At 39.4% G+C, this 230686-nt stretch carries 202 protein-coding genes, 10 tRNA genes and 5 pseudogenes (1 of these 217 cut by a window edge); 145 read left to right on the forward strand and 72 right to left on the reverse strand.

Going from position 1 to position 230686, the window contains the following annotated elements:
• The 5 genes from CMT41_RS07600 to CMT41_RS07620 form a co-directional block, all read left to right on the forward strand.
• A protein-coding gene (locus CMT41_RS07600; RefSeq protein WP_058026877.1) for an ABCB family ABC transporter ATP-binding protein/permease crosses the window boundary here: on the forward strand, window positions 1-981 show its 3' portion. 831 nt of this gene lie to the left of the window's left edge; 981 of the gene's 1812 nt are visible here — the last part of the coding sequence; its start codon lies off the left edge, out of view; it ends in the stop codon at window positions 979-981.
• A 33-nt stretch (window positions 982-1014) separates the two neighbouring features.
• A complete protein-coding gene (locus CMT41_RS07605) occupies window positions 1015-1632 on the forward strand; it encodes a DUF1415 domain-containing protein (protein WP_058026879.1) in 618 nt (205 codons plus the stop codon).
• A 195-nt stretch (window positions 1633-1827) separates the two neighbouring features.
• Window positions 1828-2514, forward strand: coding sequence for a LysE family translocator (locus tag CMT41_RS07610; protein ID WP_058026881.1), 687 nt, complete (start codon window positions 1828-1830; stop codon window positions 2512-2514).
• A 119-nt stretch (window positions 2515-2633) separates the two neighbouring features.
• Window positions 2634-3461 (forward strand): hypothetical protein, encoded by an 828-nt coding sequence (locus CMT41_RS07615; RefSeq protein WP_058028174.1) that lies wholly within the window; start codon window positions 2634-2636, stop codon window positions 3459-3461.
• A 25-nt stretch (window positions 3462-3486) separates the two neighbouring features.
• Window positions 3487-4359 carry a glucosaminidase domain-containing protein gene (locus CMT41_RS07620; RefSeq protein WP_058026883.1) on the forward strand — a complete coding sequence of 291 codons (873 nt, stop codon included), beginning with the start codon at window positions 3487-3489 and terminating at the stop codon, window positions 4357-4359.
• A 110-nt stretch (window positions 4360-4469) separates the two neighbouring features.
• On the opposite strand, the gene ttcA is transcribed toward CMT41_RS07620, so the two are convergent.
• The gene (ttcA, locus tag CMT41_RS07625) at window positions 4470-5414 is read right to left on the reverse strand and encodes a tRNA 2-thiocytidine(32) synthetase TtcA (RefSeq protein ID WP_057180734.1); all 945 of its coding nucleotides are present in this window, start codon (window positions 5412-5414) and stop codon (window positions 4470-4472) included.
• 265 nt (window positions 5415-5679) lie between these two features.
• Here ttcA and CMT41_RS07630 point away from each other — a divergent pair, with 265 nt between their 5' ends.
• The 10 genes and pseudogenes from CMT41_RS07630 to CMT41_RS07665 all read left to right on the forward strand — a co-directional run bounded on the left by CMT41_RS07630 (window position 5680) and on the right by CMT41_RS07665 (window position 12519).
• Window positions 5680-6111: a hypothetical protein gene (locus CMT41_RS07630; RefSeq protein WP_058026885.1), complete on the forward strand. Its 432-nt coding sequence runs from the start codon at window positions 5680-5682 to the stop codon at window positions 6109-6111.
• A 24-nt stretch (window positions 6112-6135) separates the two neighbouring features.
• Window positions 6136-6441, forward strand: coding sequence for a hypothetical protein (locus CMT41_RS07635; RefSeq protein ID WP_058026887.1), 306 nt, complete (start codon window positions 6136-6138; stop codon window positions 6439-6441).
• A 74-nt stretch (window positions 6442-6515) separates the two neighbouring features.
• Window positions 6516-6758, forward strand: coding sequence for a hypothetical protein (locus tag CMT41_RS07640; RefSeq protein WP_232300035.1), 243 nt, complete (start codon window positions 6516-6518; stop codon window positions 6756-6758).
• Between the two features lie 119 nt (window positions 6759-6877).
• Window positions 6878-7006: pseudogene (locus CMT41_RS19495) on the forward strand (transposase); the annotation flags it as partial.
• Window positions 7007-7193: 187 nt separating this feature from the next.
• Window positions 7194-9041, forward strand: coding sequence for a class I SAM-dependent methyltransferase (locus CMT41_RS07650; RefSeq protein WP_058026893.1), 1848 nt, complete (start codon window positions 7194-7196; stop codon window positions 9039-9041).
• 77 nt (window positions 9042-9118) lie between these two features.
• On the forward strand, window positions 9119-10117 hold the full coding sequence (locus CMT41_RS07655; protein WP_058026894.1) for a nuclease-related domain-containing protein: 999 nt from the start codon (window positions 9119-9121) through the stop codon (window positions 10115-10117).
• 125 nt (window positions 10118-10242) lie between these two features.
• Window positions 10243-10665: a hypothetical protein gene (locus CMT41_RS07660; RefSeq protein WP_058026897.1), complete on the forward strand. Its 423-nt coding sequence runs from the start codon at window positions 10243-10245 to the stop codon at window positions 10663-10665.
• A gap of 180 nt (window positions 10666-10845) precedes the next feature.
• On the forward strand, window positions 10846-10977 hold the full coding sequence (locus tag CMT41_RS19705; protein ID WP_257721035.1) for a hypothetical protein: 132 nt from the start codon (window positions 10846-10848) through the stop codon (window positions 10975-10977).
• Between the two features lie 20 nt (window positions 10978-10997).
• Complete coding sequence (locus CMT41_RS19360; RefSeq protein ID WP_197410269.1) at window positions 10998-11156, forward strand: hypothetical protein; 159 nt, start codon at window positions 10998-11000, stop codon at window positions 11154-11156.
• 289 nt (window positions 11157-11445) lie between these two features.
• Window positions 11446-12519 (forward strand): Fic family protein, encoded by a 1074-nt coding sequence (locus tag CMT41_RS07665; protein ID WP_058026899.1) that lies wholly within the window; start codon window positions 11446-11448, stop codon window positions 12517-12519.
• 347 nt (window positions 12520-12866) lie between these two features.
• On the opposite strand, the gene CMT41_RS07670 is transcribed toward CMT41_RS07665, so the two are convergent.
• A complete protein-coding gene (locus tag CMT41_RS07670) occupies window positions 12867-13193 on the reverse strand; it encodes a hypothetical protein (protein WP_083494350.1) in 327 nt (108 codons plus the stop codon).
• A gap of 151 nt (window positions 13194-13344) precedes the next feature.
• Between CMT41_RS07670 and CMT41_RS07675 the strand changes: the two genes are divergently transcribed.
• The 6 genes from CMT41_RS07675 (at window position 13345) to CMT41_RS07700 (ending at window position 17565) form a co-directional block, all read left to right on the forward strand.
• Complete coding sequence (locus CMT41_RS07675) at window positions 13345-14331, forward strand: helix-turn-helix transcriptional regulator (RefSeq protein WP_083494242.1); 987 nt, start codon at window positions 13345-13347, stop codon at window positions 14329-14331.
• A gap of 62 nt (window positions 14332-14393) precedes the next feature.
• Window positions 14394-15365: a metallophosphoesterase gene (locus CMT41_RS07680; protein WP_058026905.1), complete on the forward strand. Its 972-nt coding sequence runs from the start codon at window positions 14394-14396 to the stop codon at window positions 15363-15365.
• Entirely contained in the window at window positions 15362-15817 is a 456-nt protein-coding gene (locus CMT41_RS07685) for a hypothetical protein (RefSeq protein ID WP_058026907.1), read from the forward strand. Before CMT41_RS07680 ends, CMT41_RS07685 begins: the two co-directional genes overlap by 4 nt.
• Window positions 15810-16040, forward strand: a complete 231-nt coding sequence (locus tag CMT41_RS07690; protein WP_057180748.1) for a hypothetical protein — start codon at window positions 15810-15812, stop codon at window positions 16038-16040. The genes CMT41_RS07685 and CMT41_RS07690 overlap by 8 nt, the downstream gene beginning before the upstream one ends.
• Window positions 16041-16064: 24 nt before the next feature.
• Window positions 16065-16283: a hypothetical protein gene (locus CMT41_RS07695; RefSeq protein ID WP_058026909.1), complete on the forward strand. Its 219-nt coding sequence runs from the start codon at window positions 16065-16067 to the stop codon at window positions 16281-16283.
• Between the two features lie 46 nt (window positions 16284-16329).
• Window positions 16330-17565 (forward strand): PDDEXK-like family protein, encoded by a 1236-nt coding sequence (locus CMT41_RS07700; RefSeq protein ID WP_198149794.1) that lies wholly within the window; start codon window positions 16330-16332, stop codon window positions 17563-17565.
• A 92-nt stretch (window positions 17566-17657) separates the two neighbouring features.
• On the opposite strand, the gene CMT41_RS07705 is transcribed toward CMT41_RS07700, so the two are convergent.
• The 7 genes from CMT41_RS07705 to fdxA form a co-directional block, all read right to left on the reverse strand.
• A complete protein-coding gene (locus CMT41_RS07705) occupies window positions 17658-18200 on the reverse strand; it encodes a tyrosine-type recombinase/integrase (protein ID WP_442855082.1) in 543 nt (180 codons plus the stop codon).
• 102 nt (window positions 18201-18302) lie between these two features.
• Window positions 18303-18725, reverse strand: a complete 423-nt coding sequence (locus CMT41_RS07710) for an integrase arm-type DNA-binding domain-containing protein (protein WP_058026913.1) — start codon at window positions 18723-18725, stop codon at window positions 18303-18305.
• 166 nt (window positions 18726-18891) lie between these two features.
• Window positions 18892-18968, reverse strand: a tRNA-Val gene (locus CMT41_RS07715).
• A 164-nt stretch (window positions 18969-19132) separates the two neighbouring features.
• Window positions 19133-20500, reverse strand: a complete 1368-nt coding sequence (locus tag CMT41_RS07720; RefSeq protein ID WP_058026915.1) for an MATE family efflux transporter — start codon at window positions 20498-20500, stop codon at window positions 19133-19135.
• 178 nt (window positions 20501-20678) lie between these two features.
• Entirely contained in the window at window positions 20679-20885 is a 207-nt protein-coding gene (locus CMT41_RS07725; protein WP_057180756.1) for a CPXCG motif-containing cysteine-rich protein, read from the reverse strand.
• 134 nt (window positions 20886-21019) lie between these two features.
• Window positions 21020-21940 carry a fructosamine kinase family protein gene (locus CMT41_RS07730; RefSeq protein WP_057180753.1) on the reverse strand — a complete coding sequence of 307 codons (921 nt, stop codon included), beginning with the start codon at window positions 21938-21940 and terminating at the stop codon, window positions 21020-21022.
• Between the two features lie 80 nt (window positions 21941-22020).
• Complete coding sequence (fdxA, locus tag CMT41_RS07735; protein ID WP_057180754.1) at window positions 22021-22356, reverse strand: ferredoxin FdxA; 336 nt, start codon at window positions 22354-22356, stop codon at window positions 22021-22023.
• A 147-nt stretch (window positions 22357-22503) separates the two neighbouring features.
• Here fdxA and CMT41_RS07740 point away from each other — a divergent pair, with 147 nt between their 5' ends.
• On the forward strand, window positions 22504-24195 hold the full coding sequence (locus CMT41_RS07740) for an NAD(P)/FAD-dependent oxidoreductase (protein WP_058026917.1): 1692 nt from the start codon (window positions 22504-22506) through the stop codon (window positions 24193-24195).
• Window positions 24196-24470: 275 nt separating this feature from the next.
• Here the strand turns inward: CMT41_RS07740 and CMT41_RS07745 are convergent, their stop codons facing one another.
• The gene (locus tag CMT41_RS07745) at window positions 24471-25202 is read right to left on the reverse strand and encodes a hypothetical protein (RefSeq protein ID WP_058026919.1); all 732 of its coding nucleotides are present in this window, start codon (window positions 25200-25202) and stop codon (window positions 24471-24473) included.
• Window positions 25203-25959: 757 nt separating this feature from the next.
• Between CMT41_RS07745 and thrS the strand changes: the two genes are divergently transcribed.
• From thrS to CMT41_RS07770, 5 genes are all read left to right on the forward strand, one after another.
• Window positions 25960-27873, forward strand: coding sequence for a threonine--tRNA ligase (thrS, locus tag CMT41_RS07750; RefSeq protein WP_058026921.1), 1914 nt, complete (start codon window positions 25960-25962; stop codon window positions 27871-27873).
• Between the two features lie 120 nt (window positions 27874-27993).
• On the forward strand, window positions 27994-28551 hold the full coding sequence (infC, locus tag CMT41_RS07755) for a translation initiation factor IF-3 (RefSeq protein ID WP_057180759.1): 558 nt from the start codon (window positions 27994-27996) through the stop codon (window positions 28549-28551).
• Window positions 28552-28732: 181 nt separating this feature from the next.
• Window positions 28733-28927: a 50S ribosomal protein L35 gene (rpmI, locus tag CMT41_RS07760; protein ID WP_019029135.1), complete on the forward strand. Its 195-nt coding sequence runs from the start codon at window positions 28733-28735 to the stop codon at window positions 28925-28927.
• A gap of 16 nt (window positions 28928-28943) precedes the next feature.
• Window positions 28944-29303: a 50S ribosomal protein L20 gene (gene rplT, locus CMT41_RS07765; RefSeq protein WP_057180760.1), complete on the forward strand. Its 360-nt coding sequence runs from the start codon at window positions 28944-28946 to the stop codon at window positions 29301-29303.
• A gap of 229 nt (window positions 29304-29532) precedes the next feature.
• Entirely contained in the window at window positions 29533-30636 is a 1104-nt protein-coding gene (locus CMT41_RS07770; RefSeq protein ID WP_057180761.1) for a phosphoribosylaminoimidazolesuccinocarboxamide synthase, read from the forward strand.
• A 59-nt stretch (window positions 30637-30695) separates the two neighbouring features.
• Here the strand turns inward: CMT41_RS07770 and CMT41_RS07775 are convergent, their stop codons facing one another.
• Together CMT41_RS07775 and CMT41_RS07780 are read right to left on the reverse strand one after the other, a co-directional pair.
• A complete protein-coding gene (locus tag CMT41_RS07775; RefSeq protein ID WP_057180762.1) occupies window positions 30696-31553 on the reverse strand; it encodes a hypothetical protein in 858 nt (285 codons plus the stop codon).
• 87 nt (window positions 31554-31640) lie between these two features.
• The gene (locus CMT41_RS07780; protein ID WP_058026923.1) at window positions 31641-32675 is read right to left on the reverse strand and encodes a Leu/Phe/Val dehydrogenase; all 1035 of its coding nucleotides are present in this window, start codon (window positions 32673-32675) and stop codon (window positions 31641-31643) included.
• Between the two features lie 231 nt (window positions 32676-32906).
• Here CMT41_RS07780 and CMT41_RS07785 point away from each other — a divergent pair, with 231 nt between their 5' ends.
• Window positions 32907-33314, forward strand: a complete 408-nt coding sequence (locus CMT41_RS07785) for a DUF4826 family protein (protein WP_058026925.1) — start codon at window positions 32907-32909, stop codon at window positions 33312-33314.
• Window positions 33315-33335: 21 nt separating this feature from the next.
• Here the strand turns inward: CMT41_RS07785 and CMT41_RS07790 are convergent, their stop codons facing one another.
• The 6 genes from CMT41_RS07790 to CMT41_RS07815 all read right to left on the reverse strand — a co-directional run bounded on the left by CMT41_RS07790 (window position 33336) and on the right by CMT41_RS07815 (window position 38418).
• A complete protein-coding gene (locus tag CMT41_RS07790; RefSeq protein WP_335338158.1) occupies window positions 33336-33800 on the reverse strand; it encodes a GNAT family N-acetyltransferase in 465 nt (154 codons plus the stop codon).
• 135 nt (window positions 33801-33935) lie between these two features.
• Window positions 33936-35306: an adenylosuccinate lyase gene (gene purB / locus CMT41_RS07795; protein ID WP_057180766.1), complete on the reverse strand. Its 1371-nt coding sequence runs from the start codon at window positions 35304-35306 to the stop codon at window positions 33936-33938.
• 89 nt (window positions 35307-35395) lie between these two features.
• Window positions 35396-36028, reverse strand: coding sequence for a high frequency lysogenization protein HflD (gene hflD / locus CMT41_RS07800; protein ID WP_057180767.1), 633 nt, complete (start codon window positions 36026-36028; stop codon window positions 35396-35398).
• 45 nt (window positions 36029-36073) lie between these two features.
• Window positions 36074-37216, reverse strand: a complete 1143-nt coding sequence (gene mnmA, locus CMT41_RS07805; protein ID WP_058026928.1) for a tRNA 2-thiouridine(34) synthase MnmA — start codon at window positions 37214-37216, stop codon at window positions 36074-36076.
• A 115-nt stretch (window positions 37217-37331) separates the two neighbouring features.
• Window positions 37332-37823: an NUDIX hydrolase gene (locus CMT41_RS07810; protein WP_231733000.1), complete on the reverse strand. Its 492-nt coding sequence runs from the start codon at window positions 37821-37823 to the stop codon at window positions 37332-37334.
• Window positions 37813-38418: a pseudouridine synthase gene (locus tag CMT41_RS07815; RefSeq protein ID WP_057180770.1), complete on the reverse strand. Its 606-nt coding sequence runs from the start codon at window positions 38416-38418 to the stop codon at window positions 37813-37815. Before CMT41_RS07815 ends, CMT41_RS07810 begins: the two co-directional genes overlap by 11 nt.
• Window positions 38419-38597: 179 nt before the next feature.
• Here CMT41_RS07815 and CMT41_RS07820 point away from each other — a divergent pair, with 179 nt between their 5' ends.
• Window positions 38598-40829 carry an NADP-dependent isocitrate dehydrogenase gene (locus CMT41_RS07820; RefSeq protein WP_058026930.1) on the forward strand — a complete coding sequence of 744 codons (2232 nt, stop codon included), beginning with the start codon at window positions 38598-38600 and terminating at the stop codon, window positions 40827-40829.
• A gap of 252 nt (window positions 40830-41081) precedes the next feature.
• Window positions 41082-42332, forward strand: a complete 1251-nt coding sequence (gene icd / locus CMT41_RS07825; protein WP_057180772.1) for an NADP-dependent isocitrate dehydrogenase — start codon at window positions 41082-41084, stop codon at window positions 42330-42332.
• A 75-nt stretch (window positions 42333-42407) separates the two neighbouring features.
• On the opposite strand, the gene cspD is transcribed toward icd, so the two are convergent.
• Complete coding sequence (gene cspD / locus CMT41_RS07830; protein WP_057180773.1) at window positions 42408-42626, reverse strand: cold shock domain-containing protein CspD; 219 nt, start codon at window positions 42624-42626, stop codon at window positions 42408-42410.
• A 252-nt stretch (window positions 42627-42878) separates the two neighbouring features.
• On the opposite strand from cspD, the gene clpS reads away from it, so the two are divergent.
• Complete coding sequence (clpS, locus tag CMT41_RS07835; RefSeq protein ID WP_057180774.1) at window positions 42879-43199, forward strand: ATP-dependent Clp protease adapter ClpS; 321 nt, start codon at window positions 42879-42881, stop codon at window positions 43197-43199.
• Between the two features lie 19 nt (window positions 43200-43218).
• Window positions 43219-45477 carry an ATP-dependent Clp protease ATP-binding subunit ClpA gene (gene clpA / locus CMT41_RS07840; protein WP_058026932.1) on the forward strand — a complete coding sequence of 753 codons (2259 nt, stop codon included), beginning with the start codon at window positions 43219-43221 and terminating at the stop codon, window positions 45475-45477.
• A gap of 950 nt (window positions 45478-46427) precedes the next feature.
• Here the strand turns inward: clpA and CMT41_RS07845 are convergent.
• The 3 genes from CMT41_RS07845 to CMT41_RS07855 all read right to left on the reverse strand — a co-directional run bounded on the left by CMT41_RS07845 (window position 46428) and on the right by CMT41_RS07855 (window position 46863).
• A tRNA-Asn gene (locus tag CMT41_RS07845) sits at window positions 46428-46503 on the reverse strand.
• 104 nt (window positions 46504-46607) lie between these two features.
• Window positions 46608-46683, reverse strand: a tRNA-Asn gene (locus tag CMT41_RS07850).
• 104 nt (window positions 46684-46787) lie between these two features.
• Window positions 46788-46863: transfer RNA gene (locus CMT41_RS07855), tRNA-Asn, on the reverse strand.
• Window positions 46864-47525: 662 nt separating this feature from the next.
• Here CMT41_RS07855 and CMT41_RS07860 point away from each other — a divergent pair.
• Together CMT41_RS07860 and uvrB are read left to right on the forward strand one after the other, a co-directional pair.
• Window positions 47526-48914, forward strand: a complete 1389-nt coding sequence (locus tag CMT41_RS07860) for an MATE family efflux transporter (protein WP_058026933.1) — start codon at window positions 47526-47528, stop codon at window positions 48912-48914.
• A complete protein-coding gene (uvrB, locus tag CMT41_RS07865; protein ID WP_058026935.1) occupies window positions 48911-50932 on the forward strand; it encodes an excinuclease ABC subunit UvrB in 2022 nt (673 codons plus the stop codon). The genes CMT41_RS07860 and uvrB overlap by 4 nt, the downstream gene beginning before the upstream one ends.
• Before the next feature lie 48 nt (window positions 50933-50980).
• Here uvrB and CMT41_RS07870 read toward each other — a convergent pair whose 3' ends face one another.
• The 3 genes from CMT41_RS07870 to queC form a co-directional block, all read right to left on the reverse strand.
• The gene (locus tag CMT41_RS07870) at window positions 50981-51193 is read right to left on the reverse strand and encodes a hypothetical protein (protein ID WP_057180778.1); all 213 of its coding nucleotides are present in this window, start codon (window positions 51191-51193) and stop codon (window positions 50981-50983) included.
• 396 nt (window positions 51194-51589) lie between these two features.
• Window positions 51590-52198: a MarC family protein gene (locus CMT41_RS07875; protein ID WP_058026938.1), complete on the reverse strand. Its 609-nt coding sequence runs from the start codon at window positions 52196-52198 to the stop codon at window positions 51590-51592.
• Window positions 52199-52461: 263 nt separating this feature from the next.
• Window positions 52462-53118, reverse strand: coding sequence for a 7-cyano-7-deazaguanine synthase QueC (queC, locus tag CMT41_RS07880; protein ID WP_058028175.1), 657 nt, complete (start codon window positions 53116-53118; stop codon window positions 52462-52464).
• Between the two features lie 139 nt (window positions 53119-53257).
• On the opposite strand from queC, the gene queE reads away from it, so the two are divergent.
• The gene (gene queE, locus CMT41_RS07885; RefSeq protein WP_057180780.1) at window positions 53258-53926 is read left to right on the forward strand and encodes a 7-carboxy-7-deazaguanine synthase QueE; all 669 of its coding nucleotides are present in this window, start codon (window positions 53258-53260) and stop codon (window positions 53924-53926) included.
• A 36-nt stretch (window positions 53927-53962) separates the two neighbouring features.
• Here queE and alr read toward each other — a convergent pair whose 3' ends face one another.
• Window positions 53963-55045 (reverse strand): alanine racemase, encoded by a 1083-nt coding sequence (alr, locus tag CMT41_RS07890; RefSeq protein ID WP_057180781.1) that lies wholly within the window; start codon window positions 55043-55045, stop codon window positions 53963-53965.
• A 223-nt stretch (window positions 55046-55268) separates the two neighbouring features.
• On the opposite strand from alr, the gene murQ reads away from it, so the two are divergent.
• From murQ to CMT41_RS07905, 3 genes are all read left to right on the forward strand, one after another.
• A complete protein-coding gene (gene murQ / locus CMT41_RS07895; protein WP_057180782.1) occupies window positions 55269-56195 on the forward strand; it encodes an N-acetylmuramic acid 6-phosphate etherase in 927 nt (308 codons plus the stop codon).
• 82 nt (window positions 56196-56277) lie between these two features.
• Window positions 56278-57390 (forward strand): exo-beta-N-acetylmuramidase NamZ family protein, encoded by a 1113-nt coding sequence (locus CMT41_RS07900; RefSeq protein WP_232300036.1) that lies wholly within the window; start codon window positions 56278-56280, stop codon window positions 57388-57390.
• A gap of 44 nt (window positions 57391-57434) precedes the next feature.
• Complete coding sequence (locus CMT41_RS07905) at window positions 57435-60416, forward strand: FAD-binding and (Fe-S)-binding domain-containing protein (RefSeq protein ID WP_058026942.1); 2982 nt, start codon at window positions 57435-57437, stop codon at window positions 60414-60416.
• A gap of 8 nt (window positions 60417-60424) precedes the next feature.
• Here CMT41_RS07905 and CMT41_RS07910 read toward each other — a convergent pair whose 3' ends face one another.
• Window positions 60425-61693 (reverse strand): GGDEF domain-containing protein, encoded by a 1269-nt coding sequence (locus CMT41_RS07910; RefSeq protein WP_058026943.1) that lies wholly within the window; start codon window positions 61691-61693, stop codon window positions 60425-60427.
• 135 nt (window positions 61694-61828) lie between these two features.
• A complete protein-coding gene (locus CMT41_RS07915; RefSeq protein ID WP_058026945.1) occupies window positions 61829-62938 on the reverse strand; it encodes an NAD(P)/FAD-dependent oxidoreductase in 1110 nt (369 codons plus the stop codon).
• A 281-nt stretch (window positions 62939-63219) separates the two neighbouring features.
• On the opposite strand from CMT41_RS07915, the gene CMT41_RS07920 reads away from it, so the two are divergent.
• A complete protein-coding gene (locus CMT41_RS07920) occupies window positions 63220-64257 on the forward strand; it encodes a formate dehydrogenase accessory sulfurtransferase FdhD (RefSeq protein WP_058026947.1) in 1038 nt (345 codons plus the stop codon).
• Window positions 64258-64349: 92 nt separating this feature from the next.
• Here the strand turns inward: CMT41_RS07920 and CMT41_RS07925 are convergent, their stop codons facing one another.
• Window positions 64350-66665, reverse strand: a complete 2316-nt coding sequence (locus tag CMT41_RS07925) for an FdhF/YdeP family oxidoreductase (RefSeq protein ID WP_058026949.1) — start codon at window positions 66663-66665, stop codon at window positions 64350-64352.
• Between the two features lie 149 nt (window positions 66666-66814).
• Window positions 66815-67513, reverse strand: coding sequence for a 2OG-Fe(II) oxygenase (locus CMT41_RS07930; RefSeq protein WP_058026950.1), 699 nt, complete (start codon window positions 67511-67513; stop codon window positions 66815-66817).
• A gap of 209 nt (window positions 67514-67722) precedes the next feature.
• Between CMT41_RS07930 and CMT41_RS07935 the strand changes: the two genes are divergently transcribed.
• A complete protein-coding gene (locus CMT41_RS07935; protein ID WP_058026951.1) occupies window positions 67723-70095 on the forward strand; it encodes a S8 family serine peptidase in 2373 nt (790 codons plus the stop codon).
• A 369-nt stretch (window positions 70096-70464) separates the two neighbouring features.
• On the opposite strand, the gene CMT41_RS07940 is transcribed toward CMT41_RS07935, so the two are convergent.
• On the reverse strand, window positions 70465-72192 hold the full coding sequence (locus CMT41_RS07940; RefSeq protein WP_058026952.1) for a bifunctional protein-serine/threonine kinase/phosphatase: 1728 nt from the start codon (window positions 72190-72192) through the stop codon (window positions 70465-70467).
• Between the two features lie 94 nt (window positions 72193-72286).
• The gene (locus CMT41_RS07945) at window positions 72287-73798 is read right to left on the reverse strand and encodes an MFS transporter (RefSeq protein WP_058026953.1); all 1512 of its coding nucleotides are present in this window, start codon (window positions 73796-73798) and stop codon (window positions 72287-72289) included.
• A gap of 250 nt (window positions 73799-74048) precedes the next feature.
• Between CMT41_RS07945 and CMT41_RS19055 the strand changes: the two genes are divergently transcribed.
• The 11 genes from CMT41_RS19055 (at window position 74049) to CMT41_RS08000 (ending at window position 89866) form a co-directional block, all read left to right on the forward strand.
• Entirely contained in the window at window positions 74049-74249 is a 201-nt protein-coding gene (locus CMT41_RS19055) for a hypothetical protein (RefSeq protein ID WP_157466306.1), read from the forward strand.
• Between the two features lie 268 nt (window positions 74250-74517).
• Window positions 74518-76989, forward strand: coding sequence for a response regulator (locus tag CMT41_RS07955; RefSeq protein WP_058026954.1), 2472 nt, complete (start codon window positions 74518-74520; stop codon window positions 76987-76989).
• Between the two features lie 186 nt (window positions 76990-77175).
• Complete coding sequence (gene sbcD / locus CMT41_RS07960; protein ID WP_058026955.1) at window positions 77176-78666, forward strand: exonuclease subunit SbcD; 1491 nt, start codon at window positions 77176-77178, stop codon at window positions 78664-78666.
• Window positions 78663-82583 carry an AAA family ATPase gene (locus tag CMT41_RS07965; protein WP_058026956.1) on the forward strand — a complete coding sequence of 1307 codons (3921 nt, stop codon included), beginning with the start codon at window positions 78663-78665 and terminating at the stop codon, window positions 82581-82583. Before sbcD ends, CMT41_RS07965 begins: the two co-directional genes overlap by 4 nt.
• 60 nt (window positions 82584-82643) lie before the next feature.
• Window positions 82644-83543 carry a DMT family transporter gene (locus CMT41_RS07970; RefSeq protein ID WP_057180797.1) on the forward strand — a complete coding sequence of 300 codons (900 nt, stop codon included), beginning with the start codon at window positions 82644-82646 and terminating at the stop codon, window positions 83541-83543.
• 176 nt (window positions 83544-83719) lie between these two features.
• Window positions 83720-84223, forward strand: coding sequence for an FKBP-type peptidyl-prolyl cis-trans isomerase (locus tag CMT41_RS07975; protein ID WP_058026957.1), 504 nt, complete (start codon window positions 83720-83722; stop codon window positions 84221-84223).
• A gap of 695 nt (window positions 84224-84918) precedes the next feature.
• The gene (locus tag CMT41_RS19365) at window positions 84919-85209 is read left to right on the forward strand and encodes an SEC-C metal-binding domain-containing protein (RefSeq protein ID WP_057183207.1); all 291 of its coding nucleotides are present in this window, start codon (window positions 84919-84921) and stop codon (window positions 85207-85209) included.
• Window positions 85210-86391: 1182 nt separating this feature from the next.
• A complete protein-coding gene (locus CMT41_RS07985; protein ID WP_058026958.1) occupies window positions 86392-87192 on the forward strand; it encodes an abortive infection system antitoxin AbiGi family protein in 801 nt (266 codons plus the stop codon).
• A 516-nt stretch (window positions 87193-87708) separates the two neighbouring features.
• Window positions 87709-88392, forward strand: coding sequence for a hypothetical protein (locus CMT41_RS07990; protein WP_058026959.1), 684 nt, complete (start codon window positions 87709-87711; stop codon window positions 88390-88392).
• A 433-nt stretch (window positions 88393-88825) separates the two neighbouring features.
• A complete protein-coding gene (locus tag CMT41_RS07995; RefSeq protein WP_058026960.1) occupies window positions 88826-89203 on the forward strand; it encodes a hypothetical protein in 378 nt (125 codons plus the stop codon).
• A gap of 141 nt (window positions 89204-89344) precedes the next feature.
• Window positions 89345-89866, forward strand: a complete 522-nt coding sequence (locus tag CMT41_RS08000; RefSeq protein WP_058026961.1) for a hypothetical protein — start codon at window positions 89345-89347, stop codon at window positions 89864-89866.
• Between the two features lie 285 nt (window positions 89867-90151).
• Here the strand turns inward: CMT41_RS08000 and CMT41_RS08005 are convergent, their stop codons facing one another.
• Entirely contained in the window at window positions 90152-91216 is a 1065-nt protein-coding gene (locus CMT41_RS08005; protein ID WP_058026962.1) for an IS91 family transposase, read from the reverse strand.
• A complete protein-coding gene (locus tag CMT41_RS08010) occupies window positions 91209-92123 on the reverse strand; it encodes a tyrosine-type recombinase/integrase (protein WP_232300037.1) in 915 nt (304 codons plus the stop codon). Before CMT41_RS08010 ends, CMT41_RS08005 begins: the two co-directional genes overlap by 8 nt.
• Window positions 92124-92546: 423 nt before the next feature.
• Between CMT41_RS08010 and CMT41_RS19060 the strand changes: the two genes are divergently transcribed.
• The 4 genes from CMT41_RS19060 (at window position 92547) to CMT41_RS08025 (ending at window position 94419) form a co-directional block, all read left to right on the forward strand.
• Window positions 92547-92711 carry a hypothetical protein gene (locus CMT41_RS19060; RefSeq protein ID WP_157466311.1) on the forward strand — a complete coding sequence of 55 codons (165 nt, stop codon included), beginning with the start codon at window positions 92547-92549 and terminating at the stop codon, window positions 92709-92711.
• Entirely contained in the window at window positions 92711-93304 is a 594-nt protein-coding gene (locus CMT41_RS08015; protein WP_058026963.1) for a hypothetical protein, read from the forward strand. The genes CMT41_RS19060 and CMT41_RS08015 overlap by 1 nt, the downstream gene beginning before the upstream one ends.
• A gap of 159 nt (window positions 93305-93463) precedes the next feature.
• On the forward strand, window positions 93464-93913 hold the full coding sequence (locus CMT41_RS08020; protein WP_057180810.1) for a hypothetical protein: 450 nt from the start codon (window positions 93464-93466) through the stop codon (window positions 93911-93913).
• A gap of 281 nt (window positions 93914-94194) precedes the next feature.
• A complete protein-coding gene (locus CMT41_RS08025) occupies window positions 94195-94419 on the forward strand; it encodes a hypothetical protein (RefSeq protein WP_058026964.1) in 225 nt (74 codons plus the stop codon).
• A gap of 69 nt (window positions 94420-94488) precedes the next feature.
• On the opposite strand, the pseudogene CMT41_RS19065 reads toward CMT41_RS08025, so the two are convergent.
• Window positions 94489-94650, reverse strand: a pseudogene (locus tag CMT41_RS19065) (IS110 family transposase); the annotation flags it as partial.
• Between the two features lie 155 nt (window positions 94651-94805).
• On the opposite strand from CMT41_RS19065, the gene CMT41_RS08030 reads away from it, so the two are divergent.
• The 7 genes and pseudogenes from CMT41_RS08030 to CMT41_RS08060 all read left to right on the forward strand — a co-directional run bounded on the left by CMT41_RS08030 (window position 94806) and on the right by CMT41_RS08060 (window position 99281).
• Window positions 94806-95237, forward strand: coding sequence for a hypothetical protein (locus tag CMT41_RS08030; RefSeq protein WP_058026965.1), 432 nt, complete (start codon window positions 94806-94808; stop codon window positions 95235-95237).
• 62 nt (window positions 95238-95299) lie between these two features.
• Window positions 95300-95653, forward strand: a complete 354-nt coding sequence (locus CMT41_RS08035) for a hypothetical protein (RefSeq protein WP_058026966.1) — start codon at window positions 95300-95302, stop codon at window positions 95651-95653.
• Window positions 95654-95779: 126 nt separating this feature from the next.
• Window positions 95780-96088 carry an excalibur calcium-binding domain-containing protein gene (locus CMT41_RS19890; protein WP_058026967.1) on the forward strand — a complete coding sequence of 103 codons (309 nt, stop codon included), beginning with the start codon at window positions 95780-95782 and terminating at the stop codon, window positions 96086-96088.
• 156 nt (window positions 96089-96244) lie between these two features.
• Window positions 96245-96535: a YciI family protein gene (locus tag CMT41_RS08045; RefSeq protein WP_057180822.1), complete on the forward strand. Its 291-nt coding sequence runs from the start codon at window positions 96245-96247 to the stop codon at window positions 96533-96535.
• 134 nt (window positions 96536-96669) lie between these two features.
• Entirely contained in the window at window positions 96670-97905 is a 1236-nt protein-coding gene (locus CMT41_RS08050) for an alpha/beta hydrolase-fold protein (protein ID WP_058026968.1), read from the forward strand.
• A gap of 801 nt (window positions 97906-98706) precedes the next feature.
• Window positions 98707-98979: pseudogene (locus tag CMT41_RS08055) on the forward strand (type II toxin-antitoxin system RelE/ParE family toxin); the annotation flags it as partial.
• Window positions 98979-99281, forward strand: a complete 303-nt coding sequence (locus CMT41_RS08060) for a HigA family addiction module antitoxin (RefSeq protein ID WP_058026970.1) — start codon at window positions 98979-98981, stop codon at window positions 99279-99281. The pseudogene CMT41_RS08055 and the gene CMT41_RS08060, both read left to right, overlap by 1 nt.
• Before the next feature lie 303 nt (window positions 99282-99584).
• Here the strand turns inward: CMT41_RS08060 and CMT41_RS19895 are convergent.
• Window positions 99585-100036 (reverse strand): annotated as a pseudogene (locus tag CMT41_RS19895) (site-specific integrase); the annotation flags it as partial.
• A gap of 208 nt (window positions 100037-100244) precedes the next feature.
• Between CMT41_RS19895 and CMT41_RS08070 the strand changes: the two are divergent.
• The 9 genes and pseudogenes from CMT41_RS08070 to CMT41_RS08105 all read left to right on the forward strand — a co-directional run bounded on the left by CMT41_RS08070 (window position 100245) and on the right by CMT41_RS08105 (window position 105487).
• On the forward strand, window positions 100245-100574 hold the full coding sequence (locus CMT41_RS08070; protein ID WP_057180827.1) for a hypothetical protein: 330 nt from the start codon (window positions 100245-100247) through the stop codon (window positions 100572-100574).
• Between the two features lie 267 nt (window positions 100575-100841).
• Window positions 100842-101069 (forward strand): annotated as a pseudogene (locus tag CMT41_RS19710) (transposase); the annotation flags it as partial.
• A 164-nt stretch (window positions 101070-101233) separates the two neighbouring features.
• A complete protein-coding gene (locus CMT41_RS08075) occupies window positions 101234-101788 on the forward strand; it encodes a GNAT family N-acetyltransferase (protein WP_088568931.1) in 555 nt (184 codons plus the stop codon).
• A gap of 121 nt (window positions 101789-101909) precedes the next feature.
• Window positions 101910-102419: a GNAT family N-acetyltransferase gene (locus CMT41_RS08080; RefSeq protein WP_057180831.1), complete on the forward strand. Its 510-nt coding sequence runs from the start codon at window positions 101910-101912 to the stop codon at window positions 102417-102419.
• 222 nt (window positions 102420-102641) lie between these two features.
• Window positions 102642-102830 carry a hypothetical protein gene (locus CMT41_RS08085; protein WP_058026972.1) on the forward strand — a complete coding sequence of 63 codons (189 nt, stop codon included), beginning with the start codon at window positions 102642-102644 and terminating at the stop codon, window positions 102828-102830.
• Between the two features lie 161 nt (window positions 102831-102991).
• The gene (locus tag CMT41_RS08090) at window positions 102992-103237 is read left to right on the forward strand and encodes a hypothetical protein (RefSeq protein WP_058026973.1); all 246 of its coding nucleotides are present in this window, start codon (window positions 102992-102994) and stop codon (window positions 103235-103237) included.
• A gap of 109 nt (window positions 103238-103346) precedes the next feature.
• Window positions 103347-103688 (forward strand): hypothetical protein, encoded by a 342-nt coding sequence (locus CMT41_RS08095; protein ID WP_157466314.1) that lies wholly within the window; start codon window positions 103347-103349, stop codon window positions 103686-103688.
• A gap of 166 nt (window positions 103689-103854) precedes the next feature.
• A complete protein-coding gene (locus CMT41_RS08100; protein WP_058026975.1) occupies window positions 103855-104721 on the forward strand; it encodes a tetratricopeptide repeat protein in 867 nt (288 codons plus the stop codon).
• Window positions 104722-105106: 385 nt separating this feature from the next.
• Window positions 105107-105487, forward strand: a complete 381-nt coding sequence (locus CMT41_RS08105; protein WP_057180836.1) for a VOC family protein — start codon at window positions 105107-105109, stop codon at window positions 105485-105487.
• A 171-nt stretch (window positions 105488-105658) separates the two neighbouring features.
• Here the strand turns inward: CMT41_RS08105 and CMT41_RS08110 are convergent, their stop codons facing one another.
• The 5 genes from CMT41_RS08110 to metG form a co-directional block, all read right to left on the reverse strand.
• Entirely contained in the window at window positions 105659-106288 is a 630-nt protein-coding gene (locus tag CMT41_RS08110) for a carbohydrate-binding family 9-like protein (RefSeq protein WP_058026976.1), read from the reverse strand.
• Between the two features lie 41 nt (window positions 106289-106329).
• Window positions 106330-107097, reverse strand: coding sequence for a tRNA (N6-threonylcarbamoyladenosine(37)-N6)-methyltransferase TrmO (gene tsaA, locus CMT41_RS08115; RefSeq protein WP_058026977.1), 768 nt, complete (start codon window positions 107095-107097; stop codon window positions 106330-106332).
• Between the two features lies 1 nt (window position 107098).
• Entirely contained in the window at window positions 107099-107503 is a 405-nt protein-coding gene (rcsF, locus tag CMT41_RS08120) for an Rcs stress response system protein RcsF (protein WP_057180839.1), read from the reverse strand.
• Window position 107504: 1 nt separating this feature from the next.
• Window positions 107505-107687 carry a hypothetical protein gene (locus tag CMT41_RS08125; RefSeq protein WP_057180840.1) on the reverse strand — a complete coding sequence of 61 codons (183 nt, stop codon included), beginning with the start codon at window positions 107685-107687 and terminating at the stop codon, window positions 107505-107507.
• 69 nt (window positions 107688-107756) lie between these two features.
• On the reverse strand, window positions 107757-109883 hold the full coding sequence (gene metG, locus CMT41_RS08130) for a methionine--tRNA ligase (protein WP_058028176.1): 2127 nt from the start codon (window positions 109881-109883) through the stop codon (window positions 107757-107759).
• A gap of 119 nt (window positions 109884-110002) precedes the next feature.
• Here metG and apbC point away from each other — a divergent pair, with 119 nt between their 5' ends.
• The gene (gene apbC / locus CMT41_RS08135) at window positions 110003-111202 is read left to right on the forward strand and encodes an iron-sulfur cluster carrier protein ApbC (RefSeq protein ID WP_082606480.1); all 1200 of its coding nucleotides are present in this window, start codon (window positions 110003-110005) and stop codon (window positions 111200-111202) included.
• A 32-nt stretch (window positions 111203-111234) separates the two neighbouring features.
• Window positions 111235-111825: a dCTP deaminase gene (gene dcd / locus CMT41_RS08140; protein WP_057180841.1), complete on the forward strand. Its 591-nt coding sequence runs from the start codon at window positions 111235-111237 to the stop codon at window positions 111823-111825.
• A gap of 53 nt (window positions 111826-111878) precedes the next feature.
• Here dcd and CMT41_RS08145 read toward each other — a convergent pair whose 3' ends face one another.
• Window positions 111879-112793 carry a gluconeogenesis factor YvcK family protein gene (locus tag CMT41_RS08145; protein ID WP_058026978.1) on the reverse strand — a complete coding sequence of 305 codons (915 nt, stop codon included), beginning with the start codon at window positions 112791-112793 and terminating at the stop codon, window positions 111879-111881.
• A 418-nt stretch (window positions 112794-113211) separates the two neighbouring features.
• Here CMT41_RS08145 and CMT41_RS08150 point away from each other — a divergent pair.
• The 13 genes from CMT41_RS08150 (at window position 113212) to prpF (ending at window position 122996) form a co-directional block, all read left to right on the forward strand.
• Window positions 113212-113287, forward strand: a tRNA-Ala gene (locus tag CMT41_RS08150).
• 102 nt (window positions 113288-113389) lie between these two features.
• A tRNA-Glu gene (locus CMT41_RS08155) sits at window positions 113390-113465 on the forward strand.
• Between the two features lie 130 nt (window positions 113466-113595).
• Window positions 113596-113671, forward strand: a tRNA-Glu gene (locus CMT41_RS08160).
• Between the two features lie 123 nt (window positions 113672-113794).
• Window positions 113795-113870, forward strand: a tRNA-Glu gene (locus CMT41_RS08165).
• 105 nt (window positions 113871-113975) lie between these two features.
• A tRNA-Glu gene (locus CMT41_RS08170) sits at window positions 113976-114051 on the forward strand.
• Between the two features lie 239 nt (window positions 114052-114290).
• Window positions 114291-114366 (forward strand) — tRNA-Glu (locus tag CMT41_RS08175).
• 191 nt (window positions 114367-114557) lie between these two features.
• Window positions 114558-114752: a hypothetical protein gene (locus CMT41_RS08180; RefSeq protein WP_058026979.1), complete on the forward strand. Its 195-nt coding sequence runs from the start codon at window positions 114558-114560 to the stop codon at window positions 114750-114752.
• Window positions 114753-114791: 39 nt separating this feature from the next.
• Window positions 114792-115331 (forward strand): DUF924 family protein, encoded by a 540-nt coding sequence (locus tag CMT41_RS08185; protein WP_058026980.1) that lies wholly within the window; start codon window positions 114792-114794, stop codon window positions 115329-115331.
• 395 nt (window positions 115332-115726) lie between these two features.
• The gene (locus CMT41_RS08190) at window positions 115727-116431 is read left to right on the forward strand and encodes a GntR family transcriptional regulator (protein ID WP_057180845.1); all 705 of its coding nucleotides are present in this window, start codon (window positions 115727-115729) and stop codon (window positions 116429-116431) included.
• Window position 116432: 1 nt separating this feature from the next.
• On the forward strand, window positions 116433-117341 hold the full coding sequence (gene prpB / locus CMT41_RS08195; RefSeq protein WP_058026981.1) for a methylisocitrate lyase: 909 nt from the start codon (window positions 116433-116435) through the stop codon (window positions 117339-117341).
• 113 nt (window positions 117342-117454) lie between these two features.
• Window positions 117455-118606, forward strand: coding sequence for a bifunctional 2-methylcitrate synthase/citrate synthase (gene prpC / locus CMT41_RS08200; protein ID WP_057180847.1), 1152 nt, complete (start codon window positions 117455-117457; stop codon window positions 118604-118606).
• 205 nt (window positions 118607-118811) lie between these two features.
• Window positions 118812-121454 (forward strand): Fe/S-dependent 2-methylisocitrate dehydratase AcnD, encoded by a 2643-nt coding sequence (gene acnD / locus CMT41_RS08205; protein WP_058026982.1) that lies wholly within the window; start codon window positions 118812-118814, stop codon window positions 121452-121454.
• 348 nt (window positions 121455-121802) lie between these two features.
• Complete coding sequence (gene prpF / locus CMT41_RS08210) at window positions 121803-122996, forward strand: 2-methylaconitate cis-trans isomerase PrpF (protein WP_058026983.1); 1194 nt, start codon at window positions 121803-121805, stop codon at window positions 122994-122996.
• A 100-nt stretch (window positions 122997-123096) separates the two neighbouring features.
• On the opposite strand, the gene CMT41_RS08215 is transcribed toward prpF, so the two are convergent.
• From CMT41_RS08215 to CMT41_RS08225, 3 genes are all read right to left on the reverse strand, one after another.
• Window positions 123097-125943 (reverse strand): TonB-dependent receptor, encoded by a 2847-nt coding sequence (locus tag CMT41_RS08215; RefSeq protein WP_083494353.1) that lies wholly within the window; start codon window positions 125941-125943, stop codon window positions 123097-123099.
• Between the two features lie 243 nt (window positions 125944-126186).
• Window positions 126187-127299 carry a FecR family protein gene (locus CMT41_RS08220; protein WP_058026984.1) on the reverse strand — a complete coding sequence of 371 codons (1113 nt, stop codon included), beginning with the start codon at window positions 127297-127299 and terminating at the stop codon, window positions 126187-126189.
• Window positions 127292-127900: an RNA polymerase sigma factor gene (locus CMT41_RS08225; protein WP_058026985.1), complete on the reverse strand. Its 609-nt coding sequence runs from the start codon at window positions 127898-127900 to the stop codon at window positions 127292-127294. The genes CMT41_RS08220 and CMT41_RS08225 overlap by 8 nt, the downstream gene beginning before the upstream one ends.
• A gap of 149 nt (window positions 127901-128049) precedes the next feature.
• Here CMT41_RS08225 and CMT41_RS08230 point away from each other — a divergent pair, with 149 nt between their 5' ends.
• The 18 genes from CMT41_RS08230 to CMT41_RS08315 all read left to right on the forward strand — a co-directional run bounded on the left by CMT41_RS08230 (window position 128050) and on the right by CMT41_RS08315 (window position 155429).
• A complete protein-coding gene (locus tag CMT41_RS08230; protein WP_232300039.1) occupies window positions 128050-128730 on the forward strand; it encodes a YccT family protein in 681 nt (226 codons plus the stop codon).
• A gap of 59 nt (window positions 128731-128789) precedes the next feature.
• The gene (locus CMT41_RS08235; RefSeq protein ID WP_058026986.1) at window positions 128790-129629 is read left to right on the forward strand and encodes an SIMPL domain-containing protein; all 840 of its coding nucleotides are present in this window, start codon (window positions 128790-128792) and stop codon (window positions 129627-129629) included.
• 116 nt (window positions 129630-129745) lie between these two features.
• Window positions 129746-130228, forward strand: a complete 483-nt coding sequence (locus CMT41_RS08240) for a GAF domain-containing protein (protein WP_058026987.1) — start codon at window positions 129746-129748, stop codon at window positions 130226-130228.
• A gap of 83 nt (window positions 130229-130311) precedes the next feature.
• Window positions 130312-130587 carry a hypothetical protein gene (locus tag CMT41_RS08245; protein ID WP_231733006.1) on the forward strand — a complete coding sequence of 92 codons (276 nt, stop codon included), beginning with the start codon at window positions 130312-130314 and terminating at the stop codon, window positions 130585-130587.
• A 109-nt stretch (window positions 130588-130696) separates the two neighbouring features.
• Window positions 130697-131359 carry an RNA chaperone ProQ gene (proQ, locus tag CMT41_RS08250; protein ID WP_058026988.1) on the forward strand — a complete coding sequence of 221 codons (663 nt, stop codon included), beginning with the start codon at window positions 130697-130699 and terminating at the stop codon, window positions 131357-131359.
• 84 nt (window positions 131360-131443) lie between these two features.
• Window positions 131444-133495, forward strand: coding sequence for a carboxy terminal-processing peptidase (gene prc / locus CMT41_RS08255; protein WP_058026989.1), 2052 nt, complete (start codon window positions 131444-131446; stop codon window positions 133493-133495).
• Window positions 133496-133608: 113 nt separating this feature from the next.
• Window positions 133609-135084: a Na+/H+ antiporter NhaC gene (nhaC, locus tag CMT41_RS08260; RefSeq protein ID WP_058026990.1), complete on the forward strand. Its 1476-nt coding sequence runs from the start codon at window positions 133609-133611 to the stop codon at window positions 135082-135084.
• Window positions 135085-135136: 52 nt separating this feature from the next.
• Window positions 135137-137752 (forward strand): aminopeptidase N, encoded by a 2616-nt coding sequence (gene pepN, locus CMT41_RS08265; RefSeq protein WP_058026991.1) that lies wholly within the window; start codon window positions 135137-135139, stop codon window positions 137750-137752.
• An 83-nt stretch (window positions 137753-137835) separates the two neighbouring features.
• A complete protein-coding gene (locus CMT41_RS08270; RefSeq protein ID WP_057180858.1) occupies window positions 137836-138051 on the forward strand; it encodes a DUF2835 family protein in 216 nt (71 codons plus the stop codon).
• 376 nt (window positions 138052-138427) lie between these two features.
• On the forward strand, window positions 138428-140521 hold the full coding sequence (locus CMT41_RS08275) for a DUF1302 domain-containing protein (RefSeq protein WP_058026992.1): 2094 nt from the start codon (window positions 138428-138430) through the stop codon (window positions 140519-140521).
• Between the two features lie 27 nt (window positions 140522-140548).
• Complete coding sequence (locus tag CMT41_RS08280) at window positions 140549-141910, forward strand: DUF1329 domain-containing protein (protein WP_058028179.1); 1362 nt, start codon at window positions 140549-140551, stop codon at window positions 141908-141910.
• Between the two features lie 126 nt (window positions 141911-142036).
• Window positions 142037-143071 (forward strand): WD40/YVTN/BNR-like repeat-containing protein, encoded by a 1035-nt coding sequence (locus CMT41_RS08285; RefSeq protein ID WP_058026993.1) that lies wholly within the window; start codon window positions 142037-142039, stop codon window positions 143069-143071.
• A 63-nt stretch (window positions 143072-143134) separates the two neighbouring features.
• Entirely contained in the window at window positions 143135-145453 is a 2319-nt protein-coding gene (locus CMT41_RS08290) for an efflux RND transporter permease subunit (protein ID WP_058026994.1), read from the forward strand.
• 503 nt (window positions 145454-145956) lie between these two features.
• Window positions 145957-150834, forward strand: a complete 4878-nt coding sequence (locus CMT41_RS08295; protein ID WP_058026995.1) for an NAD-glutamate dehydrogenase — start codon at window positions 145957-145959, stop codon at window positions 150832-150834.
• Window positions 150835-150952: 118 nt separating this feature from the next.
• Window positions 150953-151963 carry a quinone-dependent dihydroorotate dehydrogenase gene (gene pyrD / locus CMT41_RS08300; protein WP_058026996.1) on the forward strand — a complete coding sequence of 337 codons (1011 nt, stop codon included), beginning with the start codon at window positions 150953-150955 and terminating at the stop codon, window positions 151961-151963.
• A 279-nt stretch (window positions 151964-152242) separates the two neighbouring features.
• Window positions 152243-152731 carry a c-type cytochrome gene (locus CMT41_RS08305; protein ID WP_231733007.1) on the forward strand — a complete coding sequence of 163 codons (489 nt, stop codon included), beginning with the start codon at window positions 152243-152245 and terminating at the stop codon, window positions 152729-152731.
• Window positions 152732-152981: 250 nt separating this feature from the next.
• On the forward strand, window positions 152982-153461 hold the full coding sequence (locus CMT41_RS08310) for a DUF3015 family protein (RefSeq protein WP_058026997.1): 480 nt from the start codon (window positions 152982-152984) through the stop codon (window positions 153459-153461).
• A gap of 111 nt (window positions 153462-153572) precedes the next feature.
• On the forward strand, window positions 153573-155429 hold the full coding sequence (locus tag CMT41_RS08315; RefSeq protein WP_058026998.1) for an Lnb N-terminal periplasmic domain-containing protein: 1857 nt from the start codon (window positions 153573-153575) through the stop codon (window positions 155427-155429).
• A gap of 136 nt (window positions 155430-155565) precedes the next feature.
• Here CMT41_RS08315 and CMT41_RS08320 read toward each other — a convergent pair whose 3' ends face one another.
• Complete coding sequence (locus CMT41_RS08320) at window positions 155566-156252, reverse strand: cytochrome b/b6 domain-containing protein (RefSeq protein WP_057180866.1); 687 nt, start codon at window positions 156250-156252, stop codon at window positions 155566-155568.
• A gap of 202 nt (window positions 156253-156454) precedes the next feature.
• On the opposite strand from CMT41_RS08320, the gene CMT41_RS08325 reads away from it, so the two are divergent.
• A complete protein-coding gene (locus CMT41_RS08325) occupies window positions 156455-158137 on the forward strand; it encodes an amidohydrolase (RefSeq protein WP_058026999.1) in 1683 nt (560 codons plus the stop codon).
• A gap of 100 nt (window positions 158138-158237) precedes the next feature.
• Here the strand turns inward: CMT41_RS08325 and asnB are convergent, their stop codons facing one another.
• Window positions 158238-159902: an asparagine synthase B gene (gene asnB, locus CMT41_RS08330; RefSeq protein WP_057180868.1), complete on the reverse strand. Its 1665-nt coding sequence runs from the start codon at window positions 159900-159902 to the stop codon at window positions 158238-158240.
• Between the two features lie 963 nt (window positions 159903-160865).
• Between asnB and CMT41_RS08335 the strand changes: the two genes are divergently transcribed.
• Complete coding sequence (locus tag CMT41_RS08335; protein WP_058027000.1) at window positions 160866-161105, forward strand: hypothetical protein; 240 nt, start codon at window positions 160866-160868, stop codon at window positions 161103-161105.
• A 61-nt stretch (window positions 161106-161166) separates the two neighbouring features.
• On the forward strand, window positions 161167-162039 hold the full coding sequence (locus tag CMT41_RS08340; RefSeq protein ID WP_058027001.1) for a hypothetical protein: 873 nt from the start codon (window positions 161167-161169) through the stop codon (window positions 162037-162039).
• A gap of 456 nt (window positions 162040-162495) precedes the next feature.
• Here the strand turns inward: CMT41_RS08340 and nhaD are convergent, their stop codons facing one another.
• Window positions 162496-163740, reverse strand: a complete 1245-nt coding sequence (gene nhaD, locus CMT41_RS08345; RefSeq protein WP_197410272.1) for a sodium:proton antiporter NhaD — start codon at window positions 163738-163740, stop codon at window positions 162496-162498.
• 732 nt (window positions 163741-164472) lie between these two features.
• Here nhaD and CMT41_RS08355 point away from each other — a divergent pair.
• The 3 genes from CMT41_RS08355 to CMT41_RS08365 all read left to right on the forward strand — a co-directional run bounded on the left by CMT41_RS08355 (window position 164473) and on the right by CMT41_RS08365 (window position 167148).
• Window positions 164473-164742: a DUF4266 domain-containing protein gene (locus tag CMT41_RS08355; RefSeq protein ID WP_058028180.1), complete on the forward strand. Its 270-nt coding sequence runs from the start codon at window positions 164473-164475 to the stop codon at window positions 164740-164742.
• A gap of 33 nt (window positions 164743-164775) precedes the next feature.
• Window positions 164776-166137, forward strand: coding sequence for a DUF3570 domain-containing protein (locus CMT41_RS08360; RefSeq protein WP_058027002.1), 1362 nt, complete (start codon window positions 164776-164778; stop codon window positions 166135-166137).
• A gap of 72 nt (window positions 166138-166209) precedes the next feature.
• Window positions 166210-167148: an FAD:protein FMN transferase gene (locus CMT41_RS08365; RefSeq protein WP_083494244.1), complete on the forward strand. Its 939-nt coding sequence runs from the start codon at window positions 166210-166212 to the stop codon at window positions 167146-167148.
• Between the two features lie 48 nt (window positions 167149-167196).
• Here CMT41_RS08365 and CMT41_RS08370 read toward each other — a convergent pair whose 3' ends face one another.
• From CMT41_RS08370 to CMT41_RS08380, 3 genes are all read right to left on the reverse strand, one after another.
• Window positions 167197-167985, reverse strand: coding sequence for a slipin family protein (locus CMT41_RS08370; RefSeq protein WP_438819281.1), 789 nt, complete (start codon window positions 167983-167985; stop codon window positions 167197-167199).
• A gap of 50 nt (window positions 167986-168035) precedes the next feature.
• A complete protein-coding gene (locus CMT41_RS08375) occupies window positions 168036-169385 on the reverse strand; it encodes an NfeD family protein (protein WP_058027003.1) in 1350 nt (449 codons plus the stop codon).
• 290 nt (window positions 169386-169675) lie between these two features.
• Window positions 169676-169891 (reverse strand): hypothetical protein, encoded by a 216-nt coding sequence (locus CMT41_RS08380; RefSeq protein WP_058027004.1) that lies wholly within the window; start codon window positions 169889-169891, stop codon window positions 169676-169678.
• A 262-nt stretch (window positions 169892-170153) separates the two neighbouring features.
• Between CMT41_RS08380 and CMT41_RS08385 the strand changes: the two genes are divergently transcribed.
• The 6 genes from CMT41_RS08385 (at window position 170154) to CMT41_RS08410 (ending at window position 176764) form a co-directional block, all read left to right on the forward strand.
• Complete coding sequence (locus CMT41_RS08385) at window positions 170154-170414, forward strand: DUF5062 family protein (RefSeq protein WP_057180880.1); 261 nt, start codon at window positions 170154-170156, stop codon at window positions 170412-170414.
• A 326-nt stretch (window positions 170415-170740) separates the two neighbouring features.
• On the forward strand, window positions 170741-171799 hold the full coding sequence (aroG, locus tag CMT41_RS08390) for a 3-deoxy-7-phosphoheptulonate synthase AroG (RefSeq protein WP_058027005.1): 1059 nt from the start codon (window positions 170741-170743) through the stop codon (window positions 171797-171799).
• A 96-nt stretch (window positions 171800-171895) separates the two neighbouring features.
• Window positions 171896-172936 carry an AAA family ATPase gene (locus CMT41_RS08395; RefSeq protein WP_058027006.1) on the forward strand — a complete coding sequence of 347 codons (1041 nt, stop codon included), beginning with the start codon at window positions 171896-171898 and terminating at the stop codon, window positions 172934-172936.
• Window positions 172937-172959: 23 nt separating this feature from the next.
• Window positions 172960-173976, forward strand: a complete 1017-nt coding sequence (locus CMT41_RS08400) for a hypothetical protein (protein WP_232300040.1) — start codon at window positions 172960-172962, stop codon at window positions 173974-173976.
• 68 nt (window positions 173977-174044) lie between these two features.
• A complete protein-coding gene (locus tag CMT41_RS08405; RefSeq protein WP_232300041.1) occupies window positions 174045-176225 on the forward strand; it encodes a transglutaminase TgpA family protein in 2181 nt (726 codons plus the stop codon).
• Window positions 176226-176404: 179 nt separating this feature from the next.
• Window positions 176405-176764, forward strand: a complete 360-nt coding sequence (locus tag CMT41_RS08410; RefSeq protein WP_058027008.1) for a DUF4870 domain-containing protein — start codon at window positions 176405-176407, stop codon at window positions 176762-176764.
• 105 nt (window positions 176765-176869) lie between these two features.
• On the opposite strand, the gene msbA is transcribed toward CMT41_RS08410, so the two are convergent.
• Genes msbA through CMT41_RS08430 form a run of 4 tightly spaced genes read right to left on the reverse strand, consistent with a single transcriptional unit; the run spans window position 176870 to window position 181518 of the window.
• Complete coding sequence (msbA, locus tag CMT41_RS08415; protein WP_058027009.1) at window positions 176870-178642, reverse strand: lipid A export permease/ATP-binding protein MsbA; 1773 nt, start codon at window positions 178640-178642, stop codon at window positions 176870-176872.
• A 2-nt stretch (window positions 178643-178644) separates the two neighbouring features.
• Window positions 178645-179562 carry a lysophospholipid acyltransferase family protein gene (locus CMT41_RS08420; RefSeq protein WP_058027010.1) on the reverse strand — a complete coding sequence of 306 codons (918 nt, stop codon included), beginning with the start codon at window positions 179560-179562 and terminating at the stop codon, window positions 178645-178647.
• A complete protein-coding gene (locus CMT41_RS08425; protein WP_058027011.1) occupies window positions 179552-179782 on the reverse strand; it encodes a hypothetical protein in 231 nt (76 codons plus the stop codon). The genes CMT41_RS08420 and CMT41_RS08425 overlap by 11 nt, the downstream gene beginning before the upstream one ends.
• The gene (locus CMT41_RS08430) at window positions 179782-181518 is read right to left on the reverse strand and encodes an AMP-binding protein (RefSeq protein ID WP_157466317.1); all 1737 of its coding nucleotides are present in this window, start codon (window positions 181516-181518) and stop codon (window positions 179782-179784) included. The genes CMT41_RS08425 and CMT41_RS08430 overlap by 1 nt, the downstream gene beginning before the upstream one ends.
• A 288-nt stretch (window positions 181519-181806) precedes the next feature.
• On the opposite strand from CMT41_RS08430, the gene recC reads away from it, so the two are divergent.
• From recC to CMT41_RS08450, 4 genes are all read left to right on the forward strand, one after another.
• Complete coding sequence (gene recC, locus CMT41_RS08435) at window positions 181807-185379, forward strand: exodeoxyribonuclease V subunit gamma (RefSeq protein ID WP_083494246.1); 3573 nt, start codon at window positions 181807-181809, stop codon at window positions 185377-185379.
• Window positions 185379-189251 carry an exodeoxyribonuclease V subunit beta gene (recB, locus tag CMT41_RS08440; protein ID WP_058027014.1) on the forward strand — a complete coding sequence of 1291 codons (3873 nt, stop codon included), beginning with the start codon at window positions 185379-185381 and terminating at the stop codon, window positions 189249-189251. Before recC ends, recB begins: the two co-directional genes overlap by 1 nt.
• Window positions 189244-191328, forward strand: a complete 2085-nt coding sequence (recD, locus tag CMT41_RS08445; RefSeq protein WP_058027015.1) for an exodeoxyribonuclease V subunit alpha — start codon at window positions 189244-189246, stop codon at window positions 191326-191328. The genes recB and recD overlap by 8 nt, the downstream gene beginning before the upstream one ends.
• A gap of 88 nt (window positions 191329-191416) precedes the next feature.
• Window positions 191417-191974: a DUF3087 family protein gene (locus CMT41_RS08450; protein WP_058027016.1), complete on the forward strand. Its 558-nt coding sequence runs from the start codon at window positions 191417-191419 to the stop codon at window positions 191972-191974.
• 339 nt (window positions 191975-192313) lie between these two features.
• On the opposite strand, the gene infA is transcribed toward CMT41_RS08450, so the two are convergent.
• The 5 genes from infA to ald all read right to left on the reverse strand — a co-directional run bounded on the left by infA (window position 192314) and on the right by ald (window position 196878).
• A complete protein-coding gene (gene infA, locus CMT41_RS08455; protein WP_011043571.1) occupies window positions 192314-192532 on the reverse strand; it encodes a translation initiation factor IF-1 in 219 nt (72 codons plus the stop codon).
• A 129-nt stretch (window positions 192533-192661) separates the two neighbouring features.
• Window positions 192662-193414, reverse strand: a complete 753-nt coding sequence (locus tag CMT41_RS08460; protein ID WP_058027017.1) for an arginyltransferase — start codon at window positions 193412-193414, stop codon at window positions 192662-192664.
• A 255-nt stretch (window positions 193415-193669) separates the two neighbouring features.
• Window positions 193670-194395 carry a leucyl/phenylalanyl-tRNA--protein transferase gene (gene aat, locus CMT41_RS08465; protein ID WP_058027018.1) on the reverse strand — a complete coding sequence of 242 codons (726 nt, stop codon included), beginning with the start codon at window positions 194393-194395 and terminating at the stop codon, window positions 193670-193672.
• Window positions 194396-194516: 121 nt separating this feature from the next.
• The gene (gene trxB, locus CMT41_RS08470; protein ID WP_058027019.1) at window positions 194517-195467 is read right to left on the reverse strand and encodes a thioredoxin-disulfide reductase; all 951 of its coding nucleotides are present in this window, start codon (window positions 195465-195467) and stop codon (window positions 194517-194519) included.
• A 292-nt stretch (window positions 195468-195759) separates the two neighbouring features.
• The gene (gene ald, locus CMT41_RS08475) at window positions 195760-196878 is read right to left on the reverse strand and encodes an alanine dehydrogenase (protein WP_057180896.1); all 1119 of its coding nucleotides are present in this window, start codon (window positions 196876-196878) and stop codon (window positions 195760-195762) included.
• A gap of 178 nt (window positions 196879-197056) precedes the next feature.
• Between ald and lrp the strand changes: the two genes are divergently transcribed.
• From lrp to serS, 6 genes are all read left to right on the forward strand, one after another.
• The gene (lrp, locus tag CMT41_RS08480) at window positions 197057-197539 is read left to right on the forward strand and encodes a leucine-responsive transcriptional regulator Lrp (RefSeq protein ID WP_057180897.1); all 483 of its coding nucleotides are present in this window, start codon (window positions 197057-197059) and stop codon (window positions 197537-197539) included.
• Window positions 197540-197673: 134 nt separating this feature from the next.
• Window positions 197674-200247 (forward strand): DNA translocase FtsK, encoded by a 2574-nt coding sequence (locus tag CMT41_RS08485; protein ID WP_082606485.1) that lies wholly within the window; start codon window positions 197674-197676, stop codon window positions 200245-200247.
• A 99-nt stretch (window positions 200248-200346) separates the two neighbouring features.
• Entirely contained in the window at window positions 200347-201174 is an 828-nt protein-coding gene (gene lolA / locus CMT41_RS08490) for an outer membrane lipoprotein chaperone LolA (protein WP_232300042.1), read from the forward strand.
• Window positions 201158-202753: a replication-associated recombination protein A gene (locus tag CMT41_RS08495; RefSeq protein WP_198149795.1), complete on the forward strand. Its 1596-nt coding sequence runs from the start codon at window positions 201158-201160 to the stop codon at window positions 202751-202753. The genes lolA and CMT41_RS08495 overlap by 17 nt, the downstream gene beginning before the upstream one ends.
• Window positions 202737-203138, forward strand: a complete 402-nt coding sequence (gene crcB / locus CMT41_RS08500) for a fluoride efflux transporter CrcB (protein ID WP_057180898.1) — start codon at window positions 202737-202739, stop codon at window positions 203136-203138. The genes CMT41_RS08495 and crcB overlap by 17 nt, the downstream gene beginning before the upstream one ends.
• Before the next feature lie 114 nt (window positions 203139-203252).
• Complete coding sequence (serS, locus tag CMT41_RS08505; protein ID WP_057180899.1) at window positions 203253-204533, forward strand: serine--tRNA ligase; 1281 nt, start codon at window positions 203253-203255, stop codon at window positions 204531-204533.
• Between the two features lie 405 nt (window positions 204534-204938).
• On the opposite strand, the gene CMT41_RS08510 is transcribed toward serS, so the two are convergent.
• The gene (locus CMT41_RS08510; protein ID WP_058027020.1) at window positions 204939-205907 is read right to left on the reverse strand and encodes an integron integrase; all 969 of its coding nucleotides are present in this window, start codon (window positions 205905-205907) and stop codon (window positions 204939-204941) included.
• Between the two features lie 299 nt (window positions 205908-206206).
• Between CMT41_RS08510 and CMT41_RS08515 the strand changes: the two genes are divergently transcribed.
• The 5 genes from CMT41_RS08515 (at window position 206207) to CMT41_RS08535 (ending at window position 208917) form a co-directional block, all read left to right on the forward strand.
• Complete coding sequence (locus CMT41_RS08515) at window positions 206207-206665, forward strand: hypothetical protein (RefSeq protein WP_058027021.1); 459 nt, start codon at window positions 206207-206209, stop codon at window positions 206663-206665.
• Between the two features lie 130 nt (window positions 206666-206795).
• On the forward strand, window positions 206796-207026 hold the full coding sequence (locus CMT41_RS08520) for a hypothetical protein (RefSeq protein WP_058027022.1): 231 nt from the start codon (window positions 206796-206798) through the stop codon (window positions 207024-207026).
• A 148-nt stretch (window positions 207027-207174) separates the two neighbouring features.
• Window positions 207175-207507: a type II toxin-antitoxin system RelE/ParE family toxin gene (locus tag CMT41_RS08525; protein WP_057183197.1), complete on the forward strand. Its 333-nt coding sequence runs from the start codon at window positions 207175-207177 to the stop codon at window positions 207505-207507.
• Window positions 207494-207808 (forward strand): helix-turn-helix domain-containing protein, encoded by a 315-nt coding sequence (locus tag CMT41_RS08530; RefSeq protein WP_057183175.1) that lies wholly within the window; start codon window positions 207494-207496, stop codon window positions 207806-207808. Before CMT41_RS08525 ends, CMT41_RS08530 begins: the two co-directional genes overlap by 14 nt.
• A gap of 752 nt (window positions 207809-208560) precedes the next feature.
• Window positions 208561-208917: a hypothetical protein gene (locus CMT41_RS08535; RefSeq protein ID WP_058027023.1), complete on the forward strand. Its 357-nt coding sequence runs from the start codon at window positions 208561-208563 to the stop codon at window positions 208915-208917.
• Window positions 208918-209235: 318 nt separating this feature from the next.
• Here CMT41_RS08535 and CMT41_RS08540 read toward each other — a convergent pair whose 3' ends face one another.
• On the reverse strand, window positions 209236-210300 hold the full coding sequence (locus CMT41_RS08540; RefSeq protein WP_058027024.1) for an IS91 family transposase: 1065 nt from the start codon (window positions 210298-210300) through the stop codon (window positions 209236-209238).
• Complete coding sequence (locus CMT41_RS08545) at window positions 210293-211207, reverse strand: tyrosine-type recombinase/integrase (RefSeq protein ID WP_232300043.1); 915 nt, start codon at window positions 211205-211207, stop codon at window positions 210293-210295. Before CMT41_RS08545 ends, CMT41_RS08540 begins: the two co-directional genes overlap by 8 nt.
• 492 nt (window positions 211208-211699) lie before the next feature.
• Here CMT41_RS08545 and CMT41_RS08550 point away from each other — a divergent pair, with 492 nt between their 5' ends.
• The 3 genes from CMT41_RS08550 (at window position 211700) to CMT41_RS08570 (ending at window position 215134) form a co-directional block, all read left to right on the forward strand.
• A complete protein-coding gene (locus CMT41_RS08550; RefSeq protein ID WP_058027026.1) occupies window positions 211700-212449 on the forward strand; it encodes an FRG domain-containing protein in 750 nt (249 codons plus the stop codon).
• Window positions 212450-212967: 518 nt separating this feature from the next.
• Complete coding sequence (locus CMT41_RS08560) at window positions 212968-213504, forward strand: hypothetical protein (RefSeq protein ID WP_058027028.1); 537 nt, start codon at window positions 212968-212970, stop codon at window positions 213502-213504.
• 1099 nt (window positions 213505-214603) lie between these two features.
• Entirely contained in the window at window positions 214604-215134 is a 531-nt protein-coding gene (locus CMT41_RS08570; RefSeq protein WP_058027029.1) for a hypothetical protein, read from the forward strand.
• 319 nt (window positions 215135-215453) lie between these two features.
• Here CMT41_RS08570 and CMT41_RS08575 read toward each other — a convergent pair whose 3' ends face one another.
• Both CMT41_RS08575 and CMT41_RS08580 read right to left on the reverse strand, forming a co-directional pair.
• Window positions 215454-216518, reverse strand: a complete 1065-nt coding sequence (locus CMT41_RS08575; protein ID WP_058027030.1) for an IS91 family transposase — start codon at window positions 216516-216518, stop codon at window positions 215454-215456.
• Window positions 216511-217425 carry a tyrosine-type recombinase/integrase gene (locus CMT41_RS08580; protein WP_232300043.1) on the reverse strand — a complete coding sequence of 305 codons (915 nt, stop codon included), beginning with the start codon at window positions 217423-217425 and terminating at the stop codon, window positions 216511-216513. The genes CMT41_RS08575 and CMT41_RS08580 overlap by 8 nt, the downstream gene beginning before the upstream one ends.
• Window positions 217426-217784: 359 nt before the next feature.
• Here CMT41_RS08580 and CMT41_RS08585 point away from each other — a divergent pair, with 359 nt between their 5' ends.
• The 3 genes from CMT41_RS08585 (at window position 217785) to CMT41_RS08595 (ending at window position 219479) form a co-directional block, all read left to right on the forward strand.
• On the forward strand, window positions 217785-218564 hold the full coding sequence (locus tag CMT41_RS08585) for a hypothetical protein (RefSeq protein WP_058027031.1): 780 nt from the start codon (window positions 217785-217787) through the stop codon (window positions 218562-218564).
• 292 nt (window positions 218565-218856) lie between these two features.
• Window positions 218857-219207: a type II toxin-antitoxin system RelE/ParE family toxin gene (locus CMT41_RS08590; protein ID WP_058027032.1), complete on the forward strand. Its 351-nt coding sequence runs from the start codon at window positions 218857-218859 to the stop codon at window positions 219205-219207.
• Window positions 219204-219479, forward strand: coding sequence for a helix-turn-helix domain-containing protein (locus CMT41_RS08595; RefSeq protein ID WP_058027033.1), 276 nt, complete (start codon window positions 219204-219206; stop codon window positions 219477-219479). Before CMT41_RS08590 ends, CMT41_RS08595 begins: the two co-directional genes overlap by 4 nt.
• Window positions 219480-219765: 286 nt before the next feature.
• Here CMT41_RS08595 and CMT41_RS08600 read toward each other — a convergent pair whose 3' ends face one another.
• Both CMT41_RS08600 and CMT41_RS08605 read right to left on the reverse strand, forming a co-directional pair.
• Window positions 219766-220830: an IS91 family transposase gene (locus tag CMT41_RS08600; RefSeq protein WP_058027034.1), complete on the reverse strand. Its 1065-nt coding sequence runs from the start codon at window positions 220828-220830 to the stop codon at window positions 219766-219768.
• Window positions 220823-221806 (reverse strand): tyrosine-type recombinase/integrase, encoded by a 984-nt coding sequence (locus CMT41_RS08605; RefSeq protein WP_232300044.1) that lies wholly within the window; start codon window positions 221804-221806, stop codon window positions 220823-220825. Before CMT41_RS08605 ends, CMT41_RS08600 begins: the two co-directional genes overlap by 8 nt.
• Before the next feature lie 141 nt (window positions 221807-221947).
• Between CMT41_RS08605 and CMT41_RS19370 the strand changes: the two genes are divergently transcribed.
• The gene (locus tag CMT41_RS19370) at window positions 221948-222238 is read left to right on the forward strand and encodes an SEC-C metal-binding domain-containing protein (RefSeq protein WP_057183207.1); all 291 of its coding nucleotides are present in this window, start codon (window positions 221948-221950) and stop codon (window positions 222236-222238) included.
• Window positions 222239-222633: 395 nt separating this feature from the next.
• Here CMT41_RS19370 and CMT41_RS08615 read toward each other — a convergent pair whose 3' ends face one another.
• The 5 genes from CMT41_RS08615 to CMT41_RS08635 all read right to left on the reverse strand — a co-directional run bounded on the left by CMT41_RS08615 (window position 222634) and on the right by CMT41_RS08635 (window position 224627).
• On the reverse strand, window positions 222634-223089 hold the full coding sequence (locus CMT41_RS08615) for a hypothetical protein (protein ID WP_058027035.1): 456 nt from the start codon (window positions 223087-223089) through the stop codon (window positions 222634-222636).
• Between the two features lie 349 nt (window positions 223090-223438).
• Window positions 223439-223678, reverse strand: coding sequence for a DUF2442 domain-containing protein (locus CMT41_RS08620; protein WP_057180917.1), 240 nt, complete (start codon window positions 223676-223678; stop codon window positions 223439-223441).
• 10 nt (window positions 223679-223688) lie between these two features.
• Complete coding sequence (locus tag CMT41_RS08625) at window positions 223689-223958, reverse strand: DUF4160 domain-containing protein (RefSeq protein WP_057180918.1); 270 nt, start codon at window positions 223956-223958, stop codon at window positions 223689-223691.
• Between the two features lie 143 nt (window positions 223959-224101).
• A complete protein-coding gene (locus CMT41_RS08630) occupies window positions 224102-224389 on the reverse strand; it encodes a type II toxin-antitoxin system RelE family toxin (RefSeq protein ID WP_058027036.1) in 288 nt (95 codons plus the stop codon).
• On the reverse strand, window positions 224379-224627 hold the full coding sequence (locus CMT41_RS08635) for a type II toxin-antitoxin system Phd/YefM family antitoxin (RefSeq protein ID WP_057180920.1): 249 nt from the start codon (window positions 224625-224627) through the stop codon (window positions 224379-224381). Before CMT41_RS08635 ends, CMT41_RS08630 begins: the two co-directional genes overlap by 11 nt.
• 297 nt (window positions 224628-224924) lie before the next feature.
• Here CMT41_RS08635 and CMT41_RS19070 point away from each other — a divergent pair, with 297 nt between their 5' ends.
• From CMT41_RS19070 to CMT41_RS08665, 7 genes are all read left to right on the forward strand, one after another.
• Window positions 224925-225062 carry a DUF4177 domain-containing protein gene (locus CMT41_RS19070; protein WP_143760135.1) on the forward strand — a complete coding sequence of 46 codons (138 nt, stop codon included), beginning with the start codon at window positions 224925-224927 and terminating at the stop codon, window positions 225060-225062.
• Window positions 225063-225321: 259 nt separating this feature from the next.
• Window positions 225322-226545, forward strand: coding sequence for a sodium/glutamate symporter (gltS, locus tag CMT41_RS08640; protein ID WP_058027037.1), 1224 nt, complete (start codon window positions 225322-225324; stop codon window positions 226543-226545).
• Window positions 226546-226710: 165 nt separating this feature from the next.
• The gene (locus CMT41_RS08645; RefSeq protein ID WP_058027038.1) at window positions 226711-227685 is read left to right on the forward strand and encodes a transposase; all 975 of its coding nucleotides are present in this window, start codon (window positions 226711-226713) and stop codon (window positions 227683-227685) included.
• Between the two features lie 373 nt (window positions 227686-228058).
• Window positions 228059-228292, forward strand: coding sequence for a ribbon-helix-helix domain-containing protein (locus tag CMT41_RS08650; protein WP_057180923.1), 234 nt, complete (start codon window positions 228059-228061; stop codon window positions 228290-228292).
• Complete coding sequence (locus CMT41_RS08655) at window positions 228279-228542, forward strand: type II toxin-antitoxin system RelE family toxin (RefSeq protein WP_057180924.1); 264 nt, start codon at window positions 228279-228281, stop codon at window positions 228540-228542. The genes CMT41_RS08650 and CMT41_RS08655 overlap by 14 nt, the downstream gene beginning before the upstream one ends.
• Window positions 228543-228874: 332 nt before the next feature.
• Window positions 228875-229489: a LysE family translocator gene (locus CMT41_RS08660; RefSeq protein ID WP_057180925.1), complete on the forward strand. Its 615-nt coding sequence runs from the start codon at window positions 228875-228877 to the stop codon at window positions 229487-229489.
• 144 nt (window positions 229490-229633) lie between these two features.
• Window positions 229634-230536: an alpha/beta hydrolase gene (locus CMT41_RS08665; protein WP_198149796.1), complete on the forward strand. Its 903-nt coding sequence runs from the start codon at window positions 229634-229636 to the stop codon at window positions 230534-230536.
• The last annotated feature ends 150 nt before the right edge of the window (window positions 230537-230686 follow it).

The following is a 230686-nucleotide window of genomic DNA, read 5'->3' on the forward strand; positions in this document are numbered from 1 at the left end:
ACGGCTATGTTGGCCTTGGCTGCCAAGGAAGTTGCTGCTGGCGTGATGACTTTAGGTGATTTTGTCTTGATTAATGCCTTTATGATGCAATTATTTATACCACTAAATTTTTTAGGCTTTGTCTACCGTGAGATCAAGGGGTCTTTGGCTAACATTGAAAATTTGTTTGGCTTACTCGCTAAAAAAGCCAAGGTGCAAGATGTTCCGCAAGCCCCAGCGTTAAGCTTGGCCGAGCTAGGGGATAATACCAGCAGTCAAGCCAGTATCGTCTTTGATAATATTACTTTTGCCTATAATGAAAAACGGCCGATCATTAAAGGTATTTCATTTGAAATCAAAGCGGGAGAAAAAGTCGCCGTGGTGGGACAAAGTGGCTCGGGTAAATCAACCTTAGTGAAATTATTGTTTCGTTTTTATGATGTTGACTCAGGCGCTATTCGCATTAATGGCCAAGATATTAGTCAAGTGAGCCAACATTCACTGCGTGCTCATATTGGTATTGTGCCGCAAGACACGGTACTTTTTAACGATACTTTATTTAATAATGTGCAATATGGTTGTCCAACGGCAAGTAAAGAGCAGGTATTAAAAGCCATTGATCTCGCACATTTATCGGAATTTATCGCCAGTTTACCTGATGGTTTAGTAACAAAGGTGGGCGAGCGTGGTTTAAAACTTTCCGGTGGTGAAAAACAGCGGGTAGCTATTGCGCGTACCATTTTGAAAAACCCACAAATATTGGTCTTTGATGAAGCAACTTCATCCCTTGATAGTCATTCCGAGCAAGCCATTTTAACGGCCATTAATGAAGTGGCAAAGAACCGCACCAGTTTAGTGATTGCCCATCGGCTATCAACCATAGTTGATAGCGATAACATTATTGTGATGAGTCATGGTGAAATAGTAGAGCAGGGCAATCATCAACAATTACTCGCTCTGCAAGGGCAATACAGTAAAATGTGGCAGTTACAGCAATCCTGAACTAAAAATAACACTAACACCTAGAGTTCCGTGATGAATAAAGAAGATAAACAAAGTGCACCTCAGCAAGCCGTACCTCTGAAAACACTACCTGAGCAAGGATCAGCAGCAGTGAGTGCCACCAAACAGTGGTTAGATGAAATTATTATCGGCTTAAATTTTTGTCCCTTTGCAAAAAAAGAATTTGTTAATAATACCATTCGTTACCATCAGTCGACGCTTGAGCAAGTTAAGCCCGCACTAGCAGAGTTCATAGAGCAATGTCATTATTTACAACAACACGATGATATTGAAACCACCTTAATCATCTATAGCGATGGTTTTCGTGGTTTTGAACGTTACCTTGACTTAGTTGATTATGCTAATGATTTACTGATTGATTCAGGTTTTGAGGGCATATTTCAACTAGCAACTATGCATCCAGAATACTGTTTTGCTGATGATGATTTTGATGCCGCCAGTAATTTCACCAATCGCTCTCCTTATCCAATGCTTCATATCATTCGTGAAGCAAGTATGGCCAGAGTGCTGGCTGTATATAAGGAGCCAGAAAAAATTCCTGAAAATAATATCGCTTTAGCAGAGCAAAAAGGCAGTCATTTTTTTCAAGATGTTTTGAAGCGTATTCATCAAACACACCGGCCAACATAGTGCGATTAAAACCTTATCCAATAGTGGCTGATAAAGTCGTTAAGTAAACTCTTTCTTGATAACGAATCAAGATGGAAAATTACTCTTAGTAGTTAATTGCTTACAGAAGGCATTGATACTTTTATTGGCCTTAGGTCGCTTTATTTGCTTTCTTAGGTAAAATGACGCATGTTTCATTAACCTCCTCGTGGTCATATGCCTGCTTTAGAACAGTTTTTACTCATTGCTATGGTACATTTTTTGGCCGTAGCAAGTCCTGGTCCCGACTTTGCGCTTATTTTAAAGCAAAGTATCCGTTATAACCGACGTATCGCTATCTACACTAGTTTTGGTATCGCCGCAGGCATTGTTGTCCATGTAACTTATTCATTGGTGGGTATAGGGCTATTAATTGCTAGCGATGAACGTTTATTTACCGCACTAAAATACCTAGCCGCCAGTTATTTTTGTTACATAGCATGGCATTGTTTTAAGGCTAAAAAGCCTGATAACGACTTATCCATATCCGCAGGCAAAGATAGCGATAAAAATATACCTTTATCGGCTGGTGAAACAAAAGTCGATAAGGCTGCCAATAGCACTTCGGCTAAAAAAGCCTTTCTTACTGGTTTTTTAATTAATGCTTTAAATGTCAAAGCGACGTTATTTTTTGTCAGTTTGTTTTCTGTGGTTATTGCCCCTGAAACATTGTTGAGTATTAAAATTGCCTATGGCGTTTATCTAGTCGCGGCAACAGCAGTCTGGTTTTGCTTCCTCTCGTATATCCTGACTCAAGAAAGAGTGCGTTATGTCTTAGAGCGTAAAGGCTATATTCTTGATCGTGTTATGGGCTTCATCCTATTGGCATTAGCCTTTCAGCTGGTACTAAGTGATCTTCAATAAGCTGATTTTTACTTCGCTTGCGGCTTAAATCTGTCGTTAATTTACCCGATGAGCAATCTGTTGGTTTTTCCAGTATAATAGTGCGCAAATCTAGTATTAATGTATTTAAAGGGTCAGCTTTGCCAGAAAAAAATATAATTACATCCATTGGTGGTAGTCTTGAGCGCGCAGTAAAAGGCGAATACGCAATTGATGTGAAAGCTGTGCTTAGTGAAGCATGGCAGCACACGTTAAAGTCGAGAATGTCGATTAATCTAGCGATTTTATTTGTTTTAATTTTTGGCATGATAGTGTCATATATTGTCAGTAGCTTCTTTGGTGGCATCGAACAGGTTATCGCCGATCCGCAGACCATGCAGTTGCTCAATGTCATTGTTACTATGGCTGTTTGGCCATTTATCGCCGGCATTGAAATGATGGGCGTGTACCACGCCGTTAATAAACCAACCCAGATCAAAATGGTACTGTCTTTCTTACATCGCGGTAGTTGGGTAGCGCTCTGTGCGTTGTTAAGCTCTATTCTCATCAGTATTGGCTTTCAATTACTCCTTATCCCTGGGGTATTGTTAGGTGTATTGTTGTCATTAACCATACCTTTAGTGGTAGAGAAAAAGCTAACGCCAATGCAAGCTATTATTCTCTCGGTCAAAGCATTACGTTTTAAAATCATGCCTTTGTTAGGTGTTTATTTAGTGCTATTTATGTCATTAATCGCTCTGCTCGTTCCCATCGTTTTATTAATGGAGTCGAGTTTGGCCCCTGTCGCTATTATGGTGTTTTTATTTGGTTTTTCATATTTAGCACCCTGGTATTACAACGTTAAAGGCATATTGTATCGGGAAATATTTGGCGTCTATACCGATGGCAGTGGCTCTGAGAACGACGTAGGCAAGCATTCGACTAAAGACACTGACCATAATGGCTCAGATGATACTTTTTCTGCTTAATTTTTATCATAAATAAGGAGCTTTTATGAAAAGCATGTTATTTGTTCGCTTTATCTTAGGTCTTGCGTTAGTTGTCATGATGCTCGCACCTTTTACTTTTCTAGTGCCTAAGCCCGTAGCGATAGTTACTGAGGCAGAAGTAGTACCAGCAGTGGTTGTGGTGCCGGTAGTTGCGTCAGTAAAAATCATTGAACAACCGCTACATAAGGTCGATTTACCTGACTTTGGCGCTATATATGATATAGCCACTAAAAAACGTCAATTTTTTGATTTTATCCGCCCGGCCATTGAAGCTAAAAATAATCAGTTATCACAAGAGAGAAGTGAGCTTGAATATTGGCATGAACAGATATCGTTAGGTTTAGGACTGAGCACCGAGCAGCAAACATCCCTGCAAGCGCTGAGCAAGGCTTATCGTATTAATAAGGATGCTTCTACTTTTCAGCAGATAAATGATTTGTTGGTGCGGGTTGATATTATCCCAACCTCATTGGTATTAGTACAAGCGGCAAATGAGTCTGCTTGGGGTACATCTCGCTTTGCTCGTATCGGTTTAAACTTCTTTGGTATTTGGTGTTATAAAGAGGGTTGTGGCATGGTCCCTAGTGGCCGTAATGCAGGTGCCCAACATGAAGTAGCAGCCTTTGAAAGTGTTGATGCTGCGGTTTCAGGCTATTTTAATAATATCAATAAGCATAATGCTTATCATGTTTTTAGAACGATAAGAGCTGAATTAAGGGGGCAAGATCAACCGCTTGATGCTGAAATATTAGCAGCAGGCTTATTACCTTATTCAGAGCGTGGAGCTCATTATGTGTTAGACATCACCGATATGTTACGCCATAACCAGCGTTATTTTTTTGAGCCTGATGGTCAACAGACGGCTTTAGCAGATTAGCGTAAATAACGGTTTAGATAAGGCACAACATAAAAAGCCCAATAGCTATGATATTGGGCTTTTTTATTATCTTAATTACCTTGATATAACTGATATTTATCCGCTTGCTATTACTTTACTTCAACAACATTGAGTTGCTGAGCATCGTTAAGATAATCTTTAGTCGATACATCTTTTGGCGTTTCAATCGCAACTTGATCAAAAGCGGTGTCACCACCATTAATAATACCGGAACTACTATTGATACTTTTAAAATCAAACAAATTACCGTCACACAAGTGAGAAGGTACTACGTTTTGTATTGCGGTAAACATAGACTCAATTCGGCCCGGAAACTGTTCATGCCAATCGTTTAACATGCGTTTAATATTTTGCCTCTGCATGTTCGGCTGAGAGCCACATAAGTTGCATGGAATAATAGGGAATTTTTTCAACTCACTGTATTGAATAAGCTCACTTTCTTTGCAAAAAGCTAAAGGGCGAATAACAACGTGCTCACCATTATCAGAGACCAGCTTAGCTGGCATTGCTTTGATCTTACCGCCATAAAACATATTCAGCATTAGCGTTTCAAGCATGTCATCTCTATGATGTCCTAGCGCGATTTTAGTGGCACCAAGCTTTTTTGCTGTTTTATATAAAATAGCTCGGCGTAAGCGAGAGCATAAGCTGCAAGTGGTTTTACCTTCAGGTACTTTCTCTTTAACAATGCTGTAGGTGTTTTCTTCAACAATATGATATTCAATGCCGAGTTTATCTAAGTACTCCGGCAAAATATGCTCAGGAAAACCCGGTTGTTTTTGATCTAAATTAACGGCAATGAGGTCAAAATGAATAGGAGCAGATTCTTTTAACAGCATTAATATGCTGAGCATGGCATAACTGTCTTTGCCACCGGACAAACAAACCATGACCTTATCGCCGTCTTCAATCATATTGTATTGGGCAATTGCTTTACCAACATGATGTCTAAGCTTTTTTTCTAATTTAGTAAATTGTACCTTTTGAGAAGGTGTTAGTTCAGCCGTGGTTAACGTTGGCGATATTGCAGTCATGTAGGATACTTTTTTGATTGAAATTGACGGCGCGAATTATAGCAGCTTGATAAATAATACCAAGAGGATTAATACTAGCGTCTGAGACAGCTAGAAAATAAGGGCATTGGGCGCAGGTAAATAGCAGGCAATAAAAAAGTTGCTAGCTTACAGTTTCTGACACTTCTACCACATTAACTAAACAGTAAAGCGCATGTCATCGTTACAGGAAAACGTATAATAGTTACAAGTTTTATCAATAGACATTAACAATAGGTAGGCACATATGCCGATAAAATTGAAAAGTATACTTGGACTAAGTTTGTTAGTTGTTGGTGGCTGTAGTCAACTTCATCATGTTCATATTGGCGAGATAGATCAGTCACAAGGAACATTAACCCCATTTACTATCGTAGTGAATGAACTTGGCTTTGATGCTGCTAAGGCTGTAGAGATAGCAGCAGGAGCGGCAAAGTCAGCTGCAACCAGTGAAGATTTAGAGTTAGTGGCTTTCATTTTAGCAATAAGTAATTTTGGTCCGAAGACAGGTAATCCAGTATATAACGATGCTTATGCCGACAAAATACTTGCTGAGGTAATCAAAGCATGTCCAAGTAAAAAGATAACTGGGTTAACGTCAGTTCGAGAAGCAACCAATGTCGGCCCAGTAAGTGGTGAAGTTGTACGTATCACTGGTTACTGTATTAACTTAATCTAATCAAATCTAATTTAGGAAGATCACATGTTAAAAAAGACCCTGTTATTGCCATTATTAGCACTTTCACTCGGCGGTTGTGTTGGTTTAAATACCGTGTCTATGACACAGGTTCCAGCAGAAAGAGATAATAAAATCACCACAAATTCTTCTAGCTGGAATTTCATCGGCATAAATTTTAGCAATGCTTTTGTTGATGAAACCATTGAGAATCTTAAAGCACAATGCCCAACAGGAAAAATTGAAGGTATATATACTAAACACCAAACTACGGGTTATGTACTTGTGTTTAAAAGAGAAATTATTGTATCTGCTTACTGCAATGAGGTGTAGTGATGAAAAAGATATTTTTGTTACTTACATTACTAATGTTAGCATTGCTTGGCGGGTGTACTAGTAGCATTCATATGTCACAAGTCGATATTGATAGTAATTACCATGAACTTGATAGTTACAAGGTCATCGAGATTGAGGAATCACAAAAAAACATGCTCGGCTTTGTTTTCCATACTGACTATGTTGATCAAGCTTACACAAATCTTTTGCGTCAATGCCCCAATGGCACGGCTATCATTAACGTCGAATATTTAACAAATCATGGCTTTCTCAGTTGGACAGATATAATCCGTATTAAAGCAATATGTCGTTAAATTACTTGAACAAAGTGTGAGAGCAAAGAAACAAAGTGGGACATCCATAAACTGGTTTATTAAAAGTCAGGCTCTATAGTTAATAAATTCGCACAAACTTATGAACTAAGGTAGCCGAAATGACTCAATCTCGCAGTCAGCAAGTTTCCTTGCAAGATACCCGTTATTATCACTTGATTTCACGCTGTGTTCGCCGTGCTTACCTCTGTGGTGTTGGCCCTTACAGCCAACAAAATTATGAAAGAAAAACTGCCATCCATACATTGCCTTTAGTTTTGTTTTTTAAATATGAATATCACAATTTCTGTTTTAAACTTTGATTTATATGAGGATTATTTGAATTTTTATTGACAAAGAACAATGATTAGGTGATTCTCTTCGTATCAAAATAGAAAAATAGCACACTCAAAATACCACCGCGAAAGGGCCACGCGCTTGCCAGCCAAATTTTATAATGAAAACGCCACTGAATTATCCCAGCAATACCTGTCAAAATCATTTGATCAGGTACATCAAAGCTGGCGTCATTTTTTGCCGTCCATAATAGCAAACCCAAATGCACGTATTCTCGATATAGGCGCTGGCTCAGGCCGAGATGCTAAACATATAGCGCAACTAGCGGCTAAAACCCATGGTGATGAAAATAACAGCCAAGTGTTTGCGGTCGAGCCCGCGAAACTACTGGCAGAGCTTGGCGTACAACAAACCACTGGACTTAAAGTAAAGTGGCTGACTGATTCATTACCCGCATTAAGCACTATTACCAAACAAGAAGTTAGCTTTGACTTAATCTTACTAAGCGCGGTGTGGATGCATATTCCGCTAAGTGATCGCGCACGCTCAATGCGTAAATTGGCTAACCTACTTAAACCGGGCGGAAAACTGGTTATTTCACTTCGTCATTCATCAGGTAGTGAGCAAGCAGAGCAAGAGCGCAAGGAACGAAAAATGCATACCGTATGCGCAGATGAATTAAAGCGCTTAGCAAGCGATGTTGGCTTATTCACTAAGTTAGCCACGGAAAAAGAAAACGATATACTCGGTAGAGATCATGTCACTTGGCAAACAGTGGTATTGCAGTTGCCTGATGATGGCACAGGCGCGTTTCCTTTTATTCGTCATGTGGCAATGAATGACGGTAAATCAGCCACCCACAAACTTGCCCTGCTGCGAGTATTACTGCGTATTGCTGATGGTCACCCAGGAGCCGTACTAAGGCGAGAATCAGGCGTAGGTGGCGATAGAGTTATTTTACCGGTCGGTTTAGTGGCGCTATATTGGTGTCATCAATACAAAGACTTAATAGATGACCATAAGTTATACCAAACACCTAATAAAAACCCCAATATGGGTTTTATGAAGCCTGATGGTTGGCATAAGTTAACCAAGCTAAAGTCGTCAGATTACCGCATTGGTAATTTGTTCTCCGGTGATGATGCTATAGCACTGCATAAAACACTCTCTGCGGCAGTGAACAATATTAAAACCATGCCATGTCGTTATATAAAACTGCCCAATAGTGATAACACAGTATTTGAAGTGGCAAGTAAAACAGTAAAAGCCAAAGACAGTATCTTCCTTGATTTACAAACTCTCGAGCAGTGGGGCGAATTTTCATTGCCCGAATCAACGTGGCTAGCGTTCAATCGCTATGCTTGCTGGATTGAACCGGTACTGGTCAGTGAATGGGTAAAAACCATGGCGAGTTATGCAGGAAATAGCCAATATAAATCACCTGAAAATCAATATAAATTACATCAAGCGTTAAATTGGGAAGAGCCTAAACGCACAACTGTTGAGGTGCGTAAACGTTTTGAACAGTTGCAGGAGCACTTCTCTAATAAAGAGCCAAAGCAAGAACAAATACGCTGTGTTTGGTCAGAAAAATCATTAAACCAAAGTTATGAAATAGATCACAGCTTGCCTTTTTCCCGTTGGCCTAATAACGACTTATGGAATTTACTGCCGACAGATAGCACAGTGAACAATCAAAAAAGCGACCGTCTGCCAACAGAGCACAAACTAAAACAGGCAAAAGAAAGAATTCAACACTGGTGGCAAGTAGCTTGGCTTAATGAGCCTTCAGCTTCAGAGTCGTCAACCTCTCTTTTAAGAACAGCGCCTTCAGCCTCACTAACCAACAACCATAAGCGATTTTTCGCCGAAGCGAATATTGCACTGCCGGGGTTAAGTTCTGATAACTCGTCAGTTGATGATTTGTTTGAGGCGTTGGTGATGCAACGTGGGCGATTGAAAGAAATGCAACAGTTGAGAGAGTGGTGAGTGTTTTACTCTGATCACAGCATTCGTCATTAATAAGTCGTGTTATTTTTAAATAAGATTATTCGTAAGGAAATATTATGATCATAAAAGACAAAGTAATAATAAGTAGTTCAAGCCCGATAATTAAAGCTGGCCAGAAACAAGAACTAGATGTTGCCTTCTATTTACGTCGTGCCTTTAAGGATCATGATCAGGTTTTTGTATTTAACGATATTAAGCTCAATCATAATAATGAAACAGCACAGCTAGACCACCTTATTGTCCATACTTTTGGCTTTATATTAATTGAATCTAAAAGCATTACCGGCGAAGTTACCGTTAATAAATATGAAGAATGGAGTAGGAGTTATAACGGGAAATGGAGTGGTATGTCGTCACCTATTAAACAGGTTGAATTACAAAAAGATTTATTAAAGAAATTATTAAGAGATCATGATTCTACCTTGCTCGATAGATTATTTGGTTTTGAAAAACTACAAAAAGGTTTTGGTGGGCGACAATGGGAACACCTTTGCGCGATATCTAGCAATGCAATAATTAATAGGGATGACGCTCCAGAGCACATAGCAAAAAAGCTTGTTAAATCTGAATTTATTGTCGACAGCGTTACAACGCTCATGAATTTATCTTCATCGAAACCTAGAGCCTTAAGCTTTTTTAAAGCCGAGACTCGGCCTTGGTTTAATGCTGATGAAATAACAAGACTTTGTGATTTCATTTTGCAGAAAGGTACCTCAGAAAAAAAATCAGAAGAACAAACTGATAAAAAATCACTTAAAAAAACTATCCCTGAACAAATTATAAAGCAGACACGTTCTTTAAAAATCACTCCTTCTAAAGAACAAGCGAAGCTGAACATAAAATGCAAGAAATGTAATACACAAGATACTTTAGAGGCATGCTGGGGCAAGTTTGGTTACTTTGTGAAATGTAACAGTTGCTCTATCAACACACCGATGAAAGCACTGTGTACTGCTTGTAATAGTAAAAAAACTAAAGTGAGTAAGAAAAAGGAAGTCTATACACTTATCTGTCAAGATTGTGAAATAAGTAGCCAATTGATTTATAAGACATAAGCATTTTAAACAATTAGTTATATTATTTTACCAGAAAAAATGTAGCCACTACATGCCATAAATATTTTGGCATGTGGTGTTTAAGTTACCAATGTTTTGAGAGGGGGTGTCTTCTGTTTCTTAAAATGGCTACTTCGGTTAATAGCGCGCAATATACCTCCATATTTGAGCGTATTCACGATAAAGCCAGTGATAACGATGATAAAAACCAATTGCCATTTACCGTTAAACCCTTGCTGGATTTTATCGGTAATGAGCATAAACAACGCCCTAAAGGTATTGCCTTTTCATTACTAGATTACTTAACGTTAGTAGAAGAAACCGGCAAAATAATGAGGGAAGATAAGCGTGGTTATATTAACCCACAAGTGTTGCCACTATTGCAGCAATTAGGCTTCAGCAGTGATGACTGGTTACAACTAGCCCAGCATTTTGGTAAGCAATACCATCAAGCGGTAGGCTCGGTAAATGAGCTATCAGCATTTGCTGCCCATACGAATAAAAAGTGGATAGGCGGTCACCGACAGCAAACACAAATTTTTCAATAAACGCTATTTTTTAAAGACAATGACACTGTTTTCACTAACGGTGAAATTTATGTACCTAAAATATAGTAATATTGTGCTTTATGCGTATTAATTTCAGTTAGTAGCTGGCATGTTGATTAACTGCTCTAATTAAGCCTAATATGTTGTGTGTTTTTACATTTTTAAGTTTGAGAAAAGTTATTGGATGTCCCCGGTTTTTCCGTTGACGGCACTCGGGAAAAACCTCATTTTAATGTAACTGACATTGACGTGATACTCGGTAAAAAGTATAATCGCGCCTCGCTTGAAGCCATTGTGCATCAGCCAACCTAAAGAATAAAGGAGAGTACGACATGTTTAGCAACACTAGAGAAAAAGTTAAGTCTACACCTTTTTCTGAATTCGTACGTAACGCTTCATCTAAAGAAAAGCGTAAATTTTTTGATAAAGTCATTAAAGAAACCGTTGCTGTTCAACGTGCTATGATTGAAGAGTCTAAAGTTTGTAGTTGATTTTATTTGTTACAGATATTATCGACCAAAAGCCGCACTTTAAAAGCGGCTTTTTTGATCTTAAAAAATGGATTTATTTCTAATTTTTGTTGATGTTATACCAATTACATTAATTAAGTTCCCACTTTTATCCAGTCTCGATCACACAATTCCATTACTCTCGACACATCAGATATAAAGTGCATGTGCACACAAAACTAAATAAGTGGTTGATGTTATTGTTATACGCACAAGAAAGTGTAAAAATGTGTGCAGACGTTAGACACGTGCACAACAAAGCAGGTATTCAGTGAATTGTAACTATAACTTTGTCCCGCTTGAGCAATTAGGCGACATTGAAAGCAAAGCGGTATTAAAAGCTACCGCCAAAGCTCACCAAGCGTTGGGCGAATTAAAAGGCCTGGCGATGACCATGCCCAATCAATATATTTTATTGGCGACCCTTTCTCTGCAAGAAGCCAAAGAAAGCTCAGAAATTGAAAATATTATTACCACTCAAGACGATCTATACCGGAGTTATTATCCAACGCAGCAGTTTATTTCTACCAGCGCCAAAGAAGTACATAACTACGCCAAGGCATTAACAACAGGGTTTGATACCATCACCACCACCGGCTTGTTAACTAACAATACTATTATTGATATTCAACAAATCATTGAAAGCAACAACGCGGGCTTTAGAACCCAAGGGGGCACGCAATTAGTTGACCAACAAAATAAAAAAACAGTGTATACACCCCCACAAACAGGTCAACAAATTATTGCCTTAATGAGCGATCTCGAACGATTTATTAATGACGACCAACTCAGCGATTACGACGATCTAGTGAAAATGGCGTTAATACATCATCAGTTTGAAAGCATTCACCCTTTTTATGACGGCAATGGCCGTACCGGGCGTATTTTAAATATTCTGTTTTTAAGTAAACAAAAGTTACTCGGCGCGCCTATTTTGTATTTATCACGTTACCTTAATCGCCACAAAACTGAATATTATCAGCTATTACAGCAGGTGCGCGACCAGGGCGAATGGCAACCATGGTTACTATTTATGTTAAAAGCATTACAAGTGACCAGTCAAGATACCTTAAAAACCATTAAAGGCATTATTGCCTTAATGCAAAATTGCAAACAAACCATTAAAGCCAAGCTGCCGAAAATTTATAGTCACGAACTGATTAATAATTTATTTACCCATCCCTATACCAAGGTTGAGTTTGTTACCGATGAACTGGGTATTCATCGCAATACCGCCAGCAAGTATTTAAATCAATTGGTCGATATTGGTTTGTTGACCAAACACAAACTTGGCAAAGACAACTATTACCTTAACCGCGAGTTATACGACTTACTTTCGAGCTAATTTATCAGGCATTAAGCCTACAGGGAAAAGCATTATGAGCACCCAAGACCTAGTCGCAAAACTCTGGAATCTCTGTAATTTGTTACGAGATGAGGGCGTAACCTAGTACAAATATCTAAACGCACTCACCTACCTTGTTTTCTTGGAAATAGTGCAAGAAACCGACACCCACTCAAATGGAAAGGCAGCAGTTCGCTAGTTAAGTTAGTTAGCTATTGCTTGGTTGTATTTACATGTTAGGAAAACACCTGTTTTTGTACCTTGATTTTAATGTCCTCTTTGTCATCACAATTATAGTGAAATTCTGCCTGATGTTAGACAGTTATTGTTGGTTTTTTTATCGATAATTATGAGTGGGTGTCTTCTATATTTATATGTTTTTGTGAACTATCATCTGCTGGGAGGCCATTGTCTTTTATGGGAGGAACCCCTAGTATTTCTCTTTTAGCATTTACTTTATCAGTATAAGTTTGGCTCATAGGATTTTCGCCACGCTTTCTTTCCTTGGCATCTACATTCGAGTCCATCATAAAGTCTGTTTCTTCAGGAAAAAAGTGACCATGTAATTGTGTTAGTAATGCTGAACGTTCGTCTTTAGCCTCTATTTGCTTAATGGATAAACCTTCTATTTCTTTCGCTCTTTTCTTAGTTGCTTCTTTTTTAAATTTATTCATAAAATCCTTATGTAATTCGAGATAAATGATGCGTATAATCATTATCATACGGTACAATGCGACAAATAGTGTCGCTGCGTTTGTTAATAGTTTGAGAGTAAAATCTCTTTAGTGTATTGTGCCTTAGTGTAATGAAAATAATAGGAAATTTATGAGCCGCAGCACAACCCTTAGGCATATTTGTATGCTTAAGCTTATCCCTAAATACCCTTCATTTGTTTTAACTAAATCAATAAAACAACAATTATCTGAGCAAGGCTTTGAAGTTACTTTAAGAACGATTCAAAGAGACCTCGATAACTTATCCAGCATAATGGGAATATCCTCATCAGAAAGCCCTGAAGGGCTTAAATGGTGTTATGTTAATTCAGGACACGAAATATTACCGGCACTGCAACCTTGTGAAGCCTTATTATTATGCATAGCTAAAGCACAGTTATCGACTCAACTTCCTATTGCCAGTTTAAATCAGCTAGAGCCGAGGTTTAGCAAAGCAGAGCGAACTTTAGAGAGTTCAACAAAATTTAAAAACTGGCGAGAGCGAGTTAAAGTAGTCCCCTACGGATTTCCGTTAACGGCAAAACCGATTAACGAGGAGGTCCGAACAATTGTTTACGATGCTGTGCTTAATCAACAACAGATAGCACTTAGCTATCAAAAACAGCCAGGTGAACGTAAAGATTACTTACTAAATGCCCATGGGCTTATTATTCGTACAAATAGCCATTACCTAGTTGCGACTAAAACGCATAGCCCAGATGTTTTTCAACTATTCAAGTTATCAAAGATTTTAGCAGTATCAAATAACCTGGAAGATAATCAATTCTGTGCCAATGACATTAAGGAGTACTTAAGTTCAAATGCTACGGGATATTTATTATCTAAAAAATTAATCAAACTCGAACTTCTTGCTACAGGACCTGCTTTATTAATCTTTGAAGAGGCGATGCTATCAGAAAATCAGAAAATTGATCTAATTGAAAACAGTATGGTGCGCACAGCAAAGGTAAAAGTTAGTGTGGAGTTTACTCATGAACTTGTGCACTTTTTGTTAGGGTTTGGTGGATATGTCAAGGTGCTACAACCCACCGAGTTAATTGAAAAAATTGAAGAACGAAAATCATATTTAATGGGTTAGGGCGACATCAGCTGTCGCTGCGGTGGTTATACTAGAACCATAGATATTTTATAGGAGAGGTAATGAAGCAAAAAAGTTGGGTAAATAAGAAGCCAGATTTAGTTTTTATAGGTGATTTACATGGTCAGATTAAAAAATTAAATAACTTGCTTGAAGATATTAACTTTGATGTAACCAACGCTCAATCACTGGTAAGTAGCACAAAACTCGTATTTATTGGGGATTTAATTGATAATGCCCCCTCATCGGATGTTGATCATGTTGCCCTTTTAACAAAAGTTAAGCAGCTTATCGATAATGGATTTGCCTATTGCCTTATGGGTAATCATGAATTTAATGCCATAGGTTGGGCAACCAAACACCCTGAAACTGCTCAATGGCTTCGCCCACATAATGTTAATAATACTAAGCAGCATCAAGGTTTTTTAGATAGTGTTATAGAAGGCAGCGAAGTACATCATTACTGGGTGACTTGGTTTAAATCTTTACCACTTTATCTCGACTTTGGTGGTATTAGAGCAATACATGCATGCTGGCAGCAAGCATCAGTTGATCAGTTAGCTCAGTATTTAAATAAAGATAAACAGCTTAAAGCAGAATGTTTTCTAAATGCCTTTGATAAATCAACAGAGCTTTATCAGTTAATAGAAACGCTATTAAAAGGCCCTGAAATCACCTTACCAGTAGGCTATAGTTTTCAAGATAAAACAGGTATAAAAAGAACTCAAATACGTTCTAAATGGTGGTTATCTAAGGCTCAAACTTATCGGGATATTGCTCAAGTTCAACCTGAAGTTATTGATGATATTCCTAACATCGATTTACCCGTAAACCAAACGCCAGAGCTTCTTGAATTACCTGTGATTGTGGGTCACTACACATTTAATGGTGTGCCAAGTACATTGTCTAATAAGGTTGCTTGTGTTGATTACAATGAGGCACAAGAAGAAAACCCTTTAGTTGCTTATTATTGGCAACAAGAAACCGAACTTACCAATAAGCATTTTTTATACAAAGCAGAGCAGGTAAAATGATTACCCCAAAAATATCTACAGAAGCAGAGTTAAAAAAAATTTGGTGTCAAAGCTATCAGGAACAAGATTGCTTTTATGACTTTGCTGAGCAAGGAAAACTCAGTGATGCCATGGATAAAATTAACCGTTTGGCCTCAACCGAGGACTTACCTGAAAGTGTGAATGTATTACATGAAAGAGTAAATGAAGTTTTGTGGCAAGAATGGGATCCTATAGGCGTAAACATAATGGAAGAGTGCCGAAGTGAATATGACTATTATTCTTGGCAAATAACACTTGTGGCTCTTTATTATGGTGCAAAAACAATTGCTGCAGAATTGTACTTTATTGAAAAGTACCTCATAGCGATGCCAAATGATGATGTGGTCAGTCGAAGTCTCGACGTAGCTAAAAAAATTGTTAACATTGTTGTTGAAATGAACCTGTTTTTAGGATGTGAGAAAGTTGACTAAAAAACAATTATTATCAAAGGCATATATTGTAATGGTTATTATAGTTTTTATTCCTGGTGTTGCTCTTTTTGGTGCAACCTTTTATGGATTATTCATTTATGCAAAATATCTTGGGGCAAGTAGCTTTGAAGCAATAGTCGCAATTTTTTTGTTTGTCGGTAGTTGTGGCTCGATTGCGGAAAGAGTTGATAGAAAAAGAAAAGTGCAAAATAAAAACAAGTAACTATTAGGTAAAACAGGAATACAAATGAAACAAAAATTAGTGATAGAGCTCAGTGAAGAAGCAACTGAAAAATATTTAAATTGGATAACTGCTCAAACTGAAGCAGAAGTGGATGCTGACTGTGAACCGTCAGGCGCTTTGATAATGGTTGAGTTATCTTCCTTAGGTGCAGAGGTGTATGCGCAGGGTAATAAGAAAACTATCGAATTTGGCGATGCTAATGTGTTTTTGAAAGATTGCTAGGAATACATAAAAATTGGAAATAAATAAAGGATAATTAATGGAGCATATGAATAAATCGACATGTAAGCAGCATCTGGATGATTCTATAGAGCTAAAATTAAGTAGTCTTCTGTTTTCTGCTGAGCTAGAAGAGCTTGAAGACTCATTAAATGGTTTCAATATTTTTGAAGCCATAGGCGCTGTCAACAGCGAACTGAGGCATTCTAATTTTTTAGGGTTTCTTCTTGATCCTTCTCAAAATCATGGTCTGATGAGTAAATGTCTATCAAATTTTCTTTATCATTTCTTTAATGAATTTGATGTAAATAATGCCCCCTCGTTAATAGATGTTGGTTGCTATGATTACAGTGATTTTTCCGTTGAAAGGGAATGGAGAAATATTGACATATTAATAGTATCTGAGCGGTATAGATTTGTTTTGGCTATTGAAAACAAAATTTGGTCAGGAGAACATTCAGATCAGTTAACCCGATATCAAAAAATTATTGAAGAGCAATACCCCTCATACAAAAGGTATTACGCTCTTCTAACCCCTTCAGGGCTACCACCAGAAAACAATGAAGATTGGGTAGCTATTTCTTATGAAGATATTTCAGAAATATTACATAAAACATTGAAAAAAGTTAAGTCAACGTCGAGTAATTCCGTTGTATTTGCCATTGAACAATACTTACAAATGATAGAGAGACATATTTTGGAAGATACAGATATTAGCAAATTGTGTAAGAAAATTTATAAACAACACAAACAAGCATTGGATTTAATATTTGAACATAGGCCAGATAAGGCTAGTGAAACTTATGATTTACTCTCAAAATATTTAGAAAAAAATCAAGAGACCTTAAATATTGACTTAGCTCATTCGTCTAAATCATACGTTAGATTTTCACCGAAAGAATGGGGAGAATTTGATATTCAAAAGTCTGGGACAGGTGAATGGGCGAGTACTGAACGTACTTTGTTATTTGAATTTGTTAATAGAGTTGATTCAATTATTTTGGTTCTAATAATTGGCCCAAATGATGGCGAACAGCGCAATATTATTTTTGAACATGCCTGTGATAACAAGCAAATATTTAAAAATGTTAGATCTAAAAAATTAGCAAACAAATGGCATCGGATATATAACATATCAATCTCTAAAAAATCAAAATCCGTAAACCATGATGAAGATGAAGAGGCGTTTAACAATCAAATAATTAAAAATATTGATGAATTTTTTGCTGGTGATTACAAAAAAATTAAAGAATCGATTGTACGTGTACTATCTGATAATAGTTAAGGTATGTTGGAGATCTTTAATTGGAACACCCTGGTTTCATAATTCAAGAGATTATGAGGCCAAATTCCAGATAAACCTGAATTATTATTTAATTAATTGAAAAGCTTAAAAATAAATACCTTTAGAAAACAGTGCATTTTCATACGTTCAGCAGGAATAACCCACAATTTATTCTCTAAATCTATTTCTGACCACTCGGCTTTAGCACTTTTACTGGGTCGAGTCATGGTGTGAAGTTGCCACTCAATTAAACATCTGGTGACTAGCTTAATGCTGGCGTAACTGATGTCTTTCATTAGTTTACCTAATTCATTAGGCTTAATGGTTGGCATATTAGTTACTTTTGGAGCGGAAAATGCGCTACGAATACCAGACAAGGGGTTGTGCTGTAATATCCCTGTATTAAGAGCATGGGTCATTACATTGTTTAAGTGACCAATGATCTTCCCTGTAGTTTCTAAATTACCTTTAGCGGCTAAGGGCTTTAATGCTTCAATAGTTTCTGGTGCTAAGATTTTATCAATAGGGCGGTGGCCTAACTTGGGGAACACGTGATTTTCAAATTTCCGCCATAAACTTGTTGCGGTATTTTCTGCGATAGTTGTTTTTTTAACATGCCTATGTAGTTTACTCAGGAACTCTTTGTAAACGTCATCTTCGAAGTCTCTGGTCGGAACGTAGCATGGATGCTACTTGTTAGACAATGCAGGACGCATATTGTCCGGATCTATTGTTCTTTATACACTGGATCCCCGATTAAAACACCACGGGGATGACGATCCTGAGCCAAGTGCATAGGCATGTTTTTTAATAACAAACCAATCGGTAGCTACACTTTTTAAGGTATGACTAGCAGCAAGTATTTGTTCGCGGTGTTTATCGTCTTTGTATTCTTTAGGATCTATATTATTGGCTAACAGTTCGCGTGCATGCTCACGTTTTTTTCTGGCATTAGCTAGTGACGTTTCAGGGTATGAACCTAGGCTGATTGAAGTACGCTTTTTATTATAAGGTTTAAGATAATCTAATAACCATTGTTTTGAGCCATTAGGCATAACGCGGAGCTGTAAACCATTACCATCAGATAACTTATACATTTTATCTTTGTGCTTTGCTTGTTTAACTTCTGTATTGGTAAGTGGTTTAGTTCTTATAGCCATTTTAAGTAGTACAACTTTTATCAAATAAAATCGGTACTACATACCGTACTACTAAAAAGTGTGGATTTCAAAGAACAGCATAAAATAGCTTTGGACATAAAAAAACCCGTAAAACCTTTGGTTATGGGCTTTACGGGTTTTCTTAGAGGGTTATTAAACCCTAATATGGTGCTCGCTACGGGACTCGAACCTGTGACACCTTGCATGTCATGCAAGTACTCTAACCAACTGAGCTAAGCGAGCAGCTGTTGATAACTCAACGAGGGCTATGTTAGCTTCTGATTAATCACCTTGCAAGTAGTTTTGTGTAATTCATTGAGAAATAAGTACTACTTGCTGATTAAAGCAACAAAGTGATTGAATATGGCACTATCACTTTAAGTTGAGCCTACTGGGCTGGTCTCTTCTTATACGAGTATGGCCTTTTTAATTCGCTGTTGAATGACGTGTAAGCGCCAAGCCAGTAATATTGCCGCGGTAGTTAAACCAATAATAAAACCTACCCAAAAGCCATATGGACCCATTTTAGGGACAATCCAATCGGTTATTCCTAACATTAAACCCACAGATAAACCAACGACCCAATAAGAAACAAAGGTAATATATAAAATGGATTTAGTGTCTTTATAACCGCGTAAGGCACCTGCGGAAATGACTTGAATGGTATCTGAGAATTGATAAAGGCTAGCAAGTAACATTAAACTGGCCGCTAATTCTATCACGGGGGCCTCTGTACTATAAATACCGGCGATTTGTGTTCTAAAAAGTACGGTTATTAACGCAGTAAAGCACGCGAGTGCTAGGCCAAGCACTATTGAATACTTGGTATAGTCTCTCGCTTGTTTAAAGTTTCCATTACCAATAGCGTAACCTACTTTGATGGTTGTCGCCATGGCAATGCTTAGCGGCACCATAAACACTAAGCCAGTAAAGTTTAAGGCAACTTGGTGACTGGCGACAACTTGTGCGCCAAAAGGGACCAATATGATAGCGACAATGGCAAAGAGACTGACTTCAAACAGTAATGACAATGCAATTGGAATGCCCAAGGCAAGGATGGCTTTTATCTCAGCTAACACTGGCCAATAAAAAGTATTAAATAAATTGGCTTGTTTTAGCACCTTTGAATAAAAGCAATAAATAAGCATACTGATACACATAGACCAGTAGACTAATGCGGTTGCTAGCCCACATCCAGCGCCACCAAGGGCTGGCATACCAAACTTACCATAGATGAATATATAGTTTGCTGGAATATTTACCAGTAAACCAATGATACTAATAATCATGGTTGGCTTAGTATACGACAGACCTTCAGAGTAGTTTCTTAGCACTAAATAGATGCAATAGCCTGGTGCGCCCCAAACAATATAGCCTAGGTAGTCAAACATTAATGCTTCAAGGTTACCCTCTAATGTAACGAGTGGCGCTAAAATAGGGGTGAGGATGTAGTAAAGGCCGATTAACGATATACCGAGCAGCAAAGCTATCCAGCCTGTTTGATAGGTTTGCTCGACCACATCCTTATACTTGTTGGCACCGGCAAGCTGAGAAACAATAGCTGCCAGAGCCATAATTAAGCCGTAAATGGTCAATATTAGTGGTAGCCAAATACTATTGGCCACGGCCACGGCGGCTAAATCAGTCGCGCTAACACGTCCCGCCATGACAATATCAACAAAGCCCATTAAGTTTTGAATTAATTGGGCTATTAAAATGGGGTAAGTCAATTTTAATAAGCTTTTACTATGGGTGCGGAAGTCAGCTAGGTTCATGTTATCGGTAACTTTAATAAAGGGGGCAGGGGAAAACGAATATTAACTATCGTTAAATGCAAAGCATGATAGAGGAGATGGCTTGTGCAAACAAGGCAAAAAATGTCTTAAAATAAAGTCAAGCTAGTTTATAGATGAGCTGTTTAGTGAGCAGTGAATTTACGTGTTTAAGGCGTGGTTAGAATACTTGTTCATCATCACTATCAATGGTTAAGTGAATCTTTTTTCTATATTCATCGACGTGTAAATGGTAGTGAATTTCCATGCAACAAGATGGGCATTCATCGTAATAGTCTTGATCGCCCCCTGAAGCATCTAGGGTCGCGTGTAAGTGGTGGCCACAGTGGGGACAAGAAATGCGTTTTTCACTGAGTTTATTAATCATATAGCCTGCCATAACAAAAGGGAAAAGGGTTTTATATCTTCTTTATTAAGTATGACTATTTTTAATTAAATTACCAAAAATAGCGGTTAATTCTAGTGCTTATTAACGAAAACTTTGCTCTATATCTTAAATTATTAGTGTAAGGGTAGAGACATAATTCGTGATAATGCTGCTTTGGCTTGGTCTATATAGATACCACCAAAAATATTAGCATGATTGAGAATATGGTAAAAATTATAGACTAGCTTTCTTTGGCTATAGCCATCATCTAACGGGTACTCTGCTTGGTAGCCATGATAAAAATCGTCAGGAAAATGACCAAATAATTCTGTCATAGCAATATCAACTTCTCGGTCACCATAATAGCAAGCGGGATCAAAAATCATCGCTTGCTCACCGGTAAAACCGGTATTACCTTGCCATAAGTCACCATGAACTAAACAGGGGGTCACTTGATGATGAAGTAAGGCATCGTGACAAACTTGGGCTATGTGTTCAATATTCCCTAGCATAATGGAACGTTCGGACAGTAATTGTAATTGCCAAGCAATGCGTTGGTCAGCAAAGAAGGTGGTCCAGTTACTGCTCCAATGATTAGGCTGAATTGTGCTACCAATGTAATTATCATGTTGCCAACCAAACTGGCCATGGCTAGTTTCATAATGCATTTGTGCAAGTTGTTGACCTAGTTGGTACCAAAGCATAGGTTTAGCGGTACTAAAGTCGATATAATCGAGCACTAAAAAACTTTTATCTAAGCTGGTTCCTAGGGTCGTTACCCTTGGACTGGCAATATTGGTTAGTGTGTTCAGTTGCTTTAATGAATAAGCTTCGGCTTGAAAATTATCTAGATAATCTTTGCTATTTATTTTTAAAAAATAACAACGCTGGCCATCAGAAATTTTAAAAGAGAGATTTAATGGCGGCTCTTTATTATTAAGTAAACTAGTGAATGAAGAGGCTCTAGTACCACTGATAGAAATTTCTTGCGTTTCTGAAATATGAAATGGCTGGCCAGTTTCAATGCTAATGGCTTGTTCAATGCAATGCCACATAGTTATCCCCAAGGGTTGTAATATCTTTTTTAGTATAGCTGCTTTCCTATCGACTGTAGCTTACTTAAGGGGGGCGAGCGTTAGTCATCTGCTTGTGTTGCTAAATACTGGATTTTATCGGTTACCCCATCCCATTTTTCTGCTTGTGCTAAAGCCGGCTTTACTTCGGTAATTCTCGGCCAGTTTTTGGATAATTCAGCATTAAGCTCAATAAATTCTTTCTGATCTTCGGGCACAGCATCTTCTTGAAAAATAGCATCAACAGGGCACTCAACCGGACATAAATCACAATCAATACAATCATCGGGGTTAATAACCAAAAAATTAGGCCCTTCATAAAAAGCATCAACAGGGCACACTGCTACACAGTCAGTGTATTTACATAAAATACAGTTATCGGTTACCACAAATGTCATAGTGTTATCTAAAATCGTTAATGTTGGTGTTAAAAGTGCTGTTGATCATACCTTTGTTGAGCGCAATTTCAATCTCTTGTTTATAAAATGATAGCGTACAGGTAAAATAGTGAAAAATATTACTCTTCCTATGCTGGATCTTAAAGAATGATTCGTTTAACTAATATTAAACTCGCCCTTGACCATCAAGAGCACGAAATTGAACAAGCTATTTTAACTAAATTAGCCATTAAAAAGGTTCAGTTAGTCAATTTTACTGTGTTTAAACGTGGTTATGATGCCCGTAAGAAAAATAATATTTTTCTTATTTACACCTTAGATGTGGAAACAAAGGTTAATGATGAGCTGTTGGCACAATTTTCTGATGATACTCAGGTAAAAGTAACGCCAGATATGAGTTATAACTTTGTTAGTCAAGCTCCCCAAGACCTTACTAGTCGTCCTGTTGTTATCGGTATGGGACCTTGTGGTTTGTTTGTTGGATTATTATTAGCGCAAATGGGTTTTAAGCCCATTATCCTTGAGCGCGGCCAAGATGTGCGACAACGTACCAAAGATACCTTTGGCTTTTGGCGGAAAAAGATTTTAAATACTGAATCTAATGTGCAATTTGGTGAAGGTGGTGCCGGAACTTTTTCAGATGGTAAGCTCTATAGTCAGGTTAAAGACCCGAAGCATTACAGTCGTAAAGTTCTGCATGAATTTGTTAAAGCAGGTGCTCCGGAAGAAATCCTTTTTGTCAGCAAACCGCATATAGGTACCTTTAAACTAGTGACTATGGTTGAGAAAATGCGCGCTGAAATTTTTGCACTCGGCGGCGAAGTTCGATTTAACCAGCGGGTAGATAAAATTCACTTTACCGATGTTGACGGTAATGCCTGTACAACCCAAGGTATTGAAGGCTACCAAAATAAAAAAGTCACCGGTGTAACTCTCTCCAATGGCGATCATATTGAAACAAGTTATATCGCTTTAGCGATTGGCCATAGCGCTCGTGATACCTTTGAAATGTTATTTGATGCAGGTGTTTACATTAAACCTAAGCCATTTTCCGTTGGTTTTCGTATTGAACATGAGCAATCGGTCATTGATGAAGCACGCTTTGGTGATAATGCCGGTAATGAAATTTTAGGCTCTGCAGATTATAAATTAGTTCATCACTGTAGTAATGGTCGCTCGGTTTATAGCTTTTGTATGTGCCCTGGCGGCACCGTTGTTGCCGCTGCATCTGAAGAAGGTCGCCTCGTGACTAATGGTATGAGTCAATACTCTCGTCATGAGCGTAATGCCAATAGTGCGATTGTTGTGGGCATTGAACCGGCAGATTTTAGTAATAAGAGTGCCAGTGGCGAATTTGCTAGTGAACGTGACCACGTTCTTGCTGGCATCGATTTTCAGCGGAAATTAGAAGAAAAAGCCTTTAGACTTGGCGGTGAAAACTATGACGCGCCAGTACAACTGGTTGGTGATTTCCTCGCCGGACGTAAAAGTGGTAAACACGGCAGTGTCACGCCGTCGTATAAACCTGGGGTTACTTATTGCGATTTAAGTGAATCGTTACCCGATTATGCCATCGCGGCAATTAGAGAGGCATTACCTGCTTTTGAAAAGAAAATTAAGGGTTTTTCCATGGCAGAGGCAACACTAACGGCAGTAGAAACTCGAACTTCATCACCTATTCAAATTACTCGTGATAAAGAAACCATGCAAAGTCTTAATAGCCAAGGGTTGTATCCAGCGGGCGAAGGGGCCGGTTATGCTGGTGGTATTTTATCTGCCGCTATTGATGGTATTAAAATCGCAGAAGCCATGGCGTTAGCGATTACCGCTGAACAATAAAATTAAGGCTCTGTTGTAGAACACTGTTGTCTATAATGTAACACACTGATTTAAAGGAAGGTGTTGCTGATGTGATAAGAGCGAGCATCACAAGCATGGATGCTTGTGTTGAGCCCCATGGAGGGGATTATGTTCAGGACGAACGGTATATCGCGGTGACAGGATGTCAATGAGCGTGTATGCGTCTCGCTCGTTTACTCAACAACACCAAACTACAACAGAGCCAAAATTAATGTTTTGTTAAGGTTGAAGGAATATTCGTTAAGGTTTATTTATTAAGGTATTACCGATAATTCAGTAATACCTTTAATGGCTTGTTGTTGCCATTTTTCTTCGGGCAACTGACGCCTAATATTGCGCATACTTTTCCAAATTGATTTAAGCGCTATATGATCAGCCAGCCATTTTGGTGTGTTACCCCGACCATCGGCGGTAAAAATATACTCAATATATAGTTCGGTTAGTTTTATTGACGCATCATTATCTTCTGGTCGCTTAGGTGTTATTTTCCAATGGGCATGATGAACTTTTACTTTTAAATAATCTTCTATATTGGTTAGCGCTAGTGGACTTCTTTTATCAGTTTTCATCGCGCTTATATCGGTTATGTTGATTTCAACACTGAGATCATCGTTTTGCCAATAGCTGGAATTGAGTATTAAGATTCTGGGCATAAATGGCCATATTTTTGCTAATTTTATATAAAAGCTATGTTCTTTGGCTGAATATTGCTTAATTATTTCACTTTCACTGGCGTTAACTAACCAATTTGGTGTGTTACTGACATCTTGTAAAAACAGTAAAAATCCGGCAATGCTTGAATGGACAGTCGCGGTGGCTCTAATTTCGATGAGATTTTTATCCGTTTTACCTGTGTGGGCAGCTGTACGATAACTAACACTTTGCTCACTAGTCTGTTTCCATGTTTTCCAAGGGTTTTGTGAGGCAAGGACAAATTGTTGAGCTGGCCAGACAATAAGAGCAGTAAGGAATAGTAATCTTTTCACTTAAATCAACTAGTTGTTAATTGCTTTAACAATATTATTACTGATTTACCGGTAAAGTGCTATGCAGATTTCTTTTAATAGCAGGGTCATCTCTTCAGCAGTAATCGGTTTGCTACTTATAGGCAACCTCGAGCCAAATCTAAATTAAAGCATTTTTTATGGCTCAAATTTTTGCTTAGTTTCAATCCTTTCAACAACACTAGTGCCCGGTATAGACTGTGCTGTTAAGGCGGTAAAACTTTTATTGGCAGGGCCAAAGACTTTTTTTTATATTTTTAAAGATAAAAAAGTATTGAGATGCTGTTGAAAATCCTTGTTTTAACAGGGCAAGGCTTTTACAATCAGCACATTAAAAAAGAGCTCATAGCTCTTTCTATGTTCAGGACGAACGGAGTTATCTTAAAGTTAGCTAAGCACATGCAGCAGCATAGGTGCTGTTATGTTCAGGATGAACGGAGCTATTTTTAAAGTTAGCTAAGCACATGCAGACGTGGCATGGATGTCACTTAATAGAGAATGCAGACGGTACAGGAAGTACCTTATTAGATAATGCAGGAGCAATTATCCTGAGCACATTCTCCTGAGCAAGGTGCTGTTATGTTCAGGATGAACGGTATTAAGCACATGCAGGAGCATAGGTGCTGTCATGTTCACTATGAACACATATAAGTTATGCTTTTGTCATGGCTTAATCATTTAAATACACTATTAAAATTCAAGCGACGCTTTGTGTGCGCCGCCACTGATAAGGAAACACATGCCGGTAATTACTCTCCCTGATGGTTCAACTCGTTCATTTGATAATAACGTCTCTGTAATGGACGTCGCGCTTGATATCGGCCCAGGTCTTGCTAAAGCGACCATTGCTGGCCGTATCAATGGTGAATTAGTTGATGCGTGTGAATTGATAACAGAAGATGCTTCCTTACAAATTATCACCAGTAAAGATAGCGAAGGTTTAGAAATTATTCGTCACTCTTGTGCACATTTATTAGGGCATGCTATTAAGCAACTATGGCCAGATACGAAAATGGCGATTGGTCCTACTATCGATAATGGTTTTTATTATGATGTCGATTTAGAGCACACCATTACTACAGATGATTTGCTTAAGCTTGAAAAACGTATGACTGAACTTGCCCGTACTAATTATCAAGTGGTGAAAAAAGTGGGGTCGTGGCAAACCGCTCGTGATGCCTTTGCTGAGCGCGGCGAAAGTTACAAAATTGAAATTTTAGATGAAAATATCTCTCGAGATGATATGCCTGCTTTGTATCATCATGAAGAATATATCGATATGTGTCGAGGCCCACATGTGCCGAGCATGCGTCATTGTCATCACTTTAAATTAATGAAGCTCGCCGGTGCTTATTGGCGTGGCAATAGCGACAATAAAATGTTGCAACGTGTCTACGGCACAGCATGGGCAGATAAAAAGCAACTTAAAGCCTATATCGTGCGTTTAGCAGAAGCGGAAAAACGTGATCACCGTAAAATTGGTAAAGCCTTAGATTTATTTCATTGGCAAGAAGAAGCGCCGGGTATGGTGTTTTGGCATAATGATGGTTGGGTTATTTATACTGAGTTAGAGAAGTTTATGCGTGAGAAATTACGCGAGTACGATTATGACGAAGTAAAAGCGCCGATGATGATGGACAGAAGTTTGTGGGAAAAGTCTGGTCATTGGGAAAAATATAAAGATAGTATGTTTACCACTACCTCTGAAAAGCGTGAATACGCGATTAAACCAATGAACTGTCCAGGTCATGTACAAATCTTTAACCAAGGTTTAAAATCATACCGCGATTTACCTTTACGTATTGCCGAGTTTGGTTGTTGTCATCGTAATGAGCCTTCAGGCTCGTTACACGGTTTAATGCGCGTACGTGGTTTCACTCAAGATGATGCCCATATTTTCTGTATGGAATCGCAAGTTCAAGACGAAGTGAAAAAATGTATCGAGATGGTTTACGATATTTATGGTTCATTTGGCTTTAAAGATATTATTGTTAAATTATCGACACGTCCGGAAAGTCGTATTGGTAGTGATGAAATTTGGGATAAAGCGGAAGCGGGCTTAGCACAAGCATTAACCGACAGTAATATTGACTTTGAATACTTACCTGGTGAAGGTGCTTTTTACGGTCCTAAGATTGAATTTACCTTAATGGATTGTTTAGGACGAGCTTGGCAATGTGGCACAGTGCAACTTGATTTTGCTTTGCCAGAGCGTTTAGGTGCCACTTATGTTGGTGAAGACAACGAAAGATATACTCCGGTGATGATTCATCGAGCTATTTTAGGTTCATTAGAGCGCTTTATTGGTATTTTAATTGAAGAGTATTCGGGTAAATTCCCAACATGGTTATCACCGACTCAAGCCATAATTATGAATATTACCGATAAACAAGGTGATTATTGTAAAGAAATCGTTAAAAAACTGAAAGAAAATGGCTTTAGAGCAAAACAAGACTTGAGAAATGAGAAGATAGGCTTTAAAATCCGCGAACATACTTTGAAGCGTATTCCTTATTTGTTGGTTATTGGTGACAAAGAAATGGAATCCGGCGAAATTTCCGTTCGGACTCGAAGTGGTGAAGATTTAGGAAAAATGTCTGTTGATGATTTTATCGCTAAGTTATCTGATGAAGTGAAAACGCGTCAGTCATAGTTTAAGCAGCGATAAATTTATAATGGATATTATAAATTTAAAAATAGTCTGCCTTTTTTGTAATTAAACATTAAAGGCAGATATTCAATAAACAGCTAAAAAAGAGTTCTTTGGAGGAACATGGCTATTAAAGGTGGACAACGAGGCGGGCGTAAAGAGCCAGCTCATCGTTTAAATGAGTTAATTACAGATATCTCAGGCAATGAAGTTCGTTTAATTAAGTTTGACGGAGAAGCCGGTGGCATCGTTACATTAGATGAAGCAATGGACCAAGCATATGATGCTGGTGTGGATCTGGTTGAAATTAGCCCTACTGCTAAACCACCCGTTTGTCGTGTCATGGATTACGGCAAGTTTATCTATGAAAAAGCTAAAGAGCAGAAAGAACAACGTAAAAATCAGAAACAAATTCAGGTTAAGGAAATTAAATTCCGTCCTGGTACAGATGAAGGCGATTATCAGGTAAAACTACGCAACCTGAAACGCTTTTTAGAAAGTGGCGATAAGGTCAAGGTTACATTACGTTTCCGTGGCCGTGAAATGGCCCACCAAGAGATTGGTTTAGCGCTACTAACTCGTGTTAAAAACGATTTAGCTGAGCTTACTGTGCTCGAGTTCTTCCCGCGTCGTGCGGAAGGGCGTCAAATGGTGATGGTCTTAGCCCCTAAAAATAGATAAAACTTGGTTTGACAAGTAATAGGGGATTTTCGGATTTCCTATTCACCAACTTTATCTTTACGCTGGTAGTAAAGGCTTACAAGTAAAGTGACCGACTTTAGTTAAATAAAGAAAATTACTTTCGCCCTCGCTACTTAATATTTGGCATATACCCAAAGGGTATAAATGCGGAGTTATTCACATGCCTAAAATGAAAACCAATAAAGGTGCTGCAAAGCGCTTTAAAAAAACAGCCAATGGCTACAAGTTCAAACAAGCTGGCCTTCGTCATATCCTGACTAAGCGTCGTACTAAAGTTAAGCGTCATCTTCGTGCTAAAAGCATGATCGCCGCAGCTGACATTAAGTCAGTTAAAAAACTTTTACGTCACGGTTAATTAGGAGATATAGAAAATGGCTAGAGTAAAACGTGGTGTACAAGCTCGTGCACGTCACAAAAAGGTTCTAAAGCAAGCTAAAGGTTATTACGGAGCACGTAGTCGTGTTTATCGTGTTGCTTTTCAAGCAGTAACTAAAGCAGGTCAATACGCTTACCGCGATCGTCGTCAACGTAAACGTCAATTCCGTCAACTTTGGATCGCTCGTATTAACGCAGCAGCTCGTATAAATGGTTTATCTTACAGCAAATTCATTAATGGTCTTAAAAAGGCTACTATTGAAATTGATCGTAAGATCCTAGCTGATATCGCAGTATACGATAAAGTAGCATTCACTTTCTTAGTTGAAAAAGCGCAAGCTTCTTTAGCTGCTTAAGTATAAGAATGTAAGCTTAACTAAGGGTTAGTTAGGCTTGAAAAAAGGACGCTTTATAGCGTCCTTTTTACTTTTAAGCGATTACGATTTAACTAAAATTATTTGATTGCACCAGCCCGCTAATTATTACTTAAGATCAGAGTGCGGATTAACGGTATAAGTAGTTTTAGTTAAGTGGTATTTTTTCTAAAAAGCTGAAAATATTTGTGAATATATAAGAGAATTAATTATGAACCTAGCTGATAAAGTTTTAGCCGTTAATAACGACCTGCCAATCCGGACGGATGCTCCTGTACACAGTGGTAAAGTACGCTCTGTTTATTGGTTAACTGAAGCAGATAGCAAGCGCCTTATTAAAGAGAAAGGCTATGATGTCCCGAGTGATACCGCTTTAGCTATTATGGTGATCAGCGATCGGATTTCAGCTTTTGATTGCATTTGGACGGGTAAAGATGGCATGCGCGGAGTGCCTGGCAAAGGTGCGGCATTGAATGCCATTTCAAATCATTGGTTTAAGTTGTTTAAAGCGCAGGGACTTGCCGATAGTCATATTTTAGATATACCTCATCCTTTTGTCTGGATTGTACAAAAAGCTAAACCGGTTATGATTGAAGCCATTTGTCGTCAGTATATTACCGGCTCTATGTGGCGCAGTTATGTTAAAGGCGAACGTGAATTTTGTGGCATTGAGCTTGCTGATGGCTTAGTAAAAGATAGTAAGCTAACAGAGCTGCTACAAACCCCCTCAACCAAGGGTGTCTTGCAAGGCATACCCGGTGTGCCAGCGGTTGATGATGTCAATATAACACGTAAAAATATCGAAGATAATTTCGCTGCCTTTAATTTTAAATCGGTTGATGATATAGCCTTATATGAAAAATTACTGACCGAAGGTTTTGATGTTATTTCCACGGCGTTAGCTGACATAGACCAGGTCTTTGTTGATACTAAGTTTGAATTTGGTTATGTGAAAGATATTGACGGTAATGATAAACTGATTTATATGGATGAAGTAGGCACACCAGACTCATCACGTATATGGGATGGTGCGCAATACCGTGCGGGTAACGTCGTTGAAAACTCGAAAGAAGGTTTCCGTCAGTGGTTATTGAATCACTTTGCAGATGCAGATATTTTACTCAATAAAGATCGTATGAACGAGCGTTTAGCACTTGCTGCGGATAATGAATTACCAGTAGATGTCTTAATGCACGTTTCTAAAACATATATAGATCTTGCTGAGAAAATTACCGGTGAAAAAATTATCTTATCTGATAACCCCAAAGCAGAAATAATTACAATATTACGTGAGCAATATCAATTGATTGATTAGTTTTTTATTTGAAAATCACTTACTCAATACCATAAAACCCAGCTTGTCGCTGGGTTTTTTTATTTACCACTGGGCCAAGTTAAACCAAACTTAGCCAATTCTTTTTGCTTAATATTAGGGTTCTCTAATTTGATTACTCTTGAATTTTTAAATTTACTTAGTGGAAAAGCATATTGGGTTAAGGGATGTTTTTGCATGTAATACTCATACGCGCCGGAATCATAAAGGCGTTGTAAGCCTAAAGTTAATCGGTTGGCTAACTGTTTATTATTGCTTTTGACAAAAAAATGCATGGTAAGCGGGTATTGAATAATTAAGTCTTGATAAAATATAAGGTTTGGAAAGCTGCTTTGAACTAGGTCAAGTTCAGCTTGGCCTTCAAAAATACTTAAGGGTAAATAATCACAACGCTTTAACTCGACCATATGTAACATAGCATCAAAGTAGCCAACACGTGCTACAGCAAGACCAGCATGCTCTAATATATCTGCATCTGGCCAGTGTCGCCCCTGGCAAGCAATTACCTTGCTTAAGTCTTTGACTGAATGATATGCGGAGAACTTATTTTTGTCTTGTTGACGTATTATCATACCGCGCCAACCTAAACCGCCACGGAATAAAGGGAAAGCGACCTTATGAAGGTCAGACTGACGAATATCTGAATTACCAGCCCAGACAACATCGTAAAAAGCACCTAATGCTAATAACTTTAACATTCGCTCTTGCCCAGGGTAAGGGACTGTTTGTAAAACCGCGTAACCATACTCATCTGCGGTTTCAATTAAGGCAAGGCGAAGTAAGCCGACAAAATAATCGTGACTGGCATCATCAGGCTTTTGTTTTCCCGTTGTTGTTACCGTCGTTATGGCAAAACAATGGGCTGAAAAAAGTAACAACAAAATGAGCAAGGCTTTCATTGCTATTCCCTATGAATGGTTGTAGCAATTATAGTGTAGCCTGGAAAATCTTGTTGATTACTTGAATGTAGCTTGCCAAGCTAACCGCTATTTACCACCATTTTTAATGATTTTTCGCGCCATTTTATCAGCAATAATACCGGTAGGTCTATTTTGTGCATCAGCCTTAGCATAAATATCTAATAGGGTATGATAGATTTCTTTAACTTTTAGAGTCGATTTTTTAGCATCGTAATCCTCTTCAAAAGAGACATTAATGATACCACCGGCATTAATTACATAATCGGGTGCGTATAAAATGCCATGCTCTACTAAAGCTTGATCATGGCGCGGCTCGGCTAATTGATTATTTGCACAACCAGCAACAATACCGGCTTTTAAACGACTGATGGTTTTATCATTAATGGTGGCACCTAATGCACAGGGGGCATAGATATCAACATCTTGATCATAAATTTCATCTAAACCTACCACCTCGGCATTAAACTCAGTTGCGGCAATATCTAAAGCCGTTTGATTGATATCCGTGATAACAAGTTTTACCCCAGCATTATGGAGGTGTTCGCATAAAAGATAACCGACACTGCCTAGCCCTTGTACGGCAACTTTGAGGCCAGTTAAGTCATCACGATTAAGTTTATGTTTGACCGATGCTTTGATGCCGAGGAAGGTTCCAAGGGCGGTAAAGGGGGCAGGGTTACCGCTTTTACCTTCAGTGCCGGTGACAAAAGGGGTGACAGTGTTAGCAATAGCGATATCACTTGTGGTGATATTGACATCTTCTGCACTTAAATAACGGCCATTTAAGTTATTTAATGCTGCACCAAAGGCTTTAAATAGCGCTTCGGATTTAAGTGTTTTTGCATCACCAATAATGACCGACTTACCACCACCCATACTTAAGCCTGCTAAAGCATTTTTATAAGTCATGCCTTTAGATAGTCTTAAAACATCAATGAGAGCTTCTTCATCACTAGCATAGTCCCACATTCTACAGCCGCCGACAGCAGCACCAAGTTTAGTGCTATGGATGGCAATAATTGCCTTTAGTCCACTTGCTTTATCGCTGCAATAAACAACTTGTTCGTGATCGTCAAAATCAGGTAAATCAAATAAAGCCATCTTTTTATCTCCATTTTTTCTTGCTAGAAAAGGCAATTTAAATGTGTTGTAATGTTTTAAGAGAACCATAGCACCTAGAAAATTGCCAAGCTAGTCACGAGTAACATTAAGTATTTACTATTAGGATGCTAGCTGTAAGCGAAAAGCTACAACTGCACATTATTGGTGACATACTAGCCCCTGGCTGTAAATCAACAATCCAAGATGAATTTGAATAAGTAGAGAGATAAAATGAACGAAGCAGTAAAGATGACAGAAGAGCAACAGCAGCAATGGATAAGAGAGCAATATCAAACAGCCACTAAGTATCTAGCAGAGAAAGGTATTGTCACCAATAGTGTTAAAACGGAAGATAGCCGTTACTTAGTGCCATTGTTAGCACTGTGGAAATTAACCTCCCTTGAAGGGAAAAGTTACTGGGTTTTATGTGGTGATTTACCAAGCGATCACAGCAGTGCTGAGGTTGCCACTAATGCACGTGATGCATTGAGACATTTCTCGCTAAAATGGCAAATGCAGGCAGAAAATCTTTTACAAGCAAAAAGTGAAGAGCAGCATGACTTTGCTCAGTTATTAATTGGCCGCGCGGAAGGTTTGTATAAATTGTATGAAGATGAGTCTCTGTGGCAAGCTAAATAGTTATAACTTCAACGAAAAATATTAGTGATTTAGGTAGTACTTGGCTTTTTCTGCATGTTTTACTGCCTGAGAAATTGCGCATGCCATCCGTTGTTTTGGCATGCCAGCCACCATATAAACGGAGCCAATCGGGTAAAAATCATGTTGAGTAAAGTACTCTACTTTATCTAATGGACTGGAAATAAATACTTCCTTTAGCATGAGTTTATGGGCAATATGGAATAAACCCTGCATAATAAACTTGTCTATTTTTTCATTTCTATAGCCCATAACCACGGCAATACGGCTTATTTCTCCTTGTGGAGAAATACGTCCGGTTGCAATAGGCTGTTGATTTTTATCGTCACATACTAGCATGTGATATGCGGTACGATCACCTTGATCAAATTCAATTTTTTTAGGGATGCGTCTTTCACAGACAAAGACTTTTTCACGAATATTTTTAAGTAGCGGAGCAGCTTGTTGCCAATGATTGGCGAGTTTTATTTGTTTTTATGTATTTTTATTTATCAATTAGGTGATTTGAGGCATTACTGAGGGCTTTTAAGCTTTAAGTATGGGGGCTATAAGCAAAAAAGAAGGCATAGCGCCTTCTTTTTAATGTCAGTGCTTAAAAGTAACTTATTTTAGCTCATCAATAAAAGCAACAGCACGGCCAATATAGCTAGCAGGAGTCATTTCACATAACTGCGCTTTGGCATGATCAGGTAGCTCAAGGGTCATAATAAATTCGCGCATAGAGTCACCGTTGACACGTTTACCACGGGTGAGCTCTTTTAATTTTTCGTATGGTTTTTCAATGCCGTAACGACGCATCACTGTTTGTACTGGCTCGGCTAACACTTCCCAGTTATTGTCTAATTCTGCTGCTAGGTTTGCTTCGTTAACTTGTAACTTGCTAATACCTTTTAGGGTTGCGCCGTAAGCGATCATCGCATGGGCAAAACCAACGCCTAGGTTACGTAACACTGTTGAGTCAGTTAGGTCACGTTGCCAACGAGAAATAGGTAATTTCTGTGCTAGGTGAGTGAAAAGTGCATTAGCAATACCTAGGTTACCTTCTGAGTTTTCAAAATCAATCGGGTTAACTTTATGTGGCATGGTTGATGAGCCAATTTCACCGGCAATAGTTCTTTGCTTGAAGTGACCTAGAGCGATGTAACCCCAGATATCACGATCAAAATCGATTAAAATGGTATTAAAACGAGCGATAGCATCAAATAGCTCAGCAATATAGTCATGTGGCTCAATTTGCGTGGTAAACGGGTTGAATGATAAACCTAATGAGGTAACAAATTCATTAGCGTATTCATGCCAGTCAATGTCAGGGTAAGCGCTAAGGTGAGCATTGTAATTACCTACGGCGCCGTTAATTTTACCTAACAACTCCACCTTGGCGATTTGCTCACGTTGACGCTGTAAACGTACATATACGTTAGCCATTTCTTTACCTAGGGTGCTTGGCGAAGCAGGTTGTCCGTGAGTACGACACATCATAGGTATAGTTTTGTATTCAACCGCTAGCCCTTTGATAGCAGCTAGAATTTTGTCCATTTCTGGTAATAATACTTTTTCACGACAGTCATTCAACATTAAACCATGGGATAAGTTGTTGATGTCTTCAGAGGTACAAGCAAAGTGAATAAATTCAGTGACTGCATGCAATTCAGCATTATCAGCAATTTTGTCTTTTAAGAAGTATTCAACCGCTTTAACATCATGATTGGTTATCGCTTCAATTTTTTTAATGCTTAACGCATCTTCTTCACTGAAGTCAGTGATAATGGCATTTAAAGCAGCATTCGCTTCGGTGGAAAATGCTGGAACTTCAGCAATAGCACTTGTTTCAGCAAGCTTTTGTAACCAACGTACTTCTACGGTTACGCGGTATTTAATTAGACCAAATTCACTAAAAATAGGGCGTAATGATTTTACTTTGCTGCCATAACGACCATCTACTGGTGATATTGCACTTAATGCTGAAAGTTCCATAATCTTTTCCTAGGTTATATGTAGGTTATATTAATATGCTCTGTAACTAAGCTGTTAAGTTACAGAGCTAAATAGAGGGTAAATTTTTATCAAATTCTGTTGAGTAAGGCTTTAGCGGTATCAACTATTTTTTTACGACTAAATAATATATGACGTCTTTTACCGCCCGTTTGTCGCCATAAGACTGCCGCACGTATGCCGGCTAACAATAACGCTCGAATTTTATATTGATTTACGTTTTGCTTTAAAATACTGGGCTCGCCAGTGACCTGAATTTTATTACCTAAGGGACTAATAATATCACTATAAATACTGGCAAAACTGGCAATTAAGGTCTCGCTTGTTATTGGATAATGGGCAAGCTGTCGCTCAGTTGCATTGATACGTTCACCCAAGGCGTTGAGCTGTTTAGGTTGTTTAGCAAGGCGTCTTTCTAAGTTTATTAAGCTAATGATATAGCGAGTAAACTCAGGGTCTTTTTGTTTGCTAGCACTGCTTGTCTCTTTATCACTGCCTAAATGCTGAATTAACAACTCCAGACCCTTTTTGATATTACTGAGTTTGCCACCGTAAACCGCTAAGGTATTATCGGGGGAGGTTTCTATAATACTTTGCAGTAACACACGGAATTCTTCATCCGTGATATGACCTGATCGTGAGACTTGTTGTACTTGATAAGCAACTTGGCAAATAGCGGCAAAAGTAATGGTTTGATCTTTCATTTTATCTCTTGTTTTTGGCTTGTATTGGCTTAAACGATGTTAATTTTAACGAATGAGGGTATCAATAATACCACCACCTAAACAGACATCACCTTGATAAAATACCACCGATTGCCCAGGGGTAACTGAGCTTTGTTTTTCATTAAAATCAATTTGGTATTCTTGCTTTTCTACACTAACATTTACGTCACTCGTTAAAGGGGTTACCGTACAAGAGACATCTTCTTGGCGATAACGCGTTTTAACGGTACATTGGATACTGTTACTGAGTGCTTTTCTATCAACCCAGTGTAATTGATTTGCTATGACACCTTTAGAAAATAGGCGAGGGTGGTTGTGACCTTGACCAACAATTAAAACATTACGTAATAAATCTTTTTCGACCACGTACCAAGGTGCTTCACCTGCATCAGCTAGACCGCCGATACGTAAGCCTTTTCGTTGCCCCAGGGTATGATACATAAGGCCGTCGTGATGGCCGATAGCCACGCCTTCGGCTGATTCAATAATGCCTGGTTTTGCCGGTAAATATTGACCAAGAAAATCTTTGAATTTACGCTCACCGATAAAACAAATACCCGTGCTATCTTTTTTATTATGGGTAACTAAGCCAGCCTTTTCGGCGATAGCGCGTACTTTCGGTTTTTCAATATGGCCGACCGGAAACAAGGTTTTAGATAATTGCTTTTCGTCTAAAGTGTAAAGAAAGTAACTTTGATCTTTATTACTATCGAGGCCTCGTATCATCTTCCAGCCATTATCACGAAACTCACGTTGCACGTAATGGCCAGTGGCAATATAGTCGGCGCCTAAATCTTCACAAGCAAACTCTAAAAAAGCTTTAAATTTTATTTCTTTATTACACATGATATCGGGATTAGGGGTACGTCCGGCTTTATATTCAGCAAGAAAATACTCAAATACATTATCCCAATATTCGGTAGCAAAATTGATGGTGTGTAATTTAATATCTAGTTTGTCACAAATAGCTTGGGCATCTTCTAAGTCTTGAGCAGCAGCACAATACTCATCAGTATCATCTTCTTCCCAGTTTTTCATAAACAAACCTTCTACTTGATAACCTTGCTCTTTAAGCAAGTAAGCAGAGACCGATGAGTCGACACCACCAGACATACCAACAATAACTTTGGTTTGCTCTGGGGGGGTATTATTTGTGGCTGTTAACATATTTGTTTGACCAATAGACTTTAAAAATTAAGCGTACTAACTATCTATAACTAAAAATAAGTGTACTAAAATAAGAGGCGCAAAATTATAACACGCACAACTAACAGGATATAGATTAAAGATTAGATTTTAGTTGTGATAAGGGGATTTTATTACCCGCTAAGTAATCTTCAATGCACTCTAATACCATGGAACTACGTAATTGCAGACCTTTTGCTTTTATTTGCTCAAGGCTAAGCCAATGAGTGGCTATTATTTCGCTATCTTGTGGCTGGCCGGTTAAATATTGATCCAATTCGATGACAAAACAAAAACGTAAAAAATACAGTTGCAGATCTGGTCGATGAAAGTAGTAAATACCACACAGGTATTCGGGCTCTACGCTTAAGCCCGTTTCTTCGAGTACTTCACGTTTAATGGCCGACGTAAGGCTTTCATTTTCCTCTAAGTGCCCAGCAGGCTGATTGAATACTACTTGGTTATTATCTAATTCTTCAACAAATAAGAATTTACCTTTATGGTGGATAATCGCCGCAACCGTGGTATTGGGCTTAAATTGGCTTGAGCCGTGCTCATTGCTCGTTGATATATCGGCGTTACTCTTCAACTTTAAAATCCCCATTGGCTATATTATCTAAAGTCCAATTGCCGATGCGGTATCTAATGAGTCGCAAGGTAGGAAAACCAATGTTTGCCGTCATGCGTCTAACTTGCCTATTACGACCTTCAGTTATGGTGATTTCCAGCCAGGTGGTGGCAATATTGGCGCGTTCCCTTATCGGGGGAATACGTGGCCAAATTTTAGGTGCCAGCATAATGGCTACTTTAGCTGGTTTAGTCATACCATCTTTTAATTCAACACCTTGTCGTAACTTAGCTAAATCATGCTCTGTTGGCGCACCTTCAACTTGCACCCAATAGGTTTTCTCGGTTTTTTTAACCGGATTGGCTATTTGATGCTGTAACTTACCATCATTGGTTAATAACAATAAACCCTCACTGTCCCTATCAAGTCGTCCTGCTGCATATACATTAGGTATAGTGATAAAATCTTTTAAGGTTTGGCGATTATTCTCATCGGTAAATTGGCATAAAACATCAAAGGGTTTATTGAAAAGTACAATTATTCGCTTTTCGCTAAGTGGTCGTACCTGCTGTTGGTTTTTAGCGCTATGTCTTGTATAGCCTTTACTCTGCTTCATTTTTAGACTAAATATCCTTAAAAATATGTGATGGCTCGCCGCTTGGCTATATTAATACGCTTTGAATTACTATACTATGCGCGCGAAAAATAAATTTTAGCTTGAGTGAATTTTAATTAATTTTTAGTGAATCTTTATACGAACACTCGAGCGTTTAGCTAATTAACGTAGGAATCTCAATGAGCACTGATAACTCAAAAATCATTTATACTATTACCGACGAAGCGCCTGCCTTAGCAACGTATTCTTTATTGCCAATCATTCAAGCTTATACCGCTTCTTCAGGCATTAATGTTGAAACACGTGATATCTCATTAGCGGCTCGTATCTTAGCTAACTTTCCAAAATACTTAACTGAAGAGCAACGTGTTGATGATGCATTGGCTGAGTTAGGTGAATTAGCGAAAAAACCAGAAGCAAATATTATCAAATTGCCAAATGTTTCAGCATCTATTCCACAGTTAGAATTGGCTATTAAAGAATTACAAACAAAAGGTTTCGACTTACCTAATTACCCGGCTGAGCCACAAAATGAAGCGGAAGAGTCTATTAAGTTAACTTACGCTAAAGTATTAGGTTCAGCGGTTAATCCGGTATTACGTGAAGGTAACTCTGATCGTCGTGCTCCGGCTTCTGTTAAGCAATACGTGCGTAATAACCCTCACTCAATGGGCGTTTGGTCTAGCGAGTCAAAATCTCATGTGGCTCATATGAGCTCAGGTGATTTTTATGGCAGTGAAAAGTCAGTAACACTTACTGGTGCAACCGAGGTAAATATTGAATTTGTTGCTCAAAACGGTGAGGTGACTTTATTAAAATCAAAGTTGCCATTACTGGATAAAGAAATTATTGATACTTCAGTGATGAGTAAATCAGCATTGGTCGAATTCTTTGAAACGGAAATAAATAAAGCCAAAGAAGAAGATGTTTTACTTTCATTACATTTAAAAGCAACCATGATGAAAGTTTCAGACCCAATCATGTTTGGCCACGCAGTAAAAGTATTCTATAAAGATGTCTTTGCTAAACATGCGGCTACTTTTGAACAGTTAGGTGTTGACGCTGATAACGGTATTGGTGATGTTTACGCTAAAATCGCCCGTTTACCGGCTGAGCAAAAAGCAGAAATTGAAGCAGACATACAAGCTGTTTATGCTACTCGCCCAGAAATAGCCATGGTTGACTCAGATAAAGGCATTACCAACTTACATGTGCCAAGTGATGTCATTATTGATGCGTCAATGCCGGCAGCGATCCGTGCCTCAGGTATGATGTGGGGACCTGATGGAAAGCAAAAAGACACTAAATTTATGATCCCCGACCGTAACTATGCGGGTGTTTTCTCGGCTGTAGTTGATTTTTGTCGTGAAAATGGTGCTTTCGATCCAACAACAATGGGTACAGTACCTAATGTTGGCTTAATGGCGCAAAAAGCGGAAGAATATGGTTCACACGATAAAACGTTCACCATGTCAGGTACCGGTGTTGTTCGTGTTGTAAATGATAAGGGTGAAACACTGATTGAACAAAATGTTGCTCAAGGTGATATTTTCAGAATGTGTCAGGTTAAAGATGCCCCTATTCAAGACTGGGTTAAATTAGCGGTAACTCGTGCTAGAGCAACGGGAATTCCGACGGTATTTTGGTTAGATGAAGATCGCGGTCATGATGCACAAATGATCAAAAAAGTTAATACTTATTTAGCTGACCATGATACTAGCGGTTTAGATATCCAAATTCTTGAGCCAGTAAAAGCCTGTCAATATACCCTTGCCCGTATTGCTAAAGGTGAAGATGCAATATCTGTTACCGGTAATGTATTACGTGATTATTTAACGGATTTATTTCCAATTCTTGAGCTTGGTACTAGTGCCAAAATGCTTTCGATTGTGCCATTAATGAATGGTGGTGGTTTATTCGAAACGGGTGCTGGTGGCTCTGCACCTAAACATGTACAACAATTCGTAAAAGAAAACCATTTACGTTGGGACTCTTTAGGTGAATTTTTAGCACTTGCTGCCTCACTAGAGCATGTTGCGGTAACGACGGGTAATACTAAAGCTCAAATATTAGCGGATACTTTAGATGCAGCCACGGGTAAGTTTTTAGCTACCAACAAATCACCATCACGTAAAGTGGGTGAATTAGATAACCGCGGTAGCCATTTTTACCTTGCCATGTTTTGGGCGCAAGCACTAGCAGAGCAAACAACGGATACTGAGCTTAAAGACAACTTTACTGGTATAGCGCAAGCGCTGACCAAGCAGGAAGAAAAGATTATTGCTGAGTTAAATGCCGTTCAAGGTCCAGCGGTTGATCTCAATGGTTATTATTTTGCGGATACTCAGCTGGTCGAAAAAGCAATGCGTCCTAGTGAGACCTTTAATACTATTTTATCGGCACTGTTATAAAATAGTTAGCAAAATTCAGGGTAAACAAAGAGTTAAGTTGTTTACCAAGCGCACCGAAATAAAAAGCTAAGTAGTAATACTTAGCTTTTTTTTGTTTTTTTTACCGATATTCCTTATTAGACTTTGGTCTAAAGGATATTTATTCATTTTAGTGATAACGAATATAATCCAAAAGTGATTAGTGACTTGAACTTTTTTGATTTAGTTTAGTAGTGCAACATTTTTATTCTTGCTTAATGTGGAGCTAACTTTATGACGAATCTAATCACCATTCCAACCACTGGAGATAAAATAACTTTTATTGACGGTAAGTTAATAGTGCCAAATAATCCGATAATCCCGTTCATCGAAGGCGATGGTATAGGTGTGGATGTGACACCACCTATGTTAAAAGTTGTAAATGCTGCTGTCGCTAAAGCTTACAGTGGCGATAGGAAGATAGTATGGCTGGAAGTCTATGCTGGTGAGAAAGCGACCAAAATGTATGATAGTGAAACGTGGCTGCCAGATGAGACACTTGCCATACTACAGGAATATAAGGTTTCCATAAAAGGACCGCTGACAACACCTGTAGGGGGTGGCATGAGCTCTTTGAATGTCGCCATAAGACAAATGCTTGACCTTTATGTTTGTCAACGTCCAGTACGATGGTTTACCGGTGTGCCAAGCCCGGTAAAAAGACCGGCTGAAGTCGATATGGTTATCTTTAGAGAAAACACTGAAGATATTTATGCCGGTATTGAATTTAAAGCCGGGAGTGATAAGGCTAAAGCCATGATTGATTTTCTGATTAATGAAATGGGCGCTAGTAATATTCGTTTTACTGAAAATTGTGGTATTGGTATAAAGCCAGTATCTAAAGAAGGCACACAACGTCTGGTCAGACAAGCAATTCAATATGCAATTGATAATGATAAAGATTCGGTAACTCTGGTTCATAAAGGTAATATTATGAAGTTTACCGAGGGCGCGTTTAAAGAATGGGGTTATGAACTGGCGCGAGAAGAATTCGGCGCAAGCTTAATCGATGGTGGTCCTTGGTGCACCCTTAAAAACCCTAATACAGGTCGAGATATCATCATTAAAGATGTTATAGCCGATTCTATGTTACAGCAAATATTATTACGACCAGCAGAGTATAGCGTCATTGCTACTTTAAATTTGAATGGTGATTACTTATCAGATGCTCTTGCGGCTCAGGTTGGTGGTATAGGTATTGCTCCTGGGGCAAATTTGGGCGATGAAGTTGCGGTGTTTGAAGCAACTCATGGCACAGCGCCAAAATACGCCGGTAAAAACAAAGTAAACCCTGGCTCAGTGATTCTTTCCGCTGAAATGATGTTAAGACATATGGGCTGGCTTGATGCGGCTGATCTACTCCTTAAAGGGATGTCGGGAGCCATTAAAGCGAAAACAGTAACATACGATTTTGAGCGATTGATGGATGATGCCACTTTAGTTTCTTGTTCAGCATTTGGTGATTGTATTATTGAACATATGTAGCTGAAGGCGGTAAGAGCATAAAAAAACACAGCTAAATAGCTGTGTTTTTTTGTGTTACTTTAGCGCTAAGGTTTTTTATTCTAGTTCGTCTTCAGCTAATTTAATACTAGCTGCGTGGTGACCTTTAGGGCCTTCATTTAGTTCGTAATTGACATCTTGTCCGGCTTTTAATGTTCGATACCCATCCATTTCGATTGTTGAATAGTGCGCGAAAATATCTTCTCCACCACTATCTGGACGAATAAAGCCAAAACCTTTTGCATTATTAAACCATTTAACTGTACCGTGTGCCATACTTCAACTTCCTTATATCCTTTAGTATTTAATTATGTTTAACTTATCGTTGCAGCGTATATCCCCAAAGGGATAGGCAAATGATAAGTTAGTGCATAGACCACAAACTAAGCGACTAAATATTAGTCGCCTATAGAATCGTAGATAAGTTATGGAATTAGTCAAGTTAAAAAGATGTTTTATTACCGTTCTTTAGGCTTAATTCCACAAAAAGTTACAGCAAAAGTGAAAAGTAGAGACTAAGATAAACATATGAGCACTAGGAAAGAGTTATTTGACACCCAAACCATTGTTGAAGAGGCAGTTAAAGAGCAAATAGAAGAACCGGCTAAATACCATGTTTTTTTACTTAATGATGACTATACCCCGATGGACTTTGTTGTAGATGTATTGTGTAATTTTTTTAACAAAACAGCAGAACAAGCAACAGATATTATGTTAACCATTCACAATCAAGGAAAGGGTCTTTGCGGCATATATACTGCAGAGATAGCAGAAACAAAAGTAGAACATGTTGTCCAGTACGCTTTTGAACATCAGCACCCATTAAAGTGCGTGATGAAAAAAGCCTAAAGTAAAAGTTGGAGTAGTTATGCTAAACAAAGACTTAGAAATATCACTTAATTTAGCTTTTCGCCAAGCTAAAGAATCTCGCCACGAATTTATGACAGTAGAACATTTACTGCTGGCCTTATTAGATAACCCCTCAGCGATTGAAGCACTTGGAGCTTGCGGTGCTGATTTGGCTAAACTTCGTAAAAGCTTATTAGACTTTATTGGTGAAACAACGCCAATGATCCCTGTAGGGGAAGAAGAACGTGAAACCCAGCCAACGTTAGGATTTCAACGTGTGCTACAACGAGCTGTTTTTCATGTGCAATCCTCGGGTAAAAATGAAGTCAGTGGCTCGAATGTATTAGTCGCTATTTTCAGCGAACAAGAATCGCAAGCCGCTTATATTTTGAAAAAATCAGATATTAGTCGCCTTGATATTGTTAATTATATCTCTCACGGCATCGCGAAAATTGATGAAAGTTCCACCCAAACATTCGATGGTGAACCACAAAGTGAAGATGAACCCCGTACTATTGAAAACTTTTCAGTTAACCTTAACGAAGAAGCTCGCAAAGGCAATATAGACCCTTTAATCGGTCGTGATGAGGAGCTTGAACGTACCTTACAAGTATTGAGTCGAAGGCGAAAAAACAACCCTCTTTTAGTTGGTGAAGCAGGTGTTGGTAAAACCGCCATTGCTGAAGGTTTAGCCAATATGATTGTCAATAAACAGGTGCCTGAGTTTTTAGCCGATGCGACCATTTACTCTCTTGATATGGGCGCTTTATTAGCGGGTACTAAATACCGTGGCGACTTCGAGAAACGCTTTAAATCTTTATTGAAAGAACTTGAAGCAGAAAAAAATGCGGTACTGTTTATTGATGAAATCCATACTATTATAGGTGCGGGAGCAGCCTCTGGTGGCATGATGGATGCCTCTAACCTGCTCAAACCGCTACTTTCTGCTGGTAAGGTTCGCTGTTTAGGCTCTACTACTTATCAAGAATATCAAAGTATTTTTGAAAAAGATCGCGCATTAGCTCGTCGCTTCCAAAAAATTGATATTAGCGAGCCTAGCGTTGCCGATACCACTAAAATACTGCACGGCCTAAAAGAGAAGTATGAAAACCATCATGGTATTCGTTATACCAATAAAGCGCTACAGGCTGCTGCGGAACTATCTGCTAAATATATTAACGAAAGATTTTTGCCAGACAAGGCCATTGATGTCATTGATGAAGCGGGAGCCAAGCAGCAACTTGTTCCGGCTAATAAGCGGAAAAAAGTCATTGATAATACTGATATTGAAAGCATTGTCGCTAAAATGGCTAGAATTCCTGAAAAATCAGTATCACTCGCTGAAAAGGATAGTCTTAAAAATCTTGATCGTGACTTAAAGCTGGTTGTTTTTGGTCAAGACCAAGCTATTAGTGAGCTTTCATCCGTTATTCGTTTATCTCGAGCTGGCCTAGGCAGTGAAGAAAAGCCCGTTGGCTCTTTCCTCTTTGCCGGTCCTACTGGAGTGGGGAAGACGGAAGTAACTCAACAATTAGCTAAAATTTTAGGCGTTGAATTGCTGCGTTTTGATATGTCGGAATATATGGAGAAACATGCCGTTAGCCGTCTTATTGGAGCACCTCCTGGGTACGTTGGTTATGAACAAGGTGGTCTACTTACCGATGCGGTGTTAAAACATCCATATGCCGTGGTCTTGTTAGATGAGATTGAAAAAGCACATGAAGATGTATACAACATTTTACTACAAGTCATGGACCATGGTACTTTAACGGATAATAATGGTCGAAAAGCTGATTTTAGAAATATTATTTTAGTGTTAACAACCAATGCCGGCGTACAAGAGACAGTGCGTCAATCCATTGGCTTTAAACAACAAGACCACAGTCTTGATGGCTTAAGTGAAATTAATAAGATATTTTCACCTGAGTTTAGAAATCGCTTAGATAATATTGTTTGGTTTAATCATTTAGATCACATTGTAATTCAGCAAGTGGTTGATAAATTCATTGTTGAATTACAAGTACAACTGGATGACAAAGGTGTTTCACTTGAATTGAGTAAAGAAGCGAGGCAGTGGTTAGCTGATAATGGCTACGACAAGACTATGGGTGCTAGACCTATGGCTCGCCTGATTCAAGAGCATTTGAAAAAGACATTGGCTAATGAGTTACTCTTTGGTGAGTTAACACAGGGTGGCGTAGCTAAAGTTGATGTTAAGAAAGATAAGCTGGTGTTTAACTACGAAAGTAAAAAGGAATTGATTACCGTAAAAGAATAATTCACAGTAATTAATCTAGAGCCCTACAAGGAAACTTAGTAGGGCTTTTTTATGCGAGTCTCTTGTACGTCTGTAGCTAATACCAAGTACATTAATTAGGCTCTGTTGTAGAACACTGTTGTCTATAATGTAACACACTGATTTAAAGGAAGGTGTTGCTGATGTGATAAGAGCGAGCTTCACCAGCATGACGGTATATGGATATACCCTTACTAGACAGTGCAGACGTCACATGGATGTGACTTATGAGATAATGCAGGAGCTATTATCCTGAGCACACTGTCCTGATGCTTGTGTAGAGCCCCATGGAGGCTAACGAACGGTATATCGCGGTGGCAGACGTTACATGGATGTCACTTATTAGACAATGCAGACGGTACAGGACGTACCTTATAAGATAATGCAGGAGCAATTATCCTGAGCATATTGTCCTGATGTCAATGAGCGTGTATGCGTCTCGCTCGTTTACTCAACAACACCAAACTACCACAGAGCCATTAATTAAGTGAGCTATTTTATACGTAGGAAAAATGGCAAAATACCAGGTATTTGTCGATTGAGACATATACCTGGTAATAAAAACCGCTAACGGTAGCTTGTTAGTTAAATCTAGCGGCCAACGCCCGATTTAAGTGGCTTGACCGTAACACATGCCCTTTATTGTCGTTGATAGTAGTCCATTACTTTACCATCGGTGCTATTAGCTCATACGTCTGTTATATCAGTGCAATAGTTTTCTCTAGATGAAAAAAACCTGCAAAAACAGGTTTTTCCATGTGCTAATGTGGCAGCCATATTTTTGGCTGACCTTGGCTAGAGGCAGTGAATGCCATCGTGCTAGCAAGTAAGCGATAGGGGGAATATATTCTTACCAGTTTATACCATCGGTTCAATAGGCTTTCTACAGGCGAAAAAAAACCTACGTAAAGTAGGTTTCTTTTGTTCTTATGTGGCTCCCCAAACTGGGCTCGAACCAGTGACACATGGATTAACAGTCCATCGCTCTACCAACTGAGCTATTGGGGAATAAACTTTTTAACTTCTGTTTATCAATGAAGTTGAAACTTATTTCTAAGTTAGACTTAGAAAACCAATTAACGATACTTGGTTATTATCGCTAATGGTAAATGTGGCTCCCCAAACTGGGCTCGAACCAGTGACACATGGATTAACAGTCCATCGCTCTACCAACTGAGCTATTGGGGAATAAACTTTTTAACTTCTGTTTATCAATGAAGTTGAAACTTATTTCTAAGTTAGACTTAGAAAACCAATTAACGATACTTGGTTATTATCGCTAATGGTAAATGTGGCTCCCCAAACTGGGCTCGAACCAGTGACACATGGATTAACAGTCCATCGCTCTACCAACTGAGCTATTGGGGAATCTCGCGTTAACCTCAGTGGCTAACGGGGCGGAATATTAAAGACCTGTGGCCTAAGTGTCAACACAAAAACAATAAAAATCTAAAAATATATTTGTTTGTTGAAAATGTACTCAGAAGTGTGGCTTTTACAACAGTTTCAGGGTGTTTTTTAAACACGTCGATTATTCAAATGCTTTCCATAAGCCAAAGTGGTTAAATAATTTCAATTACTTATAGGATTTAGTTATCCACGATTCCTGTGGATAACTATGTGAGTTAAAGTGTAAAGTAGCATAACCATAACGTTTTGTTTGACTTGGCTCGATGTCAACGTATTTGACGTTATATAATTACCTTTTTATTTTCAATGACTTAGCTGGTATTGGTGTTTTTTTGTTAATTTAGAGTAAATTTTGAACAACTAGTCCGCTAATGATTTTTACTGGCTGTGGTTTTATTTACTCATTTACTTTAACGAGACGCTTATTGTCTTTTAAGTTATCGAATTTCAGCTTTAAGACCCAGTAGGGTTATTAAAAATAATTCTTATTGGCGGCTACTTGCTCATCAATCAAAGTTAAACGAATAAATCTACACTAGGTAAAAGTAAGTTAATCTTTTACAATACATCACTGCATATAATTTACCTTGTCTTACCATTAGAATCACGATAGTAACCAAATGACCAAAACAGATTTATCCCAACGAAATAGCAAGCAAGTTAACCTACTTGAAGACCCCGTTGCTAACACGCTAAAGCGTATGACCATTCCAATGATTTATGGCATGGTGATGTTGATGACATTCAACTTAGTCGATACGTTTTTTGTCAGTCTTCTCGGCACTCAATCCCTAGCAGCAATAAGTTTTACTTTTCCTGTTACTTTCACCGTACTAAGTTTTACTATTGGTTTGGGAATAGGGACATCTGCCGTTATCGCCAAATGTATAGGTAAAAAAGATACCAAGTCGGCAAAAAATGTCGCCACAGCAGCTATGTATTTAACCGCTATTATCGTGGCATGTTTATCTTTACTCGGCTATTTCATTACCGATCCTTTATTTACTCTACTGGGTGCTCAGCCGTCTTTATTACCTTTAATCCATCAGTATATGGATATTTGGTATATAGGTAGTGTTTGCTTAATTGGCCCTATGATAGGTAATGCTGTTTTACGTGCCTCAGGAGATACTAAAACACCCAGTATCATTATGGGCAGTGCGGGCCTGATTAACGCAGTACTTGACCCCATTTTTATTTTTGGTTTCGGTCCAGTACCGGCGATGGGAATACAAGGGGCGGCAATTGCGACCCTGATCTCTTGGCTTTTTGGTTTATGCTTTGTACTGTACATTTTAACTAAAAAATATGATCTTATTCATACTAGTATGCTGCCTTTAAAAGAGTTGCTCAGTGCTTGTCGAGATATCTTGAAAATTGGTTTACCTGCAGCAGGGGCAAATATGTTAACGCCCCTTGCTGCCGCTATAATGACCACCATAGTAGCCACCTATGGTGAATCAGCTGTCGCTGCTTTTGGTGTTGGTTCAAGACTTGAATCAATCGCTTGTTTAATAGTCCTGGCTCTTTCGATGACTTTACCGCCCTTTATTAGCCAAAACTTCGGCGCTGGTCAATTGCATCGTGTCGAACAAGCTTATAAAGTCGCGATAAAATTTATCCTAGTTTGGCAAATTTTAATTTATTTTTTATTGGCTGTTTGCGCACATTGGATCGCGAGTGTGTTTACCAAAGAGGCAGAAGTTGCAGACTTAATTAAACTCTATATTTGGATACTACCCTTGGGCTATGGCTTGCAAGGCATTATCATCTTAACAAATTCTTCCTTTAATGCTTTGCATAAACCCATGATAGCTTTAGCTTTAAGTTTTGTAAGACTCTTTGTTTGTTATTTACCCTTAGCCTATTTAGGTAGTTTATTTTACGGTTTAGCGGGCCTTTTCGCCGGAGCATTACTCGGCAATGTATTTATGGCTATGATTTCATATCGACTGTTTACCAAGCAATTCATCCCTCTTGAGCCTGGGACAACGGAGCAAGTGCTATGAAAAATCTAACCCTTTGCTCGAATTACAGCCCAAGCGGAGATCAACCCAAGGCAATAAAACAACTTTTAGACGGTATTGAATCGGGTCTAGCCTATCAAACTCTTTTAGGCGTAACTGGCTCAGGGAAAACCTTTACCATTGCTAACGTGATTGAAAAACTTAATCGACCCACCATGATCTTAGCGCCGAATAAAACCTTGGCAGCTCAGCTTTATGGTGAGATGAAAGAGTTTTTTCCTAACAATGCGGTTGAGTATTTTGTTTCTTATTATGATTATTATCAGCCTGAAGCTTATGTGCCAGCTACTGATACCTTTATCGAAAAAGATGCCTCGGTAAATGAACATATCGAGCAAATGCGTTTATCGGCTACTAAAGCGTTGTTAGAACGTCGAGACGTTATTATTATTGCGTCAGTCTCTGCTATTTATGGCTTGGGTGATCCTGACTCCTATTTAAAAATGATGTTACATATTAGCCAAGGTGACATTATTAATCAGCGTGACATTTTACGCCGACTTGCTGAGTTGCAATATACTCGTAATGATATCGCTTTTGCGCGAGCAACCTACAGAGTACGTGGAGATGTCATTGATATATTTCCAGCCGAGTCAGACCGGCTAGCCTTACGTATTGAGCTCTTTGATGAAGAAGTAGAGCGCATTAGTCAATTCGATCCACTAACGGGACAAGTGGAAAAAATACTGGCTCGTGTTACTGTCTACCCTAAAACACACTATGCGACACCAAGAGAAAAAGTTGTTGCGGCAGTTGAGAAAATTAAAGTTGAGCTTAAACACCGAACACAGCAACTCAGAGATGCTAATAGGTTAGTTGAAGAGCAGCGTCTTACCCAACGAACCCTGTTTGATATTGAGATGATGACAGAGCTTGGTTATTGCTCTGGTATAGAGAATTATTCTCGCTATTTATCGGGTAGAGAACAAGGCGATGCGCCACCAACGTTATTCGATTATTTACCTGATGATGGTTTACTTATCATTGATGAATCTCATGTTACCGTGCCTCAAATTGGTGCCATGTATAAAGGCGATAGGTCGCGTAAAGAAAACTTAGTGGAATATGGTTTTCGCCTACCATCGGCTCTAGATAACAGGCCAATGAAGTTTGAGGAATTTGAAGCGCTTTCGCCACAAACCATTTACGTCTCGGCTACGCCAAGTCAATATGAATTAGACAAATGCGCCGGTGATATTGCGGAGCAAGTGGTGAGGCCGACCGGTTTACTTGATCCGCAAATTGAAGTTAGACCAGTTGAAACACAAGTAGATGACTTGTTATCAGAAATACACAAACGTTTACCTCTTAATGAAAGGGTATTGGCAACCACATTAACAAAACGCATGGCCGAAGATTTAACCGATTACCTGGATGAGCACGGTATCAAAGCCCGCTACTTACATTCAGATATTGATACGGTTGAACGGGTCGAGATTATACGGGACTTTAGGTTGGGTAAGTTTGATGTCTTAGTTGGTATCAATTTACTTCGAGAAGGCTTAGATATGCCGGAAGTCTCTTTAGTTGCCATTCTAGATGCAGATAAAGAAGGTTTCTTACGCTCTGAACGCTCTTTGATTCAAACGATTGGCCGAGCTGCACGTAATATCAATGGCCGAGCAATTTTATATGCAGGAAGAGTAACGGGTTCAATGCAACGGGCTATAGATGAAACCGATCGACGTAGAGAGAAACAGCACCAATATAATTTAGATAATAATATTACTCCCAAAGGTATTATTAGTAAAATCACCGATGTAATGGATGTTGGCAGTTATAGTGATGCCAAAGCACTTGATAAGGTAGCAGCAGCTAATGCACATTATCATATTAGCCAGCAAGCAGAAGAGCCCCTGTTAACCACTGCGCAAATAGATACTAAAATAGTCGGGCTTGAAAAAGTAATGCTGAATCACGCGCAAAATTTAGAGTTTGAACAAGCTGCCGCGGTACGTGACAAAATTGCCAAACTGCGAATACAGCAATTATCAAGCTAATTTATGACCATAAATATCTGCCATAATCTAGTTAAAGTAGCTTTGCAGCTACTTTAACTCCTGTATTGAATATTGGCCAAGAATATTAGCAACCGCATCACTATTGCAGTGAGGGAGGTGACTAATATCTTCTATTATTTTATCTTGAATATCGAGGGGAAATAATAATAGCCGCTCCATATAAAGGTGAGCTTGAGTTTCATTATTTGCATCAATCATCTGCTTCAAACGTCGTGCTTGATGCTTCCACGTAGCACTCATAAGACAACCTCAACTTTTCATTGAACACCTTATAAGTCTAGGGCTAAAATGTGCTAGTGGTTATACGTTTTTTATCTTAAAAAAAAATCAATGGAAGATAATAATCTATATTCAGTTAAGTTATTCAAAAGCATTATGTTAATTATTTGAAACTCATTTAGCTTTGAGTGTTTTCTTTACAATTTTATCATGAGGGCACGTGCTTCGGTGATTTTCCGGTTTATTAGCGTAACTTTAGTGGGGAATTCCCGCGCCAAGCTATCCTTACCGTGGATTATTCTGAGCAAAAAGTTAAGGCTGCTTAGGGGAAATAAGCTACCTTGAACAGATGATTTAATCGATATGAGTCGAGTTACTTTAAGGCGCTACTTTTACTTTCAACAAGTATATCGATGCCTAAAGCTCAAAGTATATCTTTACACCAGACAATACGCTGTTTGTTGCCACAGCAGCTAAAATCATTCCCATAACCCGACTAATAATACTTGAGCCGCTATTGCCTATAAATCGGTGTATCCAACTTGCTGCTAACATAAATATAAAAGCAATCGCTAAAACAGAAATCATTACACCAGCAGTCTGGACTTGTTCAAGAATGCTAAACGTTGAATTTTTGGTTAATAGTACAGCAGCAAGCATTGCTCCAGGGCTAGCAAGCGAAGGTATCGCTAGAGGAAATATAGCGGTCTCACTATCATTTCTTACCATGCCAATTTCCTCATCAGGTTTACTATCACCAAATATCATGGTTATGGCAAACATGAATAAAATAATTCCTCCGGCTATTTCAAAGGCAGGCAAAGGTATTTCAATCGCAGTTAAAATTACTTCACCAGCAATAATAAAAAACAATAAAACTCCAGTTGCGACAAGCACTGCCTTTAGTGCTATTTTACGTTTAACTTTTTCATCAAAGCGACTGGTAACCGCAATGAATACCGGAATAGTGCCGACAGGGTCAATAACCGCAAAGAAAAAGATAAACACTGAAACATAGTCGATCATAATAATCACCGTAAAAATGGTAAATTCCTGATATATATAAATTTAATCCGATACATATCACTGATTTAATGGTCATTATTTTATACTAAGTAAGGTTCTAGAATAAGATCATTTTGTAGTCGCCAGCATAATTTAACTCTGACACGAGATAGTGAGTAAGAATTGTTTATAATTTTATCCGCAAAATACCCTTAGCCAACAGAGCATTAATTACGTCAATGTTGTTGATGAAATTAATGCCGGGATAATGTTATTAAGGCGTTTTATTCGTAGGGAATTGGGTCGGTGATATTATTTTCAGAAAAAGCTTCTAAGCGCTCTTGGCATGCGCCACACTTGCCACAGGCTTTATCTCGACCGTTATAACAGGTCCAAGTATTACTGTAATCAAGACCCATAGCAATACCATCAGCGAGGATTGCGGTTTTATTCACGGTTAAATAGGGGCTGAAAATTTCTACACTTTCATAATTCGCTATTTTACAAACATCATTCATCTTTTCGACAAACTCAGGGCGACAATCTGGGTAGATGGCATGATCACCTGAATGGGCACCATAATAAACTTGCTCAGCACCAACCGACACCGCATAAGCTACGGCTAAAGAAAGTAAAATCATATTACGGTTGGGTACTAGGGTTGACTTCATACTATCAGCCTCATAGTGGCCTTCGGGAATATCGATATCATCGGTGAGAGAAGAACCAGCAAATAATTGATTTATTGCCGAAATATCAATTACCTTATGGTTGATACCGAGCCCATTACAGACAGTACTAGCGCACTGCAATTCTTTTACATGACGTTGTCCATAATTAAATGACAAAGCAAAAACTTGTTTACCGTCTTTTCGAGCACGGTTTAATACAGTAAAGGAATCCATGCCACCAGAATAAATAACAACAACTTTTTCAGTCATTTGAAGCTCTCTTAATTGATCTAAGGTATAATATAAAACGCCTGTTATTTTACTTGAAATAGACAATGGGCTAAAGCAGAAAGTGAGCACTATGCCTAATAAAACACACCACCATGTAGCAGAGAAAACCATAATACCCATGAACTATAAAATTAATGAGCTTTTTGAAACCATTCAAGGTGAAGGTTCTTTTACCGGACAACCGTCAATTTTCATTCGATTACAAGGCTGTCCTGTAGGATGTTCGTGGTGTGATACTAAACATACTTGGCAAATTGAGCTTGATGATCAAGTTAGTCCTGACATTATGTTAGCTAAAAAAGCGGAGACCTCTCAATGGTCTAGTTTTACTGTTGCTGAAATTTTCGCCTTAGTGCAAGATAAGAACTTTCAAGCGAAACACATAGTTATCACTGGCGGTGAACCTTGTATGGTTGATTTAACGCCATTATGTCAGTTGTTTGAACAACAAGGTTATAGTACACAAATTGAAACTTCTGGCACGTTTGAGATTATTACCACAGAAAAATGTTGGGTAACCGTTTCGCCTAAAATTAATATGCGCGGTGGCTATAAAATTTTAGCAAGCGCTATGTCACGTGCCAATGAAATAAAGCATCCTATTGCGACAGAGCAACATGTCGATGACTTGAAAGCTTTATTGGCCTTGCATAAGGTAGAAAATACCGCTATTTACTTACAGCCGATTAGCCAAAAGAAGCGAGCAACAGAGTTAGCGATAGCAACATGTATTGCTAATAACTGGCGTTTATCGATACAAGTACACAAATATATCGGTATTGAATAAGTGCTATGGCTCGTTTTGCTGTTAAGGTGATTAACCTTAACCGGTAACCACTTTGGGGACACGCTTTGACACTCGGGTTAATAATTCATAATTAATGCTATCACTGTGTTGAGCAACGATATCAATACTGATATTTTTACCCCATAACTCAACAGTATCGCCAATATTTATGTTGGTTAAATCGGTGATATCTACGGTGATCATATCCATTGAAACTCGACCCACAAGTGGGGCAACTTTACCCTTAATGAAGACCGGAGTGCCAAGTTTTGCATTGCGCGGATAACCATCGGCATAGCCAATAGCAACGGTTGCTATGGTAGATTTTCTTTTCGCTTGCCAAATGTCGCCATAACCAACGGTTTCGCCAATTTTTAAGGTATGTATTGCAATAATATTGGCTTGTAAGGTCATCACTGGGATGAGTGGTTGGCTTAGTGGACTCTTGCCAATAGGAGAAATACCATAAAGCGCTAAGCCTAATCGAGTGTGATCGCCATGACTTGCGGGCCAATTTAAAATACCCGCGGAATTCGCCATACTAAATTGACAATGATATTTTTCGACTAAGCTCATTAACTTAGCCAATTGCTCTACCGGTTTTACACTATCAAGCTGTTCAGCCGAAGAAAAGTGCGAGCACAATACCAGCTTACTTCTTTGTTGCTGGCTTAACTGTGTCATGATGTGGTCGACTTGCTCAAGATGAAAACCTAAGCGGTTCATGCCAGTCTCTACTTTTAACCAAATATCACCAGAAAATTCAACGTTAAGAGATCTCAGCCACGCTATTTGATAATCACTGTGCAGCATTAATGAAAAATTATGCAGTTGTGCCAACTGAAAGTCATTTTCTTTAAAAGGTCCTTCAAGAATAAGCACAGTATTATTAATACCCGCACTGCGCAGCGCCATTGCCTCATCAATAAAACCGACAGCAAAAGTATTAACGGTTGCGCTTAGCGCATGGGCAACTTTATTCGCGTCATGACCATAAGCATCGGCTTTAATCACCGCAATGGTATTGCTGTTAGGGGCGAGGCTATCAATATATTGGTAGTTTTTAACTAAGGCATCTAGGTCGATAACGGCTTGCGTAAGTCTGGAGATATAGCTCATATAATAGGGTGATAACTAACGGATGAAAAGTGGCGAAAAAAATCAATTCGACTATGAAAAAGGTCGTTAATTTCTCTATTTATTATTAGTTATCAGTGTACCATGATAACTATAGTGCACCTTATCTTAATCGTGTTTTTATCATTAGTTGACAAATTTCAGCTGAATTTAGTCAATGAAATGAAGTAACCATTAGGCCAGATAACCACAACGAGATGATTCCATGAACAGGCAAGCAGATTTAGTTGATGAGCTTAAAAACATTAGCACTGAAGGGCAAAACCCCAATACCTTAGATATTGATTTACTTGATTCACTTGGTGTTGTCAAAAAAATAAACACAGAAGATCAAAAAGTAGCGGTTATTGTCGGTCAATTGTTACCCGAAATTGCGCAAGGGGTTGATCTTATCGTTGAGGCTTTTGCCTGTGGTGGTCGACTTATATATATTGGCGCCGGTACCAGCGGTCGATTAGGAGTACTTGATTCGGTTGAATGCCCACCTACTTTTAGTGTGTCGAGTGAGCAAGTTATTGGCATTCTTGCTGGTGGTGCTGGCGCTATGTATAAAGCTGTTGAAGGTGCTGAAGATAATAGACAACTGGCAATAGATGATTTGAAAGCGGTGCATTTATCTAGCAAAGATGTCTTAGTGGGCATCGCTGCCAGTGGTCGAACGCCTTACGTGTTATCAGCAATGGCATTTGCTAAGGAGCAGGGCGCTGCAGTTATCGGTATTAGCTGTAGTGTTAACAGTAGTTATGGACAAAATAGTGATGTTGATATTTGTGCGGTAGTTGGTGCCGAGGTGCTAACAGGCTCTACTCGAATGAAGTCAGGAACTGCACAAAAACTCATTTTAAATATGCTCAGTACTGCCAGTATGATCCGTAGTGGCAAAAGCTATAAAAACCTAATGATAGATGTCAATGCCAGTAACGAAAAGTTATATGCTCGAGCCATCCGCATTGTCATGCAGGCAACTGAGTGTGATTTTTCTACCGCAGAGCACGCCCTTGGCCAAGCAAATAATCAGACAAAACTTGCCAGTTTAATGGTCTTAACTGGTTTAGACCTTAGCCAAGCTAAAGCAGCACTATTGGCAAATAAAGGCTTTTTGCGTAAAGCTATTGAGCAACAAGGCTGTTAATGCTGTGTTTATGATGTTTATAAAAAGGCTGACGTTATTGTTTTACTGCTCGCTATTCTTAGTTAATTTACCGGCGAGTGCGATGACAGAAAAACCTATAATCGTTGGCGCCGAGCAAGTATCGCGGTACTTACCAAAACTAAAAGGCAAAAGAGTTGCTTTAGTGGTCAATCAGACCTCTAAGGTTTTTGATGAGCATTTAGTGGACTTTTTGTTAAAAAAGCATATAGATATTAAATTTATCTTTGCCCCCGAACATGGTTTCCGCGGTAATCGAGATGCCGGTGAAAAGTTTGCTTCAAGCCTTGATAGTCAAACAGGTATCCCTCTGGTTTCTCTGTATGGTAAAACCCGTAAACCCTCATTAAGTATCATGAAACAATTTGATGTCATTGTGTTTGATATTCAAGATGTTGGTGTGCGTTTTTATACTTATATCAGTACTATGCATTACATGATGGAAGCGGCAGCGGATGCGGGTATTGAATTTATCGTCTTAGACCGACCTAATCCTAATGGTAGTTTTATTGATGGTCCCGTACTTGAAAAAGAATTCCGCTCATTTGTTGGCATGCACCCGATACCTATTCTACACGGGCTGACGGTAGCAGAGCTTGCACAAATGATTAAAGGAGAAGCTTGGTTAACCAGTAAAAAGCACTTGGCGCTTACGGTAGTTAAAGTGAAAAATTATCAGAGAGATTTCGCCTATAGCTTACCGGTAAAACCAAGCCCTAATTTACCGAATGATCAGGCCATCGCTTTATATCCTTCATTAACCTTCTTTGAAGCCACACCGGTAAGTATTGGTCGGGGCACGCCATTTCCCTTTCAGGTGATCGGTCATGATAAAGTTAATCTAGGCAGTTTCACCTTTACCCCAGTGTCAACGTTAGGGGCCGCAACTAAGCCAAAATTAATGCAGGTAAAGCTACAGGGAGAAGATCTTCGCCATGTTGCTAGCCAAGGTTTAAATTTACATTATTTACTGGCTTGGTATCAAGCCTTTGCAAAAAAAGGCCTCATTTTCTTTAACAGTCCAAAATTTATGGATAAATTAGCAGGCACGGATAAATTAAGAAAAGCGATTATTTCGGGACAAAGTGCTCAACAAATAAAACAAAGTTGGCAGGCTGATATCGATAGCTTTAGAGTAAAGCGTCGGCCTTATTTGCTCTATCCCGATATTAATTAGCGAAGAATTTTTTATGGAACTACCGCTTTATAAGGAAAATTTTGATGGCTAGTGCGAAGCAAACCGTAGCGGCAAGCGCATTTATAGAATTTAGTCAGGCTGTTGCCAAAATCCTACCAAAAGACAATGTAATTGAGCGCTATTTGCAACGCTTTGCTTATGGCACCGATGCGAGTTTTTACCGCTTAGTACCAAAAGTTGTCTTGCAACTTGATAGCGATATTCAGGTACGCCAAGTGATAAAACTGGCTAATAAATATCAAGTCGCCATCACTTTTCGTGCGGCTGGGACTAGCTTGTCCGGTCAAGCCATTAGTGATTCAGTGTTGATAATTTTATCAAGCCTTTGGCAGGGAATCAAAATTTTAGACCAAGGAGAAAAAATTTCTCTACAGCCAGGCGTTATTGGCGCTCACGCAAATAAAGCACTACAGGTGTATGCCCGTAAAATAGGTCCTGATCCCGCCTCGATCAATAGTTGCAAAATAGGTGGCATAGCCGCTAATAATTCTTCGGGCATGTGTTGTGGGGTAAAAGACAATAGTTATCATACCCTGGCGGATATAGATTTGATATTTGCTGATGGCAGCCAGTTAAATACCGCTGATAGTCAATCAAGGGAAACATTTCTTCAGCAAAACAAAAGTTTTACTACTCGCTTGATGAAAATTGTTGACTACGTCAATGCGGATCACGCTTTAGTCACTAAAATTAAGCATAAATACCGCTTAAAAAACACTACCGGCTACGGCTTAAATGCGCTGGTTGATTATAGCGATGTTATCGACATTATTAGTCACTTAATTATAGGCTCAGAAGGAACACTGGCTTTTATTAATAACATTACTTTCCACACGATCGAGGTCTTGCCTCATAAATCTGCCGGGCTATTTATTTTTGATAATATGGATATTGCCTGTAATCTTGTTTTGTCCTTAGCTCAAGAACGTGTTGATGCAGTAGAAATTATGGATGCTCGGGCGTTAAACAGTGTCCACAGTCAACTTGCTTCGATTGTAAATATTGATAAGCCTTTAAACGCAGAAAGCGTGGCCTTGTTAATTGAAATAAGTGCCGATACCGTCGAACAACTGCAAGTCAATGAGCAGCAATTATTGGTCCATATTAAAATTGTGGAAAAGTCTATTCAAGCACAAAAAGCCTTTACTATTGATAAAGACGAAATCGAGGCGTTATGGAAAATACGCAAGGGCATGTTTCCTGCCGTTGGCTCAGTCCGCCCAAAGGGAACCACAGTAATCATTGAAGATATTGCTCTGCCACTGGCAAGGCTGGCAGAAGGTGTTAACGATTTACAGCAATTATTTAAGCAATTTGGTTATGATGAAGCGATTATTTTTGGTCATGCTTTAGCCGGAAATTTACATTTTGTTTTTACTCAAACGTTTGCCAGTGACAAGGAAATCAGTCGTTATCGTGACTTTATGGCCAAGGTAACTAAAATGGTTGCCATTGACTATCAAGGCTCGCTTAAAGCTGAGCATGGTACGGGTCGAAATATGGCGCCATTTGTGGAAATGGAGTGGGGCGGGGACTTATATCAAGTGATGAAACAAATAAAAATATTGTTTGATCCTAAAGGCATACTTAACCCTGGCGTTATCATCAATGACGATAGCGAGGCCCATCTACGCCACTTAAAAACCATGATAGCGACAGATGACATTATTGATACCTGCATTGAATGTGGCTTTTGTGAACCCGTGTGCCCTTCGAAAGATTTCACCCTCACCCCACGTCAACGCATTGCGTTATGGCGACAAAAAGCCCTATTAAGCCAACAAATTACGCATGCTAATGACTCGGAAAAAATAGCGTTAACCGCTCAGTTAAGAGCTTTAGAAAAAGATTATCAGTTTTTTGCAATCGATAGTTGTGCGGCCACTGGGCTATGTGGTCAACAATGCCCAGTGGGTATTGATACCGGCATGTTTATCAAGTCGCTAAGAGAAAAGAAAAATACTGGCAGTAAGATAAAAACCTTTTCGGCTAAAGTGATCGCAGATAATTTTTCTGCGGTGTCGAGTATTGCTAGGTTGGGTTTAAATACAGTGGCTACGATAAATTATATCGCCGGTAATAAGTTCACTAAAAAGTCCTTTAAGGCTGTTAGTACCTTGAGTAATAATGCCATACCTTTATGGTTTCAAGCTTGGCCAGCAGGGGCTAAAGTCATTGCTGAAGGTGAGTTTAATGGTCAAAACCATCTGCTCTCAGCACCTGTTGCCAGCAATATTGCAACTCAGGTAGCAACACCGGTAGCAACACCGGTAGCAACAACTAAGGCGGCAAACAAAGTTGTCTATATCCCTTCATGTGCCAATCGTATATTTGGTTGTGATGAACAAGCACCAGATAAACGCAGTTTAGTTGCAGTCGTCTTGTCACTATGTAAAAAAGCCAATATTACCGTCATTATTCCAAAGGGCAGTGGTGAATTATGTTGTGGCATGCCATGGCAGTCAAAAGGCTTAGCACAGATTGCTCGAGATAAAAGGCAGCAATTTTTAGCAAAAGTAGTCACGGCTTCAGAGCAAGGTAAATGGCCGGTCATCACCGATGCTAGTCCATGTGCACTGACCTTGAATCAAGGGGCAGACAGTGATAATTCTGCCACTAGGTTGGTAATATTTGAAGCGACTGAGTTTATCGCCAAGTATGTGGTGGATAAATTACAGATTAATAAAAGCGATGAATGTTTTATGCTACACAATAGCTGTAGCAGTGAAAAAATGGACCAGGGCCGTTATTTAAAGCAACTTGCTAAGCTATGTAGTGACAATATTGTTGAACCAGAAAATATCAGTTGTTGTGGTTTTGCCGGAGATAAAGGTTTTTATTTACCGGAACTCAATAAAAGTGCCTTGGCGCCTTTAAAAGCTCAAATACCACCGGGTTGTCAACGAGGTTTGAGTAACTCTCGCACGTGTGAAATAGGGCTAACCGAGCATTCTGGCATATCTTATCAATCGATACTGTATTTATTAGATCAGTGCAGTGATTAAGGTATAAATTAAGCGGCCGCCGTGCGATTACTGCCGGTGTTTTTTGCCTTATAAAGCGCTTTATTAGCTCGAGCAATAAGATCATTTAAATCTTCATCGTGCATTTGTGCAACACCTGAGCTGCAAGATAGTTGAATGTCGTTTGGCCAAGCAGTCGCTAAAATACTGGCTCTAATTTTATCCGCTACTGCCATGGCTTGTGCCAGGCTGGTATCGGGGCAGACCAATAAAAATTCTTCGCTATTCCAGCGAGCTATCGTGTCGCTAGAGCGGCAGGAGCTATTAATTTGCTTGACAAATTGTTGTAAAAGCTTATCTACCATTTGCTGACCGTATTTCGGGTATAAATCTGAAAAGTCATCTAGATTGAAAAAGATAATACTTAAATTTTGTAAGTCAGTTGGCGCCAGTTGATCAAAACATTTTCTTAAACCAATACGATTAAGTGCGCCCGTTAAGGCATCAGTCTGAGCACCAAAGGCTATTGCTGGTGCAGGTTGAGCTGAAACTTCCGCTGCACGCTCTTTCGGGCGACTAGCACGATGGATTAAATAACCTAGCGCTAAACTCCATATGGCAATTAATATTGAAATCAGCGTGGTTGAACTGACATATTTACCTTTAAACTCAATACGTTCCAGGGTTATTTTATAGTTACCTGCTGCTACTGTTGTACTGGGTGCTATGACTATACTATAGATGTTGGCAAAATCGGTGCCGCCATGAGTTAACGCTAAATTATGGCTATTATGCCACCATTGAGGGATATAAAAATCATTGAGTGTTAACCAAACGGGGTTACTAACGTAAGCTTCTAAATACTCTAAACTATTATATTTTAGGCTTTTTTCTTCAGCATTGAGCGAGTAATCCGCATTAAAGTTGCGTAATTCTATACGGGTACCGGGTTGTGTTGGATGATTATGCTGTATCCATAAACCAATTTGCTCATAACTAGATAAGTCTAAGCCGGTGAAGGGGGCTTGTTTACTTAAATCCTGTACATTAATAATTAACTGACAATAAGGTTGATCTAGATGCGATTTTTTTAATTGACATGAAAATTCAAGTCCTTGATTGGTCTTTACTACCTTGGCGATTGAGGCACCTAGCACGCTACTATCATCAATAACCTTAATGTCAGCTGAGTGTAAATCAATGCTTTTAACTTTTTCTATGTTGAGAAATAACAAGACTGAGATGATTAACGTTAACAATAGCAGTGACATAACACCATAAAGTTCACCACTTCCCTGAGTCTCCTTTACTTTTTGCATAGAAAATATCCCTTAAAGTAGCTAAGTAGTTGCAAACATCTATAGCAAAATAAATGAGTGTTAACGTTAATTTATTCGCTTGAGAGACTAGCAGGTAAAAATATTACTCCTTTAAACGTAATACAGCATGAGCAATTAAACAACTTTTAGCCGCTCAGCAACATAATCAGCGATGGCCAAGCTAGAGGTTAAGCCTGGTGAATCAATACCAAATAAATTTATTAGGCCTTTAAGTTGGTGTACTTGACTTGTTTGAATAACAAAATCCTTAAAAGCGTCATTAGGCCCCTGTAATTTAGGGCGAATACCCGCGTAAGCCGGTTGTAACTTATCGATTGCTAACGTGGGAAAATATTGCGATACCTGCGTTATAAACTTGTCTTTGAGTTTCTCTGGAAAGTCATAATCCAAATGGTCAATATATTGAGTATCAGGGCCGAACTTTAACTGTCCACCCATATCTAGTGAGGCATGAATACCTAAGCCATTGTCACGCGGGATAGGATATATCAACTGTTTAAAAGGACTTTTTCCTTGATAAGAGAAGTAATGACCACGACACCAATGTAGCTGGGGAATAAATTTTTTATCTAAGCCCTTGATGGCATGTGCTAACGATACACTGTGTAATCCCGCGCAATTAATTAAATATTTGCAGTGAATGGATAGCCGCTCACCTTGGCTATCTAAGCTAACGTCAAAACCATCTGGTGTAGCTAGGGCAGTAATCATTTTGGTTTGGGCAACAAACATAGCGTTATTTTGTTCAGCTTGTGCTAATAAACTTTGCATATAAGCATGACTGTCAATGATGCCCGTTGACGGAGAATGTAAAGCCGCCGTTGCTCTTAGTTCAGGTTCAAGCTGTTTTAATTGGGCTTGAGCAATCCAGATAAGATCATCAACGCCATTTTTGCTAGCGCTGAGCATGGTTTTTTTAAGGTAAGCTTCTTCTACTGGGCCTTGGGCAACCAATAACTTGCCGATTTTATTAACGGGAATATGGCGCTCTTGGCAATATTGATAAAGCAAGGTTTTGCCTTGCACACAGAAGGTTGCTTTTAAGCTGTTTTGTGGATAGTAAATACCCGCATGAATTACTTCACTGTTGCGACTACTGGTTTCTTCACCAAAACTAGCATTTTTATCAATCACTAACACATCATCTAACTGTTGACTGAGTTTTGCTGCGATGGCTAAACCAATAACACCCGCGCCAACAATAAGCACATCTACTTTATCCATACTATCCTACGTAATAACAAGCACACTTTACCTTGGTGGTAAGTGTGACCCTAAGTGTGCTAATTATAGCGATAAAACAAACATCTACTCTATTTTTTAGTAAATTTTACCTAGGCTCGATAGACAAAAGATAATTTAGCCTGAATAAATTGTTATGCAACAAAAGCTAGACCATATTTTAACTATTATTCGTTAATCAAGGTAACTAGCGCTTTCCTGTTTTAAGGTTAGGCGGTAAACTTTACTCATTAAGCACCCTTAAAATAGTAATACAATTTCATATGGAAAATACTGCAAGCGCTCTACGTTCAACAAAAACCATCAACAAGGTAAGCTACTCCTTTAGCCCAGGAGGAACGGGGAAAAGTGCCGTTTTAGCTGCTGTTACAGAAAAGAATCAGCGCACACTGATAAGGAAAACCAGTACCGATACGGTTATTGTTGAACAACCCTTGCAGATCACTTTATCTTGGCTAGCACAAGGCGTGGTGGAAAACAGAGTATTCACTATTACCATGCGCACACCGGGACACGATTACTTATTGATAATCGGCTTATTGCATAGTGAAGGGGTGATAAAGCAACTTAGTGATATTGAGTCAATAAAACTAGAGTCTGACGATATAACGGGGCAAGGCGGGCAAAATGAGTGGTTAGTACTCTTTAATGCCGGGGTTATCCCCGACTTATCCTCATTAGAACGATATATGATGAGCTATTCTAGTTGTGGCCTTTGTGGCACTACCTCCTTAAAAACACTAGAGCTTAAAACGGTAATAAATTTATCTTTTGTTGAACATAAAAATGTTCTGGTGGCACATTCATTACTTTTATTATCCAGTAAAATGCGTGGTCAACAAGGTCTATTTGATAAAACGGGTGGTGTACATGGCGTAGCCTTATTTGGGCTAGAGTGTAACAGAGAGCAGGGAGGAGCAGCTGAGCTACCGTTAGCTCGCTCATTGCATCAAAAGCTAAATTTACAACATATCTATGAAGATATCGGTCGTCATAACGCGGTAGATAAGGTGATTGGCGCTTTATTAACATCCAACGACGTGCAAAATAAGTCAGTGCATGGTAACTCTGCAAAATCGTCGCAACAAGCAAGGTTATGTTTACTGCTTGTTAGTGGACGAATAAGCTTTGAAATAGTACAAAAGACCATCATGGCCGGTATTCATGTTTTAGTCGGTGTTGGAGCACCTTCTGATCTTGCCATACAAGCAGCTAAGCAATTTGATTTAACCTTGATTGGTTTTGTTAGTGATAAAGGCTTTAATGTCTATCATGGTGATTGGCGCTTAACTAATGCTTAACTGATGCTTAACTAATTATATCGAATAAATATGGAGTAAAGCTAGAGTAAAAATAATCAAGCAGCGCCAGCACGCGCCCTGCTGTATTCCAGTTAAATCAACGGTGGTTTTAGCGCTTTGTTGATGATCACCGCCACCGATTTTGAGGTGGGTGTATAAGAGCGATCACCATAACTGTCCAGTGGCACCAGCGGGTTGGTTTCTGGGTAATAAGCGGCCAGATTACTGCGTGGAATGTCATAAAAACATAAGATGAAGTTAGTTACCGTACGATCTTGGTTATCCGACCAAATAGAGGTGATGTCGACATAGTCGTTATCTTTAAGCCCTTGTTTTAAAGCATCTTTTTCGTTGATAAATAATACATTTCTGGCGTTACTAACGCCACGGTATCTATCGTCCATGCCATAGATGGTGGTATTGAATTGATCGTGTGAACGTAAAGATTGTAAGGTATAAAGTGGCTGATTCTTTTTTTGCAGTTCGTTTACTTGCTCTGTAGATATGTTGATAATACTTGTTGGCAGACAATTAGCAGTAAACAAGGCTTTTTCTTGAGGATTGTGCCATTGAAGTTGTGCGGCACTGTTACCAAGATAAAAGCCACCAGGTTGTTCAAGCTGTTGATTAAAATTACTAAATCCTGGGATGGCTTGTTCGATTAAATCACGAATAAGATCATAATTGCCTTTTAGCTGTTGCCAGTTTATCGTGGAGTTAGTTAAGGTAGCATCAGCAATATCCGCGACAATGGCGGTTTCAGAGTGCATGGTCTTTGCTAGGGGCACTACGCTACCTTGTGATGCATGCACCATGCTAAAAGTATCTTCCACGGTAATAAACTGCTCACCAGTGGCTTGATTATCTATTTCAGTGCGGCCTAAACAGGGCAGAATGAGCGCGTCTTCACCGATGCATAAATGACTACGGTTGAGTTTTGTACTTATTTGCACATTCAACTCGGTATTTTTTAATGCTTGATGGGTTTGTTTGGTATCGGGCGCGGCTTGCGCGATATTACCGCCTAAACAAATCAATACCTTACTGGTTTTCTGTAAAAAAGCATTTAAGGCATAATAAACATTATGACCTTTTTCTTTGGGTAGTTGAGCATTAACGGCTTGTGAAAGTTGCTCGATAAACGCCGCCGTAGGCTTTTCATTGATGCCCATGGTGCGATTACCTTGCACATTGGAATGACCACGCACCGGACACAAACCGGCACCTTTTTTACCAATATTGCCAGACAACAATTGTAAATTAACAATTTCTTGAATGGTCGCGACAGAATGTTTATGTTGGGTGATGCCCATGGCCCAAGTACAAATTACCGTGTCTGCGTGCAAAAATATATCCGTCGCTTGCGACAATTCTTTAAACGATAGTCCAGATTGTTGTTCAATTTGTTGCCATGAGGTGTCGTTAACTACTTGCTGATATTGGTCAAATTGCTGGCAATGTTGTTTGATAAAGTCATTATCGATTAGTGCGGGCTTGCCGTTTTCTATTTGCTTGCTGTTACGGGCGAGAATTATTTTGACCATGCCACGAACAGCCGCCATATCACCGCCTAATTTAGGGGTGAAATAAGCGTGGCTGATAGTTGTTGCCTTGGGGGTAAAAAGCTCGATAGGATCTTGCGGGCTGGCAAAACGTTCCAGTGCGACTTCTTTTAAATTGTTAAAGCTTACTATCTTACAACCGCCTCGTGCGGCCTTACGCAAGGCATTCATCATCCTAGGGTGATTGGTGCCCGGGTTTTGTCCAAAAACAAATATCGCCTCGGCGTGGTTAAAGTCGTCTAATATTACCGTACCTTTACCAATACCTATCGCTTCATTTAACGCGATACCACTGGCTTCGTGACACATATTTGAGCAGTCAGGAAAGTTATTAGTGCCGTAGAGTCGGCCAAATAATTGATAAAGGAACGAGGCTTCATTGCTGGCGCGGCCAGAAGTATAAAATTCTGCTTCATTGGGCGAAGATAAACTGTTGAGTTTATTTGCTATCAGCTGATTGGCATCTTGCCAGCTAATAGGCTCATAATGATCAGTGTCTTTATTGTACTTCATCGGCTCAGTTAACCGACCTTGATACTCTAACCAATAATCACTTTGTTTTTGTAACTGGCGGACACTATATTGGGCGAAAAAATTGGCATCAACTTTTTTACTGGTAGATTCCCACGCAATGGCTTTGGCGCCATTTTCACAAAACTGCAGTAAACCTTCTTTTTCATCGCCCCAAGCACAGCCCGGACAATCAAAGCCTTTATCCTTATTTGCTCTTAATAAATTTTTGACATTAGTCTGTGGTTGCTGGCTTTGCATGATGTGTTTTAAGGTCGAGGTTAATGAGGAAAAACCACCGGCTTTGTTGGGCTTTTTACTGAAATGTTTAGACACAAAATACACCTTGAAATAACGACGCAGACCATTGAAAAATATCAACTGATATTCATTGGTATTATATACGGAGGCAGAGGTTAGACGCCAGTCATTCAACTGGCTTGCGTTCAGTGTTATTGGGCTTTTGTGTGCTGAAATGAATACAGCTAGCCCTTCTTAGCATAGAGCTGTTCAGCTTTGTTATACATTAGCCATGAAGTCACCACGTATTTCTCATCCGACAAAGGAATATGACCTTTATGGGTATGAGTAAAACCGGCAGGGAAAATAATTAATGAGCCTTTTTTAGGTTTAACCTTTATGCCTTGATAATGAAATTCTGTTTCGCCACCTTCATCAACATCATTTAAGTAATACAAAAATGCTAATACCCGGTGTAATGGCTTATTGTGTGGTAACTGCGGGAAAATTTCTGAATGCCAGTAATGATAGCCACCAACCCCTTGCTCGTAGCGTTGCACGGTGAAATTGTCGTAACAAAAAACGTACTGGATCAACTGGTCTAAGTAAGCTGTGCCTAAACGGTCAAAATTCTCTTTCGTTACCGAGGTAGGTAAGCCTGTTTCGGGATCTGTGACTGTTGGGTTTAAAGCTGAGATTAACGCCATGTAATGCTTAGTCAAATAAGCTTTGACATGGGGATAACTGGCGTTAATAAGCTCAAGCTGTAGTGCTTGCCATTCTTTTTCAACCATAGTGACATCCATGCTATCTTTAAGATGTGTCATCACCCCATGACCTACACGACCTTTTACTACTTTATCACTGCTTTGATGACCTTTGATTAGTTTGTCGCACAGATCATCGGATAGTGCGTGGTCAAACACACCTATAAATTGGCTCATTATTAATCCTTAAAGCTATTTTGCGTAAATTTAACTGACATTTTTATATGACATACTAGGGGTAATTTAACTTAACCATAAATATTTTGTAACATACTTGTAATATTTGTTGCATTAATGTTATGTTTGTCTGGCTTTGATTTATATCATTGTGTACTGAATTTGTATAAAAAAATCAATAAATATCATTTAACGTACAGGAAAAAGTCATGTCAAACAATATAAAACGCAACAAAATATCGCTACATAAGGCCGCAATAATAACAACGGTAAGTGTCTTGTCGCTATCAATATCAACCGCTTTATATGCAGCGCAACCCGTTGGAGTGCAGACCACAGATAATATATTATCAGCCGTGGCCAGCTCACCTTTGCCAAAACGCTTTATTGTCAAATATAAGCAATCCGCTAACGCTCAATCAACGATGCAAGCGACGATAAGTAATTTTAGCACTGTGAGCGATATGGCTAGCCCTATGGCTTTTAATCGTTTGGCAGCGCTTAAGAAAAAATTTAAAATTCTAGGCGTTAAAGTTGGCGCTGAATTTCCTAATATGAATATCATCACCGCTGAGTTATCACCAGCAGATGTGATGAGTTTAGCGATGGATGATAATGTTGAATACGTAGAAGAAGATTTACCACGTCGTTTTATGGCGCAAAACGTACCTTATGGTATTGGTATGGTACAAGCGGACCAAGTTGATGACAGTATTGCTTCAGCGAACGCCGGTGGTAAGAAAATTTGTATCATTGACTCAGGTCTAAATATGCCTCATGAAGATATGGGCGCGCAAGGCGGTACGGTTAATGGTACTAATGATAGTGGTACGGGTAATTGGTTTGATCATGGCGGCCCACACGGTACTCATGTAGCTGGTACCATTGCTGCCCTTAATAATGGTATTGGTGTTCGTGGTGTTATTGGTTCCGATCCTAACTTGCATATTGTTAAAGTATTTAATGAATCAGGTTGGGGCTATTCCTCCAGTTTAGTCAGCGCTATTAATACCTGTGTCAGCAATGGCGCAGATGTTATTAATATGAGCTTAGGTGGTGCGGGCTCAAGTACCAGTGAAGCTAATGCCATGCAAGCCGCTTATGATGCTGGCGTATTACTTATCGCTGCGGCGGGTAATAGTGGTGTTGCTACCAGTACAACTGACGCTGAAAGTTTTCCTGCTTCGTATGACTCAGTGATGTCAGTGGCCGCTATTGATAGCAATAAAGTCTTAGCTGATTTTTCACAGAAAAATAGTCAGGTTGAGATATCAGGCCCAGGTGTTGATGTTTACTCTACTTACCCGGAAGGTTTGGGTTCAGTGGTCGAAGTGTCGGTTGCCGGTATTGGCTATTCGGCTAATGCCATGGCAAACCAGGGCAGTGCCACAGGTGCTATATATAACTTTGGCACGGGTGAGTCGATTGATTCGGGTGCTAACGGTAATGTGTGTTTAATTGCTCGTGGTAGCATTTCATTTCACGATAAAGTCAAAGCTTGTCAAGACAGCGGCGGTGTTGGCGCTATTATTTATAATAACGTAGCGGGCAGTTTTGGTGGCACCTTAGGTAGCACCAACGCGACTAGCATTCCGAGTGTTACTATTTCAGATACTGATGGTGCAGCCATGTTAAGTAACTTAGGCGCGAGTGCAACGGTAAATATTGGCGCGGGTAATTATGGCAAGATGAGTGGTACCTCAATGGCATCACCTCATGTTGCTGGTGTCGCTGCCTTAGTATGGAGTCATCATCCTAGCTGTACTAACGTCGAAATTCGTAATGTACTTAATGCCACGGCACAAGATCTTGGTGCAACTGGCCGGGATGTTAAATTTGGTTATGGATTAGTACAAACTAAAGATGCCATTGATTACATCAGCGCGAATGGTTGTGATGGTAGTGGTACAGGTGGCGGCGGTGGTACAAGCCCAGACGATACCGTACTTGAAAATGGTGTCGTTAAAACAGAGCTAGCCGCTACTACGGGTAATGAACTTGTTTTCACTATGGAAGTACCCGTGGGTGCAACCGATATTAACTTTGCCATCACAGGTGGTAGTGGTGATGCGGATTTATATGTGAAATTTGGTGCTGAGCCAACGGACAGTGTTTATGACTGTCGTCCATATAGAGCAGGTAATGTTGAATCTTGTGCAAGTACACAAGCTGGCGGAAGCTATTATGTGAAAATCAAAGCTTATAGTGATTTTACTGGCGTTAGTTTAACCGCTAGTTACATTGAGCCAAGTACGGGTGGTGGCGGTGCTGTTAACCCCATTGATAGCACAGTGAACAACATCTCAGTGGCAAGAAGACAATGGACTCGTTATACCCTTGATTTAGCAGCGGGTTACGCCGACCTAACGGTTAGCCTTTCTGGCGGTAGTGGTGATGCAGACTTGTATGTTACTCAAGGTAAGCAATCAACATCGTCTACTTATGATTGTCGCCCTTATAAAAATGGCAACAATGAAAGCTGTAACTTTACTGACCCAGCACAGGGTACTTGGTATGTTGATATCTACGGGTATTCAGCCGCATCAGGGGTAACGTTAAACATACAAGCTACACCACAGTAATTGGTATGCTAGCTAAGTAAAATAGCTTGATAAAATAAGCGAGTAAGCAAAAAAATATAAGGGTAACGAAAGTTACCCTTTTTTTTGCAACAATGGACTTATACCAATTTGATTAAATTTCTTCCCAACTCAGAGTTATGCTCGATGTTCAATAACAAGGTAAATTCGTTTCGGTTTAGTCACTCTAAATCAAATGAATTTAACGAAGTTAGTGGTCATCGAGTAAGCTCCCGAGGGCGAGTTTAAAAGGATTACACACAGCGTTATTGATTTTGAGAAGGGAGTAACCATTCTCTTCAATCAATGCCTTGTCTCTAAGCCTTTTAATTCTCGCTGAGTGGGAAAGAACTTAATCAATTTGGTATTAAGTTAAAATACTAGTGAGATAAAAAAAGCGATCAACCAAAATGCGGAGCAAGCTTGCCAAAATAACAGCGGATTTTTGTCCATTAATACCGCGTTGTGGTTACTTTTGTATTTAGGATTGGGCTTTTGTAATTCATGTAAAAACTCTAATACATCTTCATGACGACGTTCGGCTTTAAAGCGTAGGCCCTTTTTTATCGCGCAGTCGATCCAGATAGGCACCAAGGGATTGATATCAAAACAGGGAATGTATTTGGTTTTCATATAGGCTTTAACGGTTCGACATTTATTGAGCTTGCCAGAAAACGGCTCTTTGCCAGTTAACATTTCATAGGCGAGCACAGCTAATGAAAAAACTTCAGATTGCACCGTACTCTTTCCTGTGATGACGACTTCTGGCGCAGAGTAGCCGGCAGTGCCTAAAATACCCGGTTGGTCCAGCGGCGTGGCTATTTCAGCAATACCTTTGCTATAACATGAGCCAAAATCAATGATTTTAACTTCGCCATTATGATCAATCATAATATTGCCTGGTTTGATATCCTGATGCAAAATCTCGCGCTTGTGCATTGCCCGTAGACCTTTTTCAATTTGAGCCAGAATATAGACTACATCTTGCACCGCAGGTATTGGGTGTTCTTTTATCCATTGCTCTAGGGTTATGCCTTCAATATATTCAGTTAAATAATAAAGCCAATTCTTTGCTCTATTACCTTCAATTACTTTAACTACATGAGGGCTATTGATGCGACTACCCATCCAACTTTCCATAATAAAACGTTCGATATAAGGCAAATCATCGTCAAAATTAACCGACGGTGTTTTCATGCAATAACGTGCGCCGCTGTCAACATCTCGCACCACATACACTTGACTGCGGGTATTGACATGTAAGACCTTTTCCACCTTGTATCCGTCCAATATCATCTCAGGCTCTAAATAAGGCGGAAAAGGTAATTCTGACAGCTTGCGGCCAACTTCATTGATGGTTTGTGCCGGCAGGCTATCAAGTCGTAAGATTTGACAACTTAAGTTATCACCACTGCTGTTGGTTAGCGCTAGAGCAATAAAATTTTCGCATGCCAGCTCAAAGCAGGCTTCATCACTTTCTGGTGTTAGCTTAGCTAAAATAGCGGCTAACTCTTTGTGTTTAACAAAGTCATGGATGCCATCGGTAGTTAACAAGTAAATGTCTGCTACTTCTACCGCTAAGCTGTGACAGTCGACATCAAGCTTTACATCTAAACCCATGGCTCGAGATAAATAGCTTTGTTTTGCATTGATATAAGTGCTGTGATCTCGGGTTATTTGTTCTAATTCACCGTGGCGAAAACGATAGATACGGCTATCACCCACATGAAAAACATGGGCAGTTTGTGATTTGAAAATAATACAGCTGAAGGTACTAATATAGCCTTTTTGTACGTCATTGAATTGTTGCCCTTGACCATATAACCAACGATTAAGCGCGGTTAACACCTGCGACGTTGATTTTTTAACACTCCAACTATCGGGCGTAGAATAATAGTCATATAAAAAATTATGCACACAGGTTTCACTGGCTTCTTTACCTGCTTCTGCGGCACTGACACCGTCAGCAATTACCGCTACAGCGCCTTTGTTGGTTAATAACGAATCTTTAGGAAGTCGTATACCAATGGCATCTTCGTTCTGAGCTTTTTTACCTGCTACTGAACGTTGTGCCACAGTAAAGCTTAATTCACTGGCCAAATCGCCCCATCCTGTTTTTATCTAGGTTAAAAATCGCTTAAATATTATACCGGTAAGAGTTAAGCGACCATAAAATATTATCAAATAATCAGTGTTAATGTACTTCAATCATTTGCACTGTGCCATCAGGCATCACTTCGGCCATGGTACTTTTTGGCTCATCTAAAAATAGCGAACAACAAACGGCAAAGGCGACCCCAGCACCGATAGTAGCAAAAAACACCGAGGGTGAAACAAAGGAAAAGACCAGTAAAAATACTACAGCACCAACGTTACCATAGGCACCAACCGTACCGGCAATTTGTCCGGTTAATTTGCGTTTGACTAGGGGCACTACCGCAAAAATACATCCGGCTGCCGAGCCTAAAAAGAATGAGCAAATCATCATGGTGGCAACCACTGCCGCAAGAGGCCATGCTGGGGTGATCAATGACATAACAAAAAAGCCTAATGATGCGCCGCTTAATAAAAAGATCAAGGGAAGTTTACGACCAAACTTATCACTGAACATACCACCTGAGGGACAAGAAAATACATCAACGGCGGCGAAACAAGCACCAAATATACCGGCAGCAGCAGCAGCGACTAAAAATTGACTTTCAAAGTATTGCGCTAACATGGATATCACCGATAATTCAGCACCAAAGGTTACCGCATAACCAATACTTAAGATGGCTACTTGTTTGAACTTATACTGCAAGATTTCATCCATAGGCGGTGATTGCAACATGTCTTTATTCACCTGATACAATTTCCACGATTGATAAAGGGTCAATGCCAGTAATAAGCCATAAATAACATAGGCAGCAAAATCACTGAGTAAACCGGCACCAATAATTAATTCGGCACCTGTACCAGCAACCACGCCAGCATCGGTTACTCGCCACGTTAAGATGGCCAATGCCGCCACCATAGGAATATTAAACAATAGACAGAAAACAAAATCTCGCTTGCTAGTTAGCTCAAGACCACCGGACTTATTAGGTTTGAAATAAGTAGAGCCTACCGGTGTATCTGTTACGGCAAAATAGTAAAAAACTGAATATAACAGTGCCAATACGCCGGTTGAGGCAATGGCATAACGCCAGCCATCTTCGCCGCCAAATAAACTGGCGATATACACTAAAGTACCAGCACCAACGGCAGAGCCTACGTTACCCATGCCCTTATATATACCTTCGGCTAAACCTAATTGCTTTGCTGGATACCATTCACTGATCATGCGAATGCCAATGACAAAACCCGCACCAACAAAACCCATTAAAAACTTAGCTAACGCTAAGGTTTCAAAACTTTGCGCAGAGGCAAAGAAAAAACATAATAGTGCCGTAGCCACCAACATGGCGGTATAAGAATTACGCGGACCATATTTATCAACCAACATACCCGTGACAATTCGGGCCGGTATCGTTAATGCCACATTTAAAATCAATAATATTTTAGCTTCAATATCTGTTAAGCCCATACTAGTTTGTATGGTAGACATGAGTGGTGCATGGCTAAACCATACAAGGAAAGTGATAAAAAAAGCTAGCCAGGTACTATGGAGAATTCTGGCTCGGCCCTGAAAGGATAAAAAATTATGTGTTAACGATGATTGACTCATACAAAACCTTGATTTAGTTAGGGTGAATTTTCAAACAATAGTAAATTATCAGCAAAAAACGAGCCATCATTTAACGTGTTGATATTTATGGTTATTTATTATATTTAAAGCGTGAGGAAGGTTGGTATGCACCATAGTGCAGCTTAATAAGTGATAAAATGTAGCAAGTTTACAAAAGTGTAACAAATAGATATGTTCAGTGATAATAACCCTAGCTAATTCAATGCGGCAGTCAGGATTCTACCTTATTATGAATTTTTCTCGTCTAACACGGCCGGTGACAATCACTGATAGTTTTATTGTCCATCAGTTAGCACTATTTAATGATAAATCCAATCGCTTAGTTTTTATTGTGCTGCTGATGGCCATTATGTCAATAGGCATGGTTTGGCTTATTAACGTGCTTGGTGATTTTTATTGCCTGTTTGTCTGCTGCTATTATCGGTGTTAAAAAACAGAAAACTGCTGCTGGTTATTATTTAGCTGCCACCATTATGTTTTTTGTTATGGCTAGTATCATGGCTTTATCCGCGGGAAATATAATTGACAACATGTTGGCGAATGCAACTGTTTTGACAGCAGAGAAAATAATGATCACGCTAAGGTGAAGTTGGCTTAGGGCTTAGGCCTTAATGGCTAATTGGCTAAATGGGTCTATGCTAAATGCTAATGCATTGTAAATTTCATCTCCACTTTTTTCAATCTTGAGACGCTAAAATATGTTTGGCTTAGAATTTATAGATAATAATACCGATCTCTTGCTAACATTAACTACCGATTATAATTACTTTGTTGTCTTTGCTTCTTATATCGTTGCTTGGATTGGTGTGTACGCAGGGTTATCTACCATTCCCTCTATGCGTCATGCTGAGTCTGTTGCCACTAAGCGCTTCTGGCATATCGGCGGCTCTATCGCCATGGGGTGCGCAATATGGTCGATGCACTTTGTTGGTATGCTGGCGTTATCATTACCCGTAGCCGTGCACCATCATCTTGTGCTCACCGCATTATCTGTTCTGCCTGCTATTGCGGCCAGTTACATCGCGTTGTTTTTTATTGACCGTGATAAATATGATATTTGGCAGCTTATCGGCGCCGGAATTATCTTAGGCGCTGGCATTGGCACCATGCATTATATGGGCATGGAAGCAATGTATGGCAATTTTATTTTAGTTTACCACCCCTGGTTTTTTCTGCTCTCTATCATGGTTGCCGTGGTCTTAGCTATCTTTGCTCTGTATGTTGGGAAATTTACTGTTAATTCTGCCAGGGAGGTGAATTACCAAATGATACGCTCTGCGGCGTTAGTTGGTGCCGCTATTACCGGTATGCATTATATGGGTATGCAAGCATCGAACTTTTTGGCGACAGGGCAGCTTACCCACGCAGAATCTAGTAATTCACATGCCATGATGACGGTTATATTGACCGCTGCCACACTTTTTTTATCTACCTTAGCGGTAGTCTCTAACATCATTAACAAAATTTTTAACAAGCTCATACTGGCCAAAGCTGATGCCGAAGCTTCAACCCTGGCAAAGGCAGAATTTTTAGCTAGCATGAGTCATGAAATTCGAACACCAATGAATGGTGTTATCGGTATGTTAGATTTATTAATGAGGTCAAAACTTGATGAAAGTCAACTGTATAAGGCTGAAATAGCACGTTCTAGCGCTAAGTCATTATTAGTTTTACTGAATGATATTTTAGATTTTTCAAAAGTGGATGCGGGGAAACTAGATTTAGAAATACTGGACTTTGACCTGCGCAGTTTATTAATTGAACTTGCTCAATCTGTGGCCTTACAAGTTGAAAGTAAAGGCTTAGAAATTATTCTCGATATTACTCGCATTGAACATTCCATGGTCAAAGGTGATCCAGACCGCATTAGACAAATCATTGCAAATTTAGTCTCAAACGCAATAAAGTTTACCGAAAAGGGCGAGATTATCGTGAGGGCGGAACTGATTGAAGGTGAAAATTCAGCACTAATCTTTACTTGTACCGTGCAGGATAGCGGCATAGGTATTCCGAAAAAAGCCATTAATAAGCTTTTTCAACTATTTACCCAAGTTGACTCTTCCACTACCCGCAAATATGGCGGCACTGGGCTCGGTTTATCCATTGCCAAACAATTATGTGAATTGATGCAAGGTTCAATATCGGTTACTAGCACCTTGGCTAAGGGCAGTTGTTTTAAATTTAATATTACCTTGTTAAAAAGCAATCAATCTAAACAGGTAATACCCCATATTGATGTCAGCAAGTTATCCTTATTAGTGATAGATGATAACGCCACCAATAGGGAAGTATTAAGAGGACAATTGGAACTCTGGGGCTGCTACGTAGAAGAAGTGGACAGTGCTGCAGCGGCGTTATTAAAATTGGCTCAGTATTATGACAATGAGCAGGCTTTGTTTGATGTGATTTTTGTTGATATGCAGATGCCGGAAATGGACGGTGCCACTTTTGCTAAGAAAATAAAAAACGATAAGCGTTTTAATCAACTGCCCATGGTCATGATGACATCCATGTCTACACAAGGTGATAAGCAATATTTTACCGATTTAGGTTTTAGTGCTTATTTCTCAAAACCCGTTACCGGAGCCGATATTTTAGATGCGTTAGCCATAATAAAATCCACCGCCAGTCATACTGACGGCTCGCAACCTATTATTACCCATCAATATTTAGCTTCATTTTCCCATGAAAATAATGAATTAGCTGAAAATTACAGCGCTATCAGTGAAAACGAGGTCGAGCCTATAAGTAGGTTAGCTAAGGTTAGAATTTTATTGGTCGAAGATAACCGAATTAATACTGTGGTAGCAACGCAAATGCTGCATGAAATTGGCCTTGATGTGACCGCGGCAAAGAATGGCCAAGAAGCCTTACATATTTTGGCTAACGCCCATGCAGACGACCCCTTCACTTTGGTGTTAATGGATTGCCAAATGCCAACCATGGATGGCTATCAAGCTACCAGAGAAATTCGTTTAGGCGAAGCAGGGGATAACTATAAAGATATTCCAATTATTGCCATGACAGCTAACGCTATGATTGGCGATGATGAGAAATGTTTTGCTGCGGGTATGAGTGACTATTTAACTAAGCCAATTGAGTTAGAAATATTAACGGATACGGTTAATAAGTGGCTAAATAAGACAAAACAACCTTCATTAATTGAGTAAATTCGATTCAGCTTTAGTGATTTAAATTGTATTAATCGCTATTTGTAATGGTATAGCGGGTGATAAGTTTGAGTTTTTTGGTCGTCACTATCAATTAGCCTTAAAGGATGGGGAAACTGCCTACACTTAATTTACTTGTTCAGGTAAACTACGGCCACGTCTTCATTGCACAGTTTTTCCCGTTTTATGCGCATTATCCATACCTCAGATTGGCACCTTGGCCAATATTTTTACGGCAAAAGCCGCGCCAATGAACATCAACAATTTCTTAGCTGGTTGATAGCACAAGTTAGCAAGCATAATATTGATGCCATTATTGTTGCCGGTGATATTTTTGATACCTCAACCCCGCCAAGTTATGCCCGTGAAATGTATTATGATTTTATTGCCAAGCTACATCTTACTGCTTGCCAACTGGTTATATTGGCTGGAAATCATGACTCAGTGGCGATGTTGTCTGAGTCGCAAGCGGTATTAGCCAGTTTATCTACCCGCGTTATTACCCAAGTAATACCTGTGTCACTTGCTGAAGATGATTTAAGCAATGAAAAAAGTGCGGCAGCTAAGGCCTTGGCACAGCAAGTTTTTCCGTTAATGAATGCCAAAGGGCAAGCATCGGCCATTATTTGTGCCATCCCTTTTGTCCGTCCACGTGATGTTATTAAAAGCCGTGCTGGTCAGTCGGCCAGTGATAAACAGCAAAATTTACAACAAGCGATCAGTGCTCATTATCAGCACCTTTATCAACACGCGGTTGTATTAGCTAAAAAGCTATTCAAAGAGCAAGCCAAAACACAATCGAAAGAAGTGGAGCCGGGCGAGCAACTGCCAATTATTGCTACGGGTCACCTTACTGCGCTTGGCGTATCGTTAAATGATAGTAAAAGTGACTCGGTCAGAGATATTTATATTGGCTCGTTAGAAGCTTTTCCTGCCAGCGCTTTTCCGCCAGCAGACTATATCGCTCTGGGCCATATTCATCGAGCGCAAAAAATAGCGAAATCAGAGCACATTCGTTATTGCGGCTCACCAATCGCGCTTAGTTTTGATGAAGCAAAACAGGAAAAACGGGTACTTATGGTTGAGTTTATCTCGGGCAAACTTGCGCAGGTTAACGATATTATGGTGCCGTGTTTTCAAGCGTTATATATGGTAAAAACTTCTGTGGATGAGCTTGAGTGCAACTTAAAAAAGACCCTGGTAGAGTTTGAATTGTTTAAAGAGCAGGGTGCGCAAACCGAGCTAGCGCTTGAGAGTAAAGCTTGGCTGGATATTGAAATTGATAATGGCGATCACTTGAGCGATTTATCACAAAGAGTCAGTGAGCTTGTTGTTGATATGCCGTTTGAAGTGTTATTGGTGCGTCGTTGTAAAAAAGCACGGCAACGTCTGCAAGCACAACTATCACAGCAAGATAACAGTACTTTAAGCGAATTATCGTTGGCAGAAGTATTTGATTCGCGTTTGTCACAACTGGATTGGCAAACGGAGGAGGAATTAGCCCGTAAAGAGCGCTTAAAATTATTGTTTACTGAGCTATCGGTGGAGCTTTCCGCTAAGCGCTCAGCTGAAGTTAAGCAAGGTGAGGCTGAAAAGCAAGGACAAAGCGAGGCTTGTGATAGTGATGCGGGCAAGGAAAATGGCAAGGTTGAAGAGGTTGAGCAAGACAATTTATGAGAATTTTAACTTTACGCTTTGAGAACATTAATTCTCTCAAAGGCAGTTGGAAAATAGATTTTAGTGCCGCGCCTTTTGATAGCAGCGGTTTATTCGCCATTACCGGTCCTACTGGGGCCGGAAAAACCACCATACTCGATGCTATTTGTTTAGCGCTTTATCATCAAACACCGCGTTTAACTGTTTCTAAAAAACAAAACCAGTTAATGACCCGCCATACTAGTCACTGTATGGCTGAGGTTGAATTTGAAGTAAAAGGTCAAGGATATCGGGCCTTTTGGAGCCAAAAAAGAGCCCGCAATAAGCTTGATGGCAATTTATTAGAGCCTGTGGCGGAACTCGCTAAACTCGATGGCACCATAATGTCAAATAAGCTTAAAACAGTGCGCAGTGATATTAGCGATTTAACTGGGCTTAACTTTTCACGTTTTACCAAATCAATGATGCTTTCCCAAGGGGAGTTTGCCGCCTTTTTAAATGCTCCGGCCAATGAGCGCGCACAATTACTTGAACAACTCACCGGTACCGAAATTTACGGCGATATTTCCCAACAAGTTTTTGATAATCACCGCAGTGCCAGTGAAGAATTGAAGTTATTACAAGCTCAGAGCCAAGGTGTCGCCTTACTTGATGAAGAGCAGGTCAGTGAGCTTGAGCGACAACTTGTGCAAACCACAAGTGAAGAAAAACAGTTAAATGAACAAGTGCAGCAGGCGCAACAAGTAAAAAATTGGTGCTCGAATTTATCGACTAATGCACAAGCACAACAAGAGGCGAAGCAGCAGTTAACAGCGATAGAGATGCAAGAGCAGCAAGCAAAAGCGGATCTTGATTTACTCACCCAGTCGACTTTGGCTGAGCCGCTGCGCGCGCCTTATGAGCAAATGGCGCATTATCGTCAGCAATACCAGCAAAGTTTGCAGCAAGTGACTAGTCAAACCGAGCAATTAGCAACACTGGAGCAAGCGGTTTTAGCCAGTGATAGTGTCTTAACCCAGCTAAAAACCAGCCAAATTACGGCAGAAAAACAACGTAACGTTATTGAGCAAGTATTGCAGGAAAAGATCCAACCGCTTGAACATGCCATTACTCACCAACAAGCAGCTTGGCAAGAGACTAACAATAGGGTCGCTGGACAAAGCCAGGAATTAACGGTTAACGAAGCGGCTTTAGTCACGGCTCAAACAGAGCAAGAGCAAATATTACAGACAGTGGTGCAGCAACAAGAAGCGTTAGCTCAAGGCCATGCCTTGCAGCAACTGCCGGAAAAACTACCCTTATGGCAAAATCAATATCAGCAATTAACGCAACAGCAAGTGAGTGTGCAGGGCTTATTAACCGAGCAAAGTAAGCTTGAGCAAACGCTGCTTGGTTTACAAACTCAACATCAAACACAACAGCAGCACATTACGCAGAGTGAAGGGCTGTTACTCGCGCTTAATGAACAACAGCAAGCCCTGGTCGACCAAGCACAGCAAGGGGTGCAAAACAGCCAAGCGGCGCAGGCTATCTTTGCTCACCTTAGTGATGATAACGCAGAGGATAAGGGCGTAAATCAGGCAGCAGCGATAACTGAGGTAACCAGTGAGACCCTTAATCAAGCGGTTGTTGATAGCCAAGAGCAACAACTAAGCTTAAAACAAGCCCTGCAGTTAGCACAGCGGTTTCAGGTGTTGGCCGCTGAGCAACAAGGTTTGTCACGACAACAAGTAAAAGATAAGCAACAACTGACCATAACAGAGCAAGAGCTAATACAGTTACGCATAAGTTATGGTGCTAATCAGCAACAGAAAAAAGACGTTGAACGTTTACTTGCTCAGCAGCAAACTATTATGGCGCTCAGTGAGCACAGAGCAAAACTACAAGCCGAAGACGCTTGCCCCTTATGTGGCTCATGTGAACACCCTGCGATAAATGATTATCAAGCACTTGATAGTGATGAGCAGCAACAGCGTTTATCACGGCTCAATGATGAATTATCGCAATTAGAACAACAAGGTAAAGCCCTTAATAGTGTGCAAGCGCAGTTAACGGCGCAACTTGCCATGCAACATTCTCGCCTACAAGGCATCACTAACGAGCAACAGAGTCTTGAGCAAAATTGGCAGTCGTTAACGGTTAAGCAATTTATCAGGGAAGATATTACTAGCAAGCAAAATGAACAGCAGATTTCATTAATAGATGCAGGCACTGCGCAAGCGTTAACTCAGCAATTAAATACCTTGAGTCAGCAGCTTGATGAGTTATTGTCTTTGCAACAAGTACTGCAGCAAAACAGTCAAGCTCAGCAACAAAACCTTGAGCAGTTAACCCTTGGTGATAAGCAATTATCTAGTCAGAAAAATCAATTACAACTATTACACGAACAAGGCAATTTTCAGCGTGACATTAAGATAAAGATAGCCAAGGATTTAGCCTTAGCACAGCAAGCTATGGTCACCCTCAATGGACAATTATTAGCCGACATCACTGTGAGTGGAATTGCTAGTAAAATAGCCTTGCCTAATGTTTCGGTAAGTGATGAGGCTAGCGGACAAGTTCAGTCAATATGTATTGATGAAACTTGGCTAGGCTCTGTGCAGAAACAGCAACAAGAATACCAACAAATTGCCAGTAACCAGCAAGCTGCACAAGAGCACTTAACTAGCATTGAACACACGCTAGGTTTACTAAAACAGCAGGTTGAACAACAGCAGCACTTATATAGCCAAGCCAAAGTACAATTAAGTGGTCTGCAAAGTGAAATTTCCGCTCAAAACACCTTACGTGTCACCTTGTTTGTTGAGCTTGGTATCACCGATAAACAGATGCAAGATACGGTTATATTGACAGAAAAAATAACTGTTGAGCGACTGGCTGATGATAAAGAACTTGAACAGGCGAAACGTCTGCATCAGGCGGAAATATCAGCACAACAGGAAAATAAAGGCCAACTAAGCACGGCAACAACACAATTAGAGACGGTGAGTAAGCAAAGTAACAGCGTAACCAGTGATTGGACAAAACTGCTAGCAGCCAGTGATTTTACCGATGAACAACAGGTTTTATCAGCTTTGCTTAGTCCCGATAAAAAGCAGCAACTGAGCAAACTTGCCGATGATATTGGTGATAGTAAAAAACAAGCACAAGTATTGATAAACCAAGCTGAAAAAGTCACCCTGGAATTGAACCTGCAAAAGGCTAGGTTAAAGGAGAATGGTGCTGTCGATTTTGATGAAAAATCAGTGTCACAAAGCTTAATGAAAATGTCGGACCTGTTGAAAGAGTGCCAGCAAAAAACAGGTCAGCTCGGTCAACAAATCAGCCAAGATCAAGCCAATAAAACTCAGCAAAAAAATCTACTTACGCAGATCAAACAAGCGCAGTTCTCCTTGGATGATCTTAGTCACCTTAATGCACTTATTGGCTCAGCCGATGGCGCCAAATTTAGACGCTTCGCCCAAGGCTTAACGTTAGCCAATTTAGTACATCTAGCCAACACACAACTCGATAGACTATTTAGCCGCTATCAACTGCAATGTCAGCAAAGCGATACTTTAGCTTTAGAAGTGGTTGATACCTGGCAAGGAGATACTGCTCGCGATATTAAAACCTTATCTGGCGGTGAAAGCTTTTTGATAAGTTTGGCACTGGCCTTGGCACTATCAGATTTAGTCAGTAATAAAACCAGTATTGACTCTTTATTTCTTGATGAAGGCTTTGGCACCTTAGATAACAATACCTTAGAAGTGGCGCTTGATGCTCTTGATAATTTAAACGCCAGTGGCAAAATGATTGGTGTTATTAGCCATGTTGAGGCATTAAAAGAGCGCATTGGTGTGCAGATTAAAGTAAGAAAACTCAGTGGTTTGGGGATAAGCAGCTTAGATAAACAATATGAATTTCATGCTGAGACAGCTACTGAATTGAAGCAATAAGATAGCTTGTTTAAGTGGTCGATATTGAAAACTTATTTAGTGATATTAAAGGATTAATCTGTGGAAATTTGGATTTATTTCACCCTCTTAGCGGCGACTATGCAGGCGGTAAGAACCGCAGGACAAAAAAAGTTATCCGCTAAACTCAACTCAATGGCGACCACAGGAGTACGTTACTTTTATGCTTTACCGTTTGCCTGGTGCTACCTTTGGTGGCTGCTTGATTTTAGGGACGTAGCAGTACCCGCATTAAATACCTCATTTTTACAATATGCCTTAGTGGCCTGTGTCATGCAAATATGGGGCACCGCCTGTTTAGTGGCTGCTTTTCGCTACCGTAATTTTGCTGTTGCTACCAGTTTGGCTAAAACGGAGGCCATTCAAGTAGCCATTGTCGGCGCTTTATTTTTTGGTGCGACGCTTTCCGGTTTAGGCTGGCTCAGTGTTGTTGTTGGTGTTGTTGGTGTGTTCTTTGTATCGAAAGTGAAGTTGAGATTGAGAGATATCTTAGCCGATTCACAAGGTCTTATTGGTATGGGGTATGGCCTAGCAGCTGGCTTAGGTTTAGCGATCACCACCTTGTTAATTCGTGAGTCGAGTTTGGCGCTTAATATTGACTTAATGGTCAGTGCTGCCGTCACCTTGGTGTTTATGATCACGGTGCAATCAGTTATGTCATTTATTTATATTTACCTGCAAGACAAATCACAATTAGCCTTAATGCTTAAACATTGGCGTTTATGTTTATTTGTTGGCATTACCAGTGTACTAGGCTCAATTGGTTGGTTTACCGGCGCCAGTTATCAAAATGCCGCCTATGTAAAAGCATTAGGGCAGGTTGAGTTCTTTATTACCTTGGCATTGACCTATCGGGTATTTAAAGAAACGGTAAGCTTAAAAGAGTACCTTGGTATGTTCTTAATAATCTTAAGTGTGGTTATCTTACTGGTATGGGCGTAGCTCGCTAGATATAAAAGTACGGGCATAACAGTATGGCCGTAAATTGACTTGCTTAGAGACTAAAGCCGTGGCATTGCCCTTTAAATATATTTTATTACCGAGTAAAGCAAGGTAAACTGCCCGATATAACATTAAGTATTAATTATACTCATACGGGTATTAACGAAGAGATCACTATGATAATTGCTGAAAAAACTGTTGCTCACTTTCATTACACCCTTAAAAATGAAGCGGGTGAAGAATTAGAATCATCAAACGGTCATGAGCCTCTAACCTATTTACATGGCGCTAATAATACCTTAGCTGGCTTAGAGAAAGCTTTAACGGGTAGAACAACCGGAGATAAGTTTTCCGTAACCTTACAACCAGATGAAGCTTACGGTGAGTATCAAGAAGGTTTAGAGCAACGTGTACCAGTTAAACACTTACAAGGCTTAGTGAGCAAAAGTGCTAAATGGAAAAAGGGCATGACTGCTGTTATACAAACTGAACAAGGTCAACGCCAAGTTACCGTCATTAAAGTAGGTAAATTTATGGTAACGGTTGATATTAACCCACCGCTAGCAGGTAAAGTACTTACTTTTGACCTTAATATCGTTGCCGTGCGTGAAGCGACAGAAGACGAAGTGAAACACGGCCATGTACATAGTGCTGATAGCAGCTGTGGTCACGATCACTAGGTTAACGTTAGTTAATTAGTTTTTGCTGCTGATAAGCTTAATTATAAGTTAGTAGATAAGTAATCGATATAAAAAACGCTAAGCAGATACCCTGCTTAGCGTTTTTTTATATATGGATGGTCATAAATTATGGGATTTATTTACCATAGAATAGAAGGGCTAATATTCGCGCATTATTTTGAAGTTTTCAGGTCAATCTGTGGCCGTATATTGATGATATAGAAAATGCCTTGTTAGTAAAATGGTTGCCTGGCTTGGAGGCCTAGACTCTGCTTCACCCTTTTTAACTTTATTTTTTCAGCTGTTCTTAACAAGTTTTATAAATCACTCATTACTCATGGGTATAGATAGCGTTAGAACGTTATTTTTGCATACCGTTTAGTCCATATTTGTTCTTTGATGTAGGATAAAAAAACAGATTTCATATCGACTTTATTTTCTTTGGTTGCTGTAATTATGCACAGTACCATGACAAAAAAGACCATTTGTATGAAAGCGGGAATAATTCCTGCTTTCACACGTCAACCAGTTTGGTAGTTGACGGTATAAGTTATTGATTATCCGATAAATATATTGTACTGTTGTTTTTTAATAAAAAGCATGAAAGTAGGAACTTTTCCGTGTTTAAATCAGGAAAAATTCCTACTAATACGCTGTTATGCAAAAATACTCTGCTGTTATAATGGAGGTTTATTATGAATGATAAAATTGGAAGAAATGATCCATGTCCATGTGGTAGCGGTCATAAGTACAAGAAGTGCTGCATGCTAAAAAACGCTTCAGAATTACCAGTTACATGGTCCGATGAAGAAGGCATGCATATTATTTCTCAAGGTGTGAAACCCACTTCATCTGAAATTGATCAAATGACGAAAGAATACCAAAATCAAATTAGAAACTCTCCAATGTGGGATGAGATGGTAAATGAATTTGGCAAAGAAAAAGCTGAAGAATTATTAAAGGAATGCAAGGCTGAGGTTAAGTGATACTGGCCTGTTTTCTATTTTAAAATTTTGCATAACAAGCACTTCAAACGGAACAAAAACAGTTGGTTAGGTTCCGCTTCGCTTCACATTATAACCAACTATTTTTGTCCGCTTAAGTGGGCGTTAGTTGGCTAATAAAAAAGATCGTCTAAGTGCTAAATAATTCAGTTTCACCAATTCACTGTTTGGTGCTTTACCGCGAATAAGTTAGTCACTTTTATCACGTTTCTGAAAGGTGTATTAGCGTAACTATTCACTCTAAATAGTGAGTGTAATGGCTCAAATTCACGGTTTGGTATTTTCATTACGGTGCGTTTAAGTTATTGTTGTATTTGGTTAAAGTGTGTTGCAACTAACAAGCAAAGCAACTGGGACACGTAACACTTGCTCGGTTCCACTTCGTTTCACATTTTAGCAAGTATTACTTAGCCCGTTATTTGGGCGTTAGTTGGCTAATAAAAAAGATCGTCTAAGTGCTAAATAATTCAGTTTCACCAATTCACTGTTTGGTACTTTACCGCGAATAAGTTAGTCACTTTTATCACGTTTCTGAAAGGTGTATTAGCGTAACTATTCGCTCTAAATAGTGAGTGTAATGGCTCAAATTCACGGTTTGGTATTTTCATTACGGTGCGTTTAAGTTATTGTTGTACTTGGTGAAAGTATGTTGCAACTAACAAGCAAATCAACTGGGACACGTAACACTTGCTCGGTTCCACTTCGTTTCACATTGTAGCAAGTATTACTTAGCCCGTTATTTGGGCGTTAGTTGGCACCGCTAATCCAAGTAATATTTTATTGTAAAAGCGGTGTTTTATAAACTGGCTTGGCATGTGTATCGGTGAGTTTTCGCCATTAGCTTTCAAATGTTAACCAGCGAAAATCAGCCTCATTTGTCAATTATAGGTTTGTCGTGTTCGCTTCAATTCATTCAATTGAGTGGCTCAAAGTTCAAGCTTTTGAGTGTAACGGTACTGGGTGGTTTTTGACTCTTCCGTTCAACCAATAAACATGGTAACTTATTGTTAGTTTAGCGCTTTTAAACTCAAACAACTAACAAGGCAATTCAAACGGACAAATTACAGTTGGCTTTTTGTTCGTGCCTCACCTATTTTAGCCAACTGCAATTTGCCGCTTAATTGAGCGTTATGTGGTACTCGAGTTTAGTGATGTTAAATAATTATGAGTAAAGAAAAAAGTCTATATCCAGAAATTCTATTCCACTTTTGTGGTAGAGAAGCAATGTTTGATATCTTAAAGGATACATTTAGGGTTTCATATGCTAGAGAAAAAATCATCGGAACAAGTCGGTTAAGAGAGATCGGAGTCCCTATGGTTTCTTTTTGCGACCTTAAATTATCTGAAGTTAGTAGCCATATGAGTAAATATGGCCATTATGGTATTGGTTTAACTAAAGAGTGGGCAAATCGAAAAGGACTTAATCCTGTTCTTTATATTAGCCAGCATTCTCCGTTTACAGAAGGGCTTATCAAAGGTTTAGATGGTATTCACGCTCACCGAAGAAAATTCGAAGAAAGTGGTGATTATAATGAGCTGACTACTGATTATATGAATATTTTTAATACTTATCGTTATATTAAAAATTATGAGGCTCCTCTTCAGAGAAAGGGTCATAAAAAAATAGAGAAGTATAGATTTGCTGATGAACGAGAATGGCGTTACGTACCGCCACTTGATAATAGTTCGTTATCTCTTTCTCTTAACAATAGTTCGATAACTCCATTTGTTCCTATTAGTTCAATTAAGACCGAAAAACAGAAAAGTGAATTAAATGCCTCAATTAATCATATTAGACTTCACTTTGAGCCTGAAGATATTAGGTATTTAATTGTTGAGCGAGATGAGGAGATTTCGGGATTAATCACTCATCTTGAGCATGTCAAAGGACGTTTTAATAAACAAGTTCTAGATCGCCTCAAAAGTCGTATTTTAACCGCTGAGCAAATCAACTTGGATATTTAGATCAACCACATAACAAGTATTTTCAAGACGGACAATTAACAGTGGGCTGTTGTTCGTGCCTCACACATTTTAGCCCACTGTTAATTGCCGCTTAAAATGGCGTTAGTTGGCACCGATAATTCAAGTGAAGTTTAATTGTAAGAGCCGTGTTTTATAAATTGGCTTTGCATGTGTATCGGAGAGTTTTCGCCATTAGTTTTCAAAGGTTAACCAGCGAAAATCAGCCTCATTTGTCAATTGCAGGTTTAGCGAGTTCGCTTCAATTCATTCAATTGAGTGGCTCAAAGTTCAACCTTTTGAGTGTAACGGTGCTGGGTGGTTTTTGACTCTTCCGTACAACCAATAAACATGGTAACTTGTTGTTAGTTTGTTACTTTTAAACACCAACAACTAACAAGGCAATTTAAACGGACAAATTACAGTTGGCTTTTTGTTCGTGCCTCACCTATTTTAGCCAACTGCAATTTGCCGCTTAATTGGGGCGTTATAAGCTTTATCCAACTTTAGAGTCATACGATGAGTGATTATCAAGATTTATGTGAAATGTACGGAAGAGATGCAAGTGATCCTGACTTTATAGATGATTTGATTGATGAGGTGTCGAGAGAATCTAATTTAGATGATGATGATTATGACTGGTATGAAGAAAATGAGAGTAAGAAACATCATGATTTATTAATAGAACAACTAAATAGCGTTGATCAAATTTTGGATTTGGCAGTCCCTGACAATGCAGAGTTTAGTTTTCTTGTAATGATTCATGCACATGTGGTTTCTGCTATAGAGGGTTATCTTGCAGGGGTTTTTATTCATCAAGTATGTAATTCTGAAGTACTCACTCGCAAGTTAATTGAAAGTGATCCTGAATTTTCTAAACGAAAATTTACATTAAGAGAAATATATCAAGAGCAGGATGCCTTAAAAGTTACGGTAGCAAGTTATTTAAAAGGTTTAATATTTCATGATTTGAAAAAAATCATACCAATGTATAAGTCGGTTCTTGAACATGAGTTGAAAAATTTATCATGGTTGTTTAAAGCTGTTGAATTACGTCATCACTGTGTTCATCGAGCGGGCTATGACAAAGATGGTAATAAAATTGATATTTCAGTTGAATCTGTTTCGGATTTGTTAGAGCTAGTCAATACGTTAGGTGATGACATTAATGAAACTATAAAAACATTAGCTGACAGCTTATAACAAGCTAATTAATAAGGACAAAAAACAGTTGGCTGTTTTCGTTCCTCAACATTTTAGCCAACAATTTTTCGCCCATTATTAGGGCGTTAGTTGGCTATCAAAAACTATTTCCTAAGTGCTAAATAATTCAGTTTCACCAATTCACTGTTTTGTGCTTTACTGCGAATAAGTTAGCCATCTTTTGTGTGTTTCTGAAAGGTGTATTAGCGTAACTATTCGCTCTAAATAGTGAGTGTAATGGCTCAAATTCACGGCTTGGTATTTTCATTACGGTGCGTTTAAGTTATTGTTGTACTTATTGAAAGTGTGTTGCAACTAACAAGCAATTCAACGTGACACGCAACAGTTGGCCGCGTTCACTACGTTCACAATTATGGCCAACTATTACTTAGCCCGTTAATTGGGCGTTAGCAGTTTAATCAATGTAGGTATTATGATTCCGAGTAAAAAAATATCTCAAACTATCTTGGAGTTTGGGAAAAGCATCATTGCAGGGTTACCTGTTGGTTATAAAAAAGAAGAGTTTGAGGCAACAATGAAAGTAGTTGTAACTGCTTGGAATGCTGTTGTAATGGATTCGTGGGAAAATGGTGTAAAATTCGAATCAGAGTTACTGGCACTTATGGAAACAGCACCAAAAATTGCAAAATTAGAAATCAAACGCTTAATTAAGCGTAAAAAAGCCAAATTTGCCAATGATCCAAGAGCTGTTGGGGATTTTTGGGTTAGAGAAAATAACGGAGAAATTGTTTTTGGTTGTGAGGCGCGTTTAAATGTTGGTAACGCTCCAGTAAGTAATACGAAACATTAGTGTAAACAACTGCTAACAAGAAAATCAACAAGGACAAAAAACAGTTGGCTTTTGCTCCTTCGTCGCTTATTTTAGCCAACTATTTTTTGCCTGTTATTTAGGCGTTATATGGTTCTCAAGTTTTGGAGTTTAATTAAATAAATGTTCGATCTAAATGATGATTTGAAAAAAATAAAAACTAAAGTTTTAGTTATGTCTGGGATTTCGCTATTTATTGCCTTAACCCAAGCCTTACCTCAGAAAGTGGCGATCCTTGGTTTGGATTTATCTAATAATGAAACTATGGCAGGTTGGTTTGTTTTGGCTGTTACCGCCTATTTTTTAATAAGTTTTATTGTTTTTTCAATTATTGAAATAATTCAGTATTACCTTCCAGCTTTGATTGGTCGAAAAACTGCAAAAACCACAGGGGATACAATCGGCTTAACAGCAGATGAATGCTTTCCTGATCACGAACATGAATACTATGATCAAGATGCCGGTACAACGAGCGGTGAAATGAACGATATAAAGAGAAAGAACCAAGAAATTACGTATAAATACAAAAGTAACTTTGTTCGAGTTTCTAATTTAGTTAAATTGACTACTGATGTTCTATTTCCAATTGTATTTAGTTTTATAAGCTTAAAGCTGTTATCTTGCTTTTTAATAAGTCTTCAATAAAACCATATAATAAATAAAGGATAGGTTGCGCGCAGCCGCAACTTGATCCTGTTGTTGAACAAGCCCGATATTGATGAGTACTCTTTATAAGTAAATAAATAAAATTGAGGTTGGCGGTGTTTTGGTGGTTTTGTTATGGGTAAACTTCAGGCCAAACTTAGCCATTATCACTAAACTGAGTTTGGTAATAGCGTCACTCACCCTATATTTTCTCTTGTTGTTAAAACCCTCGGTTAGTTAATATTTAGCACGCAACAATTCCCTCTGCTTAAGCACCTCCTTGTTTTAAATCGACTGGCCACTAATAATTCGATGCCCTATTCGCATTAGAGCTAAGGTCATTATCGTCTTACAGTGAGGGCAGCAGACGCCTTTTTTATCCGATATGACGATGGGCGGCAGTACAACTTTTAGCATTAACTGTAACCAATGTAATGTTTGTTTAGCATTGCCGTGTAAAAAACCATAATTACGCGCTCGCCTGAATCCTTTGGGCAAAACATGTTGCAGCACTCGCCATAAAAATTCCGTCGCTGGCTCCGTTATGGTTGTAAACTCCTTGGTGTTACTTTCTTGGTATTGAAACGTTACTTGGCCATTTGTCAGTGACAAGATATTTTTTTCGCTCACCACCCCACGATAAAGGTATCTGGCCAGATAGGTTAAGGCACTATCCCCTTTACCAGCATACTGACAATCACTCACCCAAGAGGTGGGTGTATTCGCGGGTAAGTAATAATGCGTATTACACATCTTTTCGATAAATTTACCTCGAAATACTTTTGCTAAGTTATTCGCGTTAAACAGGTACGTTCCCGTTTTTTTCTTCCAACACTTGTGTTTTTTATCTACACCTCCCGCAGGCACAACAAAGTGGAGATGAGGATGAAACTTCAGTTGTCGTGAGTGCGTGTGCAATACCGCGAGTAAGCCATTGACGTCACCTAAACGTTTATCACGTTTAAAGAAGGCGTCGAGGGTGTGTTTCGCGGCTTCAAACATTGCTTGATAAGCCCATTTTTGATGAGTCCAAACAAAGTGGCGCAATTGATAAGGTAAGGTGAAGGTCACCAGATAATAATCAACGGGCAATAACTTTTGTCGTTGTAAATCAAGCCAATTACTGTTGGCTTGGTGCTGGCAAGCAGGGCAATGTCGGTGACCACAGGAGGGGTATAATGTGCTATTCGCCCCGCAATTGTCACAATGATATAACATGGCTCCTGCTTGTGGTGTATGGCAGGAAATTATTTGCCTGAGCGCACGATGATGCACTGCTTGCATTGTGTGACCATACTGAGACACCAATTGGTCTTGATAGCCTTTGGCAATAGTGGCAAGTTCAATCATGAGTGTGCTCCTGCCAGTGAATATCAAGCGAGTCGACAATATCATTCAGCAGCAATTGACTATTGTGAGCGACCTCCTCAGTCATACGGGTATAAAGTGCGGTTGTTTTGGGACAAGCATGACCTAAGAATACTTGAATTGAGCGCAAACTCGCGCCACGCTCAAGCATGTGAGTAGCAATCGAATGTCGCAGGGTATGAACGTGAACATTTTTAGTGATACCACAGGCTTTAGCCACGATTTTAATGGTTTTTTGTACGCCGCCTTTATCCATCACCAGCGTTTTACCTTCGCGACTATGTGGCGGTTTACCACCAGGGAATAATAAGTTGGGATGGCGATGTGTTTTCCAGTAATGCCGCAATGCCAGTAAGGTGGCTTGTGGCAAAGGAACAAAGCGGTCTTTTTTACTTTTAGTGAAGCGTAAATGAACTTGCATCAAATGGCTGTCAATATCAGCGACCTGTAAATTTAAGGTTTCAGATAATCTTAAGCCTAAACTGTAGGTGGCTAAGTAATACACTTGGTAGCGCAATTGGCGTGTGGTATTAATAATGGCGGCTACTTCAGCTAAAGATAAAACGTCTTGAAGTGCTTGTACTTTGGGTGGTTTGACGATATCCACCCACTGCCAAGGGCGTTGTAGCACATGGGTATAGAAAAATTGAATGGCACAACGGGTGATCTTAACGTGACTCCATGACTTATGCTCAACAAGGTGCAGGAAGTAAGTTTTAAGATCCTCAATGGTTAATTGGTCCGGGCAGAGATCAAAGAACGACGCTGTTTGTCGAAGACATCGACTATAACACTCGATAGTTTTATCACTTTTTCCTTGTAAGGTCAGTTCGTTAAGGTAAGATTGAGCCAATAAATTGAAACGTGTTTGCTCAGTAATATTCATCATATACTCCTCAAAGCTGCCGACATTGGCCGCTAAGGTAAGTACAGATTATTTTATTGTATTCTGCCGCAAAGCGGCTTCGTTCAACAAGCAATTCAAACGGAACAAAAACAGTTGGTTAGGTTCCGCTTCGCTACACATTTTAACCCACTATTTTTATCCGCTTAAGTGGGCGTTGAGGCTGTAGAATAACTAATTCAGTAAAAACCACTAAAACTTTGTGCTCCTATATCGAACTGTAGACGATTAACTCGATATAGGTAATACATTTACCACCCCGATTTTAGGGGGTAATTCATAATAAACGAGTTATTCTACAAGCTCGTTAGCTTTGCTGTGCACACTATCAGTTTTAGTGATTTTAATTTAAAAGTTGCATTGAAGAGAACTCGCGTGGATAATGAGTATATATATTGGAGGTATTTTATGTCTATTACAGAATTAACAGCACGCGTTCAAAGCGCAGGAAAAAATAGAGATCACGCTCAACGTGTCCAATTACTAAAGAAAGCTCATGTTTTGGATTCAAAAGGTGATTTTGATCAACGCTTTTTTCAACATGATAAAAAATATTCTAATACAATTAAATAATGTATTCTTCTAAACCATCCATTGTTTATGGCTTCCACGGCCTAGATAAAAAAATCGGACTAAAAATTCTCAATAATGAAGATAACTTCCATCATAGTAATAATAAATATGACTGGCTTGGAAGTGGCATTTACTTTTGGGAAAATAATCTCGAAAGAGCAAAACAGTATGCTGTCGAAGACAGCAGCCGTAGTACAAGTTCAATAAGTGAACCTTTTGTTTTAGGTGCTGTTCTTGAGCTTGGTAATTGTCTAGATCTCCTTGATCAAAAATATAATGACTTCTTAAAGGAAGCTTATCGTCAATTAAAACAGGATTTGGAAGCTGAAGGAAAAGAACTTCCTAAAAACACTCATTTTGGCTCTACTGACTTTGACTTTAAAGCTAGAGAGTTAGACTGTGCCGTAATAAGGTATGCCTGTGCGCTGGCTGAGGAGCTCGGTGAACCCTTTGATTCAATAAGATCAGCTTTTATTGAGGGGGCTCCTTTATATGAAGGTGCTAAATTTCATTCTGAAAACCACATTCAATTAGCAATAATTAACCCTAACTGTATCAAAGGTATATTCTTACCAAGAATAAAGCAAAGCTAATAAATAAAGGATAGGTTGCGCGCAGCCGCAACTTGATCCTGTTGTTGAACAAGCACTTCAAACGGAACAAAAACAGTTGGTTAGGTTCCGCTTCGCTACACATTTTAACCCACTATTTTTATCCGCTTAATGCGGCGTTAGCTTTTTAAAGGACTATTAGTGCAATTTCTTTTTAATACACAACAACCAAAATATTTGTATGTACTTAAATCATTCATACTTGCCCTTTGTATGGTATTACCTGCTTCGTACATTGTTTCTAATTTTGTATCACCTTCAGAAAGCCCTGATATAAAAATAAACGTGATAGGGTTTCTTGGTGTTGTTATTATCTCTCCGCTTGGAGAAACACTATTAATGACATTAAGCTTTTTTGTAATAAAATTATTTACTAATAAATTTAGTGTCATTTGTTTTGTTAGCGCTTTCTTTTGGGCTAGCTTACATTCATTATTAATACCAGCTTGGGGACTTGTTACATTTTTTACTTTTTTAGTGTTTTCAATTGCTTTTCAAGTTTGGGATAAAGTTTCGAGAAAAGATGCTTACATAATAGTTTTTTCAATTCATGCTTTAGTAAATTTTTTTGCTTTTACTTTATCGGTGTAAGCAAAATAAAATTAATCAGGACAAAAAACAGTTGGTTTTTGCTCCTTCGTCGCTATTTTAACCAACTATTTTTTGCCTGTTAATTGGGCGTTGAGGCTGTAGAATAACTAATTCCGCCAAAACTACTAAAATTTTGTGCTCCTGTATCGAACTGTAGAGGGTAAACTCGATATAGGTAATGCATTTACCACCCCGATTTTAGGGGGTAATTCATAATAAACGAGTTATTCTACAAGTTCGTTATGCTTTACGTCAAAAATCTTAATATGGAGTTCATTACAATGGATGTGTTTATAAAAATTTTAATTTTCATTCTATCAATTATTATCGGAGTTGAAGTTATAGCATTAGTAGGCTTTGATTCTAGCCAGATTAGCCCTATATCGTCCGATCAATTTTCATTTAAAACTGCCTTTCTATTTTTAGTATTTTTTGCTATTTCTACATTTATATTACAGAAAGGAATTAAAAAATTAAATTTGGTCAAATCAGCACCAAAAGCATAACAAGCTGTTAAACAAGGACAATGATATAGTTGGCTTTTACTCCTTCGTCGCTTATTCTAGCCAACTCTATTTGGATTGATATTGCCGAGCCAATTTTGTAATGGCTGCTTTGGTGGTTTTTATTTTGCCATAATGAACGGGCTTTGCGCCACAATGGTCTTCTATGTATGCCACTTCTGTTGATACTTTATGGGTATCTAGACCAATGAAAAGTATGTTATGTTTGTACATGCTAGTCTCCAATTTTAGTTGTTTAACACACTAATTATGGCTCTGGTTTTACTAACCCACGAATCTGGAGGCTAGCACCTCGTGGGAGTCATTATGTATATGTTTTTTATATATTTCATTGTATTACCACTTATCATTCTAACAAGGTCTCATTGATGAAAAAATTATTACTATTTTTACTCTTACTAAATGGCTGTGCAACTCAAGGTGTGGATAGATCAGAACTTAACGTGATCAAAAAAGAATTTTATGCATCCATTATATCTATGAAAGAAGTTAAACTTTCGTCTGAAGTTAATACTGGCATTGTTGGTGGTGCTAGTATTGGCGTTATTGATGAATTGGATGGCAATCATGAAGATATGATTGCAGGGGCATTGGCAGGAGCAATAGTTGGAGGTTTATTTACGGCTATTTTTGAAGGAAGCAACAAAGCTTTTGAGTACACTCTACGTACAGAAAACAATGACCTTATTACTATTATTCAAAAAGAAAAAGTTAGTGTTTTATCGGAGTGCGTAAAAGTTAAGATAGCAAGTAAAGTATCAGTAGTTTCAGCTTCAAAAGAAAAATGTCAATTTATATAAATTACTGTGTTACAAAAACATAATAAGCTGTTATGTACCAGTGTTTCGGCTATAGGGGAATCATGAAAAATTGGCTTAAAGAAGCTGAGGAATCTCTAGAAGAAGCACTTATTGCAATTGCTGATGGTTCTATTCCTCCTGAACATATGTATATGTTAGCATCCGTTTTTTATTCAAAGTGGCAAAACACTAATAATTCAGAGTTACTTGAAGAAATGAATGAAGTTACAGAAGAACAGGTTCAACACGATTGGTCTTGTGATGAAAAATCTAAATACCAATACAAATTTTATTTCGTTTCAGCTTATTTGTATTGCTTTGTAGTCGCAGGTAAAGTTGATGAATTAAAACATGATCAAATAATGGAATATGTTTGTAGTCAATTGGACTTGTTTACGGAAGACTATTCAAGTTAGAAAAGCACGTAATAAGCTAATTAATAAGGACAAAAAACAGTTGTCTATTTTCTTTCCTCAACATTTTAGCCAACAATTTTTTGCCCATTATTAGGGCGTTGAGGTTTTATCAAGGATGGTGTTCATTTGAAAAATTTACTTATTCTCATAGTTATTTGTGCCGCAGCTTGGCAGTTCTATTTTAAAGACAGCACTCTAGTCGAATCAACTCGTACAAAAGCTGTATCTGAATTTTCAAATAGTGATGCTATGAAAACATTAGCTCTAGCTAAAGAGTTAGCTAAACCTAAAGTCACCTATAAATGCGATGGCAGACAGCATTGTTCTCAAATGAAATCATATGAAGAAGCGAAATACTTTATCCGCTATTGCCCTAATACAAAAATGGACGGGGATGGTGATGGCATTCCGTGCGAAAGACAATTTAATAAGTAGAGGAGCTTTCAAACCTCTAAGGGTTTTCAAGTCGGACAAATTACAGTTGGCTTTTTGTTCGTGCCTCACTTATTTTAGCCAACTGCAATTTGCCGCTTAATAGCAGCGTTATGTGCTTAGTCACTGCCAAATCTCATATCATGAAAAGGAAGTCAAATGTTTATAGTTTCACTTAATTATACGTCTACTCTTGAAGAGATAGATGAGTATATAGCAGAGCATCTCATACATCTTGATAAGCAATACTCACTTGGTAATTTTATAGCATCTGGGAGGAAAGAGCCGAGAACGGGTGGTTTCATTCTGGCAACAGTTGCGACTAAAGTAGAATTGGAAAGTATTTTAGCTAACGATCCTTTTCATCGGGAAAAATTAGCTGAGTTTGTTGTAACCGAATTTATCCCGACTAAAACATCTCCAGAGTTGAGTTTTTTACTTAGTACTTAAAAGCACATAAGAAATTAAACAAGGACAAAAAACAGATAATTGGACTGTTTTTGTTCCTCAACATTTTAGCAAACCATTACTTAGCCTGTTATTTGGGCGTTAAATGGACACCCACACTCATAAATGGAATTCATATGCATCGCGGTATCAGATATCTCATAATTACAACTTATCTTGTAATTTTCAATTCAAATGCTACAGAAGTTAATCTACAAAAATATGAAAATATTATTTCGGGTGTTAAATATAGTCTTAAATCCTTAGAGCTAGATGAAAACCGACAAATTTTTATATCATTACCCGAAAGTTATAAACACTCAGCCCATCATTATCCTGTTATTTATGTTATGGATGGTGAATTTCTTTTTGACTTAACACGCTCAATGGTTAAAATTCGAGCTGCCAGAAATTATATGCCTGAAAGCATCATCGTGGGGATACCCAATAACACAGGTAAACGGATCGAGATGGCATTAGAGCTGTTCGACGATAAAGGAAATCCTTTTTTTTATGGGAACGGGTTGGGACAAACAGGCAAGTACCTTAAATTTTTTAGAAATGAACTTATACCACAAATCGAAGAAAAATTTAGGGTTAACTCCCATCGAACCATCATAGGGATGTCACCTTCCTTCGGTCCTGTCTTACAGGCTTTTTGGTCTGAACCTGACTTATTTAGTGGCTATATAGTACTGGCTGCAGAAATTGGTAAAAAGCTTAAATCAGGAAAGAGCATTGGAGAGAAACTTATTGACGCAATTTCAGATAAAAAGCGTTCTAAGGCAGGTATCTATATTGGTATCGGCAGCAGGGATATCATAAAAAGAGGACTAAAAGAAGCTGCACTCTATGTAGATATCCCCAAAAAGCTAAAGAATATTGCAAATCCAAAAATCAGATACAAATTTGAAATAATTCATGATGAAGATCACTATGGTATGTCAATTCCTGGTATACAACATGGCTTAGAAACAATTTACGCTAGAGAAGTCTGGGACATAGATTATAGAAAAATGTGGAACAGCCCTGACCCTGCACAAGCCTTATCGGATAGGTATCAACAACTATCTGATCATTATGGTTTTAAAATTATTCCTTTAGAAAAGTCTTTTAACTTTATTCATAATATTATGAAAACAGCAGAGATACTATATAGACAAAATAAAATTGAAAAATTAATACCTTGGCTACAGCTTGCGATTGAATATTATCCGTACTCACCTGCGATATATAGTCAGTTATCAAAAGCATATACACAAGCAGGTAAAAACTCGCTTGCAATAAGCACCGCAGAAAAAGCAGTTAAACTAGCTGAAGGTAGCGAGGATATAAACATCTATAAATCATTATTAAAAACTTTAGCGCATTAACCATTTAACAAATTGCTTAAACGGAAAAATAACAGTTGGCCATCGCTTCGCGATTATAGCCAACTATATTTTTCCGCTTAAGTTAAGCGGTTAGAGGGAACGGAGTGTATATTATTAAACTTGAAGCTCACAATATTATTAAATTACATGCCTATGCACTTGGCTCAGGATCGTCATCCCCGTGGTGTTTTAATCGGGGATCCAGTGTATAAAGAGCAATGGATCCGGACAATATGCGTCCTGCATTGTCTAACAAGTAGCATCCATGCTACGTTCCGATTAGAAACTTCGAAGATGACGTTTACAAAGAGTTCCTGAGTAAACTACATAGCCATGTTAAATTATTAGCTGTAGCATCACTTGTATTGGTAGGGATTAAATATTGGCTTTTGGGTATTATAGGTATTACTATTTTGCTAATCCCATACTTAGTTGTATTTTACTTGGCTCGAGAGAATAACTATAGAAACCAAAAGTTATTATTCTTAAGAGTTATTCCAGCGGCCATTGTTTTCGTTATTGCTATTCAATTATTGTTCGTTAGTCTAGAGTATGATCCGCTAGAAGGCCTTACTCTATTGATTGGCGTTGGAATACAATTATCTGCTATCAGTGTTTCAGAATTATTCATTTCATTTTTCTGCAAGGATAAAAGCACATAAGTATTTTCAAGACGGACATAAAAAAGTTGGTTTTTTGTTCTTGTCTCACAATTATAGCCAACCATTATTTGCCTCTTAACAAGGCGTTATATTTTTATCGATAACTGATGCGCATCACGCTACACTCATTGCATGATATAAATATTTCAAACACAAAGGCCTTAAGAATTACTTCCAGACGGGTAGTATTTCAGGTATTCAGGCAAAGCATCAACGTAAATTACGTATGCAACTTACCGCTATTGATACCGCACAAGAAATTGATGATATCAATTTGCCCAGTTTTAAATTACATCATTTAAAAGGTAATCGGGATGGGATTTGGTCTATTACTGTAAATGGTAACTGGCGCATTACTTTTGAGTTTATCGATGGTAATGCATATATTCTCAACTATGAGGACTATCACTAATGAGTATGCATAATCCGCCACACCCTGGAGAGTTTATCTACGACGTTTATCTAGAGCCGGCTGGTTTTAGCTGTCGTTATTTAGCTAAACAGTTAGATGTTGCATCGTCTACTTTAAATCGAGTTCTAAAAGGTCAAAGTGGCATCTCTCCTGAAATGGCATTGCGCTTATCTAAAGCAATCGGCAGAACTCCCGAGAGTTGGCTATCAATGCAAGATAACTACGATCTTTGGCATGCTAAACAGCAAATAAATTTAACCAATGTCCACTTAGTAAACTTTGCAGTGGCAATAAAAGGCTAACAAATAAGAATAGGTGTCGCGCAGCCGACACCTTATTCGGGTGTTGGACAAGCCCGGAGTCTGCTTTATAGTGTAAATAGTGAGTTGCTATGTGAAGAGATTGTTATCAATTACCTGATCGCAAGACGTACGAAGTTAAGTCGAAAAAGCGTATACTTTTTCGCCGAGTCATTATTTAGTGTTTCATTGGTTGTTTTTCTCCTTATTCCTCATTACTTACCGTTGCCATTATCCTTATTATGTTTGCCTTTCGGCTAGGGCGTTCGTGTGACCTCAATGCAGTGCATTTCATGTTGGCAGCACGGGCAAAGGCACTAGCCGGTCTTTCCGCCTTTACCATCTCGAATATGCACCTGCATTGTTGAACTATCAATATCGTGTACGGTTAAATTAAGTCCTTCACTTAATCGTAACCCCATAGAATACAGCGTCATAAAAAACACGTTGATAACGTAGCTGCTTGACGGGATAGCAAGCCACTGCCATTGTTTATTGAGGGTCTAACGATAAAAGAATTGTAAAGCGTTACGGTCAATTTTTACGGTACTCCATGAATGTTTTTGGATAAAACTATTGAAATATTGTTTTAGCTCATCAATACCAAGGTCGTCCGGTGATTTATCAAAGAATGCCGTAATACGGCGTACTGCGCGTGAATAACCGTCAATGGTTGAAGGGCGTTTACCTTGTAAGGACAGGTTGATAAGATGTTGTTCATAAAGATAATTGTAGCGTTGAGCTTGTGATGTATTCATGGGTATACTCTAATAACGCATCATCGAAGTGACAATGTTGTTATTGCATGAAAGGTTGTTTTAACGTTACTCTGTCGCAAAGCGACTTCGTTCAACAAGGCATTTAAACGGAAAATTTACAGTTGGCTCGGCTCCGCTTCGCTACACCTTTTAGCCAACCATTACTTAGCCGCTTATTGCGGCGGTTAGCACTCAATGAGAATCTAGCATGTCATCTATACCTGAAAAAGATTGGAAACTATTTCGAAAGCTTCAAAATGATTTAACTGCAAAAGCTTGTGAACTAATATTTGTTAAAGTTGATGAGCTAGCTAAAAATAGAGCTGGTTCAGAGCATACGTCATACTTAGAGCTATATGGATTAATTCAAGATGAAGATGTAAAAATTGCTGAGATGTTCAACAACCCAACTCGCAATAACGTATTATTGAAATTGGTTGCCTTAAAAAGTTATGGTGTTTTTACTGATGATCAATTTCAAATGTTCAGTCAAGAAACACAAGATAGGGTTGATAGTATGCTCGAGTTGAGATGCTAACAAGCAATAATTCATTGTTCCTTTTACTATTTCCGCTTTGTTTGTTTTTTAACCTTGTACCACGATCTTGTCTGTGATCTAATAGATATTATTCATCCATTGTAAAACCTTATTGCGAACTACAAGCCCGATTTATCTTGTCAAAGTAAGTTCATTCCCATTGATTTCTCTGCCCAAATTATTCCCGGCACCTTCGAACACGCACTTGCGCATATTATCGATAATCATCTCGATTTATCAGGGTTCCCTTTCTGTCAGGCTAGTTGTCGACGACAATACAGTAAACGATTAGGTGCAATAGAGCCTGTTTTTGGCAATATCACCGTGAATAAAGGCATGAATAAATTCACCTTGCGCGGACAAGAGAAAGTGAATACGCAATGGCAAATGTACTGCTTAGTACATAATATTGAAAAGCTAAGAAATAGCCTGCATTTAGCCGAACCCCGCCCGTATATATGCTCGAAAACAGCCGTAAAAGACGAAAGCCAGTAAAACTCCCGCCAGTATTTAAACCCCATTGATGAAAAATAAAAATAGCCAAAAACGTAAATGTTTTTGATTGTTAAAAGAAAATAATCCAGTTAGAGTATTTCGATTATACATAAAGTTAAAAAACGAGTTATTCTACAGGCTCGTTAGAGGCCTAAGAGATATTTGTGTTGAAATCTATTCCTGAGTTAAAAACTGAAAATATGATTATTTCTGTTTTAAATCCTATCGACTTTGAGTTGTTAGTAAAATATGAAAATGAAAATCGCATTTATTTATCTCAATGGGAGCCTACAAGATCACCAACGTATTTTAGTTTGGAATACACTCATAAACGCGTAGAAAGCAACTTTAAAAAATTTAAATCTGGCTCTTCTATTTCTCTTGTCGGTTTTGACAAAGAACAATCAAAAATAATTTGTCTGTGTACCTTTTCAAACATTGTTCATGGCCCCTTTCAAGCGTGTAGTCTGGGATATTCAATCAGCGAAAAAGAACAAGGTAAAGGTCTAATGTTTGAAATGCTTCAAACATCAATTCAATACGTCTTTGATGAATATCAATTACACAGAATTATGGCTAACTTTATTCCATCAAATATACGGTCAAAGAAACTATTAAATAGATTGGGCTTTCAAAAAGAAGGATTTGCTAAGTCTTATTTAAAAATAGCTGGCTCATGGCAAGATCATGTTTTAACATCCAAATTAAATCCGAGTTAGACGGCATATAAGCAAATTAATTAGGACCAAAACAGTTGGTTTTTGCTCATTCGTCGCTTATTTTAGCCAACCATTACTTAGCCGCTTAATTGTGGCGCTATGTGCTAGAAAGAGGTGGAATATGAAAGTACATTCAAGACTGTTAAATGAAACAGATTTTAAACAAATGAGGAAGATTCTACTCAGAGATGGTCCAAACGAGTGGAATTACATTACAGATGAAAGTATTGATAAACAGTTTCAGCTAATACGTGATGGAAAGGCGCTTGCTGTTTTGGCTGAGGAAAATGAAATTGCTGGGTTCGCCATTTTGATTTTTAAGGATGCATGTCCCTCAATGCTAGGTAAATACTCAGATTTATCCACTATCGCATACATTAATGATGTGGTAGTTAGTATGAGTCATAGTGGAAAAGGAATTGGCAGCTCGCTTTTACAAAAGGCAATCGTATTGGCTCAAAATGAGCAATGCGAAAAGGTATATATTGAACGACACGAAGAAAACCTAGCATCCGCAGGAATGATGCGAAAAGCTTCCTTTAAAGTTATTGATACCTTTCATGATCCAAAAAAGAGAACTACAGGGTCAAGAAATACATCGGTGCTAGTCAAAAGCACTCAAACATTTTAGCAAACTGTAATTTTCCGCTTAAAACGGCGTTGAGGCTGTAGAATAACTAATTCAGCCAAAACAGCTAAAACTTTGTGCTCCTATATCGCACTGTAGATTATTAACTCGATATAGGTAATGCATTTGTTACCTCGATTTTAAGGGGGTAATTCATAACAAACGAGTTATTCTACAGGCTCGTGATGTGTTTAGTCATTTTCAGGTGTATAAAAGGATTTTTAGGTGTTTAAATTTCAAGTTGTTATTATTTTGTCCCTAATCTTAGGTGGTTGTGCTTCAAGCTCGGACCTTAAAGAAATGTCTAGTCGTAATGCTAAAGCCGGTCGTTATTATGAGTCAATAGGACAACCACAAGCGGCGCAAAGAGAGTATGAATTAGCCGCTAAGCATCAAAAAAAAATCAGAAGATGATGATTTTTTTTGGATTAACATCTTATGGGAAATTATTACTGGTAATTAAATACATACAAGCCGTTCAAGAGGGAAAATTTACAGTTGGCTGTTTTCGTTCTTTAATATTTAGCCAACTCTATTTTCGCTTAAGTAGGTGTTATGGGTAACAGGGTGTTGTCATGTCGGTAGGTATGAGCCTAGCATTGAGAGCTAAGCAGCCAAAACAAAAACGGTGTGACAGGTGTGAATTATATTACCCTGAGTCATTAGATAAATGTGACCATTGCGCTGAGCTTAATAACTCACAATTGGCGCAACTCAAAGCACAGCATCAAGAGACTATGGAAGAAAATACCACCTTTGGTAAGTACCTATTATTTGGTGCAGCAATTATAGGTTTACTATTGTTACTTAGTTTTTTATAGTTATTATATCAGCACTTTACACATAATAAGTATTTTTAAGTCGGACAATTAACAGCGGGCTGTTGTTCGTATCTCACACATTTTAGCCCACTATTAATTGCCGCTTAAAATGGCGATAGGTAAATACAAAGGGGTATTAGCAATGCAATGGTTGTGGACATGGAAAGGAAAGTCTTTTGGCTTTCGAAATAATGATGAATTAAGGTTGCAAGATGGTACTCATGTAGCTACTTTTCGTGGGGATGAAGTTTTTGATTTTCAAGGACATTATCTTGGTGAAATTCGTAGCGAAAACCGCCTAATTACTAAAAAATCATCTAAACGCAAAAAAAGATCTCGTAGCTCTAAAAAAATGAAAATGGTAGCTCGTGTTGGTAGAGTTAACTATGTGGCTAATGTAAATATTATTGGCCATGAAAATTTTCCAGAAAAAGATAGCTTTGGTAGATAAATTCACCTACGAGAACATCAAACGGAAAATTTACAGTTGGCTGTTTTTTGTTCCTCAAACATTATAGCCAACTATATTTTTCCGCTTAAGTAGGCGTTGGTCTGCCATCTACGGTGAATAATTTACCGTAGAGGTATTTCAAAATAGCATTAAAGGATTATTTAAGATGTTTGTTAATGATGTAGTCATAAAGGCAATTCATATAAGATTGCCATCTATTCCACAACTTTTTAAACTTATCATAATACTTGCCGTTATATTATTTGGTTATTTTAAATTTCATTCATACCAAAAAGACAAAATTCAAACGTTTAAAATAATTTCCCAACCAAAAGTGAATGACATATATTTTTTAGATTTCAGATTGTTAAGCGGTAAATTAAGGCCTCAAGAAAAATATAGAATAGCTAAGGTTGTCGATATTACCGGGGACATTATTACTTTAATTTATGGAGGGTTTTATTATTTAAGGCAACATGCCGTAGAAAACAGCATTCGCTATGGGCATTTAAGCTTTAAAGATTACTTTGAAGCTAAAAGATACGACTTGCCAATCAAAGCAATAAAAGAAATGCATCAATCTGGCGCTATTTACTTAGCTAAAAGACCAATAAGAAATAAGCTCTTTGGTCATTTAGTTGGTCCAGAAAAAATAATTCATGGTAAAGGTCTTTTTCTCCCTGGGAAAAAAGAAAATGTCTATGGTGAAGCTTCCCTTATGCAACTATATAGTGAAACTAACTTAAAAGAAGCTTTTGATCTTTTTCAGCGCTCAGCTAATTATGGATATTCACTTGGACAAGTAAACCTTGCAGAAATGTACATAAATGGCCAGCATGTCAAAAAAGATTTTAATCAAGCACTTTATTGGCTTAAGAAAGCATCGTTACAAAGTGATAAACCTGCAATTTTAAAATATGGCATAATTTGTAAGCAAATTAAGTCATGCAATATCGTCGATTTTTATCAAGAACTAACGGCCTTTGGTGTTAATATTAAAGTAAGAAATTTAGATTTTAAACTTAGTAAATAAAATATAATCGGGTAGCTGGAGGTCTCTGCCCCCAGACCCACACCACCCTGCATGTGGCACCGCCCAGGGCGGTTCATTTAAACCCCTCTAATCTAAATACTGTGCTTAGGATAGTGAACCTTGAAGCATACGGAATAAATCTTCAAGGTAAAGCCGGCTCATATCAAGATAGCCTTTTAAATTGGTCAAACTTAAAACAAGCAATTAATTTTGCTAAAAGCTGGAAAACGCATAACAAATAAAAACAGCTGTCGCACAGCCGCGACCTTATTCGGGTGTTGGACAAGCCGGGCACCTGTTTTATAGGGTAAATAGCTAACCAATTTTCGCCACCTTCAGCGTTCAGCCATGGCGGTGGATCTATTTTATAACGAGGAGAAACAAAATGTTCAGTCATATTATGATTGGTGCAAATGATGTACAAGAATCGAAAATATTTTATGATGCAATTTTAGCCGCTATGGGTTATGAACCAGGAGTAATTGATGAAAAAGGACGTTGCTTTTATTTTACTAAAAGTGGTGTTTTTGCCCTCAGTAAACCTATAAATGGCGAGCCTGCTTGTCATGGTAATGGCTCTACTATTGGTTTTTCAGCAAAGACCGCAGATATAGTTGATGCTTGGCATGCAGCTGGTATCGCGCATGGCGGCACTGCTTGTGAGGATCTTCCCGGGGTACGTGAGGGAACTATTGGGAAATTATATTTAGCGTATTTACGTGATCCGTCCAATAATAAAATTTGTGCACTTCATCGACTAGGTTGATGTTGAATTAATGCAAAAATGGCGATATGTTGTTACTGGCAGCAACATGTTAACCAACTATGAGTTACTTAAGCAGGCGCTTGTTTCCCTCCGTTTTAACGGACAGCAGTATCATTATTTATTGCGAGCCAGATACCTTGGTAGGATATTGATATAAACGCTATTTAAAGGTTAAATAAATACTAATTCACCAAAGTGCTCAGGTCTATGATAATCCGGCTCTGGCACATCGATATTATGCCATACCGCGTATTGTGGCTCAGTTCTGCCGCCACATCGGTAGAAGTTGCCAAACCATTTATCTTTATTCACTTTTTCGCCTGTCAGTTGCTCGATAGCGGCAAAGGGCAGGGCAATTTCAACCGTCCATTCATTATCGTGGTCAGTTTCGAATTTTACCGGACTAGTAATACTTGTGATACGTTGTATTAAGCTGGCTGCTTCGAGGCTGATAAATTGACGTTTATCCCGGCCAGGGCCATAAGCTAGGTGCAAGGTGCCGCAACAATTTACTTCTAAATTAACGTAACTACTGCCCAATACACCTGAAGGGCTGAAGAAAAACTCCACACAAGAATCTTGACAAATTAACATATGGTTGAGTTCAGTTTGCTTGGCATAGCTGTAGTTGTCTTGGGCGGTAATTTGTATAAATAAGGTATCGTTATTGGCGCTTAGCTTTATTTGTGTCTCTTGTTTAGCACCTGATTGATACCAGGGAAACTTGTTAATGGCGATGGTATCTATGGCTTGCCAATCGGGGCTTAAACTAGCTGTTTTTATAATGGTATATTGGCTCATGGCGGTCTCTTTAAAGTAAGTATTTAAGTTAACTCTTTACCTTAGCTTACTATCTTCTGATTTTTAGTAATGTTTAACACTAATACGGTATGCAAAGCGGTTAATTGCCACTGGATGTTTAAGTCATATAAACTCATGCCATAAACCTTATCATCTGTTTTACCCTGTTTATAGGCAGGCCGAGGATCTTGTGCCAGCACCTGTTCTATCAATAAGGCTAACTCGCTATACTTTTCTTCAGGTCTTGCTTGGTATTGCGTTAGATCAGCTTGTGCTTGCTTACTAAATACCACGCTTAAGCCAGCATCAGGTTGCTGCTGAGCAAAGCCCGCATCGGCATCAATAATTGCATCGGAATAAGGTAAATAAGGCTTTATATCAATAATTGGAGTGCCGTGTAGTAAGTCTAAGCCTGAAATATGTAAAATAGTTTGTTTGTGTGCCACGGTAACTTTATCAAGTTTAACCACAGACATGCCAATCGGGTTTGGCCTAAAGGTTGATCGTGTTGCCAATACACCTGTTTTTACATTGCCGCCAAGACGCGGCGGTCGAACTAATGGTTTCCAGCCTTGCGCTTGCGTACCATGAAAAATAAAAAGCAGCCATAAATGACTAAATTGCTCAATATCTCGGACTAATTCACTATTATTGGCAGCTCCAAGGAGTACAACCTTGCCTTTTGCGGCACTCACTAAGTTTGGCTGACGTGGTATGGCAAATTTTTCTTGATAAGGTGATTCTATTGTCGCTATGGCCTCAAATTTAAAGCTTTGTACTTGATGAGTGCTATCACACGTTTTTGACATTTTATTGCTCCATTTCCTTATAAGGAGCGCCTAGTCGATAGGCTTTACCGTAACAAACCACTTGCGCGACACAGTGCTTAGTTTCTATATCGACACAGCTGGTGAAAATAACAGCGTTTGCTTGTTGTAAAAAAGCGGCTTGTCTTGCTTGTGTTCGAGCATTAATGGCATCAGGTGGCGCTAGATATGACTTCTTTTGACAATCATCACCTTCAACTAGACCAATATATTGAAAGGCGGAGTTAAACTCACTTTCATCATTAAAAATTTTAACTTTACTGGCACTAAAGTATTGCTCGGCATTGTCAGGCGTAACATTACTTTTAAAGGTGTAGTTACCACTACAACTGGCTAATAAAGGCAGTAAAGCGAATAATGGCAAGTTTGTTAACCGGTGTTTGTTCATCTCATGCCTCTGGCATTTTTTGATTAATGGATTCCCGATCAGACACTTCGGGAATGACGATGTTCGCCACTTCGGCAATGACGATGTTTGCCACTTCGGCAATGACGATGTTCGACACTTCGGCAATGACGATGCTCGCCACTTCGGCAAGGATCTTGATTGAAATAAAAAAGGTACAGTGCAATACCGTACCTTTTAAAACACTCTTTTTTACCTAAGTTGCGTACACGTCGGCTAAAGTCCTAGCGATACATTATTTAACCCGCATACCTGCTTTAGCACCATCATCTGGATTTAATATCCATAGGTCTTTACCGCCAGGACCTGCAGCGAGTACCATGCCTTCAGACATGCCAAAGCGCATTTTACGAGGCGCTAAGTTGGCGACCATGACCGTATGTTTACCAATAAGGTCTTCCGGTTGATAAGCTGATTTAATGCCGGCAAAAACTTGACGAGTTTCACAGCCATCTTCATCACCAAGCGCTAGGGTTAATTTAAGTAATTTATCGGCTTTTTCAACATGCTCAGCATTGATGATTTTGACAATGCGTAAATCAATTTTGGCAAAATCCTCAAACTGAATTTCTTCAGAGATAGGGTCGACCGCTACCGGGTCAGCTAATGCCGCACTATTATCAACGACTTTCGCTGGTTTTGCTTTCTTCGGTTTTTTCTTTTCATCTTTCGGCGCTAAGCTGTCTTTTGATGCTTCGGTCATGGCATTGACTTTATCCATATCAACACGTTGTAACAAGGCCTTAAATTTATTGATTTTATGACCGGTTAATAAGGTTTTGTGGCCTTCCCAGGTGAGTTCATCATTTAAGAAAGCCGCCGTGTTTTCGGCAAGTACTGGCAGTACCGGTTTTAAGTAAATCATTAACGTGCGGAACATGTTTATGCCTAGCGAGCAAATATCTTGTACTTCTTGTTGCTTACTGTCGTCTTTAATTAACTGCCATGGTTCTTTTATGGCGATATATTCATTCACTTTATCCGCTAGCGCCATGATTTCGCGCATACCACGACTAAATTCACGTGACTCATAATGGGCGGCAATACTATCACCCGCTGCCATTACTTCATCGGCCAGTGCTTGGTCGTCAATAGTAGTTGATAACATGCCATCAAAGCGTTTATAAATAAAGCTGGCACAGCGTGAGGCGATATTAACCACTTTACCGACCAAGTCTGAATTAACCCGTTGAGCAAAATCTTCAAGGTTAAGATCTAAATCATCAATGCGATTGGTTAATTTAGCCGCGTAGTAATAACGTAAATACTCTGGGTTTAAATGATCTAGGTAGGTACGACCTTTGATAAAGGTACCTTTTGATTTAGACATTTTAGCGCCGTTAACGGTAACAAAACCATGAGCGAATACTGCCGTTGGTTTACGGTAACCAGCACCTTCAAGTACGGCCGGCCAAAATAAACTATGGAAATAAATGATATCTTTACCAATAAAGTGATAAAGCTCAGCATCAGAGTCTTCCTTCCAGAAGCTATCAAAATCTATGCTGCTATCTTTATTACATAAGTTTTTAAAACTGCCCATATAGCCAATAGGTGCGTCTAACCACACATAGAAGAACTTGCCTGGTGCATTTGGAATTTCAAAACCAAAATAAGGTGCATCGCGACTGATATCCCACTGTCTTAAACCTTGATCGAACCATTCGGATAATTTATTGGCCATTTCTTCTTGCAAAGCGCCAGAGCGAATCCACTCTTGTAACATGCCTTCAAAAGCGGGTAAGTCAAAGAAATAATGTTCAGAGTCTTTTAATATCGGTGTTGCGCCTGAAATAACCGAACGTGGGTTTAATACTTCGGTGGGTGAATAGGTAGCACCACAATTATCACAGCTATCACCGTTTTCATCTTCGCTTTTACATTTAGGGCAAGTGCCTTTAATAAAACGGTCTGGCAGGAACATGCCTTTTTCTGGATCATAAAGCTGAGAGATAGTACGGGTTTTAATATGGCCCTTAGCGTGTAATTTATTATAAATTTCATTGGCTAAGATTTTATTTTCTTCAGAATGGGTCGAGTGATAGTTATCAAAGCTGATATGAAAATCAGCAAAATCCGCCATATGCTCTTCACGTACGCCATTGATCATTTCTTCAGGGGTAATACCAAGCTCTTGTGCTTTAAGCATAATCGGTGTGCCGTGCGCATCATCCGCACAAACAAAATAGATTTCATGGCCACGCATGCGTTGAAATCGTACCCAAATATCCGTTTGAATATGTTCAAGTAAGTGACCTAAATGAATAGAGCCATTGGCATAGGGTAGGGCACAAGTAACTAAAATTTTACGTTTTTGTAGTGAAGAGTTTGCTGTAGCTGCAGATAAAGTAGTGTCAGACATGAAAAATAGTTGTTTTTTGATGGTAATAATGTCGGCAATAGTACAGAATTTAGTAATGATTTTCATTAGTTGAATGCAACTAATTTCGTAATTTCTCTTATTAAGGTCTGCAAGTCACTATGTTTAGTAAAAAGTTTGGTAAATTTTTCTCGAAACTAACCGCAAAAACGGACGTAAAATCAAATGACGAAACACTTAACGCGATTGAAATAGAGCAACTGATTAAAGAGTCCTTAACGCATTATATTTCTGATAACTTTCCACAGGGTGTGCTCGCGGTTTGTTTACAGTTTAGCGTTACTCAAAGTCAAAAGCCGAAGCATAAAAATATTATCATCGATCTCCTCATGCCCTTTGTCTGCCAAGGTGAGTTAGATCTAATCGCACAATCGTTAAGTGATAATTTGGCTCGCACAGTGACGGTTAAGGTAGAATTAGCGATAAAGCCGGTGCGCCAATTCTGTCTGGGTAGCGATAAAAATAAAGCTGAGCAAGGCAGTACGTCACAAGGTAACATTGCCAATATTATTGCCATCGCCTCAGGCAAGGGTGGGGTAGGGAAATCGACCACCACGGTTAATATTGCTTATGCCTTAATGGCTGAAGGCGCTAAGGTGGGCATTTTAGATGCTGATATATACGGCCCGTCAATACCCACTATGCTTGGCCTTAAAAATGAAAAACCTAGCTCGAGTGATGGCAAGCTGATGATGCCACTTAATGCCAATGGCATAAGTGCCATGTCGATTGGTTTTTTAGTCGATGAAGCTGATGCCACCGTTTGGCGTGGCCCAATGGCCAGCACTGCGTTTAATCAGCTATTGAATGAAACCGATTGGCCAGAGCTTGATTACTTATTAATTGATATGCCACCAGGTACTGGGGATATTCAATTAACGTTAGCGCAAAAAGTGCCGGTAGCCGCTGCGGTGATAGTGACAACACCACAAGATATAGCCTTAATTGATGCGGTAAAAGGCATTGCCATGTTTGATAAGGTTAAAGTACCGGTATTAGGCATTATTGAGAACATGAGCTACCACATCTGTGAACACTGCGGTCATCAAAGTTATATTTTTGGTGAAGCCGGTGCTGAGCAGATGGCAAAAGATCAGCAAAGTAAATTATTAGGGCAAATACCTTTAGATATTGCCATTCGACAGGACGCTGATTTTGGTGAATCAGACGTTTTTGAACATAGCACGGGTGAAATCGCCAGTTATTACCGTAAAATAGCGCGTAATATTTCGGCGCAGTTATTTTTACAGTGTGATAATGCCAGCCCATTAACCGCAACAGTAACCACAAAAGCAATATAAGCTTCAGTGTAATAAGGTAAATAAAAGCCATTATGAGATTAAGTGATAAAGATATAGAAAAATGCCTTGATGAGGGAAAGATCATTATTGAGCCAAGACCTGACCCGTCGATGATCTCTGGCGTCAGTGTTGATATTCGCTTAGGCAATGAATTTAGAGTTTTTCAAGATCATACCGCGCCTTATATTGATTTGAGTGCACCAAAAGCCGAAGTGCAAAAAGCGCTGGATGCGGTTATGAGTGATGAAATTTATATTGCCGATGGTGATGCGTTCTTTTTACACCCAGGTGAGTTGGCCTTAGCCGTGACTTATGAATCAGTAACCCTACCGGATAATATTGTGGGTTGGCTGGACGGTCGTTCATCATTAGCACGTTTAGGGCTGATGGTGCACGTGACAGCGCATCGCATCGATCCCGGTTGGTCTGGTCAAATCGTACTAGAGTTTTTTAACAGTGGCAAATTACCGCTAGCGCTGCGCCCAAAAATGACGATAGCCGCATTAAACTTTGAGACCATGTCATCCAGTGCTGCCCGTCCCTATAACAAACGTGCAGATGCGAAATATAAAAACCAAAAAGGAGCTGTGGCCAGCCGTATCAGTGAAGATGATGTCGTTTAGGGCGCTTAAAAGCACTTAAACGGCCAGCATAAACAATAAGAAACAGCGAGTTATTAACTCGCTGTTTCTATTTTAGCCGCACTAGTAAATTGTTTTACGCATGTTTCTAGGGCGTGAATCAGCTTTTCATTGTCATGGTGATGGGCCACTTTATTGTGGGCTAAATCTTGGCAAATCACATTGACCTTGTCTGAATGTATACGCTCATCTTGACAAATTACACTGTCAATTGGCAAACAGCCAATATTATGTTCAATCCAGCTAAGTCTTTCATCTAGAGTTAATTTAGCGGCTGGACTTTGCTCAGCGACTATATTATCAATAAAAACACAATGTCCTTTACGCTTATCTAATGCTTTGGCGATATCTCTGACTAACAGCGGTGGCACAATACTGGTCAAGAAGCTACCTGGACCTAAAATGATCAGGTCAGCATTAGCAATGGCCTCAATACAGGGCGTAACTGACTTAACTAAGGGTGCTAACATTAGGTCTGTTGGCATTATCGGCATTTCATCAACAGAAAGCTCACCGAGACGACAGCGCCCCTCAGGATAGAAAGCCATTAAATCTGTTGGCGTTTCAGACATAGGTAATACTTGTGTTTTTACCCGCAAAATACGGCGCACTAATTTGATAGAGTCCATCGGGCTTGATTGTACTTTACCTAACCCGTACAGAATTAAGTTACCTAGGTTATGACCACCTAACTCATCATTACCGTCAAAGCGAAAATTGAATAGTTGACTACCAATAGAGTTATCATCGACTAGCTCGGTTAAACAGTTACGTAAGTCACCCCAAGCAATAGTGCTACTTCTTTTTCTTAATCGGCCAGTTGAGCCGCCATTATCTGTGGTGGTGACAATCCCAGTGAGTTTATGGCCCATAAAGGATAGGGTGGATAATACACGTCCTAAACCGTGTCCGCCGCCAATAGCGACTATGTTAAGTTTTTTGAGCTGCATACGGTTTTCGTTATGGTATGGCTAAGTTATATAAACCATACCGCTAAATAACAAAAAGATAAAGTAACTAAAGCTAGGTTATATAATCTCTCTATAGTCAGATGATGGCAATAGGGTGAGTTAACCTGAAAAAGTAAGGGCAGTAATGCTTAACTACCGCCAATGCTTTTTATGTGGTTAATAATTATACCGACATTACAGAGAGTTAGTTAAAATAAGGCAATAAATAAGCAGCTTGCTCATTATGCGATCAGTTTAGGCCTTACTTACTAATTAAATGCTATTTTTTACAAATAAGTGTTGACAGTTTCTTAGCTGCTGCTCATAATGCGCCTCGTTTTCAGCAAGTGTTAGGTCCACTGGTTGAGAACATAATTTAATGGCTATTAGGCCAGTTATTAAATTGCTCGAATATTTCGGGGCTATAGCTCAGCTGGGAGAGCGCTTCGCTGGCAGCGAAGAGGTCTGCGGTTCGATCCCGCATAGCTCCACCATATTAGGTTTTTTGTTAAGGTTAACTGTCAAGTTATCACTAGCGAAAAATAGATAGTTTAATTGGTTTGTTAATATTATTTATAATGTAAACACTAATTTGTGTCCCTATCGTCTAGAGGCCTAGGACACTGCCCTTTCACGGCGGTAACAGGGGTTCGAATCCCCTTAGGGATACCACTATTTTCTTTATCTTTTGGTTTGTTATATAAATCATCAGTAAAGGCAATTAAGTTTGCTTAAACTTATAAAACATTAAGCGTTGTTCTGAAATAGCAGCACGAAGTTTACTTCGGCAAGCTAGTTCTTTGTCCCTATCGTCTAGAGGCCTAGGACACTGCCCTTTCACGGCGGTAACAGGGGTTCGAATCCCCTTAGGGATACCACTTTTATTCATATCTGTTAAAGGCATGATGAAAGAGAGCATAAATAAGTTGCTTAAACTTATAAAAAATTAAGCGTTGTTCTGAAATAGCAGCACGAAGTTTACTTCGGCAAGCTAGTTCTTTGTCCCTATCGTCTAGAGGCCTAGGACACTGCCCTTTCACGGCGGTAACAGGGGTTCGAATCCCCTTAGGGATACCACTTTTATTCATATCTGTTAAAGGCATGATAAAAGAGAGCATAAATAAGTTGCTTAACTTATAAAACATTAAGCGTTGTTCTGAAATAGCTATTAGCTAGTTCTTTGTCCCTATCGTCTAGAGGCCTAGGACACTGCCCTTTCACGGCGGTAACAGGGGTTCGAATCCCCTTAGGGATACCACTTTTATTCATATCTGATAAAGGCATGATGAAAGAGAACATGCAGTTATCTTATTACTGTGCGTCTTGTTTATATGAGGCGCTTGAAATAAGGATTTAGAGTTTTAGTTTTTCCAATTTTACTTCTATGATAAAAGTTCTACTATTGAAGTCTTGGTCTAATTAACTCAGCGGAGAAATCTGCTAGATAGTTTGAAATTATTTTTATTACTTGTAAAAGTAATAGTTAAATAAATCATTGTCCCTATCGTCTAGAGGCCTAGGACACTGCCCTTTCACGGCGGTAACAGGGGTTCGAATCCCCTTAGGGATACCACTTCCTTTTAATGTACTAAAAGAGCAGTGAACTATATGAGAAAATCCACGCAATATGTAAATATTGCGTGGGTTTTTTTTTGCTTAAAATTTAGTAATTATTTTTTTGTTGGTGTTGGCAGAATATTTTTTAACTTTGTAATCTTACTTTGGTTAATACTTATTTAAATTTAAAATAAATAAGGACCTAATGTGAACGAAATTAACTATCCTATTAAGGGCGCTTGCCAGGGTGAGCCGGTTGCTCAGCATTTAACACGTTTAGGTATTGATGTTGAGCCGATAAGAGTGGATGAATATACCGGTAAAAAGTTTACCTTTTTTAGTGACCCAGATGGCTTGCCGTTAGAGTTATATCAGCAAAGCGAAGAGAAAAACGCTGAATAAGTCGCTAAGCGTAATATTAAATAAAACAAGGATAGTTAGATGACCTATCAAGCCGTGCTCGATTTTTGGTTTAGAGAGATAAAATCTGCCAGTTGGTGGCTGAAAGATATTGCTTTTGATAATACCATAACAGAAAAATTTCTTGGTATTCATAATGCAGCAAAACAATGTGAGTTAGCACCTTGGCGGGAAACAGCACATGGACGACTGGCTGAAATAATTATTCTCGATCAGTTCTCGCGTAATATGTACCGAGATACGGCACAAGCCTTTGCCTATGATGGCCTTGCCTTAGCGCTTGCCCAAGAAGCCATTACGGTTGGTGCCGATAAAGTCCTCAAGCCAATAGAGAAGAGCTTTTTATATATGCCATTTATGCACAGTGAATCGTTATCAATACATCGGGATGCGGTTGAACTCTACACAGCTAATGGCATTGCTAACAATGTTGAATTTGAATTAAAACATCAAGACATTATTGAGCGATTTGGCCGCTATCCACACCGTAACCGTATCTTAAACCGACAATCGACGGCGGAAGAACTTAAATTTTTAAGCCAAGCTAATTCATCATTTTAAGTTTTGAGTCAGCTAATTAGTTACCACTGGCTGTCGAAAAGGAAAGTCTTGTTGATAATCGATAATCATTGACCAGAGCCTATACCCTATTGCTATCAGTAGGGCAGTGCTAGTCCAATAGCATTAAATAGTGAAATAAGCCCATTAAGGCATGAGTTTTATTTACTTGTTATCATTTTTTTCCTTAGCTCTAACCCTCACTTTTAGCTCAGCTCTGCTCAGAAAAATTTACAGTTAAGCAATACCACTCTTAAGAATTGTCGACAATTATACTTAGGTCCACTTGATTAATCCGATATTTACGATATTATTGATTTATATTGTGATGTTTGTCGACAATAGTTGTGTTTCGACAATGTATGTTAACTATTATATCTAGGCTTAAAAGACAGACTATGTTCTTACAAAACCCAACAAAACAAGCGGCAGTGACCACAGCCGACAAGGTCTTTGAACAGCTGCAACATGCCATTGTTGAAGGTGATATGGCCGCCGGTAGCAAAATTAGTGAGCCTGAGCTTGCTAAGCACTATAAAATTAGTCGCTCAACTTTGCGTGAAGCATTAAATCGTCTGGAAAAATGTCACTTAATAGAGCGCAAGGCCAATATAGGCTCACGCGTAGTGGCTTGCACCATAGAGGGTTTACTCGAGTTATATATCACGCGAGAAGCGCTTGAAGGCATGGCGTGTCGACAAGCTGCGCTGAATATGACCGATGAAGAGATAGCGCATATGAAAAATATGCTCACTCAACATGCCGGCGATAAAGCCCTGCAAGACGGTGTGTCTTACTACCAAGAAGAAGGGGATGTTGATTTTCACTATAAAGTTATTCTGGGCAGTCATAATCAGCAGCTAATCAATCTTATTTGTGGCCAGTTATATCATTTAGTTCGTATGTATCGTTGTCAATTTGGTATGCATAGCCCAAGAGCTACCCGTGCATTTACCGAGCACTCAAATATAATTCAAGCAATCAGTGATAGAGATGGTGAGCTTGCCGAGTTATTAATGCGCCGTCATATTGCGGCTTCACGTAAAAATATTGAAAATAAAATTGCTCTGCAAAAAGCCGAGCAAGAATCACAGGAGACCTAAGATGTCAGAACGTCTATCAACAAAAACTGTTTCACCGGGTAAAAAATTTCGTCTTGCCCTAGAAAACAATAAACCTTTACAAGTCGTTGGTACCATAAACGCCTATTGCGCCATGATGGCTGAGCAACTTGGTCACCAGGCTATTTATTTATCGGGTGGCGGGGTTGCCAATGCGTCTTACGGTTTACCTGATCTAGGTATGACATCATTGAATGATGTTATTGCAGATGTACAAAGAATTACCAGTGCTTCGAGCTTACCTCTATTGGTGGATATTGATACCGGCTGGGGTGGCGCATTTAATATTGCTAAAACGATTCGTGATATGGAAAAAGCCGGTGCTGCTGCTGTGCACATTGAAGATCAAGTTGCGCAAAAACGCTGTGGCCACCGACCAAATAAAGAAATTGTCTCAACCCAAGAAATGGTTGACCGTATTAAAGCGGCTGTAGATGCTCGCATAGACAGTGATTTTTTTATCATGGCGAGAACTGACTCATTTGCTAAGGAAGGCTTAGAAGCTGCCATTGAACGTGCGAAAGCATATGTTGCTGCCGGTGCTGATGGTATTTTTGCTGAAGCGATAAAAACCGAAGCGCATTACCGTGCTTTTACTGAAGCCCTTGATGTACCTGTACTGGCTAATATCACTGAATTTGGTCAAACCGAGTTATGGAATAAAGAACAACTAGGCGAGTGGGGCTGTGCCATGGTGCTTTATCCACTTTCAGCCTTTCGTGCGATGAACAAAGCGGCAGAGTCTGTTTATAAAACCATACTAGCCGATGGCGATCAAAAAGCTGAAATTGATAACATGCAAACCCGTATGGATTTATATGACTACCTAGGTTATCACGACTACGAACAAAAGCTTGATGCGCTTTTTGCTCAAGAGAAAGCTCAGAAATAATTACTCGCACCTTACCAAGCTAAAAACTGACCCAAGAGTGCTTATAAGCTCCAATAATGTCAGCAGTGCGTACATAAAAAATTGCTAAAATATTATCAAATGAGGAAAAAATCATGACAGAGACAACTGAAGAGAAAAGTGTTGCGAAAAAACCGAACAGTGGCGCTGGCCTTCGTGGACAAAGTGCCGGTGAAACCGCCCTTTGTACGGTAGGAAAATCAGGCTCAGGCTTAACCTATTGTGGTTATGATATTGCAGATTTAGCCGAAAATTCAACCTTTGAAGAAGTTGCCTATTTATTATTCAACGGTGAATTACCAAACCAAACACAATTAACTGCATATCAAGCAGAGCTAAAATCGTTACGTGATTTACCCGAGGCATTAAAAGCGGTATTAAAACTTATCCCTAAAGATACTCACCCAATGGATGTTATGCGTACGGGTTGTTCTTTTTTAGGTAACTTAGAGCCAGAAGGTGACTTTAGCCAGCAAAATAACGCAGCAAATCGCTTATTAGCCGCTTTCCCAGCGATCATGTGTTACTGGTATAAATACAGCCATGATGGCGTAGAAATTGATTGTCAATCCTCTGAAACTTCCCTTGCTGGACACTTTCTCCGTTTATTAAAGGGTGAAAGTCCGTCCAAGCAACATCAACGGGTTATGGATGTATCATTGATTTTATATGCTGAGCATGAATTTAACGCCTCAACATTTACTGCCCGGGTCTGTGCTTCTACCTTATCTGATATGTTTTCTTGTATCACTGCTGCGATAGGTACGTTACGTGGACCACTTCATGGTGGTGCTAATGAAGCGGCTATGGATATGATTCTGAGCTTTACTTCACCGAGTGATGCTAAAGAGAAAATGGCCGGCATGTTAGCGCGAAAAGAGAAAATCATGGGCTTTGGTCATGCGATATACCGCACGAGTGACCCACGTAATGTCATTATTAAAGCCTGGTCTGAAAAGCTGGCTGAAGAAAATGGAGATACTTCACTTTATGATATTTCTGTCGCGTGTGAAGAATATATGTGGGATAGCAAGAAACTCTTCTGTAATGCTGATTTCTTCCATGCCTCAACCTATAATTACATGGGTATACCAACAAAATTATTTACCCCTATTTTTGTCTGTTCACGATTAACCGGTTGGGCAGCACACGTAATGGAACAGCGCTCAAATAACCGTATCATCAGACCCAGTGCTGATTACACTGGCAGTGAGCCACGTAAGGTTGTCGCTATCGAAAAGAGGTAGGAGAGACTGGGTATTTGCTCTGATTTTGTCGTTGCTTATTTTTAAGTAAAGGCAACTCGGATAGTGCACTATACGTCGTATTATCCGCCTTGAACTCAAAGCAAATTCCGTCGTCTAGATTATATATAAAGGTATTTGTTCTGTTTTGAATTAATGCCTTTATTTTTTAACAATTGTTTATTAGCAATGTTTCCTGGATTTAATTATGAATTACCAATACCGCAAACCGTTGCCCGGTTATAAAAATAAGGGCGCGACCATAGATTTTTATGATACGCGTGCAGCTATCGAAGCCATTAAACCAGGCTCTTACGTTAAATTACCTTACACTTCACGCATACTTGCTGAGCAATTAGTGCGTAAATGTGATCCGGCGATACTTACCGATTCATTAAAGCAAATTATCGAAGTTAAGCAAGACCTTGATTTTCCATGGTATCCGGCAAGAGTTGTTTGTCATGATATTTTAGGACAAACCGCCTTAGTCGATTTGGCTGGTCTTCGTGACGCTATTGCCGAGCAAGGTGGCGATCCCTCAAAAGTAAACCCAGTGGTACCGACACAATTAATAGTCGATCACTCTTTAGCCGTTGAGGCTTCTGGCTCTGATCCTCAAGCGTTGGCTAAAAACCGTGCCATTGAAGATCGCCGTAATGAACAGCGTTTTCATTTCATTGAATGGACTAAAACAGCCTTTAAAAACGTTGATGTTATTCCCGCTGGTAACGGTATTATGCATCAAATCAACTTAGAAAAAATGTCGCCAGTTATTCAAGCGCGTGACGGCATTGCTTTCCCTGATACTTGTGTTGGCACCGATTCTCATACACCACATATAGATTGTCTCGGGGTTCTTGCCATTGGTGTTGGTGGCCTAGAAGCTGAAACAGTTATGCTGGGTCAACCCTCTATGATGCGTTTACCCGACATTATTGGTGTTAAGTTAACGGGCAAGTGTCAGCCCGGTATTACGGCGACCGATATGGTCTTAGCCATCACAGAATTTTTACGTAATGAGAAAGTTGTCTCTGCTTACTTAGAGTTTTTCGGTGAAGGTACTAAAAACTTAACCATAGGTGACCGGGCAACACTCTCAAACATGACGCCAGAGTACGGTGCCTCAGCCGGTATGTTCTACATTGATGAACAAACCATTGATTACTTGAAAATTACCGGTCGTGATCCAGAGCAAATCAAACTGGTTGAAATTTATGCTAAACATACCGGTCTTTGGGCTGATGACCTAAAAGAAGTACAGTACCCTCGTGTTATCGAATTTGATTTATCAACTGTCTGTCGTAACTTAGCCGGACCTTCAAATCCGCATCGTCGTTTAGCGACCGCTGATCTAGTGTCGAAAGACATTGCGAAAAATTTAGATGTTTGTAAAGCACAAGAAGCCAATGGTCAACTGCCGGATGGTGCGGTAATTATCGCTGCGATCACCTCATGTACCAATACCTCAAATCCACGTAACGTTGTTGCCGCGGGTCTGGTGGCTAAACGGGCTAATGAATTAGGTTTAGTAAGTAAACCTTGGGTAAAAACATCATTTGCGCCGGGCTCTAAAGTAGCGAAACTGTATTTAGAAGAAGCAGGTCTGCTCAGTGAAATGGAAAAATTAGGCTTTGGTATAGTAGGTTACGCCTGTACTACCTGTAATGGTATGAGTGGCGCGTTAGAGCCAAAAATTCAGCAAGAAATTATCGACCGTGATTTATACACTACCGCGGTATTATCAGGTAACCGTAACTTTGATGGTCGTATTCATCCGCATGCAAAACAAGCTTTCTTAGCATCACCGCCATTAGTTGTTGCTTATGCTATTGCCGGTACCATACGTTTTGATATTGAAAAAGACATTCTAGGTCAAGATCAACAGGGTAACGATATTACCTTGAAAGATATTTGGCCAGCGGATGAAGAAATTGATGCAATTGTTGCTTCATGTGTCAAGCCTGAGCAATTCAAGAAGGTTTATGAACCCATGTTTGATTTAGGTGCCTTTGAACCAGCTGAAAGCCCATTATATGATTGGGATGAAACCAGTACTTATATTCGTCGTCCTCCTTACTGGAATACCGAGGGGCCGGGTGCATTGGCCGGTGTTCGCACCATGAAAGGTATGGTGCCATTAGCGGTGCTTGGCGATAACATCACTACAGATCATTTATCACCCTCAAATGCTATTCAATTAGACAGTGCTGCGGGTGCCTACCTCGCTAAAATGGGTCTACCTGAAGCCGACTTTAACTCATACGCCACTCACAGGGGCGATCACTTAACGGCACAACGTGCCACCTTTGCCAACCCGAAACTTTTCAATGAAATGTGTAGGGACGAAAACGGTAAAGTCAAGCAAGGCTCTCTCACTCGTATTGAGCCTGAAGGCACTGAATCACGCATGTGGGAAGCCATTGAAATCTACATGGAACGCAAACAGCCATTAATCATAATTGCCGGTGCTGACTACGGTCAAGGCTCTTCACGTGATTGGGCGGCAAAAGGTGTGCGTTTAGCCGGTGTTGAAGTTATCATTTCTGAAGGTTTCGAGCGTATTCACCGCACTAACCTAGTGGGTATGGGGATATTACCTTTAGAATTTACCAACGGTGATACTCGCCATAGCTATAACATTGACGGCAGCGAAACGTACGATGTTGAAGACACTCATGTTAAAGGTATTTCACCAGGTGGGGCAATGACTGTCATTATGACGCGTCGAAATGGTGAAATAATTAACATCCCAGTGAAATGTCGTTTAGATACCGCTGACGAAGTTTCGGTATACGCCGCCGGTGGGGTATTGCAAAAGTTTGCCAATGATTTTCTTAAATCTAATGCCTAAATGGTCTTTTAGCGTTTTAACTACGTTAGAAGTGCTCATTGACGTTCGTCAATTCCGCGCTTTAGCCTTGTTAAAACACTAAAACCCCTCTTATGAAAATCAACTCTGTATGATTTTCTTTAAGCAGTAATAAAAGTTGCAGCTTTTTATATTAAATTAATGGCTATGTTCTCTATAACTGAAGTCAAAAGCTCCGGTGGTAGATTTGTTTTAGTGTTGCGGATGCAAATAAGCAAGCTTCACAAGCATGGATGCTTGTGTCGAGCCTCATGGAAGAGTTCATGCGTCTTGCGTGTTTGCGCAGAAATACTAAAGCTAACAGAGCCAAAATTATTTCAGGAGTGAGCTATGTCATTAGTCACTAAAATACATGCGCCACAAATAAAAATCCCAGCAACCTACATGCGTGGTGGTACATCAAAAGGTGTATTTTTTAATTTAACCGACTTGCCTGAAGATTGTCAGGTAGCTGGCAGTGCTCGTGATGCCTTGTTATTACGCGTTATCGGTAGCCCTGATCCCTACGGTAAACAAACCGATGGTATGGGCGGCGCAACCTCAAGTACCAGTAAAACTGCTATTATTTCAATCAGTGAACAAGCAGATCACGATGTTGATTATCTATTTGGCCAGGTTGCTATTGATAAACCCTTTGTCGATTGGTCAGGTAATTGCGGTAACTTAACCGCAGCGGTTGGCTCTTTCGCGATAAGTTCGGGATTGGTGGCAGCAAGCCGAATTCCCGATAATGGTGTTTGTACTGTACGTATTTGGCAGAAGAACATCCAAAAAACCATTATTGCCCATGTACCTATCAGTAATGGACAAGTGCAAGAAACCGGTGACTTTGAGCTTGATGGCGTGACGTTTCCTGCGGCAGAGGTGCCGGTTGAATTCATTGCACCGGTTGACCCCTCTGAAGCTATGTTTCCTACCGGTAACTTAGTTGATGAACTTGAAGTGCCGGGCATTGGTACTTTTCAAGCAACCATGATCACTGCTGGCATTCCGACCATATTCTTAAATGCTGAGGCGTTAGGTTATACCGGTACAGAGCTGCAAGACGCGATTAACTCCGATGAAGAGGCACTAGCGCGTTTTGAAACTATTCGTGCCTATGGTGCGGTTAAAATGGGTTTGATTAGTGATATTGCTGAGGCGAAAACACGTCAGCATACCCCTAAAATAGCCTTTGTTGCCCCCGCTCAAGATTATGTTACTTCAAGCGGTAAGAACATCGCAGCAGATGAGATTGATTTACAAGTACGGGCATTGTCTATGGGGAAATTACATCATGCCATGATGGGCACGGCTGCTGTCGCCATTGCCTCGGCGGCATCAATTCCAGGCACTTTAGTTGCGCTTGCTACCGGTAAAACTGATATTAGTTCGGTAACTTTTGCTCATCCATCAGGTACCTTGACAGTAGGCGCTGAAGCAAGCTTAGAACATGATAAATGGACGGTGAGCAAGGTTGTTATGAGTCGTAGTGCCAGAGTGTTAATGGAAGGTTGGGTAAGGGTGCCAGCGCTGTCTGATTAGCTTGCAGTTGCGGTATATTCATTCAAGACTTAAGCAAATAATAGCGCAGCTTTCGCTGCGCTTGTGCTATTTATAACCGCTAATAAATAACTCGATAAGGCTAGAACTTAAATTCAGCGCCAGCATAGTAAAAGGCACCATTAAAACCAAACGGTGCCGAGCGACGTGAATAAGTAAAGACCCCAGGGCTACTAACAATAACGTTGCCATCAGCATCTACTATAGTGCCTGAACGTGAGTTACCTATGGTGTTTTTATCCGGGTAAACATCAAAGATGTTATTGCCACCAAGGTTAAATGATAGCTGTTCAGTTACTTGGTAATTAATACGAAAATCTGTTAATACTTCCGCGCCGTAGGTTTGTGTGCCACCATCAGTGATAGTATATTCACCATAGCGGTTAAAGGCTAAATTGATACTAATATCGCCGATAGTATAGAAACCGTTTAAGCTGATCCTATCTTGTGGCTGCCATTCTTCGATAATAGAGACCGCTTGTTTTGAAAAAACGTCACTAGGCTCGATACTGCCCAAAGCACTGTCTGCGGGTGTATAAATATTTACCACATCGGTTTCAGTAAAGTTAGCCGCTGCGGTTAGGCTAAAATCACCGCCCATTAACTCAGTGTTCCAGGTGGCAATGATATCTATGCCTCTGGTTTCAGTATCGGCACCATTAAGGAAAAACTGACCTGCACCAGCGCCTGAGGCAATGAGCGCTGCATCTAAAGCCGGTGACAAACCTTGCCCTAATGAGTTACTCAACACGATACGATCATCTATATCGATTGAATACCAATCAATGGTTAGGTTTATTTCGTCAGTAATGTGGATTATCGTACCTAAACTGAAGTTGCTAGCTTCCTCTTCTTTTAATTCAGGAATACCAATGGCTTTGGCTAGGTTTGAGTCATTACGAAAAGTGCCCACTTGTACGGCAATTTGATCGCCGTTAGGGTTGTTAGGATCGGTTTGAAATTGCGTACTGATGTTATCGGTATACAATTGCTGCATTGACGGAGCACGGAAACCGGTACTTATAGCACCACGTAGAGCTATCCACTCAGTAACGGACCAATTAGCGGCAAGTTTGAAGTTAGTACTGTCACCAAAACCTTGGTAATCATCATAACGTACCGCGCCGCTAATAATTAAATCATCAATAATTTCAGTTTCTGCATCAAGATAAAAAGAGATAACATCACGGCTTTCATCTACTTCTTGCATAGGAGCAGTGCCGCCAAACCCTTGGGTACCGGCAGAGCGGTCATCGGGATATTTGCTACTGCCGTCCTCATTGGTATCATAGTCACGATAGGAGTATTCATCGCCAGCAGTGACTTTAAATTCATCGGTTCTAATTTCGGTGCCCATGGCAAATGAAAACAAATCAAAGTCTTGGGTATAATCGAGGTTTAAGGTTTGCAGTGATAACTCAAGGCCATAAGCCGATGCTTGGCGTGGAATAGCGGCGCGAATTTCATCTGCGGTTAAACTTGAGGTATAGCGTAGCGCATTAGCAAAAGAAGAGTTAATGGTATCGCTGGTCACATAATCAATATTATTTTTCCCATAGGTATAAGAAAAATCTAAAGTTGAGCCATCGGAGAATTCTGTTTGATAACCTAAGTTATAAGAAATATCTTTAATATCGGTATTTATTTTCGGTAAAAAACCCGCCAAAATGGTAGCCTCACCATCTTGTAGCTGTGCATTACCACCGGCATTATTGTTGTGACGGAAAAATGCGGCTGATTCATTCTCGCGCTTTGAATAAGTCAAGAAACCGTACAGTTCACCATCACCTAGGTCATAGCCGGTATTAATGATTAACGCAAATTGACTTGAATCGGCATCGCCAATTCTAAAGGTTGAACGGGTCGCTGTTGCCTCGCGTGGGTCGCCTAATAATAAGTCACCGTTAGCTAAGTCGGTACACCCTGAAAATTGACATGAGCCATGTAAGCCAGAGCGATCAGTAAAACCACGGTTTCTAAAGTTTAGGGTGGTATTTAAAAAGCCCTTATCACCTAAGCTAAACCCCTTGGAAATATCGACATTGGTGGTTTCACCATCACCTTCTGAATATTCGCCATAAGATAGTGCGACTTTACCGCCTTCACTGGCATCATTAAGGACGATGTTAATAACACCAGCAATAGCATCAGAGCCATATTGTGCCGCGGCGCCATCACGTAATACCTCAATGCGTTTTATTGAAGCCGCAGGAATAGCGTTCATATCCGTACCCGCAGTGCCTCGACCCACAGAGGTATTGAGATGAATTAAACTGGCTTGATGGCGGCGACGACCATTGATGAGTACCAAGGTTTGATCTGGGCCTAGACCCCTTAATGTTGCGGGACGTAAGGCATCGGTACCATCACTGATCGATGAACTCGAGAAGTTAAATGATGGTGCTATGGCTTGTAACATACGACCGACTTCTGTTTGACCGGTATTGGCCAAGGCTTCTGCCGTTAAAATATCAACGGGTACGGGTAAGTCTTCGACCGAGCGACCGGCCACTCGGCTACCGACAATGGCTATTTTTTCTATTTCCTCTTCTTGTACTTGTACAGTTTGTTGAGCTAATACTGTTTGACTAGCGGCACCAAGTAAAATGGGGACTAGCGCGGCGTGTAAGCTTTTATTTTTCATTGTTATATATCTCTTATTATGTGAATCAACTTGAATGCTCAGTTGACCAGAGTTATTAACAACAGCGACTAGACCAGAGCCATGTAATAATTTTTTTAGGCCGAAGGTAATAGGATAATAACCTTTTAATGAATTTGCTTGATGTTGCTTGGTCAAATCAAAAGAAAATATAATGGTTTGATTGACCTTTTGGGCAAATGCAATTAAGGCTTTATCAGCTCGTTGTTTATTAATATCAAAGCGAATAAAATCCTCAGCATTGACATGGCTTGTTGTTAATAACATTACCACTAGGGTGAAATTCACTAACAAGGCATGTCTGAGCGAGGTTTGATTCAGACGAAATTGCTTTCGCCAACTGCGCAATAGTAATAAACAGCTAAGCAGGGGGAAATCCTCTAATTTATTTTATTATTTTTAATATTAGTTTTATCTTGTTGCATGTTTGGCTAAATAGCCAGCGATATATAGCGGCTATTTAACTGATAAACAGAGAATAAATAGCAAGTTTTTAAGAAATAGCGATGGTTAGTTAGCCGCAGTGAGTAAAATTGTACCATCGGGTTTTTTACTAAAATTAATACCGAAATTACTCTGTAAGGATGATAGTAGACCGTCAATATCATCGGCTTTAAAATAGCCCGCGACTTTTATCTCAGCTAGCTCGCTATCAACAATTTCAAAACTACTGGTGGTATAACGGCTAATTTCAGCCAGTGCCATGGACAAAGGCTCCCCTTCGAAAATTAGCATGCCCTGTTGCCAGGCCAAATCACGGTGAATTTGATCTAAAGAGACTTTCTCTATGGGGGTTGTGCTAGTTGACGTTGCATGCTCGGCTATTAGCGCTTTTTCACCGGAAACAACTAACGTTGCCGCTAGTTGCTCGGGAGCAAAGCTAGTGTTAGCCTGTTTTAAGGTTTCTTTAAGGTCATTTACCGATGTTGTTGCTTGGGTGATTAAGACTTTACCTTCGGTGACCACTAATTCCATCGCTTGGTTATTATGCCATTGGACATTAAAAACGGTACCCAGTGCGGTGAATGATGTTGCCCCAACAATTACCGTGAAAGGCCGATTATTATCTTTAGTAACATCAAAGCGAGCTTCGCCTTTTACTAAAGTAACAAGGCGTTGTTCGGCGTTGTAGGCAACTTCTATATGGCTGTTGGTATTGAGTTGGATCAGTGAGCCATCTTGTAAAGTAAAACTTTTTTGTTCACCTATTTTAGTTTTTAAGGTCTGAATTTGGCTTAAACTTTGCTCATTCAATGAGGGCAAGAAGGGTAAGAAAGATTCATTAACTAGGGTATTGATACTTATTAGAGAGACCAGGGCAAAACTGGCTACTAGGGCAATAGTTGCCAAAGAATGGCGTTTACCGGCTACTTTTGCCTGGGCTAACGGAAATAAAGCGCTTAACTCATGTAAAACACTTAAATCATCCCAAAAAGAAGCCATTTCAAGCAGAGTACTATGATGCTGAGAATTTTGATTACACCAAACAACAAGTTGTTGCTGTTCAACCGCAGTTAAACCACGGTCCATACGACTTATCCAAAGACAAGCAAGTTCTTGGATATTATTATCATTATTTTTCTGTTTGCACTCTTGACTAAAGAGTTGGCTGACATTACCCATTCATTTTTCTCGATTTACCGACGGAGGTTTTTACTAGAGCGCTTGGTGTTGGTTGTGCTACTTTTTTATCCTTAGCACTGAGACTATGACCATGGGGATGGTTCATTCGTTCCATAAACCGGGCACTTTTTAGTAGCCCCTGTGCTATGTGCTTTTCTACTGTGCTTTCACTTAACTTTAAGTAACTGGCAATTTCTTTTTGGCTTAAGCCATAAACCTTCTTTAGTATAAAACATTTACGCACTGAACCTGACAGTTGCTCGGTTGCTCGACAAAAAAATAAAAACTGCTCTTTACTTTCATAATCGTCTTCAACTTTAGTGCTAGTTAATTGCACAGGTGGATCTACAAAATCCTCTAACGAGTCTTTATATTTATTATCCCACTTAGCCACATGATTTAAGGCCAGATTTTTTGCGGTTTTTAGCATATAGCTGCGCACATATTTAATTTCTTGCTTTAAATCAGCTTCATAGGTTTTAACAAAGGTTTCTTGAACGATATCATCAATATCGTCAGGCTTGACGATATGACTAATTAAGAAGCTGATATGTTTGCTGGTACTAATAAATAGTTTTGCTAAGGTCGAGTTACTTGCCATCCATGTTTGCTCGTTACATATTAACTTAATTCGATAATAACCATGAGATTGAGTTAATGTCGAACTTAATCACATCTTTTTACTTTAATTTATTTGCTAGGCAGTTTATAAAGAGTCATTACTTATTATCACTAACAAGGGAGGCAAGCTTGTTTCACATCAGCCGCCGTACAGCTTTTTTCAACAACACACCGGTAAACTATCTTTGTGTCTGTGTCTTGTTCTCCAGTTTATTTACCTTTAACGTCAGTGCAACTAAGCTAACCATCGCTGATAATCTGCTAGTACGGGATATTGATGATAAAGCCGTTGAGCATGGTTTCTTTTCAAGTAAACAAATCATGGAATTATCGCAAGGAAAACATGTATTAGTGGTTAAATATAAAGATGTTTTTGAAGATCTGGACTTTGCTGAAGAAAGGCTAGTGCAGTCGGATTACTTTGTGGTTAAATTTACCGTTGATAAACAGCTAACACTAGTGTTATCGACTAACAATATTGCTGATTTAGCCGCAGCCGAACGTTTTGTTAAAACACCAGAACTCATCTTAGTAGATGAAGAAAAAGAAGAAGTTGTGTTAGCGCTAGAAAAGTTAACTGACTATGAGTTGACTAAAAAGGTCAATCAAGTGATTACTACTTTGTCATTGCCCGTTGTTAGCACGCAGGGTGGTAACACCGCAATTAAACTTGATACAATTGAGTACGATTTCAACAAAAAAGTGCTTAATCAAGTCGACGCTGTGCCCATGCTTAAATACTGGTGGCAAAAGGCAAGTCGTGACGAAAAAGAACAGTTTATTGATTTTATCGATGAAACTAAGCCATGAGAGCAGCGCGCTGCTCTGTAATAAGTGTCTACTTTAACCGCTTAATTTAAGGAACAAACATGCAGGTGTTATCTTTTATTCATTCTTGGATTCAAATAAAAAGTGCTTTTGTCGCACTTAAACGATTGCCGTCTTATTTTGCCTTCGTAGTGTGTATATTGCTGCCCAGTCAGTCTTATGCTTTTGAGCAGGCAGGCATAGAGGTGTCAGGTCAGGGCAGTGTTGTAGTTATCCCGGATCAATTCTCAATAACTTTAACCATTACCGAACGGGGTCGCCTGCCTAGTAAATTAAAGGCTTTAGTGGATAAAAAAAGTAATTTAGTGGTCAATGCCGCGAAAAACCTAGCAGTTAAAGAGACAAATATTTCTTCGGCCCGCGTTAATTTACGTATTGTGGTAGAAAAGCCCTCAATTCAAGTGCAAGGCATTGAATTGCATAAAGCGCGGCAAGCTAATATTTATATCGATGGTCAAACTGTGAATCAGCAGACTAACAAGGCTAATCTTCATAAACAGCCATTATTTGAATTAAGCCGACAAATTACGGTGAAATTCAATGAACTAGCGGATTATGATAGCTTTTTAACACAAATTATTAAAATAAAGGTTAGTCATATATCATCGCTGTCTATGACGGTAGCGGGACAAGATGAATTTTATCAACAGGCTTTATTAAAAGCCATTAGCCATGCACAACAAAAAGCACAGCGTATGGTCAAACAAGCAGGGCGGAGTTTAGGGCAAATATTACTGCTTAAAGAGCTGGCAAGTAACCATTATCGACCTATGTACGCTGAAGCAATGATGAGTGATGCAAGCCCTAGAGCACATACATCATTAATTGGTAGCCAAACAATTACGGCTCGTGTTTTGGTTAAATTTAGCCTTGAAGATTAGAAAAACAGTGATTAACTGATAATAGTTAGCTAATTATTCGATAAAAGCTTTAATTACCGCGTGTTTTTAGGTATGTTAGCGCTTTTTATTATAGCTTTCTTTAATGGTGCGTTTTAATGAGTAACCAAGCTGAGTTTTATCATGAGTTATTAGGGCAAACTAAAGCACTAATAAGTAATGAATCTGATATTATTGCTAATATGGCCAATGTCAGTGCCTTACTCTTTGAACGTTTAGCTGAAGTGAATTGGGTTGGCTTTTATCGCCTTGTTGGTGATGAACTTGTGCTGGGTCCTTTTCAAGGTAAGGTTGCTTGTCTTCGAATTCCACTAGGGCAAGGCGTTTGTGGTACCTGTGCATTAACGGGTGAAGTGCAGCGTATTGCTGATGTACATCAATTTGATGGCCATATTGCCTGTGATGCAAGTAGTAATGCGGAACTGGTTGTGCCGGTGAAAGTAGCGGGTAAGGTGGTTGCTATTTTAGATATTGATAGCACCGCATTTGCACGCTTTGATCAGCAAGATGAACAAGGTATTATGTCAATAGTCAAAATATTTGAGCAGAATATAACGGCTCAAAATGATACTAAAAGGTAATTTTATTAAAAGTAACATCAAAGTAATATTGAAAATCATACCGACAGTAAAAACATAAAAGTGAAGTTTTAATGAAAGAATTTGTGGTCATTCATGACTATCTAGTTACCCAAGAACTTGTTGGCGACTGGGATGGTCAAGCAGAAGAAGTTACTGAGAATATGAATGAGTTTTATCATACTATGTATGATTTAGCTGACGAAGATATCGAAACGGAACTTTTAGAACAGTTATTGGATCTGATTTGGGATACTTGGATATGCCAAGACGTGATTGTTGATATCGAAACTGAAGATATATATGATTGGTGTAAGCATGTGATTGATAATCCAGAGCAACATCTTAAATCTGAAGAATAAAGAAAGATAAACATGGCGCTATTTTCTTGTTAGAGTGCTCTTATCAGAGTGATTCTAGTTGATAATTAAGTTAGCTTAATTTAATTTAAATTGTAAAAAAAGTGTATTTATGGAAACTGAAATTAAACGTACAAGTACAAAAGATATTATTGCCTATTTAGCCGAAAAATTTCCCGAGTGTTTTTCGATTAAAGGCCCGGTTAAGCCGCTTAAGATTGGTATATTCCAAGACCTAGCAGCAAAGCTTAACGATGATGAAACTGTTAGTAAAACACGTTTACGTCAAGCACTTAGACATTATACCAGTAGTTGGCGTTACCTTAAAACCATCAAGCTTGGTACTTCTCGTGTTGATGTTGACGGTAATGACGTCGCTGAAATAGATGCTGAGCAAGCAGCTTATGCCAGCAAAACGCTAAAAGAAAGCCAAGAAAAGTTTGGTAACAAAAAAGCGACAGACAGCGAGGGTAAAAAGTCATATAAAGGTAAGCAAGGCTCTACAGATGCCGCGAGTGCTAAGTCAGCGGATAAAAAACCTGATGCAGCTAAGTTTAAATCGGTGAAGTCTGCCAGTAAAACAGCGGTTAAAAAAGCCGTTGCGCCACTTAAACCGGTTGAATCAGCTACAATCAAAGTAGGTAGTAGCATTAGAGTGCAGTTAGGTAATTCACCAATGAAAGCCACTATCACTGAAATTTCTGGTAAAGATGTTAGTGTGCAACTCGACTCTGGTATGATTATTAAGACTCAGCTAAAAAATATCTACATATAGCAGTAAAAATGTCGTCACTGCTAACGTGGCGGCAGGCTTAGCAAGATAGTTAAGTCACATAGAAATTGAATAGGAAGTAAATGCATGCAAAAATTTCGTCGTATCGCACTCGCCGTATCTATATCGTTAGGTTTGTCAGTCAGCGCCATTGCGTTTGAAAAACCACATACCCCGGAAGAGCTGCCTGTGCTGATGCCTGAATCTCAGCATGCGACAGCAAGCAAGCGTATTACGGCACGATTTACCCGTGCACATTATAAGAAAGTTGTCATTGACGATGCCCTGTCAGCGGAGGTATTCGATCGCTATATAAAACAGCTTGATTATGCCCGTAATGTTTTCTTAGCGACGGATATCGATGACTTTCAAAAATATCGGCTTGAATTTGACACTGTACTTACCCGTGGAAAGTTAGCTATAGCTTATGATATTTATAATTTAAATATGCAAAGGCGTCTAGAGCGATATCAGTATGCGCTTAGCTTATTGGCTGTTAAAGATGATAAAAACCCGTTCGATTTCACCAAAGAAGAGCTTTACTCTTTTGATCGTGAAAAATCTCCTTGGCCGGCAAGTGTGGCTGAGCTGGATGAATTATGGCGCTTAAAGGTGAAATCAGATGTGTTAAATCTGACACTAACCAATAAAAAATGGCCAAAGATCAAAGAAGTGTTAAATAAACGTTATAATTACGCGATAAAGCGTTTAAAGCAGAGTGAAAGTGAAGATGTCTTTCAACTGGTGATGAATAGCTTTGCTCGGGTAGTTGAACCCCATACTTCTTATTTATCACCTCGTAATGCCGAACGTTTTCAAGTTGATATGAATTTATCCCTTGAGGGCATAGGTGCAGAGTTGCGTTCAATTGAAGATTATACTGTCATCCACCGTATTGTTAGCGGTGGTCCAGCGGATAAATCAAAGCAGCTAAAAGCAAAAGATAAAATTGTTGGCGTTGCTCAAGGTGAAAAAGATTTTGAAGACGTCATTGGTTGGCGCTTAGATGATGTGGTTGAGTTAATCAAAGGCTCAAAGGGGACCACAGTACGCTTACAAATATTATCAGGCGACAGTGATGATGAAGCGAATATTAAGGTGGTCTCTATTGTTCGTGATATCATTAAACTAGAAGACAGAGCAGCAAAATCTGAGCTTTACTTAGAAAATTCAGATGATGCCAACAGCAAAAAATTGGGTGTTATCACCATTCCAAGTTTCTATAACAACTTGTCTAAAGACGTTAAAAAAGAAATCGCCAAACTCCAAGAACAGGGAGTAGAGGGGATTATCGTTGATTTACGTGGCAATGGTGGCGGTTCATTACCTGAAGCAACCTTACTTACTGGCTTATTCATCGATAAAGGTCCCGTTGTTCAAATTAGGGATGGTGCCAACCGTATTCAGGTACAAAGTGATAGAGATGGCATTAGTTTTTTTGATGGCCCGTTAACGGTTATGGTAGATCGCTACAGTGCTTCTGCTTCTGAAATATTTTCTGCCGCCATTCAAGATTATGGTCGAGGTGTTATTATTGGTGAACATACCTTTGGTAAAGGTACGGTTCAGCAACACCGAGGTTTAGGTCGTGTCTATGACTTATATGACAAGCCATTAGGCAGTATTCAATATACCATTGCAAAATTCTATCGCATTAATGGTGGTAGTACACAACATCGGGGTGTTTTACCCGATATTGCTTTTCCTACAGCGATTGACCCAGAAGACTGGGGTGAGAGTAAAGAAGAAAACGCCTTGCCTTGGGATCAAATTGAGCGAGCTAAATATACGCCGTTAAATGACTTAGGTAGCGATATCGACTATTTAACGTCACTGTATCAGCAGCGTATAAAGGATAACCCTGAATTTAATTATTTACTCGAAGATATTACTATATACCAAGCAGAAAAAGATAATAAAACAATTTCATTAAATTTTGCTACCCGTCAAGCTGAACGTCTACAACGAAAAAGTAAACGTTTAGTGCGTGTTAATGAGCAACTTGCGCTTTTAGGTAAAGCTAAAATAACCGATTTAGATGATTTATCGGATGAACTCGATGATCTAGACCCATTTTTAGATGAAGCGGCTCGTATAACCTTTGATTTTATCTCTTTGGGTAAAATTGCCAAAAAATAACCTGAACAACAACAGCAAAGCCGCCCATTGAGGCGGCTTTGCTTTTTCACTTCCTATCGATAATCAAATCACTTTACCGTTAAATAACTACAATAAGAAAGGGTTTACATTTCATGTCCGAGTTAAATCAAAATAAAAAGCCCACTATGTTAGATGCTTTTATTCCTGTTATCACCTTGATTGCTTTACTTACTTTAGCGGTAACTTACTTTGGTGATAGCTCTTCATATGGGCCTAATCAAATAGCACTGCTTATTTCCATGGGCGTAGCCGTAGTGATAGGGATAAAAAATGGTTATAACTGGCACGAGCTTGAAAAAGCCATTATCCATGGTATCTCTCTGTCATTAGGGGCAATTCTTATTTTGTTCGCCGTTGGTTCACTCATTGGTACCTGGTTGTTATCCGGAACAGTTCCTACCATGATTTATTATGGTTTGATGATATTAGACCCTGCCTGGTTTTATGCTGCGGCATGTGTCATGTGTGCGGTAGTGTCAATGAGTATTGGTAGCTCTTGGACCACAGCGGCAACTATTGGTGTTGCCTTGATTGGTATAGCGCAAGGTTTAGGTTTATCACCAGCCATCACCGCGGGTGCGGTTATTTCTGGCGCTTACTTTGGTGATAAAATTTCACCTTTATCAGAGACCACCAACTTAGCTCCTGCGATTGCCGGTAGTGAGTTGTTTGCCCACATACGTTATATGTTTTGGACCACTATGCCCTCTATTGCCACGGCATTGATAATTTTTCTATTTTTAGGCTTTAATGAAACTACCAGCAGTAACGATCAGTCCATTGACTTATTAAGCCAACAACTTAGTGAGCAGTTCAATTTGTCTTTGTTTAACTTAGTGCCTTTATTGGTTTTACTTGTTTTAGCCATTAAAAAAGTTCCGGCATTTCCTGCGGTGGCTATTGGTGCCTTGGTTGGTGGCTTATGGGCGGTAATTTTTCAACAAGAGCTTATTTTACGTTTAGCCAATGGAGAAACGAACGTACTTACCGCTAATATCATGGTGGTATGGACCGCCTTTTTTGATGGTGTCAGTATTGAAACCGGTAATAGTGAATTGAATGACCTACTCAGTGGTGGTGGTATGTCTAGCATGTTAAATACGGTGTGGTTAATCATGTGTGCATTAAGTTTTGGTGCGGTGTTAGAGCATTTAGGCATGCTGAAAAAATTTGTTGATGTGATTTTAGCGTCTGCTAAATCAACGGGTAGTCTTATAGCCAGTACCGTTGCCACCTGTATCGGTACTAACTTATTAACGGCTGATCAATACATGGCTATTGTTATGCCCGGTCGCATGTATAAAGATGAATATGAAAAAAGAGGTTTAGATCCCTTAGTACTGAGTCGTACCCTTGAAGATGCGGGTACCATTACTTCACCGCTTATTCCGTGGAATACCTGTGCGGTTTATATGTCGGGTGTCTTGATGGTCAGCCCACTGGATTATATGTTTTATTGTTTCTTTAACTGGATTAATCCTATTCTTGCGGTTGTTTATGGCTTTATTGGTTTTAATATCAAGACACTCTCTAAAAAAGTAAGCCAAACAGTAACTAGCACGTCATAGCTGTAACGCGACGGCTTAATTTTAATTTATCTTTCCACAGCAGGGCTCTATTATGTCATCTTCTTTATCAGACACCGCACCACGATTTTTAGCTGACTATCGACCAGCTGACTTTATGATTAAGACAGTAAACCTAATCATTACCTTAGATGATACTTGTAGCCAAGTTATTAGTGAGCTGAGCATAGAGCGACAAAGCAATAATAAACAAGCGTTGCAACTCAATGGTGAGCATTTAACGCTAGTATCCGTAGTGCTTGATAAACAAGCCTTGAGTAAAGAACAATATCAGCTCAGTGATACGTTACTGACCATACCGGCCACTAGCTTACCGGACGGTAATAAATTTACTCTCACTATTACTACCGAGATTAATCCCCAGGAAAATACCGCATTAGAAGGGCTGTTTAAATCTGGCGAGGCATTTTGTACTCAATGTGAAGCCGAAGGCTTCCGTCGGATCACCTATTATCTGGATAGACCCGATGTCATGGCGACGTTCACCACTAAAGTTATCGCCGATAAAACGTTATATCCCACTTTATTATCAAACGGTAATAAAGTGGCCGCGGGTGACTTAGCGAATAACAAACACTTTGTTACTTGGCACGACCCCTTTCCCAAACCTTGCTATTTGTTTGCTTTGGTTGCCGGAGTTTTTGACTTACTTGCCGATACCTTTACCACGGCATCAGGACGTGAAGTTGCCCTAGAGATCTTTGTTGATAAAGGTAATTTAGCCAAAGCTAAACATGCCATGGTGTCATTACAAAAATCTATGGCTTGGGACGAAGAGACTTTTGGTCTTGAATACGACTTAGACATCTACATGATTGTCGCGGTAGATTTTTTCAATATGGGTGCGATGGAAAATAAAGGCTTAAATGTTTTTAATTCCAAATATGTGCTGGCAGATAGTCAATGCGCGACAGATACCGACTATTTTAATATTGAAGCTGTGATTGCCCATGAATATTTTCATAACTGGACTGGCAATCGCGTCACCTGTCGTGATTGGTTTCAATTGAGTTTAAAAGAAGGCTTAACGGTTTTTAGGGATCAGCAATTTAGTGCACAAATGCATTCAAGTGCAGTGACCCGTATTCAAAATGTGCGGGTATTACGTTCGCAACAGTTTGCTGAAGATGCTGGGCCCATGGCGCACCCGATACGACCTGAAAAAGTCGTGGAAATGAATAACTTTTATACCTTAACTGTTTATGAGAAGGGCGCAGAAGTTATTCGTATGCTGCATACGTTAATTGGTGTAGATAACTTTAGAAAAGGCATGGATTTATACTTTGCTCGTTTTGATGGCATGGCTGTCACTTGTGATGATTTTATCAACGCTATGAGCGATGCCAGTGCTAAGGATCTATCTCAATTTAAATTATGGTATAGCCAGTCGGGTACTCCGGTAATTAAAGTACAAGAAAGCTATGATGAACAAACAAAGCTTTATAGCTTAACTTTATCACAGCAATCACCGGTAACTAAGAGCCAACAAAACCCACAAGCGTTACATATACCTATTAAAATTGAATTAATCAGTGAAAACCATGCAGGGCAAAGTGAATTACTAGAGTTGACACAAACAGAGCAAAGTTGGCAATTTAACGGCTTTAGCAGTAAACCGACTTTAGCCATGCTTAGCGACTTTAGTGCGCCGGTTAAATTGATTTTTCAGCAAGACGATGCCAGTTTACTCACCATTATTAAGCAAGCTAATAATAGTTTTTGTCGCTGGGACGCAGGGCAAAAACTGTTAATGTCATATATCCAACAACTAACCTTTGATGCTGATTATGTCATCCCTAATGAGTTACTTATTGCCATTAACGAGATGTTAACGGGCGATGGTGATCGTGCTTTTATTGCGGAACAATTATTATTACCTAGTTTTGATGAAGCCGCTAGCTTGATGATTGAGGTTGACCCCATTGCGCTGACTAGGGCAATAACGGCATTATCATTATTTATTGCCCAAGGCAGCCAAGAAAAATTACTGGCTAGCTATCAAGCATGCCAACAGCTAGACCAGTCATCAGCTAACCTAGTTGCTAATCGAGCCTTAAAAAATGTTTGTTTAGCTTTATTAAGTTATTTACCTGAATATCAGTATTTAGTCACTCAGCAATATCAGCAAGCGACGAATAATGATGACATTCTCCAAGAAAATATGACGGATAGTTTGGCCGCGTTAACGTGCTCAGCAAAACACAACTTAGTGGACTTAAAGCAGCAACTGCAACATTTTGAGATGAAGTGGCTACAAACGACATTAGTGATGGACAAATGGTTCGCCTTAAATGCTAGTGTGGTGAGTGAGGATATTTTTTCGCAACTTGATGACTTATTGATGCATGCACAATTTAGTTTGAAAAATCCAAACCGCTCTCGCTCTTTAATTGGCGCTTTTACGATGAATAACCCTAAGTATTTTCATTGTCCAACAGGGCGAGGTTATCAATTTTTAGCCGAGCAAATTGCAAAATTAAATGAAATTAATCCACAAGTTGCTTCAAGACTGATCACCCCACTTATTCAATATAAAAGTTTTGCACCAAGACATCAAAAATTAATGAGATCAGAGTTAGTTAAATTGCAGTCATTGCCTAAGTTATCAAATGACTTAAAAGAAAAATTGGATGCTGCGCTACAAGACTAAACAACTTAACTGCCCGTATATCACGGCTTAGTAACGTGCTTATCACTGCAGGTGAGTGCGTTACTGCTATATAGTATAAAGATATGAAATATTACTTCTCACTCAATTTATCCACAAGTGAATTCCTGCCTTATTATCAAGGCACTGTGCAAAATGTCGTGGTGACTACGACCCAAGGTATTAAAGTCCAATTCCCTGCCATGCACCTACGAAAGTACCTTAGTGCCACTGGTATCAAAGGTGACTTTTGTCTACAAACGCAACAAAACAAGTTTTTAGCCTTAACTAAAGTTAAATAAACGCACTTAAACATCCTTTAATAGAGTAAACACTTGAAACAGTGGTCAGACCATTCCTTGTTTGTTTATAAGCCATGAAGATAAACAAAATATCGTTATTTCATGAACTTATAAAACAAACAGGGATTTGTATTGTTTTGTTTTTAAACGCTAGTTTTAAACGCGGTATTAAAACCCTAAGGGCTATCAATGCAAGTCCTTAAATTATAGCGCTTTAACTCTAACCTTTACGCTTGCTACCTAAGTCAAATGATGTAATTATTGTTACCGTTAGATAAACAATAAAACAAAAACTAACTTTTGATTACATTTATAAAGATGAAATTTCACTGATATTTTATCTTTAGCATGATGTTCGAAACAGGGGAGAGAATAGATGAAACACAAGCTTCAACATGGCTTTGCCAAAAAACCTTTAGCTGTAGGTGTTGCTGCTGCGCTTTCGATATCATTGTTAACCTCAGTGGTTAATAATGCTGAAGCAGCAAGATTTGAGTTGGGTGATGTAGAGATCAGTTTTGATTCTACCTTTAGCATTGGCTCAAGCTGGCGCACCGAAAATAGAAACTGGAATGACAATGTAGGTAAGTCTAACAATGCCAATAATGGCCTTGATTTCAGTAATTATAATATATTCTCTCCGGCGATACCGAAAGAGGATATTTGGGCACAAGGTGCTGGCGGTTACTCCACTAATGGTGACGCGGGCAACTTGAACTACAATGCTGGTGAAAGTTTCTCTCAAATATTTAAAGGTGTGCATGAATTAGACATTCACTATCAAAATGTCGGTATTTTTCTTCGTGGTATGTATTTTTATGATTATGCCATGATGGATGGGGATAGAGCTTCATCTAATTCGCTTACTGGTAATGTATTTGACCCCTGTCGTGACAGCGAAGCTAAAAAGCAGGTCTGTAAAGATGTTCGCTTACTCGATGCTTATATATACGGCGACTTCGAAATAGGTGAAATGCCTTTTTCAGTACGCTTAGGTGATCAAGTGATCAGCTGGGGTGAAAGTACCCTTATTTCTCATGGTATTAGTGAGATAAATCCCGTTGATATTGCTCGTTTACGTGCACCCGGTGCTGAGTTAAAAGAAGCCTTTATTCCGGTTGGTTCCTTATGGGGCTCGCTAGGGGTTACCGATAACTTCAATATTGAAGCCTTTTATCAGTACACTTGGGAAAAAACCATACTACCACCGCCAGGTAGTTATTTTTCTACCAATGATTTTGCCGGTGATGGTGGTCAATATAATAATGTCCAGTTAGGTTTCGGCGGTAATCCTGATATGAATTTAGATTACCTCATGGTAGGTCTAAATGAAATTGGCGCTGCGCTTAGAGCAAAACAGATTTCACCCGAGCAAGCGGGGGCCATGTATGCAGCTTATGCGGGCAACATTACGTTAAGAGCACCTGGCTCAAAAGCGGAAAATGAACCCGATGGCGGTGGCCAATATGGTTTGCGCTTATCTTGGTTTGTCCCTGAGCTAAATGACACCGAATTTAGTTTGTATCATGTTAATTATCATAGTCGCCGCCCAATTTTCTCTGGCATCACGGCAGACTTTAGCCCGGAAACAATTGCTGGTGATATTGGTATGCTAGCAAGCACAATAATCACGGAAGATAACTACACCGATTTAAACACCTTCTCTCGTGTTGAACTGGATTATCCAGAAGACATTAAAATGTATGCGTTAAGTTTTAATACTACCGTAGGCACTACTGCGGTTGCTGGTGAAGTGACCTATCGTCAAGACGAGCCGTTGCAAATTGATGATGTAGAATTGCTATTTGCCGCTGTGCCACAGCAGCTTTATAATTCAGGCAATCCAGCATATGACTCTTTAGACAATGTCTCGCAAATGAAGAGAGTTGATGGCTCAAACTATGGTCCAGGTGAAACGGCGCAAGGCTACATTTTATCCGATACGGTGCAAGCACAAGTGACCCTAACCCATTTGTTTGGCCCTACCATTGGTGCCAGTCAGTTAGTTGGTCTAATTGAAGTGGGCGGCATTAATATTAATGATATGCCTGATCAAAGTACATTGCGCTTAAATGGCCCCGGTACCGGGCGTAGTGGCGGTATTACGGATAGTGACGGTAATCTGTCTGGTCTTAATATGGTTTTACAAGGCGGTGTTGAGAGTAATCCTTTCCCAACTGAGTTTGCTTGGGGTTATCGTGCCGTTGCCAAACTGGACTACACCAATGTTATTGCTGGTATCAATATTTCACCACGAGTAGTATTTGCTCACGATGTCAAAGGTATCACGCCCGACCCACTGTTTATGTTTATTGAAGGCAGAAAATCGTTGTCTTTGGGCTTAACCTTTGATTACCAAAGTCGTTGGTCAGCCGATTTAAACTACAACAGTTTCTTCGGTGGTGTCGGCACTACCAATAAGATGGAAGATCGCGATTATGTATCTTTCAGCGTCAAATATTCAATCTAATTTAAGGCAGAAATCATGAGAAATAACATGAATAAAGTCACAATATTATCATTGACCATCGCCATGGTCTTATCCACAGGTGCTTTAGCAAAAATACCTAGCGAGCAAGCGGCAAAGTTATCAGCGGAATTAACGCCAATGGGCGCAATACGTGCAGGGAATAAAGACGGTTCAATTCCTGAGTGGACGGGGGGCATTACTAAAGCTCCGGCGGGATATACCGTTGGTGATCATCACCTTGACCCATATCCTAATGACAAAATAGAGTTTACCATTACCGCCGGTAATCTTGATAAATACAAAACATTGTTAACACCAGGTCAAATTAAATTATTTGAAACTTATCCTGATACTTATAAGATGAATATTTATCAAACACATCGTAGTGCCTCTTACCCTGAACATGTATATCAAGCGGTTAGAAAAAATGCCACACGTTCAGAATTAGTTGAAAATGGTAATGGCATCAAACAAGCGGCAGTGGGCATTCCATTTCCTGTGCCAGCTAATGGCCTAGAAGCAATTTGGAACCATACCTTACGCTACCGTGGTGAAAATGTTACTCGTCAAGCGGGCCAAGCTTCGCCAACTGCATCAGGTAGTTATACGTATGTGGGTTTAAAAGAAACGTTATTATTACCATATAATGTTAAAGGTGCTTCTCCCGAGGAGCTGCAAAAAACGAATATTTTGTTTAAATTTAAGCAGAAAGTAACAGAGCCTGCTCGCTTAGCTGGTACGGCACTATTAGTACATGAAACCATGGACCAAGTGAAAACACCTCGACAAGCTTGGACTTATAATACTGGTCAACGCCGTGTTCGTCGTGCACCAAATGTTGCTTATGATGCGCCAGGTACAGCGTCAGATGGTTTAAGAACCACAGATGATTTTGACATGTATAACGGGGCACCAAATCGTTATAACTGGACCTTAAAAGGTAAGCAAGAATTATACATTCCTTATAATGACTATCGACTGCATAGTGATAAAGTTAAATATGATGATATTTTACAGGCGGGCCATATCAACCCAGACCTAGTGCGATATGAAAAACATCGTGTCTGGGTAGTTGAAGCTAACCTTAAAGACAATACTCGTCATATCTACAAGAAACGTGTCTTTTATATCGATGAAGATAGCTGGCAAGTGGTGGTAACGGATATTTATGACAACCGTGATGAGCTGTATCGTGTAGGTGTTTCTCATACCATCAATTATTATGAAGTACCAACACTTTGGTCGACTCTTGATGTCTTTCACGATATTCAATCACGCCGTTATATAGCTTTAGGTTTAGACAACGAAGAGAAAATGTATGATTTCTCGACCAAGCTTAAAGAGCGAGACTTTACTCCCGCCGCGCTAAGACGCGAAGGTCGGAGATAATCAGTAACAAGGAAACGGCTGACAAATGTTAGCCGTTTTTTTTAGTACTATATTTAGTGCTTGATATGGTATTAGTTAAGTTTTGCATTGTTTTTATTTTAAGAAAAATCAAAAAAAGAGTTTTTTATGCGTTTACTAGTTGCTTTTGCAGTTATTTTTATTAGTTCCCTTTTCCCCGTATGTGCTGATGACACCTCGGCAACGTTTGCTAGCTTAGCACCAGCAACTGAATCTGCTTTAGCAAGTAAATCACTATTATTAGACATTGCGCCTATTGGCGCAAACAAACTGGTTGCCGTAGGCCAGCATGGACATATCTTACTGTCTATGGATGGGATTAATTGGCAGCAAGCCAATGTTCCGGTACAGGCAACGTTAACCAGTGTCTATTTTTTAAATGAGCAGTTAGGCTGGGCTGTTGGTCATGATGCCACGATTCTACATAGTCAAGATGGTGGCCTTAACTGGCAAGTTCAACAATATTTGCCGGCCCTTGAAAAACCCTTGCTAGATATTTATTTTAAGAATGCACAGCAGGGGTTAGCTGTTGGTGCCTATGGACAATTTTTTCGCAGTAATGATGGTGGCACGACGTGGCAGAGTGAGTTTCATCAGGAATTTTTATTAGCAGATGATGTCGATTACCTTAAGGAACTTAAAGCCGAAGATGAAGAGGCATATCTCGATGAAATATCCTTCATTTTACCGCATTTCAATGGCTTAGTGCAGGATGGCCGGACTTTATTCCTATTAGGGGAGGCAGGCTTACTGGCTAAAAGTAATGATTTTGGCCTGACTTGGCAACAATTTGATAGCTTTTATCAGGGCTCATTTTTTTCTATGGGCAGAACTAAGCAGGGTAATATTTTAGTCGCTGGTCTACGAGGGCATGTTTTTCGTAGTTTAAATAATGGTCTGCAATGGCAAGAAATTGCTACTAATACCACGGCATTACTCAATGATATTGTCTTTACCGATGATGAACGTATTTTTGTGCTTGGCAATAATGGCATGTTACTTATTAGTAGCGATGATGGGGAAAGTTTTCATCAAAGACCGCAACAAGACGGTAAAACCTTAATTTCAGGTGTCTGGTTCAAGGGGAAATTGGTGGCGGTATCAGATGTTGGCATTAAGGTTCTGGATTTACCTAAACAGTAACAAACACACACATATAAACAAATTTAATCATTAAAATATAATAAAGTTCGGAATGATATCACTATGAAAATTTCTCTGGCTAGTCGTCTTGAAATAGGCCTATTTCGTCATAAACTCTTGGTGCTAATGCTCTTCGTAATCACCAGCGCATTTTTTATTTTTCAAGCAACACAAATTAGGCTCGACGCTTCGTTTACCAAAAATATACCGTTAAATCATAGCTACATGAAAACCTATTTAAAACATAGGGCGAATTTTGGTGGCGCAAATAATATCCTTATTTCTGTCTGTGATAGTGGTGGTGATATTTTTAATGCTGACTTCTTTAATGCGTTAAAAGGCGTTCATGACAAATTATTCTTTATTCCTGGTGTTGATAGGATCCAAGTAAAGTCGCTATTTTCACCTAATACCCGTTTTGTTGAGGTGGTTGAAGATGGTTTTGCTGGCGGACCAGTTATTCCTGCGGATTTTCAAGCAACTGCCCAAGGCCTAGCTATCGTAAAGGGCAATATTGAAAAAGCAGGTATAGTCGGCAGTATTGTTGCTGATGACTACAGTTGTGCCATGGTTAAGGCGGCTTTATTAGACATTAACCCTGATACCGGAGATAAATTAGATATTCTAGAAATCGCCGAACAGCTGGAACAGCAAATTCGTCAAGAGTTTGAGCACGACAATATAACGATACACATTATTGGCTTTGCTAAAATGGTCGGCGATGTTGCCCAAGGCGCGAAAGGGGTGGTGTTATTCTTTGCCCTTGCCATCGCCATTACTGCGGTGATGGTCTACCTTTTTTGTCATTCAATTCGTTTAACTATTCTACCTATCATGTGTTCATTAGTAGCTGTTGTCTGGCAACTGGGCATGTTATCGACGCTGGGTTTTGGCCTCGACCCTATGTCGATATTGATCCCCTTCTTGGTGTTTGCTATTGGCGTTAGTCATGGTGTACAGATGATAAACTCTGTCGTTAAAAAGGTCGCCATAGGGCTAACACCCGCATCCGCGGCGCAAGCAAGTTTTCGAGTCTTATTGATCCCAGGGGGGGTTGCCTTACTCTCAGATACCGTCGGTTTTTTAACCTTACTATCCATTGATATTGGCATTATTAAAGAGTTGGCTATCACCGCTTCGATTGGTGTGGCGATGATCATTTTGACCAATCTTATTCTCTTGCCGATATTACTATCTTATACCAAAATAAAAACACCGCCAAAAGCCGAGCAGTCAACTGAAGAAAATGTAGTTTGGTCTTTCATGGCGAGCTTTGCCACTAAAGGTCCTGCCACCGTGATATTGGTCCTTACCAGCATTTTATTTGCGGTAGGCTTTTATCAAGGGCAGGATTTGAAAATTGGTGAGTTACATGCAGGAGCTCCTGCGTTACACGAATCTTCACGTTATAATCAAGATACTTTCTTAATCACTGACAGGTATGCCATCAGTGTCGATTATATGTCGGTTATTATTGAAACAACTGAAAATGCCTGTACCGACTACGATATCATGGCGACAATAGATAGATTCCAATGGCATATGGAAAACGTTGCCGGTGTACAATCTGCGGTTAGCTTATCGTCTATCTCTAAATTGGTGAATGCCGGCTATAACGAGGGTAATCCCAAATGGCGAGTTATTCCTCGTAATCAACACACCCTAGTACAGTCTATTGCCCGTGTCCCTTCGTCTAGTGGCTTGTTAAATAATGATTGTAGTGTTATGCCAGTTATCTTGTTCTTAGAAGATCACAAAGCACAGACCATCAATACTGTTATTGCTGCGGTGAACGCAGCGGCAAAAGAATTGGGCAGTGAACAGGTACAATTTAAGTTGGCTTCTGGCCCCGTTGGCGTGATGGCAGCAACCAATGAAGCCGTTGCCGAAGCACAATTGCCTATGATGCTTTATGTTTATGGTGCGGTGATTTCGTTATGTTTACTGAGCTTTAGAAGTATTAGAGCAACATTAGTGGTGGTATTGCCTTTATTTGTGGTCTCTACCTTAGCTCAGTGGTTAATGACAGTACTTGATATCGGTTTAACGGTATCCACTCTGCCGGTTATTGCCTTGGGGGTTGGTATTGGTGTTGATTATGGTATTTATATACTCTCCACCATGAGCACTAAGCTTAACGAAGGCTTCAATGTCCATGATGCTTACCTTGCGGCTTTAAAAGAACGAGGCAGTGCGGTACTTATCACGGGTTTAACGTTAGCGATAGGTGTTTCAACCTGGTTTTTCTCTGATTTGAAATTTCAAGTTGATATGGGCATATTATTAACCTTTATGTTCTTGGTTAATATGTTAGCCGCTATTATTATTTTACCGGCACTGTCAGCCTTCTTATGGGCAAATAAAAATATTGATAAAAACTAGGCTTTTGCGCAACCCTAAATTACCCCAGGTGATTTAGCGCAATGATAGTAGCTGACTGAAGGCTAAAATAAGGGCATTTTTATTTTAATACTCAGTTCAGCTAACCCTAAGCACTTAATTAAATACCAACGGGTATAATTAAGTGCTTTTTTTTTGCTAAATTTAAACAACTTTCACTTAAAGATATTGCATAAATAAACAATAAAAAAGCCATTTAGTCAGTATCTATTTATCATAACTGCATAAACATAGCTAACGGTAAACTAAAGGACTCCTTTACTCATCCACCTCTTTAAAATTAAGCCAATAAAATACAAAATAACACTCGCAATAGCCTAAGTTTATTCATAAAATCCACTGCATAGTCTATTCTGATAGACAAAATATAAATAAAAAAGATTAAGGTTTATGCTTCTAACATCTTTAGTTAAAAGTAAGAGACTGTGTCAAAACAAAAAATCAATTATTTCAAGCTTTCTTTTTAAAAGGAAAAGGAAACATTCATGGCGTTAGTAAACGGTTCACCCTCGGTTATTCTTAGCAATGTAGCAAAACTTATTCAGCAAAAAGTAGATGAAAATACTGCTCCCTTAGTTGAGAAATTTGCCCATTTACTTTATGGCAATATGTCATCATTAGATCTTGATCACCGTAATGAAAGTGATATGTATGGTGCGGCGCTTAGCTTGTGGAGTTCACTTAATGAGCATAAAGATAATGCACCTGTTATCCATGTGTTTAATCCTTCGGTAAGCAAAAATGGCTGGAAATCTAGCCATACGATTATAGAAGTTATTATTCAGGATATGCCGTTTTTAGTGGACTCTATTCGTATAGCATTAAACCGTTTAGGCTTATCTCCACACCTGATGCTAAATGCACCATTAAAAATAATTCGCGATAAAAATTTAGAAGTGATTGAATTAGCTCCTATTATCGATAACCAATTAGTAGCAAGCTCGGAAGAAACTATATTTTTAATTGAAATTGATCGTCAAACGACCGATGAAGAGTTAAGTAGTATTAAAAATACCCTGCTTTCTGTCGTTGAAGATATCCGCTTAACTGTCAGTGATTGGCAGCCAATGTTATCTTGTTTAAAAAAGGTCATTGATGATGTTAGCAAAGCCAAGTTACCGGGCACTAAAGCGGATAAAGAAGACACCTTAAGTTTTCTAAACTGGCTCGCGGCGAATAATTTCACCTTAATGGGCTATCGATCATATGATGTAAAAGCGGTCAAGGGCGATATTTCCTTAGAGGCCAATGTTGAATCAAGCCTTGGTTTAATGAAAAACTCGCCAGGAAATAAGTCACGTTTAGTGTCGAGTTTAAGTGCCACAGGCCGAGAAGTAGCACTTGGACCAAACCACCTAATTTTAACTAAAACCAATTCAAACTCACGTGTGCATCGTCCGGCGCAACTTGATTACATCGGTATTAAACGGTTTGACGATAAGGGCGTTGTTATTGGTGAAGAACGTTTTATTGGGCTTTTTGGCTCTGCGTATTACACCAACAGTGCGCTAGACCTACCGCTTATTAGCTCTAAAGTCATGGACGTTTGTAAATCGTCACCTTTTGCCAAGGGTACTCATAATTACAAAACGCTCATTAATATTTTAGAAACTTATCCAAGGGATGAAATATTACAGTCGTCGGTAGCCGAGCTACTACACAATGTAACCGGTATTTTGCAGATGCAGGAACGTGATTACACTGGTTTGTTTGTGCGTCGTGATGCCTTTGACCGTTTCTATTCCTGTATGGTTTATGTACCAAGAGAGCGTTACAACACCAAATTACGTATCGAAACACAAAACTTACTTAAAGAAGTATTTAATAGTGATGAAGATGTTGAATTTACCACTTTCTTCTCAGAATCAGTTCATGCTAGAACCCATTATATTGTTCGAGTCAACTCCACTAAAGCAGATATAGACGTGAAAGAAATTGAAAAGAATTTAAACGAAGCCGCTCGTAATTGGGACGACAAATTAATGAGTGCTTTAGGTGCTAACCGCGGTGAATCAGCGGCGAAAGCACTTGGCCGTAAATATATTAAATTTCCACAAGCTTATAAAGATGAAGTATTACCCGGCTCTGCCATTGTAGATATTGAAAAGCTAGAAAATATTACTAACGAAAAAGATTTAGAAATGCTTTTTTATCAACCACTGGAAGAGAAGACGGGTAGCCGTTTTGTTAAATTAAAATTATTCCATAAAGGCGAGCCTATTCACTTAAGTGATGTGTTGCCAATGCTGGAAAATTTTGGTCTTCGTGTTATTGGTGAAAGACCTTATGCAATCAAAGCCTCTGATGGCGAAACCTACTGGATATTAGATTTTTCCATGTACCTAACCGGTGAAGGTAAGTTTGATGTCTATAAAGTTAGGACCCTTTTCCAAGATGCTTTTGTCAAAGTCTGGCATGGTGATTTAGAAGATGATGGCTTTAACCGCCTTATTTTAGGTGCGGGTATTGAAGGTCGTGCCGTTTCTATTTTACGGGCCTTTGCTAAATATGAACGGCAAATTGGTGGTCGTTTTAGCCAGAGTTATATTGAAAATACCTTTTCTCGCTACCCTGAAATTGCGCAATTACTGATTGATTTATTCAGCTTACGTTTCGATCCTAAAAGCAAGGCAACTGAGAGCGCGAAAGAAAAAGCAAACAATAAGCTATTAGCCGAAATTGAGAGTTCACTCGATAACGTTGCCAACTTAGACGATGACCGTATTATTCGCCGTTTTGTCGAAATGATTACGGCGACTATTCGTACTAACTACTTCCAAGCAGACCCGATTAAAGGTGATAAATCCTACATTTCATTTAAAATCCTTCCCGGTAAAATCAGTGAAATGCCTCAGCCAGTACCAAAATTTGAAATTTTTGTCTATTCACCACAAATTGAAGGTGTACATTTACGTGGTGGTAAAGTTGCTCGTGGTGGCTTACGTTGGTCGGATAGAAGTGAAGATTTCCGCACCGAAGTGCTTGGTTTAGTTAAAGCGCAGCAAGTTAAAAATACCATTATTGTCCCGGTAGGTGCTAAAGGTGGCTTTGTTTGTAAACAGTTACCTGATGGCACACGTGAAGAAATTTTTGAAGCGGGTAAAGAATGTTACCGTACTTTTATTCGCGCCTTGCTAGATATTACTGATAATATTGTTGCCGGTGAAGTTGTACCGCCAAAAGATGTGGTACGTTTAGATGGTGATGACGCATACCTCGTGGTAGCAGCTGATAAAGGTACGGCGACTTTCTCAGATATTGCCAACGCCATCGCTGAGGAATACAATTTCTGGTTAGGTGATGCTTTTGCTTCAGGTGGTAGTGTTGGCTACGATCATAAAGCCATGGGTATTACCGCTAAAGGTGCTTGGGAGTCAGTTAAACGTCATTTCAGAGAAATGGATATTGATTGTCAAACTACAGATTTTACCTGTATTGCCATTGGTGATATGGCGGGTGATGTGTTTGGTAATGGTATGTTATTGTCAAAACATATTCGCTTACAAGCTGCGTTTAACCACATGCATATCTTTATTGACCCAAATCCTGAAGCCGCGAGTTCCTTTGTTGAGCGTGAACGTTTATTTAATTTACCTGGTTGTACTTGGGACGATTACAATAAAGAACTTATTTCCCAAGGTGGTGGTATTTTCAGTCGCCATGTGAAATCAATCAAGCTAACGCCTGAAATTAAGAAAATGATCGGCACGCAAAAACAAAGCATGGCACCCACTGACTTGATGCAAGCCCTTTTATCTATGAAGGTAGACCTACTTTGGAATGGTGGTATAGGAACCTATGTTAAAGCGACTAAAGAAACACATTTAGAAGTAGGTGACCGAGCTAACGATACCTTACGTATTAACGGTGTCGATCTTCAGGCCAAGGTGGTCGGTGAGGGCGGTAATTTAGGTTTCACCCAATTAGGCCGTATTGAATATGCTGCCAATGGTGGCCGTATTAATACCGATGCGGTTGATAATGCCGGTGGTGTTGATTGCTCGGATAATGAAGTAAACATTAAGATATTACTCAATACCTTAGTTCAAAATGGTGATTTAACCATTAAGCAACGTAATAAGCTACTTCATGATATGACTGAAGAAGTAGGTAATATTGTTATTGAGGATTGTTATCGCCAAACTCACTCATTGTCTATCACGGCAATGCGTGGTGCTAGCCAACTAAAAGAGCAAGTTCGCTTTATTCATGAGCTGGAAAGAGCGGGCAAACTAAATCGCGCGCTAGAGTTTATTCCTGATGACGAAGAAATTGCTGATAGATTAGCACAAGGTAAAGGTTTAACCCGTCCTGAACTTTCAGTCTTGCTTGCCTACAGTAAAATGGTTCTTAAAGATGATTTAGTGCATGTGGAAATTACTGAGAACCCTTACCACAACAGTTTATTGATTGAAGCTTTCCCTAAGCAGTTACGTGAACTCTATCAAGATGAAATGCAACAGCATCCATTGCGTGCACAAATTATAGCAACCAAACTTGCCAACAAAATTGGTAATGATATGGGCTTTAACTTTGTCAATCGTATGCAAGAAGAAACCGGTGCTAGTATTGCCGAGATTGCTAATTGTTATACCATCGCCAGTGCAGTCTTTGAGTTAGATGACTTTTGGCAGAAAATTGAAGTTTTAAATAATCAAATATCTACGGCTATTCAAACTGAAATGTTGTTTCAATACCGCAGAACGGTACGTCGAGTAACTCGTTGGTTCTTGCGTCATCGTAACAAGTCGCTGTCAATTGCTGAATCCATTGCCTTGTATCAACCTACATTTACCATTATGTCAGAAAAACTTTTTAGTTTTATGATCAGTGATGAAGTTGAATCCATAGCAAGGGTTGCTAGTGATCTAGTTGATGCGGGTGTACCTAAAGTGGTTGCTACTCGTATTTCTCAGTTAAGCACTCTATTCTCGACCATGGATATTGCAGAAATTGCTCAGGAAAATAACTGTACGGTTGAGCATGCCGCAATTTTATACTTCGCACTAGGTGCACGTTTAGAGTTACATTGGTTCTTAGATCAAATTACTCGCCAACCCGTGGCAAATCACTGGCAAGCACTTGCTCGTTCTTCCTTTAGAGAAGAATTAGATTGGCAGCAACGTTCACTAACTTCAGTGGTATTACGTTGCCAATGTGATGCCCAGTTTACTGATTTAGATCAGTTGCTTACTGAGTGGATTGACGTTAATGAGCAACCTTTGGGACGCTGGAAACATATTTTAGCTGATTTTAAAGTAGGCCAGTCGCACGATTTTGCTAAATTCTCAGTAGCATTGCGTGAATTAATGTTATTGAGCCTTAATTGCCAACCGGTTTCAGCGAAAGAAAATCTAAAATAACCGTGCACTAAGTTTATTTTGCTCAAACAGAGCTAGCATATTGTAATGCTCGCTTTAACTGATAAAATCCTCGCCCAGCGGGGATTTTTTATTTTAATAATTTACAAGCCGAGGCACTATGTTTTATCCAGCCATTCGTAAAGTACTTTTTCAGTTTGACGCTGAAACCATCCATGAGTTGACTATAAAAGGCTTAAAAAGCACGGGAAAATCACCTTTAAATATTTTTTATAAGCAACAAGTAGCAGATAAACCGGTAACCGTTATGGGGATAAAATTTCCTAATCCCCTTGGTTTAGCGGCCGGTCTTGATAAAAATGGTGAGTGTATTAATGCTTTCGCTGCTATGGGCTTTGGTTTTATTGAAGTAGGCACAGTAACACCTCGTCCACAGCCGGGTAATGATAAACCACGTATCTTTAGATTACCTCAAGCCAACGCGATTATTAATCGTATGGGCTTTAACAATAAAGGTGTTGATTACCTAGTATCACAAGTACAAGCGGCTAATTTTAAAGGTGTTTTAGGCATCAATATTGGTAAAAATAAAGATACCCCAGAAGAAAATGCGAAAGATGACTACCTTTACTGCATGCGTAAGGTTTATGACTTAGCGACTTATATTACCGTGAATATATCATCGCCTAATACCCCAGGTTTGCGCTCGCTACAATACGGTGATGCATTGAATGATTTATTGATAGTTTTGAAGGCTGAGCAGAAAATACTTGCTGATAAATACGGTAAATATATCCCGCTTACGGTTAAAATCGCGCCAGACTTATCTGAAGATGAAGTCAAATCTATCGCTAAATCATTAATTGATAACGGTATTGATGGCGTGATTGCTACTAATACTACCTTATCTCGTGAAGGTGTTGAAGGTCTTGAATTTGGCGGCGAACAAGGTGGCTTAAGCGGTCAACCGGTGAAAGATAAAAGTACTCAGGTGATCAAGATATTAAGTGAAGCGCTTGATAATAAATTACCCATTATTGGTGTTGGCGGCATAGCATCGAGTGACGATGCCAATGAAAAATTAGCCGCTGGCGCAAGTTTAGTGCAAGTGTACACTGGCTTTATTTATCAAGGACCGCCGTTAGTTAAAGATATAATTAATGGTTTGTAAGTGATAAAAAATAAAGTGGCACTTTGTAGTATTTAACTTTTTGTTTTTGTTACAAAATGCCGCTTGCTGTCAAGTGAGATTAAGCTACACTAGCCGAGTAAAGTCTTTAAATAACATGCCTATGTACATGGTTCAGGATCGTCATCCCCGTGGTGTCTTAATCGGGGATCCAGCTTCTAAAAGCAATGGATCTTCGATCAGAGACTTCGAAGATGACGTTTACAACGACGTCCTGAGCTAACTACATAGCCATGTTAAATAATCATTATTAAGAGAGATATGATGTCGATAAATGTCCTGAAAAAAAGTTTATTAGCTATTACCGTGGCAACGAGTTTAGTAGCTGCTACTGCCGTTGTGGCGCAACCAGCCAGCTCTGAAAAACATGCAATCAAAGCAACTGAGTTACGTCAATCAGTGTTCAAATTACTGGGTAGTAATATGGGTACGTTAGGCGCTATGGCGAAGGGTAAAATCCCCCTTGATGCCGTTGTTGTTGAAAAAAACGCCACTCGCATACAGCAACTATCCTTGATGATTGCCGATTATACCCGTACTGATACCTCGAAGTTTAACGTTAAAACAGAGGCATTAGCCAAAGTTTGGCAAGAAAATGATCACTTCAATAAAGATATCGAAAAATTAACCTTAGCTTCCACTACGTTAATTGCCGCGGCAAAATCTAACGATGAAAGTGCCATTAAAAAAGCGATTGGCGGTGTTGGTAAAACTTGCGGCGGTTGTCATAATGACTTTAAGAAAGATTAATTGATAGAGTTCTCTGCCCAGCTCATTTTTTAAAAGCCCTTGCCAGTTGCAAGGGCTTTTTTGTGGCACTTAATAAATCAGTAAGTAACTATTTAACGGTTAAAAGTCTAATAAGGCTTTACTCGCACTAGGCTGAATTTCTCCAGTAATTAATGACTTAAACGCTAGAATTAATAAAATTTATGTATTAAACTTGTTTGGCTTAATTTTAACAATAAGTAACATTTAACAAAAAATACAGGGATTTATCATGAAAAAGTTATTAATAGCCGCAACATTATTAGTATCAACTTCTGCACTTGCAGATGCACCGGGTAGCCAATCTTGTGGTTGGGGTAACATGCTTTTCGCGGGTCAATCTGGTACTCCTAGCCATGTGTTAGCTGCGACAACTAATAATTCAACAGGTAACAATACTTTTGGTATGACATTCGGTACTAACGGCTGTTCAACTAAAGGTACATTGACTTACGGTGGTAAGGAAATGATTGATGTTAGCATGATTATGGATGAGTTCAGTGAAGACGTTGCTCGTGGTGATGGTGAAGCATTAACCGCCGTTGCTGTTTCTTTAGGTGTATCAGAGGCTGACCGTGCTTTATTTAAGTCGACGCTACATAACAACTTCAATACATTATTCCCTTCAGAAAATGCAACTACTGAGCATGTTGTTAGCTCAATGTTCACCTTGATGAAAAATAACGAAATTTTAGCTAAATACACTGTTTAGTATTTAACTTTTTTCGAAGACAAAAGGCTGCTTTAAGTAGCCTTTTTTAATTAGTGAATTTATATCTTCAGTCTTCATTTAACGCCAGCACATTCTTAGCAAGAAAACTCTATGAACTTTAAAGCATCGCTATTATTACCCTTATTTTTTTTATTGGCTGTGAAAGCTAATGCACAGCAGCCAAATAATATTACTCAATTGGCGCAAACAGAGCAGTGGCAAGCATTATTACATATCAATACGCAAACAGAGGGTAGTGATATTGAAAGCTATGTTGATGACGCTAGTTTCTTTTTAGCGAACGATGGCGCAACAAATCCGATAAATGAATTATTAGCGACGATTTCTGCTTTGAAAAATCAAAGCGAAACTCAATGTAAATTTCCGGCCAGAACCCTGTTTTTATTAGAAAATATTCAAGGGCTTGCCCAAGAAGTTAAACCCTTTGTTTGTCAGGAGTATCTAGACTGGCGAAAAAAACTCAATACCACGAGTGTAGTGTTGGTCTTTGCCTCAGCACAATTAAATAGTCCCTCCTCTATGTATGGTCACACTTTTTTTCGCTTTGACCCTGAAAATGTTGAGCAAAATTCTACTTACCTTTCTTATGCCTTGAACTTCGGCGCGACAGTACCTGCAGGTGATGGCGGTTTTTTATATGCGGCCAGAGGGTTAACCGGTGGTTACCCAGGTAAATTTGCCGCTAACCCCTACTTTGAAAAAATCAAAGAGTATAACCGCTTGGAAAATCGTGATTTATGGGAATATAAATTAAATTTAAAGCCCGATGAAATTGATGCAATGTTAGCCCATATTTGGGAGTTACAAGGCATTAGCTTTGAATATTATTTCTTTGATGAAAACTGCTCCTTTCGTTTGCTTGAATTACTTGATGTTGCTCGGCCCGGTTTATACCTAGCGAATAATTTTCCGGTTACCGCTATGCCACTAGATACGGTAAGGGTAGTACAAGAAGCTGATTTAATAGCGGATACTCATTACCGACCGTCAATTTTAACTGAGCTAAAAGCGCAATTAGCTATGTTAAGTGATGATGAAAATGCCTTGGCACTGGCTTTATCTAAAGATATTGAGCTATTAAATAAAGACGAATTTATCAGTTTAACAATTAAGCAGCAACAACTCATTGTTGATAGTGCTTATCGGTATTTACGTTATCAAAATACATTTAATGGCCGTGCTAAAGCCACCACGCGTCGAAGCTTTTTACTATTGAGGCGCTTAAGCGAAAATCCAAGCAAGCTAACTATCACCATTGAACAACCAGTGCGCCCTGATCTTGGCCATAAAACGTCGATGCTGGCTGTTAGCTTTGGTCAAAACCTAGACCAAGGCTTTGTCGAATTTAAATACCGAGGCAGTTATCATGACTTACTTGACCCTATTGGCGGTTATTACCAAGGTATGTCATTAAATATGGTTAATGTCATGATCCGAGCCTATCAAGGGGGTAAGGTTAAACTCGAAAAAGCGGAGTTACTTGATATCGTCTCTTTATCAGCAAGGAATAATTATTTTTCACCTTGGTCATGGAAAGCTAATATAAGCGTAGAGCAACAATGGACAGTTGATAAGGAAGTATTAGTCACTCAAGGCTCAGGAGGCGGCGGTGTTAGTTACCAAGTACTTGACAATACCCATGTTTTTGGCTTTGTCACCGGACGATTAGAGTTTAATCGTAAGCTGGATAGTTTTGCCGCCGTTGCACCGGGAGTACATGTTGGCTTGTTACATTATTGGCCAAAAAGCACGGTAATGATTGACGCCGAGCATTATCAATTTTTATTTGATCAAAGCCAACGTAGTCGGTTCAGTTTGCAACACAGTATGCAACTTAGTAATAAGGATAGCTTGAGGATTTCCGCTGACTTTCACCGTGTCGAAGGTAAGGACCATGCCCGTAATAGTTTTCAAGAATTCAAAGTGGAATATCGCCATTATTTCTAGTGCTTGTTAATGGTTGGCGCTCTATTGCTATTATAAAATTGAGTTAAGCCAAGGGTATAAAAACACAAAAAGGTTAGCCAAGTGGCTAACCTTTTCATATCAACACTGCTGTATAGCGATAGCTTGTAACAAGCATTTAATAGTAAAATTCTTCTAGTACCGGTGCATTGATGATAACAAGCCAATAAACAAAACCAAGACAAAAAATGGCAACAATGCCACCGAGAATAAGCTTCGAATGTGGAATAGCATCAATAGCGTTTACTTGCTTAGCGGATTTTTTTCCGGTGATCATAGGCAATACTAAATTTTGTTTTTTTATGCACCAATAGTAAGTAATGGCCCCAAGGTGCAAAGCAATGGCGGCAATCATAAAGTCAAAGGTGTTGTGATGTAAAAAAAACATTATTTTCTCTAAATCATTACCAATACTGCCGTAGTATGGCCCGGAGGAAAAAATATCATCATTGATAAATAAGCCGCTAACGGCTTGTAAAGTGATTAATACAATCATCAATACCACCATCAAGGCACCTAAGGGATTATGACCAGGGGTATTTTTACTCTCCTTTGCCGGGTGTAAATAGTGAATAAGCGTCTTGGGCGAGGGGATAAACTGAGCAAAGCGTGCATGTTTTGGCCCGATAATGCCCCAGAGAATGCGAAATGCGATTAAAGCTAAGGCAACGAAACCCAATTGCATATGTAGTTCAATCATTTCCCCTTCTTGCTCCGAGGTATACCAAGACGCTAGGATGGTTATGGCAAAGCTCCAATGAAAAATGCGCAAGGGTAAATCCCAAATAAGATGTTTTTCTGTCACGTAATCGCCTTTAATTGCCCGAGTGAATAGTCATTGATGGCGCTATTTTACCCTAAGTTACTAGGTAATGTTAAGCCGCTAAATGTTACAAAATCATCATTTTTTTTGTGTTTAGTTTTGATATTTATTTTTTGTCTGTTATTGAGGCATGTTAAAGTGTACTTATTAGGGCTCAACTTAACAAAATAACCATATAAATATCATGAAGAAACTTCAAATTATTAGTGTCATTAGTGCCATTACATCACTGTTAATCGCTACGCCCCTTATGGCGCAGACAACGATAATAAAAAATGTCAATGGTTACACTCTCAGTGGTGAGACCTTAATAAAATTTTCTGCTATATCGTTCACTAACGACACCATCAATAAAACATATCAACCAGGTGAAACTATTGATATAGCGAATGATGTGGAGGTTATTGATGGTCATGGTCAAACGATGCTGCCAGGATTAATTGACGCACATGGCCACGTTCTTGGTTATGGGCACAGTTTACTGCGGGTTGACTTGGTTAATAGCGCATCAGAAGCCGATGCCGTTAACCGGACAATAGTTTATGCCAAAGATAATCCTTCCCAGCACTGGGTGCTTGGTCGAGGCTGGAATCAGGTGCAATGGCTTAATAATAGTTACCCCAGTGCTAAAAGTTTAGATAAGGCTTTTCCTGACAAACCTGTATGGCTCAAACGAGTTGATGGTCATGCTGGTTGGGCAAACTCTAAAGCTATGGCCTTAGCGGGGATCACTGCAGCGAGCAAAGCCCCCGCTGGCGGGGAGATAATAAGAGATGAACATGGCCAGCCTACTGGGGTGTTTATTGATAATGCTATGGAGTTAATCACCGTGAGCATTGCCCCACCATCACGTAGTGAAGATAAGTTAGCTTTAACCAAAGCAATGCATTCATTGGCAAGTTTGGGATTAACCAGTGTTCATGACGCCGGCATAGATCAAAATAATATTAACTTATATAAAGAGCTAGCCAGTGAAAATAATATGACCATTCGTATTAATGGCATGTTGTATTTACCCAGCGAAAACTGGCAGCAACAATTAGCACAGGGCCCTTTTAAAACTCACGATGACATGTTTATTTTTAACAGTGTAAAAATTCAAGCAGATGGTGCTTTAGGCAGTAGGGGAGCCTCATTAATTAACGATTATAGCGATCACGCGGGTTATAAGGGCTTGTTATTACATGATAAAGAAACCTTACAACACTATATTGATTTTGCTATGAATGCTGGTTTTCAAGTGAACACCCATGCTATTGGTGATAATGCCAATAAATTGATATTGGATCTGTATCAGCAAGCCATTGCTAAAAGTAACACTAAGTCATTACGGCATAGAATAGAGCACGCACAAGTACTGCGCTTAGTTGATATCCCTCGCTTTTCCTCACTCAATGTTATTGCCTCAATGCAAGCGACACATGCCACTAGTGATAAAAACATGGCAGTTACTCGTCTTGGCGAACAACGGATTTTAGGTGCCTATGCATGGCGAAAGTTGCTTGATAGTAATGCTGTTATTGCTGCTGGCTCAGATTTCCCGGTAGAGTCGCCCAATCCATTTTATGGTTTACATGCGGCCATTACTAGGCAAGATCACAACAACTCACCCCAAGGCGGTTGGTATGGTGATCAAAAGATGACACCAGTTGAAGCGTTTAGAAGTTTTACTCTAGATGCCGCTTATGCAGCTCATCAAGAAAAGCTAATAGGCAGCTTAGAGGCCGGTAAAAAAGCCGATTTCATTCTGCTTAGCGATGATATATTTACTATGCCAGCAAGCCAAATATGGCAAAGTCAGGTGTTACAAACCTGGGTAGCAGGTAAAAAGGTTTTTTCTTTAGCCGAGCCATCCGTAGCTAAATAGCATCTGCTGAATAGGCTCGATAAAAAATACAAAAGCCGATATTAGCTAATATCGGCTTTTTATGATCTTGCTCGTTAAACAAGCGCGTTACCAACGGTTATTAATAACTTTCGTTATGTACACTTAATACCGCACGACCGGATGGATCAGCATTATTTCGAAAGCTTTCATCCCAAGCTAGCGCTTCTTCGGTACTACAAGCAACAGATTTACCACCCATTACACATTCAGCAGCCGTAACTAACGGGAACTTTTCTTCAAAAATTGTACGGTAGTAATAACCTTCTTTGTTATCAGGGGTATTTATCGGGAATCTAATGTGAGCATTTTCAAGCTGTTGCTCGGTAACCAGTGTTTCAACATGGGCTTTTAAACCGTCAATCCACGAATAACCAACACCATCAGAAAACTGCTCTTTTTGACGCCATAAAATTTCTTTCGGTAAATAACCTTCAAAAGACTCACGTAAAATAGCTTTTTCCATTTTACCGTTACCACATAACTTATCTTCAGGGTTGATGCGCATAGCAACATCCATAAAGTGTTTATCTAAGAAGGGTACACGTGCCTCAATACCCCAAGCCGACATAGACTTGTTAGCACGTAGACAATCAAACTTATGTAAGCGGTCAAGTTTACGAATTAACTCTTCATGAAAGGCTTGTGCATTTGGTGCTTTATGGAAATATAAGTAACCACCAAATAGTTCATCCGCGCCTTCACCCGAAAGCACCATTTTAATGCCCATGGCTTTAATCTTACGTGCCATTAAGTACATCGGCGTAGAAGCACGAATTGTGGTGACATCGTAAGTTTCTAAGTGATAAATAACTTCTTTAAGGGCATCAATACCTTCTTGCTCGGTAAAAATAATGCTGTGGTGGGTAGTACCAATATCATCAGCAACGGTTTGCGCGGCAATCAAATCAGGAGAGTCCGCTAAACCACAAGCAAAGGAGTGAACTTTTGGCCACCATGCCTCGCTTAAATCATTATCTTCGATTCTACGGGCGGCAAATTTTTTGGTAATGGCTGCGATTAAGGAAGAGTCTAAACCACCAGACAATAATACCCCGTAAGGTACATCTGTCATTAAGTGACTCTTAACAGACTCTTCCAAGGCTTCACGAATTTTAGTGGTGCTGGTGGTATTGTCTTTTATTGCACCATATTCTTGCCAGTTACGTTTATAATATTGTTGTAATTTACCCACACGGCTATCTAAGATATGGCCAGGAGGAAATTCAGAGACTGTTTTACAAATAGGCATTAACGCTTTCATTTCTGAAGCGACATAAAAGTTACCTTCGCTATCATAACCGGTATAAAGTGGAATAATACCAATATGATCACGGGCGATTAGGTAAGAATTGTCTTTTTCGTTATATAAAATAAAGGCGAACATACCTTGTAGTTTATCAATAAAATCAACACCAAACTCTTCATAAAGTGGCAAGATGACTTCACAATCAGACGCCGTTTGAAAGGTGTAATCTACATTTAATTCATTGGCTAAGGCTTTATGGTTATATATTTCACCATTTACCGCCAAAACATTGCTTTTATCCTTGTTATATAACGGTTGAGCGCCATGCTCAGTATCAACAATAGATAAACGCTCATGTACTAAGATAGCATGGTCGTTGCTGTAAATTCCTGACCAATCAGGACCACGGTGACGTAAAAGACGAGAATATTCTAACGCTTGAGGACGAAGTGCTGCTGCACCTGTTTTTATATCTAATATACCAAAGATCGAACACATTGAAGCGCTACTCCTTTATTAATATTGTTATGTAAACTAATTATATTGACTCTTTAAGTCACATAATTAGTTTGAGCCGAATTGTAAGTCAGGTTTTTTTGTAAGAGGGTAACCTGACCATACCTCTGCTAGTTATCTATCTCTCAATGAATCATTAAAAGTGAGAATAAACAAGCACATTCACTTTGACAGCTTTCATCGAAAGATCAATATCAAATAATAAAGTTTTTACACTAAAGGTAATAAGCATAGCAATGTTAGTGACGGTATTGGTTTACCCATGGGCAATGAGCTTTAATGCCATGATGTTTCCTCATATTCATTAGGCTATATAAACTATGCTGGCATTAGGGAACTATTTCAGTAGGTAATTATGTGTGACTGCGCATAATGTTTGAGACTAGCACTCACCAAATGAGATTGAGTCTTAAGGGTCACTTTTACCACAAAGCGGTCTTAATTTGATGCTCAAAATCAGCCTGTCTAATGACAACTTTGATACGAAACCGGACGTTAGCCTTGGCTTATCTAACGACAAGTGATCCGACTAAGCAGACATTAGGATTAAGAGTTTTATTAGTGGTTTATTGCACTAAAATTAAATAGATCAGCCTCCATTCTTACAGTCGTCAAAGCCAATGTAGCAGTCGTTCAGTGTTCACAAAAACTAATCTTTTATTAGAGTGAATAGCTCAACTTTAAACACCTTAATAGTCTCTCATATTTTTACATGTTGAAATAATGACAGGCACTATTAAATGATAAGTTTATCTTGAAAAATTATTGAAAATCAATGTTGTAGGCAATGTTATTGTATACTACAGTAATTAGCTTTGTATTTAGAATAAATACGTTTTAGTTTTCTAAAGCTTATTTAACGGTAGTTGTCACCATTTTCATTCTGAAATATGATGAAAGTAAGATTTTCTTTATAAACAAGCTTTAAAACATGGAGATTCAATTATGAAGTTAAAAGAAGCAAGGTTAGACGATAAAAATGATGGTACACATAATATAGTAACAATAGCCTCCTCATTTGATGTTGAAATATTAAAAGAAAAAGGTCTAACATTGGCTCGATCAGATCATAATTCTGCTACCGCCTCATGGGTAGATGATAAAAGTGTTATTACGAACATTTTAAATAATAAGGCCAGGTGCTTTATGTTGTTACCGAATGACTCATTTTTATTTATCGAATAATTATGCATCGGTATTTTAACTACAAACTGTGTTATTACTATTGCCAAAAAGAGAAGTAATTGTGAAGAAATATACCCTAAAAGTTATCTTAATTATTGGATCTTTATTCTTTTTATTATCAGCAAATTCAGCAGAGATATATTACAAAAAAACAACACAGGTACATGATATTTTTATTGACGGAAAAATTGAAAAAGGGGATTACGATAAGTTTTTAAAAATACTTAACGATATTTTTGATATTACCAATGAGGAGTTTTTAGGGTTAAAAAGTCGTAAAGGCTTTGATGAATGGAAAGATAAATTTGAATTAGGTAATCTACATGGTTTAGCACGAATAACGGTCAACTTAAATTCGATAGGTGGGGATGTTATTGAAGCAGTAAAAATAGGAAAAACCGCTAGAGACATGTTGTTGGAAACAAGTACAGGCAATGCTTTTATAGATAATGAAGATAATTTTAAATATCAAAAATGCTGGAGTGCATGTTTTTTTATATGGGTATCGGGCATTGAACGTACAGCGTTTTCTGAAAAAGGTATCACGTTAGGGATTCATCGTTTACGTTTCTCACATGACTCTTATAAAAAATTAACGTCCGAGCAAGCCCAACTGAAATATAAAGAGATGCAAAAAAACGCTAAATCAATATTGAGAGAAATGGACGTTCCAGATAAATTCTATAATAAAATGTTTAATACTTCATCAAATGAAATGTACTACTTAAGTGGAACAGAAAGGCAAGAGTTATGGGGGATAACGCCATATTTTGAAGAATTAATAAATTCTAAATGTCGTGAATTTTCTGAAACGGAAATCAAGCGTTGTAAAAGAGTTAACGTCGGAAAGGAGAGGTGGGAACGAATGAGTAAATATTTTTCTGTTAAAAAGAATATTAAACCGAAATTTGATCTTAGTAAATACTACGATTAATTCATAATGTGACATCACATTAAAAGTGAAGTTGTAGCGTTTTACACAATTTTAGAAATTTACAAAGGATGGTGATTACAAAGTCTGATGGGAGATGTTCTGGTGTCTACAGTGGACAAGGGAGATAGCTACTGTTACCAATGAATCGGCTTTGTTTTAAGCTCTTAGGTTATGACCGCTTATGGCTAGCAGTTGACCTTACGAACAACCGATAGCTAACTTCCGCTAAGCGCACAAAGTGATCCTAAATATTGCTGACTGAGTCTTAGATATTATGATTAAAAACGCGTTTTTCATATAAATGAATTTGACGGATGCCTTTTAAAAACAAACTATCGTAAATGAGGTTAATGTCAATAATTCTAAGGGGGCACAGTGAACGTTATAGCAAGATATGCATAACGTTCACTGCTCGTTACCTTGAGTAGGGGGGATACAGTGAGTGGCTGCTATTTTTTAGCCAATTAGCCAATTAGCCGCGAAATAGACACCGATATAACCCACGGTATAGGCGATAATCAAAGCGAAAATATTTTGCAAGTAACTGATGAAGTTCAATTCGTTAATTTTGCTCATGGCAATAATACCTGCGGCTGAGCCTATAACGAGAATAGAGCCACCGACACCCGTGGCATAGGTGAGCATTAGCCACTCGGTGACTTTCATATCAACGCCAGATTTTAATAACGCGGCAGTTAAAGGGACGTTGTCAATTACAGAGGACATAAATCCAACTAAATAGTTAACTGTTATGGCGGGTAAGTACTGATAGAGTTCAGTAAAACCCTGTAGTACGCCAATTTCTTTTAAAATCCCGACCAGTAATAACACCCCTAAAAAGAACAGTAGGGCATCATATTCTACTTCGCGTATATAGTTTAAAGCATCTTGGTTATTTTTATTGGGTAGCATATTAGCCACTAAAAACATCACAGATAAACCAAACAAAAAAGTCAATACAGGTGGAATATGAAACAAGACATTGGCGAGTAAAGTACCTGAAATAGTTAAAACAAAAATTAGGGCGATAATGATATCCCCTTTATCAATCTGAATACGTGTTTGCGCTAATTTAACTTCGCCGGTGAGTTTGAATGATAATAAAGTCGCTAAGGTTAATACCCCCAAAAATGCCGGTAGAATTAAAATAAGCAAGTTAGCAATGGTGACTTTGTTTTCCATGAATATCATTAAGGTAGTGACATCACCGGTGATCAGCGAAACACCACCACTGTTAACGGCAAATATTATTAGGGTGGCATATTTTAAGCGTTTTTTTACTTCTAATTGTAAATTCACCACCACAGTAATAGACACCAGTGTTGCGGTGACATTATCGGCGAAAGAAGAGAAGACAAAAGCAAAAATGGCAATGACAAACATCAAACCACGTTCAGAAATGGTTTCCGGCAATATCCGTTGCACTAGCGCGGAGATAAAACCTTTGCTATTTAAATAAGCAACAAAGGTCATTGCCGACATCAGAAATAACCACAGGGTGGCAATTTCAAGTAAATTTTCATTCAGTTGCTGAGTTGTTTCACTGGTCAGGCTTTGGTTTATTGGAAAGATAAATGCGAGTATCCAACAAAGGGTGCCAAAAAACAGGGTTGTTTTTGCCTTGTTGATGTGAATTAAGTCTTCAAAAATGATCATCAAAAAACTGATGACCACTAGGGTGAGAATAACGGTATTAATCATAATAATGGGCTGCTAGGACAATAAGAGTTTGTTATCACCATTAAAAAATAGTGACAAGAAGTCTCCAAAAAAGAGAAAACACTATGCTTTATGCGGTTTATTTATCGCTTGGCTGATAGTATTGAGTGCTGTTTTTGTAACGTTTAAGAGGCCGGTGGGTCACGATTACAGCAAGGTAATCTTTGCAGGTTTAGGCTTTCTAAGGGGGGATGAACAATGAGTAGGCTAGGTTTGTCAAACCTTTTTAGAGTAAGGTGACTGCATAAAAGCGCACTAGGCTCATGATTATCTTCTAACTCAAGTTGGCCATAATAGCCGTTGTTTACGTTAGTTTCTGCTAAGCAGGGCTGAGCTAAGCTTGTGCTTAAAAAGCAAAAGCATAATAAAAAACACAATAAGGCATAGGGCTTATTGAAGGTCATTTTTTTATCATTAATTAACACCATGGCGGCGCATTATATACGCAAGTTTACTCTAAGGAAACGTTAATTTACTGGTCTAAGTGAATAAGACAAGCACGCTGAGGCAGGGCCACATAGTTAAGTATTTTCCCATTAAGCCGAGTAAAACTAGCGTAATAAAAGCGGATGGTGAGATTAAATATCGCCATAGTGGTTTGTTTTAAGGTAAAATAACCCCTATGGAAATTGGATTTAACCTTGATTAAGCCATCATCAGTCACTCTTTCGAACAAGGTTAATATCAAGATAATTAAAGGCAATAATGAAATCGATGCAAGCCACCGTTAAAAAATCACTGCAATTACACCAGGATAAATTAACAGCTAAATTTAAGCTTGTTTTGTTAGTTGTTGTTCTTAGTAACCTTAGTGCTTGCAGTAGTTTGGGAGTAGAGCCGTGGCAGCGGGATTTATTGGCAAAAAAATCAATGGCGCTAACATCCAGCTCTATTGATGCTGCTTTGGACGATCATATTTATTTTTCCAAAGAAGCCTCTAGCGGAGGCAAGAGCTTTGGTGGCGGCGGCTGTGGCTGCAATTAATTTTTAGACAATAAGCACTAAGTATAATAATCGATGAGTTATTCAGACACTAAACAACATAACCAGCATAAAAAAACCAATCTCAAAACCGCTTTATCTATGGCAGCGGGCGCTTTATTAGGTACTGGCGCTATAGTGCATGAGGCAAAAGCTGAAATTTTAACAGATTGGCAATTTGATAGTGCCTTTTTATATTATTCCGAAGCCGATCGGGTCACTGCGGCTGAGATCATTGTCAGCGCTAACAAAACCTTTGCCAACGATGAAGTATTAAATGTAAAGCTGACTATCGATTCCTTAACGGGCGCTTCAGCTAATGGTGCTGTGGTACAAGCTCAAGCGCAAACTTTTACTCGCCCCTCAGGTGAGGGTCAATATGTTAGCCAAGCAGGGGATACCCCCCTTGATGACACCTTCAAAGATACTCGAGTGCAGTTAAACGCCCAGTGGACACAACCCGTAGCTGAACATTACACCGCCAGTATTGGTGGCCATTTATCGAAAGAGTTTGATTATTTATCCCTAGGCCTTAATGGTAATTTAGCGCTGGATTTTTATAATAAAAACTCAACAATTTCATTAGGTTTTAGTCATTTTCAAGATAGATTTACCCCTATTGGTGGCATACCTAAACCTTATGCCTCTATGCTTATTGGTGATAGCAATTCACCTAGTTGGCATGAAGATTTTGCGGCAACGCGAATAGCCAGTGGCGATAATAAGATCACCAGTGATGTTTTAGTGGGTTTTACCCAAGTTATTAATCGCCGGATGATCACCCAGTTTAACTACTCTTATTCTATGGTGCGGGGTTATTTAACCGATCCCTTTAAAATTGTCAGTGTGTTGAACCAAGCGGGCACGGCCCAAGATTATATTTATGAACACCGGCCGGATGAGCGCAAAAAGCAAAGTGTCTTTGCGCAAACTAAATACCATTTTGACCAAGGCCTGTTGAATAGTGTGCTGGATTTTTCTTATCGTTATATGTGGGATGACTGGCAAATTAACTCGCACACTCTGGATAGCACTTTGCATATACCTCTTGCTAGTCGCTTTGGTAAAGCAAGCTATCTACAGCCACATATTCGCTATTATCAACAAAGTGCCGCTGGTTTTTATCGCCCCTATACTTTTGTGGAGCAAGTAAGTAATGGCTCATCAGAAGAAAACTTTATCAGTGCTGATTACCGCATAGGGGCAATGACCGCGGTAACTCTTGGACTGAAATATGGTTTCAGTCTCAATAACGGTAACGATTTTTCCGTAAGGTTAGAATATTATCGACAAATGCCAAACAATGCTGGTTTTGACCAACCTAGCGAGCTGGCTAACTTAACTGTCTATCCCGTGGTGCAAGCCGTTATATTCCAGTTAAGCTATTCGTTTTTATAATTGCTTACCTAGAAGGTGCTATGGCACTTTATATGAGAATTGCGATGAAATTTTACCCTGCTAATAACCTTAATGAATAAAGCCATTAATAAAACAAATAACAACAGCAAGCGAACGCTATCGCTCCAAGCTCAAGAGCAAGGCTATGTAATATCTTTTAACGCTATGGCAAGCCCCTGTGAAGTACTGATCCAAACAAAGGATCATCGTTTGGCAAAACAGGTCGCCAGCGCGGTCAGTGATGAGGTTTGGCGTATTGAAGATAAGTTTAGTCGCTATACCAAAGACAGTGTCTGTTACCAAATCAATAATAGTGCTGGGCAGAGCATGGCCATCGATGAAGAATGCTACTTGTTATTAAACTTTGCTGAGCAGTGTTATCAGCTCAGTGAGGGGTTATTTGATATTAGCGCCGGTATTCTAAATCAAGTGTGGCACTTTGATGGCAGTGATAATATCGCCACAAAAAAGCAAGTTGCCAGTGTTTTACCTTTAGTTGGCTGGCATAAAGTGAGCTATCAGCACAACAGCATTACCTTACCCCAAGGTATGGCGCTTGATTTTGGTGGTATTGGTAAAGAATATGCGGTTGACCGCGGTATTTTATTAAGCCAGCAAATAACCGCTCTGCCAGTACTGGTGAACCTTGGTGGCGACTTGGCCGTCACTGGGCCCAGATTAAACGATTTACCCTGGCAAGTTGCCATCGAGTCAACGGAGCACACTAAGCCAAACAGTGATAATAACAAAGCAATGATAGTGGCCTTAACTCACGGCGCCCTAGCAACAAGCGGAGATAGTAAGCGCTTTCTCGTTAAAGATGGCCAGCGATATAGCCATGTACTTAACGCCTTAACAGGCTGGCCCATCGAGCAAGCGCCAAGATCAATTACCACGCTAGCACCGCAATGCCTTCAAGCAGGTATGTTAGCTACCCTAGCCTTGCTGCAAGGAAAGGGCGCAGAGCAGTTTTTGTCTGAGCAAGAGGTTACTTATTGGGCGCGAAGATAGTCATAAGCCAATAAACGACAACAGAGCCATTAAAAATATTCGTTATGCTTAATTATTCGGTTTTTTGCTGTGTTGATCGTTTTTGAGCTCTGGCTTATCACCTTGATTAAATATACCCTTCATTAACTCCATCGGCATGGGAAATAAAATGGTCGAATTTTTTTCTCCAGCAATCTCAGTCAATGTTTGCAAGTAGCGTAATAAAATAGCATTGGGCTCCTTGGCTAAATTATTAGCAGCCTCAACTAATTTAGTGGAAGCTTCCATTTCCCCCGAGGCATGAATGATCTTAGCTCGCCTAGTTCGTTCCGCTTCGGCTTGTCGAGCAATAGCCCGGATCATGGTTTCATTTAAGTCGACATGTTTGATTTCGACATTTGATACTTTAATGCCCCAACCGTCGGTACGTGCATCCAATATCGCTTGTATATCGGTATTAAGCATATCTCGGTTGGCAAGCATCTCATCTAACTCATGTTGACCCAGCACCGAGCGCAACGTTGTTTGTGCTAATTGTGACGTTGCTTGCAAGAAATTCTCGACATTAATGATGGCCTTTTGAGGGTCGATAACGCGAAAATAAATGACCGCATTAACCCGCACCGAAACATTATCGCGACTGATGACATCTTGACTGGGCACATCCATAACCACAGTACGTAAATCTACTCGTACCATTTGTTGAATGATCGGAATAACAATGATTAAGCCCGGGCCTTTTACTTTTTCAAAGCGGCCTAAAAAAAATATTACCCCACGTTCGTATTCTCTTAAAACACGGAACATACTAAACGCAAATAATAACAATAAACTTATGATTGCTATTGGCATCAGCATGCTGGTATTAATTAAAATTTCCATTGTGTTGTTACCTCATATCTTGCTGGCTATTTTTTCTGCGGTTCTGATGATCTTGAGACGCTGACAGTTAAGCCAGTAAAGCTATTCACTGTCACTAACTGCCCTTGTTTAAGTGGCTCTGTGCTGATTGCCGCCCAATGCTCGCCTTTTAATAAAATAACCCCTTCAGGGGTGAAATCCTCAAGTACGGTACCTTGTGCACCAATAAGCGCGGCCAAGCCACTAACAACTTGATTACTACGCATACGCCATATATAGCCTAGAATAAAAACAATAAATGAGCCGCTGGCAATGGCGAGGGAAAAAATGAGCGTTAAGGACACTTGAAACTGTTGCTGATCGGTATCTATTAGAAAAATAGAACCTAAGATAAAGGCGACTAAGCCACCCATGCCAAAGACGCCAAAACTCGGTATCATAGACTCAACAATGAGTAAGCTGATACCAAGTAATAATAACGCAAAACCTGCGTAGTTAATCGGTAACAGCTGAAAGGCATAAAGAGCAATAAACAACGAAATAGCCCCAGTAACACCAGCAATGCCAATACCAGGGCTATAGAATTCCAGTAATAAGCCATAGATACCAATTAGCATTAACAGATAAGCAATATTCGGATCGGTAATGGTGGCAATAAATTTACTGCGCCAATCGGGTTGGCGGTAAACCAACTGCGCACCTGCGAGCTGTAGTAGGTATTCTTGCTGTTTAACTATGATGGTTTTACCATCAAGTACTTGTAATAATTTTTCAGGACTCTCAACTAAATAGTCAATAACATTTTTTTCCAACGCTTCTTTCGCAGATAAAGTGGCTCCTTCGCTAACGGCCAGCTCAGCCCATTTGACATTGCGCCCCCTTAATTGTGCTAAAGAGCGAATGTAGGCGATGGCATCATTGAGGACTTTTATCTCCATGGCGGATTTTTGTCGGCTTGCTTCTTTGTCTTGTTGCTTAGGGGCGAAACCACCCGCGATATTAACTGGCGTAGCTGCGCCCAATGTGGTCGCTGAAGACATTGCCGCGACGTGACAAGCATAAAGTATATAGGTGCCTGCACTAGCGGCGCGTGCTCCTTGTGGAAAAACTAAGCACAATAGCGGTATGTCTGAATCAAGTATGCGCTGATTTATATCGCGCAAACTACTGCTTAAACCACCGGGAGTATCGATAATAAGTATGATAGCCGAGGCTTGTGCTTGTTGATTGGCTCGGCTGATTTCTTTGGCAATATAATCACTCACTGCAGGGCCAATAGCACCTTTTATCGTTAACACTGGGATATGTTGTTGAGTAGCAGGGCGGTGTTCTGCTGCCAGTAGCTCGCCGAGCAATAAAGGGCTGCTAAGTATAATAAACAATAATAAGCGCAACATAACTGCACACCCAAGTTAATCACCACTTGTATTTATTTTAGCTCAAATAATGAACAGCTGCTGCATAGAATTAACCTTAAAGAAAAAGCTAAATAGAAGAAAGTAATAATGTCAGCAAGCGGATGTTCAGCCGAGTTTTAGCATGGAGGTTTACTGCAGGAAAATCTAGCCGCGCTAAGGTCTAATAGAGCGAATAGAAACGGGGGAGGTAATTGCTATCTCCCCCTTAGCAATGTCAGTGTCGATGTGCACGTTAGTAATTTGTTGTTAACGATATATTATGGCCAAGGTTACTTCTTATGAACACGGTAATTTGGGTCGGTCCAGCACTTAGGTAAGTCTTCACCGGATAAAAACACCAGCTCTGATTTCTTAAATTCTTGTGGGTCTTGTACCTCTTCCCCCACTTGATAACATCCCAAAACCTTTTCATGATACAAATTGGTTAAATCTCGGATTTTATCGACATCGACCATATCGCCATTTTTTCTGTTTTTTAAAAACATAATAACCTCCAGAAAGCGTAACCCCTGTGTTTACTAGTATAACCGCTAATAGGATTGATGACGGGTAAACTGGCTTTAAAAACCTAGGCGGACACAATAGATTGTTACCTCAATAGCTAGCAACCTATTAAAATATGTAATTGCTTGTTTATTGGTCACATTTGGTGTGTTAGGCCGGTGTTTATGTCAGTAGTTAAGCTTGTATTTAGACGTCATTTAACGCATGGTAATAACAATCAGATTGCTACCAGGTCGATATTCAATGAAAAAATTAAAAAATGAAGCTGAATTGCTAAAAAAAGCGTTAAGCATTGGTGAAAATTACGCGGTTAACCGTGGCTACAATAGTTTCGCCGCGACAAACTCCGCCAAAGATAAAATAGAAAGTCTTTATCGCTTATTGGTGAATGATAAGCTCATTCAACCCTTAGCTATCGATAATGAAGACCAACCCAATATGAAGCATAAATTGGCACTTTGGATAGCAAAACAGTTACCCGAGGGGCATGAATTACTTAAATAATGATGTCGCTGTACAGTGTTTATTCATCGGAGGTGTTAGTTAATATTTACTGCATTTGTCGTTATGTTTCAATATTAGAATATTTATTCTAAAAACCAGCCTATAACAGCAGTTTTTCATGGTATTCAACCAGCAACACTGCTAGATTGTTTTTGGGATTCTAATTAGGAATTAATAATAAGGTACTTAGCGGACGTTATTTTACTACAGCCATAACTAACGATATGGCAAAGCTAAAAGTAACATAAACACCACTGAGTATCGTCAACATTCAGGCTAAATGAATTAGTCATGAATAAGCAACAAATAGCAGTAGAGAGCCAACTATGTACCAAACTGACGATGTACGCATCAATAAAATTAAAGACTTATTACCTCCAATTGCCTTATTGGAGCGATTTCCTGCGTCAGAGCAAGCCACTAAATCCGTTGTTGCCGGCAGAACTGCTATTCACAATATTCTCAACGGTAAAGATGATCGCTTACTGGTGATTATTGGACCTTGCTCTATTCACGACCCTAAAGCTGCGCTTGAGTATGGCCAGCGTTTGGTTAAGTTACGTGAAAAGTATAAAGATAGTCTTGAAATAGTGATGCGGGTTTATTTTGAAAAACCACGGACCACGGTCGGTTGGAAAGGCTTGATCAATGACCCTTATATGGATAACAGCTTTCAATTAAATGATGGTTTACGTTTAGGTCGGAAATTATTGCTGGATCTTAATAATATTGGTTTACCAACCGCGGGTGAGTTCTTAGATATGATCACGCCACAATATATAGCGGACTTTATGTGTTGGGGGGCTATAGGTGCGCGTACCACAGAATCACAAGTTCATCGTGAATTAGCTTCAGGGCTTTCTTGTCCGGTTGGCTTTAAAAACGGTACTGACGGTACCATTAAAATTGCTATCGATGCTATTGGCTCTGCCGCTGCATCTCATCACTTTTTATCGGTGACAAAATTTGGTCATGCGGCCATAGTCGAAACGACAGGTAATGGTGATTGCCATATTATTTTACGTGGCGGAAAAACCACTAACTTTGATGCGGACAGTGTTAAATCGGTCACCGAGCAGTTATCTTCGTGTGATTTAAACCCTAAGGTGATGATTGACTTTAGTCATGCTAACTCGAACAAAAAATTTGAAAATCAAATGTTAGTCGCTACTGATGTAAGTCAGCAAATAAGCCAAGGCAATGACAATATCTTCGGTGTTATGGTTGAAAGCCATTTAGTGGAAGGTAATCAAAGCCTAGTTAACGGTAAAGCTGAAGTCTATGGACAAAGTATTACCGATGCTTGTATTGGTTGGCCTGATACCGAGCAGTTATTAAGTCAGTTAAATGAAGCGGTTGCTAATCGACGTTATATTAACGACTAAGCTGGCCTAATCGAAGCTAATAAGGGTTAGCAATTCCCTTTCTCGTCAATTCATGATAAAACGTCTAATTAACTCATTATAATTAGACGTTTTTTTATGCCGCAAACGCCGCCAGTTGTAGATATAGTGCAAGCCAGTCAAGCAGCCATCACTGCCATTTTAAATAAAATTGAAAGCGTGGTATTAGGTAAACCGAACGAGTGCCGTTTAGCGCTGGCTTGTTTACTTGCTCAAGGACATTTATTAATAGAAGATTTACCGGGTATGGGCAAAACGACACTGGCCCATGTGCTAGCCACCACCTTGGGTTTAACTTATCAGCGCACACAATTTACCAATGATTTATTACCGGCGGATATAGTTGGTTTTTCCATTTTCGATCAGAAAACTAATCGTTTTGAGTTGCACAAAGGCCCTATCTTCAATCAAGTGGTCTTGGCCGATGAAATTAACCGGGCGAGTCCTAAAACCCAAAGTGCTCTGCTTGAAGCCATGGCTGAGCAACAAGTCAGTATTGATGGTATTACCCATGAATTACCAAGACCATTTTTTGTTATTGCTACGCAGAATCCTTTATTTCACGCCGGTACCTATCCATTACCTGAGTCGCAACTGGATCGGTTTATGATGCGTTTATCCCTCGGCTTCCCTGATATAAAAGCGGAAAAGCAGATTTTATTAACTAGCTCTCAGCGGACTAATCAGAAGACCGCAGATAATCAGGCGGCAGTGGTTAGTCAAGATGAGCTTATTGCCATGCAAGATGCCGTCAGTCAAATAAGTGTTTCAAATGACGTGCTTGAGTATATTATTGCGTTAAGTCATGTCAGTAGACGGGCTTATAGTAGTCACACTAGCCAGGTAAATAATAGCGGAGAAACTGCCGCTATTATTAGCTGCAAGCCATTATCACCAAGGGCATCAAAAGCACTGTTACAAGCCGCTAAAGCGATGGCTTTTATTGATAACCGTGATTATATTTTACCTGATGATGTACAAGCGGTATTTTATGTGGTGTGCCAACATCGATTAGAAATGCAAGCTAACCAACAGCTAGACCCAAGTCAACAGGAGTCTACCAGCGTGGCTAGGCAAATACTCAATAGTGTTGATGTGCTTAATCCGCTTGGTTACTAAGTAGATCGCTAACGGGTATCATTATGGCAATAACTTCATTTTCATTGGTTAAACCCCTGAGACGTTTCCTTGATAAAAACTTTGAGCGTTGGCTCTCTCATCGGATCCCAACTCGGCGAGAGCATCAACTAAACAGCCGAAATATAATGATATACCCAACCCGTTTTGGCCTTACCTACGTAGGTTTTGTCGTCTTGGTGTTTTTATTAGGCACCAACTACCAAAATAATATCATTTTATTGTTTAGCTATTTATTAGCGAGTTTGTTTATTAGTGTCATGCTGCATAGTTTTTATAACTTTTCACAATTGCGTTTTTATAGCAGCGAAAAACAACAAGGTTATGCTGATGCCACCTTATATTATGTCATTAAAATTACGGCTAAAAAAACGCATTATGATATCAATGCTCATTTTAGTGATGTCAGCTTAAACAGCCCCATTGTCAACCTGGGGCAATGTAAACAGGGGACACAAGAGTTAATCCTAGCCTATAAACCCTCTAAACGAGGCCAATATAAATTAGGACGAGTCACTGTATTTAGCGAATATTCTTTAGGGCTATTTAAAAGTAAAGCCATGTTAGATTTTGGCCACTATGCCATTATTTATCCTAAAGCTAAAAGTTTCATTGCTGGTCAATATCAATTATCAGGGCAAGTAGATGAGCCAAACAGAGAAAGTTATCAAACGACGAATAGTGTGGGCAGCGATGATTTTTCAGAATTAAAGAGCTTTGTTCGCGGTGAGTCCAAAGCCAGAACAGCTTGGAAACAGTTAGCAAAGGGGCAAGGGCACTACTCAAAACACTATCAAGCAAGCCAAGGGCAATTAACATGGTTAAAACTTAGCGACATGCCCAGTAATGACCTAGAAATACAATTGGCCTATTTAAGCTTTCTTATTGGTGAATTGACGGCAGCTAAGCAAAGCTTTGGTTTAGCGCTTTGCCCTGATATGACCAATACAGCAATGAACATTCCACCTAATTCTGGTTTTCATCACCAACAAGCTTGTTTGACGGCACTGGCTTTATATTGATGATGTTATTTAACAAGAAAAAGAAGCTGGTGTCACAAAACACTAGCGGGAACGTTAACGGTAAAACCATGAGTAACTTTTACTTAAGCCGACAAAATAGCTGGCTACTTTGCTTGTGCCAATGTTTAAATATCGCCGTCGTTGCCTTGGAACTAAGCACCTGGATGTTGATAATAATTGCTTTATCATTGGCATGGCAGGCACTTTTATTACAGCAAAATAGAGCTATGGCTAACAGTAGCAGGGGGAAACATCCTGGCACAGTTCAGAGTAACTTAGCGAGTAAGCGCCACAGTCATGGCCCAAGTAAACAACTAGCGACTAATATCTCTCCCGTGGTACTGGGCATATTTGCACTATTGGGCTGCGTCGCAATCGCGCTTACCGCCAAGCAGGTCGGTATTCTGCTTAGTATGGTGCATTTACTTTGTTTTTCTTATGCACTTAAAGGTTTTGAATTAAGAACACGTAGGGATTTTTATCAACTGTTATTATTGGGTTTGTTCATTTTAGCCGCGGCACTTATTTTTAGGCAAGACTTGGCTTTTTCCCTGATAATATTCAGCTTATTAATCCTTAATTTAACGGTATTATTACAGTTTTTCTCCTCGGAAAATGCTTTTGTCACTAATCTCAAGGTGGTGGTGGTTTTATTGGGGCAAAGTGCTCTTTTGGCTGTGGTACTCTTTTTAGTTTTTCCTCGGCTGTCACCTTTTTGGCAAGTACCATTCGCTAAGTCTGCTAAAACGGGATTGTCCGATACCGTTAAACCAGGTGATATTGCCAATTTAACCCGCTCCACTAAATTGGCCTTTCGCGCTGATTTTGGCGGACAAAAAATACCCAATTATGCACAGTTATACTGGCGGGCCATGGTGCTAGAAAATTACGATGGTAGGCAGTGGCGCAGACAAGATAAAGTTACCCAAAACAAAACTGATGGGCCAGGAGCTAAAAGCCTTATTTTTGATGCCAGTAACACTGAGGTTTTACCCTTAACTTATCAAGTATTTGTTGAAGCGAGTTTCCAAAAATATTTATTTGCTTTAGCGCCGGCGGTTGTGACCGGCAATGCCAGTGGTATTACTGCTCAAACTGATTACACCATCCAGAGCTCAACCATTATTAGCCAAGCTAAGTCTTATCGGTTAACTAGCTATTTAACCGCGCCATTAGCACTTGAGTTATCGCCGCAGAGTAGACAAATAAATTTGAGCTACCCTCAGGGGAGTAATCCTAGGCTTGAGCAATTGGCGCTACAGTTACAACATAACTATGTCGATGTGCAGGCGCGTGCACAGGCGGTATTAACGCTAATTAACCAACAAAATTATTCTTATACCTTACAACCGCCCTTATTGGTAAATAACAGCTTAGATCAATTCTTTTTTGATAGCCAAGCCGGTTTTTGTGTACATTATGCCAGCGCATTTACTTTTCTTATGCGCGCTTCAGGAATACCGGCACGACTGGTTACTGGCTATTTAGGTGGTGAATATAATGGTGTGACGAATGAGGTAAATAGTGCCGGAAAAATAGTGAATAAAGGCCATTTAAGTATTTATCAATATGACGCTCATGCTTGGTCTGAGATATGGGTGGCAGGTAAAGGATGGTTGCGTATTGACCCAACGGGTGCGGTAGACCCGCAGCGGGTAAATATTGGTTGGTCAAATCAGTTACTGCAAGAGCAAGCTGAGCTGAATAATACCTTCTTTAGCTTATATCGTATGAAGAATATTACTTGGCTAAATACTTTACGTTTACAATTTGATGCCCTCGACTATCAATGGACCCGCTGGGTTATTGGTTTTACCAGCCAGCAACAATATGACTTATTGAAACACTGGTTTGGCAAGATGGTCCCGTGGAAATTAGCATTAATTATAGCCGTGACCTTGGTGCTCAGTATGCTGATGCTGATGTTGTTGTTACACGGGTTAAATCGTCCAAAGGTAAAAAAACAAGCCTTTGCTCAGTGGCAAATAATTTATCATAAAGCCATCGACAGATTAGCAAAACAAGGCATGGAAAAACCTTTAGCCATGACGGTTAATGATTTTGCTAAACAGATCAGGCAGCAATATCCAGAGTTAGCCCTTGTTTTTACCCAACTCAGTGCTAGTTATAATCGATTGTGCTACCAGACGTTATCAATAAGTGAACAAGAAAAGCAGACAGTAACAATGCAGCAACAATATCATCACTTTATCCAAGTATTAAAAAATAGCGATAAAAAACATTTATAGGCTTTATTGATAAAATTTAACTCCTTAGTCGTTATGTTAAATGGCAGGACAGAAAGTTTTCTTGTTGAATGGCATTATTTTTCCTAAATTTAGGTATAAGTCTAAGTAACTAATTTAAGCTGAAACTTACATTCGTTACTCAGGCGGTTCCCCTAAACATTAGTTACGGAGTGTCTGTTATGCCACATATACCAAGTGATTATGATAATGTTTTTGAAAAGAAAATGAGTTGGGCCGAGCAACATAAAATGGCAACACTCGTTGCGGTTATTAGTTATTTCACCCTAATAGGTTGGGTGGTGGCTATGGTTATCTATGATAAACATCAATCCTCATTAGCCAGTTTTCATTTACGGCAATCTTTAGGCTTAATTATTACCGGTGCCATACTTTCTTTGATCCCTCTCGTTGGCTGGATTCTTAATATAGCAGTCATACTGGCATGGGCCGTAGGACTATATTGTGCGATTAAAGGGCGTGAATATAAAGTGCCTTTACTCGGTGATTCGTATCAACAACATCTAGATTTTATTAAGTGATGCTAGTAGTTGCCAAGATGAATTTATGCTAACCGTCAATGCTGTTGGCATTTACTTGCAAGCAAGCAGCAATATTGCTCGAGCAAGCAAGCTTGTTACCACCACTTAACCACTTTTTTGGTGCAGTGCGTGGTAATAACCTGCTTTGGCGAGTAGCTCTAGATGAGTGCCTTGTTCGACCAATTCGCCTTTGTTGAGCACGATAATTTCATCGGCATTTCTTATGCTTGATAACTTATGGGCAATAATCAATAAGGTTTTGTTTTTGCTTAGCCGGGTGAAAGCTTCCTGTATATGTTGTTCACTGTGGTTGTCTAAGGCGGAAGTCGCTTCATCTAAGATGATAATGCTGGCATCACGTAACATGGCACGAGCAATGGCTATTCGTTGGCGTTGCCCTCCCGATAAATTGCGCCCATTTTCTCCTATTGGTGTATTTAAACCTAAGGCTAGCTCTTTAGCAAAAACGGTGACATTGGCATCAAGTGCAGCTTGCGCAACTTCTTCGTTTGATACGGGGCGATTACAGCCAAAACGGATATTGTTTGCTAGGGTATCATCTATTAACACAATATCTTGTGAGACAAAAGCAAACTGTGCCCTAAGTGATGCTAAGCTATAATTTTCAATGGCTATGTCATTAATGAAAATGGACTGTGGCGGCGATTGATATAAACGTAATAATAAGCGGGCTAGGGTGCTTTTACCGCTGCCGGATTCACCGACAAAAGCAACACTGCTACCGGCTTTTATCTTCACTGAAAAATGTTTTAACGCGGGTTGAGCCTTACCTTGATAAGAGAAAGATAAATTGTTAAAGGTAATGTTTGAGCATTGTGCTAATAAATGCTTGCTACCAGTATCATGCTCTTCTTTTTCATCTAGAAAACTAAACAAACTGCTTGCTGCAGTTAAACCTTTTTGTAAGTGTTGATTAATATTACTTAGTTGCTTAAGTGGTTTGAGCAATGAGCCCATGGCAATTAAAATCAGCGTGAAACTGCCAGGGCTTAATTGATTGAGCACCTGCTCATTACTGGCAAGTAGTAGTACCGCAGCAATAGCAAACGAGGCAATAAGTTGAATGACTGGATTAGTTATGGCACTTGTTGCTTGTAACTTCATATTTTGTTGACGGTTATGGTTGTTTATTTGCTCGAACTGAGCGCTTATTTGGCTAGCTGTATTGAGTAATATTATTTCTTGTTGATTTGAAATTGCTTGCTCTGTTGCCTTACTTACTTGCCCCATACTTTTTTGTAATGCGCGGCTAATCATTTTAAAGCGCTGCGATACCTTGTTAATAATTAACGCGATAATGGGTGCTATCACCAAGAAAATTAGTGTTAATTGCCAACTGTGGTAAAACATCATAGTGAGTAATACTAAGATGATGACAGACTCTCGGATGACAATAACGACAGCCGTTGCAAAGGTCTGAGATACTTGCTCGCTATCATAGATGAGTTTAGCAATAAGGCTGCCACGGCTATTGTTATCAAAAAAGGTTCGAGGTAAAAATAATAACTTATCAAAAGCTTGTTGCCGTATTTGATAGGTTACCTTGCTACTGACGTAGGCAATGGCATAGTTTGAGATAAAACTTGCGCTACCACGTAGCAAAAAAATCCCGATGATTAATAAAGCGCCTAGTTGTAAGGTGTTGCTATTGGTTTTTCCTAAACCTTGGTCAATAAGTGGCTTGACCAAATAAATCATACCTGCATCGACCAAACTAAATAAACATAGAGCTAGCAAGGCAATGAAAATAAGCTTTTTGTGTAGCAGATAATAGGAGAGTAATCTGCGGTATAAACTTGGATTTTTATTGGCAAACGGGTCTGATGATATTTCTAGACTATTGATATTACTTAACATGATTAGTAGTTTTTCCAACGGTTATATGACCAATACCATTGGCTTGGATATTGTCTAATTATTTGCTCAAATCGTTGGTAAATTTGTGCCATCACTTGTTCAACGTTTTGCTCAATTTCTTGCTCTGCTGGTTTTTTTTCAGATATTTCTTGTGGCAAGGTTTCAAAAAACACTTGTACTTGGCCGTCGTCTTGATAAACCGCATAGGCCAGTAAGAGCGGTTTTTTAGTCATTTTTGCCAGTAAAACTACGCCGGAGGGCGCTTTAGTTTTTTGTCCAAAAAAGGTTACTTCAGTTTGGTTGGCGTACAGATCGCAATGCAAAGAAATATAGCCATTATTGCCCGCTTGGATTAATAAATGGCTAAAAGCATGTGCAGATTTTTTATTGATGGCGGTAATATTGACGGCAGAATAAAAGTCCATTTCATCGGCTAAAAAATCAGGGATGTTAGTTAAAGTGACTGAATTATTGGCAAATTTTGCCACAGCAAGCGGCACTGCTTCGTAGCAGCCTAGATGCATGGTGGCAATGCAAGCCCCGGTTCCTGATTGCAAAATTTGTAAGGTTTCTTCATCACAAAAAATATCAGGCTCTACTTGTGATAACCAAAAAGACTCGGCCACGCCATAGGCACAATTACCATAAGCTTCAAAGGCCAAGTCAGTTGCTTCTTTAATACTGAGTTCTGGCATGGCTCGAACAATATTATTGATGGCACGTTTTCTGGTTTTTGTAGCAAAACGTAGTATTATTTTGCCAATATTGTTGATTAATTTCTTACGTCGTTTTTTAGTTAACTTCATTAAAGTACTCAGCAAAAATCTTATGCCGAGACTCATGGTTTTATGCTTTATTAAGGCTCGTGGCGAAGGTGTTATCGCTTTGGCTGTAGACTTGTTGGAGAGTTTAACGTTCATGGTGCTGCTCAACCCAAAAAATAAACTCATCGATTTGTCTTAAATTAGCGGTAAGTGCCTGCTCAAAGGGCAGTGTTAGCTTGAATTTCTGTTCAAGCTCTAGCATGAGCATCATGAAATCGAATGATTTTATCGTGCCAAGTAAGTTGTCCGTTAGGTCTATTAACGGGCAATGGGTCTTTTCTTCAATGAACTGAATGATACTTTGTTGTATTAACATTATAGGGTCTCCTTAGGAGTAGTTATTTTATTATGATCAGCACTAAGTAGTGCTTTGATATCCACTTTGCCACTGATATTACGGGGTAATAATGGCTGAAAATTAAACTCATCAGGCACCATGTAAGTGGGTAAATGCTGTAAACAATGCTTTCTTAATGCGCCAAGAGTGTGTTGGTAATTGTCTAAGACTGAAGTTGAGCTTGAAGCCGAGTTTGACTTTGAACTTGACGGTAAGTTTTGTTGGTATTCAATAAAGGCGATGATCCTAGTATTGCCGCTATGATCAACGTGTGCAGCAACAACACACCAAGTGATATCGTTGGAAAAGCTAACAATGGCAGTTTCAATCTCGGCAGCTTCAACCCGGTGACCTGATACTTTAAATTGCTGATCGTTACGACCATGAAAAACAATGTTTTTTTGTTGGTCATAATAGACAATATCGCCGGTACGGTAGAAACGTGTTGCGCTTTGAGCTAACGGGCTTGCTAGTGTGATAAAAGCTTGCGCTGTTTTCTTACTGTCTTGGTAGTAACCGTCAACAAGTTGATCACCGGCTAGATACAATTCAGCTAAGGTATTGCTGGTCGTTATCTCTTTATTATCTTTGACCAGTATGGCCGTTAATCCAGGTAATGCTTGACCTATGGGTACTGATGCTGAGGTGATTTCTTGCTGGTCACTTAATTCAAAATAAGTGGCGGTAATTGTGCACTCTGTTGGACCGTAGAGATTGATTACCCGACTATTATGAGCACATTTTTGCCACTTTAACGCTTGGCTGGTGAGTAGTTTTTCACCACCAAAACAGCTTAGTCTCAAGCTAGGTAATTGCTGAGGTTTTAATAAGCGCATTTTATCCATAAAAGATAACGCTGAAGCAACGGCGGAAAAAACAGATAATTGATGCTTTTTAATAAATGCCATCGGGCAGATAAGCTGTTCATTAGGAATAATATAGAGCGCCGCGCCTTTGTGCCAGCAACTGAACATATCATGTACGGATAAATCAAAAGATAATTCAAAAAACTGACTGACTTTATCCCTTGCCGTTATCTTTAAAAGCTTATCGAGCCGGTGCAGGTGACTGATAATGTTTTTATGACTAACGGCAATGCCTTTTGGTGTGCCGGTACTACCCGAAGTAAATAAGATATATGCATAAGGGTATGCCGTTAATGATGCTATGTTCGTTGTAGTTGTTGCCGTTGTATTTGCTCTTAGGTCAGCGCTGCTTATTGAAATCGCATCGTCAATGTTAAAATACTGATGGCGTTTGTTATTTAGGCACCAATTAGGCGTATTTGTGCCTAAATACAAGACCACTAATGGCTGTTTAGTGTGTTGCAATAACTCCGATGGGTCTTCGTTAGCAGCAACCAAGAGTACCTGGCTATTTATTGCTGACAATATCTGGCTATTTCGCTTGGCCGGTTGTTTGATATTAAGCGGTACATAGGCATTATTACTGGCCAGAATGGCGAGTATGCCGGCGTACATCTGCCATTGTCGGCCACCATAAATAGCCACTGGGCATGACGCATCATTAAAATAACGAATGCTGTTCGCCCATTGTTGACTCAGTGCAAATAAAGCGTGGTAGGTAAAGGTTTTTACCTGTCCTTTTTTGCCTTTGACACTGTTATTTTTTGTGGCACTAGCGTCAACATAAAGGGCGATATTATTGGGAAACTGCTTTGCGGATGTGGCAAAGCTTGCTTGATATAAATTCATTCGTTGTCGTTGGGCTGCTGATTTGATGAAAGCTAATGTAACCAATAACACGATTATCTTCGGTAACTGTTTTGTCGATAAAATGTCACAACTATGGGTAAATTTGTAAAAAAGTGTCAAGGTAAGGGGAAAAATAGCAGAGCTTTCTTCGTTAGCTAACTAATTTTACTCGTATTCTTTAACGCCTTATGGTTAAATTTAAGGTAATTTTATTCGTTGATTTCTCAGGTCATAATGAGTGGTTTTTAGCCACTGGCAATCATAGTCATTTACAATTAAGGCATTATCTTGATCCATCTTTATCCTGCCAACAAAATGGAAAATTTGTTGCTCTTACTCAACAAAATATCGCAACTTTCCCCTCTAGGTGTATTTAATCAAGAAGTCATTGTCGTGCAAAATGCGGGTATGCAGCATTGGCTTAACTTAGCGATCGCTAAAGAGCGTGGTATAAGCATGAATATGCGTTACGCGTTACCAGCTCAATTCCTGTGGAAATTAATAAGGTCACTGGCTAGCGAAGATAAAGTGCCTGATCAGTCACCTTACTCCAGAGAAGTGCTTTGTTGGCGTATACATGCACTTTTAGCACTCGATTCAGTGGTCGATGATGATGATTTTAGTCAAGCTAGCCACTATTGGCGTGGTGATATATCGGCAGATTCAGTAGATGGCAGTGGTTATACTGAAGACAAACAAGCGCAATTAAAACGTTATCAATTAGCCACACAATTAGCTGATTTATATGAGCAGTATTTGATTTTTAGACCACAGTGGTTAGACAGTTGGCAACAAGGAAATTTTGAACTGCAAGGTCTTGAAAAAATTGCTGCCAGTGAACATAAATGGCAAGGGAAATTATGGCGCTTGTTAATTGAGCAATTACCTTATAACCCAGTTGAATTACTCAAGGATGCTATTGCCAATATTGCCAACAAAAAAGATCTTATTCCGCCACGCATTAGTTTCTTCGGTCTTAATACTATGGCGCCGATGTGGCTTGATTTTATTAATGCCTTGAGTGAGCATGTTGAAGTACATTTCTTTCATCTTAATCCGTGTTTCTCCTATTGGGGCGATATAGTGACTGAAAAACAGGCGCTCAATAAGTTATCACAATGGTCCGATGGTGTTTCAGCCGATGAGAGCGAGGTACAAAACTTTGTCGGCAATCCTCTATTAGCTAACTTAGGCCAACAGGGCCGAGAGTTTATCTCCATGTTGCAAGATTACAGCACCATAGATGTTGAATTGTTTGAACACGCTAAAAATGACCCGCCGAGCATGGCAGCAGCGGAAAAAACCAGTGTTTTACATCAGCTGCAAAATGATATTCTTTCCCTTACTGATGCCAGGATTGACGGCAAAAGTGAGGCTAGCGATGATGACAAGGATGCGCTAAATACGGCTGGTCAAGATGATTCTATTGTCATCACTAGTTGTCATAGTGCTTTACGAGAAGTGCAAGCGTTGCATGACTACTTATTACATCAATTTAACCAAGATAGCAGCTTAACGCCAAAAGATATCTTGGTGATGTGTCCACAAGTGGAACAATATGCCCCTTATGTTAATGCTGTTTTTACTCGGGGTTGGCAAGATATAGCCGGTGAAGTACCGCCACTGCCTTGCTCTATTGCTGATCGCAGCGCTAAAGATAGTGATCCCTTAGTCGCCGCTTTTACCGAGTTACTGACCTTACCTGATAGCCGATTTGGTGTCGCACAATTGTTATCGTTTTTACGCTTACCCGCCATGGCAAATAAATTTTCCATTAACACAGAAGACTTGGCTAAGATCTCTGCTTGGCTTGAACAAGCAACGGTGCATTGGGGCATTGATTTAAGTCATAAACAGGCATTGTTAGGGCAACACGCCAGTGTTGCTTTTACTTGGCAACAAGGCTTAGCACGACTATTACGTGGCTTTGCTTTTGCCGACAGTGAACAAATTTATCAAGAGCAACTGTTATTGAGTAATGTTGAAGGCAGTGATGGCGTGTTACTGGGTCAGTTAATGCTTTTTATTGAACAGTTACAATATTTTAGTGAAAACCTGCAACGCTCTCGTAGCGCAATACAATGGCAAAGTTTTTTACTTGCACAACTAGAGGGTTTATTTAGTCGAGTCGATGCTGATAATGTCAGTAATGAAAGCAGCCTAATGGTGATTGAGCAAGCCATTGCCGGTTTGGTAGAGCATTGTCACCATGCTCATTTTGACGATGACATTTGCTGGTTAATTATCGTTGATTACCTAAGCCAACATTTTAGTCAGGGTGATGCCAGTAAGCAGTTTATGGTTGGTCAGGTCACCTTTTGTTCCATGTTACCTATGCGCAGTATCCCCTTTAAAATTATCGCGGTATTGGGCTTAAATGATGGCGAATTCCCTCGGCAACGCCAAGCCTTAGGCTTTGATCTTATGTCGCTGTCTAAGGCTCAATTAGGCGATAGATCGCGCCGTGGTGATGACAGGTACTTATTTTTGGAAGCGATTATTTCCGCCAGAAATTCCTTGTACCTTAGCTATCAAGGGCGAAATATAAAAAATAATAATGAAAGACAACCCTCATTGGTGGTTAAAGAGTTGATGGAATATTTAGCTCAAGGTTATGGTTGGAATTTCTGTGAACAAGATAGCAGTAGTCATAATGAAGCGCAGCCAACGGGTATCTATCAATTAGCCATGCAAGCGTTTAGTGCCGATAATTATCAAGGTAAATGGTCCAGTTTCGATGCCAATTGGTTGGCGTTAGGGCAACGTCCTGTTGTTGATGCTGGCTCAGTTGCCGATTCAATCGATAACAGTGCACAGTTAGCCATACAGGCACACGATAATAATAAAGAGGTGAGTTTATCTTGCCAGCAAATAATACGCTTTTATCAACACCCAGCAAAAATGTTTGCCCAACAGCAGCTGAATTTATATTTTGATAATGATCATAGCTTGTTAGAAGATGTTGAGCCTTTTAGTGTTAATCACTTAGAAAGCTACTTATTACGCCAAGACTTGCTCAACGCAGCATTAAATAGCGCAGCATCAGCGGAGGTGTTAACCCGTGCCCACTTATCGGGTAAATTCCCCGATTTACCGACTACAGCAAGCTTGTTTAAAGATTATCAGCAAGATGTGCAGCAATTCAGTGAGGAAATAAGCAAGCTTAATTGTGTTAATCCTGAGATCATTGATTGTCATCTTGTCCTTGATGTTGACTGCTTAAGCGGTAATAAGGTTAAGGTAACACTGAATACTCAATTAGCGGTTAAAAACAACTTATTGGTGCACTATCGTAGCTCAAGCGCTAAAGCGAAAGATAAATTTACCATGTACTTTCAGCAACTCGTGGTACAGGTCTGGCAAGATCAACTTATTGCTAATGAACAGATGGCCAATGAAACGATAATTAACGCTGTCGACTCGGTAAAACTACAACAAGTGACTGAAACTATTGGCTTATATTTTAATACCAAAGCGCAGAAGGTAGAGCAGTTTTCGGTCGCTAATATCATTGATGCAAAAGCAAAACTCATTAAGCTCATTAAGATTTTTTTTAAAGGTCAACAACAAGCCTTACTGTTAAACGGTGAATTGGCCGACAAAGTGTTTACCAAAAAACGCGGCCAGCTAACAGAAATGACACAAGGGCGTTTTGAAGGTTTGTGGCAAGGAGATATGAGTACACGTGGCTTGGCTGATGATGATTATTTGAGTTATTTTTGGCCTGAGTGTCCGCAATACGCTAAACACCAGGCGGACATTGATTTTATTTACCAGGATTTATATCAAGTGGTCGTTAAACAGGCAGCCAAACAAGCAGCAAAAAAGACCGCCACTAAAACGGCTAAGGAGAGCAAATAATGACCCACCTTAATACTCCTGACGCTAACCAAGTAGTTAACAACCTTGATAACAAGGTAGCTAGCGCAACACTAACGCTGAAAAATCTTGATGCGGCTACTATCCCATTAAGTGGTAAACATCTAATCGAAGCCAGTGCCGGTACTGGCAAAACCTATAATATTACTCGAATCTATTTACGGTTATTACTTGAGCGCGAGCTAACGGTTGAACAAATATTATTGATGACCTTCACCAAAGATGCCACGCAAGAGTTACGAGGGCGCATTGATAGCTTTATTCGCCTTGCCTTGAGTGATTGGCAGGTATTGTGTGTTGATGACCCTTATTTTACCGCCCTCGATAAACGCATCGACAAAAGCAAGCGCGAATTTTTATTAAAACGTGCGTTACTTTTTTTAGATGAAGCGGCCATTTTTACCATCCATGGCTTTTGCCAACGGGTATTAAATCAATATGCTTTTACCAGTGGTTTACCTTTCAATGCCAATATGGCGGCGAACTCAACAGAAATCACCTTGCAAGTGTGCCAAGACTGGTATCGCAGTTTAGCTAAAAGCGATGCTGATAGTTTTATGCTGTTGGCGAGCTTTTGGGCGACACCGGAAAGCTTTTTATCAAGCTTTAGTAAAGCCATAGGGCACAGCAGTACTTTATCGGTTATCGATGTTGAAAGTATTGCCGCTGAATTTATTACCCTAGTACGCCAGGCTCACGAAAATTTAACCACACACAGCGATTTATTTGAAAATGCGCTGATCCTGGTTAAAAAGGGCGCAGAGCAAGATAAAAGGCGCAGCGAGCTGGCGCAATTAAACACTTGGCTGGTAAGTATTATCGACCAAGAGTTATCACTGATGGCTGTCGGTGAAGGCAAAGTTAAAATGCCCGATGCTTTTTTTGATGGTAAACGTTATGCCAGATCCACTTATAAAGCTGAATTGCTTGTCGCTTTTGCACCGGTAAAACAAGTGAAAGAGCAGGTTAAGAAAATTGCCAATAAAATCAATAAAGCGAAAGCTTATACCATTGTTAAATCAGGTATTTATAACATTCGCCAGCAAGTGATCACACAAAAGCAAGCGCTTAATTTACTCGATTTTGACGATCTAATTAATACCTTAGCCTATTGTCTTAGCTCTGCTTGTTTGACTGATAAAGGTGCCAACAAAGAATGTTCCAACGATGAAAGCTCAAGTGATGACAATACCAATCAACTGGCTAAACAATTACTGGCGCAATACCCGGTCGCTTTAATTGATGAGTTTCAAGATACCGACCCTAAACAGTTTGGTATTTTGCAAGCTATCTATTATGGCGATAACGCGGTAAAAGCCAATGCAGCTTTATTTCTTATTGGCGATCCTAAGCAAGCTATCTATGGTTTTCGTGGCGGTGATATTTTTGCCTACTTAAATGCCCGTAGTGGCTGTGACTACCATTGGTTGATGGATACTAATTGGCGCTCAACGCCTGAAATGATTGCCGGTTATAATCAGCTTTTTAGCAAGAAGGCTAAAGCAGCAAGGCCTGAAGATGCTACTGGCAAACTAAGCGAGAGTGTCTTTGGTTTTGGTATTCCTTATTTACCTGTGCTGGCCGGTAAAAAATCAGCTAGTGCCAACCAAGAAAATGCTGAGAGCGGACAAGTGTTAGCAGACAGTGATAAAGCGCTGCAGTTTATTCATTTTACTGACCATGAACAACCAGATAGCAAGGTTAGTCAAGGCTCTCGGCCTATGATGGCTAACTGGTGTGCCAATGAAATAGTGACCTTGCTCACCTCGAACGAGCATGCGGCCAAGCCGAAAGATATTGCCATATTAGTCAGAGATGGCGCTGAAGCGCGTGATATAAAACAAGCCCTTGAGCAAGCGGGTCTTGATAGTGTCTTTCTATCTGACCGAGCCAATTTATTTCATTCCGAGCAAGCCAGGCAATTGTTATGTTTACTTAAAGGTGTACTGTTACCCGAAAATGAACGCTTGTTTGTTGCGGCATTATCATGTGGTTTATTGGGCTATGATGCACAAAAACTGTATCAGCTGCAGCAAGATGAACTGGCCTATCAAACCATGAAATTTGCTTTTGTCGATTACCGTAGCCAATGGCAACGACAAGGTTTTATTACCATGGCCATTACTTTAATGCACAATCTGCTTGATGTACCGCTACGCAATAAAGATCGTTGTTTAACCAATATTTTACATTTATTTGAAATATTACAGGCGGCGAGTGTGCGCTTAAGTCAGGGGCAAGAGCTGTTACATTGGTTTGAACAGCAATGTCATGCCGAGTCGAATGACGTTGAAGCCGAGCTGCGTTTAGAAAGTGACGGCGACCTTATTCGTTTAATTACCCAGCATGGCTCGAAAGGCATGGAATATCCTTATGTGTTTATTCCGTTTGCTTGTCGTCATAAAGATCCTCTCAAATTTGGTAATAAAGCGGTTAGTTATCTTGAGTACCATGATAAACACGGTAATTTGTGTTTAAGCCTAGATGGCTCCAAAGAAGCTAAACAAGCCATGAGTAATGAAGCTTATGCAGAAAGTATTCGTTTACTGTATGTAGCGATAACGAGGGCAGAGCGACGTTGTTATATCCTCTGTTGTGCTTTTGATGGCTATCATTTATCACCTTTAGGTAAAACGCTACAACTACAAGAGCAAGACAGCATTATTAAGGGGCTAGCAGTAGTTAAAGCAGGTGCTGAGCATGCCATTGGTATTCGTCAGGTCTCACTTGATTGTCCCCTTGATGATAATGGGCAGGTGTTAAAACAATTGGAAAATAACAGTCAAGAGTCGGTCAATAGCGCGGTTAGTCAATTCACCGGGACCATAGAGCGAGATTGGTGGTTGAGTTCTTTTACTGCCTTAAGCCGCAATATTCGTCATGCCGGTGTTTCTAATCCTGACCGAGATACGGATACTACCCAGAGCCAGCTAGCCACCTTGAGCAATAGCCCGCTAGGTAATAGCGAGCTTGCCGCGTTAACTCACGGGCAACAAATTTGTTTCAAATTAGCTAAGGGTGCTCATACCGGTAACTTATTACATGATATTTTAGAGCAAACTGATTTTACTGCACCCAACTGGCAAGAAAGTGTAGAAAAACCGTTGTTAGTTTATGGTGAGTTAACTAGTGGCGGGGTAAATACCAGTGACAATACCTCCTTTACTGAAGATGATTTAATTGCCTGGTTAGAGCAAGTGCTTAATAGCGCTTTTATTAGCAATGATGATAATGACAATTATGCCAGTCTTAGCGATCTGGACTTGAATAAAACCTTGCGTGAAAGTGAGTTCTATTTTCCCATGCAAGGCGAGGGCACCAGTGCCTTAGCTAAATTGCTAACCGATCACCGAAATAGCGCGGAACGTAATATTAATAGCAGTGACAGCAAGACATCAACTAGCAGCTCTACTAATACCTCAACTCTAACGTTAAAGTATCCAGTGATGTTACCTAGCCATAAAAAGCTTAGCGGCATGATGCATGGTTTTATCGATTTGATTTTTGAATACCAAGGTAAATATTACTTGTGTGATTATAAATCTAGCCACCTAGGTGATAGCTTTCAAGACTATCAGTATGATGCTTTACTCGATAATGTGGAAAAAAACTATTATGACTTACAATATCTGATTTACTCCTTAGCACTACATCGCTATTTAAAGCAGACCCTTAGTGATTATCAGCCCAGTAAACATTTTGGTGGTGTCTATTATTTATATCTTCGTGGTATGACGACAGAGCCGGAGCATCAAGGTGCTGGGGTGTATTATCGTAAAATTTCGGTGCAAGAATTAAATAATTTAGATGCACTATTTGCACATGAAAATAGCGAGGCAGCGCAAGATGACTGAGATTAGAGTGAATAGTAGGAGCGAGCAAGTGTATAGCCACTTTAATCAAGTCAAAGACGCTATTCAAGGTGTTGAAGCCATTGATTATTTTTTTGCCAAAGAAATGTTTGCTGCCTTAATTCATCAGACAAATACTGAGACCGCCGTTGATATCGAGCCGCAAAAAACTTTATATCATGTATTTTTAGCCTTAAGTGCTAGCCTACGCGCCGGACATACGTGTTTGCCCTTGGCAGAAATTGCTGAGCAACATTGGGGCAAAGGCGTGCCAGTAAAAAATGGCGATAACTATGATTTCAGCCATGCTGGTTTTGTTTTTGCTCCCTTAACTGAACTGCAAAGCCTATTAACTGAGTTAACTATTCAAGCCGGTGATCAACAATTACTGGTGCTGCATAAGGATAAGTTATATTTGCGCCGTTACTTTCAGTTTGAACGTGACTTAGGACATGCCATTAACAACCGCTTAAGTCAGCAATGTCAGTATGATAATGGACAAATTCAACAGTGTATTTCGGCCTTATTCCCTAAGGAGCAAGGCCTAGCATCGTTAGACATTGATTGGCAAAAAGTGGCGGTCGCTAATGCCATCAATAAAAAATTTAGTGTTATTGCTGGCGGCCCAGGTACGGGTAAAACCTATACTGTCACTAAATTATTAGCCGCGCTGGTGATGTTAGCGCAGTTAAGAGCAAAGCCGTTAGCTGTAGCAGCGCAAAGTAGACAGGGCACACCGACGCTTAATATTGCCCTTGTTGCTCCCACAGGTAAAGCAGCACAACGTTTGTCAGAGTCCATTGTTACTGCCATTTCTGGTTTTAAAGACTTAATCGATGCCGAGGTGTTAGCGGAAATTCCGAGCCAAGCACAAACCATTCACCGCTTGTTAGGGGTATTGCCCAATTCGCCTAATTTCAAACACCATGAAGATAATCTCTTAGCGTATGACATTATCTTAATAGATGAAGTCTCTATGGTGGATTTACCCCTAATGACTCGGATATTTCGCGCGCTCAAGGATACAGCGAAAGTCATTTTATTAGGTGATGCCGATCAATTACCCTCGGTCGCAGCTGGCAGTGTGTTAGCGGATATAGCGCCACGACCACATGGCGGCTTTAGCTCGGATAATGTGCAATATTTACGGCAAGTTTGCCAACTCTCGGCTGAGCAAGCTAGCGAATTTTTATCTGGGCAGTTAACAGGTCATACTAGCAATGTTGATTACTTATCGTTTCTGCTTAAATCAAGACGTTTTGACGGTAAAGGCGGTATTGGTTTGCTCGCCAATAGTGTTATTCAAGGTGATGTTAAGCGTAGTTGGCAGCTACTGTGTGATGCACATTCTCAGCAAGCGGGTCAATTATCATTGGCACAAGGTGAGCTTGCTAACTGGTTAGCGCCTTTAGTGAAACAGTATTACCAGCCGATTGAATTTTGCGCCAATGTTAGCGATGCCTTTGCCTTGTTAGCACAATTTCGGGTACTTTGTGCTACCCGGCAAGGAGATTATGGGGTAGAGCGTCTCAATGAGGTGATTAAACACTATTTAGGGAAAAATAAAGCCCTTTATCAGCAAAATGAGCCGGCGCTTTATCATGGTCAGCCCATTATGATTAATGAAAACGACTACCGTTTAGGTTTGTATAATGGCGATATCGGCATTATCTGGCGAGTAATAGACCAAGCAGGTAAGACACATCTTATGGCGTGTTTTGAAGACACAAGTCTTGAAAGTAATACGGCTGAGGACACTGACACCGGGCAGCAAGCGATAAGACAAATATTGCCATCACGCTTACCGAAATTTGAAAGTGTTTATGCCATGACCATTCACAAAACCCAAGGCAGTGAGTTTGCTCATGTTGCTCTGGTTATTTCAGCGACACAGAGTGCAGCACACCATAAGCAGCAAAGAGCGAGTAAACTGTTATCACGAGAGTTACTCTACACGGGCATCACTCGGGCGAAAACACAGCTGACTATTGCCGCCCACCAAGGGATTTGGCAGCAAGGTGTTAGCGCACAAGTTAAGCGTCATTCGGGTTTAGTTTTATGCGCAACGCGTGAAAAGTGATAACATAGCCCCTGCTCACTACTTTTTATTTTTACCTTTTACGGTTGATTTTTATTTCTAATAAATACCCAAGGATTTCAGTAAACACATGCAATTAATTGATATAGACAAAGCACGATATAGAAAACATTTAAATATTGTTATTGTGGGCTTTATCAGCTCATTATTAGTGATGTCATTGCTTTTTGGTACTCTGCTGATCAGCCTGTTTTCCAATGTTGGTGAAGTGACTGCGCTAGTGCAAGCGACCATTGATTCGGTAGCGGAAGAGCCAGAGACTAATTTTAGCTACAACCTAATTGGCGTTATTTTGGCACTCGTTGTCAATGGTGTCTTTTTGTATAAGGTTAAAAACAGTGATTTTTTTACTGAGATATATTACGTGTGGCGGGTAAAACAGCTACAAAATTTAGTGTATCGTAAGTTTAAAAAAATTAAGCTTGCCGGTAAAAATGGTGAAGAAACCGCGCTGATCATTTTATCATTTTACTATCAGAGTCAATTACAAGTGTATCAACTAGATGATAATACCATTACCTTATCGACCATCGAAAAAAGATTACAACAGCTCAATGAAACCATTGCTAACACAGGCTTAACTATTAGTGCTGAGCAATTCGAAAAAAAGCTGATAGCTTGTTATTAGAACGCAAAAACAAACGACTATAGCTAATATCACTAATATCACTAATATCGTTCAAAAAAGGCCCAAGGCAGCTTAATTAAAGAACAAAGATGATAGCATAGCTGCCAGTCTACTTTTAGAAAATGAGCAATTTGTTGCTTGCTCAACAGGCATGGAGCACGCAGTGATTTTCAATCACTAAACCTTTTGCTGGTAAAGCCTAAAGGTTTACGGGTAAAGCAAGGCGTTCAAAGTAAGACTGAAGTTAAAACGTAGACAATAAAAAACCAGCGAGCTAAAAGAGCGCTGGTTTTTTTATATTGGTTCGAAATAACCTAAGGTTAATAGGTGTTTTCTGGCTTATCTAGCGCGGAAAATAATGCGACCTTTTGATAAGTCGTATGGCGTTAATTCAACCGTTACTTTATCGCCCGTTAAGATACGTATGTAGTTCTTACGCATTTTACCAGAAATATGTGCAGTGACGACGTGGCCATTCTCAAGTTCAACTCGGAACATAGTGTTAGGTAATGTATCTAAAACAGTACCTTGCATTTCAATATTTTCTTCTTTCGCCATGGGGCGCTAAACCTCTAATGTTGTGCAAATAGCCAAGAAATTATTCTAGAATAGTAATATTTTCTGGCAGATAAAAAAGCTGCGCGAATCATGCCTAATTGCTTGACCAATGTAAAGGCTTGCTGCACTTTATTTAGTGATTTTAGCGTTATTAACGACAGCTTTGCTGTTTAATTGCCATTGACTGTTAATAAAGCGCTCAAAGGGGAAATATCGGTCTTTATAATTCATTTTTTGACAATCATCAATTTGATAACCCAAATATAAATAGGGTAATGACATTTGTTGGCAAAAGTTTAATTGGGTGAGAATAGAAAACACCCCTAAACCATAGGCTTTATATTCTGGGTGATAAAAGGTATAAACAGCGGATAAGCCGTTACTTAAGACATCAGTTACGGCAACACAGACGAGTTTCTCTTGCTCTTGCTCATTTGCCGGTGCCCAGGTTTCAATAAATAATTGTTGGGTTAAATTGCAGCTTAAAAACCCCTGGTATTGCTCAAAAGAAGCGGGGTACATACTGCCTTCTTGATGAAAGGTATTAATATAAGCTTCAAACAAGGGGTAATAGCTGTCTTTTAATTGTGAAGATTGTTTAATAATAAAATGATTATTACGCTTTTTTGATCTTCTTTGGCTTTTAGACGGGCTAAATTCTTTGCTTAATACACGAATTGACTGACAAGCATTACACTGAGGGCAGTGTGGTCGATAGCTTTGTTCACCGCTACGGCGAAAGCCTTGGGTCATTAACCAAGCATAACTCTCACTGTTGGCTAATCGTTCATCAACGGCAATCAGTAGCCGCTCTTCTTTATCAGGTAAATAATTACAGGGAAATATTTTACTTATACCCAGTTTATAGGAAATTTCATTCATTGATAATTTACCAATTTCACATCAGTATCAAGGTTAATTATAACTAAAATTATGACGCTCTGTCTTAACATCAGTCATTTAATTTGGCTCTGTTGTAGTTTGGTGTTGTTGAGTAAACGACCGAGACGCATAAACCCCTCCATGGGACTCTTCACAAGCATCCATGCTTGTGAAGCTCGATCTTATCACATCAGCAACACCTTCCTTTAAATCAGTGTGTTACATTATAGACAACAGTGTTCTACAACAAAGACTTTAATTTAGGGTTAAGGTTCGGGCTTGCCAAAAATCATCGGGCACTCGCGTAGTTATCGCCTGTTGGTGTTTTTGTAGAAAAGCCACACGGCTTATTTCTTTGGCGCCCATGTCTGCGAGAAAGGGGTTGAGCAACTGACAATCAATAAAATTAATACCGATACTCTGGAGTAATTGTCCTAGGGCAATAAGGGCAAATTTTGAGGTGTTACTGCGTTTATAGAACATAGACTCACCCGAAAAAAAACCGTTAATAGCGACACCGTATAAACCACCAACTAACTGATTATTATTATTTTCGTCTGTCTGCCAAATCTCAATAGAATGCGCATGACCTTGTTGATGCAAACCAATATAGGCAGCCTGCATATCATCCAGTATCCAAGTCTCGTCTTGGCGAAAGGGCGCATCGGCACAAAGCTGTATAACCTGAGTAAAGTCTTGGTTGAGAGTGATGGTATAGGGCGCTTTACGTATTGCTTTGGCCAAGGTGCGATTAATTCGTAATTGGCTAAGGTCTATGATGGCTCTAGGATTGGGTGACCACCACATTAATGGGTCATCTTCGCTATACCAAGGGAAGATACCTTGGGAATACGCACTCAGTAACCTAGCACTAGATAAGTCACCACCGACCGCTAGTAAACCATTTGGCTCGGTTAGTGCAGAATTAAGGGGCGGAAACGCTAAACTGGCATCATCAAGTTGATACAGTAATTGACTCATATCTGACTCTTACTATTACTTTTTTCGGCGGAGGAACACAAATAAATAAACCACTTAAACGGTTAAAGCTCAAGTGGTTTATTAAGGTACAATAAGTAAATGCAGTGCTAAAGAAGTCTATTTATTCTAGTGCATCTAAATAGCGCTCAGCATCCAATGCCGCCATACAACCTGCACCTGCAGACGTGATTGCTTGACGATAAATATGATCAGCAACATCACCGGCAGCAAAGACACCTTCAACACTGGTTTGTGTTGCGTTCCCTTGTGTGCCACTTTGAATGGTTAAATAACCATTTTTCATGTCGAGTTGACCCTTAAATATATCGGTGTTTGGTTTGTGGCCAATAGCAATAAATACGCCTGATACATCAAGGTCTTCCGTGGCATCCGATTTGGTTTCTTTTAAACGTAAACCGGTCACACCCATATTATCGCCTAATACTTCGTCTAAAGTACGGTGGGTATGTAAAGTGATATTACCGTTCGCCACTTTGGCATGTAAACGGTCGGTTAAAATCTTTTCGCTACGGAAGGTATCACGACGGTGAATTAAATGAACTTCACTGGCAATATTTGATAAATAAAGTGCTTCTTCAACAGCGGTATTACCACCACCAACAACGGCAACTTTTTGGTTTTTATAGAAGAAACCATCACAGGTAGCACACGCTGAAACACCGCGACCCATAAAGGCTTCTTCTGACGGTAAACCTAGGTATTGTGCTGAAGCACCGGTACAAATAATTAACGCGTCACAGGTGTATTCACTGCTGCCGGTTAATTTAAAAGGCTTAGACGAAAAATCTACTGATTCGATATGGTCGAAAATAATTTCAGTATCAAACTTCTCCGCATGTTTTTGCATACGTTCCATTAAGGCAGGACCGGTTAAGTCATCCGCATCGCCTGGCCAGTTTTCTACCTCAGTGGTTGTGGTTAATTGACCACCTTGTTGCATACCAGTAATCATTACTGGTTTTAAATTTGCGCGGGCAGCATATACAGCAGCAGTATAACCAGCAGGGCCTGAGCCTAAAATTAGTAGGGGACAGTGTCTTACGTCACTCATGGGTTCTCCAAGAAAATTGATTACTTCGAAGCAGTTAAGCTTTAACTACTTATTTATAGTAAATCGGACTAATTGATTGCTCGGTTAGTCCGATTGGTATTATGTATTAATTGGCATGATAAGGAAATAAAGCAAGGGGGTAAATAATTACTTCGTTATAAGATAAATTAAAAAAAACGCACTTTAGCTTAACTGTAAGCAAAAGTGCGCTATTTACGGTAAAAGACTAATCTAGCGAAAAGATTGTCCTAATGTTTACCGCATTGTTTTTTAGCTAAGGCTAAGTTCAGCCTTATGCGTTTAGGGCAACGCTTGGCTCTACGTATTCATAACCTAATACATCGGCAACTGGCTTGTAAGTGATTTTACCGTGCGCTACATTTAAGCCAGCCATTAAATGTTCATCATCTAATAAAGCTTGTTTAGCACCTTTGTTTGCTATGGTTAGTGCAAAGGGCATTGTGGCATTCGTTAACGCCATTGTTGACGTACGAGCGACACCACCTGGCATGTTAGCAACACAATAATGGACAACTTCATCAACAACATAGGTTGGATCTTGATGTGTAGTCGCTTTTGATGTTTCAAAACAACCACCTTGGTCGATAGCAACATCAACGACAACAGCACCTTTTTTCATCGATTTGATGTGTGCTCTAGTGACTAATTTAGGTGCAGCTGCACCTGGAATTAATACTGCGCCAATGACTAAGTCAGCTTCAACAATTAGGTGATCCATAGCATCGGCAGTGGAATAAACAGTCTTTAAACGACCATCAAACTCAGTATCTAATTGACGTAAACGCGGTAAAGAACGGTCTAAAATAGTCACGTCTGCGCCCATACCTACTGCCATACGTGCAGCTTGAGTACCAACAACACCACCACCAATAATAAGTACTTTAGCGGGAGCAACACCGGGAACGCCACCTAATAATGCGCCTAAACCACCTTGTGCTTTTTCTAATGCATGGGCACCAGCTTGGATAGACATACGACCAGCCACTTCCGACATAGGTGCTAATAAAGGTAAACCACCCGTTGCAGCGGTAACTGTTTCATAAGCAATACAAATTGCTCCTGAAGCTACTAATAACTCGGTTTGCTTAGGATCTGGTGCCAAATGTAGGTAAGTGAACAAAATTTGGCCTGGACGAAGCATACTACACTCAACCGGCTGTGGCTCTTTCACTTTGATGATCATATCGGCAGTGGCAAATATTTCTGCTGCGTTATCAACGATTTTTGCACCGGCGGTAATATATTGCTCATTATCAAAGCCAATAGAGGCACCGCCATTATGTTCAACAATTACTTGGTGACCATTAACGATTAATTCTTTAACACCTGCAGGTGTTAAGCCAATACGGTATTCGTGGTTTTTAATTTCTTTTGGTACACCAATAATCATATCAATCTCTCTTAAGCAAAGTTTGTGGTAGCACATTGTGCTGTTATCAAAGTGTTAACTGCGTGTGCTTCTCATATTTGCGACTAGTATAGTCACAATATAGTAGAATAACCTGTCGTTATTTGTATACTTACGATATATAATGCTGCAAAAGGCCAATAAAACAGAGTAATATAAAATGAGTGATTTATTAGGCAAACCTTTAGACCGTATCGACAAAAATATTTTAGTAGAATTACAAATCAATGGTCGGCTTTCTAATGTTGAGCTATCTAAGCAAGTTGGTTTAAGTCCAACTCCTTGTTTAGAAAGGGTAAAGCGGCTAGAGAAAGAAAAATATATTAGTGGTTATAAAGCGATATTGAATCCTCATAAGCTTGACGCTGCCTTATTAGTGTTTGTTGAAATTACCTTAACCAAAACCAGCCCGGATGTATTTGATGATTTTGCTAAAGCGGTTGATGAACTTGATGTTATTCAAGAATGTCATCTGGTCTCCGGTGACTTTGATTTTCTGCTAAAAACGCGAGTGAAAGATATGTTGGCGTATCGGCAGCTTTTAGGTGATACCTTATTAAGGTTGCCAGCGGTCAGTGCCAGCCGCACCTATGTAGTGATGGATGAGATAAAGTCCAGTAATATGCTACCCATTAACCGTTAACATGACTATTAAACCCTAGTTGATGGAAATATCGTACCCTAATGGTAATTTGTTGCTGTCAACTAAGCGCTAATTTGATACTTTAGTTGCTCTATGGGTAATTTTTACCTATTTATTTTCGATGGTACTTTTAATTGTCTTCAGATCTTACAGAAAACACCGATGTCTCTCTTGATATATTGAGCAATAATCAGCTAACAGGCGTACAACGTTTGTTGGAAGCTGGCTTATTGTTTTTCACCGTTTTTGCCATGTTTATTATGTTGGCACTCTTTAGTTTTGATCCCGCCGATCCCGGCTGGGCACAAACAGGTTATCAAACACAAGTACGCAACTTAGGTGGCGCGGTTGGCGCTTACCTAGCAGATTTGTTTTTAAATCTTTTTGGACTTATCGCCTATAGCTTACCTTTTGTTATTGCTATTGTCGGTTGGCTATTGTTTCAACGTTTTCATCAGTTAATGCAGCTAGACTATTTAACTTTAGGGCTAAAGTTGATTGGCTTTTTCATGTTCTATCTCGGTGTAACATCACTGGCGAGCATGAACTTTGATGATGTTTTTTACTTCTCTGCCGGTGGTATTTTAGGGGATGTGCTCAGTAAAACTTTATTGCCGTACTTTTCTTTTGTTGGCTCTACCTTATTGTTTCTGCTATTTACCTGTGCTGGTTTTGTCTTATTAACGGGTTTTTCTTGGCTTAAGTTTATTGACAGTGTTGGTCAATACGCCATTGTTGGCGCACTGTGGCTAGTAAACGCTCCTAAGCTTATTAAAACGCATTTTGCCAGCAGTGATGATAAAGACGATGAAGCAGTAGGTCATGGTAAAAACCACTCGGTAGAAAATAAAGCCAGTGATAAAGAAGCACTTAGTCCGGCAGAACCGTTACCTACTGCAAAGCATGCCAAAACAGCTAGCATTGAATTGCCTGAGTCTTTTCGTATTGACGAAGAGGAGCTTGCTAATGTACAGCCCGTTGATGATAAGTGTGAGCCCTTTATTGATATTGCTGATCTAATGGGTGAAGCCAGTATTGGTAACGTGCAAGAGCATGTTAGCGAAAAAGAAATCACCGCCGCTTTCGCTGAAGTTGATAAACCCAATGTTGCGGATGACTTGCAAGCACCAACTATTGCGCCCGTTGAGCAAAATATAACCAGCGAGAATGGCCAGGTTAATTTAGTTGCTGTTGCCCCAAGTAAGTTTAAGGGTATGCCCTCTATTGATTTACTTGACCGACCAGATAAAGCGAAAAATCCGATTAATCAAGATGAATTGGATCAAGTTAGCCGCTTAGTAGAAGCCAAGTTACTCGACTTTGGTATCCAAGCCCAGGTAGTTTCGGTTTATCCAGGGCCTGTTATAACGCGCTTTGAATTAGACTTAGCGCCGGGTATTAAAGTAAGTAGAATTACCAGTTTATCGAAAGATTTAGCCCGTGCCCTATCGGCCATTAGTGTCCGTGTGGTTGAAGTCATCCCGGGTAAATCGGTTATTGGCTTAGAGCTGCCAAATAAACACCGGGAAATTGTTTATTTGAGTGAAGTTATCTCATGTGCTGAATTTAAAGAATCAACATCGCCTCTTGCTATGGTCTTGGGTAAAGATATTGCCGGTGATCCTGTGGTGGTCGATTTAGGTAAAATGCCCCATTTATTAGTTGCGGGTACGACCGGCTCAGGTAAATCTGTTGGTGTTAATGCCATGATTGTCAGCTTGCTGTATAAATCGACGCCAGAAGATGTGCGTATGATCATGATAGATCCAAAAATGTTGGAGCTGTCTGTTTATGAAGGCATTCCGCATTTACTGACTGAAGTGGTTACCGATATGAAAGATGCCGCTAATGCCTTACGTTGGTGTGTCGGTGAAATGGAGCGACGTTACAAGGTGATGTCAGCGGTGGGTGTGCGTAACCTTAAAGGCTACAACAAGAAAGTGCTTGAGGCGATTGCTAAGGGTGAACCTATTATTGACCCTTTATGGCAGCCAACCGATAGTTTGGATCAAACACCACCGACCTTAGAAAAACTGCCAAGCATTGTCGTTATTGTTGATGAATTTGCTGACATGATGATGATAGTGGGTAAAAAAGTTGAAGAGCTTATCGCCCGTATTGCGCAAAAAGCCCGTGCTGCCGGTATTCATTTAATACTGGCGACACAGCGGCCATCGGTTGATGTTATTACCGGCTTAATTAAAGCCAATATTCCCACCCGTATGGCGTTCCAAGTATCGTCGGGTCTAAACTCTCGTACCATATTAGATCAACAAGGGGCAGAGCAGTTATTAGGTATGGGCGATATGCTTTATTTACCACCAGGTACCGGTATACCAACACGTGTGCATGGCGCTTTTGTTGATGATCATGAAGTACATGCTGTGGTTAAAGATTGGAAATCGCGCGGCGAGCCTAATTATATTGATGAAATACTCTCAGGGGAAAACGAGCAAGATATTTTATTACCCGGTGAACAAGCCGAAGGCAGCGATGCTGAAGAGGTTGATGCCCTATATGATGACGCGGTTAACTTTGTTACTGAAAAACGTCGAGTGTCTATTTCTAGTGTACAAAGACAATTTAGAATTGGCTATAACCGCTCGGCAAGAATTGTGGAACAAATGGAAAATCAAGGTATCGTCTCAACACCAGGTAATAACGGCGCTCGTGAAGTATTGGCGCCACCGCCAGTTCGTGATGTATAACGATTTACCCTGACAATACATTAACTATTATCTGCACTTATTAACTCTATCTGTACTAGCAACCGTGCTGGTACATTTCATTCTATTAGAAGTAAAACTATGCCAAATACATTGATGCCAAACCCCTTAATGCAAAATAAGTCAACGAAACAGCCTGTTATCAGAACACTTATATTGGCAAGTTTATTAATGCCAATACTACATTTTTCTCAAGGCTTGGTTTATGCCGCTCAACCTCTGGCTGATGAAGCTAAGGTTAGCGATGTCAAGTTAGAAAAAAGTGCCTCGTCAGCAGAGTATTCAAGCGCAGCGAAACAACGTTTAATGACTAAACTGGGTAAATTGGCTTTTTTTAGCGCTAATTTCAGCCAAAAAATTCTCAATGAGCAAGGTAAATTATTACAACAAGGCACAGGTAAACTGGCTATTAGTAAACCTAACCTGGTGTATTGGCAGACCGTTACTCCGGATGAAACCTTAATTGTTAGTGATGGTAATACCTTGTGGTTTTATGACCCCTTCATTGAACAAGCCAGTGCGTATAGCTTAGCTAAATCCATTCATAATACGCCCATTTTATTGTTAATCAGTGATGACGCGACACTTTGGCAACAGTACACTGTTGTTCAAGAACGTACTGTTGCTTTGGCACAGGATGCTGACCCGCAAACTAATAAGCCGTTGGTTGAACGTTTTATTGTCACGCCAAAAGATAAAAACAGCCAAATTAAGCGGTTAACCATCAGCTTTACTGTTGTGGATAGTGCGGGTGAAAAAACTGAGCAATTAAGCGAATTTTCATTTCAAGATGCAACCGGACAAATTAGTCAAATTAGCTTAAGTCAGTTTAATAGTACAGATAAGCCAGAAGCCTCATTGTTTAGCTTTAGCTTACCTCAAGGTGTAAGACTTGAAGACCAGCGATAATTCATCTTTAGGCTTAGGGCAAAGTGATGATCAGCAAAATTCACTGTTTGACCTTACCAGCGAAGCCGATGGCCTAGCCGCTACTGAAAGCCATTCCAGCAGTGGTTATGCTACCAGGGGTGAGAATACTGCTGCTGTGCAGTGTTTTATGCCGCTTGCCGCGAAAATGCGACCAAAAACCTTAGCCGATTATGTCGGACAGCAACACATCCTTGCTGAGGGCTCTCCTTTAGCGCTAGCCATTAGCCAAGGCCATTGTCACTCGCTTATCTTTTGGGGACCGCCGGGCAGTGGCAAAACCACCTTGGCTGAAATCATTGCCGAGCATGCTAACGCTGAAATAGAGCGAGTATCGGCGGTAACTTCGGGTATAAAAGAGATCCGTATTGCCATTGATAAAGCTAAACTACGTGCCCAAGGTCAGGGGAAAAATAAACGTCGTACGGTACTCTTTGTTGATGAGGTACATCGCTTTAATAAAGCACAGCAAGATGCGTTTTTACCACATATTGAAGATGGCACCATTATATTTATTGGTGCGACCACAGAAAACCCTGCGTTTGAGTTAAACCAAGCCTTGTTATCGCGAGCACGTTTATACACCTTAAAAAAATTAACGGCAGATGACTTAGTACAAGTTTTACAACGCGCCATTAGTTTTTGTGAGAAAGAACAAGGATTAGTAATAGAGCTTTGCGAAGATGCTAGACAAAGTTTACTTAATCGCAGTGATGGTGACGCTAGACGCTTGCTTAATTTACTGGAAAATTGCCTTGATAGCGCTGTCGTTAAATCCATTGCCAGTAAAGAAACCAATAACGCGACTAAACAAGCAAGTCAGCCAGTTGCTGTGCAAGAAGGTGAGCAACAAAGTGAGCAGAGCAGGCTTGGCAAAGAAAAAACCTTGGTGAAAAGTATTTCTGTGGCACTCATTGCCCAAGTCGCCGGTAGTAAAATTGCCCTTTATGATAAGGGTGGTGATGCTTTTTATGATTTAATCAGTGCCTTTCATAAATCAGTGCGTGGCTCTTGTCCTGATGCTGCACTTTATTGGTATGCCCGAATTCTTACCGCCGGTGGTGATGCCCTTTATGTCGCCAGACGTTTGCTTGCCATTGCCAGTGAAGATATTGGTAATGCCGATCCTCGGGCGATGCAACTGGCACTTAATGCGTGGGATACTTTTCATCGCGTTGGCCCCAGTGAAGGTGAGCGGGCCATTGCTCAAGCTATCGTTTATATGGCACTAGCCCCTAAAAGTAATGCGGTGTACCAAGCCTTTAATAAAGCAAAAATATTAGCGCAGCAAACCTGTACTTTAGAGGTACCTTTACATTTAAAAAACGCTACCAGCAGTATCACCAAAGAACTTGGCCATGGTAGTGAGTATCGCTATGCCCATGATGAAATGAATGCCTTTGCCGCCGGAGAAAACTATTTTCCAGAAGCGCTAGCTAAAGGGGATAGCTCACACACTAGTTTGTATCAGCCAACTGAACGCGGCCTAGAGAAAAAACTCAAAGAAAAACTCGATTACTTGAATCAGCTTAATAGGGATAGCCATGAGCAGCGCTATTAGTAACTTTACTTTATATGCTTTTGTTGCCATTGGTGGTGCCTGTGGGGCCAGCTTACGCTTTTATATTTCACAATTAGTGCTAAATTGGCTTGGAAAAGGTTTCCCTTTTGCTACATTGATGGTTAATATCAGCGGCTCATTTATTATGGGTTTGTTATATCAGCTAATCGAGCGCGAAATTATCGATATTAGTGTTCATAGAACCTTAATAGGAATAGGTTTTTTGGGTGCATTTACCACCTTTTCTACATTTTCATTAGACTCCTTGTTATTATTGCAGCAAGGCGACGTGTTAAAAGCGGCGATAAATATTTTACTGAATGTGGCACTGTGTATTGGCGCCGCAGGCTTGGGAATGTTTATGGTGACCGCTTTAACTAAATAACCGCAGATATACCTTATGCGCGGGTTGAATAGCCATAGCTTATATAGAACAAACGTGGCTTATACTTAAAAAAATACGATTTTAATAACTTTATAAACAAGAATGTGAACAATTATGCTTGATGCAAAACTGCTTAGAACTGATTTAGACAATATCGCTCAACAACTGGCTAAACGTGGCTTTGAATTAGATACCGCGACGTTAAGTGCATTAGAAGAGCAACGTAAAGCACTGCAAATAAAAACGCAAGAGCTGCAAGGTGAGCGTAACTCACGTTCAAAATCTATTGGCCAAGCGAAAGCCCGTGGCGAAGACATTGCGCCCTTGCTTGCTCATGTAAGTCAGCTAGGTGAGTCACTTGATGCGACAAAAGCGGAGCAAGATGACGTATTAGCTAAAATTGATGCTATCGCTAGCGCGATACCAAATTTACTCGATGAATCAGTGCCCGATGGTAAAGATGAAGATGACAACGTAGAGTTAAAGCGTTGGGGCACACCACGCACTTTTGATTTTGAAATTAAAGATCATGTGGATTTAGGCTTCGCTATCGATAAAGGTTTAGATTTTGAAAGTGGTGCCAAATTAGCGGGAACACGTTTTGTTGTTCTGCGTGGTAAAATCGCCAAATTACACCGTGCTTTAGCGCAATTTATGCTCGATGTACATACCGAAGAACATGGTTATGTAGAAATGTACGTACCGTATTTAGTGAATGCGGCCTCGTTATATGGTACGGGACAATTACCTAAATTTGGTGAGGATTTATTCCATACCGAGTTGTCAGGTAAAAAATTCTCATTAATTCCCACTTCAGAAGTGCCTTTGACTAATATTTATCGCGATGAAATTGTTGATGAGAGTGAATTACCGATTAAAATGACCGCACACACACCTTGTTTTCGCAGTGAAGCGGGCTCTGGTGGTCGTGATATTCGTGGACTTATTCGCCAACATCAATTTGATAAAGTTGAAATGGTGCAATTGGTTAAACCTGAAAACTCAATGGCCGCTCTTGAAGAATTAACGGGCCACGCTGAAGCTATTTTAGAAAAGCTAGAGTTACCGTACCGTACCATGGCATTATGTAGTGGTGATGTTGGCTTTAGTGCCATGAAAACCTTCGACTTAGAAGTATGGTTGCCGGCACAAGATACGTATCGTGAAATTTCATCTTGTTCGAATATGGGCACTTTCCAAGCACGCCGTATGCAAGCACGCTTTAGAAATAGTGAAACCAATAAACCAGAATTATTACATACCCTTAACGGCTCAGGCTTAGCCGTAGGGCGTACCCTAGTTGCCCTTTTAGAAAACTACCAGCAAGCCGATGGTAGTATTAATATCCCAACGGTACTACAACCCTATATGGCTGGTGTAACTAACATAGCTTAATACCCTTTTAGTTATGTTAGCTAGCTAGGTACGTTAGCTAAAAACCAAAACGCGACTCAGTTATCTGGGTCGCGTTTTTTTGTGATTTATACCAAGTCCATTAAGTTAGTTCCCACTCAGAACTTGCCAGCGGTTTGAGAACAAATAGAATTTTTTTGCATATAGTCACTCTATATGAAAGAAATTCTGTGCGGTTACCGAATCGCTGGAAAGCTCCCGAAGGGCGAGTTTAAAAGGCTTACATGCTGCGTTATTGATTTTGATAAGGGAGTAACCATTATCTACAATCAATGCCTAGCCTCTAAGACTTTTAATTCTCGCTGAGTGGGAAGAAACTTATTGGAATTGGTATTACCTTCATCTACATTGCACTATTACTTAGCCCTGCGAATTTATCATCACTGACTATAAATCAGATAAAGGGCTACGGACACCATTGGCTCCCGATTGAATCACATGAGTATAAATTTGTGTTGTGCGAATATCACTATGGCCTAATTGTTCTTGTACTGTTCTAATATCAGCGCCACGTTGCAATAAATGGGTGGCAAATGAATGGCGTAGTGTGTGGCATGAGACGACCTTTTCGATGTGTGCTAATTTAGCAGATTTCTTAATTGCTTTTTGTAATGAGCTTTCGTCAATATGATGTCGACGAACTTTATTATTGTCGTGAGGATCACGACTTAATCTTGCTGAAGGGAATAAATAATGCCAACCAAACTCTTTAGCCGCTGTTGGATATTTTTTCTTTAAAGCAAAGGGCAGCCAAACTCCTTGATAATGCGTCGAATTGCTATCTAATTCGAAATATTTTTTACAGAGATCTATTTGTAATTTTAATGGCTCCACTAATTCTTTTGCTAAAGTCACCCTGCGATTTTTGCCGCCTTTTCCTTGCCAAACCAAAACTGACATATAGTCAAAATCTATATCTTGTACTCGTAACCTAACAGTTTCCATAAGTCTTAACCCGCTACCATACATAATATTGGCTAATAGCCAATGTTGAGTATCAACCAAGCTGAGCAAAGATGCGGTTTCACTTTTAGTTAATACCACGGGTAATTTAGCTTGTCGCTGCGATTTATTAAAATTTAATGACAATGACAGAGGGGATCCTAAAAACTCACGATATAGAAATACTAATGAATTAAGGGCAATTGTTTGTGTCCCTGGTGCAACATTTTCTTCGTTGGATAAGTAAGTTAAATATTGTTCAACTTCTTTATTACCCAGTTTTGATGGATGTTGCTTGTTGTTGAAAATAATATATCGCTTGATCCAATAAATGTAAGTTTGAATAGTCCTTTTAGCAAATCTACGTGTGATCATAAATTCACCGATGCTATTTAAAAGTAAAGATTCAGACATAGTAAAAATAAATATTTAATAGCTGTGTTTGTATACAGTATAGCTGGAATTATAAATGTGTCTTTGATAGACAGAATATTTCCGTAATGTACGCAATAATGAAAAAGTTAAAACTTTATTAAAGTCTTTGATATTAAATATGAAAGAGAGTATTTTAGTATGAATTAAATATCATGATAGATGGAAAAAGTCCGTGTTTAAATACGGAATTATTCTCTATATTAAGCTGTTATGTTTATACAGCACTAGCTGTATACGTTACGATTTTTTCATCATAAAAAAGCAGGAGCTTTGAATAAATGCAAATTACTGCAATAAAAATACCAGCAACCATTAAATTGTTGCGCCTCTTTAAGAGCAATCTTGTTCTAGCTAACGCCTTATCTCTTCTCATAATTGCAATACACATGGGGATGTCTTTGTCCTCTGGGGATTTTTCAATATTATCCGCAGGAGGTGGGTTATTGTCCCTCATATCTCTATTACTCTTCCTAAGTTACACAATACCTACTGATGAAAATGAGTACCTAAGCTACTTAAAGATAATTTACCCCTTAGACCACGAAAAAGGTGTGTTAGGAGAACAGAAAACTACTATAAGCTTACTACAAGAGGAAAGACGTAGTGTCTTAGGTAATAAACTTATGTCAGTACAATCCTACTACCTTGTATGGTCTATTATAGGCACTTTAATATGGGCTTATGGTGGTTTCTTAAAAACAGAACACTTCCAAGCAATATTTAACTGTGGTGGTTAAAATAAACATAACAAGAAAATCAACAAGGACACGTAACAGTTGACTACGTTTCGCTTCGCTACACAATTTTAGCCAACCATTACTTAGCCTGTTATTTAGGCGTTAGTTGTACACGCATTAAGGAGTTTTTGTGCATCAATCAAATGTTTCAAAGTGGATTTTGTTAGCGACCTGTTTAATCGCGATTCTAGCTGGCATTTTTCAAATAGGTAAGTTACTTGGTCTTGCTATTTACTCCAATGCTTTTAGTGTCAATTCAATCGAAATTTGGCAAGTAGGCCTAATTAGCTCTGGTATTTGGGGCGTATTTGAGTTTGTAAGAACTATGAAAAAGCTGCAAACTTCACCCAAGTACAACTAACAAGGGTTTTCAAGACGGACAAATTACAGTTGGCTTTTTGTTCGTGCCTCACTTATTTTAGCCAACAGCAATTTGCCGCTTAAAACGGCGTTATAGCTCAATCATATCCCATCTTGTTTTCTATACGCGATTTGCGTATACTTTCCTCATGAAATGTATATTTGTAGAATCAAAAATATTTGAGAAATACCGAGATGACCACCTCAGTGATGAAGAGTTTAGACTGTTTCAAGCTGAGCTAATGTCAAACCCGAAGAAGGGTGATGTGATTCAAGGTACTGGTGGTTTGCGGAAGGTTCGAGTTGCAAGTAAGGGTAAAGGAAAACGTGGTGGTTCCCGTGTTATTTATTACTTCCTTGATAAAAAGCGACGTTGCTATTTACTTCCTATTTATGGAAAAAGTGAAATGTCGGATTTAACCGCAGATCAAAAGAAACAGTTAAAGGTTTTTATGGAGGTATGGCGTAATGAGCAATCGTGATTTATTTACAGAATTAAGTTCCGCTCTTGTTGAAGCAAAAGAACATTCAGAGGGGAAAATCACCCTTAAAACGCATCATGTCAACGATGTAAGTGAACTTGATATTTCACCTAATGAAATTGTACATATTAGAGAAAAATTTAATATGTCACGTGGTGTGTTTGCTAGTTTGCTTCATACATCTTCTCGTACGTTAGAGAACTGGGAGCAAGGACGCAGTGCTCCAAATGGGCAAGCAATAACACTTTTGAAATTAGTGCAACGTCATCCAGAAACTCTCACGCACATTGCAGAGCTATAACAAGCAATTCAACGTGACACGCAACAGTTGGCCGCGTTCACTCCGTTCACAAGTATGGCCAACTATTACTTAGCCCGTTAATTGGGCGTTAGTTGGCTAATAAAAAAGATCGTCTAAGTGCTAAATAATTCAGTTTCACCAATTCACTGTTTGGTGCTTTACCGCGAATAAGTTAGTCACTTTCATCACGTTTCTGAAAGGTGTATTAGCGTAACTATTCACTCTAAATAGTGAGTGTAATGGCTCAAATTCACGGTTTGGTATTTTCATTACGGTGCGTTTAAGTTATTGTTGTATTTGGTGAAAGTGTGTTGCAACTAACAAGCAAATCAACTGGGACACGTAACACTTGCTCGGTTCCACTTCGTTTCACATTGTAGCAAGTATTACTTAGCCCGTTATTTGGGCGTTAGTTGGCTAATAAAAAAGATCGTCTAAGTGCTAAATAATTCAGTTTCACCAATTCACTGTTTGGTGCTTTACCGCGAATAAGTTAGTCACTTTCATCACGTTTCTGAAAGGTGTATTAGCGTAACTATTCACTCTAAATAGTGAGTGTAATGGCTCAAATTCACGGTTTGGTATTTTCATTACGGTGCGTTTAAGTTATTGTTGTATTTGGTTAAAGTGTGTTGCAACTAACAAGCAAATCAACTGGGACACGTAACACTTGCTCGGTTCCACTTCGTTTCACATTTTAGCAAGTATTACTTAGCCCGTTATTTGGGCGTTAGCTATACAAGGAGAGTTTGGTGTTTGATTGGATCAAAAAAAGAACGTCAAAAAGCATTTGGTATTTATTAGCAACTATAGTTGTTGCCTGTGCAGCTGGACCAGAAATTATAATAAGTATGGAGCTCATGGTATTGGTGGAGTTTCTTGGTGCTTCAACATTCGTATTCATGTATGTAACAGGATTAAAACTATTCTTCTCAAATTTACTCAATAAATTAAATCAATTCGAGTCAGGGACTTTCTTTTTCATTCCGTCACTGGATACATTAAAACAAATGCCTGCTATAGCTATTCATGCAATGCCTGAACGTACTACAAGTATTGGGTTTGTTGGCTTTACTTCTTTGACCGCATTATATGTATTATTAAGGTAGGTTTTGGCGGCTCAGTATAGCTAATAAACAAGGATAGGTTGCGCGCAGCCGCAACTTTATCCTGTTGTTGAACAAGCTCGGTCGATTAGCTGTACTCTTTATAGGAAATATATAAATACTGAGGTAGGTGGCTTTTAATGCCATGGTTGTTGGTGTTTTTTTAGGGCGAGTACCGCCACAATCGCAACATAACCCTTTGCAATTTTCGGTACAAAACCTGGTTGTTTTTACATCGCTAACCCTCAATTCATTCATATTGATGCTGGTGAATAAACAGCATTACGCACACAAATCCCTCTGTTAATACACATCCTTGTTTTATCTCGTTCCATCTAAGATGATTTTATTGGCAATGCGCATTAGGTAAAGCTCCATCGGTTGATGGCATTTGTCACAACACACCGGTTTTTTAATCACTGGCTGCAGCGGTGGCAAGTTAACGTTTAATTGCAGCTGCAAACGTTTTAATGTTGCTTTGGCATTGCCGTGTAAAAAACCATAATTACGCGCTCGCCTGAATCCTTTGGGCAAAACATGTTGTATTACTCGCCACAAAAACTTACAAGCATGCTCGGTGATGGTTTTAAACGTTTTACTCTTACTGTCTTTATACTGAAAACTGACCTCATCATTTTCAAGTGCGAGAATATTGTTTTCGCTAATCACGCCGCGATATAAATACCGAGCGAGGTAGGTTAAGGCTTCATTGCCTTTGCCGACATATTCGCAGTCAGCATTCCATTCGCTGGGCGTTTTGCTTGGTAGGTAGTACGAGGCATCTTTCATCATCGCTATAAACTTACCGCGAAAGACCTTTGCTAAGTTATCCGCAGTAAAAAGGTATTTACCTGTTTTGGTTAGCCAGCACGTTTTACTTTTGTTTAAACCTCCAGCGGGCACAATAAAATGCACGTGGGGATGAAAATCAAGCTGCCGAGAATGCGTATGTAATACCGCGACTAAGCCGTTGCATTCACCGAGTTTTTTATCGTTCTTAAAGAACGCATCCAGCGTTTCTTTTGCCGCAAGAAACATGGCCTGATACGCCCACTTTTGATGAGACCAAACAAAAGGGCGTAACTGTGCTGGTAAGGTAAAGGTGGCGAGGTAGTAATCGATCGGCAATAGTTTTTGTTGCTGCATCGCTAACCAATGACTGTTGCACTTATGTTGACACGATGGGCAATGACGATGACCGCAAGAGGGCAAAAGGGTTTTATCTTCATGGCAATCACCGCAGTGGTATAACATCGCTCCCGCAGCAGATGTATGACAGGCTATAATTTGTTTAAGCGCGTAGTGGTGTTTGGCTTGTAACTTTTTACCGTAGCGCTGTTCAAACATAACGTGATATTTATTGGCAATGGTTGCTAAGTTAATCATGGTTTTGCTCCTGCCAATGAATACTCAACGTATTGATAATGCTATTAAGCATTATCGCACTGTTGTGTTTGGCTTCTTGGGTCATGCGGGTATACCTGGCGGTAGTGATTGGACTTGCGTGACCCAGGAACACTTGAATAGCACGTAAACTCAAACCGTGCTCAAACAGGTGTGTCGCAATGGAATGGCGCAGGGTATGGACATGAACATTCTTACTAATACCGCAGTCTTTCGCGACAATTTTAATGGTTTTTTGTACGCCCCCCTTGTCCATCAGCCAAGGTTTGTCGGTATTATTCTTAGGGTCAACCCTGCCAGGAAACAGTAAACTTGGATGGCGGTGAGTTTGCCAATAGCGTCGTAAGGCCAATAAGGTTGTTTGCGGTAAAGGCACTAGTCGGTCACGTTTAGATTTAGTATTACGTACATGCACCTGCATTAATTCACTGTCGATATCGGCAATGGTCAAGTTGAGCGATTCACTTAAGCGTAAACCTAAGCTGTAGGTAGTGAGGTAAAATACCTGATAGCGGAATTTACGGGTGGTATTGATAATCGCCGCCACTTCGTTAAGGGATAATACTGCTTGAATGACTTGTTGTTTGGGCGGTTTAACAATGTTAACCCAGACCCAAGGCCGACCTAAAACATGGCGATATAAAAACTGAATGGCGCAACGACTAATTTTAACCATGCTCCAGGATTTATGTAGCACTAGGTAGTGAAAATAAGTCTTAAGTTGCTCGGTGGTTAAGTTAACAGGGCAGACATCAAAGAAGGTGGCCACTTGGCGAATACAGCGACTATAACTGTCGATGGTTTTATTACTTTTTCCTTGTAAGGTCAGTTCGTTAAGGTAAGATTGGTAGATTGAATTAAAGTGAGCTTGCTCTTGTGTATTCATCATGAATACCTCCAGTTAATCACCGCCTTTGTTGACGGATAGTTTAAGTAGAGACGAGGTTTGCTTTTTCTGCCGCATAGCGGCTTCGTTCAACAAGCAAATTAATCAGGACAAATAACAGTTGGTTTTTGCTCCTGCGTCGCTTATTTTAACCAACTGATATTTGCCCATTATTAGGGCGTTAGTTGGCTAATAAAAAATATGGTCTAAGTGCTAAATAATTCAGTTTCACCAATTCACTGTTTGGTGCTTTACCGCGAATAAGTTAGTCACTTTTATCACGTTTCTGAAAGGTGTATTAGCGTAACTATTCGCTCTAAATAGTGAGTGTAATGGCTCAAATTCAGGGTTTGGTATTTTCATTACGGTGCGTTTAAGTTATTGTTGTATTTGGTTAAAGTGTGTTGCAACTAACAAGTAAATCAACTGGGACACGTAACACTTGCTCGGTTCCACTTCGTTTCACATTTTAGCAAGTATTACTTAGCCCGTTATTTGGGCGTTAGCATTCTTTATTGGAGTATCATTATTAATAGTATTACGGTAATAAAAAGCATTAGTGATTTAATTGACATAGCTGATAAATTACCATCGGATGATTATGTTAGAGGTTGGTTTTATCGTGGACAAGCTGATGCAAATTGGGAGTTAGAACCAAAAGCTCATCGAGCTCCACATAATCTAGGTGATAAGTTTACATTTAAATTTAAAATGTGGTTAAAACAAGCTTATAAGTATCCAGAAATGGAATATGAAAATGACCTAGAGGCAATGGCAATAGCTCAACATCATGGCTTTGCAACCAAACTCTTAGATTGGTCTTCAAATATATTAACTGCTGCATTTTTTGCATGTAATAATAGTTTCGATAAAGATGCAAAAATTTATGCATATTATCCAACGCAATATGCATATTTAGAGCCTGATGTTCTTGTTCCTGGTGGTGAGCCAGAAAGAGTAATTGGGTATCAACCTAAAGGCGTTGCTTCTAGACTTCAAGCTCAGTCTGGTTATTTTACATATCATAAAGATCCAGAGTTCAAAATTGAAAACTCATTTTTTGAGCCTGAAGGCCACTACACTTTATATGAATGGGTAATACCAGCTGAATTTAAAACTTCAATAATTCTTATGCTTGATCGCTTATCGGTTAACTATAAAACCTTGTTTCCAGATTTAGACGGTTTGTCTAAGCATCATTGTTTACTGGATGAAGTTAAGGCAATTGTTAAGCGAAATAGTTAATTTAGACGAATGCTAACAAGGCATTTAAACGGAACAAAAACAGTGGGTTATGTTTCGCTTCGCTACACATTTTAACCCACTGTTTTTGTCCGCTTAATGCGGCGTTATTGGGCACCGCTAATTCAAGTGAATTTTTTATTGTAAAAGCGGTGTTTATTAAATTGGTTTGGCATGTGTTTCGGTGAGTTTTCGCCATTATCTTTTAGGTAGTAACCAGCGAAAGTAGACCTCATTTGTCCATTTAAGGTTTGGTGAGTTCGCTTCAATAAGGTAATTTGAGTGGCTCAAAGTTCAACCTTTAAAGTGTAGCGGCGCTGGGCACTTTTTAGAACTAGGCTCGGGCTGCCATAAACGGTAATGTGTTTGGTGGTGTTGGCACTTTGCCTCAACCATCCACTAACAAGGGCATTCAAACGGACAAATAACAGTTGGCTTTTGTTCGTGCCTCACAATTTTAGCCAACTATTAACTTGCCGCTTAATAGCAGCGTTAGATTTAATCACGGAATATTTATCTGCATGAGTACAAATAAACACCCTTTAGAGATCGGAGCTTGGTTAGCTACAATTATTAGTTCAGGAATAGCATTGTATTTTCTTTTCCCGCTATCGAATTCAGAAGTTATAAAAGTCGACAAACCAAGAGTTGAATTACATCAACAAGCCCCATCACAGGAGAAGAATCCTTCTAGTGGTAACGTAAATAAAATAAAACAAGTTAAATCCCATGTTAAATTTATAACGGAAAAAGAATGTTCCACGAAAGAAGCATTGATATCAAAATATAAACTATCAAGAACATTATCAACATATGACAAAAGAGATTCCGCTTATGCTTATTTAATTGATGAGTACCTTTGTCACAATGACTTTGAAGAAGCCATGAATATCGCATCAAAATTATCTACTTATGATTTACGTGACGATAACTACATGAAGATAATCAAGTCACTAGTATTGGTAAAAATCACACCACTAGCAATTGAGCTATCATCAAAATTGAGTACATATGATAAAAGAGATGAAGCTAAGAGAATTATAATTAATGGGGTATAAATCTAACAAGTTGCTCAAACGGACACGTAACAGTTGGCCATCGCTCCGCGATTATAGCCAACATTACTTAGCCGCTTAGCAAAGCGTTATGTTTTTATATATTATTTGTTCTTGTATCATTGAGGATAACTATTTGATATTATTTTTGAAATGGTAAAATTAGCACTCAGCCTATTGTGTAAAGGGACAACCTTTTACAGAGTTGGCAGAGTGGCTTATCGCACTGGCTTTATAACCCAGCGAGGGGAAACCCTCCACAGGTTCGAATCCTGTACTCTCCGCCAAGCCTCTTTCAGATTCGTTTGAAGGAGGCTTGTTCGGTTCTGGCAGCCCCAAAACATAACAAGAAATTAAACAAGGACTAAAAACAGCGGGCTGTTCGCTCCGCTCCATTTTAGCCCACTATTTTTAGCCTGTTAATTGGGCGTTAGTTGGCTAATAAAAAATATCTTATAAGTGCTAAATAATTCAGTTTCACCAATTCACTGTTTGGTGCTTTACCGCGAATAAGTTAGTCACTTTCATCACGTTTATGAAAGGTGTATTAGCGTAACTATTCGCTCTAAATAGTGAGTGTAATGGCTCAAATTCAGGGTTTGGTATTTTCATTACGGTGCGTTTAAGTTATTGTTGTACTTGGTGAAAGTGTGTTGCAACTAACAAGCAAATCAACAGGGACACGTAACACTTGCTCGGTTCCACTTCGTTTCACATTGTAGCAAGTATTACTTAGCCCGTTATTTGGGCGTTAGTTGGCAATCAAAAACTATTTCCTAAGTGCTAAATAATTCAGTTTCACCAATTCACTGTTTAGTGCTTTACCGCGAATAAGTTAGTCACTTTCATCACGTTTCTGAAAGGTGTATTAGCGTAACTATTCACTCTAAATAGTGAGTGTAATGGCTCAAATTCACGGTTTGGTATTTTCATTACGGTGCGTTTAAGTTATTGTTGTACTTGGTGAAAGTGTGTTGCAACTAACAAGCAAATCAACTGGGACACGTAACACTTGCTCGGTTCCACTTCGTTTCACATTTTAGCAAGTATTACTTAGCCCGTTATTTGGGCGTTATATGTTCATTCATAGAAAGGAGTTCTTTTGAAATATTTATTAATACCAACAATTTTATTTTTTACACCCGTTACTTTATACGCAATGGACCATAGCGGCCAGACTGGCGGATTAGGCTATTCCACATCAAATGTAAATAATATTGATACTTCTCTTGTGGTAGCTTTTGTGGATAATGCAAAGCTAGCTTGTCAAACCAAAGATAAATCGAAATTTTTTAATCTATTTTCTTATAAAGTAAATCATGAACTTTATCGCGATAAAGTTGATCGTAATAAAAGGTACGGCATAAGCTCCCATACAGGTAAAAAACTTGAACGGTATATGTCCGTATTGTGTAAAGGATTCAGTGATATTAGCGCTATTGGCTATGAAATTAACTTTTTCTCAAACCCAACTATGTATAATTACGGTATTCTTGATTTTAAAAAAAAGCTAGATTCTAAAGTAGAGGAACCAGTGTGGTTCACGCGGCTATGTGTTTACAAAGAGGGTCTTTGTACTCTTTCTCTTAGAGCTATTGTGGAGAAAGGGGCACTTAGAATTGACGAACATTAATAGGTTAAGTGGCTTGAACATATAATAAACAAGGATAGGTTGCGCGCAGCCGCAACTTTATCCTGTTGTTGAACAAGCTCGGTCGATTAGCTGTACTCTTTATAGGAAATATATAAATACTGAGGTAGGTGGCTTTTAATGCCATGGTTGTTGGTGTTTTTTTAGGGCGAGTACCGCCACAATCGCAACATAACCCTTTGCAATTTTCGGTACAAAACCTGGTTGTTTTTACATCGCTAACCCTCAATTCATTCATATTGATGCTGGTGAATAAACAGCATTACGCACACAAATCCCTCTGTTAATACACATCCTTGTTTTATCTCGTTCCATCTAAGATGATTTTATTGGCAATGCGCATTAGGTAAAGCTCCATCGGTTGATGGCATTTGTCACAACACACCGGTTTTTTAATCACTGGCTGCAGCGGTGGCAAGTTAACGTTTAATTGCAGCTGCAAACGTTTTAATGTTGCTTTGGCATTGCCGTGTAAAAAACCATAATTACGCGCTCGCCTGAATCCTTTGGGCAAAACATGTTGTATTACTCGCCACAAAAACTTACAAGCATGCTCGGTGATGGTTTTAAACGTTTTACTCTTACTGTCTTTATACTGAAAACTGACCTCATCATTTTCAAGTGCGAGAATATTGTTTTCGCTAATCACGCCGCGATATAAATACCGAGCGAGGTAGGTTAAGGCTTCATTGCCTTTGCCGACATATTCGCAGTCAGCATTCCATTCGCTGGGCGTTTTGCTTGGTAGGTAGTACGAGGCATCTTTCATCATCGCTATAAACTTACCGCGAAAGACCTTTGCTAAGTTATCCGCAGTAAAAAGGTATTTACCTGTTTTGGTTAGCCAGCACGTTTTACTTTTGTTTAAACCTCCAGCGGGCACAATAAAATGCACATGGGGATGAAAATCAAGCTGCCGAGAATGCGTATGTAATACCGCGACTAAGCCGTTGCATTCACCGAGTTTTTTATCGTTCTTAAAGAACGCATCCAGCGTTTCTTTTGCCGCAAGAAACATGGCCTGATACGCCCACTTTTGATGAGACCAAACAAAAGGGCGTAACTGTGCTGGTAAGGTAAAGGTGGCGAGGTAGTAATCGAGCGGCAATAGTTTTTGTTGCTGCATCGCTAACCAATGACTGTTGCACTTATGTTGACACGATGGGCAATGACGATGACCGCAAGAGGGCAAAAGGGTTTTATCTTCATGGCAATCACCGCAGTGGTATAACATCGCTCCCGCAGCAGGTGTATGACAAGCTATAATTTGTTTAAGCGCGTAGTGGTGTTTGGCTTGTAACTTTTTACCGTAGCGCTGTTCAAACATAACGTGATATTTATGGGCAATGGTTGCTAAGTTAATCATGGTTTTGCTCCTGCCAATGAATACTCAACGTATTGATAATGCTATTAAGCATTATCGCACTGTTGTGTTTGGCTTCTTGGGTCATGCGGGTATACCTGGCGGTAGTGATTGGACTTGCGTGACCCAGGAACACTTGAATAGCACGTAAACTCAAACCGTGCTCAAACAGGTGTGTCGCAATGGAATGGCGCAGGGTATGGACATGAACATTCTTACTAATACCGCAGTCTTTCGCGACAATTTTAATGGTTTTTTGTACGCCCCCCTTGTCCATCAGCCAAGGTTTGTCGGTATTATTCTTAGGGTCAACCCTGCCAGGAAACAGTAAACTTGGATGGCGGTGAGTTTGCCAATAGCGTCGTAAGGCCAATAAGGTTGTTTGCGGTAAAGGCACTAGTCGGTCACGTTTAGATTTAGTATTACGTACATGCACCTGCATTAATTCACTGTCGATATCGGCAATGGTCAAGTTGAGCGATTCACTTAAGCGTAAACCTAAGCTGTAGGTAGTGAGGTAAAATACCTGATAGCGGAATTTACGGGTGGTATTGATAATCGCCGCCACTTCGTTAAGGGATAATACTGCTTGAATGACTTGTTGTTTGGGCGGTTTAACAATGTTAACCCAGACCCAAGGCCGACCTAAAACATGGCGATATAAAAACTGAATGGCGCAACGACTAATTTTAACCATGCTCCAGGATTTATGTAGCACTAGGTAGTGAAAATAAGTCTTAAGTTGCTCGGTGGTTAAGTTAACAGGGCAGACATCAAAGAAGGTGGCCACTTGGCGAATACAGCGACTATAACTGTCGATGGTTTTATTACTTTTTCCTTGTAAGGTCAGTTCGTTAAGGTAAGATTGGTAGATTGAATTAAAGTGAGCTTGCTCTTGTGTATTCATCATGAATACCTCCAGTTAATCACCGCCTTTGTTGACGGATAGTTTAAGTAGAGACGAGGTTTGCTTTTTCTGCCGCATAGCGGCTTCGTTCAACAAGCAAATCAACAGGGACACGTAACACTTGCTCGGTTCCACTTCGTTTCACATTTTAGCAAGTCTTACTTAGCCCGTTATTTGGGCGTTGAGGCTGTAGAATAACTAATTCCGCCAAAACTACTAAAATTTTGTGCTCCTGTATCGAACTGTAGAGGATTAACTCGATATAGGTAATGCATTTACCACCCCGATTTTAGGGGGTAATTCATAATAAACGAGTTATTCTACAAGCTCGTTATGTTTTTCCAGTAATTTGAGGATTATTTATGTCTAATGAATTTGAAATAATGGCACAAAGGCACGTGTGTCCAATCTTTCTGAAAGATGAACTTGGAGGGTTTGAGTTCTCTTCAACAACTACCTTTATAAAAAGACAGAATAAGTATTTCTGCGTTTTTGCTGGTCATGCTGTTCCGAGAGGGGTTACGACATTAGAAAATATTGGAGTATTAAAAACTGATGGTACATTTGTGTCCCTAAACGACATATCTGTCAATTACTTCATAGATCGTGATAATGACTTGGTCATTTGTGAAACTCTAGCTCCATTTGAGCAGAAAAACTACTTTGATTTGGATACTGAAAGTACAAGTACAGTGTTTAAAGAAGATGGAATGGGTTGGATTGGTTTCCCAAAAAAGAAAGCTAAAGCTAAATACCATCGTACGAAAGCTTCTCCCGAACATGTTAAAGCTGATATAGACTCATTCGAGGATGGTAGGTTGAAGTGGACAAATGCAAATTATCTGCTGTTAGGTGTGGATCAAATCCGAAAGGAGGGGCACGTCGTCTCTGCATTTTTTGATGATAAAAATGTGACGTACGATAAAGATGGCTTTAAAGAGCAAGCTTACTCACTCAAAGGAATGAGTGGTGGGGCGCTCTTTCATGCCCCAAGTAGTTTTACCTCTAATCCTCAATATCTTAGTGATTATTTCAAGTTTGTCGGCATCGGACTTGAGCATCACACATCAGAGAAAACTATTAAAGGGGCGAGTTCAGAGCTTGTAAAAGAACTTATTGATGTACAGTTAGCCCAAACATAACAAGCAATTCAACAGGACACTGGCTTTTTGTTCGTGCCTCACTTATTTTAGCCAACTGCAATTTTCCGCTTAATGCGGCGTTGAGGCTGTAGAATAACTAATTCCGCCAAAACTACTAAAATTTTGTGCTCCTGTATCGAACTGTAGAGGATTAACTCGATATAGGTAATGCATTTACCACCCCGATTTTAGGGGGTAATTCATAATAAACGAGTTATTCTACAAGCTCGTTAGCAGTACTATCATATTTGTGCATCTTTCTAAAAGTTCACTTGTATGTTAACCTCCTTCTATGAAAAAAATTAATTTCTACACCGCTGAAGATGGCAAATGTCCTGTATCTGATTTTCTTGATTCACTTTCAGGAAAACAAATGCAAAAAGTTGCGTGGGTTTTTCAATTAATTGAAGATCTCGATGTGATTCCAAGTACTTATTTAAAAAAGTTAACAAATACTGATGGTATTTGGGAAGTAAGAATTTTAGTCAGTGGCAATATTTTCAGATTATTAGGCTTCTTCGACGGAGATAACCTTGTAGTGTTAAACCATGGGTTTCAAAAGAAAACTCAAAAAACACCAGCAAAAGAAATCAAAGTTGCAGAAAAACGTCGTAAAGACTATTTGTTGAGGAAAAGACCATGAGTGATTTTCAAAAATACTTAGCTAACCGAAAAAAAGTAGACTCTGAACTTGCTGATAATTACGATGAAGGTTATCAATCATTCAAATTTGGTGTTTTATTAAAAGAAGCACGTAAAGATGCAGGGTTAACTCAATTGGAACTTGCATCTAAGTTACATACTCAAAAGAGTGCAATATCTAGAATAGAGAATCACTCTGAAGATGTTAAATTATCGACATTAGAGCGTTTTGCTGCAGCATTAGGTAAAAAACTAGAAATACACCTAGTGTAACGTACTGCTAATAAATAAAGGATAGGTTGCGCGCAGCCGCAACTTGATCCTGTTGTTGAACAAGCCCGATATTGATGAGTACTCTTTATAAGTAAATAAATAAAATTGAGGTTGGCGGTGTTTTGGTGGTTTTGTTATGGGTAAACTTCAGGCCAAACTTAGCCATTATCACTAAACTGAGTTTGGTAATATCGTCACTCACCCTATATTTTCTCTTGTTGTTAAAACCCTCGGTTAGTTAATATTTAGCACGCAACAATTCCCTCTGCTTAAGCACCTCCTTGTTTTAAATCGACTGGCCACTAATAATTCGATGCCCTATTCGCATTAGAGCTAAGGTCATTATCGTCTTACAGTGAGGGCAGCAGACGCCTTTTTTATCCGATATTACGATGGGCGGCAGTACAACTTTTAGCATTAACTGTAACCAATGTAATGTTCGTTTAGCATTGCCATGTAAAAAGCCATAGTTTCGTGTTCGTCGAAAACCTCTCGGCAAGACATGTTGCAGCACTCGCCATAAAAATTCCGTCGCTGGCTCCGTTATGGTTATAAACTCCTTGGTGTTACTTTCTTGGTATTGAAACGTTACTTGGCCATTTGTCAGTGACAAGATATTTTTTTCGCTCACCACCCCACGATAAAGGTATCTGGCCAGATAGGTTAAGGCACTATCCCCTTTACCAGCATACTGACAATCACTCACCCAAGAGGTGGGTGTATTCGAGGGTAAGTAATAATGCGCATTACACATCTTTTCGATAAATTTACCTCGAAATACTTTTGCTAAGTTATTCGCGTTAAACAGGTACGTTCCCGTTTTTTTCTTCCAACACTTGTGTTTTTTATCTACACCTCCCGCAGGCACAACAAAGTGGAGATGAGGATGAAACTTCAGTTGTCGTGAGTGCGTGTGCAATACCGCGAGTAAGCCATTGACGTCACCTAAACGTTTATCACGTTTAAAAAAGGCGTCGAGGGTGTGTTTCGCGGCTTCAAACATTGCTTGATAAGCCCATTTTTGATGAGTCCAAACAAAGTGGCGCAATTGATAAGGTAAGGTGAAGGTCACCAGATAATAATCAACGGGCAATAACTTTTGTCGTTGTAAATCAAGCCAATCACTGTTGGCTTGGTGCTGGCAAGCAGGGCAATGTCGGTGACCACAGGAGGGGTATAACGTGCTATTCGCCCCGCAATTGTCACAATGATATAACATGGCTCCTGCTTGTGGTGTATGGCAGGAAATTATTTGCCTGAGCGCACGATGATGCACTGCTTGCATTGTGTGACCATACTGAGACACCAATTGGTCTTGATAGCCTTTGGCAATAGTGGCAAGTTTAATCATGAGTGTGCTCCTGCCAGTGAATATCAAGCGAGTCGACAATATCATTCAGCAGCAATTGACTATTGTGAGCGACCTCCTCAGTCATACGGGTATAAAGTGCGGTTGTTTTGGGACAAGCATGACCTAAGAATACTTGAATTGAGCGCAAACTCGCGCCACGCTCAAGCATGTGAGTAGCAATCGAATGTCGCAGGGTATGAACGTGAACATTTTTAGTGATACCACAGGCTTTAGCCACGATTTTAATGGTTTTTTGTACGCCGCCTTTATCCATCACCAGCGTTTTACCTTCGCGACTATGTGGCGGTTTACCACCAGGGAATAATAAGTTGGGATGGCGATGTGTTTTCCAGTAATGCCGCAATGCCAGTAAGGTGGCTTGTGGCAAAGGAACAAAGCGGTCTTTTTTACTTTTAGTGAAGCGCAAATGAACTTGCATCAAATGGCTGTCAATATCAGCGACCTGTAAATTTAAGGTTTCAGATAATCTTAAGCCTAAACTGTAGGTGGCTAAGTAATACACTTGGTAGCGCAATTGGCGTGTGGTATTAATAATGGCGGCTACTTCAGCTAAAGATAAAACGTCTTGAAGTGCTTGTACTTTGGGTGGTTTGACGATATCCACCCACTGCCAAGGGCGTTGTAGCACATGGGTATAGAAAAATTGAATGGCACAACGGGTGATCTTAACGTGACTCCATGACTTATGCTCAACAAGGTGCAGGAAGTAAGTTTTAAGATCCTCAATGGTTAATTGGTCCGGGCAGAGATCAAAGAACGACGCTGTTTGTCGAAGACATCGACTATAACACTCGATAGTTTTATCACTTTTTCCTTGTAAGGTCAGTTCGTTAAGGTAAGATTGAGCCAATAAATTGAAACGTGTTTGCTCAGTAATATTCATCATATACTCCTCAAAGCTGCCGACATTGCCCGCTAAGGTAAGTACAGATGATTTTATTGTATTCTGCCGCAAAGCGGCTTCGTTCAACAAGAACTTCAAACGGAAAAAATACAGTTGGCTGTTTTCACTCCGTTCAATATTTTAGCCAACTATATTTTTCCGCTTAAGTAGGCGTTATGCAAAAATACTCTGCTGTTATAATGGAGGTTTATTATGAATGATAAAATTGGAAGAAATGATCCATGTCCATGTGGTAGCGGTCATAAGTACAAGAAGTGCTGCATGCTAAAAAACGCTTCAGAATTACCAGTTACATGGTCCGATGAAGAAGGCATGCATATTATTTCTCAAGGTGTGAAACCCACTTCATCTGAAATTGATCAAATGACGAAAGAGTACCAAAATCAAATTAGAAACTCTCCAATGTGGGATGAGATGGTAAATGAATTTGGCAAAGAAAAAGCTGAAGAATTATTAAAGGAATGCAAGGCTGAGGTTAAGTGATACTGGCCTGTTTTCTATTTTAAAATTTTGCATAACAAGCACTTCAAACGGAACAAATAAGTTTCACCAGTTTAGGTTTTGGTGGTAACCGCGAATAGGTTTATCACTGTTTGGGAAACACATCAGGCTAAGATTAACAAAACCATTCGCTCTTGAAGGGTTAGTGTTGTGGCTCAAGTTCAAAGTTTGGCGTTTTAATAACGGTGTATTTAAATACGTTAAGCGTTTGATTCAACTACGGTTGCATCTAACAAGCAATTCAACGGGACACGCAACAGTTGGCCGCGCTCACTCCGTTCACAATTATGGCCAACTATTACTTAGCCCGTTAATTGGGCGTTAGGCTGTAAAGTCGGCAAGTAATATCCTTTCCCTGGCTATTACTTGGCGTTAAGTTAACTTTGTAGACTTTCAAAAAACATTAGTGAGTCAAGGCGTTTTTGGTCATTATCAATGAATTTAGGGTTAGAATTACTTCTTTTTTGTATATCAAGTAGTTCTTCGAATTTAGCTATCATGTCTATTGATTGGTTAGGATCATTTTTTATGTTGTACAATCCTTCCATATTGTTGCTAGGTCTTACCATCATTAAATATTCATGATCACTCATAAGCCCAGAATTACGAAGTTCATCACTCATTTTTTCTAATGTATTGTGAGACATATTTCTAAGATCATACTTAGCCATTATTTCAGTAGTTCGTTCTAATTTATTTTTTGTATCATTACTGATGGTTACTGTATCTGTTGTAGTACTCTTTAATGTATTTTCAAAAGGCTCTTTTTGTGCTATCGAGTTGGAAGTAAATTGAGTAATTCTTTGGTATTGAGAAGATACGTTAATATTCATGGTTATACCTCATTAATTAGTTATACGTATAATAATGCAATATTAATACCATAAAGGAAGAGTGGCGCATTGCGCGCCACTCAAATTTTATTGAATATAGAGGTTATCGTTCATGGTGTTCCAAGGTGAATTAATTGATGTAGCTTGGCGAACCCCGCCCGTATATATCCTCGAAAACAGCCGTAAAAGACAAAAGCCAGTAAAACTTCCCCAGTATTTACCCCCCCATTGATGAAAAATAAAAATCGCCAAAAACGTAAACGTTTTGATTGTTAAAAGAAAATAATCCAGTTAGAGTATTTCGATTATAAATAAAGTTAAAAAACGAGTTATTCTACAGGCTCGTTAGCTAGGCTAAAGTTTTACTGAGTAAATAAAGAGTATCGTAGCTAAAATCTTGCTCATTTGGCCATTCTACAGAGCCAAAAGCTACAGAGACTTGTTTGAAATAATTATAGTCCTGTAACTCTTTAAATATCCCCTTATCCAAAAAAGGGCTGGCATCAAAAAGTTTAATTTCATCATTATCAAATGATAATTTTAAAAAATGATTATTTGTCGCTTCGACTGTAATTACACGAGGGTTCATAATACTTACCTTATTTTAAAGGATCTATTTTAAAGACAGACTCACCATTTACTGCAAGCTCCCAGTCTGCCATTAATTCATCTTTATGAATTTCAATCCAAGCATCAACAAGTTTTTGTTTCGGTTTTGGTAATTTACCTTGGAGTAACTGGCCCGTAGGTATTTCAATGATCGCCTCATCACCTTGGAAATGAACGTGAATATGTGGCAAGTGATGTTGTTGGTTATCAAAATAATACATCCGTATTATTATTCCGTAAAACATTGAAATAGTTGGCATAGCTTTCTCAAAAGTGATTAACTATGGGTATTATACGCTAGCTAACAAGCAATTCAACAAGGACAAAAAACAGTTGGTTTTTGCTCCTGCGTCGACTATTTTAACCAACTATTATTTGCCCGTTATTTGGGCGTTAAGTTTCTCTAATTGAGGCGCTCCATCGCGGCTTTGTATACTTTTCCTCTATCACGCTTCCCAACAGAAATTACGGTGACAGTAATAACTGTATCGCTTACCTCGTAAACTAGTCTATAACCGACCTGTCTAAGTTTTATTTTGTATAATTTATTGTCACCTGAGAGCTTGGCACTTTCTATATGAGGATTTTCTAAAATGTTTGCAAGTTTTTTCTTGAACTGTAATTTAACTATTGCACCTAATTTTTTCCATTCCTTAAGTGCAGACTTTTTAAACTCCAACTCATAGGTCATTTAAACTAACCTTTACACTAGCTTCACTTTTACGCTGCTCAACAATGGCAAGTAGCTCTAAATCTTCAATATAGTCCATCATAAACTCATAAGTCTCTGCCGGTATACAATAAAATGCAGGTTCGTTTCTATTTAGCACTGCAATTGCTTCGCCGTGAGCACTAAGAGCAACCTTCATTGGATTTGCTTTAAGTTCACTAATACTTGCCGCAGCTTCAGTTAATATTCTAGTTGTCATGCTTTCACCAGTACGTTAGAGTGGTCTTTAATTAAGGCTAAGTATAAACGACGAAACTTAACAAGGCAATTAAACGGATAAATTGCAGTTGGTATTCAACCGTTCTGGTTTACAAAAAAAAACACCTTGTCTGTACCAGAGAATGTTAAAGTTATGAAGCAGTTAAGTGCATTGTACATATAACAAGGCATTTAAACGGAACTAAAACAGTGGGTTACGTTTCACTTCGCTACACATTATAACCCACTATTTTAGTCCGCTTAATGCGGCGTTAGGTAACAAAGGATAATATCTAGTATGTGGGAATATAAAATCATTGATTCAGCTAATGCAGAGAAGGGTGGCTTCCTAAAAGGTAGAACCGTTAAACAAGTAGAAGCTTACTTAAACAGCTTAGGAAAAGAGGGCTGGGAAATTATAGATATAGATTTTTAAATGGCTCCTACAATGCCCTGAGGGCCTACACATTTTCATGGCATTGCAAAACGTCCAAATAAATAGATCGTAATCTCAACAAGTTGTTACCTAATCGGGTAGCCAGAGGTATCTAACCTCCAGCCCCCACACCACCCTGCATGCGGCTCCGCCAAGTTAAGGGCCGAACATATGGCTGCGCTAGCAGCCTAAATAATTATGCACTTCAAGGTTGAATCTGCCAAACATTGAATGCATATAAATAGGAATTTGGAGTTTCATGAATAATATTTATACGATAGGCGAGCTTGAGTCGTTCCTCATTGCCATACTGGTACTTTTCATAGGCCACTTTGTCAATCGTCACATTCCATTCTTCAGGAAATACAATATCCCTGAACCAATCGTCGGCGGCCTGATTATCGCCAGCATCATCACCGTCTTACATTTCAACCATATCTCCTTCATATTTACGCTTTCTATGCAAAATACCTTGATGCTGATGTTCTTCAGCACGGTTGGCCTGGCGGCGAGTTATAAGATGTTGCTTAAGGGAGGAAGCCGGGTTTTCATCTTCCTGGGTATTGCCTCTCTCTACATCGTGATTCAGAATGCTGTGGGTGTCAGCATGGCGACGGCTCTGGGTTTAGAGCCCATTATGGGATTGGTCGCCGGTTCTATTACTCTCTCGGGAGGTCATGGCACAGGCGCTGCCTGGGCACAGACTATTTCTGAAGATTATGGTCTCAATACCTTGGAATTTGCCATGGCTGCGGCAACATTCGGCCTGGTGATGGGCGGAATTATTGGTGGGCCTGTGGCGCAAAGGCTGATCTCTAAGAATAATCTGGTTTCCTCATACGGTGCAGGTGGCAATCATCATCAGGATCATCCGGATCTGGTGACCTATGATCAGCTGGAAGAAGACCGGGTGACTGCTAAGAGCATATTGGAAACATTATTCATCTTGCTGCTATGTGTGGCAGGCTCTAAAGGAATCGGGGTGTTAATTGTCACTTTTGATATTAGCTGGCTGAAAATGCCTGATTTTGTCTACGCTCTATTTATAGGTGTGATGATCACCAATCTGACAGAGTTATCTCGTAGCTATAAGATCCACAGCGAGTGCGTCGATATCCTGGGCACCGTGTCGTTATCATTATTCCTGGCCATGGCCTTGATGAATTTGAAGTTGTGGGAAATATTGGATCTTGCCGTCCCCCTGTTAATTATTCTAGTTCTTCAAACCGTGATCCTTGCTTTCTTCGCCTATTTCGTGACCTTTCGCCTGATGGGAAGTAACTACGATGCAGCCGTTATTGCCGGAGGTCATTGTGGATTTGGCTTGGGCGCTACACCGACAGCGGTGATGAATATGGGCGCACTGGTATCGAGATCAGGTCCATCACCTCAGGCCTTTATGGTAGTCCCCATTGTCGGTGCCTTCTTCATCGATATCGTCAACGCCATCATCTTAAAAGGATACCTGGGTGTCATTGGCTAAAATGAAGCTAGCGAGGGAATATTCCTGATCGATAAGGCGAACGCAGCTCCCTTGAATTAACGAGAGTAATAGGAATAGGGAATTAACGAGGACAGTCGCTCAAAGTTGAATAATAGAAACTTCTCAACTACGGTTAATCAATGACCGTTATTGAAAGGGCTTGTCATGACAACCGCCAGAAGACAACTCATTAGTTTAGTTGACACACCTTATTACCATTGTATTTCTCGGTGTGTTCGTCGTGCCTTTTTATGTGGCGAAGATAAAAATACCGGACGTAATTTTGACCATAGGCGAGGGTGGGTTGAAGATAAACTCCTGGACTTAAGTCAAATTTTTGCTATTGATGTATGCGCCTACGCTATCATGAGTAATCACACGCATATGGTGCTGTTTATTGATGAAATCACCGCGAAATCATGGTCATCCATCGAAGTGATTGAGCGGTGGCATCAATTATTCAAAGGAACCTTACTCACGCAGCAGTATTGTCGTGGTGAAGACATTCCAGAGCACCTAATGACTTCTTTACTTGAAACGGTTGACGTATATCGGAAGCGCTTAATGGATATCAGTTGGTTTATGCGCTTACTCAACCAAGGTATTGCTATCAAAGCAAACCAAGAAGACCACTGTACAGGTCATTTCTGGGAAGGGCGTTTTAAATCTCAAGCCTTATTAGATGAAGCCGCTCTTGCCGCTTGTATGGCGTATGTTGATTTAAACCCTGTTCGAGCAAAGATTGCTAAAACACCCGAAACATCAACGTACACCAGTGTAAAAACGCGAGTAGAAAAAGCTAAAAAAGGTAAACAACCCCAAGGGTTACTGCCTTTTGTGGGCAACCCACGACAAGCAATGCCAAAAGGTTTACCGTTTGAGCTTAAGGATTACCTTGAATTAATTGAAATGACAGGGCGCTGCCTTCGTGAAGATAAAGTGGGACATATTGAGGAAAACCAACCCGCACTGCTTAGCCGTTTAAATATCAAAGCTGAAAATTGGCTAACCCTGGCAAAAGATTTCAGCAAGCTTTTTCATGGTGCTGTGGGGCACAGCGATGTATTGTCTGATTACTGTGCGCATAAAGGTTTAAAGCGGCGAACGAATGTCAGTTGTTGTGATAAACTTTTGGCGTAACAATTCAGTACCCATTACTCATCTTATTTTCTAACTACACCTCAAACCCGATGTTTTTGTCATGTCTAAAAAACAGCATTTATCCTCTTTATTTGAAGTTTTAGTAAATATTATTCGACTTTAGGATTTATAAGTAATCATTGAGCCTATTTTGAGTGGTTATGTAGCTTGTATTATCGTTTCTTTTTATGATGTTTTATAAGCGAGTGTCCTAGTTAGTTTACTAGTTAGTTTACTAGTTAATTTCGTTTCGATTATAAATAAAGTTAAAAAACGAGTTATTCTACAGGCTTGTTAGTTGCTCATCCAAGTCCGGTGACATTATAACGTTGTGGTGTTATAGTGTTGTTATTGAATAAATGGAGTCATCACTATGAGTAACTTATCTAAACGTTCGACTGTTTATTTTGAACCAGAGATACATCAAGCTTTAAAAATGCGCGCAGCCTCAGCAAACCTATCTGTTTCAGAGCTAATAGATGAAGCTGTTCGCTTACTAATGCGTGAAGACCAAGAAGATTTAGCTGCTGTATCAGAAAGAATCAATGAATCTGAAATATCTTATGAAGATTTGCTAAATGATTTGAAGTCGCATGGCAAAATATAAAATCACATTTAAAAAGTCAGTAGCTAAAGATTTACGAGTTATACCTAAAAACGATATAAAAAAGATATTAGGTAAAATTGACATTTTATCTGAGAATCCGCGAGGTGAAGGTTGTATAAAGTTATCAGACAAAGAAATCTATAGAGTTCGACAGGGATTATATCGAATAATTTACGAGATAAAAGATGGTTTACTTATTGTAAATGTTGTAAAAGTCTCCCATAGGTCACATGTGTATAAGAGCAACTAACAAGTTGCAAAGCGTTAGTTTTACGCACTAAATCAGCTGACTTTATTTGCTAGTTCAGTGTTTTCGTTAATGTTTTGTGTTTGGTTTAATCTTTGGTTTGGCAATGGAAGTGCCTTCAAATACTCACTTCTTCTTTGCCCAACCCAATTTTCGCCTTTCACGGTTTTAAGATCAAATAAGCTTTAGTTTTAAGGCTAAAATAAGGTTTAGGTGTGTAGTGCGGGTGGTGTTTTTTGACTCTTCCGTTTATCCCGTAAACATGATAACTTACTGTTAGTTCAGCGTTTTTAATATTCGGAAACTAATAAGGCAACAAGGAATATCATCACATCATGGAGTTGTTTTTAGCTATTTTATTATTTGCAGTGTCTACAAGTATCACTCCTGGACCAAATAATATAATGATCATGGCATCAGGTTTAAACCACGGAGTTAAAAGCAGTTTACCCCACCTATTGGGAATTTGCTTCGGCTTTCCCGTGATGGTCATATTGGTTGGGTTAGGAATAGGTGTATTTTTTGAAATGTATCCTTTATTTCACGAAATCATTAAAATTTTTGGTGTCATATATTTACTATATTTGTCTTGGTTAATCGCTTTATCTTCACCAACCTCATTGGACGGTAAACTTTCTAAGCCATTCAGTTTTGTTCAGGCTGCATTATTTCAATGGGTAAATCCAAAAGCATGGGTCATGGCCGTAGGGGCAGTATCAGCATATACGTCATTATCAACAGACGTATTTAATCAAGTTATCTATATAGCCTTAGCCTTTTTTGTTGTATCTTTTCCGTGTGTTGGTGTTTGGTTAGTTTTTGGATCGGGGCTTAAAAAGTACTTAAAATCGCCTAAGCACCAAAAAACATTCAATGTAGCCATGGCACTGCTGTTAATTGGTTCTGTATTACCCGTATTAAAAGAGCTTTTTGATCAATATGTTGCCTAACAAGCGATTCAAAATGACAAAAACGAGTTTGCTGTTTTTCGTTCCTAAAACATTTTAGCCAACCATTACTTAGCCTGTTATTTGGGCGTTGGTATGACCGTATGGTGGTTTATTTCTAATTATATTACTAACAAAAGGATCGACATGATAAGAAAAATAGGAATGATACTGGTAATTACTTTTGCTCTAGTTTTTGGATATTGGTATAGCTTTTTAGCTCTTGATGAAATATCAATGGAGCAAGCAGAAATAATAAAACAATATCAGTATAATTCTGAACAAGCTGTTGAGTTGATTTTAACGGAAATAGAACCACATCTATTCACTTTTACTTACAAATCATTTGATCAAAGTATTGTTAACGGTCAAATTTCATACCCTAAGAACCAAGCAGATAAATATCCTGTACTTATTGGTATTTCAGCTATGGGAAGAGGGTATCAACGATGGTGGTCTGAATCTTTTAAGGGGCGACCAACTGTGACACAAGTAAATAAAATTACGGAACTTGCTGATAAAAATGGTTATGTAGTTATTTCAATAGATGCTAGATATCATGGTAAAAGAAAAAATCCTGACAGAACTTTAAGATCTATCATGAATGATTTACACTTTTTTGGCGATAAAACTGATTATGAAGCTATGATTAAAAATACTGTAATAGATCATCGTGTCCTGTTGGACTGGGTATCACAGCAGAATAATTTAGATAAAAGTAATATTTCTGTTGTTGGCTATAGTATGGGCGGACAAATTGGTTTGATTTTAGCTAGTCTCGATCAGAGAATTAGCAAAATAATTTCTATTGTACCTCCGTATCTTGACGATAAAACCGCGCTTGTTGCACCTAAGAATTTCATATCACTTTTAAAAAACCAAGATGTATTGTTGCTTACTGCTGACGATGATGAAAATGCATCAAAAAGTGAAAACGATTTTATTTTTAAACATATATCAACGCCTAAAAAAGAAAGAATTGTTTTTTCTGGCGGTCATATATTACCTGATAATTATGTCGATAGTTTATCTAATATATTAGCAAATTAAGCAGGTGCGCCTAGCAGGGCGTTAGTTGCACGCACTAAATCAGCTGACTTTATTTGCTAGTTCAGTGTTTTCGTTAATGTTTTGTGTTTGGTTCAATCTTTGGTTTGGCAATGGAAGTGCCTCAAATACTCACTTCTTCTTGGCCCAACC

Source organism: Colwellia sp. MT41, assembly GCF_001444365.1.
Classification (GTDB): Bacteria; Pseudomonadota; Gammaproteobacteria; order Enterobacterales; family Alteromonadaceae; genus Colwellia; species Colwellia marinimaniae.

Excerpts from the sequence above, each read along its gene's own strand:
- CMT41_RS08665 (WP_198149796.1), top strand. The coding sequence starts at position 229,634 with ATGATAAGAAAAATAGGAATGATACTGGTAATTACTTTTGCTCTAGTT.
- CMT41_RS08410 (WP_058027008.1), top strand. The coding sequence starts at position 176,405 with ATGCCACATATACCAAGTGATTATGATAATGTTTTTGAAAAGAAAATG.
- aroG (WP_058027005.1), top strand. The coding sequence starts at position 170,741 with ATGTACCAAACTGACGATGTACGCATCAATAAAATTAAAGACTTATTA.
- CMT41_RS07730 (WP_057180753.1), bottom strand. The coding sequence starts at position 21,940 with ATGTGGCATTGCATTGAACAAGCCATTAGCATTGAAACTGGCCAGCCA.
- CMT41_RS08405 (WP_232300041.1), top strand. The coding sequence starts at position 174,045 with ATGAGTAACTTTTACTTAAGCCGACAAAATAGCTGGCTACTTTGCTTG.
- CMT41_RS08005 (WP_058026962.1), bottom strand. The coding sequence starts at position 91,216 with ATGATTGAACTTGCCACTATTGCCAAAGGCTATCAAGACCAATTGGTG.
- CMT41_RS08525 (WP_057183197.1), top strand. The coding sequence starts at position 207,175 with ATGAAATGTATATTTGTAGAATCAAAAATATTTGAGAAATACCGAGAT.
- CMT41_RS08015 (WP_058026963.1), top strand. The coding sequence starts at position 92,711 with ATGTATTCTTCTAAACCATCCATTGTTTATGGCTTCCACGGCCTAGAT.
- fdxA (WP_057180754.1), bottom strand. The coding sequence starts at position 22,356 with ATGACATTTGTGGTAACCGATAACTGTATTTTATGTAAATACACTGAC.
- CMT41_RS08425 (WP_058027011.1), bottom strand. The coding sequence starts at position 179,782 with ATGTTAATACAACAAAGTATCATTCAGTTCATTGAAGAAAAGACCCAT.
- CMT41_RS08285 (WP_058026993.1), top strand. The coding sequence starts at position 142,037 with ATGCGTTTACTAGTTGCTTTTGCAGTTATTTTTATTAGTTCCCTTTTC.
- CMT41_RS07780 (WP_058026923.1), bottom strand. The coding sequence starts at position 32,675 with ATGGCTTTATTTGATTTACCTGATTTTGACGATCACGAACAAGTTGTT.
- apbC (WP_082606480.1), top strand. The coding sequence starts at position 110,003 with ATGTTTAGTAAAAAGTTTGGTAAATTTTTCTCGAAACTAACCGCAAAA.
- CMT41_RS08375 (WP_058027003.1), bottom strand. The coding sequence starts at position 169,385 with ATGTTGCGCTTATTATTGTTTATTATACTTAGCAGCCCTTTATTGCTC.
- CMT41_RS08100 (WP_058026975.1), top strand. The coding sequence starts at position 103,855 with ATGTTTGTTAATGATGTAGTCATAAAGGCAATTCATATAAGATTGCCA.
- CMT41_RS08385 (WP_057180880.1), top strand. The coding sequence starts at position 170,154 with ATGAAAAAATTAAAAAATGAAGCTGAATTGCTAAAAAAAGCGTTAAGC.
- pepN (WP_058026991.1), top strand. The coding sequence starts at position 135,137 with ATGTCATCTTCTTTATCAGACACCGCACCACGATTTTTAGCTGACTAT.
- lolA (WP_232300042.1), top strand. The coding sequence starts at position 200,347 with ATGCCAAATACATTGATGCCAAACCCCTTAATGCAAAATAAGTCAACG.
- CMT41_RS08515 (WP_058027021.1), top strand. The coding sequence starts at position 206,207 with ATGCAAATTACTGCAATAAAAATACCAGCAACCATTAAATTGTTGCGC.
- ald (WP_057180896.1), bottom strand. The coding sequence starts at position 196,878 with ATGATTATTGGTGTACCAAAAGAAATTAAAAACCACGAATACCGTATT.
- CMT41_RS08510 (WP_058027020.1), bottom strand. The coding sequence starts at position 205,907 with ATGTCTGAATCTTTACTTTTAAATAGCATCGGTGAATTTATGATCACA.
- CMT41_RS08280 (WP_058028179.1), top strand. The coding sequence starts at position 140,549 with ATGAATAAAGTCACAATATTATCATTGACCATCGCCATGGTCTTATCC.
- CMT41_RS08655 (WP_057180924.1), top strand. The coding sequence starts at position 228,279 with ATGGCAAAATATAAAATCACATTTAAAAAGTCAGTAGCTAAAGATTTA.
- clpS (WP_057180774.1), top strand. The coding sequence starts at position 42,879 with ATGAGCACTAGGAAAGAGTTATTTGACACCCAAACCATTGTTGAAGAG.
- prc (WP_058026989.1), top strand. The coding sequence starts at position 131,444 with ATGCAAAAATTTCGTCGTATCGCACTCGCCGTATCTATATCGTTAGGT.
- CMT41_RS07915 (WP_058026945.1), bottom strand. The coding sequence starts at position 62,938 with ATGGATAAAGTAGATGTGCTTATTGTTGGCGCGGGTGTTATTGGTTTA.
- lrp (WP_057180897.1), top strand. The coding sequence starts at position 197,057 with ATGAGTGATTTATTAGGCAAACCTTTAGACCGTATCGACAAAAATATT.
- rplT (WP_057180760.1), top strand. The coding sequence starts at position 28,944 with ATGGCTAGAGTAAAACGTGGTGTACAAGCTCGTGCACGTCACAAAAAG.
- thrS (WP_058026921.1), top strand. The coding sequence starts at position 25,960 with ATGCCGGTAATTACTCTCCCTGATGGTTCAACTCGTTCATTTGATAAT.
- CMT41_RS07935 (WP_058026951.1), top strand. The coding sequence starts at position 67,723 with ATGTCAAACAATATAAAACGCAACAAAATATCGCTACATAAGGCCGCA.
- CMT41_RS07710 (WP_058026913.1), bottom strand. The coding sequence starts at position 18,725 with ATGGCTATAAGAACTAAACCACTTACCAATACAGAAGTTAAACAAGCA.
- CMT41_RS08080 (WP_057180831.1), top strand. The coding sequence starts at position 101,910 with ATGAAAGTACATTCAAGACTGTTAAATGAAACAGATTTTAAACAAATG.
- clpA (WP_058026932.1), top strand. The coding sequence starts at position 43,219 with ATGCTAAACAAAGACTTAGAAATATCACTTAATTTAGCTTTTCGCCAA.
- infA (WP_011043571.1), bottom strand. The coding sequence starts at position 192,532 with ATGGCGAAAGAAGAAAATATTGAAATGCAAGGTACTGTTTTAGATACA.
- CMT41_RS07660 (WP_058026897.1), top strand. The coding sequence starts at position 10,243 with ATGGCTACTTCGGTTAATAGCGCGCAATATACCTCCATATTTGAGCGT.
- CMT41_RS07995 (WP_058026960.1), top strand. The coding sequence starts at position 88,826 with ATGATTCCGAGTAAAAAAATATCTCAAACTATCTTGGAGTTTGGGAAA.
- CMT41_RS08595 (WP_058027033.1), top strand. The coding sequence starts at position 219,204 with ATGAGTGATTTTCAAAAATACTTAGCTAACCGAAAAAAAGTAGACTCT.
- CMT41_RS08620 (WP_057180917.1), bottom strand. The coding sequence starts at position 223,678 with ATGAACCCTCGTGTAATTACAGTCGAAGCGACAAATAATCATTTTTTA.
- CMT41_RS08650 (WP_057180923.1), top strand. The coding sequence starts at position 228,059 with ATGAGTAACTTATCTAAACGTTCGACTGTTTATTTTGAACCAGAGATA.
- CMT41_RS08295 (WP_058026995.1), top strand. The coding sequence starts at position 145,957 with ATGGCGTTAGTAAACGGTTCACCCTCGGTTATTCTTAGCAATGTAGCA.
- gltS (WP_058027037.1), top strand. The coding sequence starts at position 225,322 with ATGAATAATATTTATACGATAGGCGAGCTTGAGTCGTTCCTCATTGCC.
- CMT41_RS07675 (WP_083494242.1), top strand. The coding sequence starts at position 13,345 with ATGAGCCGCAGCACAACCCTTAGGCATATTTGTATGCTTAAGCTTATC.
- CMT41_RS08105 (WP_057180836.1), top strand. The coding sequence starts at position 105,107 with ATGTTCAGTCATATTATGATTGGTGCAAATGATGTACAAGAATCGAAA.
- CMT41_RS07920 (WP_058026947.1), top strand. The coding sequence starts at position 63,220 with ATGGAAAATACTGCAAGCGCTCTACGTTCAACAAAAACCATCAACAAG.
- purB (WP_057180766.1), bottom strand. The coding sequence starts at position 35,306 with ATGGAACTTTCAGCATTAAGTGCAATATCACCAGTAGATGGTCGTTAT.
- recD (WP_058027015.1), top strand. The coding sequence starts at position 189,244 with ATGACTGAGATTAGAGTGAATAGTAGGAGCGAGCAAGTGTATAGCCAC.
- CMT41_RS08185 (WP_058026980.1), top strand. The coding sequence starts at position 114,792 with ATGACCTATCAAGCCGTGCTCGATTTTTGGTTTAGAGAGATAAAATCT.
- CMT41_RS07905 (WP_058026942.1), top strand. The coding sequence starts at position 57,435 with ATGGCTAGTGCGAAGCAAACCGTAGCGGCAAGCGCATTTATAGAATTT.
- nhaC (WP_058026990.1), top strand. The coding sequence starts at position 133,609 with ATGTCCGAGTTAAATCAAAATAAAAAGCCCACTATGTTAGATGCTTTT.
- CMT41_RS08575 (WP_058027030.1), bottom strand. The coding sequence starts at position 216,518 with ATGATTAACTTAGCAACCATTGCCCATAAATATCACGTTATGTTTGAA.
- CMT41_RS08060 (WP_058026970.1), top strand. The coding sequence starts at position 98,979 with ATGAGTATGCATAATCCGCCACACCCTGGAGAGTTTATCTACGACGTT.
- CMT41_RS07820 (WP_058026930.1), top strand. The coding sequence starts at position 38,598 with ATGAGCACTGATAACTCAAAAATCATTTATACTATTACCGACGAAGCG.
- CMT41_RS08235 (WP_058026986.1), top strand. The coding sequence starts at position 128,790 with ATGCAGGTGTTATCTTTTATTCATTCTTGGATTCAAATAAAAAGTGCT.
- CMT41_RS08585 (WP_058027031.1), top strand. The coding sequence starts at position 217,785 with ATGTCTAATGAATTTGAAATAATGGCACAAAGGCACGTGTGTCCAATC.
- CMT41_RS08325 (WP_058026999.1), top strand. The coding sequence starts at position 156,455 with ATGAAGAAACTTCAAATTATTAGTGTCATTAGTGCCATTACATCACTG.
- CMT41_RS07670 (WP_083494350.1), bottom strand. The coding sequence starts at position 13,193 with ATGAATAAATTTAAAAAAGAAGCAACTAAGAAAAGAGCGAAAGAAATA.
- CMT41_RS08395 (WP_058027006.1), top strand. The coding sequence starts at position 171,896 with ATGCCGCAAACGCCGCCAGTTGTAGATATAGTGCAAGCCAGTCAAGCA.
- CMT41_RS08450 (WP_058027016.1), top strand. The coding sequence starts at position 191,417 with ATGCAATTAATTGATATAGACAAAGCACGATATAGAAAACATTTAAAT.
- CMT41_RS08145 (WP_058026978.1), bottom strand. The coding sequence starts at position 112,793 with ATGCAGCTCAAAAAACTTAACATAGTCGCTATTGGCGGCGGACACGGT.
- CMT41_RS08095 (WP_157466314.1), top strand. The coding sequence starts at position 103,347 with ATGGCGATAGGTAAATACAAAGGGGTATTAGCAATGCAATGGTTGTGG.
- CMT41_RS07680 (WP_058026905.1), top strand. The coding sequence starts at position 14,394 with ATGAAGCAAAAAAGTTGGGTAAATAAGAAGCCAGATTTAGTTTTTATA.
- serS (WP_057180899.1), top strand. The coding sequence starts at position 203,253 with ATGCTTGATGCAAAACTGCTTAGAACTGATTTAGACAATATCGCTCAA.
- cspD (WP_057180773.1), bottom strand. The coding sequence starts at position 42,626 with ATGGCACACGGTACAGTTAAATGGTTTAATAATGCAAAAGGTTTTGGC.
- CMT41_RS07990 (WP_058026959.1), top strand. The coding sequence starts at position 87,709 with ATGAGTGATTATCAAGATTTATGTGAAATGTACGGAAGAGATGCAAGT.
- CMT41_RS08275 (WP_058026992.1), top strand. The coding sequence starts at position 138,428 with ATGAAACACAAGCTTCAACATGGCTTTGCCAAAAAACCTTTAGCTGTA.
- rpmI (WP_019029135.1), top strand. The coding sequence starts at position 28,733 with ATGCCTAAAATGAAAACCAATAAAGGTGCTGCAAAGCGCTTTAAAAAA.
- CMT41_RS07720 (WP_058026915.1), bottom strand. The coding sequence starts at position 20,500 with ATGAACCTAGCTGACTTCCGCACCCATAGTAAAAGCTTATTAAAATTG.
- CMT41_RS07635 (WP_058026887.1), top strand. The coding sequence starts at position 6,136 with ATGTTAAAAAAGACCCTGTTATTGCCATTATTAGCACTTTCACTCGGC.
- msbA (WP_058027009.1), bottom strand. The coding sequence starts at position 178,642 with ATGTTAAGTAATATCAATAGTCTAGAAATATCATCAGACCCGTTTGCC.
- CMT41_RS08025 (WP_058026964.1), top strand. The coding sequence starts at position 94,195 with ATGGATGTGTTTATAAAAATTTTAATTTTCATTCTATCAATTATTATC.
- CMT41_RS07955 (WP_058026954.1), top strand. The coding sequence starts at position 74,518 with ATGTTTGGCTTAGAATTTATAGATAATAATACCGATCTCTTGCTAACA.
- proQ (WP_058026988.1), top strand. The coding sequence starts at position 130,697 with ATGGAAACTGAAATTAAACGTACAAGTACAAAAGATATTATTGCCTAT.
- CMT41_RS08110 (WP_058026976.1), bottom strand. The coding sequence starts at position 106,288 with ATGAGCCAATATACCATTATAAAAACAGCTAGTTTAAGCCCCGATTGG.
- CMT41_RS08310 (WP_058026997.1), top strand. The coding sequence starts at position 152,982 with ATGAAAAAGTTATTAATAGCCGCAACATTATTAGTATCAACTTCTGCA.
- CMT41_RS19055 (WP_157466306.1), top strand. The coding sequence starts at position 74,049 with ATGAATTTTTCTCGTCTAACACGGCCGGTGACAATCACTGATAGTTTT.
- CMT41_RS08270 (WP_057180858.1), top strand. The coding sequence starts at position 137,836 with ATGAAATATTACTTCTCACTCAATTTATCCACAAGTGAATTCCTGCCT.
- CMT41_RS08615 (WP_058027035.1), bottom strand. The coding sequence starts at position 223,089 with ATGAATATTAACGTATCTTCTCAATACCAAAGAATTACTCAATTTACT.
- infC (WP_057180759.1), top strand. The coding sequence starts at position 27,994 with ATGGCTATTAAAGGTGGACAACGAGGCGGGCGTAAAGAGCCAGCTCAT.
- sbcD (WP_058026955.1), top strand. The coding sequence starts at position 77,176 with ATGCGCATTATCCATACCTCAGATTGGCACCTTGGCCAATATTTTTAC.
- CMT41_RS07655 (WP_058026894.1), top strand. The coding sequence starts at position 9,119 with ATGATCATAAAAGACAAAGTAATAATAAGTAGTTCAAGCCCGATAATT.
- CMT41_RS08590 (WP_058027032.1), top strand. The coding sequence starts at position 218,857 with ATGAAAAAAATTAATTTCTACACCGCTGAAGATGGCAAATGTCCTGTA.
- CMT41_RS07975 (WP_058026957.1), top strand. The coding sequence starts at position 83,720 with ATGATAATTGCTGAAAAAACTGTTGCTCACTTTCATTACACCCTTAAA.
- CMT41_RS19060 (WP_157466311.1), top strand. The coding sequence starts at position 92,547 with ATGTCTATTACAGAATTAACAGCACGCGTTCAAAGCGCAGGAAAAAAT.
- CMT41_RS08540 (WP_058027024.1), bottom strand. The coding sequence starts at position 210,300 with ATGATTAACTTAGCAACCATTGCCAATAAATATCACGTTATGTTTGAA.
- CMT41_RS07945 (WP_058026953.1), bottom strand. The coding sequence starts at position 73,798 with ATGAGTCAATCATCGTTAACACATAATTTTTTATCCTTTCAGGGCCGA.
- CMT41_RS07910 (WP_058026943.1), bottom strand. The coding sequence starts at position 61,693 with ATGCAAAAAGTAAAGGAGACTCAGGGAAGTGGTGAACTTTATGGTGTT.
- CMT41_RS08190 (WP_057180845.1), top strand. The coding sequence starts at position 115,727 with ATGTTCTTACAAAACCCAACAAAACAAGCGGCAGTGACCACAGCCGAC.
- CMT41_RS19070 (WP_143760135.1), top strand. The coding sequence starts at position 224,925 with ATGTGGGAATATAAAATCATTGATTCAGCTAATGCAGAGAAGGGTGGC.
- CMT41_RS08460 (WP_058027017.1), bottom strand. The coding sequence starts at position 193,414 with ATGAATGAAATTTCCTATAAACTGGGTATAAGTAAAATATTTCCCTGT.
- CMT41_RS07785 (WP_058026925.1), top strand. The coding sequence starts at position 32,907 with ATGAACGAAGCAGTAAAGATGACAGAAGAGCAACAGCAGCAATGGATA.
- uvrB (WP_058026935.1), top strand. The coding sequence starts at position 48,911 with ATGAAAAATCTAACCCTTTGCTCGAATTACAGCCCAAGCGGAGATCAA.
- nhaD (WP_197410272.1), bottom strand. The coding sequence starts at position 163,740 with ATGATTAATACCGTTATTCTCACCCTAGTGGTCATCAGTTTTTTGATG.
- CMT41_RS08600 (WP_058027034.1), bottom strand. The coding sequence starts at position 220,830 with ATGATTAAACTTGCCACTATTGCCAAAGGCTATCAAGACCAATTGGTG.
- CMT41_RS08635 (WP_057180920.1), bottom strand. The coding sequence starts at position 224,627 with ATGACAACTAGAATATTAACTGAAGCTGCGGCAAGTATTAGTGAACTT.
- CMT41_RS08530 (WP_057183175.1), top strand. The coding sequence starts at position 207,494 with ATGAGCAATCGTGATTTATTTACAGAATTAAGTTCCGCTCTTGTTGAA.
- CMT41_RS08035 (WP_058026966.1), top strand. The coding sequence starts at position 95,300 with ATGAAAAATTGGCTTAAAGAAGCTGAGGAATCTCTAGAAGAAGCACTT.
- CMT41_RS08240 (WP_058026987.1), top strand. The coding sequence starts at position 129,746 with ATGAGTAACCAAGCTGAGTTTTATCATGAGTTATTAGGGCAAACTAAA.
- CMT41_RS08305 (WP_231733007.1), top strand. The coding sequence starts at position 152,243 with ATGATGTCGATAAATGTCCTGAAAAAAAGTTTATTAGCTATTACCGTG.
- mnmA (WP_058026928.1), bottom strand. The coding sequence starts at position 37,216 with ATGTTAACAGCCACAAATAATACCCCCCCAGAGCAAACCAAAGTTATT.
- CMT41_RS07870 (WP_057180778.1), bottom strand. The coding sequence starts at position 51,193 with ATGAGTGCTACGTGGAAGCATCAAGCACGACGTTTGAAGCAGATGATT.
- CMT41_RS08625 (WP_057180918.1), bottom strand. The coding sequence starts at position 223,958 with ATGCCAACTATTTCAATGTTTTACGGAATAATAATACGGATGTATTAT.
- CMT41_RS08355 (WP_058028180.1), top strand. The coding sequence starts at position 164,473 with ATGCAAGCCACCGTTAAAAAATCACTGCAATTACACCAGGATAAATTA.
- CMT41_RS08215 (WP_083494353.1), bottom strand. The coding sequence starts at position 125,943 with ATGTTATTAACAACAAGCCATGTCAATGCTGAGGATTTTATTCGCTTT.
- CMT41_RS07930 (WP_058026950.1), bottom strand. The coding sequence starts at position 67,513 with ATGAGCCAATTTATAGGTGTGTTTGACCACGCACTATCCGATGATCTG.
- CMT41_RS07620 (WP_058026883.1), top strand. The coding sequence starts at position 3,487 with ATGAAAAGCATGTTATTTGTTCGCTTTATCTTAGGTCTTGCGTTAGTT.
- prpC (WP_057180847.1), top strand. The coding sequence starts at position 117,455 with ATGACAGAGACAACTGAAGAGAAAAGTGTTGCGAAAAAACCGAACAGT.
- CMT41_RS08315 (WP_058026998.1), top strand. The coding sequence starts at position 153,573 with ATGAACTTTAAAGCATCGCTATTATTACCCTTATTTTTTTTATTGGCT.
- metG (WP_058028176.1), bottom strand. The coding sequence starts at position 109,883 with ATGTCTGACACTACTTTATCTGCAGCTACAGCAAACTCTTCACTACAA.
- CMT41_RS08370 (WP_438819281.1), bottom strand. The coding sequence starts at position 167,985 with ATGCTGATGCCAATAGCAATCATAAGTTTATTGTTATTATTTGCGTTT.
- dcd (WP_057180841.1), top strand. The coding sequence starts at position 111,235 with ATGAGATTAAGTGATAAAGATATAGAAAAATGCCTTGATGAGGGAAAG.
- CMT41_RS08430 (WP_157466317.1), bottom strand. The coding sequence starts at position 181,518 with ATGAATTTATATCAAGCAAGCTTTGCCACATCCGCAAAGCAGTTTCCC.
- CMT41_RS07900 (WP_232300036.1), top strand. The coding sequence starts at position 56,278 with ATGACAGAAAAACCTATAATCGTTGGCGCCGAGCAAGTATCGCGGTAC.
- crcB (WP_057180898.1), top strand. The coding sequence starts at position 202,737 with ATGAGCAGCGCTATTAGTAACTTTACTTTATATGCTTTTGTTGCCATT.
- CMT41_RS08030 (WP_058026965.1), top strand. The coding sequence starts at position 94,806 with ATGAAAAAATTATTACTATTTTTACTCTTACTAAATGGCTGTGCAACT.
- CMT41_RS08220 (WP_058026984.1), bottom strand. The coding sequence starts at position 127,299 with ATGGGTAATGTCAGCCAACTCTTTAGTCAAGAGTGCAAACAGAAAAAT.
- CMT41_RS08225 (WP_058026985.1), bottom strand. The coding sequence starts at position 127,900 with ATGGCAAGTAACTCGACCTTAGCAAAACTATTTATTAGTACCAGCAAA.
- CMT41_RS07630 (WP_058026885.1), top strand. The coding sequence starts at position 5,680 with ATGCCGATAAAATTGAAAAGTATACTTGGACTAAGTTTGTTAGTTGTT.
- CMT41_RS07875 (WP_058026938.1), bottom strand. The coding sequence starts at position 52,198 with ATGATCGACTATGTTTCAGTGTTTATCTTTTTCTTTGCGGTTATTGAC.
- CMT41_RS08400 (WP_232300040.1), top strand. The coding sequence starts at position 172,960 with ATGGCAATAACTTCATTTTCATTGGTTAAACCCCTGAGACGTTTCCTT.
- CMT41_RS07775 (WP_057180762.1), bottom strand. The coding sequence starts at position 31,553 with ATGAAAGCCTTGCTCATTTTGTTGTTACTTTTTTCAGCCCATTGTTTT.
- rcsF (WP_057180839.1), bottom strand. The coding sequence starts at position 107,503 with ATGAACAAACACCGGTTAACAAACTTGCCATTATTCGCTTTACTGCCT.
- CMT41_RS07700 (WP_198149794.1), top strand. The coding sequence starts at position 16,330 with ATGAATAAATCGACATGTAAGCAGCATCTGGATGATTCTATAGAGCTA.
- recB (WP_058027014.1), top strand. The coding sequence starts at position 185,379 with ATGACCCACCTTAATACTCCTGACGCTAACCAAGTAGTTAACAACCTT.
- CMT41_RS07860 (WP_058026933.1), top strand. The coding sequence starts at position 47,526 with ATGACCAAAACAGATTTATCCCAACGAAATAGCAAGCAAGTTAACCTA.
- aat (WP_058027018.1), bottom strand. The coding sequence starts at position 194,395 with ATGAGTCAATTACTGTATCAACTTGATGATGCCAGTTTAGCGTTTCCG.
- murQ (WP_057180782.1), top strand. The coding sequence starts at position 55,269 with ATGAACAGGCAAGCAGATTTAGTTGATGAGCTTAAAAACATTAGCACT.
- CMT41_RS07695 (WP_058026909.1), top strand. The coding sequence starts at position 16,065 with ATGAAACAAAAATTAGTGATAGAGCTCAGTGAAGAAGCAACTGAAAAA.
- prpF (WP_058026983.1), top strand. The coding sequence starts at position 121,803 with ATGTCATTAGTCACTAAAATACATGCGCCACAAATAAAAATCCCAGCA.
- CMT41_RS08365 (WP_083494244.1), top strand. The coding sequence starts at position 166,210 with ATGAATAAAGCCATTAATAAAACAAATAACAACAGCAAGCGAACGCTA.
- CMT41_RS07640 (WP_232300035.1), top strand. The coding sequence starts at position 6,516 with ATGTCACAAGTCGATATTGATAGTAATTACCATGAACTTGATAGTTAC.
- hflD (WP_057180767.1), bottom strand. The coding sequence starts at position 36,028 with ATGAAAGATCAAACCATTACTTTTGCCGCTATTTGCCAAGTTGCTTAT.
- CMT41_RS07985 (WP_058026958.1), top strand. The coding sequence starts at position 86,392 with ATGAGTAAAGAAAAAAGTCTATATCCAGAAATTCTATTCCACTTTTGT.
- CMT41_RS07770 (WP_057180761.1), top strand. The coding sequence starts at position 29,533 with ATGAACCTAGCTGATAAAGTTTTAGCCGTTAATAACGACCTGCCAATC.
- queE (WP_057180780.1), top strand. The coding sequence starts at position 53,258 with ATGAACTATAAAATTAATGAGCTTTTTGAAACCATTCAAGGTGAAGGT.
- asnB (WP_057180868.1), bottom strand. The coding sequence starts at position 159,902 with ATGTGTTCGATCTTTGGTATATTAGATATAAAAACAGGTGCAGCAGCA.
- pyrD (WP_058026996.1), top strand. The coding sequence starts at position 150,953 with ATGTTTTATCCAGCCATTCGTAAAGTACTTTTTCAGTTTGACGCTGAA.
- CMT41_RS07740 (WP_058026917.1), top strand. The coding sequence starts at position 22,504 with ATGATTCGTTTAACTAATATTAAACTCGCCCTTGACCATCAAGAGCAC.
- CMT41_RS08645 (WP_058027038.1), top strand. The coding sequence starts at position 226,711 with ATGACAACCGCCAGAAGACAACTCATTAGTTTAGTTGACACACCTTAT.
- CMT41_RS07605 (WP_058026879.1), top strand. The coding sequence starts at position 1,015 with ATGAATAAAGAAGATAAACAAAGTGCACCTCAGCAAGCCGTACCTCTG.
- CMT41_RS08010 (WP_232300037.1), bottom strand. The coding sequence starts at position 92,123 with ATGATGAATATTACTGAGCAAACACGTTTCAATTTATTGGCTCAATCT.
- CMT41_RS08050 (WP_058026968.1), top strand. The coding sequence starts at position 96,670 with ATGCATCGCGGTATCAGATATCTCATAATTACAACTTATCTTGTAATT.
- CMT41_RS08335 (WP_058027000.1), top strand. The coding sequence starts at position 160,866 with ATGAAGTTAAAAGAAGCAAGGTTAGACGATAAAAATGATGGTACACAT.
- CMT41_RS08630 (WP_058027036.1), bottom strand. The coding sequence starts at position 224,389 with ATGACCTATGAGTTGGAGTTTAAAAAGTCTGCACTTAAGGAATGGAAA.
- queC (WP_058028175.1), bottom strand. The coding sequence starts at position 53,118 with ATGACTGAAAAAGTTGTTGTTATTTATTCTGGTGGCATGGATTCCTTT.
- prpB (WP_058026981.1), top strand. The coding sequence starts at position 116,433 with ATGTCAGAACGTCTATCAACAAAAACTGTTTCACCGGGTAAAAAATTT.
- CMT41_RS19365 (WP_057183207.1), top strand. The coding sequence starts at position 84,919 with ATGAATGATAAAATTGGAAGAAATGATCCATGTCCATGTGGTAGCGGT.
- CMT41_RS08000 (WP_058026961.1), top strand. The coding sequence starts at position 89,345 with ATGTTCGATCTAAATGATGATTTGAAAAAAATAAAAACTAAAGTTTTA.
- CMT41_RS07815 (WP_057180770.1), bottom strand. The coding sequence starts at position 38,418 with ATGAAGCAGAGTAAAGGCTATACAAGACATAGCGCTAAAAACCAACAG.
- CMT41_RS08360 (WP_058027002.1), top strand. The coding sequence starts at position 164,776 with ATGAGTTATTCAGACACTAAACAACATAACCAGCATAAAAAAACCAAT.
- CMT41_RS19370 (WP_057183207.1), top strand. The coding sequence starts at position 221,948 with ATGAATGATAAAATTGGAAGAAATGATCCATGTCCATGTGGTAGCGGT.
- CMT41_RS07725 (WP_057180756.1), bottom strand. The coding sequence starts at position 20,885 with ATGATTAATAAACTCAGTGAAAAACGCATTTCTTGTCCCCACTGTGGC.
- alr (WP_057180781.1), bottom strand. The coding sequence starts at position 55,045 with ATGAGCTATATCTCCAGACTTACGCAAGCCGTTATCGACCTAGATGCC.
- tsaA (WP_058026977.1), bottom strand. The coding sequence starts at position 107,097 with ATGTCAAAAACGTGTGATAGCACTCATCAAGTACAAAGCTTTAAATTT.
- acnD (WP_058026982.1), top strand. The coding sequence starts at position 118,812 with ATGAATTACCAATACCGCAAACCGTTGCCCGGTTATAAAAATAAGGGC.
- CMT41_RS08090 (WP_058026973.1), top strand. The coding sequence starts at position 102,992 with ATGTCGGTAGGTATGAGCCTAGCATTGAGAGCTAAGCAGCCAAAACAA.
- CMT41_RS08560 (WP_058027028.1), top strand. The coding sequence starts at position 212,968 with ATGAGTACAAATAAACACCCTTTAGAGATCGGAGCTTGGTTAGCTACA.
- CMT41_RS08380 (WP_058027004.1), bottom strand. The coding sequence starts at position 169,891 with ATGTTTTTAAAAAACAGAAAAAATGGCGATATGGTCGATGTCGATAAA.
- CMT41_RS08545 (WP_232300043.1), bottom strand. The coding sequence starts at position 211,207 with ATGATGAATACACAAGAGCAAGCTCACTTTAATTCAATCTACCAATCT.
- CMT41_RS07965 (WP_058026956.1), top strand. The coding sequence starts at position 78,663 with ATGAGAATTTTAACTTTACGCTTTGAGAACATTAATTCTCTCAAAGGC.
- CMT41_RS08580 (WP_232300043.1), bottom strand. The coding sequence starts at position 217,425 with ATGATGAATACACAAGAGCAAGCTCACTTTAATTCAATCTACCAATCT.
- CMT41_RS08290 (WP_058026994.1), top strand. The coding sequence starts at position 143,135 with ATGAAAATTTCTCTGGCTAGTCGTCTTGAAATAGGCCTATTTCGTCAT.
- ttcA (WP_057180734.1), bottom strand. The coding sequence starts at position 5,414 with ATGACTGCAATATCGCCAACGTTAACCACGGCTGAACTAACACCTTCT.
- CMT41_RS08660 (WP_057180925.1), top strand. The coding sequence starts at position 228,875 with ATGGAGTTGTTTTTAGCTATTTTATTATTTGCAGTGTCTACAAGTATC.
- CMT41_RS08070 (WP_057180827.1), top strand. The coding sequence starts at position 100,245 with ATGTCATCTATACCTGAAAAAGATTGGAAACTATTTCGAAAGCTTCAA.
- CMT41_RS07610 (WP_058026881.1), top strand. The coding sequence starts at position 1,828 with ATGCCTGCTTTAGAACAGTTTTTACTCATTGCTATGGTACATTTTTTG.
- trxB (WP_058027019.1), bottom strand. The coding sequence starts at position 195,467 with ATGAGTGACGTAAGACACTGTCCCCTACTAATTTTAGGCTCAGGCCCT.
- CMT41_RS08420 (WP_058027010.1), bottom strand. The coding sequence starts at position 179,562 with ATGAACGTTAAACTCTCCAACAAGTCTACAGCCAAAGCGATAACACCT.
- CMT41_RS07685 (WP_058026907.1), top strand. The coding sequence starts at position 15,362 with ATGATTACCCCAAAAATATCTACAGAAGCAGAGTTAAAAAAAATTTGG.
- CMT41_RS08045 (WP_057180822.1), top strand. The coding sequence starts at position 96,245 with ATGTTTATAGTTTCACTTAATTATACGTCTACTCTTGAAGAGATAGAT.
- CMT41_RS19360 (WP_197410269.1), top strand. The coding sequence starts at position 10,998 with ATGTTTAGCAACACTAGAGAAAAAGTTAAGTCTACACCTTTTTCTGAA.
- icd (WP_057180772.1), top strand. The coding sequence starts at position 41,082 with ATGACGAATCTAATCACCATTCCAACCACTGGAGATAAAATAACTTTT.